This window comes from Caballeronia sp. SL1002 (assembly GCF_057814995.1).
The window spans coordinates 1-230686 of sequence record NZ_JBYMUW010000001.1 but is presented as its reverse complement, the minus strand read 5'-3'; the positions used below and the strand labels follow the sequence as shown (position 1 = coordinate 230686).

204 protein-coding genes and 22 pseudogenes (1 of these 226 cut by a window edge) are annotated in these 230686 nt (G+C 59.8%); 130 read left to right on the top strand and 96 right to left on the bottom strand.

Annotated features, from left to right (window positions below):
• On the bottom strand, positions 1-1274 hold the 5' portion of the coding sequence (locus AC3D25_RS01130) for a DUF1254 domain-containing protein (RefSeq protein WP_488886678.1). It extends 109 nt beyond the left edge of the window; 1274 of the gene's 1383 nt are visible here — the first part of the coding sequence; its start codon is at positions 1272-1274; its stop codon lies beyond the left edge, outside the window.
• Between the two features lie 25 nt (positions 1275-1299).
• A complete protein-coding gene (locus AC3D25_RS01125; protein WP_488886677.1) occupies positions 1300-2097 on the bottom strand; it encodes a hypothetical protein in 798 nt (265 codons plus the stop codon).
• A 428-nt stretch (positions 2098-2525) separates the two neighbouring features.
• On the opposite strand from AC3D25_RS01125, the gene AC3D25_RS01120 reads away from it, so the two are divergent.
• Positions 2526-2930, top strand: coding sequence for a helix-turn-helix domain-containing protein (locus AC3D25_RS01120; protein ID WP_488886676.1), 405 nt, complete (start codon positions 2526-2528; stop codon positions 2928-2930).
• Between the two features lie 201 nt (positions 2931-3131).
• On the opposite strand, the gene AC3D25_RS01115 is transcribed toward AC3D25_RS01120, so the two are convergent.
• Complete coding sequence (locus AC3D25_RS01115) at positions 3132-3449, bottom strand: hypothetical protein (RefSeq protein ID WP_488886675.1); 318 nt, start codon at positions 3447-3449, stop codon at positions 3132-3134.
• 153 nt (positions 3450-3602) lie between these two features.
• Here AC3D25_RS01115 and AC3D25_RS01110 point away from each other — a divergent pair, with 153 nt between their 5' ends.
• Together AC3D25_RS01110 and AC3D25_RS01105 are read left to right on the top strand one after the other, a co-directional pair.
• The gene (locus AC3D25_RS01110) at positions 3603-4280 is read left to right on the top strand and encodes a TetR/AcrR family transcriptional regulator (protein ID WP_488886674.1); all 678 of its coding nucleotides are present in this window, start codon (positions 3603-3605) and stop codon (positions 4278-4280) included.
• Positions 4281-4307: 27 nt separating this feature from the next.
• Complete coding sequence (locus AC3D25_RS01105; protein ID WP_488886673.1) at positions 4308-5504, top strand: hypothetical protein; 1197 nt, start codon at positions 4308-4310, stop codon at positions 5502-5504.
• A 1429-nt stretch (positions 5505-6933) separates the two neighbouring features.
• Here the strand turns inward: AC3D25_RS01105 and AC3D25_RS01100 are convergent.
• Positions 6934-7530, bottom strand: a complete 597-nt coding sequence (locus tag AC3D25_RS01100) for a MarR family winged helix-turn-helix transcriptional regulator (RefSeq protein ID WP_488886672.1) — start codon at positions 7528-7530, stop codon at positions 6934-6936.
• Between the two features lie 280 nt (positions 7531-7810).
• Between AC3D25_RS01100 and AC3D25_RS01095 the strand changes: the two genes are divergently transcribed.
• The 4 genes from AC3D25_RS01095 to AC3D25_RS01080 are packed head-to-tail and all read left to right on the top strand — an operon-like array spanning position 7811 to position 10895.
• On the top strand, positions 7811-8680 hold the full coding sequence (locus AC3D25_RS01095; RefSeq protein ID WP_488886671.1) for a transporter substrate-binding domain-containing protein: 870 nt from the start codon (positions 7811-7813) through the stop codon (positions 8678-8680).
• A gap of 27 nt (positions 8681-8707) precedes the next feature.
• Positions 8708-9352 (top strand): amino acid ABC transporter permease, encoded by a 645-nt coding sequence (locus tag AC3D25_RS01090; RefSeq protein WP_488886670.1) that lies wholly within the window; start codon positions 8708-8710, stop codon positions 9350-9352.
• The gene (locus AC3D25_RS01085) at positions 9349-10008 is read left to right on the top strand and encodes an amino acid ABC transporter permease (RefSeq protein WP_488886669.1); all 660 of its coding nucleotides are present in this window, start codon (positions 9349-9351) and stop codon (positions 10006-10008) included. Before AC3D25_RS01090 ends, AC3D25_RS01085 begins: the two co-directional genes overlap by 4 nt.
• Complete coding sequence (locus AC3D25_RS01080) at positions 10005-10895, top strand: amino acid ABC transporter ATP-binding protein (RefSeq protein WP_488886668.1); 891 nt, start codon at positions 10005-10007, stop codon at positions 10893-10895. Before AC3D25_RS01085 ends, AC3D25_RS01080 begins: the two co-directional genes overlap by 4 nt.
• 49 nt (positions 10896-10944) lie before the next feature.
• Here AC3D25_RS01080 and AC3D25_RS01075 read toward each other — a convergent pair whose 3' ends face one another.
• The 7 genes from AC3D25_RS01075 to AC3D25_RS01045 form a co-directional block, all read right to left on the bottom strand.
• Positions 10945-11775 (bottom strand): phytanoyl-CoA dioxygenase family protein, encoded by an 831-nt coding sequence (locus tag AC3D25_RS01075; protein WP_488886667.1) that lies wholly within the window; start codon positions 11773-11775, stop codon positions 10945-10947.
• A gap of 257 nt (positions 11776-12032) precedes the next feature.
• Positions 12033-13253 carry a YlbE family protein gene (locus tag AC3D25_RS01070; RefSeq protein WP_488886666.1) on the bottom strand — a complete coding sequence of 407 codons (1221 nt, stop codon included), beginning with the start codon at positions 13251-13253 and terminating at the stop codon, positions 12033-12035.
• A gap of 2 nt (positions 13254-13255) precedes the next feature.
• A complete protein-coding gene (locus AC3D25_RS01065) occupies positions 13256-13936 on the bottom strand; it encodes an SRPBCC family protein (protein WP_488886665.1) in 681 nt (226 codons plus the stop codon).
• A 24-nt stretch (positions 13937-13960) separates the two neighbouring features.
• Positions 13961-14482 (bottom strand): (2Fe-2S)-binding protein, encoded by a 522-nt coding sequence (locus tag AC3D25_RS01060; RefSeq protein ID WP_488886664.1) that lies wholly within the window; start codon positions 14480-14482, stop codon positions 13961-13963.
• Complete coding sequence (locus AC3D25_RS01055; RefSeq protein ID WP_488886663.1) at positions 14479-15315, bottom strand: FAD binding domain-containing protein; 837 nt, start codon at positions 15313-15315, stop codon at positions 14479-14481. Before AC3D25_RS01055 ends, AC3D25_RS01060 begins: the two co-directional genes overlap by 4 nt.
• Entirely contained in the window at positions 15312-17720 is a 2409-nt protein-coding gene (locus tag AC3D25_RS01050; protein ID WP_488886662.1) for a xanthine dehydrogenase family protein molybdopterin-binding subunit, read from the bottom strand. Before AC3D25_RS01050 ends, AC3D25_RS01055 begins: the two co-directional genes overlap by 4 nt.
• Positions 17721-17738: 18 nt before the next feature.
• Positions 17739-19001 (bottom strand): amidohydrolase/deacetylase family metallohydrolase, encoded by a 1263-nt coding sequence (locus AC3D25_RS01045; protein WP_488886661.1) that lies wholly within the window; start codon positions 18999-19001, stop codon positions 17739-17741.
• Positions 19002-19316: 315 nt separating this feature from the next.
• On the opposite strand from AC3D25_RS01045, the gene AC3D25_RS01040 reads away from it, so the two are divergent.
• Together AC3D25_RS01040 and AC3D25_RS01035 are read left to right on the top strand one after the other, a co-directional pair.
• Positions 19317-19889, top strand: coding sequence for a MarR family winged helix-turn-helix transcriptional regulator (locus AC3D25_RS01040; RefSeq protein ID WP_488886982.1), 573 nt, complete (start codon positions 19317-19319; stop codon positions 19887-19889).
• 299 nt (positions 19890-20188) lie between these two features.
• Positions 20189-20653, top strand: a pseudogene (locus AC3D25_RS01035) (SDR family NAD(P)-dependent oxidoreductase).
• A 358-nt stretch (positions 20654-21011) separates the two neighbouring features.
• Here AC3D25_RS01035 and AC3D25_RS01030 read toward each other — a convergent pair.
• The 4 genes from AC3D25_RS01030 to AC3D25_RS01015 all read right to left on the bottom strand — a co-directional run bounded on the left by AC3D25_RS01030 (position 21012) and on the right by AC3D25_RS01015 (position 24263).
• Entirely contained in the window at positions 21012-21911 is a 900-nt protein-coding gene (locus AC3D25_RS01030; protein WP_488886660.1) for an NmrA family NAD(P)-binding protein, read from the bottom strand.
• Between the two features lie 69 nt (positions 21912-21980).
• Entirely contained in the window at positions 21981-22523 is a 543-nt protein-coding gene (locus AC3D25_RS01025) for a carbonic anhydrase (protein ID WP_488886659.1), read from the bottom strand.
• Positions 22510-23226: a hypothetical protein gene (locus AC3D25_RS01020; RefSeq protein ID WP_488886658.1), complete on the bottom strand. Its 717-nt coding sequence runs from the start codon at positions 23224-23226 to the stop codon at positions 22510-22512. The genes AC3D25_RS01025 and AC3D25_RS01020 overlap by 14 nt, the downstream gene beginning before the upstream one ends.
• Complete coding sequence (locus tag AC3D25_RS01015; RefSeq protein WP_488886657.1) at positions 23223-24263, bottom strand: nitrilase-related carbon-nitrogen hydrolase; 1041 nt, start codon at positions 24261-24263, stop codon at positions 23223-23225. The genes AC3D25_RS01020 and AC3D25_RS01015 overlap by 4 nt, the downstream gene beginning before the upstream one ends.
• Before the next feature lie 198 nt (positions 24264-24461).
• Here AC3D25_RS01015 and AC3D25_RS01010 point away from each other — a divergent pair, with 198 nt between their 5' ends.
• The gene (locus tag AC3D25_RS01010) at positions 24462-25418 is read left to right on the top strand and encodes a GlxA family transcriptional regulator (RefSeq protein ID WP_488886656.1); all 957 of its coding nucleotides are present in this window, start codon (positions 24462-24464) and stop codon (positions 25416-25418) included.
• Positions 25419-25776: 358 nt separating this feature from the next.
• Here the strand turns inward: AC3D25_RS01010 and pdxR are convergent, their stop codons facing one another.
• Entirely contained in the window at positions 25777-27264 is a 1488-nt protein-coding gene (pdxR, locus tag AC3D25_RS01005; protein WP_488886655.1) for a MocR-like pyridoxine biosynthesis transcription factor PdxR, read from the bottom strand.
• Between the two features lie 109 nt (positions 27265-27373).
• Between pdxR and AC3D25_RS01000 the strand changes: the two genes are divergently transcribed.
• From AC3D25_RS01000 to AC3D25_RS00985, 4 genes and pseudogenes are all read left to right on the top strand, one after another.
• The gene (locus tag AC3D25_RS01000; RefSeq protein WP_488886654.1) at positions 27374-28012 is read left to right on the top strand and encodes an FMN-binding negative transcriptional regulator; all 639 of its coding nucleotides are present in this window, start codon (positions 27374-27376) and stop codon (positions 28010-28012) included.
• A gap of 131 nt (positions 28013-28143) precedes the next feature.
• Positions 28144-28491 carry an antibiotic biosynthesis monooxygenase family protein gene (locus AC3D25_RS00995; protein ID WP_488886653.1) on the top strand — a complete coding sequence of 116 codons (348 nt, stop codon included), beginning with the start codon at positions 28144-28146 and terminating at the stop codon, positions 28489-28491.
• Between the two features lie 10 nt (positions 28492-28501).
• Positions 28502-29119 carry a LysE family translocator gene (locus AC3D25_RS00990; protein WP_488886981.1) on the top strand — a complete coding sequence of 206 codons (618 nt, stop codon included), beginning with the start codon at positions 28502-28504 and terminating at the stop codon, positions 29117-29119.
• 113 nt (positions 29120-29232) lie between these two features.
• A pseudogene (locus tag AC3D25_RS00985) lies at positions 29233-29548 on the top strand (SMR family transporter).
• Positions 29549-29946: 398 nt separating this feature from the next.
• On the opposite strand, the gene AC3D25_RS00980 reads toward AC3D25_RS00985, so the two are convergent.
• Positions 29947-30834, bottom strand: coding sequence for an AraC family transcriptional regulator (locus tag AC3D25_RS00980; RefSeq protein WP_309911378.1), 888 nt, complete (start codon positions 30832-30834; stop codon positions 29947-29949).
• A gap of 134 nt (positions 30835-30968) precedes the next feature.
• Between AC3D25_RS00980 and AC3D25_RS00975 the strand changes: the two genes are divergently transcribed.
• The 5 genes from AC3D25_RS00975 to AC3D25_RS00955 all read left to right on the top strand — a co-directional run bounded on the left by AC3D25_RS00975 (position 30969) and on the right by AC3D25_RS00955 (position 34010).
• Positions 30969-31712 (top strand): SDR family NAD(P)-dependent oxidoreductase, encoded by a 744-nt coding sequence (locus AC3D25_RS00975; protein WP_488886652.1) that lies wholly within the window; start codon positions 30969-30971, stop codon positions 31710-31712.
• A gap of 17 nt (positions 31713-31729) precedes the next feature.
• A complete protein-coding gene (locus tag AC3D25_RS00970) occupies positions 31730-32125 on the top strand; it encodes a VOC family protein (RefSeq protein WP_488886651.1) in 396 nt (131 codons plus the stop codon).
• 1 nt (position 32126) lies between these two features.
• Positions 32127-33110, top strand: a complete 984-nt coding sequence (locus AC3D25_RS00965) for a saccharopine dehydrogenase NADP-binding domain-containing protein (protein WP_488886650.1) — start codon at positions 32127-32129, stop codon at positions 33108-33110.
• A gap of 10 nt (positions 33111-33120) precedes the next feature.
• On the top strand, positions 33121-33447 hold the full coding sequence (locus AC3D25_RS00960; protein ID WP_488886649.1) for a nuclear transport factor 2 family protein: 327 nt from the start codon (positions 33121-33123) through the stop codon (positions 33445-33447).
• A gap of 92 nt (positions 33448-33539) precedes the next feature.
• Entirely contained in the window at positions 33540-34010 is a 471-nt protein-coding gene (locus tag AC3D25_RS00955) for a nuclear transport factor 2 family protein (RefSeq protein ID WP_488886648.1), read from the top strand.
• 353 nt (positions 34011-34363) lie between these two features.
• On the opposite strand, the gene AC3D25_RS00950 is transcribed toward AC3D25_RS00955, so the two are convergent.
• The 3 genes from AC3D25_RS00950 to AC3D25_RS00940 form a co-directional block, all read right to left on the bottom strand.
• The gene (locus tag AC3D25_RS00950) at positions 34364-35020 is read right to left on the bottom strand and encodes an NAD(P)-dependent oxidoreductase (protein ID WP_488886647.1); all 657 of its coding nucleotides are present in this window, start codon (positions 35018-35020) and stop codon (positions 34364-34366) included.
• A 198-nt stretch (positions 35021-35218) separates the two neighbouring features.
• On the bottom strand, positions 35219-35674 hold the full coding sequence (locus AC3D25_RS00945) for a hypothetical protein (RefSeq protein ID WP_488886646.1): 456 nt from the start codon (positions 35672-35674) through the stop codon (positions 35219-35221).
• Between the two features lie 74 nt (positions 35675-35748).
• Positions 35749-37068 carry a hypothetical protein gene (locus tag AC3D25_RS00940; RefSeq protein ID WP_488886645.1) on the bottom strand — a complete coding sequence of 440 codons (1320 nt, stop codon included), beginning with the start codon at positions 37066-37068 and terminating at the stop codon, positions 35749-35751.
• Positions 37069-37408: 340 nt separating this feature from the next.
• Here AC3D25_RS00940 and AC3D25_RS00935 point away from each other — a divergent pair.
• A pseudogene (locus tag AC3D25_RS00935) lies at positions 37409-38160 on the top strand (IS110 family RNA-guided transposase); the annotation flags it as partial.
• A gap of 279 nt (positions 38161-38439) precedes the next feature.
• On the opposite strand, the pseudogene AC3D25_RS00930 reads toward AC3D25_RS00935, so the two are convergent.
• Positions 38440-38634 (bottom strand): annotated as a pseudogene (locus AC3D25_RS00930) (transposase); the annotation flags it as partial.
• Positions 38635-39484: 850 nt separating this feature from the next.
• On the bottom strand, positions 39485-41887 hold the full coding sequence (locus AC3D25_RS00925; protein WP_488886644.1) for a PAS domain-containing protein: 2403 nt from the start codon (positions 41885-41887) through the stop codon (positions 39485-39487).
• 896 nt (positions 41888-42783) lie between these two features.
• On the opposite strand from AC3D25_RS00925, the pseudogene AC3D25_RS00920 reads away from it, so the two are divergent.
• Positions 42784-42939 (top strand): annotated as a pseudogene (locus AC3D25_RS00920) (IS6 family transposase); the annotation flags it as partial.
• Between the two features lie 263 nt (positions 42940-43202).
• On the opposite strand, the pseudogene AC3D25_RS00915 reads toward AC3D25_RS00920, so the two are convergent.
• Positions 43203-43742: pseudogene (locus tag AC3D25_RS00915) on the bottom strand (NAD(P)-dependent oxidoreductase); the annotation flags it as partial.
• 29 nt (positions 43743-43771) lie between these two features.
• The gene (locus AC3D25_RS00910) at positions 43772-44125 is read right to left on the bottom strand and encodes a cupin domain-containing protein (protein ID WP_488886643.1); all 354 of its coding nucleotides are present in this window, start codon (positions 44123-44125) and stop codon (positions 43772-43774) included.
• A 378-nt stretch (positions 44126-44503) separates the two neighbouring features.
• On the opposite strand from AC3D25_RS00910, the gene AC3D25_RS00905 reads away from it, so the two are divergent.
• The 7 genes from AC3D25_RS00905 (at position 44504) to AC3D25_RS00875 (ending at position 51895) form a co-directional block, all read left to right on the top strand.
• Complete coding sequence (locus AC3D25_RS00905) at positions 44504-46030, top strand: NAD-dependent succinate-semialdehyde dehydrogenase (protein ID WP_488886642.1); 1527 nt, start codon at positions 44504-44506, stop codon at positions 46028-46030.
• A 46-nt stretch (positions 46031-46076) separates the two neighbouring features.
• Positions 46077-47525, top strand: a complete 1449-nt coding sequence (locus AC3D25_RS00900; protein WP_488886641.1) for an aminotransferase — start codon at positions 46077-46079, stop codon at positions 47523-47525.
• On the top strand, positions 47522-48289 hold the full coding sequence (locus AC3D25_RS00895; RefSeq protein ID WP_488886640.1) for an amino acid ABC transporter ATP-binding protein: 768 nt from the start codon (positions 47522-47524) through the stop codon (positions 48287-48289). The genes AC3D25_RS00900 and AC3D25_RS00895 overlap by 4 nt, the downstream gene beginning before the upstream one ends.
• 70 nt (positions 48290-48359) lie before the next feature.
• Positions 48360-49166 carry a transporter substrate-binding domain-containing protein gene (locus AC3D25_RS00890; protein ID WP_488886639.1) on the top strand — a complete coding sequence of 269 codons (807 nt, stop codon included), beginning with the start codon at positions 48360-48362 and terminating at the stop codon, positions 49164-49166.
• A gap of 100 nt (positions 49167-49266) precedes the next feature.
• On the top strand, positions 49267-49983 hold the full coding sequence (locus AC3D25_RS00885) for an ABC transporter permease subunit (RefSeq protein WP_488886638.1): 717 nt from the start codon (positions 49267-49269) through the stop codon (positions 49981-49983).
• Entirely contained in the window at positions 49983-50684 is a 702-nt protein-coding gene (locus AC3D25_RS00880; protein ID WP_488886637.1) for an ABC transporter permease, read from the top strand. Before AC3D25_RS00885 ends, AC3D25_RS00880 begins: the two co-directional genes overlap by 1 nt.
• Before the next feature lie 59 nt (positions 50685-50743).
• Complete coding sequence (locus AC3D25_RS00875) at positions 50744-51895, top strand: NAD(P)/FAD-dependent oxidoreductase (protein ID WP_488886636.1); 1152 nt, start codon at positions 50744-50746, stop codon at positions 51893-51895.
• Positions 51896-51936: 41 nt separating this feature from the next.
• Here the strand turns inward: AC3D25_RS00875 and AC3D25_RS00870 are convergent, their stop codons facing one another.
• From AC3D25_RS00870 to AC3D25_RS00850, 5 genes and pseudogenes are all read right to left on the bottom strand, one after another.
• Positions 51937-52419 carry an Lrp/AsnC family transcriptional regulator gene (locus tag AC3D25_RS00870; protein ID WP_488886635.1) on the bottom strand — a complete coding sequence of 161 codons (483 nt, stop codon included), beginning with the start codon at positions 52417-52419 and terminating at the stop codon, positions 51937-51939.
• Positions 52420-52525: 106 nt separating this feature from the next.
• A pseudogene (locus tag AC3D25_RS00865) lies at positions 52526-53218 on the bottom strand (IS110 family transposase); the annotation flags it as partial.
• A 799-nt stretch (positions 53219-54017) separates the two neighbouring features.
• The gene (locus tag AC3D25_RS00860; RefSeq protein WP_488886634.1) at positions 54018-54857 is read right to left on the bottom strand and encodes a hypothetical protein; all 840 of its coding nucleotides are present in this window, start codon (positions 54855-54857) and stop codon (positions 54018-54020) included.
• Positions 54858-54864: 7 nt separating this feature from the next.
• Positions 54865-55497, bottom strand: a complete 633-nt coding sequence (locus AC3D25_RS00855) for a hypothetical protein (RefSeq protein WP_488886633.1) — start codon at positions 55495-55497, stop codon at positions 54865-54867.
• Complete coding sequence (locus AC3D25_RS00850) at positions 55494-56279, bottom strand: TIGR04255 family protein (RefSeq protein WP_488886632.1); 786 nt, start codon at positions 56277-56279, stop codon at positions 55494-55496. The genes AC3D25_RS00855 and AC3D25_RS00850 overlap by 4 nt, the downstream gene beginning before the upstream one ends.
• Before the next feature lie 16 nt (positions 56280-56295).
• Here AC3D25_RS00850 and AC3D25_RS00845 point away from each other — a divergent pair, with 16 nt between their 5' ends.
• Positions 56296-56781, top strand: coding sequence for a hypothetical protein (locus tag AC3D25_RS00845; protein WP_488886631.1), 486 nt, complete (start codon positions 56296-56298; stop codon positions 56779-56781).
• A gap of 413 nt (positions 56782-57194) precedes the next feature.
• On the opposite strand, the gene tnpC is transcribed toward AC3D25_RS00845, so the two are convergent.
• From tnpC to AC3D25_RS00825, 4 genes are all read right to left on the bottom strand, one after another.
• Positions 57195-58793 carry an IS66 family transposase gene (tnpC, locus tag AC3D25_RS00840; RefSeq protein WP_488886630.1) on the bottom strand — a complete coding sequence of 533 codons (1599 nt, stop codon included), beginning with the start codon at positions 58791-58793 and terminating at the stop codon, positions 57195-57197.
• A gap of 51 nt (positions 58794-58844) precedes the next feature.
• Positions 58845-59192 (bottom strand): IS66 family insertion sequence element accessory protein TnpB, encoded by a 348-nt coding sequence (tnpB, locus tag AC3D25_RS00835; RefSeq protein ID WP_027196540.1) that lies wholly within the window; start codon positions 59190-59192, stop codon positions 58845-58847.
• Complete coding sequence (tnpA, locus tag AC3D25_RS00830; RefSeq protein ID WP_488886629.1) at positions 59189-59584, bottom strand: IS66-like element accessory protein TnpA; 396 nt, start codon at positions 59582-59584, stop codon at positions 59189-59191. The genes tnpB and tnpA overlap by 4 nt, the downstream gene beginning before the upstream one ends.
• A gap of 1027 nt (positions 59585-60611) precedes the next feature.
• Positions 60612-61175 (bottom strand): hypothetical protein, encoded by a 564-nt coding sequence (locus AC3D25_RS00825; RefSeq protein WP_488886628.1) that lies wholly within the window; start codon positions 61173-61175, stop codon positions 60612-60614.
• Positions 61176-61297: 122 nt separating this feature from the next.
• On the opposite strand from AC3D25_RS00825, the gene AC3D25_RS00820 reads away from it, so the two are divergent.
• The 15 genes and pseudogenes from AC3D25_RS00820 to AC3D25_RS00750 all read left to right on the top strand — a co-directional run bounded on the left by AC3D25_RS00820 (position 61298) and on the right by AC3D25_RS00750 (position 76277).
• Positions 61298-61792, top strand: a complete 495-nt coding sequence (locus AC3D25_RS00820; protein WP_488886627.1) for a hypothetical protein — start codon at positions 61298-61300, stop codon at positions 61790-61792.
• Between the two features lie 190 nt (positions 61793-61982).
• On the top strand, positions 61983-62300 hold the full coding sequence (locus AC3D25_RS00815) for a hypothetical protein (protein WP_488886626.1): 318 nt from the start codon (positions 61983-61985) through the stop codon (positions 62298-62300).
• Positions 62300-62656 (top strand): hypothetical protein, encoded by a 357-nt coding sequence (locus tag AC3D25_RS00810; RefSeq protein WP_488886997.1) that lies wholly within the window; start codon positions 62300-62302, stop codon positions 62654-62656. Before AC3D25_RS00815 ends, AC3D25_RS00810 begins: the two co-directional genes overlap by 1 nt.
• Positions 62607-62873, top strand: coding sequence for a DUF3717 domain-containing protein (locus AC3D25_RS00805; protein ID WP_488886625.1), 267 nt, complete (start codon positions 62607-62609; stop codon positions 62871-62873). The genes AC3D25_RS00810 and AC3D25_RS00805 overlap by 50 nt, the downstream gene beginning before the upstream one ends.
• A gap of 84 nt (positions 62874-62957) precedes the next feature.
• On the top strand, positions 62958-63653 hold the full coding sequence (locus tag AC3D25_RS00800; protein ID WP_488886624.1) for a hypothetical protein: 696 nt from the start codon (positions 62958-62960) through the stop codon (positions 63651-63653).
• A 21-nt stretch (positions 63654-63674) separates the two neighbouring features.
• Positions 63675-64802 (top strand): annotated as a pseudogene (locus tag AC3D25_RS00795) (TonB-dependent siderophore receptor); the annotation flags it as partial.
• An 8-nt stretch (positions 64803-64810) separates the two neighbouring features.
• Positions 64811-65557 carry an alpha/beta hydrolase gene (locus AC3D25_RS00790; RefSeq protein ID WP_488886623.1) on the top strand — a complete coding sequence of 249 codons (747 nt, stop codon included), beginning with the start codon at positions 64811-64813 and terminating at the stop codon, positions 65555-65557.
• Between the two features lie 653 nt (positions 65558-66210).
• On the top strand, positions 66211-68355 hold the full coding sequence (locus AC3D25_RS00785) for a putative bifunctional diguanylate cyclase/phosphodiesterase (RefSeq protein WP_488886622.1): 2145 nt from the start codon (positions 66211-66213) through the stop codon (positions 68353-68355).
• A 494-nt stretch (positions 68356-68849) separates the two neighbouring features.
• Positions 68850-70541, top strand: coding sequence for a methyl-accepting chemotaxis protein (locus tag AC3D25_RS00780; protein ID WP_488886621.1), 1692 nt, complete (start codon positions 68850-68852; stop codon positions 70539-70541).
• 495 nt (positions 70542-71036) lie between these two features.
• A pseudogene (istB, locus tag AC3D25_RS00775) lies at positions 71037-71633 on the top strand (IS21-like element helper ATPase IstB); the annotation flags it as partial.
• Positions 71634-72586: 953 nt separating this feature from the next.
• Positions 72587-72748 (top strand): hypothetical protein, encoded by a 162-nt coding sequence (locus tag AC3D25_RS00770; protein ID WP_488886620.1) that lies wholly within the window; start codon positions 72587-72589, stop codon positions 72746-72748.
• Positions 72745-72969: a DUF3717 domain-containing protein gene (locus AC3D25_RS00765; protein ID WP_488886619.1), complete on the top strand. Its 225-nt coding sequence runs from the start codon at positions 72745-72747 to the stop codon at positions 72967-72969. Before AC3D25_RS00770 ends, AC3D25_RS00765 begins: the two co-directional genes overlap by 4 nt.
• 256 nt (positions 72970-73225) lie before the next feature.
• Positions 73226-73825, top strand: coding sequence for a nucleoside 2-deoxyribosyltransferase (locus tag AC3D25_RS00760; RefSeq protein ID WP_488886618.1), 600 nt, complete (start codon positions 73226-73228; stop codon positions 73823-73825).
• 50 nt (positions 73826-73875) lie between these two features.
• Positions 73876-74757, top strand: coding sequence for a tyrosine-type recombinase/integrase (locus AC3D25_RS00755; protein ID WP_488886617.1), 882 nt, complete (start codon positions 73876-73878; stop codon positions 74755-74757).
• Between the two features lie 88 nt (positions 74758-74845).
• Positions 74846-76277 (top strand): annotated as a pseudogene (locus tag AC3D25_RS00750) (IS1182 family transposase).
• Between the two features lie 163 nt (positions 76278-76440).
• Here the strand turns inward: AC3D25_RS00750 and AC3D25_RS00745 are convergent.
• Both AC3D25_RS00745 and AC3D25_RS00740 read right to left on the bottom strand, forming a co-directional pair.
• A complete protein-coding gene (locus AC3D25_RS00745) occupies positions 76441-77181 on the bottom strand; it encodes a pirin family protein (protein WP_488886616.1) in 741 nt (246 codons plus the stop codon).
• A gap of 61 nt (positions 77182-77242) precedes the next feature.
• Entirely contained in the window at positions 77243-77995 is a 753-nt protein-coding gene (locus AC3D25_RS00740) for an SDR family NAD(P)-dependent oxidoreductase (protein WP_488886615.1), read from the bottom strand.
• Between the two features lie 113 nt (positions 77996-78108).
• Between AC3D25_RS00740 and AC3D25_RS00735 the strand changes: the two genes are divergently transcribed.
• From AC3D25_RS00735 to AC3D25_RS00725, 3 genes are all read left to right on the top strand, one after another.
• Entirely contained in the window at positions 78109-79050 is a 942-nt protein-coding gene (locus tag AC3D25_RS00735) for a LysR family transcriptional regulator (protein ID WP_488886614.1), read from the top strand.
• 198 nt (positions 79051-79248) lie between these two features.
• Positions 79249-80085 carry an alpha/beta fold hydrolase gene (locus AC3D25_RS00730; protein WP_488886613.1) on the top strand — a complete coding sequence of 279 codons (837 nt, stop codon included), beginning with the start codon at positions 79249-79251 and terminating at the stop codon, positions 80083-80085.
• Positions 80086-80304: 219 nt separating this feature from the next.
• Positions 80305-82209 (top strand): tannase/feruloyl esterase family alpha/beta hydrolase, encoded by a 1905-nt coding sequence (locus AC3D25_RS00725; RefSeq protein ID WP_488886612.1) that lies wholly within the window; start codon positions 80305-80307, stop codon positions 82207-82209.
• Positions 82210-82515: 306 nt separating this feature from the next.
• On the opposite strand, the gene AC3D25_RS00720 is transcribed toward AC3D25_RS00725, so the two are convergent.
• Positions 82516-82929: a hypothetical protein gene (locus AC3D25_RS00720; RefSeq protein WP_488886611.1), complete on the bottom strand. Its 414-nt coding sequence runs from the start codon at positions 82927-82929 to the stop codon at positions 82516-82518.
• 835 nt (positions 82930-83764) lie between these two features.
• On the opposite strand from AC3D25_RS00720, the gene AC3D25_RS00715 reads away from it, so the two are divergent.
• The 6 genes from AC3D25_RS00715 to AC3D25_RS00690 all read left to right on the top strand — a co-directional run bounded on the left by AC3D25_RS00715 (position 83765) and on the right by AC3D25_RS00690 (position 91994).
• Positions 83765-85624 (top strand): ATP-dependent nuclease, encoded by a 1860-nt coding sequence (locus tag AC3D25_RS00715; protein ID WP_488886610.1) that lies wholly within the window; start codon positions 83765-83767, stop codon positions 85622-85624.
• Positions 85621-87477, top strand: coding sequence for a UvrD-helicase domain-containing protein (locus tag AC3D25_RS00710; protein ID WP_488886609.1), 1857 nt, complete (start codon positions 85621-85623; stop codon positions 87475-87477). The genes AC3D25_RS00715 and AC3D25_RS00710 overlap by 4 nt, the downstream gene beginning before the upstream one ends.
• Positions 87478-87788: 311 nt before the next feature.
• A complete protein-coding gene (locus AC3D25_RS00705) occupies positions 87789-88688 on the top strand; it encodes a hypothetical protein (protein WP_488886608.1) in 900 nt (299 codons plus the stop codon).
• Between the two features lie 321 nt (positions 88689-89009).
• A complete protein-coding gene (locus tag AC3D25_RS00700; RefSeq protein WP_488886607.1) occupies positions 89010-89468 on the top strand; it encodes a hypothetical protein in 459 nt (152 codons plus the stop codon).
• A gap of 621 nt (positions 89469-90089) precedes the next feature.
• Positions 90090-91280 (top strand): integrase catalytic domain-containing protein, encoded by a 1191-nt coding sequence (locus AC3D25_RS00695; protein ID WP_488886606.1) that lies wholly within the window; start codon positions 90090-90092, stop codon positions 91278-91280.
• Positions 91281-91604: 324 nt separating this feature from the next.
• Positions 91605-91994, top strand: a complete 390-nt coding sequence (locus AC3D25_RS00690; RefSeq protein WP_488886605.1) for a hypothetical protein — start codon at positions 91605-91607, stop codon at positions 91992-91994.
• 1 nt (position 91995) lies between these two features.
• Here the strand turns inward: AC3D25_RS00690 and AC3D25_RS00685 are convergent, their stop codons facing one another.
• Positions 91996-92379: a Fis family transcriptional regulator gene (locus AC3D25_RS00685; protein WP_488886604.1), complete on the bottom strand. Its 384-nt coding sequence runs from the start codon at positions 92377-92379 to the stop codon at positions 91996-91998.
• A gap of 275 nt (positions 92380-92654) precedes the next feature.
• Between AC3D25_RS00685 and imuA the strand changes: the two genes are divergently transcribed.
• The 4 genes and pseudogenes from imuA to AC3D25_RS00665 all read left to right on the top strand — a co-directional run.
• Positions 92655-93356, top strand: a complete 702-nt coding sequence (gene imuA, locus AC3D25_RS00680; RefSeq protein ID WP_488886603.1) for a translesion DNA synthesis-associated protein ImuA — start codon at positions 92655-92657, stop codon at positions 93354-93356.
• On the top strand, positions 93286-94752 hold the full coding sequence (locus tag AC3D25_RS00675; protein ID WP_488886602.1) for a Y-family DNA polymerase: 1467 nt from the start codon (positions 93286-93288) through the stop codon (positions 94750-94752). Before imuA ends, AC3D25_RS00675 begins: the two co-directional genes overlap by 71 nt.
• Positions 94753-94755: 3 nt before the next feature.
• Positions 94756-97895, top strand: a pseudogene (locus tag AC3D25_RS00670) (error-prone DNA polymerase).
• 227 nt (positions 97896-98122) lie between these two features.
• Positions 98123-98233 (top strand): annotated as a pseudogene (locus tag AC3D25_RS00665) (YqaE/Pmp3 family membrane protein); the annotation flags it as partial.
• A gap of 355 nt (positions 98234-98588) precedes the next feature.
• Here the strand turns inward: AC3D25_RS00665 and AC3D25_RS00660 are convergent.
• Both AC3D25_RS00660 and AC3D25_RS00655 read right to left on the bottom strand, forming a co-directional pair.
• The gene (locus AC3D25_RS00660; protein WP_488886601.1) at positions 98589-98909 is read right to left on the bottom strand and encodes a type II toxin-antitoxin system PemK/MazF family toxin; all 321 of its coding nucleotides are present in this window, start codon (positions 98907-98909) and stop codon (positions 98589-98591) included.
• Positions 98903-99151 carry an AbrB/MazE/SpoVT family DNA-binding domain-containing protein gene (locus tag AC3D25_RS00655; RefSeq protein WP_488886600.1) on the bottom strand — a complete coding sequence of 83 codons (249 nt, stop codon included), beginning with the start codon at positions 99149-99151 and terminating at the stop codon, positions 98903-98905. Before AC3D25_RS00655 ends, AC3D25_RS00660 begins: the two co-directional genes overlap by 7 nt.
• Positions 99152-99421: 270 nt before the next feature.
• Between AC3D25_RS00655 and ku the strand changes: the two genes are divergently transcribed.
• The 5 genes from ku to AC3D25_RS00630 all read left to right on the top strand — a co-directional run bounded on the left by ku (position 99422) and on the right by AC3D25_RS00630 (position 103605).
• Positions 99422-100360: a non-homologous end joining protein Ku gene (gene ku, locus AC3D25_RS00650; protein ID WP_488886599.1), complete on the top strand. Its 939-nt coding sequence runs from the start codon at positions 99422-99424 to the stop codon at positions 100358-100360.
• A gap of 2 nt (positions 100361-100362) precedes the next feature.
• Positions 100363-101199 (top strand): tetratricopeptide repeat protein, encoded by an 837-nt coding sequence (locus tag AC3D25_RS00645; protein ID WP_488886598.1) that lies wholly within the window; start codon positions 100363-100365, stop codon positions 101197-101199.
• A gap of 56 nt (positions 101200-101255) precedes the next feature.
• Positions 101256-101513 (top strand): hypothetical protein, encoded by a 258-nt coding sequence (locus AC3D25_RS00640; RefSeq protein ID WP_488886597.1) that lies wholly within the window; start codon positions 101256-101258, stop codon positions 101511-101513.
• Positions 101514-101552: 39 nt separating this feature from the next.
• Positions 101553-102032, top strand: coding sequence for a hypothetical protein (locus AC3D25_RS00635; RefSeq protein ID WP_488886596.1), 480 nt, complete (start codon positions 101553-101555; stop codon positions 102030-102032).
• Positions 102033-102108: 76 nt separating this feature from the next.
• Positions 102109-103605 (top strand): ATP-binding domain-containing protein, encoded by a 1497-nt coding sequence (locus tag AC3D25_RS00630; RefSeq protein ID WP_488886595.1) that lies wholly within the window; start codon positions 102109-102111, stop codon positions 103603-103605.
• A gap of 243 nt (positions 103606-103848) precedes the next feature.
• Here AC3D25_RS00630 and AC3D25_RS00625 read toward each other — a convergent pair whose 3' ends face one another.
• From AC3D25_RS00625 to AC3D25_RS00615, 3 genes and pseudogenes are all read right to left on the bottom strand, one after another.
• Positions 103849-104328, bottom strand: coding sequence for a 2,4'-dihydroxyacetophenone dioxygenase family protein (locus tag AC3D25_RS00625; protein ID WP_488886594.1), 480 nt, complete (start codon positions 104326-104328; stop codon positions 103849-103851).
• Positions 104329-104439: 111 nt separating this feature from the next.
• Positions 104440-105362: pseudogene (locus AC3D25_RS00620) on the bottom strand (TauD/TfdA dioxygenase family protein).
• Between the two features lie 364 nt (positions 105363-105726).
• Positions 105727-106716 carry an AraC family transcriptional regulator gene (locus AC3D25_RS00615; protein ID WP_488886980.1) on the bottom strand — a complete coding sequence of 330 codons (990 nt, stop codon included), beginning with the start codon at positions 106714-106716 and terminating at the stop codon, positions 105727-105729.
• A gap of 153 nt (positions 106717-106869) precedes the next feature.
• Here AC3D25_RS00615 and AC3D25_RS00610 point away from each other — a divergent pair, with 153 nt between their 5' ends.
• Both AC3D25_RS00610 and AC3D25_RS00605 read left to right on the top strand, forming a co-directional pair.
• Positions 106870-107910, top strand: a complete 1041-nt coding sequence (locus AC3D25_RS00610) for an alpha/beta fold hydrolase (protein ID WP_488886593.1) — start codon at positions 106870-106872, stop codon at positions 107908-107910.
• Between the two features lie 476 nt (positions 107911-108386).
• Complete coding sequence (locus tag AC3D25_RS00605) at positions 108387-108596, top strand: hypothetical protein (RefSeq protein WP_488886592.1); 210 nt, start codon at positions 108387-108389, stop codon at positions 108594-108596.
• A 31-nt stretch (positions 108597-108627) separates the two neighbouring features.
• Here the strand turns inward: AC3D25_RS00605 and AC3D25_RS00600 are convergent, their stop codons facing one another.
• Together AC3D25_RS00600 and ligD are read right to left on the bottom strand one after the other, a co-directional pair.
• Positions 108628-109077 carry a hypothetical protein gene (locus tag AC3D25_RS00600; RefSeq protein WP_488886591.1) on the bottom strand — a complete coding sequence of 150 codons (450 nt, stop codon included), beginning with the start codon at positions 109075-109077 and terminating at the stop codon, positions 108628-108630.
• A 31-nt stretch (positions 109078-109108) separates the two neighbouring features.
• Entirely contained in the window at positions 109109-111061 is a 1953-nt protein-coding gene (gene ligD / locus AC3D25_RS00595) for a DNA ligase D (RefSeq protein WP_488886590.1), read from the bottom strand.
• 140 nt (positions 111062-111201) lie between these two features.
• On the opposite strand from ligD, the gene AC3D25_RS00590 reads away from it, so the two are divergent.
• Positions 111202-111903 (top strand): SOS response-associated peptidase, encoded by a 702-nt coding sequence (locus AC3D25_RS00590; RefSeq protein ID WP_488886589.1) that lies wholly within the window; start codon positions 111202-111204, stop codon positions 111901-111903.
• Between the two features lie 138 nt (positions 111904-112041).
• On the opposite strand, the gene AC3D25_RS00585 is transcribed toward AC3D25_RS00590, so the two are convergent.
• The 6 genes from AC3D25_RS00585 to AC3D25_RS00560 all read right to left on the bottom strand — a co-directional run bounded on the left by AC3D25_RS00585 (position 112042) and on the right by AC3D25_RS00560 (position 117330).
• Complete coding sequence (locus tag AC3D25_RS00585) at positions 112042-113850, bottom strand: phosphoadenosine phosphosulfate reductase domain-containing protein (RefSeq protein ID WP_488886588.1); 1809 nt, start codon at positions 113848-113850, stop codon at positions 112042-112044.
• Positions 113851-113917: 67 nt separating this feature from the next.
• Positions 113918-114745: a hypothetical protein gene (locus tag AC3D25_RS00580; protein ID WP_488886587.1), complete on the bottom strand. Its 828-nt coding sequence runs from the start codon at positions 114743-114745 to the stop codon at positions 113918-113920.
• Positions 114742-114939 (bottom strand): hypothetical protein, encoded by a 198-nt coding sequence (locus AC3D25_RS00575; RefSeq protein WP_488886586.1) that lies wholly within the window; start codon positions 114937-114939, stop codon positions 114742-114744. The genes AC3D25_RS00580 and AC3D25_RS00575 overlap by 4 nt, the downstream gene beginning before the upstream one ends.
• A 126-nt stretch (positions 114940-115065) precedes the next feature.
• On the bottom strand, positions 115066-115617 hold the full coding sequence (locus AC3D25_RS00570; RefSeq protein WP_488886585.1) for a phospholipase D family nuclease: 552 nt from the start codon (positions 115615-115617) through the stop codon (positions 115066-115068).
• Between the two features lie 177 nt (positions 115618-115794).
• Positions 115795-116268 (bottom strand): hypothetical protein, encoded by a 474-nt coding sequence (locus tag AC3D25_RS00565; RefSeq protein ID WP_488886584.1) that lies wholly within the window; start codon positions 116266-116268, stop codon positions 115795-115797.
• Positions 116269-116280: 12 nt separating this feature from the next.
• Positions 116281-117330 (bottom strand): TadA family conjugal transfer-associated ATPase, encoded by a 1050-nt coding sequence (locus tag AC3D25_RS00560; RefSeq protein WP_488886583.1) that lies wholly within the window; start codon positions 117328-117330, stop codon positions 116281-116283.
• A gap of 473 nt (positions 117331-117803) precedes the next feature.
• Here AC3D25_RS00560 and AC3D25_RS00555 point away from each other — a divergent pair, with 473 nt between their 5' ends.
• Complete coding sequence (locus AC3D25_RS00555; RefSeq protein ID WP_488886582.1) at positions 117804-118271, top strand: zinc-finger-containing protein; 468 nt, start codon at positions 117804-117806, stop codon at positions 118269-118271.
• 26 nt (positions 118272-118297) lie between these two features.
• Positions 118298-118768 (top strand): hypothetical protein, encoded by a 471-nt coding sequence (locus tag AC3D25_RS00550; protein ID WP_488886581.1) that lies wholly within the window; start codon positions 118298-118300, stop codon positions 118766-118768.
• A gap of 74 nt (positions 118769-118842) precedes the next feature.
• Here AC3D25_RS00550 and AC3D25_RS00545 read toward each other — a convergent pair.
• Together AC3D25_RS00545 and AC3D25_RS00540 are read right to left on the bottom strand one after the other, a co-directional pair.
• Positions 118843-119803, bottom strand: a pseudogene (locus tag AC3D25_RS00545) (DUF2201 family putative metallopeptidase).
• Positions 119804-119812: 9 nt separating this feature from the next.
• Positions 119813-120115, bottom strand: a pseudogene (locus AC3D25_RS00540) (hypothetical protein); the annotation flags it as partial.
• Positions 120116-120128: 13 nt separating this feature from the next.
• Between AC3D25_RS00540 and AC3D25_RS00535 the strand changes: the two are divergent.
• Both AC3D25_RS00535 and AC3D25_RS00530 read left to right on the top strand, forming a co-directional pair.
• On the top strand, positions 120129-121133 hold the full coding sequence (locus tag AC3D25_RS00535; protein WP_488886580.1) for a DUF7146 domain-containing protein: 1005 nt from the start codon (positions 120129-120131) through the stop codon (positions 121131-121133).
• Between the two features lie 103 nt (positions 121134-121236).
• On the top strand, positions 121237-121461 hold the full coding sequence (locus tag AC3D25_RS00530) for a hypothetical protein (protein WP_488886579.1): 225 nt from the start codon (positions 121237-121239) through the stop codon (positions 121459-121461).
• A gap of 67 nt (positions 121462-121528) precedes the next feature.
• Here AC3D25_RS00530 and AC3D25_RS00525 read toward each other — a convergent pair whose 3' ends face one another.
• The 3 genes from AC3D25_RS00525 to AC3D25_RS00515 form a co-directional block, all read right to left on the bottom strand.
• Complete coding sequence (locus AC3D25_RS00525) at positions 121529-121765, bottom strand: hypothetical protein (protein WP_488886578.1); 237 nt, start codon at positions 121763-121765, stop codon at positions 121529-121531.
• A 286-nt stretch (positions 121766-122051) separates the two neighbouring features.
• The gene (locus AC3D25_RS00520; RefSeq protein WP_488886577.1) at positions 122052-122414 is read right to left on the bottom strand and encodes a hypothetical protein; all 363 of its coding nucleotides are present in this window, start codon (positions 122412-122414) and stop codon (positions 122052-122054) included.
• Positions 122411-123448 (bottom strand): PRTRC system protein D, encoded by a 1038-nt coding sequence (locus AC3D25_RS00515; protein ID WP_488886576.1) that lies wholly within the window; start codon positions 123446-123448, stop codon positions 122411-122413. Before AC3D25_RS00515 ends, AC3D25_RS00520 begins: the two co-directional genes overlap by 4 nt.
• A gap of 239 nt (positions 123449-123687) precedes the next feature.
• Here AC3D25_RS00515 and AC3D25_RS00510 point away from each other — a divergent pair, with 239 nt between their 5' ends.
• The 4 genes from AC3D25_RS00510 to AC3D25_RS00495 all read left to right on the top strand — a co-directional run bounded on the left by AC3D25_RS00510 (position 123688) and on the right by AC3D25_RS00495 (position 126415).
• Entirely contained in the window at positions 123688-124650 is a 963-nt protein-coding gene (locus AC3D25_RS00510) for a FlhC family transcriptional regulator (protein ID WP_488886575.1), read from the top strand.
• Between the two features lie 25 nt (positions 124651-124675).
• Positions 124676-124846, top strand: a complete 171-nt coding sequence (locus AC3D25_RS00505; protein WP_488886574.1) for a hypothetical protein — start codon at positions 124676-124678, stop codon at positions 124844-124846.
• Between the two features lie 3 nt (positions 124847-124849).
• Positions 124850-125224, top strand: a complete 375-nt coding sequence (locus AC3D25_RS00500; protein WP_488886573.1) for a hypothetical protein — start codon at positions 124850-124852, stop codon at positions 125222-125224.
• 210 nt (positions 125225-125434) lie between these two features.
• Positions 125435-126415, top strand: a complete 981-nt coding sequence (locus AC3D25_RS00495) for a CAP domain-containing protein (protein WP_488886572.1) — start codon at positions 125435-125437, stop codon at positions 126413-126415.
• A gap of 1055 nt (positions 126416-127470) precedes the next feature.
• Here AC3D25_RS00495 and AC3D25_RS00490 read toward each other — a convergent pair.
• From AC3D25_RS00490 to AC3D25_RS00470, 5 genes and pseudogenes are all read right to left on the bottom strand, one after another.
• A pseudogene (locus AC3D25_RS00490) lies at positions 127471-127962 on the bottom strand (TrbG/VirB9 family P-type conjugative transfer protein); the annotation flags it as partial.
• Positions 127963-127964: 2 nt separating this feature from the next.
• Positions 127965-128669, bottom strand: a complete 705-nt coding sequence (locus AC3D25_RS00485) for a VirB8 family type IV secretion system protein (RefSeq protein ID WP_488886571.1) — start codon at positions 128667-128669, stop codon at positions 127965-127967.
• Between the two features lie 3048 nt (positions 128670-131717).
• Positions 131718-132803 carry a Replication protein O gene (locus AC3D25_RS00480; protein ID WP_488886570.1) on the bottom strand — a complete coding sequence of 362 codons (1086 nt, stop codon included), beginning with the start codon at positions 132801-132803 and terminating at the stop codon, positions 131718-131720.
• Between the two features lie 245 nt (positions 132804-133048).
• A complete protein-coding gene (locus AC3D25_RS00475) occupies positions 133049-134077 on the bottom strand; it encodes a ParB/RepB/Spo0J family partition protein (RefSeq protein ID WP_488886569.1) in 1029 nt (342 codons plus the stop codon).
• The gene (locus tag AC3D25_RS00470; protein WP_488886568.1) at positions 134074-135291 is read right to left on the bottom strand and encodes a ParA family protein; all 1218 of its coding nucleotides are present in this window, start codon (positions 135289-135291) and stop codon (positions 134074-134076) included. The genes AC3D25_RS00475 and AC3D25_RS00470 overlap by 4 nt, the downstream gene beginning before the upstream one ends.
• A 2104-nt stretch (positions 135292-137395) precedes the next feature.
• On the opposite strand from AC3D25_RS00470, the gene AC3D25_RS00465 reads away from it, so the two are divergent.
• Positions 137396-137521, top strand: a complete 126-nt coding sequence (locus AC3D25_RS00465) for a hypothetical protein (RefSeq protein WP_488886567.1) — start codon at positions 137396-137398, stop codon at positions 137519-137521.
• 434 nt (positions 137522-137955) lie between these two features.
• On the opposite strand, the gene AC3D25_RS00460 is transcribed toward AC3D25_RS00465, so the two are convergent.
• From AC3D25_RS00460 to istA, 6 genes and pseudogenes are all read right to left on the bottom strand, one after another.
• Positions 137956-138345, bottom strand: coding sequence for a hypothetical protein (locus tag AC3D25_RS00460; RefSeq protein ID WP_488886566.1), 390 nt, complete (start codon positions 138343-138345; stop codon positions 137956-137958).
• A gap of 32 nt (positions 138346-138377) precedes the next feature.
• Positions 138378-138728 (bottom strand): hypothetical protein, encoded by a 351-nt coding sequence (locus AC3D25_RS00455; RefSeq protein WP_488886565.1) that lies wholly within the window; start codon positions 138726-138728, stop codon positions 138378-138380.
• A gap of 13 nt (positions 138729-138741) precedes the next feature.
• Positions 138742-139026 (bottom strand): hypothetical protein, encoded by a 285-nt coding sequence (locus AC3D25_RS00450; RefSeq protein ID WP_488886564.1) that lies wholly within the window; start codon positions 139024-139026, stop codon positions 138742-138744.
• The gene (locus AC3D25_RS00445) at positions 138978-139226 is read right to left on the bottom strand and encodes a hypothetical protein (RefSeq protein ID WP_488886563.1); all 249 of its coding nucleotides are present in this window, start codon (positions 139224-139226) and stop codon (positions 138978-138980) included. The genes AC3D25_RS00450 and AC3D25_RS00445 overlap by 49 nt, the downstream gene beginning before the upstream one ends.
• A gap of 122 nt (positions 139227-139348) precedes the next feature.
• Positions 139349-140104, bottom strand: coding sequence for an IS21-like element helper ATPase IstB (gene istB / locus AC3D25_RS00440; RefSeq protein WP_488886562.1), 756 nt, complete (start codon positions 140102-140104; stop codon positions 139349-139351).
• A gap of 15 nt (positions 140105-140119) precedes the next feature.
• A pseudogene (istA, locus tag AC3D25_RS00435) lies at positions 140120-141677 on the bottom strand (IS21 family transposase).
• A 337-nt stretch (positions 141678-142014) separates the two neighbouring features.
• On the opposite strand from istA, the gene AC3D25_RS00430 reads away from it, so the two are divergent.
• Positions 142015-142485 carry an autotransporter domain-containing protein gene (locus AC3D25_RS00430; protein WP_488886561.1) on the top strand — a complete coding sequence of 157 codons (471 nt, stop codon included), beginning with the start codon at positions 142015-142017 and terminating at the stop codon, positions 142483-142485.
• 519 nt (positions 142486-143004) lie between these two features.
• Here the strand turns inward: AC3D25_RS00430 and AC3D25_RS00425 are convergent.
• Together AC3D25_RS00425 and AC3D25_RS00420 are read right to left on the bottom strand one after the other, a co-directional pair.
• Positions 143005-143865, bottom strand: a complete 861-nt coding sequence (locus tag AC3D25_RS00425) for a pirin family protein (protein ID WP_488886560.1) — start codon at positions 143863-143865, stop codon at positions 143005-143007.
• A 198-nt stretch (positions 143866-144063) separates the two neighbouring features.
• Positions 144064-144567: a hypothetical protein gene (locus AC3D25_RS00420; protein ID WP_488886559.1), complete on the bottom strand. Its 504-nt coding sequence runs from the start codon at positions 144565-144567 to the stop codon at positions 144064-144066.
• 985 nt (positions 144568-145552) lie between these two features.
• Between AC3D25_RS00420 and AC3D25_RS00415 the strand changes: the two genes are divergently transcribed.
• The gene (locus tag AC3D25_RS00415) at positions 145553-145699 is read left to right on the top strand and encodes a hypothetical protein (protein WP_488886558.1); all 147 of its coding nucleotides are present in this window, start codon (positions 145553-145555) and stop codon (positions 145697-145699) included.
• Positions 145700-146992: 1293 nt separating this feature from the next.
• Here AC3D25_RS00415 and AC3D25_RS00410 read toward each other — a convergent pair.
• Positions 146993-148963 (bottom strand): annotated as a pseudogene (locus AC3D25_RS00410) (ATP-binding protein); the annotation flags it as partial.
• 166 nt (positions 148964-149129) lie between these two features.
• Here AC3D25_RS00410 and AC3D25_RS00405 point away from each other — a divergent pair.
• The 3 genes from AC3D25_RS00405 to AC3D25_RS00395 are packed head-to-tail and all read left to right on the top strand — an operon-like array spanning position 149130 to position 151133.
• Complete coding sequence (locus AC3D25_RS00405) at positions 149130-149930, top strand: SDR family NAD(P)-dependent oxidoreductase (RefSeq protein ID WP_488886979.1); 801 nt, start codon at positions 149130-149132, stop codon at positions 149928-149930.
• Positions 149931-149972: 42 nt separating this feature from the next.
• A complete protein-coding gene (locus AC3D25_RS00400) occupies positions 149973-150734 on the top strand; it encodes an SDR family oxidoreductase (protein ID WP_488886557.1) in 762 nt (253 codons plus the stop codon).
• 57 nt (positions 150735-150791) lie between these two features.
• Positions 150792-151133 (top strand): group II intron maturase-specific domain-containing protein, encoded by a 342-nt coding sequence (locus tag AC3D25_RS00395; protein ID WP_488886556.1) that lies wholly within the window; start codon positions 150792-150794, stop codon positions 151131-151133.
• Between the two features lie 753 nt (positions 151134-151886).
• On the opposite strand, the gene AC3D25_RS00390 is transcribed toward AC3D25_RS00395, so the two are convergent.
• Positions 151887-152855, bottom strand: coding sequence for an AraC family transcriptional regulator (locus AC3D25_RS00390; protein WP_488886555.1), 969 nt, complete (start codon positions 152853-152855; stop codon positions 151887-151889).
• Positions 152856-153002: 147 nt separating this feature from the next.
• On the opposite strand from AC3D25_RS00390, the gene AC3D25_RS00385 reads away from it, so the two are divergent.
• The gene (locus tag AC3D25_RS00385; RefSeq protein WP_488886554.1) at positions 153003-153353 is read left to right on the top strand and encodes a nuclear transport factor 2 family protein; all 351 of its coding nucleotides are present in this window, start codon (positions 153003-153005) and stop codon (positions 153351-153353) included.
• 248 nt (positions 153354-153601) lie between these two features.
• On the opposite strand, the pseudogene AC3D25_RS00380 reads toward AC3D25_RS00385, so the two are convergent.
• Positions 153602-153769: pseudogene (locus AC3D25_RS00380) on the bottom strand (5'/3'-nucleotidase SurE); the annotation flags it as partial.
• Between the two features lie 176 nt (positions 153770-153945).
• Between AC3D25_RS00380 and AC3D25_RS00375 the strand changes: the two are divergent.
• From AC3D25_RS00375 to AC3D25_RS00345, 7 genes are all read left to right on the top strand, one after another.
• Complete coding sequence (locus AC3D25_RS00375; RefSeq protein ID WP_488886553.1) at positions 153946-154251, top strand: DUF4148 domain-containing protein; 306 nt, start codon at positions 153946-153948, stop codon at positions 154249-154251.
• A gap of 149 nt (positions 154252-154400) precedes the next feature.
• Entirely contained in the window at positions 154401-155090 is a 690-nt protein-coding gene (locus AC3D25_RS00370; RefSeq protein WP_488886552.1) for a type 1 glutamine amidotransferase domain-containing protein, read from the top strand.
• Positions 155091-155240: 150 nt separating this feature from the next.
• Entirely contained in the window at positions 155241-156398 is a 1158-nt protein-coding gene (locus tag AC3D25_RS00365) for an alkene reductase (protein ID WP_488886978.1), read from the top strand.
• Positions 156395-157135: an SDR family oxidoreductase gene (locus AC3D25_RS00360; protein WP_488886551.1), complete on the top strand. Its 741-nt coding sequence runs from the start codon at positions 156395-156397 to the stop codon at positions 157133-157135. The genes AC3D25_RS00365 and AC3D25_RS00360 overlap by 4 nt, the downstream gene beginning before the upstream one ends.
• Positions 157136-157412: 277 nt before the next feature.
• A complete protein-coding gene (locus tag AC3D25_RS00355; protein WP_488886550.1) occupies positions 157413-158219 on the top strand; it encodes a helix-turn-helix transcriptional regulator in 807 nt (268 codons plus the stop codon).
• Positions 158220-158313: 94 nt separating this feature from the next.
• Positions 158314-159717, top strand: a complete 1404-nt coding sequence (locus AC3D25_RS00350) for an NAD-dependent succinate-semialdehyde dehydrogenase (protein WP_488886549.1) — start codon at positions 158314-158316, stop codon at positions 159715-159717.
• Between the two features lie 165 nt (positions 159718-159882).
• Entirely contained in the window at positions 159883-160653 is a 771-nt protein-coding gene (locus AC3D25_RS00345; protein ID WP_488886548.1) for an alpha/beta hydrolase, read from the top strand.
• A 470-nt stretch (positions 160654-161123) separates the two neighbouring features.
• Here AC3D25_RS00345 and AC3D25_RS00340 read toward each other — a convergent pair whose 3' ends face one another.
• The gene (locus tag AC3D25_RS00340) at positions 161124-161879 is read right to left on the bottom strand and encodes an SDR family NAD(P)-dependent oxidoreductase (protein WP_488886547.1); all 756 of its coding nucleotides are present in this window, start codon (positions 161877-161879) and stop codon (positions 161124-161126) included.
• Positions 161880-161984: 105 nt separating this feature from the next.
• Here AC3D25_RS00340 and AC3D25_RS00335 point away from each other — a divergent pair, with 105 nt between their 5' ends.
• The 4 genes from AC3D25_RS00335 (at position 161985) to AC3D25_RS00320 (ending at position 164503) form a co-directional block, all read left to right on the top strand.
• Positions 161985-162911 carry a LysR family transcriptional regulator gene (locus tag AC3D25_RS00335; protein ID WP_488886546.1) on the top strand — a complete coding sequence of 309 codons (927 nt, stop codon included), beginning with the start codon at positions 161985-161987 and terminating at the stop codon, positions 162909-162911.
• Positions 162912-163294: 383 nt separating this feature from the next.
• On the top strand, positions 163295-163933 hold the full coding sequence (locus AC3D25_RS00330) for a tyrosine-type recombinase/integrase (RefSeq protein ID WP_488886545.1): 639 nt from the start codon (positions 163295-163297) through the stop codon (positions 163931-163933).
• Positions 163926-164297, top strand: coding sequence for a hypothetical protein (locus AC3D25_RS00325; RefSeq protein ID WP_488886544.1), 372 nt, complete (start codon positions 163926-163928; stop codon positions 164295-164297). The genes AC3D25_RS00330 and AC3D25_RS00325 overlap by 8 nt, the downstream gene beginning before the upstream one ends.
• A complete protein-coding gene (locus tag AC3D25_RS00320; RefSeq protein ID WP_488886543.1) occupies positions 164294-164503 on the top strand; it encodes an alpha/beta fold hydrolase in 210 nt (69 codons plus the stop codon). Before AC3D25_RS00325 ends, AC3D25_RS00320 begins: the two co-directional genes overlap by 4 nt.
• 325 nt (positions 164504-164828) lie before the next feature.
• On the opposite strand, the gene AC3D25_RS00315 is transcribed toward AC3D25_RS00320, so the two are convergent.
• On the bottom strand, positions 164829-165680 hold the full coding sequence (locus AC3D25_RS00315) for a LysR family transcriptional regulator (RefSeq protein ID WP_488886542.1): 852 nt from the start codon (positions 165678-165680) through the stop codon (positions 164829-164831).
• 122 nt (positions 165681-165802) lie between these two features.
• Here AC3D25_RS00315 and AC3D25_RS00310 point away from each other — a divergent pair, with 122 nt between their 5' ends.
• A complete protein-coding gene (locus tag AC3D25_RS00310; RefSeq protein WP_488886977.1) occupies positions 165803-166675 on the top strand; it encodes a DMT family transporter in 873 nt (290 codons plus the stop codon).
• A 673-nt stretch (positions 166676-167348) separates the two neighbouring features.
• On the opposite strand, the gene AC3D25_RS00305 is transcribed toward AC3D25_RS00310, so the two are convergent.
• Positions 167349-168305 (bottom strand): LysR family transcriptional regulator, encoded by a 957-nt coding sequence (locus tag AC3D25_RS00305; RefSeq protein WP_488886541.1) that lies wholly within the window; start codon positions 168303-168305, stop codon positions 167349-167351.
• An 86-nt stretch (positions 168306-168391) separates the two neighbouring features.
• Between AC3D25_RS00305 and AC3D25_RS00300 the strand changes: the two genes are divergently transcribed.
• Positions 168392-169120 (top strand): SDR family oxidoreductase, encoded by a 729-nt coding sequence (locus AC3D25_RS00300; protein ID WP_488886540.1) that lies wholly within the window; start codon positions 168392-168394, stop codon positions 169118-169120.
• 261 nt (positions 169121-169381) lie between these two features.
• On the opposite strand, the gene AC3D25_RS00295 is transcribed toward AC3D25_RS00300, so the two are convergent.
• Positions 169382-170494 (bottom strand): NADH:flavin oxidoreductase, encoded by a 1113-nt coding sequence (locus AC3D25_RS00295; RefSeq protein ID WP_488886539.1) that lies wholly within the window; start codon positions 170492-170494, stop codon positions 169382-169384.
• 35 nt (positions 170495-170529) lie between these two features.
• Positions 170530-171375 carry an alpha/beta fold hydrolase gene (locus AC3D25_RS00290; RefSeq protein WP_488886976.1) on the bottom strand — a complete coding sequence of 282 codons (846 nt, stop codon included), beginning with the start codon at positions 171373-171375 and terminating at the stop codon, positions 170530-170532.
• Here AC3D25_RS00290 and AC3D25_RS00285 point away from each other — a divergent pair.
• The 11 genes and pseudogenes from AC3D25_RS00285 (at position 171257) to AC3D25_RS00235 (ending at position 185204) form a co-directional block, all read left to right on the top strand.
• A complete protein-coding gene (locus AC3D25_RS00285; protein WP_488886538.1) occupies positions 171257-171952 on the top strand; it encodes a winged helix-turn-helix transcriptional regulator in 696 nt (231 codons plus the stop codon). The genes AC3D25_RS00290 and AC3D25_RS00285 overlap by 119 nt on opposite strands.
• Positions 171953-172024: 72 nt before the next feature.
• Positions 172025-172501 (top strand): annotated as a pseudogene (locus tag AC3D25_RS00280) (oxidoreductase); the annotation flags it as partial.
• A 494-nt stretch (positions 172502-172995) separates the two neighbouring features.
• Positions 172996-173919 (top strand): AraC family transcriptional regulator, encoded by a 924-nt coding sequence (locus AC3D25_RS00275; protein ID WP_488886537.1) that lies wholly within the window; start codon positions 172996-172998, stop codon positions 173917-173919.
• Between the two features lie 463 nt (positions 173920-174382).
• Positions 174383-176113, top strand: coding sequence for an ATP-binding protein (locus AC3D25_RS00270; protein WP_488886536.1), 1731 nt, complete (start codon positions 174383-174385; stop codon positions 176111-176113).
• A gap of 2011 nt (positions 176114-178124) precedes the next feature.
• Entirely contained in the window at positions 178125-178811 is a 687-nt protein-coding gene (locus tag AC3D25_RS00265; protein WP_488886535.1) for a type 1 glutamine amidotransferase domain-containing protein, read from the top strand.
• A 36-nt stretch (positions 178812-178847) separates the two neighbouring features.
• Positions 178848-179120, top strand: coding sequence for a DUF1330 domain-containing protein (locus tag AC3D25_RS00260; RefSeq protein ID WP_488886534.1), 273 nt, complete (start codon positions 178848-178850; stop codon positions 179118-179120).
• A gap of 668 nt (positions 179121-179788) precedes the next feature.
• Positions 179789-180610, top strand: a complete 822-nt coding sequence (locus AC3D25_RS00255; RefSeq protein WP_488886975.1) for an alpha/beta fold hydrolase — start codon at positions 179789-179791, stop codon at positions 180608-180610.
• Positions 180611-180753: 143 nt separating this feature from the next.
• Entirely contained in the window at positions 180754-181104 is a 351-nt protein-coding gene (locus AC3D25_RS00250; protein ID WP_488886533.1) for a DUF3331 domain-containing protein, read from the top strand.
• An 81-nt stretch (positions 181105-181185) separates the two neighbouring features.
• Positions 181186-181584: a BON domain-containing protein gene (locus AC3D25_RS00245; protein ID WP_488886974.1), complete on the top strand. Its 399-nt coding sequence runs from the start codon at positions 181186-181188 to the stop codon at positions 181582-181584.
• 228 nt (positions 181585-181812) lie between these two features.
• A complete protein-coding gene (gene katG, locus AC3D25_RS00240) occupies positions 181813-184074 on the top strand; it encodes a catalase/peroxidase HPI (protein ID WP_488886532.1) in 2262 nt (753 codons plus the stop codon).
• A 320-nt stretch (positions 184075-184394) separates the two neighbouring features.
• Positions 184395-185204: a helix-turn-helix transcriptional regulator gene (locus tag AC3D25_RS00235; protein ID WP_488886531.1), complete on the top strand. Its 810-nt coding sequence runs from the start codon at positions 184395-184397 to the stop codon at positions 185202-185204.
• Positions 185205-185325: 121 nt separating this feature from the next.
• Here AC3D25_RS00235 and AC3D25_RS00230 read toward each other — a convergent pair whose 3' ends face one another.
• Positions 185326-186843, bottom strand: a complete 1518-nt coding sequence (locus AC3D25_RS00230) for an amidase (RefSeq protein ID WP_488886530.1) — start codon at positions 186841-186843, stop codon at positions 185326-185328.
• 127 nt (positions 186844-186970) lie between these two features.
• On the opposite strand from AC3D25_RS00230, the gene AC3D25_RS00225 reads away from it, so the two are divergent.
• From AC3D25_RS00225 to AC3D25_RS00205, 5 genes are all read left to right on the top strand, one after another.
• Complete coding sequence (locus AC3D25_RS00225; RefSeq protein WP_488886529.1) at positions 186971-187873, top strand: LysR family transcriptional regulator; 903 nt, start codon at positions 186971-186973, stop codon at positions 187871-187873.
• Positions 187874-188042: 169 nt separating this feature from the next.
• Positions 188043-189446 carry an NAD-dependent succinate-semialdehyde dehydrogenase gene (locus tag AC3D25_RS00220; RefSeq protein ID WP_488886528.1) on the top strand — a complete coding sequence of 468 codons (1404 nt, stop codon included), beginning with the start codon at positions 188043-188045 and terminating at the stop codon, positions 189444-189446.
• Positions 189447-189506: 60 nt separating this feature from the next.
• A complete protein-coding gene (locus tag AC3D25_RS00215; RefSeq protein WP_488886527.1) occupies positions 189507-190622 on the top strand; it encodes an alkene reductase in 1116 nt (371 codons plus the stop codon).
• A 63-nt stretch (positions 190623-190685) separates the two neighbouring features.
• A complete protein-coding gene (locus tag AC3D25_RS00210; RefSeq protein WP_488886526.1) occupies positions 190686-191456 on the top strand; it encodes an alpha/beta hydrolase in 771 nt (256 codons plus the stop codon).
• Between the two features lie 948 nt (positions 191457-192404).
• Entirely contained in the window at positions 192405-192746 is a 342-nt protein-coding gene (locus AC3D25_RS00205) for a hypothetical protein (protein ID WP_488886525.1), read from the top strand.
• 208 nt (positions 192747-192954) lie between these two features.
• On the opposite strand, the pseudogene AC3D25_RS00200 reads toward AC3D25_RS00205, so the two are convergent.
• Positions 192955-194377, bottom strand: a pseudogene (locus AC3D25_RS00200) (IS1182 family transposase).
• A 231-nt stretch (positions 194378-194608) separates the two neighbouring features.
• The gene (locus AC3D25_RS00195) at positions 194609-195520 is read right to left on the bottom strand and encodes a LysR family transcriptional regulator (protein ID WP_488886524.1); all 912 of its coding nucleotides are present in this window, start codon (positions 195518-195520) and stop codon (positions 194609-194611) included.
• A 165-nt stretch (positions 195521-195685) separates the two neighbouring features.
• Between AC3D25_RS00195 and AC3D25_RS00190 the strand changes: the two genes are divergently transcribed.
• The 6 genes from AC3D25_RS00190 (at position 195686) to AC3D25_RS00165 (ending at position 199224) form a co-directional block, all read left to right on the top strand.
• On the top strand, positions 195686-196384 hold the full coding sequence (locus tag AC3D25_RS00190) for a glutathione S-transferase family protein (protein WP_488886523.1): 699 nt from the start codon (positions 195686-195688) through the stop codon (positions 196382-196384).
• Positions 196385-196598: 214 nt separating this feature from the next.
• Positions 196599-197087 (top strand): helix-turn-helix domain-containing protein, encoded by a 489-nt coding sequence (locus AC3D25_RS00185; RefSeq protein ID WP_488886973.1) that lies wholly within the window; start codon positions 196599-196601, stop codon positions 197085-197087.
• A gap of 29 nt (positions 197088-197116) precedes the next feature.
• Entirely contained in the window at positions 197117-197389 is a 273-nt protein-coding gene (locus AC3D25_RS00180; RefSeq protein WP_488886522.1) for an MmyB family transcriptional regulator, read from the top strand.
• A 97-nt stretch (positions 197390-197486) separates the two neighbouring features.
• Positions 197487-197807: a DUF4148 domain-containing protein gene (locus tag AC3D25_RS00175; protein ID WP_488886972.1), complete on the top strand. Its 321-nt coding sequence runs from the start codon at positions 197487-197489 to the stop codon at positions 197805-197807.
• Between the two features lie 746 nt (positions 197808-198553).
• Positions 198554-198679: an SEC-C metal-binding domain-containing protein gene (locus AC3D25_RS00170; protein ID WP_488886521.1), complete on the top strand. Its 126-nt coding sequence runs from the start codon at positions 198554-198556 to the stop codon at positions 198677-198679.
• 365 nt (positions 198680-199044) lie between these two features.
• Positions 199045-199224 (top strand): hypothetical protein, encoded by a 180-nt coding sequence (locus AC3D25_RS00165; RefSeq protein ID WP_488886520.1) that lies wholly within the window; start codon positions 199045-199047, stop codon positions 199222-199224.
• Positions 199225-199286: 62 nt separating this feature from the next.
• On the opposite strand, the gene AC3D25_RS00160 is transcribed toward AC3D25_RS00165, so the two are convergent.
• The 6 genes from AC3D25_RS00160 to AC3D25_RS00135 all read right to left on the bottom strand — a co-directional run bounded on the left by AC3D25_RS00160 (position 199287) and on the right by AC3D25_RS00135 (position 204016).
• Complete coding sequence (locus tag AC3D25_RS00160; protein ID WP_488886519.1) at positions 199287-199697, bottom strand: ExbD/TolR family protein; 411 nt, start codon at positions 199695-199697, stop codon at positions 199287-199289.
• A complete protein-coding gene (locus AC3D25_RS00155; RefSeq protein ID WP_488886518.1) occupies positions 199697-200395 on the bottom strand; it encodes a MotA/TolQ/ExbB proton channel family protein in 699 nt (232 codons plus the stop codon). The genes AC3D25_RS00160 and AC3D25_RS00155 overlap by 1 nt, the downstream gene beginning before the upstream one ends.
• Positions 200396-200449: 54 nt before the next feature.
• A complete protein-coding gene (locus AC3D25_RS00150; protein WP_488886517.1) occupies positions 200450-201403 on the bottom strand; it encodes an energy transducer TonB in 954 nt (317 codons plus the stop codon).
• Positions 201404-201584: 181 nt separating this feature from the next.
• The gene (locus tag AC3D25_RS00145; protein ID WP_488886516.1) at positions 201585-202373 is read right to left on the bottom strand and encodes a DUF6250 domain-containing protein; all 789 of its coding nucleotides are present in this window, start codon (positions 202371-202373) and stop codon (positions 201585-201587) included.
• A gap of 117 nt (positions 202374-202490) precedes the next feature.
• Positions 202491-203462 carry a FecR family protein gene (locus AC3D25_RS00140; protein WP_488886515.1) on the bottom strand — a complete coding sequence of 324 codons (972 nt, stop codon included), beginning with the start codon at positions 203460-203462 and terminating at the stop codon, positions 202491-202493.
• The gene (locus AC3D25_RS00135) at positions 203459-204016 is read right to left on the bottom strand and encodes a sigma-70 family RNA polymerase sigma factor (protein ID WP_488886514.1); all 558 of its coding nucleotides are present in this window, start codon (positions 204014-204016) and stop codon (positions 203459-203461) included. Before AC3D25_RS00135 ends, AC3D25_RS00140 begins: the two co-directional genes overlap by 4 nt.
• A gap of 518 nt (positions 204017-204534) precedes the next feature.
• On the opposite strand from AC3D25_RS00135, the gene AC3D25_RS00130 reads away from it, so the two are divergent.
• Entirely contained in the window at positions 204535-207111 is a 2577-nt protein-coding gene (locus tag AC3D25_RS00130) for a TonB-dependent receptor (RefSeq protein WP_488886513.1), read from the top strand.
• A 154-nt stretch (positions 207112-207265) separates the two neighbouring features.
• Here AC3D25_RS00130 and AC3D25_RS00125 read toward each other — a convergent pair whose 3' ends face one another.
• Both AC3D25_RS00125 and AC3D25_RS00120 read right to left on the bottom strand, forming a co-directional pair.
• Entirely contained in the window at positions 207266-208504 is a 1239-nt protein-coding gene (locus AC3D25_RS00125) for an oligogalacturonate lyase family protein (RefSeq protein WP_488886512.1), read from the bottom strand.
• A 280-nt stretch (positions 208505-208784) separates the two neighbouring features.
• The gene (locus tag AC3D25_RS00120; RefSeq protein WP_488886511.1) at positions 208785-209264 is read right to left on the bottom strand and encodes a hypothetical protein; all 480 of its coding nucleotides are present in this window, start codon (positions 209262-209264) and stop codon (positions 208785-208787) included.
• A gap of 76 nt (positions 209265-209340) precedes the next feature.
• On the opposite strand from AC3D25_RS00120, the gene AC3D25_RS00115 reads away from it, so the two are divergent.
• The 4 genes from AC3D25_RS00115 to AC3D25_RS00100 all read left to right on the top strand — a co-directional run bounded on the left by AC3D25_RS00115 (position 209341) and on the right by AC3D25_RS00100 (position 212703).
• On the top strand, positions 209341-209664 hold the full coding sequence (locus AC3D25_RS00115; protein WP_488886510.1) for a hypothetical protein: 324 nt from the start codon (positions 209341-209343) through the stop codon (positions 209662-209664).
• 77 nt (positions 209665-209741) lie between these two features.
• Positions 209742-210488, top strand: coding sequence for an SDR family oxidoreductase (locus tag AC3D25_RS00110; RefSeq protein WP_488886509.1), 747 nt, complete (start codon positions 209742-209744; stop codon positions 210486-210488).
• Between the two features lie 74 nt (positions 210489-210562).
• Positions 210563-211684, top strand: a complete 1122-nt coding sequence (locus tag AC3D25_RS00105; protein WP_488886508.1) for a Gfo/Idh/MocA family protein — start codon at positions 210563-210565, stop codon at positions 211682-211684.
• A gap of 77 nt (positions 211685-211761) precedes the next feature.
• Entirely contained in the window at positions 211762-212703 is a 942-nt protein-coding gene (locus tag AC3D25_RS00100; protein WP_488886507.1) for a LysR family transcriptional regulator, read from the top strand.
• Positions 212704-212927: 224 nt separating this feature from the next.
• Here AC3D25_RS00100 and AC3D25_RS00095 read toward each other — a convergent pair whose 3' ends face one another.
• From AC3D25_RS00095 to AC3D25_RS00085, 3 genes are all read right to left on the bottom strand, one after another.
• Positions 212928-214067 carry an IS481 family transposase gene (locus tag AC3D25_RS00095; RefSeq protein WP_488886506.1) on the bottom strand — a complete coding sequence of 380 codons (1140 nt, stop codon included), beginning with the start codon at positions 214065-214067 and terminating at the stop codon, positions 212928-212930.
• A 617-nt stretch (positions 214068-214684) separates the two neighbouring features.
• A complete protein-coding gene (locus tag AC3D25_RS00090) occupies positions 214685-215794 on the bottom strand; it encodes an alkene reductase (protein ID WP_488886505.1) in 1110 nt (369 codons plus the stop codon).
• A 215-nt stretch (positions 215795-216009) separates the two neighbouring features.
• Positions 216010-217266, bottom strand: a complete 1257-nt coding sequence (locus AC3D25_RS00085) for an MFS transporter (protein WP_488886504.1) — start codon at positions 217264-217266, stop codon at positions 216010-216012.
• Positions 217267-217413: 147 nt separating this feature from the next.
• Here AC3D25_RS00085 and AC3D25_RS00080 point away from each other — a divergent pair, with 147 nt between their 5' ends.
• Complete coding sequence (locus AC3D25_RS00080) at positions 217414-218325, top strand: LysR family transcriptional regulator (protein WP_488886503.1); 912 nt, start codon at positions 217414-217416, stop codon at positions 218323-218325.
• A 455-nt stretch (positions 218326-218780) separates the two neighbouring features.
• On the opposite strand, the gene AC3D25_RS00075 is transcribed toward AC3D25_RS00080, so the two are convergent.
• Positions 218781-219068, bottom strand: a complete 288-nt coding sequence (locus AC3D25_RS00075) for a hypothetical protein (protein WP_488886502.1) — start codon at positions 219066-219068, stop codon at positions 218781-218783.
• A gap of 297 nt (positions 219069-219365) precedes the next feature.
• Here AC3D25_RS00075 and AC3D25_RS00070 point away from each other — a divergent pair, with 297 nt between their 5' ends.
• Positions 219366-220388, top strand: coding sequence for an IS30 family transposase (locus AC3D25_RS00070; RefSeq protein WP_488886501.1), 1023 nt, complete (start codon positions 219366-219368; stop codon positions 220386-220388).
• A gap of 785 nt (positions 220389-221173) precedes the next feature.
• On the opposite strand, the gene AC3D25_RS00065 is transcribed toward AC3D25_RS00070, so the two are convergent.
• On the bottom strand, positions 221174-221836 hold the full coding sequence (locus AC3D25_RS00065) for a 4'-phosphopantetheinyl transferase family protein (RefSeq protein WP_488886500.1): 663 nt from the start codon (positions 221834-221836) through the stop codon (positions 221174-221176).
• A gap of 1258 nt (positions 221837-223094) precedes the next feature.
• Between AC3D25_RS00065 and AC3D25_RS00060 the strand changes: the two are divergent.
• From AC3D25_RS00060 to AC3D25_RS00035, 6 genes and pseudogenes are all read left to right on the top strand, one after another.
• Positions 223095-223518 (top strand): annotated as a pseudogene (locus tag AC3D25_RS00060) (CBS domain-containing protein).
• A 381-nt stretch (positions 223519-223899) separates the two neighbouring features.
• Complete coding sequence (locus AC3D25_RS00055; protein ID WP_488886499.1) at positions 223900-224322, top strand: hypothetical protein; 423 nt, start codon at positions 223900-223902, stop codon at positions 224320-224322.
• 390 nt (positions 224323-224712) lie between these two features.
• Entirely contained in the window at positions 224713-225270 is a 558-nt protein-coding gene (locus tag AC3D25_RS00050) for a diguanylate cyclase (protein WP_488886498.1), read from the top strand.
• Between the two features lie 219 nt (positions 225271-225489).
• Entirely contained in the window at positions 225490-225648 is a 159-nt protein-coding gene (locus AC3D25_RS00045) for a hypothetical protein (protein ID WP_488886497.1), read from the top strand.
• A gap of 293 nt (positions 225649-225941) precedes the next feature.
• Entirely contained in the window at positions 225942-226334 is a 393-nt protein-coding gene (locus AC3D25_RS00040; RefSeq protein WP_488886971.1) for an SDR family NAD(P)-dependent oxidoreductase, read from the top strand.
• 94 nt (positions 226335-226428) lie between these two features.
• Positions 226429-226590 (top strand): SDR family oxidoreductase, encoded by a 162-nt coding sequence (locus tag AC3D25_RS00035; protein WP_488886496.1) that lies wholly within the window; start codon positions 226429-226431, stop codon positions 226588-226590.
• A gap of 213 nt (positions 226591-226803) precedes the next feature.
• Here AC3D25_RS00035 and AC3D25_RS00030 read toward each other — a convergent pair whose 3' ends face one another.
• Positions 226804-227115: a DUF3005 domain-containing protein gene (locus tag AC3D25_RS00030; RefSeq protein ID WP_488886495.1), complete on the bottom strand. Its 312-nt coding sequence runs from the start codon at positions 227113-227115 to the stop codon at positions 226804-226806.
• Positions 227116-227314: 199 nt separating this feature from the next.
• Positions 227315-227449 carry a hypothetical protein gene (locus AC3D25_RS00025; protein WP_488886494.1) on the bottom strand — a complete coding sequence of 45 codons (135 nt, stop codon included), beginning with the start codon at positions 227447-227449 and terminating at the stop codon, positions 227315-227317.
• Between the two features lie 1289 nt (positions 227450-228738).
• Here AC3D25_RS00025 and AC3D25_RS00020 point away from each other — a divergent pair.
• Positions 228739-229068: a hypothetical protein gene (locus AC3D25_RS00020; protein ID WP_488886493.1), complete on the top strand. Its 330-nt coding sequence runs from the start codon at positions 228739-228741 to the stop codon at positions 229066-229068.
• Positions 229069-229141: 73 nt separating this feature from the next.
• Here the strand turns inward: AC3D25_RS00020 and AC3D25_RS00015 are convergent, their stop codons facing one another.
• Entirely contained in the window at positions 229142-229471 is a 330-nt protein-coding gene (locus tag AC3D25_RS00015; RefSeq protein WP_488886492.1) for a hypothetical protein, read from the bottom strand.
• A gap of 220 nt (positions 229472-229691) precedes the next feature.
• Between AC3D25_RS00015 and AC3D25_RS00010 the strand changes: the two genes are divergently transcribed.
• Positions 229692-229880 carry a hypothetical protein gene (locus AC3D25_RS00010; RefSeq protein ID WP_488886491.1) on the top strand — a complete coding sequence of 63 codons (189 nt, stop codon included), beginning with the start codon at positions 229692-229694 and terminating at the stop codon, positions 229878-229880.
• Positions 229881-230296: 416 nt separating this feature from the next.
• Here the strand turns inward: AC3D25_RS00010 and AC3D25_RS00005 are convergent, their stop codons facing one another.
• Positions 230297-230686: a DUF3331 domain-containing protein gene (locus AC3D25_RS00005; RefSeq protein WP_488886490.1), complete on the bottom strand. Its 390-nt coding sequence runs from the start codon at positions 230684-230686 to the stop codon at positions 230297-230299.

Genomic DNA, 230686 nt, shown 5'->3' with positions numbered 1-230686 from the left:
TTTGACTCTTTATCCGCGCCCGGCGACGCTTGCTGGACATAGATGTCGAGCGAGCCGTCTACGTCGTATTTCAGGCCCTTTGTCCTATCGCCGATCGAATAGCGCTTGATCGGATTCGCAACAAGGTGGCGTCCCGGGAGGTCATACATCGTCATGGACCAGAAGAAACGCGCCGGGGGCAGATCCTTTTTATCGAAATGAATGACGTAAGGCTGTGAGCCGACCAGCTGTTGATGGTCCGCGTTCAGTCGCGTGCCAACGTAGACTGCCTCCTCCTTGGTATTCCCGTAGATGCCCATGGCCGCCGCGACGGCGCGTATCAGATAATTGCCGTTGAGATCTTGTCGCGTACCGAATAGGTCGTATGAGCTCGTTGTACGCTTTTCGGCCTCCGCAACGGCACTCTTTCCGTCGGCGACGCCTGCCTCAATAGCTTGCTTCATGTCCGGCGCCAAGGCCGATGCATCAAATTGCTTGCCCGGTGCAATGCCGATGCGGGCGAAGCGCTGCATAAGGTCTACTTCGGATGGCGCAGTCGGCTGTGCGAACTGCAACAGGAAGTTAAGGTAGCCGATGAACTCAATCGACGTCGCTCTCGCCTCGTTCCAAACAGGGAAACTCAATTTCGGTGCGGGGCGAGATGCGCTACTGTGTTCGAATGTCGAGAGCGGTGTGAGGCGGTATCCTTTTTGAATAGCCTGCATCCGCCCGATATCCTTCGGTCCATCCAACGCCGTCCGGCCGAGCGTCAAAATGAAGTCGGTCTCTGAACGAAATACCTTGTCGATTCCCTTGGGTTTGTCGCCTGTCCAATGCGGGCCGGCGAACAGATAATGCCCCGCGCCGTCCCCCGTCGTGCGCGATCCGACGTACGCGAAGTTATAAGTGAACAAGTCGATCCACTGAAACACGTAGTAACGGTTGTCCCGGATTGCCGGCACACTGAGCACCCACGGCTCTCGTCGCAAATCCAGCCACGCCCATGAATAAGGCGTGTCGTTGTTCGGCGTTACGATGTCGGTGTTTTCAGGTCCGTAGGGGCTGGCGTAGTTCCGAAACTTCCCGAAGCCACCGACGTACGCTTTCGATTTCGGGTCGATCGCTTGTTCGTACATTGTCTTGTAGTTGTACAGCATCGGATAAGCGTATATGTACGCATCTTTAGCGATGCTGCGCGCGTCTTCTGGGCTACTGGCGCTTTGGGAATGCGCGTTCGTGGCGATGAACAGCAGGCTGAGCGCTAGCGCTCCAATCCGACGGATGGTTCGATGCATGGGTCTGCGGCCTCGGCTGGTAATGCTATTTTCCGAACGTCATGTTGAGCCCTGCGAAAATCTGCCACTTCGGCACATTTCCCGAATGGGCTACCGAGTACTGCGGCTCCATGAACGCGTTGTAGATGGTCGAGCCGCCCCGCCAGGCTTTGCCCGCGCCGAGACCAACTGGCATGTAGTAGTTGCCGCGCTGAAGGTCGAAGGTCCAAACGCCGGTTGAGCGGATGTACCACCCATCGGGCAGATTGAGAATGCCGAATGGTTGCGCCGTGAGCGACTGAACGGTCGGACGGCTGCTTTGGCCGGCGAAGGAACGCTGCCATTGCACCAGAGCGCCGATCAACCTCGCTTTGTTAGCATTGACAACGACCGCAGCAAGACCTGCTTGCCATTTTCCGGTGCCGAGTGTCGGGTCAGTTGCCGTAGGCGCCGTGACGAGCGGCCCGACGCCAATCTGCGTCTCGCCTTGACTAAGCAGAAATATATCGAAGAGATTGATATCGCCCAAGCCGGTGTTGTATCCGCCGCTCGGGTCCGGCCGGGTGCTAATGGGCGCCGTCACCCTAAAGATTTCCGGGACCGGGATGACTCCGTTCGGGCCTACGGGTATGGTCGGCCTGAGCAAGATATCGTTGGTGTGGCCGTTAACCCCAAAAAGGCTCGGCACAAACGAGTTCTGGATGTTAAAGGACGACGCGAGGTTGAGCGGATTGTTGCTCTTGTTCGCATCGTCGGCACCTTCTTGGGCGAGGCAAGTGAGACTCACGATTGCCAAGGGAACCGCAACTGAAGCCCGGCGCAGCCAGACATAACTGTAGTTCACATGCGCTCCCCGTTTTAGGACCGACGATAGGGTGTTCGCCAAGCAGTTCTGCCGGAATCGTGAACGGCACAAGGACAGCCGCCCAACCTTGTCTAGGACATCTCACGAGATCGTCGCTGAATGCTAGCAAACAATTTAACACCTGCCAAAGAGATTTTCGGCCGGCGTCACACTCGGTTCGGAGCGTCTCCGGCCCGGTAGATAATCCAAATTCAACGACCAATCAAGATCTTTTTAGTCCAGTTATTGACTTTTTTGATCTTTATTTTTCCTTCCAAACGAGCTATCAAAGGTAAAGAAACAGGAAAGCTTCCGGCGCCGCAGCACTAGTGGCATCAAGCATCTTCCTGCATTGCTCGACGAGCTACTTGGCAGCGACTCCCCTCTTCCGGCGTCCCTCTCGGCGGACTCTTCTCAGGAAATGCCTAATGCTAAAGAAAAAGGTCGAGCGGCCAACGGTGACCCGGCGTCTTCGAGCTTCCGAGATGTTGTCGAACGGAGCGTCGGACCGTGAAATCGTAGAAGCGCTGCAGCTGTCCAGGCAGACGGTAAGTCGGTACCGGACGCTCTTCGATGTTGGCGGGGTCGATGCGATCCTTACGCTGGGGGTCGGAGGAAGAACATCGGCCCTCGGAGAGGACGGCGCAGATTGGATATCGGCGGCGTTGCAGCGATCCGCGAAGGATTTCGGGTTCGAGAGCGATGCCTGGACCAACGCGCGACTGATGCACTTGATCCAGAGTAAGTTCGGCGTGAAGTTCTCGCGCGTCTATGTCTGGCAACTGGCAACGAACTTAGGATGCGGGCACCTGCTATCGAAATCCCGACGCTGAGGCACAGGACCGATGCCGGAGACTTGAATGCGGCCGATTGCGGAGCGCGGCCAATCAAATCGTCCTGCTCTTCGCGTTGGCAGACGCTAATCACTCTGAGGTCGCGGAGCCGACCGCACCTCGAAAGCCCGCCCCGGACGATTCCGCTCAACTGCCCCGTCTTTACTGACCAACGAACTGCATTGGCTGGGTTTTCCGACACTAATAGCCGCCGTCGCGCGACGCTCGCAACATGTCTTTCGCCTCGTCCCCGTCTTCGGGCAAGCGAGCAGAAACCTTCGATTCATAGGCAACCTCATACGCCTTATACCGCGAACACAGATACCTAAGCGTCACAGATGCTCGCACGCAGGCCTGCGCTGCGGCGGATTGCTGCACGGCGGAAGGCCGAGGAGTTAGATCGCCACTAAGATGCATCGCCGCATGCGAGCCGCGTTGAAAGAAGAGAACCGGATCGAATAACCTGCGGCGCTGCGCGACGCTGGCGGCGGACCACTCGCCATTCACGACGGTGTCCATCGTGGCGCAGCATCAATAATGGCGAGCCAAATATTCGCTCTGCGGTTCAATCGCCGCATCCGGTTTGAGAAAACGGTGTCGAGGGAAAGTACCTAAAGCACCGGACCAAAGGAGTGGGTACGATCGTACCCGTACAAACGTACCGATCCGGAAATGAATACGCCCCCCGAACCCACGAATGATTCGCGACCGAATGGGAAGCTCGGCCCCAAGGCTCGCCTTGTGCACGAGGCCATCCTGCTCTTCGCGCAGCATGGTATTGAAGGCGTGTCGATTCGGACACTAAACAAGGCGGCTGGCGTAGCTAGTCAAAATGCGGTCTACCATCACTTCGGCGACATGTGGGGGCTCGTCGAGGCGGCTATCAGCGTTTCGCTGAACCAGTACCTCGACGGTGTGAGCGCCTTGCTTGACGCCGCCGAATCTCAAACAAGAGAACAGTTGTCGCTGGGCGATGTTGTCGAGGCGATGGTCAGGCCAATCGTTCGTATTGCCAGCACCCCAAGCGGTTTAGCAAGCCTTCAGTTCCTCGCGCGAATGATTGGCGGTTCGGGCGCACGAGGGAAAGAAGTTATTGCGCGCGAGTGGCGCAGCGTTGCCGAACGCGTGAACAACCTGGTGTATAACGCCGTTCCCGAGAACGGTCGAGAGGCTGCGGGCGTCAAGGCCCTGTTTGCGTTCAACACCGCACTTAACGTTGTAGTCGATATCGGTCTGGAGGCCTACTGGCCGCTCGAAACAACGAGTGTCGACCGCCTCGACCGGTATCTCCTCGACTACATCGAGGGAGGCATCCGCTTTAGCAGCAAGCAACAAGTCAGAGAAGCCTAATACATCAGACCGGGAGACGGATCGATTATGAACAAGCCACTACTTGGCACGGGGATTTTCAAATCAGTTGTCCTCATTACGTCCATGTTGTCTGGCGTAGTGGTCCTGTCCGGCTGCGGAGGAGGCAATGCGACATCCTCTCAGTCCTTGCCGGCCAGCTTCGGGGTCTCGCACGCCATGACCAGTTGCCTGTGGCAAGGACCCATTGGCACCGCGCCGACCGAAGTCAATGAAGCGTATCCGGATTCCGGTGCAACATACTGGACCGCGCAATTTCAGATTCCAGCAGGAGCACGTGTTTTTTTGAAAGGCCAGTACGCCTACTCGCGGTATCTTTCATTCAACAGCTATCGAACCGACAATTCGCCGGCCGCGAAGCTAACCGACTTCCAAATCGCACCGGACGCGGGCTCGACGAACCCCTTCGCAGCAGGGGCTTCCCGCTACGCCGAAAAGCGGAACTACACGTTGGAGATCGTTCCGACTTCGGCACAGGGCGCCGCGACGCCGAACACGCTCTACGGCAACAGTGACTACGGCCAGACAATCACAGTCTGGTACCGCGTGTACGTTGCAGACAAAGGGGCCGATGCAACGGGGGGCGTTGGACTCCCCGACTTGCAAGTGCAGCAGGCAGACGGTACCACTTTGACGGGGACGCAGGCGTGCGGCGTCTTATCTCCGGCGCAGGCCGCCACTGCCTCGCCGCTCTTGCCAGGGGCGACCTATGCGGCTTTGCGGAATCAGACAGGAGTGTCCTCAGGATTCCCCGCTGTGAACCCCGCCGTCTGGATGGCTCAATACAATACCCAATATGGTTTGCAGTGCATGTTTCTGGGTAACTGTGCCGGCAACCCAGTGCGACAGGTCGGTTTCTTTGCGAATCTTGACAACGCCTATGTCTCAGCGCTCATCAGCCGCGCTTATGGCCCAGTCGTAGTTCTGCAAGGACACATGCCGACCGCGCCGAAGACCTACAACAACGGGCCAACCATGACGTCAGGTCAACTCCGCTACTGGTCGATGTGCACCAACGAGTTTTACACGCAGAAGGCGACCTCCTGCCTCTATGATGAACAAGTTCCCGTAGACGCAAACGGAAACTACATCATCGTCGTAAGTCGGGCATCGGATAAGCTGACAAATGCGACTGCGGCGTGCGGTCGTGGTTTCATCACCTGGTCTGACGTGGGCGACGGCGCGGGCCACGCGGCCTACTCATAATGCGCAACATGCTACCAAGTGCGGACTTTCAAAATGCCATCCAAAATACAAAGACGCCGGGAGATGAATCCACCGTGGTTGGGCCATTCTTGCCAACGATCTCGTACACAACGACGGCGGCGTTTAAGGCGCTCGGATGCAAGTGAAGAGCTAGCGAGTACCGCGGTGCCTTCCCGTCGTGGGAACATCCTTTCGTTGCGTGCAGGCCGGCGCGGGGCCCGCCTGTACGCAAATACCGCATTGTCCGCTGTGCCGCGATTTCAATGAAAACTACCGAGGAGTGGCGAACGGCCGCGGTAGCATTCGCAACAAAGACTTCCATTTAAAAATGCAACCATGTTTTTAAATGTTGCAATTCCGAATGCCTTCAATTGAAGATTGTTTTGTTTATTTTTTGCGCTCTAGTAAAACTTGAATACAATGGATCTATTCTTTATTGGTAGAGGGTTTAAAAACGGCCCTACCTCCGTTGCGCTTTGGCGGTTGCGATTTCCACCTGGACTGGAGGAAGGCGTAGCTCTGATGTGACTGAAACAGATCCCTTCGAGCAATCCAATGATTGAGCCGACCTCCGCGCTCGCGAAAGAGAAGCGACTTCACTTGCTGTGTTATCTCGTTGTTGCGGCACTAGCATCCTATTCGCTCACTAGGCGGTGGCGAATTGAGCACCTTGTCGAAACCTCGCGGATCTGGCTCGTCAGAAACGGTACTACCGCGACATGGATGGACCGAGTCGTGACGGGTCAACTTGCGCTAAAGCTTGCTCAAAGCAATGTCGCGGTACCGAAAGTAGTGGTGAGGCAACGGGACGTAGCTAAGTTATTCACAGATAATCTGGCACTGAATTGGGAGAGTCCCGTCGTTGGTGGTCTGTGGGCAATTTGCGCGGAAGCGCTCCACTGCGATCCAGGAGGGTCGTCAGCGACCGACAGAGCCACGTCCCGAACACGCAGATAGCACGACAGGTTACAGTCCTTCGGTATTCGCCTTTCGCGCACGATGCGCACGCCAATTGACGGGTCTATTGTCGACCGAGAGCGGTCAACCCGATTTCTCGAAAACGGCCGTTCATGGATGCCATTCATGGAAGTCTTTTTTTTCCGTCGATGGCCCCATAGGCGTCCGCTTGATGGAAGTGTTACCCGCCACGAGGGCCGCTCTGAGAAGCTGCACATGCTCCGTGCCAAAACGAACTTTTCTTTCGCACTTCCGGCGCGATGTGCCCAAAGCGTTCACGAAACAGGCAAGTAAAACCTAGCCATAGGTCAGCCGTTGCACACACGACCGGCGATGGCACGGGCTCGTCCGACGAATCTCCAAACGCCGCCTTATCCAAATAACGGTTCGTCATTACTTAGCAGCCGTTCGTCGACGGAGTGCGAGCGACCGAAAGCGGCCGACGAGCGACCGCTAGCCGGCCCGGCGCGTACTAGACTTCGGATTTGCTCCGCCACAAGCGCGTCGTTTCGAGCCCAAGGTATCGAACGATACATTCGAGTTTCGTGCGACTTAGCAGCAGTTGAAAAGCCACGCTCGTCCGTTCAGCGACTTTCTTGCGACGGTCCGTGCGCGACACGCGGCTCTGTACGAACCGCCGCTGCGCCAGACGTGTAATGACTTCCGCCAAATTGGCGCGATCGAGTCCTACCGCGCGCGACAGCGCCACCTGCTCCGAAGGCCCAAGCTGATCGAGCGCAGTGAGAATGCTGTACTTCAACGGCGTAATCCCTTCTGCCGCGCACTCTTCCATGAAGAACGCGACATGGATCCGATGCAGCCGGCGTACTAGAAACCCCGGGCGTTGACTGAGCGCCGTGGCGCGCCATGCGGGCTGCGTGTCCGTTTCCGTGTCCCCGACGATGCCGGCATTCGGTAAAGCCTCCATATGCCGAACGTTGCGTTTATTTTCCCTACAAATCGTCGATGTGCCCCGCGCAATTTGTCGGCATCCGTCGCGTCGTTCGCCGAACTTAGTTTCGAACCAAAAATGGCCCGCGAATTTCGCGTCGACCAACAAGCCATCCATCCCAACAGCCATATGTCACATTTCGGTGCGTTCGTGCACGACGACGAAGCCGCTCCGGCATCCGTGGTGCACCACACATTTCGACGCGACGACGTGTGCGCCGCATTAGAGGCCGCTTCTCAGGAAATCGCGCCTCGATAGATCGTTGGCATACCACTTGCATATTCCGAAGATGATTTCGTCAGTACCCAAACGAATTGTCGACTTGACGATCGCCAACCAGTGACCGTGCACGTATGAAACGCAGTGCACGCGATCTCAACCACCAAAGGGGCCTTTCATGTCACTCCGTCTCACCCATCGCGATCCAAATCAGTCGAAACAGCACACCGCCGTCACGCTCCTTCGCTCGTGCGCGCTCATGCTCGTCGCGACCTTCGGCTTGAGCCACGCGGCTCATGCGGCGACCGCGGAGGAAGTCAAGGCACGCGGCTATCTGAGCGTGGCGACCGAGGACGACTACAACCCGTTCGAATTCGTCGAGAACGGCAAGAGCACCGGGTACGACAACGAATTGCTCGCGCTGATGCGCAAGAAGCTCCCCGTCGATGTCAGGCAACAGGTGATGCCCTGGTCCGGCATTCTGCCCGGCGTGACAACGGGCAAGTACGATATGGCGTTGAGCGCGGTGCTCGTCACCGAGGAGCGCAAGAAGAATTTCGATTTCGCATCGCCGACGTGCGAGGCCGTCACCATGTACGGGACCAAGAAAGGCTCGCCGATCAAGAGCCCGGACGATCTCGTCGACAAGGTCGTGGGGGCGGAAACGGGTAGCGCCATGCTGGCCGACCTCAAGCTCTTCAACGAGGAACTTAAGAAGAAGCACGGTGGCAGCGGTCTAAAGCAGATTGTCGAATATCAGTCATATCCGGAGGCTTATCAGGATCTCGGACTCGGCCGCGTCGATGCCGTCGCCAACACAGAGATCAGCCTCAACTCGCTCGTGAAGACGCGCCCGGACATGTTCGTCGTCGGCCAGGCGATCGGCAAGCCGACCTACATCGCGTGGGCCGTGAAGAAGGGCAATGCCGACGTGCTGAAGATGGTCGATACCGCGCTGCTCGAATTGCGCAAGAACGGCGAGATGTACCAGCTTCAGCAGAAGTGGCTCGGCGCCAGCTACAAGGAAATGCCGCAGTCAGTCAACTGATCCATACTCCTACACGATCCCGCTTCGATGAACGCCTTCGACTACTGGAGCATCGCGCAGGGCGCGCTGGCGACCGTGCTTCTCTCGGTCGCAAGCATCGTGCTCGGCGTACCGCTGGGACTGGGCCTCGCGCTGATCCGATGGGCGCGCGTGCCGTATCTCAACCGCATCGCGCTCGCGTACGTCAGTCTCATTCGCTCCTGCCCTGCCGTGACGCTCACGTTGCTGATCTTCTTCGCGTTGCCGCAGTTTGGCATCTCGCTGGACCCGACGCCCGCCGCGATCCTCGCCCTCACTATCAGCACTGCGGCGTTCAACTGTGAAATCTGGCGCGCCGCGCTCATCAACTTTCCACGAGATCAGTACGACGCCGCCCTCGCCTTCGCGATGCCGCGAAACCTGCGTTTCCGGCGCATCGTGCTGCCGCAGATCTGGCGTGCGAGTCTTCCGGGTCTCGTCAACGAGATGACCTTGCAAATCAAATCGACGCCCGCGGTCGCGGTCATCGGCATCGTCGAGATCACGCGTGCGGCCCTGCGTGTAGGGGCACGCACCTATGATCCGCTGCCGCCCTTCGTTTTCGCGCTGGTGTTGTACGGACTGATCGTGTTCGTGCTGATCCGGGCACAGCGCGTGATCGAGCGTCGTCAGCCTGTGGAGGCGCGTGCATGACGGACCATTTTCTGATCGTCTGGCAGCAGCGCGCAGACGTGCTCTCGGGCCTGCTCGACACGCTCGGGCTGCTCGCGGTCGCCGCAATCGCGTCGCTCGTGCTCGGCGCACTGCTCGCGCCCGCGCTGATGTCGAAGCACCCGGCCATCGCCCGGCTCGCCTTGCTCTATGTCGATGCAATGCGCTGCGCGCCCTTCCTGCTGTTCGTCTATTTGATCTATTTCGGCTTGCCGAGCGCCGGCATTCGCCTGTCGAACTGGTGGGCGGGCGCCATCGCGCTGATCCTCTACAACACCGCCTACATGGCCGAACTGCTGCGCGGTGCGTGGGCCGACCTGCCCGCGCCGATGATCGAAGCCGCGCGCGCCTATGGCTTTCACGGCTTCGTCCTGGTTCGCCGCATCATCATGCCTCAGGTTTTCACGGTCGCGTTGCCGATGATCGGCAATCAACTTGTGCAGATCGTGAAGGACAGTGCGTTCCTCACGGTGATCGCGGTCGGCGAACTAACGCATCAGATGAACGGCATTCAGGCTACCTATTTCATCCCGTTCGCCGCGTTCATCACGGCCGTGCTGCTGTACTGGGCCATCTGCCTCGTGATCGAAGGCAGCAGCGGATTACTGGCGAGATTTGCCGAGGAACGCAGAGCATGAACATTTCGAACGACGCCCCGCTCACCACCATGGGCGCGGTCAAGGCGTCGGCCACCCTCGCGACCAGCGCGGCGAGCCCGGCGGCACAAACGGTCCTGCAACTTAACGGCGTTTCGAAGTCATTCGGCGACAACCACGTCCTGCGCGATGTCTCGCTCATCGTGCACAAGGGCGAGACCGTGTGCCTGTTGGGACCGTCGGGTTGTGGCAAATCCACGCTGCTGCGCTGCGTGAACTGGCTGGAGACTCCCGACGCCGGCACGATTCACGTGTCCGGACGGCGCATGGGCATGCGCGAAGGCTCGTCGATCAAGATGAACGATGCGGAACTGGCGCGCTCGCGCGCGCGTATTGGCATGGTGTTTCAGCATTTTGCGTTGTGGCCGCATTTGACGGTGCTGCAGAACGTGATGGAAGCGCCGTTGCACGTGCTCGGTCGCCCGCGCGACGAAGTGCGCGCGGAAGCCGAGCGCCTGCTGGAACGCGTCGGTCTCGAGGGCAAGATGGACGCTTTTCCGTCGCGGCTGTCGGGCGGGCAGAGGCAACGCGTGGGGATCGCGCGGGCGCTGGCGATGAAACCCGACATCCTCCTCCTTGACGAACCTACCAGCGCGCTCGACCCGATGCTCGTCGGCGAAGTGCTGAACGTGATGCGGTCGCTCGCGCAGGAAGGCGCGACGATGGTGGTCGTCACACATGAGATGGAGTTCGCGCGGCAAGTGGCGAGCCGCGTCGTGTTCATGGACGCGGGGCAAGTAATCGAAAGCGCGCCGCCCGAGCAGTTCTTCGGTGCACCGAAAACGCCCCGCGCGCGACAGTTTCTCGCGCGCTTTCACTCGCCTCATCAAGCGGCCGGCGACTGGAGCGCGTTCTCCGAACGCGCCTGATATTCACGCCTGTCGCGGTTCACTTGCCCCGCGAGGAGCGTGAGCGCGTTCACTGCGGCGCAGCCATGTCCGCGGCCTGTTTCACTTCGCCGTCCTTGTATCTACCCCAGGTTTGCGCCAATTCCCTCATCGAACGCGGATCGCAGTCGTATTCAGGCAAGGTGTCGGCATCCCAATGACCGAAACGATCGACGCCCCGCACGAGCGTCGCGCGACGGCGTCCCGTGGCGGATCGCACATGCGCCGGCACATAGAAAAACGCGAAACCGACGCGCCGGTCATCCGAACGATTCGGCAACGAGCTATGCGCGGTGCGTTCGTGATGCATCGAGAATTCGCCCGGCTGAAGCGGCATTTCGACCGCAAGATTTTCGTCGATGCCGACAAGCGTCTGTCCCTTCGCGAGCATGTTGTCCTTCGCGTAAGTCTCGACGTGCTTCAGGTCCGGTCCGCAATGCGATCCGGGTAACACGCGAAGCACGCCGTTGACCGAATTCGCTGGCGTGAGCGCGACCCACACGGTCACTTCCTCGTGCGGCGTCAGCCCGAAATACGTCGAATCCTGATGCCACGATACGTAGCGCGGATCGCGGCCGTTCTTGGCGAAGATCGACGCGCCGAACAACATGATGTCCGGCCCGATGAGATCCTCGACCGCATCGAGAATGACCGGATGACGCCCCAGCCCCACGATCGCCGGCAAGGCCAGGTGTCCCTTAATCTTCAGCGTCTTGTTGACGTCCTCGCCGGAGGACGCCTCGTACCGTTCGATGACGCGGCGATACTCCGCCGCCTCCTGCACGCCGATCGCGCGCATCGGATACACATAGCCGTGCTGCTTGAAGTGCGCAATCTGCGCTTCGGTCAGATGCTTCGTCATGACATTCCTTTAAGTAGGCTTTGATCGGAAAGACGCTTGCTCGTCCGGCCGCGGGCCGTGTCCGCACGGACGCTTAGCGCAAGACTTCGTGCACCGCGCGCGCCGATCACGCAGACACCGACGGGCGCGCCGTCGATGCCCCCAAGGCACGCTCACTTGCGGCAAGCCTTCGAGACCTGCGACGCCAGCATCTGCTGCGCACGTGCACGCGCGTGATCGACCGTTTCCGCCGATGCATCGACGCAGGTCGTTTCGCGTCATGGCGCATCCATCCGGCTCACATGATCGGTAGCGTCGTCCGAAAGGTTCTTCAGGGCGAGCGCGAAGAGTTCGGGCGGGGCGGCATACAGACCGCGTCCGAGGAGGCCAGCGCGTCCGTCGCCGCCGATCATCGCGATGGCGGCGAGCGGCGCGATGCCCTCTCGCGCGACGCGAGCGGCATCGAGCACGCCGCGCAGTAGCCCGAACGCGGGATGCGGCTCCGTGCGAATCCGCTCTTGCTCCTCCCGCCAGCCGGCAGAAAGAAAACCGTCGAAAACCTGCGTGAGTTCCGGTGCGAACGCCTGCGCGCCGAAACCCGCCGCATCGATGACGCCGCTGTCGCCAGTCAGCGGCGCAGCGTTCGCCTGTTGCTGAGGGTCGATGCGCGGTCCTTGCGGCGCGCGCGCATCGGCGGTAATCCAGCGCGAAGGCGCACGGCCAAGCCGAATACCGACGCGCTCGCCATTGCCCGCCAGCGCCACCACAAGCGTCGACGAAGCATCGCCCGAACGCGCCGCCGCGGAGAGCATCAGCGCGCACGCGGCCATCCACAGCGTGAGGAAGAAAAGCGGCGTCTCTGCAAACATCGCGTCGATCTCGGCGGATGCCCCGTCCAGACGCAAAGCGAGCAGCGCGCGCAGTGCGGCGGTGGCGCTCGTGGTTCGTGCGTGCAGGTCGTCGCCGTCGTCAAGGCCGATTCGCGCCAGGGCGATCAAATCGAGCGGGCCGCGAGCGAGTGCTGCATCGAGCCCGGGCGCGAGCACTTCGTCGCGCCACTTCATGCGATCAATGATTCTAGGGTCGCGGTTGCCGAAGCGAATCTGTGGTCCCGCGCCGCTGCCCAGCAACGACCACGCACGCGCGTCGAGATCGTTCGCATCGCTCACCTCGACGAGCATCGTGCGCGGCGAGATCACTGCCGCGAGCGGCGTCACCACACCGTAGGATTGCGCACATTCGAGCCGCACGTCGCCTTGCGCGATCAGCCGTTCGGCGTGCGCTTCGTCCTTCGCCCAGCCTTCGTACAGACAGCACAGGATCGCCGACGAAAATACCGGCGCGGAAGGAACGCGCGGATTCTCGAACGGCGGCCCCGCATGCAGCAGCGTGAAGTCCCGCAAACGGACCGCGTCGCGCGCCGCCACGACCGCGCGCCATTGTGGACGAACCGCGTGAACGCGGATCAGGGCGCGTGCGCTGGCGTCGTCGGCACGCATGGTCAATGGGCCGCGAAGCTGAACAGTCCGCGCAAGCGCGACCACAGCATCTTCCAGAAGAGATTTCCTACATCGAGCGGCGCATTTGCCACATTCGTCGCTCGCGCGTGCGCAGCCGGACGCGATTCGACGCGCGTTTGCGGAGCGGGCGCAACCGGCGCGGCAGGCGCTTCGACCTCCTGCACAAGGGGCGTCGCTTCCGCCAGCGCCTGTGCGCTTTCCGATGCCGCGCCCGGATCATCGAGCTTCGCCTTGAGATTTTCTGCGAACGCTTCGGTCATGCGCGTCGCCAGTTCCTTAACGATGCCGCCGCGCGAGAATTGCGCGAGGCTGCCGCCAATTGTGTAGTCCACTTTTACATCGACACGCGTTTCGCTCGCCGCCGTGGTTTCAAGCGCGAACGACGCCACACCTTTCACTCGCGACGAACTCTTGCGGTCCACGCCAGTTCCGGTGATCCCGCCGCGATACTGGTCATCGTCGAGCTTCATCGCGCCGTCGCCCGCAAACGACGCGACGATCGGCCCCAGCTTCACGGTCATCGCAAGCTTCAGCTTGCCGTTCTCGACCGGCGCCGTGAGTGACGCGCCCGGCAGGCACGCGACGATCCCGGACGTATCGTGAAAGCGCGCCCATACGGTATCGCGTGGATAGGGGACGGTAAAGCTTTGTTCGATTTCCATTGCGTACGAATCCGGTTGAGAGTTTCAGGCGGTGACTGCGACGACCGCGAGCGGAACCGCCGCGCGGGCGCGACGCGCATCGATCACGCGCCGGATCGCGCGGACGATACCCACGTAGCCCGTGCAACGGCACAGGTTGCCGGAGAGTTCTAGCCGTACGCGCGCATCGTCGGCATCGGGCAGGCGCGTGACGATGTCGCGCGCGGTCATCAGCATGCCCGGCGTGCAGTAGCCGCATTGCAGCGCATGTTCAGCGCTGAAGGCCGCACGCAGTTCGTTCATGGTGGCGTCGTCGTCGAAGCCTTCGATGGTCCGCACCGCGCTCCCCGCGCAACTGATCGCGGGCGTGATGCACGAACGGGTCGGCGCGCCGTCCACTTCGATCGTGCATGCGCCGCATACGCCCTGCTCGCAACCGATGTTCGTGCCGCACAGCATGCGTTGCTCGCGTAAAAAGTCGGCAAGGCTCGTGCGTGGTTCGACTCGGTCCGCGACCTGCGCCTGGTTGACGACGAGTTCGATCGTCCTGATGAAAGCGTCGCTCATGATGCTTGTCCATCCTGGTTGCGAATGCCTGCCGCCGCGCGCACCAGCGCGACACGATGCACTTCATGCTCGTAGCTTCCCGCTTCGATGCCCGCGGCTTCGAGATGCGCGTTGAAGCACGACGTATGAGGATCGGCGTCGCTCAGCAGGCCGCGCGCACCGTCGATCACGAAGGGCGGTCCGTCGATCGCGCCGATCACGGCACGGCACACGCCATTCGCCGCGTCGTCGATAAACGCCGCAATGGCCTCCGCGAATTCGCCCGGCTTGCGGTTGAACTTGTAGTAGCTCCAGCGCGCTGTCGCCGAGAGACGGGCGAAGCGCACGCCAGTCAGGATCTCGTCGGCTTCGAGTGTGGTCGTGAACGCGCCGGCCATCCAGTCGCCGCCGGCGATCACGCGCACGCCGCCCGGTCCCGCGACGAGAAAACTCGCATCGAGCGCGCACATTGTGTTGATCCAGTCGGCGGCGGGATCGGCGTGGGCGAGACTGCCGCCCAGCGTTCCACGATTGCGCACCGCGCGGTACGCGATGCCACGCGCCACATATTCCATGAGTCCGCGTGTTCCGGTCTCGACCTTGCCGTCCTCAATCTCAGCATGCTTGATGGACGCGCCGAGCGTGACGATCTCGCCTTCGACGCCGCACGCGCGCAGCGCCGCGATGCCGCGCAGATCGACGAGCATCTCCGGCTGCGCGAGGCGCAGGTTCATCATCGGTCCGAGCGACTGACTGCCGGACACGAACTTGCCCATACCGTCGGTGCCGCCGATGAGCGCGATCGCCTCGTCGCAGGCGAGCGGCTTTGCATAATCGTAGATCGCGGCTTTCATGCGGGCATTCCTTTTGTCGCGTGGGCCTGTCGTTCACGCTCCTTTGCGAGCGCTTCGACGATCAGGCGCGGCGTGATCGGCAGCTGGTCGATGCGCACGCCGAGTTCGCGCAGGGCATCGTTGACGGCGTTTGCGAGCGCGGCGGGCGCACCGATGGCCCCGCTCTCGCCGATGCCCTTTTGCCCGAACTCCGTGTACGGTGCGGGCGTTTCCATATGTTCGATGCGAATGGCGGGCACTTCGGTCGCGCCGGGCAAAAGGTAGTCGGCGAGCGTCGAGGCGAGCGGCTGGCCGTCGTCGCTGTACGGCATCGCCTCGTAGAGCGCCGTGCCGATCCCCTGCGCCGCGCCGCCATAGACCTGCCCATCGACGACCATCGGATTGATCAGCACGCCGCCGTCTTCGACGATCACGTAATCGAGAATCTCTGTTTGACCGAGCGCCGGATCGACCGCGACGACCACCGCGTGGCACGCGTAACTGAAGGTGCCCGAATCGCGCTTTGCCTGATAGCACGTCGAGACCTCGAGTCCGCGCGGATCGACGTCGGACGGCAGCAGTTGCGGCGCGAGATACCAGGTCCGCGCGATCTCGCGCAGGCTGCGCGACGCATGAGTGCCGACGACCGCGCCGTTTTCCCAGCGCACGATGCTCAAGTCTTCGCCGAGCAAATGCGCGCCGATCTTCATCAGCCGTTCTCTTAGTTCCTTCGATGCGCGGCCCACCGCGCCACCCGCCATCACGATCGAGCGCGAGCCCCACGTGCCGGTCGAATATGGCGTGACACCGGTGTCACCCAGCACGATGCGCACGCGGTCGGTATCGATGCCGAGGACCTCGTGCGCGATCTGCGCGAGCGTCGTCTCCATGCTCTGCCCGTGCGAATGCACACCCGCGCGCACTTCGAGCACGCCATCGGGCGTGAGGCGAATCACCGCCGGTTCGTGGCCGGGCACCATTGGAATGCCCCACCCGTGATACACCGACGTGCCGTGCGCGCCCTGCTCGCAGAACACCGACATGCCGAAGCCGATGCGCCTGCCGTCCGGCTCGCCGCGCCGCTGCCTCCCGCGCACCGCGGGCAGGTCAATCGCAGCCATCGCGCGGCGCACCGCCTCGGGATAGTCGCCGCTGTCGAAATGCTTCTTTGTGATGTTGTCGTAGGGCATTTCGTGCGGCCCCACCAGATTGCGCAGACGCACCTCGTAGGGCTCGATGCCAGTTTCGAGCGCAATCGCATCCATGACGGTTTCCATCGCGTAACACACGCCCGTGCGCGCCACGCCGCGATACGGCAGGATCGGTGGCTTGTTGGTCGCGACCGACCACGTGCGGCATTGAAAGCGCTCCATCTTGTACGGCCCCGGCAAGATGCTGCCGACCTGTGCCGCTTCGAGGCACGCCGAGAACGGATACGAAGAATACGCGCCCGAATCCACGTGCGCCTCGCATTCGACTGCAAGCAAACGGCCGTCCCGCCCCGCGTAGCCGGTAATGTCGTAGTCATGCTCGCGGCAGTTCGCATTCGCCGTGAGCTGTTCGCGGCGATCCTCGATCCACCGAACGGGCTTTTCCAGCCGCATCGCGAGCCAGCCGCAGCACACTTCCTCAGGCAACAAAATACCTTTGTAGCCGAAGCCTCCACCCACATCGGGCGCGATCACGCGGACTTGCCCCTCGTCCAGGCCGAGACACTCCGCGAGCCCCGTTCGCGTGATGTGCGGCATCTGGGCCGACGTGTGCAGGATCAGTTGCGACAGCCGCCGGTCCCAGTGCGCGACCACGCCGCGCCCTTCCATCGGCGCCATGCTCTGCCTCGCCGTGCGCAGCTTGCGATGCACGCGTATGGGAGCATCGCGCCGGATCGCTTCGAGATCGACGTCGGGATTCGCATCGACGAAAGTTTCGAGGAAGACGTTGTCGCCCCAGTGTTCGTGCACGAGCGTGGATTTCTCGTGCCGCGCGGCGAGCATGTCGACTACTGCGGGCAGTTCCTCGAAATCGACGAAAACCTGCGCCGCGATGTCTTCGGCCTGCGCGCGTGTTGCAGCCACGCACATTGCGATGGTCTCGCCAACCTGGCGCACCTTGCCGCTCGCGAGCACCGGCTGCTCGGAACACTTGAAGCCCGGCAAACCCGAATTCGCGACGATGGGCCTCACGCCCTCCATGTCGGCAAGCGTGTAGATCGCGTGTTGCAACCCCTCCGGCTTCTCAATGCCGACAATATGACCATGGGCGATCGGGCTGCGCACGAACGCTACATCGACCATGCCGACCATGCGGATATTGGGCACGTACTCGCCGCGCCCATGCATGAAGCGCTCGTCTTCCTTGCGCGTGAGCGATGCGCCGATGCCTTGCGGGCGATCGCCGCCGCCCTGCTTGTGTGGACGTTTGATCATCTCGTGAACCTCGTGTTCTCAGGCGGCGCGTGCGAGCGGCAGGCTCGGCGAGACCGCGTCGTGGCGCACGCCGTCGCGCAGGCAAAACAGCGGCGACAGCATGCGGTCGGTGATGACCTGCGTGCCTTCGTTGTCCTCCAGCACCCAGCGCCCCCGGCGATCGTCGAGCACGCTGATGTCCGCGCCGCGGCCCACCTGCAGCGCACCGATCTCGTGCTCCATGCCGATCATCTTCGCGGCATTGCAGGTCGCCATCGCGACGACGTGATCCAGCGGCAGGCCGACGGCGAGCATGCTGCTCATTGCGCTGACAAGGCTGAACTGCGTGCGGCCGAGGAACGAATGCTCCTCGTCGGGATGGCTGTCGGGTGTGCCGGCGGGCGCGGGAACGTGCGTGTTGTAGCCGTGCATGTCCGCGCCAAGGGTGTCGGGCACGACGCCCGCATCGAGCACAATGCGCGCCGTCTTGAAGCTGAAGTGCGAACCGTGGCCCACGTCGATCTTCAAGCCGCGCGCGACCGCTTCATGCACGAGCGGATGCAGTTGCCCGTTCTCTTCGACGAAGCCGCCCGGATGGCGGCTGAACGGATGCGCGAGGATGTCGCCGGGCTTGAGCGTCTCGACCACCTGATTGAAGATGCAGTCCGGCTGCACCGGCAGTCCCCCGCTCTGAGGCTTCGGCCACAGCTGGCCGAAGTGGATGTACAAGGGCAGTTGCGCGCCACGGCCGATCTGCGAGGCGATCTTCATCACGTCGAGGCCCCAGCGTGCGAAGCCACCGATTTCCGCATGCGCCTTGATGCCCTTCACGAGATCGGGATTCGCCTCGACGGACTTGATGGTCGCCTCGGCGTCGAGGCAGTCGGGGCGATACAGGTCCGGATAATAGTGGCCTTCAAGTCCGCCGACGAGATAGGCGGAGATGAACGCAAGCACGCGCGTGGCCGAACGTTCCGCCACGTAATGACGGAAGCCTGGAATCGTGATGCAGCTGGGACCGCCCTGATCGACGATCGTCGTTACGCCCGATTGCACGCCGCACTGATCCGCATTCAGGCCAAAGCGGCCCGTGACGTACTGATAGACGTGGCCATGCGTGTCGATGAGACCGGGCAGCACCAGCTTGCCGCTGCAATCGATAATTTCCGCCTGCCGCGCCTGACTCGCGGCGTCGGCACCGGTTGCGGCGATGACACCATTGTCCACCAGAATGTCGAGCGTAGCGTCGATCTTTTGGGCCGGGTCGATGACGCGCCCCCCTTTGAGAAGAACTTGTGACATGGACTGTGCATTTGGCCGAGTGGAAAGATGCGTGGTGTACCGCAAGTTGTATGCCGGTTTTTCGGCGTCACTTTAAGATGGACGGTTTCCTTTTGCAATCATCACGTTAGCTGGTGTTGAAAACCTTTTATGCGTGCCGTACCACGGTTTTTTTAAAATTGTCTCGCACCAACTCCGACAGCGCCGCAGCGTGCGCGCACCACACTTATGCGCGATGCATTCTCATGGTGATTCATCGGCGTACCACGCATTTGCTGAGCTTTGCGTTTTCGGCCTAGAATGCACGTCAAAGCGTCCTTACTCAGAGTGGCTTACATGCGGACTACGATCACCGATCACATCGATATTCAAACGATTCGTGCAGAGCTTGCCGAGCGGCAGGCGCACTCGCCGCTGTACGCGCGACCGGGCTTTCTGATCCGCCGCATGCATCAGATCCATACGTTCCTGTTCGCGCAGGAAACAAGCGAATTTGGCATTACTCCGGTGCAATACAGTTTGCTTACCGCGCTGGAATCGCTCGGCGAAATGGATCAGAACTCACTGGCCGTCGAAGTGGGACTCGAGCGTTCCAGCGTCGCGGAAGTCATTCCACGACTCAATGCGCGCGGGCTGGTCAGTCGCACGCAGGCGGCACATGACAAGCGGCTGCGGCTCGTCAGGCTCACTCCCGCAGGCAAGCGGCTGGTCAGGAAGATGGCGGACGCCGTGCGGCGCGCGCACGATCGCACCATCGAGCACCTGTCGCCCGAGGAGCGCGATGTCTTCATGCTGCAGATGATCCGGCTGGTGGAAGCGAACAATTCGGACAATCTGGTGCCCTTCCGGCTACCCGACAGCCAGCTGCTCGCACAGGACGAAAGCGAAGCCGACACGACACGAACGTAACGCCCGACGAACGCTTTGCCATTACCCCAAACGCCCTCGGCGGCGTTGTATTGAAAACGCATGACGACGAGCACGTCTTTTCGGATCGCCACCTTCTCGTTGACAATGCGTTATTTGGGCGTCAGACGCGAGGGCGCCACGAAGCCGGACCTGCTTAGCCCACAAGAAAACGTCCATGGCGCACTGTCGGTTTCGCCGTCGCAGCGATTAATCAATACGGGATGTGAACGGCTACTTCCAACGAAAAATCTTCGGGACAAGCACGCTACGCGAGCTATCCCAGCCTCGAAGACCGGGTCGTGCTCATTACGGGCGGCGCGAGTGGCATTGGCGCTTCGTTCGTCGAGCACTTCGTCGCGCGAACAACGCGGCGAACGATCGCCGCCACGCGCTCGCCGACGTTACGCCCGAGTCGTTCGATGCAGTAGTTGCAGTGAACGTTCGGCATCACTTGTTCGCAGCGCATGCCGTGGTCGACGATATGAAGGCCGCACGCGCCGGCTCGATCATTAATCTGGGCTCGTATTGCTGGATGCTCAAGAGCAGCCAGTTCCCGGTTTCGCAATGAGCAGGCGGCATCGTATGGGATCCGCGTGAACACGCTCGTGCCGGGTTGGGTGCTGACAGAGAAGCAGCGCAACCTGTGGCTCACCGACGAAGGCCGCAAAGAGATACGACGCCGCCAGTGCATCGACGAGGAAATGGAGCCCGGCGATCTCGCGCGCATGGCGCTCTTCCTCGCGGCCGACGGGATGTCATGGTGACGGGTGGCTAGGTCGTAATAAAGCCGATTCTCACCCCGGCGGTTTGGCCCATCGACGAGCGGTAGTGGCGTGGCAACTTCCGAGGAAGGGTTGGCCGATTGTGGAAGCGCGTTCGCGACCTCGCGCAACCGCGCGAGGCCTCGAAGATTGTCGACGATGTCTCCCGTAACGTCGACTGACCGTTGATGGCGGATCCCGAAGATGTCGATACAGGCGCCGCATAACGGATGCGGCCCCGACCCGATCCTCCGTACTCGACCCTGACGCGTCATTCGTTTTCCTAAGGTCGCAGTGACCGGTTTCAACTGTATCTGTTGTTAGTGCGATCGATTGAGCGAGGCTTTGGTAATTGGAAGCCTTACCCGGAGACCGCTGGCCGGAAGAGTCGGCGGTTTGCGATCACATAATCGCGTACCTGCATCGGTTTTTGTCCGGTAATCTTTTCTACGACGTCGTTCGTGCCGGCGAACTCGCCCGCCTGATACGCGCGGTACACCGCCGTAATGTGCTGGATGAAATGCGCCGACAACCCGAGCTGCGCGAGACGGGCTTCGAACGATGCGAAGCTCTCGTCTTCGTATCGGATCGGCCGACCGAGCGCATTGCCCACCGCTTGCGCGAGTTCCTCGTGATTCATTTCTTCGGCGCCGAACAACGCGTAGGTCTTGCCCGCATGAGGCGCGGGATCGAGCAGGACGCTGGCGATTACGCGACCTTGATCGGCGGCGGCGATCGGCGCGTGCCGGCCGTTTGCGGCGGGCACGCGGAGCAGATCGTGATTCGCGATCAGCGGCAACTGGAAACCGTACGTCAGCCATTCCATGAAGAACGTCGGACGCAGATGCGTTACGGGAATTCCCGCCCAATCGAACACGCGCTCGCCATACCAATGGGCCAGCGCCGCCTGGCTCCGGGCGTCGGCCTTTGCGGAAATCTGCGACATGTTGACTATCGACCGAATGCCCGCAAGCTTTGCGGCATGCGCAAAATAAGCGGTCGCGTCGACGAGTTGCGCCTGCACGACCGGATACACGAAATACGCGCCGGTGACGCCTTGCAGCGCGGCTTGCACAGCATGGCTGTCCAGCAGATCACCAACGACGACCTCGACGTCTTTGGCCCGCAGCGCCGAAGCTCGCGCGTCGTCGCGATGGACCAGGGCGCGCACGCGGGCACCCTTCGAGCGCAAATCGGCGATGGCGGCGCTGCCCGTGTCGCCGGTGGCGCCTGTGATCAGATAAAGGTCTTGGTTCATCATGCTCCATAACGGGAAGATTCAGCGGAACTGCTCAAGCGGCAGCGTGCGAGCCAAGTTCAGCAGTGGCTGTCAATCGGGCTGTGCTCGCAAAGGCGTCGGAGGCATGACGGTCTGAATCCGGCCGTTTTTCACGTCGTAGACGAGACCCGACACAATCAGCCCGTCGGGCAGATCGCGGTTCGCCTTAAGCGCGGCGATATCGAGGGCGACAGCCTCGTAAGGGTCGTCGATCGACATCCCTTCCAGCGCGGCCGATTCGACGCCTAGGTAGGTGGCGAGCAGCGCAGGCGCATGTCGATGGCATCCGATGATGCCGCAATCGGTATGCTGAAGCAGAACAAGATTGCGAGGACCGCCGGGACGTCCGGCCGCTGCGCTAACGACGCTTAATACCGCCAGCGTTTCTATCAACGCGTGGCTGACGCGGCCACCGACGTTACGGATCACCGCCGCTTCTCCGAGCTTCAAACCCAGCACGTTTGCCGGGTCGACGCGAGGATCGACGCAGCCGACTACGATCGTTCCTGTCGACGGCATCATCTTGAGTTCGGGCGAGAACCCGGTACTGGCGAAGCTAGCGTTACGTTCGAGCATCACTTCATGGAAGTCCATTCTCTCTACTCCTGCGTGATGAGTGAAAAGTCGAAGGCAGAAACGCCCGGAATGCCAGGATATGGAGCGCCAGTGCGACAGGCGCCATGAAGCCCGGGATGAATGTGAACGGAAACATCAGGATCGCGGTATCGGGCGGTTCTGCATCGATGAGTCGAAACGGTCCCGGCGCCGTCAACACCGCGCGCGCAACGATGTTCGCAAGCGAGAGCGTTCCAGTCACGTTCCAGAGCCAGGCGATTCGGCGACCGGATGCACCGCGTGAAACGAGCCAAGCCGCGATGGGCGCAGTTATCGCCACGAGAATTTCTATGTTGCCGCCCTCGAGAGTCATCATTCTCGGCGCAAAGCCGAGACTCGAAAGACGATGCAAAGCCAGTTCCACGACGACACGGTAAACCTGAAATCCGATGAGGACGCTAAGCGGAATTTTGCGAGCGAGTTCGGCTCCGCCTCGGGTCAGCACGACCGCGAGCATCGCAACCATGACCGGAACGGTGAGCCGCGCGATCCCCGGCGGAAATTGATCGACGGGCTGCCCGACGATCCCCGCGAAGCCCAGCCATCCGGCGAAAGCCAGCCAGACCGCCAGAAAGCCGAGCGTGGCGATCGTTTCGCGACGATCGAGCCATCTCCGCGCGACGAGTGCAGCCGCAGCAACGACTGCCGCGAGATAAGCCATGAACAGAGCCGGGAACGTCACGATAGAGGAGCGTTTGGTTCAAGGATGGGTACGTGAGCGCCGATACGCGGCCTAGCGAACACTTCGAGGTCTTTGGCTGCATCGTCGGCCTTACTGGGCAGCAGTCGCTCCAAGACATGCGTTCTCGGCGTGCGGTCGATTACGAGCGCGAGCACGTCGGGACGGCTGTAATGGCCGCGCGAATCCATCATGCGCTTGCGTTTGTCGATCTTCCAGAAGTCGAGGTCCGCGATAATCTCGCCCTCGCCTTCTCGCAATGGTGGCCCGCCCATGAACTCGCCCTCCGGCGAAACGATCGCCGTAAAACAGCCGCTGGAGATCGGACCCAGGTCGGTCGTATTGGTATCCTGCAGAATCCGTTGCTGCTGTTCGGGAGTCAGCCACGCAGTCGCGTTCACGACGAAAGCACCGGCTTCCAGCGCATGCTGGCGGATATTGACGGAAATCTGTTCGGAGAAGATGTCGCCCGCGAACGAACCCGGATACATCGCCGAATGGATTTCTTCTCCGTCGGCCATCAGCGCGTAGCGCGCAAGCGGGTTGTAGTGTTCCCAGCACGCAAGCTGGCCGACGCGGCCCACGGCTGTATCGATGGCGCGCAGGCCAGAACCGTCTCCCATGCCCCACACCATGCGCTCGTGATACGTCGGCGACAGCTTGCGCCGACGCTGCACCAGCTTGCCATCGGCGTCGAACAAAAGCTGGGTGTTGTAGAGCGATCCGCCGTCGCGTTCGTTCACGCCGATCGACACGACCATGCGCGCCTGGCGCGCCGCGTCGCCGATCGCTGTAGTCGTAATGGACGGCACCATGACCGACTGGTCGAGCAGTTTGTAATGCTCGGCGCCCATGGCATACGGCGCTTCGACAAACGAAAAGTATGGGTAATAGGGAACGACGGTTTCCGGGAACGTCGCGAACTGAACGCCCTCTCGGCCGAGATCGGAAATCTTTCGAACGACCTTGTCGACCGTGCCTTCCCGGCTGTAAAGAACGGGCGCAATCTGAACGGCTGCAGCACGAATGACCTTCGACATAACGGAACCCTCTGCTCGACATGCGGTGACGGAACAAAGCGCTTGTACGTTACCGCGCCGGGCCGATAGCATGTATGTCGTTATTGCCACCATTCAGGACGTTCGCCGCGGGACGCGTCGAATGGTTGTTCGGGCGTGCGTCGTGCGCAATGGACGCCGCGTCCGCAACCCGCGAATCTCAGACTGCAGGAGCCACGTATGCATCGCATCGGTTTCATCGTGCCGGAAAGGTTTCAGTTGATGAGTCTCGCCGCCCTGACAGCGTTCGAACTGGCGAACTTGCCGCCGACGGGCTCGTGCTATGACATTCATCTGCTTTCCGAGCGCGGCGGTCCGGTCCGTTCGTCGGCCGGCATGACCCTTGAAACCGAAAAGTTCGGCGATCCATCCTTCGACACGATCATCGTCGGCTCCCTCACCGAACTGAAAATGCCTCCATTTGACCCGAGCCTGATTGCGTTCGTGCAACAGGCCGCCGGCGCATCGAGACGAACGGCCTCCATCTGCAGCGGCGCGTTCGTTCTCGCCGAGGCTGGTCTGCTGGATGGCCGACGCGCGACCATGCACTGGGCTCACGCGGCCGAATTCAGAGCCCGCTTTCCGCACATCACGACCGACGAAGACCGTATTTTCGTCAACGATGGCCCGGTGTGGACCTCGGCAGGAATGACCGCAGGTATCGATCTCGTTTTGGCGTTGATCGACCACGATCTTGGTCCAGATGCCGCAAAGATGATCGCCAGGCTTCTAGTCATGAATCAACGTCGGCTGGGCGGCCAGAAGCAACATTCGGCGCTGCTTGACATGTCGCCGAAGTCCGATCGCATCGAATTGGTGTTGGCGCATATCCGCCGGAACTTGCGCAACGTCTTGAGCGTCGACGAGCTTGCGGCGGTCGCGAACCTCAGCCCCCGACAGTTCAGCCGCGCGTTCGTGGCCGAAACCGGTCTGCCGCCGGCCAAAGCCGTGGAGCGACTCCGGCTTGAAGCGGCGCGGTTCATGATCGAACAGGGACGCCATCCGATTGAAGTGGTGTCGAATGAAACCGGCTTCGCAGACCGAGAGCGCATGCGCCGTGCATTCCTGCGGACGTTCGGCGTGCCCGCCGATGTATTGCGCCGGAATGCCCGGAACGAACCGGTTGATGGCAAATAAAATTATCCCTATTCAGCTTATACCTGTCAGCAATCGAACCTAGACGTCTGCGGTTTAGCGCACCTACCATAAACCCCGCACGGCAACCCAAGATCGCATGCATTCGTACAACATTCGCCCGAACGTCCGCGTACCGCGAGCGATGAAGGAGCCCTAGTGGCCGGGAGCTGGTCAACGGACGGCCGAACCCGACCCATTGCTGTCACTCGAGCTCCATCAATCAATGTCTGCAGTGAAGTGGTTGCCTTCTCTCGTATCGCTAGGCCGGACGGCCGATTTTAGTTGGGAAGCAGACGTAGCATTTGCAGCTGTGGCGCGGCGATGGACTTTGAAGCTCGCCCAGGATGCGCCGGAACGTCTATCGACGGACCTCCCGCAGCGCATCCGCCAAGCGGCGAATTCCCTCTTCGATAGCGTCCTGTTCCAGCAGCGCATAGCCCATCACTAGGCCGGCTGAGCGCTGTCCAGCGGGCCACGTCGTGCTCGGATGGAACAAGGGGCCAATTGGATGCACACGCACGCCTCGCTGCCGCGTCGCATCGACCAGGGCGCGCTCCGCCGTCGCCGGCAATGCCCGAAACCACACCACCACATGCAGTCCACTAGCAACCCCTTGCACCTCGACTTCTACGCCGAGATGTCGGTCCAGAGCTTCGACCAATGCGCGCTGTCTTGCCTGCTGCAGACGGCGGATACGCCGCACATGTCGGTCGTAACCGCCGTCCTCCAGGAGCCGAGCTAACGCTCGTTGCACGCCAGTCGCTGCATGGCGGTCGGTCACCCGCTTGGCATCAGCAAAAGTCTCCACCAGAGCCAGCGGCAGCACCATGTAGCCGAGCCGCATCTGCGGCGACAAGGTCTTTGAAAAGGTACCGACGTGAATCACCCGGCCATGGCTGTCGAGTGACTGTAGCGTTGCCTCTGGGCGCACGGCGTAGCGGTATTCGCTGTCGTAGTCGTCCTCGACGACCCACGCCTGTCGTTCTGCCGCCCAGTCGAGCAGATGGCGACGACGTGTGATTGGCAAGAAGGAGCCAAGTGGAAACTGATGGGTTGGTGTGACGTAGGCCAGCTGTGCCGGCCCAAGTTCGGAAAGTCTTTCCGTTACCAAACCATGCGAATCGACGTCGGCGCAAAGCAGCTTTGCTCCATAAGCCTCGAACGCATGGTGTGCCATCCGGTAGCCCGGGTTTTCAACGACCACGCTGCCACCTGGGTCGACAAGCAGACGAGCGCAGAGGTCAATTGCTTGCTGCGAGCCGCTGACAATCAAAAGCTGCTCGATCGAACAAGCCAAGCCGCGCGACTGGCTGAGGTGCGCCTGCAGTGCCCGGCGCAGCTCCATGTTGCCGCGCGGGTCATCGTACTCTAGGCGACGGGTGCGCTGACGTTCGACGGTACGCAGCGCCTTTATCCACGGAAGCGTCGGGAAGTCGTTGCCGGACAGCGGCCCGTAGACGAAATCAATTTCTCCTAGCGCCGTCGGGCTAGGATCGCCCAGTTTGAGCGAGGCGATGTGCTGGCCAATGGTAGAGAGCGACCCGGCAAGGCGATCGGGCGCGGTCCGCTTCGCCCGCGCTTGCTTGGCACCGCCGCCGGCGCTTGCCTGACAGGCCCCCGCCGCAACGCGACTGGCTGCACCAGCACGGCTCTCAATGAAGCCGTCGGCGGCCAATTGTTCATACACTAGCGAAACGGTGGCGCGGGACAGGCCACGCTCCGCAGCCAGGGCCCGTGTCGACGGCAGGTGCTCGCCAGTAGCGTAGGTGCCATCCGCAATGCGCGCGCGGATTTCCTCATAGAGCCTCCGGCTCAATCCTGAGCGGCGTTCGACGTCTTTTGGCATAGAAACTGGTCTGTAGATTTAATTCATAACTGGCTATTTTCACCTATCCGGCTTCGATGCAAAGTTAACGCTTCGCCGGACTTCCGGCCACACCTACATTCGAACGCCCATGTATCTGCCTCAGCAATTTGCCGAATCCCATATCGCAGAACTTCACCGCATCGTGCGCGAGAACGCGCTGGGTATGTTGGTGACGAAAACTGCAACAGGTCTTGAAGCCAACCATTTGCCATTCCTGCTCGACGCCGACGCAGGCGGCGCAAACATTCTGACCGCTCACGTGGCACGGGCGAACCCGGTTTGGCAGGAGGTCGGCGATGGCGAGCAGGTTCTCGTTGTCTTCCGCGGCGTGCAGGGCTACATCTCGCCAAGTTGGTATCCCGGCAAACAGGAGACGCACCGACGTGTGCCGACATGGAACTATGAGGTCGTGCACGCTCACGGCAGTATCCATGTCCGCGACGACGAGAAGTTCATCCGGGGTGTCGTGGCGCGCCTGACGCGCAAGCATGAGGCCGACCAACCAGAGCCCTGGAAAATGGGCGATGCGCCGCCGGACTACCTGGCTGAGCAGCTGCGGCACATTGTTGGAATCGAGGTTCGGCTGAGCCGCCTGGAAGGCAAGCGCAAGCTGAACCAGCACCATCAGCCGCAGGACCGCGAGGGCGCCATCCTTGGTCTGGAATCGCGTGGCAACCATGGCCTGGCTCGAGCCATGAGAGACCCGGCGCAGAAGGCCTCGTCATGACCACATATATCCCAGGGACGACTTGGGTTTCGACATCAGCACCGAGTACCCGAACATCTCTGCGTGGATGGGGCGCATCGCGCAGATACCTGGCTGGCAACCGCACCTACGACCTGCTGAGCTGAGGTCTCATGTACAGCGCAACCTTCACTTTCGCCAAGGGCGAGTACGACGACGAGTTCCACCAATTCGACAAGCTCATCGCCGACATTGCCAAAGGCATCCCGGGCTATCTGGGCGAGGAGGCCTGGGAGAATCCGTCAGCCGGCCTTATCTCGACGGTTTATTACTGGGAGACGCTGGAAGCCCTTCAGCAGCTCGTTCAGCATCCAGCACACATCGCTGCCAAGCACAAGCAGACGCAGTGGATACGCGGCTACCACATCGTTGTCGCCCAAGTCATCCGTTCCTACGGAGACGGCGGTGTCGGGCATCCGCTCGCGGCCGCAGGTGGTCCTGCTTCATCACATCAATCCTGAGCATCAAGCCATGTCGCTACTCGCCTTTGTCTTCGCAGCCGTCGTATTGGCCATCACACCCGGCCCTGGCATTGCCTATGTCGTCGCCCGTACGGGAGCCGGCGGTCGTACTGAGGGTTTGGCCTCGTGTCTGGGCACCGGGTTGGGTGGCCTGGTTCACGTGCTGGGTGCAACGCTCGGGCTGTCACTGCTCATCGCGCAGTCGGCTTGGGCATTCAACCTGGTCAAGTATCTCGGTGCTTCCTACCTCGTTTACTTGGGTGTACGCATGCTGCTCCGCCGCAGCTCGGGCGACGCAGCACCGACGGTAAGCGCTCAAGGTGCCCGGCGAGCCTTCATGGAAGGCATCGCGGTTGAAGCCTTGAACATCAAGACGGCACTCTTCTTCCTGGCCTTCTTGCCGCATTTCACCGCGCCAGAATTATCGCTGGCGCCGCAGCTGGTGGTCCTCGGGTCCATCTGCGTGGTGCTAAACACCTTTGTGGATGTTTTGGCGGTGTTCGGTGCGGACCGCATGCTGAAATCCAGCACGGCCCGCGCAGCACGTGCGAAGGTTTTGAACCGCGTCTCTGGCGGCACGATGGTCGCGCTGGGCGTCTTCCTTGCCACCTCACGACGCGGCGCCTGAACTCGCTTCGCTAAATTTGAGCTCCCAAAGTCCAAAGCGGCCTTTGGCGGAAGCAAATACGACTTCGCTTCTTGTACATCGTCGGGGACGGCCCCGTCACCATGGGGAACCTGATGAACTGGATTGTTCTATTCGTTGCTGGGCTTTTTGAGTCGTATAGGCTGTAGGCCTCAAATACACCGAAGGCTTCACGAGGCTCTGGCCCTCTGTCGGTACAGGATGGCCTCCCTATAGCCTTGGTCTGCTCAGTTGGGCTATGCGTGACCTCCCTGTTGAAAGAGCCTATGCCGTATGGTGGCAATCGGTGCCGCGGGCACGGCCCTCGTTGGCGTGACGCTCCTAGGCGAACCTTCAACTGTGGCAAGGTTGGCGAGGCTGGTTCTTGTGGCCGCTGGCATTGTTGGACTCAAGTTGTCAGCAAACGCATAGGCTCAATGCAACGACCTGCGCGACAACCCTCGCGCAAGCTTCCGCTTCGGATCTGAGAGCGGTCATTGCGGCGTCTGTGACGGCGGACTGCTGTTCAGCCTAGACCGGTCGTTCGCTGCCTGGCGTCGGACGACAGCTGATGGCCGCGTGCCGTCAAACGCGGCCGGCAGAACTCGACCCACAGCAGCCGATTGCGGCCAGCCTGCCAGCATCCCTTGACAACAACATACCGGACGCTCAACTCAAACATTCCGGTTGGCTCAACGATCTGTGATTCGATCGGCTGAGAACCTCGAATGACCGTCAACTTGTCGATGCCCAGTCGTCCGCCTGGAGCGCGCCAATAATCTTCGATACCTGGACGAAGACCGCCAAGGTATATTTTTCGTGTGCGTTTGCTAATCACCCTGGAGTTCCTGCGCGGCTTTCGCAAGATCTCTGGAGGGCGGCAGGCCGAACAAACGCGCATATTCCCGGCTGAACTGGTTTGGACTTTCGTAGCCGACGCTGAAGGCGATCGATGTCGCGCTGCCCTGACCGGAGATCAGTTGTGACCGCGCGTGCAACAACCGGATACGCTTCTGATACTGCAACGGACTCAATGCCGTTACCGCCTTGAAATGGCGATGAAATGCCGAAACGCTCAACGCCGCCATCTCGGCCAGGGCATCAACCCTTATCTGTTCGGTGAAGTTGCGTCGTATCCAGTTAATCGCAACGCCGATACGCGAAAGCGCCGTGTCCGGCGATGCGATATCTCGCAGCATCCAGCCGAGCGGCCCCTGAAGCACCCGAAACAGAATCTCGCGCTCGTACGAGGGAGCAAGCACCGCGATCTCGTCCGGCCGCTCCATCAACCGGAGCATCCGAATCCAGGCGTCGAGCAGTTCATCATTGACCGGTGCGACTGAAAATCCAGAGTCGAACAGCGTCCTGCAGACCTGCACCGGCAGATCGCGGATGAGCGCCGCGACGATGGTGGGATCGAGCGTCAGGCTGACTGCAAGATACGGTTCGCCGGTCGCGGTCGGATGGACGGTACCAACCGCGGGTAGATCCACGGACATGACGAAGTAGGTCGCCGGATCATAGTGAAAGGTCCGGTCACCGACCGTCATCGTCTTCGATCCCGTCAGGATCAGGTTCACCATAGGCTCGTAGACGGCAGCGAGCAGGTGCTCGGGGATTTCTCCCTGGACCATGGCGACACGCGGAATACCCGTCTCGGTGCGCCTGTTTTCAGCCCGGGACGTTAGTGCTCTTAATTCCTGTAGTTGCTTTTCCATGGCCCCACGCTAGCAGAGGCCATCCGGGCATGCAATCCAACAGCAGAAATAGGCAAGTTTCGAGGAGGATCGGGTGAGTGCGCGGTGCTCGATGGTCGTATCTTCACTCTCACCAGACAGACGGGAGAGACCCAGTGAAGATTGTCATTGTGACCGGAAGTAGTCGTGGCATTGGTGCCAGCACCGCACTCGAATGCGCCAGGCGTGGAATGGGTGTGGTCGTCACCTACAACAGCAATCCGGAACAGGCGACACAGGTTGTGAAAGCAATCGCCGGGATCGGCGGGGCGTCGGTTGCCCTGAAGCTCGACGTCGGCAACAGCAGCTCGTTTCCCGAGTTTCGCGAAGCGGTCTCCGCACGGATTAATGCCATCTGGGGCAGGCAGACCTTCGACTTCCTCGTGAACAACGCCGGGCACGGCCTCTACGCTCCAATCACCGACGTGACCGAAGACCAGTTCGATGGGCTGTTCAACGTGCATCTCAAGGGACCGTTCTTTCTGACCCAGGCACTTCTGCCGCTGATCGAGGACGGCGGCCACGTCGTCAACGTCACCAGTGCGACCAGCCGCGTCGCCACCGCAGGCGTCGCGCCCTATGCCGCGTTCAAGGGCGGACTGCAGGTTCTGACTCGCTACATGGCCAAGGAATTCGGGGAGCGGCGCATCAGAGCGAACTCGATTGCGCCGGGAGCGATCCGCACAGAGCTGGGCGGCGGATTGAACGATGAATTCGAGGCCATTCTTGCGGGCCAGACGGCGCTCGGGCGGGTGGGCGAGCCCGAAGACATTGGCGGCGTCATCGCAAGCCTGCTATCCGACGAGAGCCGCTGGATCAATGCCCAGAACATCGAAGTGGCGGGCGGTTACATCATCTGAATCGGGGAGAAATCATCATGCTCGACCACGTCTTCATATCCGTCAGCGATATCAATCGCTCGATCGCTTTCTACGAGAAGGCGCTCGCACCGCTCGGCATCGTACATGCGATCGACTACGACGGCAGCCAAGGCCCCGCCGGCCACCCTGATCTCAAAGGTTTTGGTGCGAACGGGCGCGTGTTCTTCTGGTTGCGCGAAGGTACGGTCGAAGGTCGCGCCGCACACGTCGGTTTCATCGCCGCTGGCAAGCGCGAAGTCGATGCGGCTTTCTCAGCGGCGATGTCCGTAGGTGCCACCGAAATCCATCCGCCCGGGCCGCAGCGTCACTATGACCCGCGCTATTACGCCGCTCAGGTGCGCGACCCCGACGGCTACAGCCTCGAATTTGTCTATAAGGAATGGCAGCACTGATATGAAGAAGCTCATGATTTACGGCGCGACGGGATATACCGGTCGCATGGCGGCAGAACATGCCTCAGCAGCAGGTACGTCGATAATCCTCGCAGGACGCAATGAAGCGACGCTCGTACCGCTTGCTGCGAGGCTCGGGGTGGAGTATCGGGTCTTCGCGCTCGAAGACTCTTCTGTGATTGACCGATCACTCTTTGACGTCGGTGTCCTCCTCAACTGCGCGGGGCCATTTTCCAGGACCGCCAATGTCATGATGACGGCTAGCATCTGCAACGGCGTGCACTATCTCGACGTCGCCGCGGAACTCGACGGATATCGTCTGGCCGAAGTGCTCGATGCAGAGGCCAGAACTGCTGACGTCATGCTTCTGCCCGGCAGCGGCGGCAGTGTCGCAATGCTCGGGTGCCTTGCCGAGAATGCTGTTGCGAGAACGAACAATCCCTCGAGCATCAAGGTGGCGATGCACGTCTCGGGCGGTCTGTCACGAGGCTCGGCCGTCAGCGCCATGGGGAGCGTCACCGTCGAAACTCTGGTGCGGGCCGACGGGAAGCTGGTCCCCCGGTCTGCAGGAGCCATCCGAGGGTTCGACTTCGGAAAGGGTGCCGTCGACTGTTTTCAGGTGACACTCCCCGATCTCATCACGATCTGGCGATCGACGAACGTGCGAAACATTGAGACGTTCGTCCACGTGACGGGCGATGGATTTCCACGAGGTGATCTCTCTGCACTGCCAGACGGACCGAGCGTGGAGGAACGACTGGCCAACCGGTACCAGGCGGTCGTTGAGGTAACTGATTCCGACGGCAGGATCTTCCGCTCGGTTCTCGATACGGTCAACGGCTACACATTCACGGCAACTGCTGCGGCCGAAGCCGGCCGGCGCGTTTTGGCCGGCGAGGCCCGCCCGGGCTTCCAGACGCCCGCGATGCTGTTCGGCAGCGGTTTTGCCAGGACAATCGCAGACACCACCATCGTAGACGTTTGAGGAGCAGGCCATGGAGAAACTCGTTGCTACATTTATCCAGACCGCCAATTCCTTCGACGTCGAGGGCGTGGCGACCCTTTTCACAGCCGATGCAGTTATCGACGACGTTTCCGTTGGCGATGCCTTTGTTGGTGCCGAAGGTATTCGCCTCTACCTCAGGCAATTTTTCGTTGGCTACAAAACCGCCAGCAAGCTTCTGTCCCTGGAGCAACTGGACGACTTCACTGCCGTCGCTCGCGTGGATTTCACAGGCGACTTTGGCCACGAGATCGGGACTCTCAAGATCAAGCGCAACACCGATGGTCTTATCGAGCGAATCGACGCGAATCTCGAATAGCGATCACGGGATACAGCCATTGCTGCTTGCCTGGGCGCTGATGCCGCGATGGCTTCACTTCGCAAACTTCTGGAATAGGAAGGACAACACTTATGACCATGTCAACATCACTCACCAACGAAGCCGCAGACAAGCTTGCGGTTGTCGATGCCCTCTACCGGTTCGCCGCGGGTATTGACCGTCGCGACATGAACCTTCTATCCTCCTCACTCGCAGAAAACGCCGTATCGGACTTTCGCCAGGCCGCTGCTAAAGCCGGGTTCGACTATCCGGTCATCGAGGGCAGAGACGTTATCGTCGAGGCCCTCACGGTATCTCTCGCGACTCTGGATACGACGCACTCCGTCACAAACCCGCGGGTCACCATCGCCGGGGACACGGCCCGCCTCGATGCACTTGTAGAAGCCCAGCATGTACCACGGGGCGATCATACTCGTCACTATCTGATGAAGAACCGCTACGATGTCGAACTGGCAAGAAAGGGCGATGTCTGGATCATCACGCGGAGCACGATCGACAACGTCTGGCGCTCTGGAGATCCTGCGGTTCTTTCTGTTGTGTAGAGTGTGTTTGGCTGGAGACTGAACTGCGGCGTGATCGAGTTAGCGTCGCCACGACGCTGCGCACTCGGTCACTCCATCCGGAGCACATAGTAGGCCTTGCGGTGATGCCTGTTTATCACCCAATGACCGAATTGCGCCAGGCAGCGGGCGTCCGCGCAGGCTCGGCGATTGACTCTTCCTGGCCGGTTGCCGAAGTTCGAGGCAGACGCCAATCGAGCGCTGCGGTCGCGCGGCGAACTTCCGTAGCCGACCCGCACCTGCCTTTGGGTCTTCACCAAAGCGGCCGATCAAACACACGCCTCTCGGCATCAGGGTGACGGTTCGACGCCGAATTCGCCGAACCAACTTGCGCTTCAGCGGGTTCCTGCGACTCCCCTAATCGGCAGGTCGTTCCGGACTCCGTTACCGTGATCGATTGTGAACATTGCAATTGCGGAGCAGTCGCGATCACCAAAACCCGCGTCCACGGCGTCACGCATCCGGCAGTGAACGACATCAAGCATCGGCAGTACGCGAGCCGCAGCGGTGGCGGCCTCCTTGGCCAGACGAAGATCCCTGAGACCAAGCGTTGCCTTGAATCCGGGTTCGTATTCGTTCCGGATGATATTGCCGGAATAGGTTTGATAGGGGCGACTGCCGAACAGCGTACGCAGGATCAACGTAAAGAAGCGCTCTCGCGAAAGTCCGTTCGTCTCCGTTAGAACTACGGCTTCCGCCATCGCCTCAATGGCCATCGTGATCATCATGTTGCAGGCGATCTTGGCAGCATAGGCCGTGGACGGCTCATCGCTCATGTCCCAGACGTGTTCGCTAATGACTTCCAGTGCCGGCATCACTTTTTCCACCGCAGCGGGCGCGCCGGCCGCGAGGACGTTCAGTTCACCCTTAGCGGCGACGTCCGGCCGGCCGAGCACTGCAGCCGCCACATACGCGATACCTGCCGCGCGATGAATCTCCACCAGTTCCCGCGCGAATGCTATTGACGAGCGGCGAACGCCCGCGGTTTTCAAGCAAGCGACCGCGTCGCTTGCCTCGAACTCAAAATAGCGCTATGCGATTCCTGAGACATGCGAGCCTACATCGATAACTCCAACTTCGAATATATGTCGCCTTAATACATCTTCATCTTTCGGTGATATTTTAACCACTGTGTTAAACATTATAGTGTCAATATTTTTACGGTCGATCCGGTGTGCTTTAACTCACGGTCAGAGAGCAAAACTGGGAAAGCCTTCATTTCCAGCGAGAAGCTTCCGCAACCGGCGCTTAGCTTGCTCCAGCCGATGCACTGGCAAGGTCGATAGCTGATCATCGTGAAGTCGAAGCAGTGCCGCAATGTGAAGCGCGTCTATCTCGTTGAGGGCCCACTTCTGGGTGTCCGCTGCGCGAACGATGCTCGATTTCAAAGCTTTCTCGGCAGCGAGGAGGTTGTCCTTCTGTTCCTGCACAGTTGCGTCGTCACTCAGGTAAAACATCCAGTAAAGCGTTTTCAGGAGTTCTCCAGCGAGATCAAGGTTGCCTTGCCCGTTTTTCATTGCCGCAAGCGCCATGTGATTCCTGAGCGAAATCGAGCGCGCGATTGACGGTGACGTGGGTAATAAGTCGCTGCGGCTGAGCCGCTGCGCGTTCGGGGTCGATTTACGTTTGTTCGATTTCGATGCCATGGCAGATATTGAGGCGAAGCGATGAACGGTACCCGGCTCGGTTAGAGGGTGTTCACTCCGACGCGTTCCATCTATTACAACGAAACAATCTGCTGGAGCAGTTTCAAGGCAGTACCTTCGTCTAGACGTCCAATTCGCGCTTTTCCCGCCAGCGTCTTCAACAACGCTTCAGCAATCGGTGCGATACCCCGGAGCGTATCCAGGTCTGTCATCACCGTAGAGGGATTGTTATTCGCCTTGTACACCTGAGCGGCGGCTGATGCCATTGGAACTGTTTCCAGTGTAGAGGTGTTCTCGTTGCTATTTGCGAGCGCTCCCGATACTGCGTTGACTAAATCGCTCTGTGCCTCTGGTTCAGCGCTTTCCGCCTTAACAAGCCCTCGATCAGTCTGATCGGAATCTTTAGCAGCGTCCTCAACCGCGATGTCTGAAGAAGCGTTTTGAACGTCCGATGCCGACCGCGATTTCGATCGGTGTCGCGTCGGCGGTGCAAGCTTATTCGAAACAGCCGCCGGCACGTCCACAGTCTCGCGCGGTGTGTCAAGCCAGCCCGACGGCAGGTCCAACACGTTGGTGATGCGCTCGGATTCTGCATCGTCCAGGCGCTTCTTCCCGTGCAGGCGATGGGCCATGTTCGATTGGCTGAGGTTTAATAAACGACCCAGCAATGCCTTTGAACCATTGCGCGCTGTCAACACGTGCAGATTAACCCGCCGAATTTCCAGCACAGAGGGCTCGGCAGCTAACTCCAAGGAATGCTGAAGCTCGGCTTTGGTCGGTCCGGCCACCTTGGTTCCGCTGGGTCCGTTCTGCTTCTGGGCTCGATTGCCTGTGTCCGTCGAGCCGCCTTTCTTGGTCGACGGAGGTGGTATCGCTACTTTGGGCTCTTTGGTTGCCATCTCATTACTCCGTGTTATCGGAACTTCATGCGGAGTCGTGTAAGCAGTCGACGATACGAGAGCGTTCTGGTCCGACCCAGCGCCGCCCTCCTCGGCTACACCGTCGTTCAGCAGGATTTCCAGCGGTGAGCGCAGGCGGGCCGTTACCTCTGGAGTCAATACAGGGTACGGTTGATCAAAAAACCCGTGCGGCAATCCCAGCGTTGCTTCCATGTGAAACGCCGTCTCGGCTGTAAATCGTTCGCCGTTTGCCAGCTCCGCGATGCGCGCCAAGTTTGAATCAAGCGCGAGAGCAAGATTCTCGGCGCCCACGGCGTTCACGAGCAACTTGAACGCTCGCGTCTTGATAACGGATGCCGTCTGCGCTGGCTCCCGCGACGGCACCGATTTTACAAAGTGTTTTTTGATGTGTTGCGCCGGGTTTCCAGTTGGGGGTTGACGCGACGCTTGCGACTTCTCCCCCCGCGCTTTAGAACGCCCGTAAGGTTGGCCCATCGAATAACTCCAGTTTATTGTGGTGCCGCGGTCTCACAACCGGCAGCACGTGCACGGTACGCGAAGACCGAAATCACGGGTTATAGGCGTTTGATACTGAGACAGCGTAAGCGGGCTGCAACGGTCCTAACGTGCGAAATCGCTCGCATCAAGTCTGACCTCGGTTGCCCCACAACGCGATGCGCTGGGCCAGAGCGCTAATGCGGCGATGGCCCGCAGCGAAGGTGCGAAGGATTTGCTCGGCATTGGCATCCTTTCGCAACCAAAAATACTGCTCCAACGCTGCTTTTTGAGACGGATGATTCTACCTCACGCCCGCCAACGGTGACCGAAAACGTACGACGCCGAAGCCATCGTCGAGGCTGCATCCCGGCCGTCCATGAACTTTGTTGCCGTGAAGTCGGTTGAGCAACGGGACATGCAGGCAGCGCACCGTGTGCGCGAACTTCTGGTCCAGCAACGAACGGCGATTATCAACCAGGCAAGGGGTCTTCTTGGCGAGCGCGGCATTGCGATGGCCCGGTCGCCAGCAGCCTTCAGGCGATACCCGAGATTCTCGTACAGAGTGAGGGGGAGCTCACCAGCTTCTGCCAGTCCCTGATCTTGGCGCTCGTTCAACATTTGCGCGTTCTGGAAGAGGAAATAGCCGTGGCAGAAGGCTGGATTCGCTCGTTCATGAATCGCTCGGCTCTGTGCCAGAAGATCGCGGCCGTCCCGGGAATCGGCCCAATTACAGCGACGGCAATTGTCGCCGCTGTCGGCCGCGCGGACGGCTTCAGGAATGGCCGTCATGTTGCGGCGTGGCTTGGTCTGGTGCCCAGGCAGCACTCGTCCGGCGGAAAATCGCAACTCTACGGCATCAGTAAAAGAGGGGACAAGTATCTACGGACACTGTTAATTCACGGAGCCAGATCTGTCCTGATACGCGTGTCCGGCAAACTCGACGCCCGTAGCCGTTGGCTGCAGGAGTTGATTGCGCGTCGAGGATATAACCGAGCCTGCGTTGCATTCGCCAACAAGAATGCACGCATCATTCAAGTACTTCTGAGCACCGAAGCCACATACAAACCTGTTGCACTGGCCGATACATGAAGGCACTGAAAACTATGAAGAACCCATGTTAGCGATAGCGAAATAACCATCACTGGTTTGCTAAGCTTTCTGATTGTGATGACAAAACCGGTTAGACCAGCGCCCCACGATCCTGTACTTTATGCCGGCCAATAAAAAAGGCCGAACTGCTGCCAAGGACAGGGCGCGCGGATCTCATCAAGGCTGCTGCGGGCATGTCGATAGGCCCACCAAGCAAGCCGGATACATGTTTGCAGACCGTTTTACGTCACAAAAGAAAGCTTGCAAAACGCGTCGGGTCCATACATGCATAAAGTGGATGCGCGACATCGTCTCTACCGGAAACGGCGGCCTGCCACGCTTACCTTCGGGCGCATGCGGCAATACCAGCGCCACCAGTTCGCCCCATGGAACCACCCGGTTCATCTCGTCGAGGAACTCGCGCTTGCGCGTTCGTTTGGTCGTCAAATCCAATCCCCGATTACCTTGTCTCACGCCCAAATCGTCGCAGTCGACGGCATATTTGGCAACTCAATTCCTGCATGATTTATGCAGACCTTCCTTAACACAGTCCGCCCTCTCTTGATTCCGAACTCGGACCCGCGCGCGCCGCCGAGCGTGACGCAATGACGCGTATTGACGGTTTGGAGAGGTCACATGCTGACGACGCGGGGCGCGGTATTACGCCGCTAATTTCGGGCTCCTCTTGCGCATGAGGTGGCACAAGCGATCGGTGAGCGGTGAAATGTTGTGGGAATGCCGCTCCAGCGCTCCACCGGTCGTAATGCACATCCTGAAAGCGTTCACTGCTTGACCCGCTCCACGGTTGCGCAACCCTTTCCCGACGCAAATGGTAATGGGAGTTCTTTGTTCTTTTTGGCACCGGGGTCACGTCACCACAACACGGTGGCCGCCTCGGATTCGACGTCAACGCCGCCGCTGTGCGCCAGGGCGATGCGCTTTCAAACATAAAGGCCAATACTGCCCCCGCTGTTCCGCGATGCCCGGGCCACGCACCTGTGCGCAGGAACGACTGCAGTGGCATGGCGGTTGCGCCGCCCGATGGGCGCCTATGCGCTTAACCGCTTAACCCGTAGGAGAAGATTATGGGATTACGCGAAGGGAACGTCGCATAGAGGCGGGTGCTTTCCAACGGCACGCCGTCGCGTCCTCTTGATGTGCGAGTAGTTCGGAGCCCTGCCGCCGGTACACGCGCCGAGCCGGGAATTTCCGACGCTGTTGCCGCCCGTGCTGCGAGTTCCGCATTCGGAACGCTGCAGCGATGCATATCTGCATCTCTTTGCAGATACTTAGCGTAACCGGCCAGAGAATCGTCGGCAAACCTCTAGTTTGGTGCTCCCTTCTCGCGCCCCCCTCCGCCAGCAGCTTTCGATACCAGGTCGCCTATCAACGTGAGCAATCGAGTTGTATCTACGGGCTTAGGGAGGAACCAATCGAATCCGGCTTGATAAGCTCGTTCTTCGTCTTCCGGGCGAGTGAAAGCGGTAATAGCGACCGCTGGCGTTGGAATTTGCTGCTCGCGGATCCAGCGCATCAATGAATAACCATCTTCACCGGGCATGCCTATATCCGATGCAATGATGTCGTAAATATGAGAAGACAGCAGATGCCGCGCCGCGTAAGCAGATTCGGCTGTTGCAACCTGCGCGCCCTCCAGTTCGAAAACCGCTGCCATTGCTGCAAGCGCGTCAAGATTGTCTTCGACAATCAGAATCCGAACCCCGTTGAGGCGACAAACATCGGCGTCGCGCCGCGAGATTCCTGTGAGCGATTTGTCCTCCCCTGTCGGTCCGTCCTCCGAGTCAAGGCGTCGAAGGGTCACGACGAACTCGCTGCCCAAACCAAGTCCATCGCTCCGCGCGGTAATTGATCCCCCATGAAGATCAACAATGTTGGCGGCGATCGAGAGTCCGATGCCAAGGCCGTCATGGTGACGGCCGATTGCGGTATCGGCCTGTGTGAACGGCTCGAAAAGGTGCGGCATAAATTCGGGCGCAATTCCGCTGCCATTGTCGGCAAAGGAAATCTTGGCGTCCCTTGCCTGACCTACAAGTGAAACTTTCACCCAGCCGCCCGAGCTAGTGTACTTGACAGCATTGTCCAAAACATTGACGAAGACTTGCCGAAGCCGCGATACGTCGGCTTTCAGCGAAATGTCATGCTCAACCTCGGCAATAATCTGAACATCCTTTGTAAGCGCGGCCGCTTTGACGTCGCTGATCGCAGCGTTCATGACCTTCTTTAGGGAAACGGTCTCAATTTCTAAGAACAGCTTGCCCGACGTTATCCGTCCTATATCAAGCAGATCGTCGACGAGCTTCGCCTGCATTCGGACGTTTCGCTCGATAGACTCGAGCGCTCGCGCCACAAGTTCGGAATCTCGATGATTTTGACGTAACAAATAGATCCACGTTTGCATCGCGTTCAAGGGCGTGCGAAGTTCGTGTGATACGGTCGCGAGGAACGCGTCCTTTAACCGGCTCGCATTTTGCGCAGCTGCCTTTTCACCCCGCTCCCGCTCTAAAAGCCTGTCTCGTTGGGTCTGCAATGCTTTCTGAGCCGAGATGTCGATGGTGATACCGTCGAATCTAATCGGCCGCCCGCTCGCATCGCCATAGGTACTCCCTTTGGCGCGGATCCATCGGACTTCGCCGTCTGGCGATACGGTTCGATACTCAATGTCATACGGTTTTGCAGTCAGGACAGCCCGTGTGACCGCCTCGCGAGTGGCCTCTTGATCGGCGGGGTGAATGATCGAATAAAAGCGGTCGAAATCGACCTCCTCATCATCCGTGAGCCAAAAATGCTGCCTGCAGCGGGCGTTCCAAACGATCTTATTCAACGGCATCGGGCAATGAAAGGTGCCGATCTCCGCAGCTTCGATCGAAAGCGCGAGGCGCTCCTGTTCCTCCCGCAGGCGCTCCGCATTCTGGAGGTTATCTTCGACGTCTGCGATCATGCCCACCCACTCGAACACATCACCGCGTTCGTCCTTGGTGCCAGCGGCGTTAATTCGACAGCGATGGTAGTCGCCAGCTGCCGAACACCACACCCTCACATCGACACGATATGGCGCGTCGGTCTCGACCGACTTTGAAAGAGCTGCCGCTGCCTTCGCGCGATCGTCCGGATGGATCATCTGGGCCCACCCGAAGCCCTGGTGTTCCTCCCAAGGCTGCCCTGTAAATCGCTGCCATGACGACTGCGGCGATGCAAACCGTCCATCAGCATCGCACTGGTACACGACGTCACTAGCGGCAGCAACGAGCGACCGGTAACGCGACTCCGCGGCCACCCCAAGGCCATCTGCTGCCACCGCATCGTCGATGTCGACGGTCACGCCGAGCCAGCCGTGAAAGCCGCCGTCCGGTGCCACGACTGCTTTAGCACGCGATGAAAACCAACGGTAACTTCCACTGATCTTCATCCGGTGCTTAATGCGGAAGTCCACCCTGCTGCTAATCGTGTGCTGCCAGGCAGCCGCGGTGGCTGCTACATCATCTGGATGAAGGGGATCTTCCCGCCCATTTGAGTAGCGATTGTGAGCGGTCGGTGCAAAACCGAAATAGGGGTCGCTGATAAAGTCGATTAATCCATCGGGCTCTGCGGTCCAAGACACCACTGGCATTGACTGCGCCAGGAGCCGATAACTGCGAAAGATGTCTTTGCCAGACCAGGCTTCCCCTGAAACCGGAGCACGCTCCGGCGCCCCATTTTCTACTGGCATATCGCCGCCCTGCTTCAAAGTCGAAAGATATTTTAAAAAAGCACGTTGGGCTGTCGCTGAGCTGCCAACGAGTACTTCGGGCGTTCTGATGTTCGCCGCCGCCGCGTACTCAGTATTATATAAACCATACAATGCCGGGCGGAGGCTCTAAAAAGCGCGCGAGGAATGAAGCGAGAACGATCATGTGAAAGGAAGTCTAAGGGGGCGCATTGTCGCGTAGATACCGTCGGGTGAGCAAGCAGCGGGCCAGCCGGCAGGGCCGGCTCCGTCCGTCAATGCGCCTACCTGCTAGGCAACAAGGCACCGGTTTATTGAAGCGAGGGCAACGACGACAGGCCGATAGGCTGAGCGCGGGCGTCCGCAGCCCCGCCACCTACTGGCGATCGCAAAGCCGACCTATCGACAATTCTCGCGTTGCGACTCCGCCGACTAGTTGTTTTTGATGCGGCCGGCTATGGACGACCCCAGGCTGACACCGGTGACGCAGAACTTGATGACGGATTGCAGACCAGCAACAGCCGTTCAAATGATCTGTCGCTAGTTACGGACGAGGCTCAGGGGCGACTCGCGGCGCTAAGGCCGAAGGCGGCGTCGGCAAGCGCAACGGCGGCGCCGCAGTCCGGGGCAGCCACTATCGGCGCGGGAGTCAGGTGGACCGATGTGTCGCGGATTGCAGCCGGACCGGGTAGCATCGGATGCCGCCGGATATGAACGCGTCCGCGGCGGAATGCACATGACCCGGACCGTCCATTCACGTTTCTTGAACCAACGCGCTTATTGGATACTTTGCAATTCGACGATTGGTCGTATAACCTTTCTCGTGCCCCGTCCATCCGGAAGCACGATGACCGATCTGACCGCCGCTCCTCGCCCATCAGGTCACGACAACGAAGGTCATGCTTGGCCTCAAGCGGTTCAGGAGCGCCGCAACCACGATTGCAGGCATCGAGTTGATGCATCGCATTCGAAAGGGTCAGTTCAATCTCGCAACGTTCGACCTCAAAGATACCGCTACGCCGACCGTTTGGAAAATGGTCCTGTCGGTTCAATAAGCTATCCTATTAAAAACAACCTCATCGATCATTTCTGCTATTTGCTCCAGAGCCCCCAGGGATACGCACGCGCTACTTTTCGCCGTGAAAAGTGGGGCGTCGCACCAGTCCCGGGCCAATGGATTCTCGATCGATGGAACACAAATCCGATTGGAAATCCCGGTCGGGTAGCGGCCGCCAAATCGGGCTGCCCGTTCAATAACCATCGGAATTTGTGTATAACGGGCCTAGTCCGGGGGCGACGGCCGCCGGAATTTATACATCTAATAGCCTTGCGCCCGGTCAATGGCGCCGACCATGCTTTCGCCTGCGAGATGTCGCCGAAGATTCTCCAGCACGACCTGCACGGCGCTTTCAGGCCGCGTCGCGCTTGCGATATGCGGTGTCAAACGCACACGGGGATGCGCCCAGAACGGATGCCCCGGCGGCAGCGGTTCGGGATCGGTGGCGTCGAGAATGGCCAAGTGCAGCTTGCCACTGTCGAGCGCGTCGAGCAGATTCTGCTGCACGAGATGCGGTCCGCGTCCGACGTTGACGAGTGATGCGCCGCGCGGCAAGCCATCGAACACGCCCTTGCCGAGCAGGCCGCGTGTCGAATCCGTGAGCGGCAGCAGGCAGATGAGGATATCGCTGCGGGCCAGGAATGCATCGAGCGCGCCATCGCTCGCGTAACACTCGAGGCCTTCGATCGCGTGCTGCGAGCGACTCCACCCAGCGCATGGGAAGCCGAACCGTTGCAGCATTTCGAGTGCCGCCGTGCCGAATATGCCGAGACCGAGCACGCCCACGCGCCGCGTCGATGCCTCGGGATCGGCCTTGTAGAGCAATGTCATCAGTCCTTCGACACCCAGATCTTGCGCGTCGGCTCAATCACCCGCCACGTTCCGACGAAGTCTGGCTTCATCACGAAGCTATCGCCCGCGCGCACGGTGAAGGGTTCCTGACCGTCTTCAGTGATCTCGGAGACACCGGACAGGATGACGCACACCTCCCACGTGCTGCCCTTGATGCAGCGATAAGCGCCCGGCGTTACTTCCCAAACGCCGGTGCGCACATCGCCCGACTCCGTCTGGTCGATGTCCCACGTCGTGAATACCTGCGAGCCTTCCACGACACGGTCGGGCTGGGGCGCGCCGATGCGGGGCGTGCCGAGGTGATTGAAATTGAAATGAACAAGTGACGACATGGCAGTCAATCCAGAAAGTTAAGGGCGAACACGAAGCAGAGTGTATAAGTGCCAATTTGTGAATCGAAAGCGAAAACGGTGATGAATCTGCGCTTTTTATGCGTATTCGAGAATTTCACGCAGCATTTATGCTCGCCTCCTTCGCACTTCTTCTGGAGCGTCGCGCTTAATAGACACCTCCAATGCATCGACTCATGAGTCGGGCGACCCCTCCGCCTCCGGGCTGCCCGATAAACGCTTGTTCGACCTGGTATTCGAATTACTGCAAAAACTAAGGTTATTTAGCAGTAATACTGCTTGTATATGCGGTTCAACGTTTGTTTTAGGCGATTCTGCGAGATTAGAATTTCTCACATCGAATCGACGAAGAGGTGGAGCGTGACTGAATATCTGGCGCAGGTAGCACTCGATGTCCTCGAAGTGAAGCGCCTGTTCGCGGATTCGGCTTCAGTTGTCGAGTTTTTTCCGGACGTGGCGGACCTCGATGTCCGCGCCTCGGTCGACGAGGGCGCACTGGTCGAAGACCCGGCGACCGGACAGGTCATCGCCCGCGTGCAGGTCCGTGGAGCGGACGAGATTCGTGCCGCCATCGACCATGCGGAACGTGCGTTTCCGGACTGGCGCAATCGGTTGGCGGAAGCGCGCCGCGCCGCACTGCGGGCATGGGCGACTGCGGTTCGCCGGGAAAGTGCCTCGCTCGCAAAGATCCTGAGTGCGGAGCAAGGCAAGCCCTTGAACGAAGCGGAAGCGGAAATCCGCTACGGTGTAGCGTTCATCGACTGGTTCGCCGATGAAGCGATTCGCGTAAGCGGCCAGACCTTTACTCCTCACAAACCGGCCAGCATGGGCTGGGTTTCGAAGCAGCCGATCGGCATCACCGTCGCCATCACGCCGTGGAATTTCCCGATGGCGATGATCGCGCGCAAAGCCGCCGCCGCGCTCGCGGCCGGCTGTCCCGTGATCGTCAAGCCCGCACCCGAGACGCCCTTGTCCGCGTTCGTGCTGGCGACGCTTGCGAAGGAAGCGGGCATTCCAGATGGCGTGTTTCAGATCATTCACGGCGACGGCGAGCGCTTCGCGGGCATCATCGCCGGCGACAGCCGCGTGCGTGCGGTGAGCTTCACCGGCTCGACCGCCATCGGCAAGATCTTGTATGGACAGTCTGCCGCGACCGTCAAGAAGCTCTCCATGGAACTGGGCGGTCACGCACCGCTCCTCGTGTTCGACGATGTCGATCTCGATGCAACCGTCGAAGCCTGCATGGCCGCTAAATTCGCGACCTCGGGACAGGACTGTCTCGCCGCGAACCGCATCTATGTGCAGCGCAAGCTCTATCACGCATTCTGCGATCGCTTCGCCGGTCGCGTCGCCGCCCTGAAGGTCGGGCATGGCCTGTTGCCTGATACCGATATTGGTCCGATGACCAAGGCGGCTGTCGCCAGTAAGTGCCGCGCGCAGATCGACGACGCCATCCAGCGCGGCGCGCGCGTGCTCGCGGGCAATGGCGAGATCGACGGCAACTTCGTTACACCCACCGCCCTTTGCGATGTCACCGACGACATGCTGATCGCGCGGGAAGAAACTTTCGGGCCGGTCGCCGCCATTCTTCCATTTGATACGGAAACCGAAGTGATTGCCCGCGCGAACACCTCGGAGATGGGGTTGGCCGCCTATGTGTTCACCGCCGACCTGAACCGCGCAATCCGTTGCTCGGCCGCGCTCGAGTACGGCATGGTGGCGGTTAACACCCCATCGTTCACGGGGCCGCCCGTGCCGTTCGGCGGATGGAAGGAATCCGGACTGGGTCGCGAAGGCTCGACGCATGGTATCGACGAATTTCTCGAACTGAAGTACGTATGCGTCGGCGACCTCGCGCGCGGCATGACGCCATCGCACGCGGTTTAAATCACTCAATCAAGCTGAACCAGATTTGTCATAGAAAGGAATACTCATGGAATACATCGATCAGATTACCGAGATGGACCGACGCTCGGTGTTGCATCCGTTCACATATCTGAAGGACTATGCGACGGGCACTACCGATCCCGTCATCATCGAAACGGGCAAGGGCGTGCGTATCAAGGACGCGACGGGCCGCGAGTATATCGACGGCTTCGCCGGTCTTTACTGCGTGAATGTCGGCTATGGCCGCACGGAAGTGGCCGAGGCAATCGCGCGTCAGGCGTACAAGCTTGCTTACTACCACAGCTATGCATCGCATACGACCGATCAACTGGCGAAGCTCTCCGATCGTCTCGTGAAGATGGCGCCGGGCAAGATGTCCAAGGTGTTCTACGGGCTGTCCGGGTCCGATGCCAACGAAACGCAGGCGAAGCTCGTCTGGTACTACAACAACCTGCGCGGCCTGCCGCAAAAAAAGAAGATCATCTCGCGCGAACGCGGCTATCACGGTTGCTCGGTCGTGTCGGGATCGATGACCGGCCTCAGTTTCTATCACGACCACATGGATCTGCCGACCGCGCGGATTCTGCATACGGGCGTGCCGCATCACTACTGGGGTTCGGAACCGGGCGAAAGTGTCGCGGCCTTCGTCGCGCGCCGTGCAGCCGAACTCGAAGCGATGATCCTGCGCGAAGGGCCGGAGACGGTCGGTGCTTTCATCGGCGAGCCGGTGCTCGGCACGGGCGGCATTATTCCCGCGCCAGAAGGCTATTGGCCCGCGATTCAGGCGGTTCTCAAGAAGTACGACGTGCTGCTGATCGCCGATGAGGTCATCACTGGTTTTGGTCGTACCGGCAAGCTGTTCGGCTCCACGCTCTATGGCATGGAACCGGATCTTGTCACGGTGGCGAAGGGGCTGACGGCCGCCTATGCGCCGCTGTCCGCGAGCATCGTCAGCGAGAAGGTGTATCAGGTGATGGAAGACGCGACGCCGCAGGTCGGCAGCTTCTCGCACGGTTATACCTATTCCGGCCATCCGATCAGCGTGGCGGCGGCCAATGCGGTGCTCGATATCGTCGAGGCGGAAGATCTGCCCGGCAAGGCGGAAACCAACGGCGCGTATATGCAGACCCGCTTCAGGGAACGTTTCGCGGATCTGCCCTTCGTCGGCGAAGTGCGCGGCGTCGGCATGATGGCGGCGGTTGAGTTCGTCGCGCATTCGGGCAAGAAGCTGCGCTTCGATCCGGCGCTGAAGGTCGGCGCACGCATCTCGCAGGCCGCACGCGATCGCGGGTTGATAGCGCGCGCCATGCCGCACGGCGACATTCTGGGCTTCGCACCGCCGCTCACCATGACGCAGGCCGAGATCGACGAGATGGTCGATATCGCAGGCAAGGCCATCGATCAAGTCACGCAGGAACTGCATAAATCCGGCGATCTGCAACGACCGGCGCAGCCTGACCTGATTTACACCGCCTCAACCGGACGACTCACATGACAGCCAAGCCCATCCTCGAAATCCGCGATCTGAAAAAGCGCTTCGCCGCCGATCTGGTTCTCAACGGCATCAACCTGAAAGTGAATCAGGGCGAGGTCATTTCGTTGATCGGATCGTCGGGATCGGGCAAGAGCACCCTGCTCAGATGCATCAATTTTCTCGAGATGCCGACTTCCGGCGCAGTGAGCCTGCATGGGCAGACCGTGCAGTTCGATACCGACCGGCAGGGTGTGAGTTCATCGAAAAACACGGCTGCTATTCCCGAGTTTCGCAAGCAGATCGGCATGGTGTTTCAAAGCTTCAACTTATGGCCGCATCGCACGGTGATCGAGAACGTGACGGAAGCGCTCAGGTTCGTCAAAGGGATGAAGCGTGCCGAAGCGGAAGAGACGGCTATCCAGATGCTGGCGAAGGTGGGCATGGCGGAGAAGCGCGATGCCTATCCTTCGCAACTGTCAGGCGGTCAGCAGCAACGCGTCGCAATTGCGCGGGCGCTGGCGATGAAGCCGGGCGTCGTGCTGTTCGACGAACCGACCTCGGCGCTCGATCCGGAACTCGTCGGCGAAGTACTCAAGGTCATTCGCAAGCTGGCGGAAGAGGGCAACACGATTTTGCTGGTCACGCATGAAATGCGCTTCGCGCGCGAAGTATCGTCACGCATCATCTTTTTGCATCAGGGACGAATCGAGGAAGACGACACGCCGGAAGTCATCTTCACCTCGCCGAAGTCGGAACGGGTGCGCAGTTTTCTGTCTCAACACTAACGACCGACCCCACCACGAATCGGTCCGGTGACATGCTTTTAAACCACTCTCACTGTTTGGAGAAAACTGTATGAAATGGTCTTTTCTCTCGCTCGCGATGAGCGCCGCAGTATTGTTCTCGGCCTACGCTCCGGCACAGGCGGCGACCTTGTCCGTCGGAACCGAGGGTGATGCACCGCCCTTTAGCATGGCGGATGCCAACGGTAATGTCACCGGCTACGACGCCGATGTCGCGAACGCCATCTGCACCGAACTCAAGACGCAGTGCAAGTTTGTGGTCCAGTCGTTCAACACGCTGATTCCCGCGCTGTCGGCGGGCCAGTTCGATGTGATCGTTTCGGGCCTGGGCATTACCGAAACGCGCAGGAAGCAGATCGACTACTCGATTCCCTACGCCGGCGTGACCAAGTACTTCGCCGTCAAGAAGGGATCGCCGCTGCTTCAGGCCAGCTCGCTCGAAGCGGTCGGCAAGGCGATGGACGGCAAAGCGGTCGGCGTCGTGAACGGTACGACCTACGCGAAGTACGTCGAAAAGCATTTCGCGAATGCGGACATCAAGTCGTATGACTCGGTCAATGCGATGGTGAGCGATCTGCAAAGCGGGCGGCTCTACGCCGCGTTCAGCGATTCGCCGACCTGGGCCGATGTGATGAAAACGCCGAGCGGCGCGGCTATTACGCGTGTTCCGGTGGCAGTTCGTCAGAAGGAAGACCCGGAAATTCTCGGTACGGGCATGGGCGTCGGGATCCGCAAGGGCAATGTGGAACTGAAAAAGCAGGTGGACACGGCGCTCTGCACGCTGATCAAGAACGGCACGATGAAGAAGATCAGCGAGAAGTGGTTCCAGGAAGACTACACGATTCCGTGTGCGCTCTGATTGAGAAGCCGGCAGGACGTGCAGGATGCGAGGCGAGATCCGGCCTTCGTCCCGCACGCGATCGACACCCCGAACATCCGTCTGGAAGCGAACCGCCACGATGCTTATCGACACACTACAGTTACTGCTCAAGCAAGGCTGGCTGATATCGATCCTCAAGGGGAGCGCGGTCACCATCCTGCTTGGCTTGCTTGGCATGGTGCTCGGCATCGTCGTGGCGGTGCCGCTCGCCATCGCGCGCTGGCGCCGTGTGGCGATCCTGTCTCTGGCGATCGAAGCCTTCACCGGCGTTATCCGCAGCGTGCCTGGCCTGCTCGTGATCTATCTGCTGTTCTTCGGCTCCGTGGAAACCGTCGATCACATCGGCGAATTGTTCGGCTTCCGCGAGGGTCTGCGTTCGGCATACAGCTTCATCATGGGCACCGTTTCGATCGGTGCGATCTCGGCGGCCTATTCGATCGAGGTGTTGCGCGGCGCGCTGCAGTCCATCGCGCCGGGCGGCATCGAAGCGGCGCAGGCGCTCGGCTTCAACCGCCTCACCATCTACCGGCGCGTGATCGCGCCGCTCATGTTCCGCTATGCGCTCGGCGGCCTCAACAACGTCTGGCAGATGACGATCAAGGATACCTCGCTGGTCTCGGTCGTCGGCCTGCAGGAACTCATGCGCGTGTCCGCGATTGCCGCGGGCATCACTCATAGCCCGCTGCTGTTCTACATGATCGCGGGCCTCGTTTTTCTGTTCATTACTTGGTCCAGTCAGCGCGTGTCCGTCGTGATCGAACGCACCCTGAATCGCGGCTTCGTCGGAGGTAGGTGATGGGTGATCTGATCAATACGTCCCTGCCGTTTCTGCTCAAAGGGGCGCGCGTCACCCTGCTGATCGGCATCGTAGGGATCGTGGCGGGATTTCCGCTCGGTGTCGGATTGGCATTGCTGCGCATCGGCGCGCGCCGCTTACTCGCCCGCCTCGGAGACACCTACAGCGGGCTCTTTCGCGGCACGCCGATGCTGGTGCAGATTTTCATCATCTATTACGGCTTCGGGCAACTGCAGTTCATTCAGGACACACCTGTGCTGTGGTGGCTCTTCGGCGACAGCCTGCACTGCGCGATGCTGACGGTGCTGCTCAATACGATCGCCTACACGTCGGAGATTTTCCGGGGCGCGTTTCTGGCCGTGCCGAAAGGCTCGCTCGAAGCGGCGCTCGCGTGCGGCATGTCGCCGGCGACGCTGCTGCGACGCGTGAGCTTTCCGCTCGCGGTACGTCACGCGCTGCCGGCCTATGGCAACGAAGTGGCCATCGTCATCAAGGAATCGAGTCTGGCATCGACCATCACGGTGCTCGAAATCACCGGTGAGGCGAAGCGGCTGATGAGCGAGACCTTCGCCATCATCGAGATCTTCGCGATTGCATCGGCGCTTTATCTGCTGATCAACTTCTTCGCGCTGCTGGCCATGCGCGTAATCGAACGGCGACTCGCTGAAGGCGGCGCATCGGCGCGGCGGCCCGCGCTCTAAGCGTGTACCGCATACAGACGGTCTTCGGGCCAACGGGATAACAGGGCAAGGTAACGCATATGCAACAGCAGAAAAACGTGGCGCGCAGCGCGCAACGGCATGTCGTGGTCGTCGGGGCGGGGGCGGTGGGTCTGTCGACCGCACGGGCGGCACTGCTGCGCGGCCACCGTGTGACGATCATCGAACAGAACACGGTGCCGAATCCGCACAGTGCCTCGTTCGACCAGCACCGGATGATCCGCTTCCAGTACGGCGCGGCGCAAGGCTATACGCGCATGGTTCATCAGGCGTTCGCTGCGTGGAACCGGCTGTGGCGCGATCTCGGCGCGCAGCATTATTACCGCGCCGGCGCGCTCGGCGTCTCGACGGATACGAACGACTATGTCGCGGCATCGGTTCCGTCGCTCCAGGCGGCGGGTGTTGCATTCGAATGGCTCGACCATGCAGACATGGAGAAGCGCGTTCCGCAACTGAAGTTGCCGAAGGCGGCGTGCGGCCTGTACACGGACGAAGGCGGCGTGCTGTTCGCTGACCGGATCGTCAGCGGACTCGCGGCCTGGGTCAGAGCGCATGGCGCCACCATCCACGAGAATACGCGCGCGGTCGAAGTCGAGGTTTCGCGGGCCAGAGTGCGGATCGATGGCGGCACGACGATTCAGGGCGATGCACTCGTCGTGGCCGCCGGCGCGTGGCTTCCCACGCTTGCTCTCGACGATGCTTCGGCAGTCAGGCTGAACCACGGCAATCTGCCGATCTGGCGGCAGGCCGTATGTTATGTCGGACCGCCCGCCCAGTATGCGGAAGCGTGGGCCGGCGGTCCTTGTCTGACCGACATCGGGGAGGGCGACAACTACGCGCTGATGCCGGTGGACGGAACCGGACTCAAATTCGGATCCGGCGCTCATCGCCGTGTCGGCACGCCGCGCGACGGATTTGCGGCGGACCCGGCGGAGGGCCATAAAGTCATCGGCCACTTCGCGCCGTATCTGCGCCGCGCGGAAGAGTACGTTCCACTGCGCATGGCTGTAGGCTATTACGTGAAGGACACCAGCGAGCAGTTCAACGTGCAGCGCTTCGGCGACGGTATCGTCGTCACGAATTGCGATGGCCAGATGTTCAAGTTTTCGGCGTTGATGGGCGAGCGGGTTATGGAATGTCTCGACGGAGACCTCGACGCGCGGGATCTGTCGACATGGGCGGCGGGCGGCTGACTGGCTCCGCCTTCTGGTTTGATCTGCCGTACCCATTGATCTTACTCCCCGCTGAGCTCGGAGAAGTCGATGGGTACGGAGAAGCCAACCTTCACCCGGTCCATGATGACCATCGTCTTGAAGCCTTTGATGTCGGGGTTTTCGTAGAAGAACTTGCGCGTGAACTGTTCGTAGTCTTCCATGCTGCGGGCGGTGACGATCAGCAGAAAGTCCGAATCGCCCGTCACATAGAAGCCATTCATGACCTCGGGTGTCTGCCGGATCGACTGCTTGAAGCGGTCGACGATATCCGCCCGCTCGCGTTCCAGCGTCACCATGACCACGATCGAGATCGGCCGGCCGACGGCCTTGGGCTGCACGATCGACACGTCCGCTTCGATCACGCCGTCCGCGCGCAGTTTTTTGAGGCGTCGCTGTACGGCAGTCGACGATAGCCCTGCGGCCTTGCCAATTTCGTCAGTGGTCAGGCGGTTGTTGCGTTGAAGCAGCGCGAGAATATTGGCGTCGATGCGGTCAATGGACATGGATCGTATCCGGCGAAAGTGGCGGTTCGACTTGTATCATCATTCTTGCAGCGACAGGCGCCGAAGCATGCAGATGAGTCTGTCCTGAAAAATGTGACCGGGCCGCAATGGCGCGCATGGCCTGCAGACCCAGGACGGCCGGATAGAATCGCCAGGTCGTCACCGCCTCACGCAAGGCGGCTTCAATGCGCTGGCATTGTGCGAGCCGGTCCTCAATCGTACGCCGCAGCTCCTCAAATGCGAATTGCTGCCATTCGCTGCCAAACGCATACCGGCTTACCCAGCGCCGGTGAGCAGGTCCCCAGTCGGCGTGACCGACATAGCGTACGTTATGTGCCAGCAGAAACGATTTAAGCCGTCGCCGCGCCTGCCGTAAATCGTCTTGGGCCGACATCCATGCACGGGCCAGGTCACGAAACGCTTCGTCCTCGACGGTCGGCACGTGTACCTCTGACAGGTCCCCAGCCCGCAGGGAGCGTACAAGCTTGACCGCATCGCGCCGATCCGTCTTGACGCGCTCGCCGGGCTTTCTGGGAATCAACGACGGTGAGCACACCATACAGTCGAATCCCTTCTGGACCAGTTGCCGGTAAAGGCCGTAGCCACAGGGGCCCGCCTCATAAACGACGCTTACGCGGCGCGCTTTCGATTGAAGACGTTTGCTCAGGCGATCTATATCCGTCTTCGTCGTACCAATCTTGCCGAGCAGTTCGACCTCGCCCGTGCCGCGAGCATACGCGACCGTGATCGAGTCCTTGTGAACGTCCAGACCGACGTACACAGTGATATCGTTTTCCATGTTGGCCTCCGTGCCGAAAATCGCCGCGGTGCGGCGCATCCACATCTTGCGGCCCTGGCAATGCTAACCCGCGTTAGATTCCCTCACGGCGGGCCAGCCTTTGCCTCACGGAAAGTGATACTGTCTTAACAACTGCGGCCGGTCGCGGAAGTCGTTCACGACCATTGAGATTCATTCACTCGGAACCATCGAAATGTCCAATGCACGCTTGATACACTGACTGGACGGTGCGCGAGCGATGGTCCAGCTGCCAGCGGTCGACATGGAATAGTTGTGCGAGAGAGTGTTCATCGACTGGAAAATGGATGGAGAGCGACCGAGCCATTTCTTCCGCAGCGCCGGCCAAAGCAAGTCGGTTCTCCAATTCGTCGATGCGCCATTGGCCCGCAGCCAAATTCGCAGAGTCTCTATTACGTTGGCCGCAGAGAGCCACTCGTCGGTGAGTGCTCGTGCAGTAAGCTGAGACACGACCAGATAGCAGAGAAGTTCGGCTCGCGCCTCGCTGCCCAGATTGTGTGGCACTTGACTCACGACACTCTCCTGAATTCAGACCTGCTACGCTGAAAAAATGTCGCTTAGGCTGCGGCGCTTCTATCGCATTAAATAATAACGAGGGAAGGCGTAGTGAAAAAATGGCGGTTCTGCCTATTTTACTTTCCATCCGTTCAGTTGCGGTGGCCATGACCTCTGGCTGGGCGCGATCCGACACATGTGATCCCAATAGGCGATGCCTCGCTGGCTCTCGGAACGGCAAGCCAAAAGCCGCGTTAAGGCATCCATGTGTCGTGCTACGGAATAGTTAAGTCTGCGCAGGTCCCGGATGACCGTTCGAGCGAAGCGTCATATACTCGAATCGCCACTGCAGAAGAACTCGCGCTCGACTTACGGGGAGGTCTTCCTCTGAGATGGCGAGGCAGTTCTTCAGCACGATGTCCGTTCCGCTGGTCAGGCGCTGCTCGCATATTCGCTGCACGGCATTCGCAACTTCATCTGCGGCGTTCGCTGACGCCTCGGCATCGTCGCCAGCAGGGTACACCAACACAATGCTTAGCTCGTAGGGGCTGCCCTCGTCCCGGTCGACAATTCGGCCTCCGTCAACGTCGAAATAAACGACGGATATCAGTGCTCCGCGCGGCTCGAGAGCTTTTGCAAGCTTCGAGTCGAGCTTGGTAGCGGCCATGCGGTTGACGAACGGATCCGGAAACGCGCTGCGATTGTACCGTGCGCCTAGCCAGCTTCTTAGAACTGCTAGTCCCTGACCGTCGAGGTCGAATCCGTCGTCGGGCTCGAATTGTGCCAACTCGCGCTTGGGGATCAGTCGCTTACCCGTCGCGACCAACTCAACCGTCACAAATCCGCCATCGCGCGCCATGGATAGATGAAGTGTGCGCGGTGCTTTACCCCACGAGAAATTCCCGTTAGCTGCCCCGACTAGCTTTCCGACAATGACTTCGGCGGCAGGCTCGGCGTCGAGATTGTCGTTTGCTAAGTCGCAGTCGTGACTCACTACGACAACGAGAGCGACAGCTTCGTCAATGCTTTGTCTGAGATTGAGTGCTTCTACGGTCCCCGCCTCCAGTACCCGCCCTTGGCGCCAAGGCGTGTCGCGTCCCCATAGTTTTGGCGGTTCATCGTTCATAACAGGTTCAGACACTCTCGTTGAGTGAAGGAGCTCCCATATCCGAGGCGTCTGGCTTTGCCTTCCGGCTGCCGAGCAGATCGTCGAGCTTCGCTCTCGAATCGGCTCCTCGTTGCGTAATACGAACGAGCTTCTTTGCAGTGTCCCGTCCATCCGCGCCATCGCTGAGATGCTGAAGCAAGGACTTGCCCTCCGAGATCTTACGATCGAGGGAAAGCGAGGTGGGCTTGAATCCAAGTTCGGCAAAGGCACGGGCAGCCTCGGCAAGTTGTCTTAGCTTGGCATGATGCACGTCCTTCGGCGTTTCGCCGTCGAGCCAGTTGTACAAAGTCTGGCGCGACACGCCAAACACCTCTGGCAGGCGCGACATGGTGCGGGCAAAGCCAACCTTTACCTCCTCCATCAACTTTGCAAACGGTGGTTGCTGGCTTGCCATCGCGCAGTCGACAACGGAAAAAGGCTCGTAGCCTATGTGGACGCGGTAGTAGCCTTCACCGTCCAAGCCTCCTGTACCGGATGCTCCAATAAACGGGAGACGCTGCAGCTTCATTGGTGCGCGCCGATAAATCGCAGGAACCGGTCGATAACCGAGGCCAGTGTGTCCATCGTTCATGCCAAAAATAGCGAGAGTCTCGATCATTTTTCGTCCCAGATCGCGAGAGCGTGCTCGGTCACAGTGGCCTTGAAGGCGGTTCCGATCACTTCGTGAATGGCTTGCAGTCGGCTCCGAACAAAATCTGACGAGAACACTTCTCGGCCCTCGACAGAACCGTCAGTATCCAGCAAAGCGTGATGGCCGTTGTAGGCGAGGAATTTCTTATTGATTTCCATGTTATCCGGTAACAGATCCGGCGGGAACGAGAGGCCGCCGCTCCGAATTACTACTCGGGAAAGAAGCCGGACGCCTTCGACGATATTAAGTGTTTCTGAAAATGAATGAACAGGCGTGCCTCCGAAATGCGCACTCATTCCGTGGACTTCAGGCGCTAGATATTCACCCAACGAATCCTGAGCCGTGGGTGCTACATGGTCCAGGTACCGCAGACCAACACGGTCAATGAAATCGAGCTGGACCAACTCGTGGACGCGCTCAAGCCCCTGGAGGAACATCCCCGAAAATTCTTCAAAGGTTCCATAGTTAGTGGACTGCAGCGTGAGGAACTCCGGTCCCATCACGAAAAAGTGGGCTCTATCTGTGGTTCCAAACAGGAAGCGTTCCTGAGGAAGAGGAGTCGGCACGGCCTGCCCGTCCTGCATCACGATCTGGAGCGCGATCGATCTGTGGCTAACGAAATCCGGGAAACCGGCTCGTCGCATAGCTTCCTGGATCGACGGCAGGAACTCCGCGAGCTTCAGGAGCACATTGAAACGGACCTGCGCCACGGTGAAGTAGACAGGCGGATTCTTTAGCGGTGCTCCCATCTTCGGCTCCTCGATAATGACCTCAGTTTACACTCTGGTTGACAGACGCGGGAAACAAATAAGGGTTCAAGATCTCCCTTTGTCGGCGGGATCGGCGCTTGGTCTCCTACGTCGAGTCTCGTCGCGGGACGCACGTCTTGAGCGGTCGAGCGGCCGCGCGACAATCTTTGCGATCCCCGCAGGGTACGCGCTGCATATTGCCGTCGGCACGCTGGCAATCGTCTATCCGGTTCCGGAGCTGATCGCCTACTATCAGGGTTTGGGGTTCGAACCGCCGCCGGCCGGACAGAATTGGACCAAAAAGCAAGGACTTAGGAGCTTGACTATGCAACCACAGGTGAAAGACAAACCAGCAGGCAGTCGCCAGCCGTTGACCGACGGACAGGGCGTGGCTGCGGCTCGTCTGCGAGAACTGGCGAGCAAATTTCGATCCGACAAGCATCCTCGCGTGACGGAACGTGATGGCGCTTTTGCCGGCGATCCGACGAAAGACCGCCGCTAGCTCTGAAGCATCGTGAGCGGCCGCGACTCGCGGATAACAGTGGATTGTTTGTTTTCCGTGACACATGGCTCTACCTTCGATCATATATGTCCTCGCAACTCACTTCAGATGGTCTCGAGTAACTCGGCAATAGCATTAGCCCGCCACACCATCCCAACATCAGATTCCTCGTGCATACGTCCGCTGTAAATACCCAAAAAATGTGACATTGGTCCAGAAAGAAAAACTGAGTTTCCGTTGGCCAAGTTCCCGAGTCCCCGTTTCGAAACGCGATAACAGGAGAGCCAGACTGTCCCTTTCCGGCTTTTGCAATCAACCAAAAAGACGGGCAAATCGTTATAATGTAACCGTCCGGCCACGACCGTTCTTGACAGCGTGTTGATAGCGAATTGTTGGACGGCAGCGCGTTGAGTTCAGGCGACGTCGTGGTGAAGCCGATCGGCAACGACCCATGGCAACAGCTCGTCGACGCGATTGACGGGATGCTCGGCGATGCGAGCGATGACGTGGCGCAGGTAGGCCTCGGGATCAAGGCCATTCAGTTTGGCGGTACCGACCAGGGTGTAGATTGCGGCCCCGCGTTCGCCGCCGCTGTCGGCACCGAAGTGCAGGAAGTTTTTCCTGCCGAGAGCGACGGCACGTAAAGCGCGTTCGGCTGCGTTGTTGTCGATTTCCACGGCGCCATCCTCGATGTACAGCGCGAGCGCCGCCCATTGATTCAGCGCGTAGTTGATGGCTTTGGCGGTATCGCCTTTCTGCGACACCGAACCCAATGTCGAGCGCAGCCAGATCTCGAACGCATCGAGTAGCGGACGCGCCTGCTCCTGCCTGACACGTCTTCGTTCGTCTGGTGGCTTGCCGCGAATCGCGGCTTCGATTGCGTACAGTTCGCCGATCCGGCGCAACGCTTCAGTGTTGACCTCGTTCCTGCGCGCGACGAACAGATCGTGGAATTTACGGCGCGCGTGCGCCATGCATGCAGCCTCGCGCACATCACCACCTTCATAGACCGCGTTGTACCCCGCGAACGCGTCGGCCTGCAACGTTCCCCTGAAGTCCTTCAAATGGCCCTGTGGATATTCGCCAGCCCTTGTGGGACTGTATGCGAACCAGACCGCCGGCGCCTCCTTCGAGCCGGCTGGCCGGTCATCCCGAACGTATGTCCAGAGACGTGCGGTACGGGTCTTGCCGTTCCCGGGCTCAAGCACAGGTACGGGCGTGTCATCCGCGTGGATCTTCGAGGCGGCCATCACGTACCGGCGAACGACCTCTACCAGTGGCCGGAGCAACGCACTGCACTGGCCGACCCAGTCCGCGAGTGTCGAACGGCTGAGCTGCACGCCGTCGCGCGCGTAAATCACTGACTGTCGATACAGGGGGAGATGGTCACAGAATTTGGCGACCAGAACATGCGCGAGCAACCCCGGACCCGGCATGCCGCGATCGATTGGCCGGCTGGGCGCAGCCGCCTGCACGATGCAGTCGCAACAGGTACAGGCCTTCTTGAGTCGGCGGTGACGAATCACTCGCCAATGCCCCGGCACGTAGTCGAGTTGCTCGGAGACGTCCTCGCCGAGCTCGCCAAGCGCACCGCCGCATTGCGGACAGCACGCGTCGTCGGGCTGATGAACAACGTCTTCGCGCGGCAGATGTTCCGGAAGTGGCTTGCGTCCCGTCGGCTTGCCGGTTTCTGGGCGAGGCCTTGTCGGTACGTCGACCGTCGCCGCGCCATCGTCGGCCTGCAGATCTTCGAGACGCAATTCCAGTTGTTCGATCTGGCGATCAATCTTCTCCGACTTGCGCCCGAACTGCATGCGCTGGAGTTTCGCGATCCACAGCTTCAGGTGCTCGATCTCGATCGCCCGGTCGGAGAGTGTCTTCCGGAGCGCCGTTACAGTGTCGCGCAGATCCGTGAGTTCGCCTTCGTGCTCACGTAACGCCGCCTCACGCGCGATCAAGAGAGCCTTCAAGGCCTCGATATCGTCCGGAAACGTAGCGTCGCTGGATGCCATGCAGGCAGTTTACGCGCGTGCATGGCGCTATGGCCGCGTTGTCACATACGTTTACAAAGCGCTGCAGGGGCGCGCTGCATCAACTGGCTGTCGCCAGTCGAATCCTTCGAGCAGGAGGCCGAGTTGAGCGCTGGTCAGCGAAACAACACCGCCGTCAGCACGAGGCCACGCAAAGCGCCCACGCTCCAGGCGTTTGGCGAACAGACATAGGCCGCCGTCGCGCCAGTACAGGCACTTGATGAGGTCGCCACGTTTGCCCCTGAACACGAAGATGTGGCCAGAGAATGGATCCTTCGCCAGCACAGTCTGCACCTTCGCGGCCAGGCCGTCGAAGCCGCAGCGCATATCCGTAAATCCGGCGGCAACCCAGATTCGCGTGTTTGCGAGCGGACCAATCATCGGATCAGGCACTGGATCACCACGCGAAGTGTGTTGGGATCGACGCTCCCTTCAACATGTACCTCGCCTCGTGGCAACTGGATTCGGAGCGTGCCAGGCGCCTGGGCCGAACGCGTCGCTGCATCCGGTTCGGCCGCGCCGCTGTCGCTGGCCGCATTCACGGTGACCGGCAGCAAGGCGCATTCGCGACCGTTCACGCCAAGGCGTCCATCCAGATACTGCTTGCGCCAGTCGAACAGCTGATTCGCGTTCACTTCGTGACTGCGTGCAATCTCAGCCACCGAACGTCCACTGGATAACGTCTCTTCGACGATCTGCCGTTTCTCGTCCACGGTACGCCGGCGATACTTCCGGGCGACTTTGACTTCGATGAATTTAGTCACTGTGTCCATGATTCCTTTGTGGACACAGTCACATTTGTGCCCCCGGAAAGCATGGCGTCGCCTTCATCAAGCGTCTACACGGTCAGGGTCGGACGGTTACGTTATAATCGACATCAAGTTCGAAGCTATTGTGCCCGTTACCCATACTGGCAAAGCGAGCGCCGGCGGATAGCCCAAGAGGAAAACCAATAATAGAAACTTGGTCAGTAGGCAACAAACTGAATTGAGGTACGTCTACAAGCGCCTTCACTTGATAAAGAAGTATGGGATCGACCATTCCCAAATTTACGCGCAGCGCAACGAAGTCCGCTTGCTTGCCGAGAACCGGATGCTCTGTCCATTGTAGGAATGTCCGGTGGCGGTATCTCGATACGAGGTGCTACCTCTGCATAGAAATGTAGAAATGCGCAAGCGCACGCCAGGTAGCGTCCCATTGCGTCTTCCCTTCGAGAAGAACGAACTTGCCATCGAGCGATAGCGTTCGACCTTCAAGGCGGTAGTCGGCCAGTCCGTGCGGGGCTGAGATGATCCAAGGACCTTTCCCGGCCGCTTCACTCCACCATCGCCAAGTTGATGTTGGCGATGTTTTGCGGCCGAACCCAAACTTCTTCCAAATTTCGATCATTTCGATCGGCGCTGCGACTATTCATGAGCATTTCCCCTCGAAACCTTTGGAACTGTGCGCCTCCACTTGGCACTGGCGAGCGGCCGAGGCACTCGCCCACGGCACGCGGCCGGCACTACTGCAACGGAAAGATGCTACCTACAAAACCGGGAAAGTCATAAATCGGAGTAAGGTCATGTGCGGCTGAAGATCACCTGACCGCCTTCCAAAACTGCACTGATGAACGCCGTCCTTGCGTATTGCTTTCCGCATCCTATCCTTTCGTTGACGACGTTTTTTGCGCAGAGTGGAAGTAGGCATCGTGCAACCCCGTTTCCTGCTCATGTTCGTCTTTTTAGCATCTGTTCTCATAGATATCGGCGTTCCTTTATACAAATACGTCGACCAGCACATAATTTTGGTCATTCAAAGCTAGCCGCGAATGCATCGCAATCTCAAATGTCCATAGGACTGGATGACTCCAATCCACGCTGTCTCGATATCTTCTTTTGCTGTTTGGACGCTTAGCATAAGATGCATTCGCCCGATTTTATCTTGGCTTGCATCTTCAAACAGAGTAAGAATAAGCTGTGTTGATTTGGTCATACTTCTCTGCGATGCACGAGATGTTGTTGGAGTTCCTATATCGAATATTGAGACAATGAGGCGCGCAAAATTTTCGACTTGGGGGTCGTGAGTGTTCAAAGCAAGAGCCCTAGCTAGCTCTCTTACTTTTATACGACCAATTCGTTGACTTTCGCGTAACGTTAAAATTTCATTTCTTACCTCCTCCAGCGTAACTTTATCCTTGCTTTGAAGCATTGTTAGACATCGACAAAACATGGCGTAGTAATCATCGACAACAGGTTCAAGTTCCCGGAAAATCGGCTCAATGACATCGTCTAGTAAACGTCTACGGCTTTCAAGACGGGTAGAAAGGATTCCGCGTATTTTCTCCGCACAAGTTAAAAAACGGCCTACGGTTTCAAGAATCACACATCCTCCTCAGCTTGTTTGCTGTATTTCAAAAAATACATTGACCTGATTAGGCGTTCAACAAAATTTAACGTTACGAAGTGTCGGCCGCCCGCCAGAGCCGAATGGAGGCGCGCACTTTCATGAACGTCGATCGGCTGCGGAGCGTTTCGGCCCACCTCTCGCTGGGCTACTCCAAATCAACGGAGACAGGCGGTGTCTCGCCGAGGCAGAGCGAATCGATGGAAGTATTGCTGCCCCAAAATTTGAACAATCCTCGTGCGGTGCAGATATGGGTTTTTACAATTCGTCAGATACAATTCTGGCCCCAACTTGGGCAAACATGCCGAAGTACCTCAACGATGGAGCCGTCGCTGGTGAAGAACGCTTTAATCTATGCCGTTGCTGCCGTTATCTGCTGCTTTGCTTTGTCCACTGGATTTGAGTCGGGTATGAGAAACATCCCGTCTGCCCAACCTGCCATAGCTCAAGAGAGTCGATTGAATGGGTGGACCGTGACGCACGAATACAACGATGGTTGGGCAATCTTCAATAAAGATACAGGCCAGATGTGCATTCTCCAGAAAAACCAGTTCGCGACGGACTTCACTTCGACATGTAGTCAAAAACAAAAATAAAAAAACCGCAGGCGTCAACACGGCTATGCCCGCAGGCCTGCGGGCGTGCGTCATATCACGACGAAAATTGTCGGCCGCCCGCCGCGCACAAGGGCCTCAGTTGCTCGCCAGAACGCCGACGGCGAGTGGCGCGCGCAACTGCCTTTCGCCCACGTAATCGCAGCGCTTCGCCCGGTCGGCGAGCACCGCCTTGAAGTACGCCGCGCCCTTGCCGCCGAAGTATATGAAACAAGATAAAACTAAGACAGTGCCGTCATTCGACGACTACGATGGTCTCTTGGCCGTCAAGGAAGGGCAGGACCAAATTAAACTGGAGCTGACGCAGGTGTTCGATTGCGCTCCGGGGCACGGCGCAGAGCTTCAGGACGCGGTTGATCTCGGCTGTCGAATGGTTGCGCCTCAAAGCCAGCTACCGCGCCCGCACACCAATCAGGTAGAGATCGCCTTCAATGAGGGTAGGTTTTTTCAGAATGCGCTCGAGACAGCCGTCGCGGACTTCGTCGTGTAATGCAACTCAGCAGGCCGGATGATCCAGTTCGTAAAGTTGGCGACACTCCAGCGAACCGGCGAAGGGCCACGAGCCTGTATTGGGAGTTCGTCGAACGTCTCGGAGTGCCTGCCGTGCGGTTGAAAGTGCGAATCCACAGGCGCTTTGGAGATTCACCGCTGCGCGTTGAACTCAGCAAAAATTTCGGAATCGGAGATATTTCAACGCTTGTCGTTTGCTCGGATGAAGTCGTGCGACTGGCAATCGACGCCAAAAGGCAGAATCCCGACGGCTTCAGCCGCGCACTGCTGCAAAAATTGATTCGTAATGCGATGGGCGAGAAAGCGACGAAACCCCGGAAAGAAAAAAATGAATAGCTACGGAATTCACCAAGTCGAGGAAGCAATTAATTATTGGCGGGCGCGCCAACAGGCAGGCGAGGACGCTGCCCTTTGTCCTCGAGCACGTATCCTCGCGAACGTGTACGGGCGGTTGAATTTCGAACGAGCGGAATGCGTCGATGCACGGTCCCCGTCACCGGAACAAAACGAGGCGCTTAACCTCGCGCTTGCACAAGGTGAGTTGTCGCTTTAGATCGAACACAAAAGATGCAGGCTGCGTTACACCCAGGCTCCCACGGCAACATAGAGTTGTGCCGTACTTTTTCCATTAGAAACCATGAAAGACGAAACAGCTAAAAAAACGAACGATGCGCACGCAATGCGGTTGATTGACGCTATCGCGGAAGCGTTCGCCGGACATTTGGAAACAGAGGACGCGATTGAGCTTGAATTCTCAAAGCTGTGCCTAAAATTCCCGCAAGTTGCCGCCCAGCTAAAAGCGGCATTCGATCTCGGGCGCCAGATGGGCGAGCTCGAAACTGCTGTATCAACGCAGGCCCCCACGCCCGCACCTGCGCCGCTGCCTGCGCCGGAACCGGACATAGATTTTGAATTACCCGCGTTGTTTGGCATCGACGTGTTGCATCAACACGAGGATGAGGAACCGGATCTCGTGGCGGTACTGGATAAGGAAATTGATGCGTCGGAAGCTTGGCGATATATCCGTGCTGCGCGCGATGATGCTCGCTCATACCCGCCGCTCTTCTTTGACTCGAACGTCGGAGACGTGACCGTCACGGTTATCTTCACGTTGAAAGGCGGAGAGGATCAGAACGAACGAAGGACGGTCGAGTTTCCGCGCTTCACCGCCTGCAGTGCGATTGCCTCCCTGTTCGGGTTGAACGAAAGCGATCTAGAGGCCGCCGTTGCGCCTGAGCATGTAGCGGCTCTGTATGTTGAAGAGCGCGAAAATGCTCAGCGAGTTTCGGAAAATCTTGCGGCCGGCACATTGAAGCCACGAACTTTTCACTGATCGAGCGACAACCGCACAGTTTATTCGAGCGGTTACACGAATTCCAGCATGCGCTATCTGAACCGACTGACAAGCGCCTCGCACGAGAATTTCGATGCGCTCTCCACCGACACGCAGGCAGAAGCCGACTTCCGCACCGGATCGCTCGCGCATACGGTGTTGATGGCGATCGACTATCAGACGGTCATGGCCGACCGTGCGCTATATTCCGGCAAGGCGCCGTCTCTCGATATCACCGCGCCGGTCTATGGCGTCGCAATCGCATCGCCGACGCTTGCGAGCTACACGCGTCAGCGTACCGACGACTTAGGGCTGTATCTGCAGGACCAGATTGCAATCGGCAAATGGTCCTTCGTGATCGGCGGACGTGAAGACTATGCTTCGACGAGCCTGAACGAATATCTCAAGCAAACATCGTCGCGACAGTTCGATCGGGCCTTCACGTGGCGTGCCGGCGCGACGTATGCGTTCGACAACGGCTTCTCGCCCTATGCGAGCTATTCCGAATCGTTCCAGCCAGTGACGTCCGGCACTACATCGAGCGGCGCCGCGCTGAATCCTTCCACCGGCCGGCAGTACGAGATCGGCGTGAAGTACCAGGTTCCCGGCACGACGAGCTTCACCACCGTTTCGCTCTACGATCTCGAACAGCACAACGTATCGACGCCCGATCCGGTCGATTCGGCGTATCGGGTTCAGACCGGTGCAGTACGGAGCCGCGGCGTCGAGGTCGAAACTCATCTCGATGTCACGCGCGAGTTGTCGCTGATCGTGGCGTACAGCTACATCAGCGCGTGGGTCGCGAGCGCGAACGATACGTCGCTGGGCCACACGCCTGTCGCCGTTCCGCGGCAGGCCGCGTCGCTATGGGCGGATTACACGCTTCATCGAGGCGCGCTTAAAGGCTTCGGCGTGGGCGCAGGTGTGCGCTTTATCGGCAGCACCTATGGTGCGAACGACGACTCGTTCAGCGTCAGTTCATACACGCTGTTCGATCTGGCGATGCACTACGACTGGCGCAACTGGCGCTTCGCGCTTAACGCATCGAACCTATTCGACCGCCAGTACGTCGCCGCGTGTGCCAGCGCCACGCAATGCTTCTATGGCGTGCGCCGCGAAGTTCTCGGCACCGCGCGCTATCAATGGTAGGAGCCGGCATGAAACGAATTTTTTACGCTACGTTGTACGCCTGGCTCGTGTGGACTTCACAGGCGCGGGCGGAAGATTTCTGCGATACGTCCAAGGCTCCAAGCGCGCCACAGGCGCTGCTTCCAGATGTCGAGTCGTTTGTGTTGCGCGCGGGCGCCGGTACGCCGTGTTATCGCATTTGGCTGTACAAGCCGGCGATTGTGCGCACAGGCCGCATGCAAGAGGCGGCGAGCGGCGAAGTCGCGAAGTCTGCCGACAGGCACGATGCGCCACCGCTTCTCGTAATTCTCGACGGCAACGCGAAGTTCGCACTGGCGGTGAGCGCGGCGCGATTGCAGGCGCGGCTGATCGGTCCGGTCGTGATCGCCGCGATTGCCGCGCCGAACGACGCGCCCTTCGACGAATCACAACGGTTTCGCGACTTCACGACGCCCGCAATCGACACCTGGGGTATCCCGCGTGACGCCGAAGGCCGCCTGCTCACGTCCGGCGGTGCCGATGCCTTCGACGCGCTGATCGACGGTCAGTTGCTGCAGGCGATCGAAAGCCGCGCCGACGTGTCGCCGACGCGGCGCACGTTGTTCGGGCATTCGCTTGGCGGTTTTTTTGTGCTCCATCATGCGGTGACGCGACCGGCGTCGAGTTTCTCGCGCATTGTTGCGGCGAGTCCGTCCCTCTGGTGGAACGACCGCGAATTACTGCGGCTCTCCTCCGTCGGAGCGCGTGCGGAACCCCAGCCACATGCCCATCGGTAACTGAGAATGCACGCCCAATCTGGCGTGTGCGAGGTCAACTTCGAGCATGCCGTCGTGGGCGTTCGGGGAGAGGTATCGCCAGCGTGCCGCGCCTGTTGATCCGCGAGCTGTCTCGCCTTCCCGAGACAGCGCGATGACCGGCCTTCCGGCGGGCATGCGGATTTGGGTTGCTGCAGGCGTAACTGATATGCGTAATGGCTTCCAAGGCTCGGCCGCGAAGCTCGGGCCAGCGCTTCAAGATAACCTATCTCAGGTCACGTCGGTGAATACGTTCCAAAAGCGACATTAAGATTTCGGCGAGAAAACCGTAAACAAGCTATGGCTACTTGCCACCGAAACGTCCGGCTTTTTCATACTTTTGTTCATCTCACGCGATCTGGAACGCGATCGTGTCAACCCCCAAGAAGGGGATTAAAGGCTCGCCTGGATAACAGCAGCCAGACAAGCTCCGGGGGAACAGGAGTTATGAGCCTCGTCGGCGCTTGAAGGAGATGACACTGCAAGACTGCGCAGGACATGCAGCTTCAAGAAGCGGCAGCCGCGAAAAACCAGTTTGACCGTTTCCTTCGGTGTCGTTGCGGTGGCGCCAACCAACAAGATAGCTTGCCGTAGAGAGCTAGAGGCGTTGAACTCACTAAGACAGTTGAAAAAACATGAAAGAAGCACTGATGGGAAAGCTTGCGAGTTCAAGTCGCTTTCGTTTTATCTTCTTCGCGAGTATTACGACCGCGCTTTTTTTTTGGGCCTTCGGGATAGTTTGCCTTCATCTTACGCACATCGCCAACGATGCTGATCGCATAGACGACGCCTGGATCGCGAATACACGAATTTTGGGCGAGATGAGCGACCGCGTAACGGAGTTGCGGCTAGCGCAGGCGTTGTTTGTCTTGGCTGATTCGCCGGAGAAGCGGGCAGATGCAAAGATGAAAGCAGTAACGCACCGTAGAATCTTGACGACAAGCGAGAGGGCGTTTCGTGAGAGCGCACCGTCTCGTGGGCTTACACAAGCCGAGGCGGCCTTTGCAGCATTGCACGCCTATGAGGCTGCTGAACTCGCGTGGGAAACCAATGCCAACACGGGTCTACGGTGGCACGCTGATTTCGTAGGCAAAACGAAAGCGCTGTACGTGGCCGCTGACGAAGCCCTAGACCTACTCATCGATGCCAATGCCAATGCTGCTCATGCCGATACGGGCCAAATCTCAACAACATCGAATGTCTTATTAGCCGCCGTCGTGGTCATAGGCCTTCTGGTATGCGGCGTTACCCTTTTCTTCATCAGGCGGTTAGACAAGCTCCTTTTTTGTCCGCTTGCCGAAATTACGGACGCGCTCACGCAGCTCTCATCGGGTGACCATGATGTGACCGTTCCGTCCGCGCGTCGAAGCGATGAGATAGGACGACTTGCAAGAGCGTTCCAATGTTTTCGTCAGCGCGCCGAAGCCCTGCGGGATGCATACGTTGCGACCAAGCTTGCAGAAGAGTCGGCCGCACGCATCGCACGGCACGACGCGCTGACTGGGCTCTTCAATCGTGGTTTTGTGTCTGCACGCATTAACGGTCTTTCAGCTCGTGACTCGCCTGACGGTGCTTATTACCTGTATATCATCGATCTCGACCGGTTCAAACCTGTAAACGATCTGCACGGGCACGCCGCTGGGGATTCCGTATTGTGCGAGGTTGCGGACCGCCTGCGCGCTCAAACTCGCGAAGGGGACGTTGTTGGCCGTCTAGGGGGTGATGAGTTTGCCGTGCTTGCACATGTGGACTCAGATCTTGACGCCGGTCTGCTTGCTGCACAAATGGTTGAGGCTATCTCAACGCCCCTGAAAATCGAGAATTGTCAGGTCGAGGTCGGTGGCAGCATTGGCGTTGCACGTTACGGTCGTGACGGCATTGACGCGGAGACGCTTGTTCGGTCAGCTGATGCAGCGATGTATGCCGCAAAGGGCAGTGGGCGTCGGAATTTCCAGTTCTTCGAAGAGAACATGCGCCAGGCGTTGCATGCACGGGCTGAGCTGGAGGCTGACGTGAGGGTCGCGGTAACGAACGAAGTCATCCAACCGTACTACCAGCCTTTGGTTGACCTACAAGCTGATCGTATCTACGGATTTGAAGTTCTGGCGCGATGGACAGACGAACGGCGAGGATCCGTGTCGCCGGAGGCTTTTATCCCGGTCGTTGAACGTTTGGGGCTTGCGACGCCGTTCACGCTATCTATGCTACGTCGTGCATGCCGACATGCCCAGGAGTGGCCAAGCCATATCGTTTTGGCCTTGAATGTGTCACCAGTACAGCTCGCAGATCCGCTCCTACCGGCGCAAATAATCGCCGTCTTACAGGAGGAACATTTCTCTCCGAAAAGGCTTGAAATTGAGATGACGGAGTCCGCATTGGTGGACGATTTAAATGCTGCGAAGAACGCGATAGACGGTTTTCGGGCTTTAGGAATCCAAGTTTCCTTGGACGACTTCGGGACAGGCTATTCTAGCTTGCATCATCTGCGTGAACTAAGGTTTGACAAGGTGAAGATTGACAAGTCGTTTGTACGGACGATGCTATCAGACCCTGAGCACGAAAAAATTGTCGATGCTATCTTGAATCTTTCAGACGGCCTGGGCCTACGGACCCTGGCGGAGGGGATCGAGTCGAAAGACTTGGAGAGGGCGTTGCGAGCGCGCGGTTGCGCCTTCGGCCAAGGCTATTTGTTCGGCAAAGCAACCGCTCACACGGAGGTTCAGGTGGTGCTCATGGAGAACGAGAGAGCTCACCTATCGGCCACCGCAATACCCGAGTGATGGGCCCAGAGCCGGTTTTGTGGTGTATTCAACCAGAGGTAAAAGTTGTCTTCGCTTCGTTAGTCGCACCGTTCAAGGGCCGACGCGGCCGGCGAGTTTCCTCTTTCGTTACACATCTAACGTCGGCGATTGAACGAAGCGATGTCCAAAACCTGCCAATCAATACCGCTAGGTTGATCGGATGCGGCGTTATGCAAAACAGTTCGGACTTTTGTGAAGGTCATGTTTTTATCAACGCAGTGTCGTAACAAGAGCGTGGCGCAGTTGTTCTAAACGTAATGGGAATAAATGGTGGTCGCCAGGGCGATGGAGTACCTCTTGTCAACCTATTTGCAGACAAGGACCAATTGATGCGCAGCAACGCAGAGCGACGTCTTGTCGTATGCAACCTTTCACGACATTACAGTTTACGTTTCAATTGCCGATAACAGGTTGGCACCTTGCATGAGGTGTAGGTGCGCATCGCGCCTCGTCCCTCCGTCGAATACTTTGGAATGAAAATGAAGAGTCTGACTATTCGGGCGCGGCTCGCGCTCACCATGAGCTTCCTGGGCGTGCTGCTTAGCTTATCTGTGGGGTTTGGTTTATATGGCATGGCGACGATCAAGGCGTCCGCGAGGGATGTGAGTCTAAGCACTTTGCCGTCCGTCAATGCCCTTGGTGTCGCGGATGTGTATTTGAATCGTGCGCGTGTGCTGCTCGACCGCTTCGCGCTCGACCGCGACGGCGCGGAATCGGCTGACTTACGCGTTCGTGCGGAAAAGGCCGTGGCCGATTCCGACGAGTGGTACAAGAAGTATGACGTCATCCCCCGTGGCGCGGATGAAGACGTCCTCGCTAAAGACGTGGTGGACAGCCGCGTCCAAATGCGCAAGGCACTCGAAGGATTCGGCGCCGCTATCGAAAAGCGCGATCAGTCCGAGGTCGTTCGCTATGCGCAGAAATATGTGCCCGATGCCTACAATCGCACGAGCGACGCATTCAAAAAGCTTAAGGAATTTCAGCTGACGGATGCAGCGCACCAAGACGAGGAAAACGACAACAGCTATGCGACTGTGCGTATCGTCGGCTTCATTTCGCTCTTCGTGGGTATTGCGGGTGCGGCGTTCGGATGGTTTTTTCTGCGTCGCGCGATCATGTCGCCGCTCGCTGATGCACTCGCGCATTTTGAGTATATCGCAGCAGGCGATCTGACGCGTACGGTCACGATCAAGACCCATGATGAAATGGGCCAGTTGCTCTCGGGCGTCGCCGCCATGAAGGAGAAGCTCGCGGCAACGGTAGGCTGCGTACGCACGAGCAGTGAAGCAATTGCTAGCGCGAGCAAGCAGATCGCGGCGGGCAACACTGATCTGTCATCGCGTACCGAACAGCAGGCCGCGTCGCTGCAGGAAACGGCCGCGAGCATGGAAGAACTCACCGCCACGGTCAAGCAAAACTCCGAGAATGCGATGCAGGCGAGCGGCCTCGCCGACAACGCGAACGCCGTCGCCAACGAAGGTGGCGCCATCGTTGGTAAGGTTGTCGAGACCATGGCGGGCATCGAGCAGAGTTCGGCCAAGATCGCGGAGATCATTGGCATGATCGAGAGCATCGCATTCCAGACCAACATTCTTGCGTTGAACGCCGCTGTCGAAGCGGCTCGCGCAGGTGAGCAAGGTCGCGGCTTTGCCGTTGTCGCCAGCGAAGTGCGCAGCCTCGCGCAGCGTTCGTCGAGTGCGGCGAAGGAGATCAAGGAGTTAATCGAGACGTCGGGTGACCGCGTGCAGGCGGGCTCGGAACTCGTTGCCTGCGCCGGGGAAACGATGCAGAAGGTTGGCACGGCAATTCAACGCGTGACCGACATCATGGGCGAAATCGCCTCGGCATCGCATGAGCAGACGCGCGGTATCGAGCAAGTGAATCAGGCCATCTCGCAGATGGACGAGGTCACACAGCAGAACGCGGCACTCGTCGAAGAGGCGGCGGCAGCAGCCGGATCGCTGGAAGATCAAGCTGAGCGATTGCGCACAACCGTCGCCGTGTTTCGCACTGGCCCAAAAGTCGTTGTTGCGACCGAGGCAAAAGCTGCCCTCCTGCACAGTACCACGCGCGCATCTAGTCGCACGATCGCGAAGGTACAAGCGCCGAAGGAATTCAAAACGCCTGCATCGGAGGTCGTTGGAGGGGACTGGGCAACGTTCTGAGCGAGTGATCAGGCAAAGGTCGCAGGCTCTACGTGAAAGCCGTTTGCATGCAATTCTGAATTGCATGCGACGTAGCCGTGATGTTACGGGTTAGGGAACGTCTGCATAAATCGCGCAAGAATTGAATTGTCAAATAGACTGATGACTGCGACGATTTGGGCATGGAACAAGCCAATCTAGGATTGGATTGACGACCAAACGTAAGCGGCTGGCGAAGGCATCTTGAACTGACGCAGTAGCCTGGGAGCATCGTATCCACCGATATGACTTTCCTGTAAGCGCGCGACTTCCCACACCTAGGTTGCGTTGTTGAGAAAGCTCACGATTGCGTCCGCAACCTCATTCTTGCGGACGCGATCCATGACAGAAGATGACCTCAGCTTTTTGCCCCTACGCGTGACGCGTGTCGGTGTCGGCGGCAAGCGAAGCTTCGATCCGACAAACAAACGATGTCACGGATCGCCGTATAGGAGCCAATTGATGATCGGCGCATAACGGCGACTCGAACGCCTCCTCAAAGCAGCAAAGTTGAAGAATCCTCAGGCATGCGTCGAAGACGTTAAATTCCGGCAGAGCCGTGGGATCGATCAACGAATGATCGCAATGCTGGCCGGCTGTGACTGGGTTCGTCACGCCCAGAACCTCATCCTGACCGGACCTACGGGAGCCGGCAAGACCTGGATTGCGTGTGCATTCGGACAGCAGGCGTGCCGGCAAGGCTTCTCCGTGTTCTATGTACGCGTTGGAGGCTTGTTCGAAGAGTTAAAGATCGCCCATGGCGACGGCAGTTTCAGCCGCCGCCTCGCCCAGCTCGCAAAGGTCGACGTGTTGCTACTTGACGATTGGGGATTGCAGGACCTGGACCAAGGTGCACGCAACGATTTGCTCGAAGTACTCGACGACCGCGTCGGCACACGCTCGACAGTCACCACCAGCCAATTGCCCCTGGAACACTGACATGCGTGGCTACAAGACCCGACCCTCGCTGACGCGATTCTCGATCGTCTTGTTCATCAGGCTCACAAACTTCCGCTCAAGAGCGAATCAATGCGAAAGACGAACATAAAGCACGATGCCAACCCAGCATCGTGATCGCCGCAGCTATAATATTTCAACCGCGCAACACCATCTTCTAGACTGATCACGTTCGCCGAAACGCCCGATCACCATCACCGAAACCCGCAGCTGCACCGCCTACGCTGGTTGGCTGAGTTCGGCATGGCCTACGCTCGACAGCGAAGCGAGGTCTTTGCTTCTCGACGTCGGCGCGCTTTTGCACGCCAATGCTTCGGCCTATGGCGATATCCCGGGCTCGATTCAGGGCATGCTTGAACACCTCTTCCTGCGAAATTTGAAGTGAGTGGCTTCCTTTACAGCAGATAGTGAGAGCGTCAGATGAACTTTCAGCTAAAGGATGTGTTGGAGACTGCCGGGCCGACCGCGAGCCTGGTCTTCGCAAGGCGGTCGCAAACCGTCACCTGACGGACAGGGCATGGCCGCGGCTCGTCTGCGAGAACTGGCGAATACAAGCATCCTTGCGTGACGGAACGTGATGGCGCTTTTGCCGGCGACACGACGAAAGGTCAACCTAACGGCTGCAGAATCTGTGGCCTCCCCCGTTCGGCTCGGACCCGCCCTCGACCGCAACATATGGCGCCGCGGGGCGGTTTTTTTTATTCCAGCAGACACTCGCGGTAGGCGAGGATTAGCGTTCGAATTCGCTGCCGGATATGAAACAAGATAAACTGAAACAGTCACGTTATTCGACACGGCTGAGTCCCAAGACCCACTGCCGAGTCCGCACACCAAAGAGGTAGAGGTCGACTTTCAACGAGGGACGGAATTTTCAAAAGGCGTTCGAGGAAACGATCGCGAACTTCATCGAGCGAGCTGGCGACACCCCGAAAAACCGGCGGACCGCAGCGGCCCCTTTTTGGGAGTTTGTCGAACAGCATCTGGCAGTGCCGGCCGTCCGGCTGAAGGTACGAATTTACAGGCGCTTTGGAGATTCACCGTTCCGTAACGAACTCAGCCGACTTTTCGGAATGGGAGAAATATCCATGCTCGTCGTCTGCTCGGACGAAGTGGTGCAAATGGCGATCGATGCCAAATGGCGCGATCCTGAGTTCAGCCGCGCGAAGCTGCACAAGCTGATCCGCGAGGCGCCCGGCGAGAAAGCCGCGAGATCCTCCAAGGCAAGAACATGAGTCGCTACGAAAACCACCAAGTCGAGGAAGCAATCAACTATTGGCGCACACGGCAACACGCAGGCGAGGACGCAGCGCTCTGTCCTCGTGCGCGTGTTCTCGCAAATGTGTACGGGAAGCTGATTTTCGAAGGCGCGGGAAGCGTCGATGCCCGGGGCCTATCGCCGGAGCAAAACGAAGCGCTTAACCTCGCGCTCTCGCAAGGTGAGCTGCCGCTCTAACATCCCGCGCCCGGGCGATGGTGAGTGGACGGCCGCTGGCCTTGACACACGCGTTTCCCCGGCACAATGGAGTTGCTCGCTGCCCGTCGAAGGGGCATTTAACCGAAAAGGAATTAAAAACAGATGCGGCGGCCGACTCAATCACAGGCGAAACTATTAGAGCAACTCGATTGTGGGTATTCGATTGAGGAAGTCGCGGCACGGTTGGGAAAGAGCGTCCTCGCTGCACGGCGTCAGGTCGCGCGGATTAAAAAGCGTGCGCGAAGGGAGATTCGCGCCCTCGCCTCTGCCTATCGAACGCGCCGCACGCGAACCGCGGATCTACCTCGCAGGCTTCGACGTGTTTCGGCTCGACGCAAATGAGCACGGCGAGCAGCTGAAGCAGCTCTGTCGGGAACGCGGTTTCGTTGGTCTCTATCCGCTTGATGGTGACGTGCCCGCTTCGCTCCGGCGCGAAGACGCGGCTCATTGGATCTACCGCGCTAACGTCGAGGCGATCCGGTCGGCCGATCTCGTCATGGCAAACATCAATGATTTTCGTGGTCCCGGTGAACCGGACAGCGGTACCGCCTTCGAAATAGGCTTCGCCGCCGCGCTTGGAAAGCCGGTATTTGGCTATCGGTCGAGCGCTGAACCGTTGATCGAGCGCGTTCCGCGGCAGCCGTCGGCGATCGGGCAGCCTTCGCTTTGCGCCGGCGGATATAAGATCGAAGACTTCGGCGCGAGTGTGAACCTGATGATTTCTGCTTCGACCAAGCTTATTTTCGGCGGTCCAGCTGAATGCCTTGATGCGATCAAGGCCGAGTGGGCGTCTAGAGGCCCCGCCTCTTTGGTGACAGATTTGGCGAAGCGGTAGCTTCGTGGGGATAGGGGATGCGCGATTTCAGTATATCGAGTTTTAGTGGATTGGACCTCTGGCTTACTGCCCCCGAGGACGCCTACTTCCAATGGCAACGCGTCGAAGCTACGGGTGCGGATCGGCGCGCATTTTCAGATCAGTCTGTCATCCAGCACTGCGACGATTACCTGATCGCCCACCGGTTGACCGTGGCCACCCACGTCGAGGGCTTCTTCGCAACGTCGGGACGAGACTGGGCGACTGGAACGACGACCCGCTTGCGCTACCTCAAGTTGATCGATCGACTCACGCGACATTTGATCGCGCTAAATCTGCGGAAGGACAATCCCGCCGAGCAGATGCTGGTGCGAGAAAGCTGGCCGGAGGATGAACCGATACCGATGTATCTGTCCGAGGCCGACGACTTGCGCCTGCAGGACTCGTTGCGCGCAATCGAGTACGAGTCGTTCAAGGCGCTGCGAAACGCCGCGATCGTCGCCCTCTTTCTGGCGTCAGGCATTACGGCGGCCGAACTCCGAACCGCGCAGGTCGATGACCTCGATGTCGGCGACGACCGCCCGACCATATACGTGCCGAAGCATGGGCCGCGCATAGCGCGCAGGGTTCCGATCGACGACTTCGCGGGAGCAACACTGCGCGCGTTTCACAGCGCCCGGCAAGAAATGCAATGTCCGACGAACTGGCTTTTTGTAGCGACCGCTGGCGGGAAACCGATGAAGCCTGACACGCTGGGAATCTGCGTCCGAGCGGCGCTTCACAGCGCCAATATCTCGGCCGCCGACGAAAGTCCACGATTGCTGCTTAACACGTATGCTCGCCGGCACCTCAATACGGGAAAGACCAACGAACAAGTTAGCAACCTGCTTGGCTTGTCGAGTCACCGTACAGCCACTCGCTTGCGGCAGACGATCGACGTCAGTTCAACATGAGACGATCACGTCCGCCTTCGGCCCAGACTGTGTCAAAACGCTTTTTGGAGCGCTAAGATTTGCCATCCGATAGCGAGGGATGAGAAAGATGAAGCGGTTCGTTCAAGGCGACAATCGTACGCAAAGCTTTCTCCTCCCTGAAGCGCTCGATGACTACGTGACCGACACAAATCCCGTGCGCGTAGTTGATGTCTTTGTCGATGAGCTTGATCTTCATAAGCTTGGCTTTGAAGGCGTCGAACCGGCGTTGACTGGTCGGCCGTCGTATCGCCCCGAGGTGATGCTCAAGATCTATATCTACGGTTACCTGAATCGTATCCAGTCGAGCCGCCGCCTTGAACGAGAGGCCCAGCGCAACGTCGAACTGATGTGGCTCACGGGCCGCCTGGCACCGGACTTCAAGACCATTGCGCGGTTCCGTAAAGACAACGGCAAAGCGATCCGTAATGTCTGCCGTCAGTTCGTCGTGCTGTGCCAGCGTCTGGACCTTTTCGCCGAAGCGATCGTTGCGATTGACGGCAGTAAGTTCAAGGCGGTAAACCACCGCGACCGTAACTTCACGAGCGCGAAGCCTGAACGACGCATGCGCGATATCGAGTCAAGTATCGCCCGCTATCTCGAGGCGATGGACACAGCGGATCGTCAGGAGCCTGCAATCGCAAAGGTCCGAACAGAGCGACTGCAGGACAAGATTGCCGCCTTGCAGGAACAGATGCGAGGCCTCAAGGAGATCGAAGTCCAACTCAACGCGGCACCTGACAAACAGGTATCACTCACGGATCCGGATGCCCGTTCGATGAAGACACGAGGAACGGGAGTCGTCGGCTACAACGTCCAGACTGCGGTCGACACGAAGCACCAACCTGATCGTCGCGCACGTCGTTACCAATGATGGTATCTATCGTGATCAGTTGACGTCGATGGCGAAGCTTGCCCGTACAGAGATGGCCGTCGACAAGCTCACCGCAGTTGCGGATCGGGGCTACTACAAGAGCGAGGAGATACTTGCATGCCATGAGGCCGGAATTAGCGTGTTCGTTCCGAAGTCGGTGACGTCGAGCGCAACGGCTAACGGCCGCTTCGGTAAGGATGACTTCATTTACAACGCACAGACGAACGAATATCGGTGCCCGGCAGGCGAGCGGCTCATCTGGCGATTCTCAACTGTTGAGCGTGGTCTGAAGATCAGTAAGTACTGGAGTTCGAATTGCCAGCAATGTTCGCTAAAACACGAATGCACGCCAGGTCCTCAACGCCGCGTCACACGCTGGGAACACGAAGCTGTTCTTGATGGGATGCAGGCGCGACTTGATCATGCCCCTGAGATGATGCGCATCCTGCGACAGACTGTCGAGCATCCCTTTGGCACAATCAAGGCATGGATGGGCGCCACTCATTTCCTGACACGGACCATCGAGCGCGTGAGCACGGAGATGAGCTTGCACGTGCTCGCGTACAACATGAAGCGAGTAATCAAGCTGCTGGGTTCAGAAACGACGATGACGGCGATGCGGGCCTGAGACCCGCATGGGGTCGTTGAGCCTTTGCGATGTGTTCGGCTGCGATTTGAAGTTCGAGTTGCCGCAATCGAAAAGCCGCGACCTGCGCCGAGACAGGTTTCGTCAATTCCCACTGGCCAGCCGTTTTGACACAGTCTGGGCCAGTTTCTGCCGCTTGCCAAAGTCACGGCGCGGCCACTCGAACGGCCGCTTTCGAGGATAGAACAGTCTCGAGAAGGACAACCCATGTATCTCCGAATGCAGTGATCGACAGAGCAGACTCGTTGATCACTGCCGCTCCATCGCGGGCGGTGAGACGGACGTCGTTCACTCGAATGTCGGCTGCCGTGGGTACAAGATAAGCTATCGCACCCTCGGACAACGTGTAATCAAGGCATTGCCCGGCATGCATGTTTGCAACCAAGAGACGGGCATCAACATCTATAGGCAGGGCGCCGGCGTCAATGTCCGCTGACGTGCCGCTCGCAGAGACATCGAAGCCTTCGACATGTCGATCCATATCGAAACAACGTTGCGCCCAACGTGGCTCACCGTCTAGCGTGCGCGGTGTCAGCCAGATCTGAAACAACTGCGTCGGCTCATCTCCCATGTTGCGCTCGGCATGTCGAATGCCAATGCCAGCGCTCATCACCTGCACATTGCCTGCTTCGATGCGGCCTGTGTTGCCGAAGCAGTCTTCGTGTGTGATGGCGCCCGAGCGCACGAAGGTGACGATCTCTACGTTCTCGTGCGCGTGCATGCCAAAGCCCGACTGCGCCGCGAACGTGTCATCGTTCCAGACGTAGAGCGGGCCTAACGGTGCATGTTCGGGCTGACCGATCTCGCCGAAGCGAAAATGCAGCCTCGCTTGAAGCCAGTCGCGCTCGATGCGGCCGAGCGTCTCAAATGGGCGATGCTCGATCATTTCGATCTCCATGTGCCGAATGAGGCAGCGCAGCCTGGCGCTGCCATCCCGAGCAGCAGGCTCAGACTTGAGCCTGACCGCCGTCGACGAACAACTCGGCGCCGTTCACGAAGCTCGCGTCGTCGGATGCCAAGAAGAGCGCTGCCGAAGCGATTTCGTTGGGATCGCCGACACGGCCCATCGGAATGCGCGACGCCAGATAATCCAGCAGACCTTGCTGCTGCGTGGCGTCCGGTCCGGCAAGCTCGACAAGGCCAGGCGTCTTCGTCGCGCCGGGGCTGATCGTGTTGACGCGGACGCCGCGGTCCTTCAGATCGAGAATCCAGCTACGTGCAAAGTTGCGAATAGCGGCCTTCGAGGCGGAATAGACGCTGAAGGCGGCCGTTCCTTCGATGGTCACAGTCGAGCCGGCGAGGATCACTGATGCGCCCCGCGACAGCAGCGGCAATGCCTTCTGAACCGTGAACAACGTGCCCTTCACGTTGCGATCGAAAGTGTCGTGATAGTGCGCTTCGGTGATTTCGCCAAGCGGCACCATCGAGCCGCCGCCAGCATTGGCGAACAGCACATCGAGGCGACCCTTCTCGCTGCGGATCTGCTCATACAGTGCGTCGAGTTGGTCGAGTTTCGACGAATCGACGCGTACGCCCGTCGCATTGCCGACTTCCAGGATGGCTGCATCGAGTTCAGCCTGACGGCGGCCGGTGATGTACACGTGCGCGCCTTCCGCCGCGAAGCGCTTGGCCGTTGCGAGGCCGATGCCGCTGGTGGCGCCGGTGACGAGAGCGATCTTTCCTTCGAGCTTACGTGCCATGGTGTTTCTCCTTGTTTGGTCGGTTGATGAGTCGTGAAGCGATGTGGGAAGAATATCGACGCATCGACCTTTTCGAAATAAAATCGTCTGCAAACTATCATTGCAAAACTGAAATGACGAAGTTTCCGGATTTCGAAGGGCTGGCGATGTTCGCCAAAGTGGCGGAAGAGGGATCGTTTGCCGCGGCAGCACGTGCGATGGGTGTGTCGGTCGCCACAGTCTCGCGCGGCGTGGCGAGACTCGAAGAGCGGCTTGGCGCGAGGCTCTTCAATCGGACGTCGCGCCAGCTAGCGCTCACGGAGTTCGGCGGAACGATCGCAGAGAAGGCCGGGGACATCTACCGGCAAGCAGAAGAGGCAGAAAACGCCGCGCGCGAGTTGTCGGTTCTGCCACGTGGTCTCGTGCGTCTGGCCGTGCCGATGTCGTTCGGCCTGCGCTGGGTCGCGCCGCTCTTGCCGGGCTTCTTCAAGGCCTATCCCGAGGTGTCGATCGACTTGCATCTATCGGACGCGACGATCGACATCGTGGCGCAAGGTTTCGATGCGGCGCTGAGAATCGCGGCGTTGCCGGATTCATCGCTCGTGGTGAAGCGCCTGTGCCCGGTCTCTCAACTGCTCGTCGCATCACCGAAGTACCTCGAGCAGCACGGTCGTCCCGCGCATCCTCGCGATCTCATCGACAGGCCATGTTTGTCTTACGCGTACCGTGCGCGCAGCGATGTCTGGCGTTTCGTCAACGATGCAGGCGAGGAGGAACCCGTTACGCCAGTAGGTCCGCTGCGGGTGACGAATTCCGATGCGCTGTTGCCCGCCTTGCTGGAAGGGCTGGCGATTTCGGAGTTGCCCGAGTTCATCGCCGGGGAGTATCTGGCAGACGGGCGGCTGGAATCGATTCTGACGGACTGGCATCTGACAAAAGGCGGCCTCTACTTCGTGACGCCGTCGGCGCGCTCGCGTCCGGCGAAAGTCACGGCGCTCTCGGACTACTTTGCACAGCATCTCTCCGAACCGGTGTGGCTGGGTACGAGGGCAAGCCCGCCGGCGTCGGCCGAATGATTTTTGGTCTCTTATATTGCACGGCTGCAACGATGGTTTGCAGAAGCAGCTATTTTTTGGCGTTGCGCGTTTTCGTATGCTTCGCACGTAGGTAAAAGCGCTGCGCCAACTGCCAAGATCGCAGACTGGGCTACGAAGACAGACGCCGGGTTCAAGACAGCCGGACATTGCCACTAACAACTCAAGAAGGAAATGACCATGCCCTACATCACCACGAACGACAACGTCGAGATTTTCTACAAGGACTGGGGCCCGAAAGACGCGCAGCCCATTGTCTTCCACCATGGCTGGCCGTTGTCGTCCGACGACTGGGATGTGCAAATGCTGTTTTTCGTTCAAAAGGGTTTTCGTGTAATCGCTCACGACCGACGCGGGCACGGTCGTTCGTCGCAAGTCTCTGAGGGGCATGATATGGACCACTACGCCGCGGATGCGTTTGCCGTGGCCGAGGCGCTCGACCTTCGCAATGCGGTGCACATCGGCCACTCGACGGGTGGCGGCGAAGTCGCGCGTTATGTGGCTAAACATGGCCAGCCTGCTGGTCGCGTGGCGAAAGCGGTGCTGGTGAGCGCCGTGCCGCCGCTCATGGTAAAGACGGATGCGAATCCGGAAGGTCTGCCGATCGAGGTCTTCGACGGGTTCCGCAAAGCACTCGCGGACAACCGTGCGCAGTTCTTTTTAGACGTACCGTCGGGTCCGTTCTACGGTTTTAACCGCCCTGATGCGACGGTCCACCAAGGCGTCATTCAAAATTGGTGGCGACAAGGCATGATGGGTAGTGCAAAGGCACATTACGAAGGCATCAAGGCCTTTTCCGAAACGGACCAGACAGAAGATCTTCGCGCCATCATCATACCCACGCTCGTTTTGCACGGTGAGGACGACCAGATCGTGCCAATCGGTGATTCGGCGAAGAAGTCGATTGAGTTACTTAAGAACGGCACTCTCAAGACATATCCCGGCTATTCGCACGGTATGCTGACCGTCAACGCGGACGTGTTGAACGCGGATCTGCTTGCTTTCGTGCGGGCGTAAGCCGATGCCCGCTTCACAGCACGGTCGTGAAGCGGGCTGCCTTCCGAAGTCGGCCATCAGCGGACGATCAACGTAACGGGCTAGATCATTGACAATCGCGGTTTCGAACAAGCGATGCCGCTGGCAAGCGCGGTTTGGCCCGATGTTCGCGCGACATTACTCTAGCGATTCTGGACCGGATTACGCCTGTCTTTCCTTGCGGCAAGAAGCCAATGCCAATTGCTTCTGATCCCATCTGATTTGTTGATCGCGAGTAAGGCCTGCCCCAAGTTGCGGCGAGAATGTGTCTTGCTTATCGAAACTCCGCAACGTGCTCTTCCATTCATGAAATTCCTATCGATATTGTCCTTTGTTTTCTTCTCAATGATATCGGGCATCGCTCACGCCGATCCCGGTGCGACACTGCCCGTGATAGTGCCCGTGCAAAGCTGCGACGAGCTCGCCGATACGCCGCTGCATGATGTCGTCGGCGCGGCGGTCAATCTCGCTACTAGACGCATATCGACTGCAAACGGCGAGTTTTGCGAAGTAAGCGGTACGATCGCGCCGGCGATCGGCTTCAAACTCGACCTGCCTGCATCGAAATGGACGCAACGCCTGCTGCAAACGGGCTGCGGCGGCTTGTGCGGGATTATCAACGCGACCATCGGCAACGCCGGCGAATGCAGGCCCGCGCTCGATGGTGAGTTTGCCGTCGCCGCGACGGACATGGGCCATTCCGGCGGCATGGGCAGCGCGAACGAAGGCGCATTCGCGAGCGATCCGCAAAAACGTATCGACTTCGCATATCGCGCGAATCACCTGACTGCGCTGGCCTCGAAAGCGCTGATTCGTGCGTTCTACGGCGTCCCGCCGCGCTATGCCTATTTCTCCGGCTGTTCCGACGGTGGTCGCGAAGCGCTAATGGAAGCGCAGCGTTATCCCGATGACTTCGACGGGATTTCTGCCGGCGCGCCCGCCATGCTGTTTGAGATCCAGAATTCGTTCTTCCATGCATGGACGATCGCAGCCAATCGAGGCAGCGACGGCAAGCCGATTCTCCTCGCCAGCAAGCTGTCTGTCCTGCACGATGCAGTCATTGCGCATTGCGACGAACTGGATGGCGTCAAGGACGGTCTGCTGAGCGATCCTCGCACGTGTCACGTCGAACCGGCATGGGTCGTATGCAAGGCCGGCGCATCCGATTTTTCCACATGCCTGACGCCGCAAGAATGGTCTGTTGTTCGGAAGATCTACGACGGCCCGACGGATGCCGAAGGCCATCGCTTTCTGCCCGGCGGTCTGGAGCCAGGTTCGGAGTCGATGTGGACGGCATTCATTCCGCGCGCAGAGGGCGACAGGATAATGTCCGCGCAACTGTTCGGCGGCATGGTGCCGGTAGTAAACGAAGCGGCGACGTCGAAGGTGTCGGACCCGGCGTCGTTCCCGTTCACGACTGCGCAGTTCGCCCGTATGCAGCAACTGCACCCCTTGAACGATGCCACCAACCCCGACCTCCGCGCATTCGCGGCGCACGGCGGCAAGCTGGTTATGTGGCATGGCTGGGCTGATTTCTCCATCCCACCGATGACATCCGTCGCGTACTATCGCGCCGTACAACAGCAAATAGGCGTGACCGCCACCGATCAATTCCTGCGGCTGTTCATGCTCCCTGGCGTCGGCCATTGCGGCGGCGGCAATGGCTTTGCTCAGGTCGATACCCTGACGCCACTGATGGCATGGGTCGAACACAAGCAAGCGCCGTTGCAACTGGTTGCGGATCGCGTCATCAGCCGTGCGTTTCCCTGGATGAACGCAGCCAGGCCCGCAAGCGGCTCACCGCCTGCAAACGGCCCCCAAGGCGGCAGCGACGGACGCGGCGGTGCCATGGGCATGCATTCGAACCTGCCGCCCGTTGCGATACCGAATCAGCCTGTGCTCGCTAGCCGTCCGATCTATCCGTTCCCGCTGATCGCACATCACCTCGACAGCGGTGATTCGAAGCTGGCGACAAGTTATGGTCCTGCGCCGAGCCCGGTTCCGGAACCGGCGACCATCGATTGGTACGGCGCGTTCATGTTTCGCCCTGGCTTCCAGAAACAATATGGAGTGCGCAGTGGCAAGCTCGCGCAACTCGCCGACTGAGCCTTCAACATGCATGCCTGGCTCGATGCGCATTTCGGCGAAATGGTAGCCTTGAGCACGCTACTGCATCTCAGCGGAGCGACCATCCGGCAACCGAATTGAATTGCTGTTGGATTCGGTTTGCCAGGCTGACTTGGCGTGAGGCACACCGATCGACAGATGATGGCAAAAGAGCCATTAGGGCGCCGGTCCGGGACGGCAGCAATGGGTCGCCTCCATCCGAAGCGCGAACGCAGGCAGTCGCTGAATCGGTATTCAAGTCGCATCAGGCACTCAACGGTCGTGAAGGGAAGTTCGGAGCGGTGTTTAATTCTTTGAAGCCAGCCCGAACGGATCAACGGCCCACATTTCGCCTGCCCGGAGATGGGGCCGTGACTGCGCGAGCCATTCTTTAAGCGACGTCAGACTAACGCCGTGCTTGTCTGCGCCGCCGAACGACTCCGAAACAAACGGCGCACTATCTTCAGGGCGTCGCACGACCTGAACAATGTGGGTAATCCCGCGAATACGAGGATGGTTTTCCGCCCATGAGGGCTCTCCAATTTTCAGCCCGATCGTGGCGTAGCGCGGAAGACTGGATTCCGTGATATCGCTCCCTTCGAGGACAAAGCCTGTCCGGGTCTCGATTTCCTGGATGATCCGATCCGACCAGCCATGTAGGGCATCGATGTCATCAGAACCAAATACCGCGCGGCCCGCGGCTTGATTTTCTTCTTGCATTGCCTTTGTGAGGAGCAATCTGGTCCATCCCGAGCAGTCGATGACCGGCGGTCAGCCAATAGGCCTTTCGACTTCGTGCCGCGCTGGTAGCCGACTCGGCCTGTATAGGTTCGCACGAGTTCCCACATCGTTCTCTCAGCTATCTCGAATTGCATGGCACCCCCGATTACTGCGGTTCCCGCCTATTATCGCTTCATCAGCGAACCGCCACTCCAATGGCCGCTATCGGGTGAGTTGACGGTCCGCTGTGGGTCGGACACGGACGTTCGCCGCGCGGACGCAGCGCTCGATCGGTTATTCGAACGGTGAACTCCGGAAACCGGCCATGAGTGGCCCTCGAACCCTATGGGCGAGCGCCTGCTAAACAGTGAAGAACCGCCACTCGGCAGAGGGGCCCAACCACACGTCGGACGAGCCAGCTCCGATTTCAGTTGCTGTGTGCGGACAATTGGATTCGCTGATGACATGGCCGTTCGTCCTGCCGAGACAACTTCAGGTCGGACAATCCCCTTTCCGTGCCTCTCGCCTGGACATAAGCGGCTGCATTGCCGCTCAAGGATTTTACGCGTTCGCCGTAAACGTCATTGAGAGAATGGCAAAAAGCATTTCACACGGAAAATGAGGTCATTGCTCCCACCGCGAATGCTCACACTTGGGAGCTTAGAGATAGTTGCAGCGCTGGAAGACATCCGCAGTAAGCAAAACTTCCGTAGCGAATCCGTTCGAAAGACCGCGAGGGAATGTAGCGATTGTCGTGAAGAACCAGAGAAAAGAAGTTTGAGCTCGGCGGCCGGTGACGGCCTGTCAGATGAGATTCACGACGAGGGGAGAGAAAATGCATTTATCTAAACTGGTCATCAAGAATTTTCGCAAGCTGAAATGCGCGGAGCTGGCCTTCCAAGCCGGCCTAAACGTCTTGGTCGGCGGAAACAACGTCGGTAAGACAGCAGTGGTCGACGCCTTGCGCGCGCTGCTGGCCGGGCATGACGAACCTTATCCGCGCCTCGGCGAAGAAGATGTGCACCGTCCCCCCGGTGGTACGCCCTCCGGCGACATCCTGTTGGAGTACGTGTTCAGCGGGCTCAGCCTTGACGACGAAGCGGACTTTCTAGCCGCGCTGGTGCCCGGCACGGCCGGCCGCTTGGAAGCACATATCAAAATTCGCTACGCGGACGCCGACAAGGCTGGCCGCCTGCGCGCCACGCGGTGGTGCGGTGAGCACGAAGACGTCGGCCTGACGGCCGACATGATGGAAAACCTTCGGGGCGTATACCTGCCGCCACTTCGCGACGCCTCGCAAAGCCTGAGGCCGGGGAGAACCAGCCAGCTCGCGCGACTGCTACAGTTACTGGCGGACGAGACAGGTATAGATGGCATTAACAAGGCGCTCCAGGAACTCGACGGCAAACTGAAGGCGCACCTCCCCATCCTCAACACGCATCACGCCATCAACACCCGGCACAAGACTATGCTGGGACCGCAACTCGCGCAGCTGCTGGAGGTCGGCCTGAGCGCCAGCGACTTTAAGAGCCTGAAGTCCCGGCTGTCGCTTTTGGTGGATGCCTTCGAGATTGAGCAGAACGGGGTAGGCTTCAATAACCTGATCTATATGGCAGTCGTGCTGAGCGAGCTGACCAAGAACCCGGACTCTTGCTATCGGGGTCTGATCGTCGAGGAGCCCGAGGCGCATCTTCATCCCCAACTCCAGGCCGTGCTGTTGCAATACCTGCAGTCCATCCAGGCTGTCGAAGGCGAGAAGCCCGTCCAGCTCTTTGTGACGAGCCATTCGCCGAATTTCGCCAGCATCGCCGACCTGAACAGCCTAGTATGCCTAGTCGACACAGGTGTTGCAGTCGAGACCTTCCTCCCGCGCAATGTCGTCTTCGAGAAGGGTAAGCGCGAGAAGCTGGAGCGCTACCTCGACGTCACGCGTGCCGAACTCTTCTTTGCTCGCCGCGTGATCTTCGTTGAGGGCGCGGCGGAGCTGATGATGGTGAACGCGCTGGCGCAGCGCATCGGCTGCGACCTGCGCCAACACGGAGTGAGCCTGATCAGCGTTGAGGGTCTGAACTTCGACTCGTTTCTTCCCCTCTTTGGAGACGACGCGCTGAAAATTCCGGTGGCGATTCTCACCGACGCCGACCCGGTGCCGCCTGAGGCTGGATTACCCGTCGCGGCGGGAGAGGTGGCCGTGGCGGACACGCAACCGTCATGGCCGACCGCCGCATCCGTCGGCGCGGCAACCGACGAGTCGGTAGACGAAAGCGAGGACGATGATCCGGAGCCGGTGTATCCGGCGCCCGGCGACGTCGTCACTGTGTCGCCCAATACCGCCAAGATGAAGGACCGTGAGGACGTGCATGTGAGGGTGTTCCACGGCCTCAAGACGTTCGAGTACGACCTAGCGCTGGAGCCGGACAATCGCCCGGCCATGCTCAAGGCGTTGGCCGAGTTGCATCCAAGAATCGCAAAGTCGCTGACAGTCACCGTCGATGCAGAAGTTGGCGACGCGGCCAAGGCTAAGGCACTTTTCTGCGGTATGTTCGAACGCCCGAAGAACAACGTTCAGAAAGGCAGCTTCGCCCAAGCGCTGGCCCAGGTCATTTCGGATGACGAGGTGGCCTTCACCGTGCCGTCCTACATCCGGGCGGCCATTCAGCACGCTTGCAAAATTTCGGAGGTCCCGAGGCCGTGAGCGAGCTTACGCCAGAGCAGCAGGAGGTCGTCGACGCGCCGATGGTACCGCTGTGCGTCATCGCCTGCGCCGGCAGCGGTAAGACCAAGACGGCCGTGCACCGCCTCGTGCGAATGCGCTGCAATCTCGGCGAGGCCCGCGGCCGCGTGGCGCTGCTCTCTTTCTCCAACGTCGCCGTCGATACCTTCCGTAAAACCTATGACGACTTTGCGAGCGGACTTCCGTCGAGCGCAGGCCGGTCGAGGGTCGACATCGACACATTGGACGGCTTCATCACTGCCAACATCATCCGCGCTCACGGCCATCGGACTATGAAGTCCGCGCGGGGGGCATTCTTAGTGACGGGCAGCGAATCCTTCCTAGAGGGGTTCAGGTTTTCGACCTCCTCCTTTCCTCAGCCGATCACGGCGTTGCGCTTGGCATTCGTGGACGGCGACGAGGTGTTCTTCCACGTCTATAACGACCAGGTCGAATTGGTGGACACGGCAACGGCGCGCAACTTGATTTCGAAGTTGGGCAGTACCGGCGCCTACACGCATGACCTGGGACGGTATTGGGCATACCGGGCGCTGAAAGATCGGCCCGAGTTCCTCGCCGCCTTAGTACGCAGATACCCACACATTCTGATCGACGAGGCGCAGGACATCGGATCGGTGCACCAGGCCATCCTCGAGCTACTCATCGGCGCCGGCTCATACGTGACGCTTATCGGTGATCCCAACCAAGGCATCTACGAGTTCGCGGGCGCCGACGGTAAATTCCTGGCCGATTACCACCAACGGACCGGCGTCAAGCAATACTCACTTCAACGGAACTTCCGGTCGGCCCCCAGCATCGTTGATCTTGCCAACGGTCTGTGCGGACGTAGCGATGTCGCGGACCGAGCTGCGCCCAGCACGCCGCATGGCGCCTTCTTCATCGGCTACAAGCGGCACGAGCACCCACAACTCCTCACCGCTTTTCAGGGCGCGATGTCTGCCCTTGGCGCGGACATCACGCACTCAGCCGTCCTCTGCAGGGGAAGAGGTCTCGCTGATACGTTACGTGGTGACGAAGCGCCGGCCGGCCAAGGCTTGGTCAAGGCTTTCGCAGCTGCTGCCGTGTTGCGTGACCGGCGAAAGGACTTCCTGAAGGCGTTTCAGCGCGTAACGATCGCTGTGGTAGCGCTGCTGGACAATCCGCCCCATGGACTGGTAAGTCAAATCACGCAACCTTCCAGTCATGCGGTGGACCGAGAACTCCGCAAGGCACTCTGGGCATTTACGCGCCACGCAACCACTGGCCTCCCCTCCTCGTCGCTGGTCGCCGACACCCAGTGGCACTCGTTGCTGCTGGCCCGCATCAAGGTCTTGCTGACCAGCCTGGATTCAAAGTTCGGCCTTAAGCCGACCGACAACATCGGCCGCAAGCTGTCTAAGAAGGCTCTGCCGAACGCTCCGCTCGCAAGCGCTGAGGACCTCACACACAGCAGCGTCGCGACGTTGCGGATCGACACCGTTCACAAAGCCAAGGGAGAAAGCCTAGACGCCGTGCTGTACATAACCCTAAAGGAGCATGCGCAGGCACTGTTAGACGGTGTCAGCACGGAGGTTGGTCGAATTGGTTACGTTGCGACGACCCGGGCCCGAGATCTGCTGTGGGTCGCTGTGCCGCACAGTGCCTTGAGGGAACTAAGGCCAACGCTGCTCGCCAAGGGTTTCAAAGAAGTGGGCATCGCCGGGGCGCCGATCCCGAGATCTAAGGCCGAGGTTAGTACGCATGTAGGGATCGTGTCCGTCGTCGGCACAACGCCCGTCATGTCGAGCGAAACTCAAACACATGATCCAGCCTCTGTGTCCGACGTCAGTTTCTGAAGAGGGAAAGCGGCGCCTTGAAACAGTCCGGATACTCACTGACCGTGGACATTGAACCAAACGCCTCCGTTGTCGACCGTCAACCATGAGATGGACGGCTGACGAAACCGACTCTTGTCGTGACAAGAGCTGACGTGAGCAACGTGCTTCGGTCGGGCGATAGCCCCTGCGTGAGGCACGACCCGGGCAGTGCGGTCTGTCGATCCTCACTTTCCAACGCGCGTTTCCCGGCGCAATCTTTTTTGCTCAAACGCGTGCAAGGCGATTCGCTCACGATTTACATATGGCCGTACGAAATGAGATCTCACCGAATGAATATATCGGACGACAACCGCCTTCGAGGCATCAAAGGCTTCAATGTACTGTCTGCCACGGAGAAAACGAGACACAAAGGTAGTGGCGCACCCAAAAAGGCGTCGACACACAGGATCCTGATTGATATTGCGAGCGTAGCTGCACTGCTTACGCTGGTGCTCTGCGAATTTATGTTTCCGCTCGCAGACAAGGAGTTTGCTGATCAGACTTCAACACTCGTAGTCGAACTCGCCGCTTTGGGAGGACGTTCCCGAGACGCGATGGACAAGTTTGACGCGTCGCTGGCCGAATTCAAGAAGGCGTCGTATGGGCAGAACCGTAGCATCGGCGATCTCGGATTCGATATCGACCAGATACTCGCGCACGAGGTTCAATATCTCTCGTACTACCTTCCGGCAGGAATGGTCCTCGCGGATGAGCTCGGACGCCTCAGGTTGCTGGATAGTCGGACTGCAGAGTGGGAGAAGGCCGAGGAAGGCAAGCAAATCATCGCTGCACTCGCGCAGATTAAGTTGCTGGAGCCAAAGCTAAACCAGTGCTTCCAGGGTGCTCAAGCGGAGCAACGGAAGATTGACGCATCTTTGCTCGAAGGTCCCAATGAAAAGACCCGCGTCGACTTGTCCGTTTCGACGATAACTGCCATCGGAGACTTGCTGAAGAGTAAAAGCGGGCGCTGGCTCAAGTGTCGAAACGATCTTGTAGACTTTGATCATCAGCTTGTGAAGGTTACGGCGAACTACTCATTTGTTGTGGAGCAACTGGAAAAGCGCTCCACTTTCGAAAAATATGTGAGGCTGGCGCTTAAGGGCCTTGCCACGGTGATTCTAGCGATATGCGGTGCCACGTATCGCAATAGATGGCTAAAGGCAGCGACGGCGTCGCTCGGCGGCGGCTAAGCGTACTAATGAAGGGCAGACGTCCAGAAGAAGTTGATTCAACTTGTAGAGACGATGACTGGCGCGTTGGTTCTCGCCTCATTGCTTGGCAATAGATGTCGCCAACGTCAGCCTGTTTTCATAGACGAGCATCATAGGAACTTTGCTGCGAAGTCCGTTTTTCTGAACGAAGCGGGCATGTACCCGTTCACTCCGAAGGACCGATTCGGGTCGAAATGCGACCCCGATGGCTACCCTCCCCGCTGACTTGACTTGTTCTCGCGCTCAATAGACTGGGTCGTGCGTCGAAAATCGATTCTGCGCGCAACGTCGAGGGTTGGCATGGTCTACCAAGGCAGCTTCAAAGACATCATTTATCCGGAATCGACTCGGGGGCCGCGCGTTACGCGATACCGTGTTGTGCTCACCGCAGAGCCGACGCATGCGGTCTTTGCAGTCATCCAGTTTCTGCAAGACGACTTGGCGCACGCATATCACTCGCCGCTTGAATCGGTCCTGGATCTACTGCTCGACCCAATCGTAGAGCGAGAGTTGATGGGGATCCGTCTCGACCGCATCACACTCGTCGTTCAGACCGGACCGAAGCTGCTGCAATACCCGATCAACTTCAACGCCGTCGAATTTCAAAAACGCGGCAACCCGGTATCGTTCACAGGTACGGGGATGAAAAAGGCGATCCACATCCGCTCTCATGACGTCGTCGGTGGTTCGGTCGGATTCTTTGTTGATCGCGAAGGCGTCCGCGAGGTTGATGAGGCGCTCGCCGAAATCCTTCGGTAAGCGCTCCGGCTCGACGGCGGCCGTCGAGCCGGCCGTAACAACAAGGCGCGAAATGTCGGCACGTTATGCAGTTGGGCGTTGGGAGTCCCTGTGGGCGAGCGAACCCTATGTGAGCCTGCCGCGCGTCAATCAAGATGAGAGGCGCATTGACTGAGGTTTTTTGTTACTGGGCGAGAGTCGTTGCCTCATGTAATTTGCTACCCGTCAGAATGCAGGCGGGAGCGACTTATGACGGCGGCTCAGCATGACAACACGACAGGAATTGACTGAAGCAGTCGGCGAGCGGTATCGCCGTTCTGACCGGAAAGAGAAACGCGACATACTCGACGAATTCGTTGAGTTGACGGGTTACCATCGCAAGCATGCGATCCGTGTGCTGTGCCGGGAGCTGCGGCCACCAAAGGTGAAACCCGGCCCCCAGCGACGCTATGACGATGAGGTGCGTGCCGCGCTGATCACCCTATGGGAGGCCGCTGACCGGATCTGCGGCAAACGGCTGAAAGCCCTCATCCCGACGCTGATCGACTCGATGACACGGTATGGCCACCTGTCCTATCGAAGAGCGTCCACCAGCGGCTCAAGCAAATCAGCGCCGCCACCATTGACCGGCTGCTGCACGACGTGCGCGAGCAGGCTTTCGGTGGCCAACACCGGCGCGCCAGTGGAGTCGGCAGTGCCATTCGCCGCGCCGTGCCAATCCGGACCTTCTCGGACTGGAACGATCCGCTGCCCGGTTATTTCGAGATCGATTTCGTTCAGCATTGCGGTGGCGGGAAAGTTGACGGCGACCTCGTGCACACGCTTGTGATGACGGATATCGCGACGGGATGGACCGAATGTCTGGCCATGCCGTTTCGCAGTGGTGCATTTGTTCTGGAGCATGTCGAGCAGGCCAGCCGTGCGTTGCCGTTTCCTCTGCGTGGTCTGGATTGCGACAACGATACCGCCTTTATGAACGAGACGGTGTTTGACTTCTGCAAAGCAACGGGTATCGAGCTTACGCGGTCGCGTGCCTACAAGAAGAACGACCAGGCGTGGGTCGAGCAGAAGAATGGCGCTATCGTTCGCCGCCTGGTCGGCTACGGAAGACTGCAAGGTCTGGAGGCTACGGAAATTCTTGCCTCCCTTTACCAGGTTTCGCGGCTCTACATCAACTTCTTCCAACCGTCGTTCAAGCTGAAATCCAAGACACGTCACGGCGCGAAGGTGATGAAGCACTATGAATCACCCTTGACTCCGCTCGAGCGCGTCCTGCGATCGGCCTCAGTGCCGGAGGCGATCAAACGCAAACTGCGAACTCGATTCAGGTCGCTCGATCCGCTGGAACTGTTGTGCCGGATGCGTGAAGCACAGCAGCACGTTGCGAACTGCAGTGAATGCGGCACTCCACCGGCCGAGACAGAGAGCCATGACCGTGTCGGCCTGGCGGAATTCCTGATCAGCCTCGGAACAGCGTGGCAGGACGGTGAGGTAAGACCAACCCATCACAGAAAGGCCAGCGTGCCCCACACGTGGCGCAGCCGGCAAGATCCGTTTGAGCACACATGGCCGACGATCCAGCAATGGCTCGAATCCGAACCCGGCATCACTGCTAGGAAACTGCACGAGCGCCTCGTCGCGCTGGCACCCGCGATGTATTCCAGTGCTCAGCTACGCACCCTGCAGCGCCGCGTGAAAGTATGGAGATCGAACCGTGCACGAGAACTGGTGACCCGGATACTGGGCGACTCCGATGCGATGAAGGCTGGCGCCGCTACGCAGCGCCAGCCTTCATCGCAAAACAATCGGAAAACGACAATTAGGCCGGAGTAACATCTTCCCGTGAGGCAACACGGCCTCTCATCCAGACTGTCGCGCCACAGTGAGCCACCGGATCGTCTTGGATCTAACGACCAAGACTGTTTTGACGGGCCAGGACAGACGGTATAAGCGTTGGACTCCGATCCTGCTTGAGCATGTTGCCTACATGCAGCAAATACTCAAAGAAACGTTCCCGAACATTTTCGAGAATCCGGGCAATTTCGAATTCGCGACGTGCGAAACCTTCCCCGACTGGGTTTCGCAAGCGTGGGAATGGCCACGCGACGATGACGCGACGAGGAGATACGCGCTGCCAGCCGCCCGCCCCCCCGATCCATGGCAACGGCGCTGATTCAAGTTTTCAGGAAAGGAGCCGTTACCCCCGAGATGGATTCGCACACGAAAAAATTAATTGCGGCCGGCAATGCACTTCAGCTCGCGATGCTGTCGACCGACCGCGTGACGGCCGAAGCTGAGTGGGAAAAGATACGCATATGCTACGGTCTCGACGCGTCATCGAAACATGCACGGCACGCTTGGCAAGTGAGCAACGCGGTCGCGAATTACCCTGCGTTGCAGCACCTATTCCTCCACTTCGAGCTGTATGTCATCGAAATGAAAAGGCCGTCGGCGCGGCAGAAAGCGGAGCTTATTGAAGCGAAGCGCCGGAATCCCGACTTTGGCTTGCCCGAGATCCTGAGTTTCTTCGGACCGCTCGAACGATGAACTAATTCGTCTTCTTCGTTTTTCCGATCAACCGGTCGAGCCGCTCAAGTGCGTCCACAATTGCCCCGAAACGCACTTCTCTCAACTGCCGGTCGTGTTCGTTGACGACATCGAGCAGCGGTTGAAGAAGTTCGTCTGGGAAGTTCCACCCGTTGCCAGCGCCGTTGCGGTCCAGTTCCGCAAGCACGTCCGCTTCAACCTTTCGGATGGCCTGAAGGTCAAGTAGACCGTGCCCCTTCTCCGTTAGAAAGCTTGTCAAGAGAACGGATTGCGCCATGCAAATGGCGTCGGCTCGGCTGCCGCGTTGGTTGCGAATCGCTTCAAATGACAATCGGAACTGCAACGCCATTGCCTCAGCGTCGGCTCGCGGCATCGGCAATAGCAACGCCTTACTCCCGCGACCGTGCGATACCTTTCGAGGCGCTCGTCGCTTCTTCGTAGTGGGCATTCTCAAGGCTCATAGAAAGCCCAATTTTACATTTTCCACAAACGCACGGTCGTGCTTATCTGCGCCATGCCAGCGGTGTTGGGGTCGTTGCCCCGGGGCAACGACCCCGATATTTGCCGAGATGTTCGGCGGGACTGCCTAGAAACGTTCCGACGAGTTCAAAAATCTGGGCTAGAATACTGTACATATATACAGTTCCTCGGGGCAATGCCGTGTCCTCACCTGCACCGGAAACAATCCACGCGTCGCTCTGGCGAGGCACGCAGCTAGCGTCCGCGCGAACAAACGTCGTCCCGTGCGGCTTCCAAAATCTCGCGGCCGAACTGCCGGGCGGCGGTTGGCCAAAGAGCGCGCTGACCGACCTGATGGTTAGCCAGCCTGGGATCGGAGAAATGCGCCTTTTGCTGCCGGCATTACGTGCGGTCGCTCGTCGCCCGATCGGGTTACTACAAGCGCCGCACCGATTTCATCCGGAAGCGGCGGCGTATTGGGGACTGCCGGAGACGGCAATCAACGTCATTCGAGCGACGAAGACGGCCGACGCGCTCTGGTCTGCGGAGCAGATCTTGCGGGCGGGTAGTTTCGGCGCGCTGATCTTTTGGCAAACCCACGTGCGGCCGGAGTCGCTACGGCGACTACACCTCGCCGCGCAGACTTCGGAAACGCTGTTTTTCATGGTGCGTCCGTTGGCGAATGCGAGCGACACGTCGCCCGCCCCGCTTCGTCTGGCGGTGCGCCCGGGTCGCGACAGCGTCGCGGTTGAGTTCGTTAAACGCCGTGGCCCCGCTCGCGACGAACCGTTGATTGTCCAACTCTCTCATTCGCCCATCCTGTTGAGTCGTCATGCAAGTCTGGATCGGCGTGTACCTGCCGCACCTCAGCCGCGAAGTTTTCCGGCCGAACTGGTCTCCTGATACCGGGGAAGGACTCGTCGTGCTCGATCACGAACGGGTCATTTCCTTCGACCAGCCCGCGCACGACGCGGGCGTTCGTGCAGGAATGCGGCGTGGTGGCGTTCTGACGCTGGCCTCCGACGCGAAGCTCCATGAGCGTGACGAGCTCCGCGAGCAACAGGCCGTGTCAGATGTGGCCACCGCTCTGATGCAGTTCAGCCCGCAGGTCGCGATCGCCGAGGAGCAAACCGTCCTTGTCGACGTGTCGGCCAGCCTCCGTTTGTTTGGCGGCATTCGGTCAATCCTCCGCCTGATCCGAGACGCCCTTGCGGCATTTGGCTTCACCGTCCAAACCAGCACTGCTCCAACCGGGCAGGCTGCATGGTTGATGGCACGATATCGCGGCGGCCAGCGGCTTTCGATTGCGTCGTTTGAACGGCAACTACGACGTCTGCCGGCGCTCTTGGTGCCGGAGGCGCGGCGCTTTGCTGACTGGTTCAACGGGCTGGGATGTGAATCCATTGCGGATCTGCGTCGCCTACCGCGCGCGGGTCTCAAAAAGCGATGCGGCACGGCGCTGCTCGATACCCTCGATCGTGCCGTTGGGGAGGCTCCAGAGTTGTTCGAATGGGTTCAGACACCACCGTCGTTCAAAGCGCGGCTCGAATTGCCAGACCGGGTCGAGCACGCCGAGGCCGTCCTTTTCGCCGCCCGCCGTCTGATCGTGCAGCTCACCGGATGGCTTGCGAGCAAACAACTGGCGCTCACACGCTTCACAGTACAACTCGAACACGAACGGGGTCGCGCGGCGCTGCCGCCGACTGCGATCGAGATCGCACTTGCTGAGCCGACATGGCACGAAGAACACCTGACCCGGCTGCTCAAAGAGCGCCTTGGCAGGATCGAACTGGTCGCCGCTGTCATCGCGTTACGGCTCGAAGTCAACGAGGTGGAAGCCGCCGCTCCGCCGTCCGACACCCTCTTTCCGGAGCCGGGAGGCAATGCCGAAGACCACAACCGGCTGATGGAACTGTTGGTCGCCCGGCTCGGCCCCGAGAACGTATTGCGCGCCGCGCCGATTGCCGACCACCGGCCGGAAGTGATTGCGAACTGGGTGCCCGTCACCAGTGACGTCAAGGGCTGCGCCTTGCCGAGCGATCGTCCGCGGCCGGCATGGCTACTGGAGGCGCCCGTCCAATTGATGACGCGCCAGCACCGCCCGTTCTACGGCAGCCCCCTGCGCACGGTGTCGCCGGGCGAACGCGTCGAATGCGGCTGGTGGGATGGCGAACTCGTAACGCGGGACTACTTCGTCGGCGAGGCGGACGACCGTACCTGCTATTGGATTTACCGAGAACGTGTTGGCAGCCGGGACGAAGAAGAACCGCGATGGTTTCTGCATGGGCTGTTCGGATAGACCATGTCGTCCGTTCCTATCGGCCTGCCCGGCTATGCCGAGTTGCAGTGCTTTTCCAACTTCACGTTCCTGCGCGGCGCATCGCACGCAGAGGATCTGATCGAGCGCGCCGAACGGCTCGGATACTTCGCGGTCGCAATCACGGACGAGTGCTCGCTCGCCGGCGTCGTACGCGCGCACGTCGCGGCAAAGGAAGCCAATATTCGGTTGATCGTTGGAGCGCACTTTGAGGTGACGAATCCGGACGGCACCCCTGCCCTTGCCTTCACTGCATTGGCACAGAACCGGGACGGATATGGCAACCTGAGCGAATTGATCACGCTCGCGCGCACACGAACATCGAAAGGCACATACCTCCTCACGCCCAATGACTTGGCGCGACCGGACGCTCCCTACTCGCACCTGCGTGGTCTGCCTGACTGCCTCGTGATTTTGTCCCCCGAATTTCCCGCGAACGAAGCACGGCTCGATGCTCAGGTGGAGTGGCTTGCCTCGACCTTCGAAGACCGTTGCTGGGTGGCGCTCACGTTGCACGCACGCGCGATGGACGATATCCATCGTGGGATTATTGAGTACGTCGCGGATAAGCATCAGGTGCCGGTCGTGGCCACTGGCGCGGTAACACTGCACGTGCGCTCCCGAAAACCGCTACAGGACTCGCTCACGGCGATCCGCTTGAATCGATCGATTGCTGAATGCGGGTTTGAACTCGCGCAGAATGCTGAGCAGCATCTGAGATCGAAGCTGCGACTCGCGAATCTCTACCCTGAGCGCGCACTTTCGGAGACGCTGAACGTCGCCAACCGATGCACGTTCCGTCTCGATGAACTTCGATACGAGTATCCCGACGAACTGGTGCCACCCGGCGTGACACCGACAAACTATCTTCGCCAGGAAATGTATCGGCGCGCACCGGCGCTTTCCTGCCGGAATCCCGCACGCAGTACAAAAGCAAATCGAGCACGAACTGGCATTGATCGCGGATCTCAAATACGAGCCGTACTTTCTGACTGTCTACGACCTTGTGCGCTTCGCTCGCAACGAAGGAATCTTGTGCCAGGGGCGCGGGTCTGCGGCGAATTCAGCCGTCTGCTATTGCTTGGGCGTGACGGAGGTCGATCCCGCAAGAAGCAGCATGCTATTCGAGCGTTTCATTTCGAAAGAGCGTGCCGAGCCGCCTGACATTGATGTCGACTTCGAACATCAGCGCCGTGAAGAAGTCATCCAGTACATTTATCGCAAGTACACGCGCACGCGGGCTGCCCTCGCGGCCGCCGTCACCACCTATCGCCCGAAGAGCGCGTTGCGCGATTCAGGCAAAGCGTTGGGCATTGACCCGGCGATCGTCGACAAGGTCGCAAAAGCGCATCAATGGTTCGATTCAAGCGCGGACCTTCTGAATCGCTTCGTCGAATCCGGCCTCGATCCTGAAGCACCGATGATCCAGCACTGGGCCACGCTCGCCTCTCACCTGCTCGGGTTCCCGCGTCACCTCTCCCAACACACGGGCGGCTTTGTGATCGCGCGTGGCAAGCTCTCCCGGCTCGTGCCCATCGAGAACGCGTCGATGGTCGATCGGACGGTCATCCAGTGGGATAAGGACGACTTGGAGGCACTCGGTCTTTTGAAGATCGACGTCCTTGCGCTCGGCATGCTGTCGGCAATCCGCCGCACGCTCGATCTCGTGTCGCAGCAGCGCGGCGAGCGGGTTGAGATGCAGGACATACCGCCCGAGGATTCGGCCACCTACGAGATGATTTGCCGTGCGACACCGTCGGCGTCTTCCAGATCGAATCGCGCGCGCAAATGAGCATGCTGCCGCGGCTTCAGCCAAGGACGTTTTATGATCTCGTGATCGAGGTCGCGCTCGTAAGGCCAGGTCCGATTCAAGGCGGGGCCGTGCATCCATATTTGCGCCGTCGTCAGGGCTTCGAGACAGTCACTTATCCCAGCGATGCCCTCAAAGTCGCGCTCGGGCGCACGCTCGGCGTACCCATCTTCCAGGAGCAGGTGATGCAAGTCGCGATTCTCGCGGCCGGATTCACACCGGGTGAAGCGGACCAACTTCGAAGAGCCATGGCCGCCTGGAAGCGCAAGGGTGGTCTGCAACAGTACTACGACCGCATCGTCAATGGCATGACCGAACGCGGCTATGAGAAGGCGTTTGCAGACGGGATTTTTGAGCAGATAAAGGGGTTCGCGGAGTACGGCTTTCCGGAAAGCCATTCGGCAAGCTTTGCCCTGCTCGTCTATGCAAGCAGTTGGCTCAAGTGCCATGAACCGGCCGCGTTCCTGTGCGCGATGCTGAACAGCCAGCCGATGGGCTTCTACTCACCTCGCAACTGGTCCAGGACGCAAAGCGCCACAAGGTTCGCGTCCTGCCGATTGACGTCACCATCAGCAACTGGGATTCGGCGCTCGAAGGCGACGGCTCGATGGCGCCCGTGCGGCTCGGCCTTTCGCTCGTTCGCGGAATGCGTGACGAGTCAGCCGCGCGCATCGAATCAGCACGCGCCGTGCGGCCGTTCGCGGACGTCAACGACCTTGCGAACCGAGCGCAGCTCGATCGACACGATCTGCAGGTGCTCGCCGACGCGAATGCGCTCCACTCATTGGCCGGCAACCGCCGCCAGGCGCTCTGGCAAGCGGTGGCAGCCGTGCCGGACCGAGACCTGTTGCGAGCGACCTCGCGCGAGGAAGAGACGCCAATGCTGGCTGCACCAAGTGAAGGGGAAGAAATTGTCGGCGACTATCGTTCGACCGGCCTGACACTCAACAGGCATCCGCTTTCGTTGCTGCGCGAACGGCTCGATGCGAAGAAGATCTACAACGCCGCGAGGCTCGCGACCTATCCCAACGGGCGTCTGGCGCGCGCCTGCGGCATCGTGACAGTAAGGCAACGACCGGGAACCGCGAACGGCGTGCTGTTCATTACGCTGGAGGACGAGACGGGCCAGGTCAACGTCATTGTCTGGCCATCGCTCGTTGAGAAATTCAGGAAAGAGGCGCTCGGTGCATCGCTTTTGACCGTCTACGGCGTTTGGCAACGCGAGGGAGAAGTCCGACACCTCGTCGCAAATCGACTGGTCGATATGACGCCGCTACTCGGTCGGCTGACCAGCGCGAGTCGGGATTTTCACTGACCTCTGAGACGCGCCGCTTTCAAGACTGCTCTTTTGCTTATCGTGCGCAACGATTTGAGATTAGCCTCGTCTTGACATTCCAGGACACCGGGTAACTTCGAAGAAAGACACCTGTTTATGGTTGTCTTTCCAGACTCCACTCACATCGAACGAGTTTAGGATTTCAGACGCTGCGCCTTACTGCCGATAAACCAAGAGCTTAATAACCTTTCACGTACAGGACTTAAATGCGCCTCTTTCTCGCAATTTTCCTTCCTTGGATTCAATTCTTCACGATCGGCCGCCCCATCGCCGGGATCATTTGCCTTCTTCTGCAGATCACGATCATTGGGTGGATTGAAGTGGTGGAGGGTCGCGCCGAGGGTCCTGAGGCCGTCGAATTCTCGGTTTCAGACGACGGCAAGTTTGCCAGCGCAAACGTCAACTTCTGGCTCGACGGAAAACTCGCGCCCGTAGAGAAGCAATGGGAAGTCGTCGGCCTAACATTGGGCGCGCTCGTCTGGGAACTCGGCGATCTAATACAGGCCTGCATTGACGACATCAACTATCCCGAGGCCATGGGCAGCCTGACTGGGAAGGCCGCCCAAGGAGGGCTACCGGCGCGCTCAATGCAATGAGAAAGCAGCTCGTCAGTGACGCGCGATGGGGCCTGAACAAGATTCGCCCCGTCCGCTTTTTATGATTCTCCGCTTCCTATTCGGCGAAAACTTCCTGCAAGGTGTGCAGGGTATCCAACATTGTCTTATCGGCGACAATGCCTTCTTTCTTTACCATTCTTGCCTTGTCTACCGCGCGAATCTGGTCGAGCAGAATCAGGCCTTCTTTTCGTTTGAACGTCACCGGTATGCGATAGGGCGCTGAGCGGCCCTTGGATGTCATCGGCGCGACGATGACTGTTCGCAGATGGTCGTGCATTTCCGGCGGGGAAATCACAACACACGGCCTCGTCTTTTGAATCTCGCTGCCCATCGTCGGATCGAGTGCGACCAACCAAACCTCGCCACGCGCTACCATGCAAGCTCCGCGTCATCGGCGTTGCCAAAGTCACCAATCAACAGCTTATCGTCGCCACTCTCTGCGAGAGATTTGCTTGCTTCGGCCCATCCCTCACGGGCTTTTTGCCGGGGGCGCCGAAGCACAATCGCGTCGTCTTCGACTTCCATCTCGACTTCATTCTCCAATCCCAATTGCGCAAGAAAAGGCTTTGGGATAAGCACGCCTTGCGAATTACCCATTCTACGAATCGTCGTTTTCATAGTAGCACCGTAATAACAATGTTATGCCGCGCAGGCGGGGCCGTCAACACAATGTTATTACAATGCTGCGCTTGCGTCTCTGACACGGTGTCGGCTGATGTCGATTCAATCTCGACTTCTTCGTCGTCTAATATCCACCGTCATCTGAGTCCGACCATTGTTCGCCTGTCATGATGCGAGGTCGTGGTGAGGTTTTTGCTAGCAAGATCCTCGATCCGCCCGATCCACGCCGCGAAGTCTCAGTAGCGGCCAACCTACGCAGGAGACTTCATGGCTCCCCGCTCGCTCGCCTCGCTCACACTGAGTTTCGGCCTCGTTTCTGTCCCCATTAAGCTTTTTACGGCGACTGAAAGTAAGTCGGGCGTGGGCTTTAACCTGATGCACAAGGGCTGTGGAACGAGGCTCAAACAGCAATACGTCTGCCCCGCCGACGGCAAGGTGGTCGAGCGCGCCGATATGGTGAAGGGCTACGAGTTCGAGAAAGACAAGTACGTGATTTTCGAACCGTCGGAGCTTGAAGCGCTGGAAGCAAGCGCGAGCCACACCGTTGACATCGTTTCCTTTATGCCCAACGAGGCGATCGACCCGATCTATCTGGACAAGGCTTACTATCTCGCGCCGGATAAGCGCGGAGGAAAACCGTATCAGCTTCTTTACCAAGCGATGCGTGAAAGCGGCACATGTGCGCTCGCCCGATGGACGTCGCGCGGAAAGCAGCACATCGTCCAGATCCGCGCTGGGCAGGACGGCATCATCATGCAGCAGCTTCTTTATGCGGATGAGGTTCGCTCACAGACCGCACTCGATATCGAGCATCCCGAGATCCAGGAAACCGAACTCCAACTCGCGCAGCAATTAATCAATCAATACCGCGTCGACGGATACGACCCGTCTGCCTTTTCCGACGAGGAAAAGGAACGGATCCTCGCCGCGATCGACCAGAAGATTGCAGGAAAGAAGATTGTCGCCGCACCGGAAGTGCAGCAGACCGGTGGCGCCGTCATTGATTTGGTCGAAGCGCTCCGAGCGAGCCTTCAAAAACGCCCGCTGGCCGCCGTCAAAGAAAAGCCCGCCCGTGCGGCCGCTGCAAAGCCGAAAGAGCCGGAGGTCGTCGCGCCTGCCGCCAAGACTCGTAAAGGCGTGCGCAAAGCCGCGGCCGCGCCGGAAGCAGTGCCGACTCCAAACCGCCGTACCGCAACGAAGAAGTGACGATGCGTAAGGGTGATGGCTATAGTCTGCGCGACGTTCAGCGAATGCTCGGCGTGTCCCGAAGCGTCGTGGAGCGGCTGATCACGGCGGGATTCGTCTCGCCCCAACAAGGCGACAGGCGCGAGCGCCGCTTCAATTTTCAGGACGTCGTGATGCTGCGCACGGCCAACTCGCTGCGGGCGGCCGGCGTCTCACCGCACAAGATTGTGCGCGCCCTGACCCATCTGCGCCGGAGCTGGACAAAAGACGGTGCGCTCACGAGTCTCCGGATCTCGGCGATCGGCAACAACATTGCGGTGCGCGATCAGCACAGCCGCCAGTGGGACGCTGAATCCGGCCAATTGCTGATCGACTTCGAGCCCAGGCCAGATTGCGGATCGGTCGCTTCGTTGGACGACCCGTCTCCTGCCCGCACACGGCGGGCGCAGAATGCGGCCGTTGATTTCTTCGCCGAAGGCCAGCGCTTGGAAGAGGACGATCCGGCGGCCGCCGAAAGCGCATACCGTGCAGCACTCGCTCAGGCACCGGATTACACGGACGCCTCATTGAATCTCGGGTGCATTCTGATGGACGCGCAACGGTACGACGAAGCGATCGACGTCTATGGATCGGCACTCGAATACCGTCAGGATGACCCGGTTCTACACTTCAATCTCGGCGTAGCCTTGGAAGACGCGGGCAGCCTACGCGAAGCTCTCGACGCCTACCAGGCATGCATTGCGCTGTCCGATGACTTCGCCGACGCCCATTTCAACGCCGCGCGGATCCACGAAGAGTTGGGCGAAGCCACAAAAGCAATTCGTCATTTGAATCACTATCGAAAGCTGCAACGCGATTAATGCACGGTGGCATCACGGTTGCTGGTCAGAACGGCGTCAACCAAATGGAGTGCGCCATGAAACCCGAACCATCCGATCCGGTCGAGCGAGCCGACAAACGCCGGGAAGCACTGGGAGCCGGCGACGTCGTGGAAAAGCCCGACGGCACAATCGAGCAGAAGGAACATGGCAGCATGGACGCGACGCTCGTCCCAAAGGGAAAGGATCACCCCGAGCGCGGGCCCTACGAACCGGAGCACGACCACAAGGACCCGGACGTCGAGCCTGATGCCGGCGCAGATCATCCACGCAGCAAGCCCGACTCGGAAGCGTGACTGACGGGCTGCCCGAATTGACAGCGCGGCGAGGCGATCATGTTCGTTTCTTATCTAATCGACCCAGGACGCAGCGTCGTCGAACCCGTGAAAGACGGCTTCGACAAGGCTCCGTCGCTCCTCGGAACCGACAGACTTGACGTCACTGCGCTTTGGACGGGATCATTCGATCCCGATTCATCTGTTGAAATGATCGTCGCCGACGAAGCTACGCTCGACGAGGCAACGTCAGAGACGTCATTCACATACCGATTTACTTGCCACGGCCGAACCCGGTCGCGCCGGTTCACCGGCAAGGGCGTTCTCGTGGCTGTGGGTGACCTTCCTGACGATATTGCTCGACAAATGAGCACGGTTGAGGCGGTCGCCGCCGCTGTTAGCTGTTCTCCCGAGACCCGCTCCGCATCCGCAGATGTTGTCCATTGGAGCGCCCACCCGGTCATGGAAGGTCGAAGCGCACCGGTTCGACGAGGCCCGCGAAGAGGCGAAACATCGAAGTCGGGTACCAACAACAAGTAAGCCTTCCGCCGGCAGCGTATGGGGAGACTCGTTTTTTTACGGCACACTGTCGCATTCGCAAACCGACATCGGCGCCATGTCTCACGTTTTTATCCCGACCTCAGAGCAGCTCGCGGTCCTCGATGCTGTCTCGGCCGGGGGCGATTTGAAGATCAAGGCATACGCCGGGGCGGGAAAGACTTCCACCCTTCGACTCATCGCCGAGCAGTTATCCAACAAGCGCGGCTCCTTTTTGGCCTTCAACAAGGAGATCGCTGACCACGCGCGACGCGGTTTCCCTTCGAATGTCACTGCACGCACCGTGCATTCGTTGGCATATGCGTCGGTTCCGGCCGCGCTATCGTCTCGCGTAAATCTCCCGCAGGAACCACCGCACGAACTCGCAAGCCGCTACGGACTCTGGCCGGTCGACGTGCCGACGATCACCGGGAAGACAGTAGAAATCACGCTGTTCGAACTCGGCCGCATGGTTATCGATGGGCTTGGGAGATACTGCCGCTCGGCCGACGCAATGCCAGAAGCGTTTCACATCCCCGTCGACGAAAAGGTACATCCCGAAGCGGTAGTCTGGTTGCGCACGACGTTGCTGCCGTCGATCCAGCGTCTTTGGCGCGAGAGCATTCATCCGCGCGGCCAGAGCGCGATCGCTCCCGACGTCTACCTGAAAGTCTGGGCTCAGTCGAATCCAAAAATCAACGCGGACTTTATCCTTTTCGATGAAGCACAGGACAGCGACGGCGTGATGTTATCGGTGCTGGGCCGACAACGTCACGCGCAGATCATCTACGTCGGCGACCCGTATCAGCAAATATATGAATGGCGCGGCGCGGTCAATGCGATGTCCACGATACAGGCTCCCGAACTCGGACTGACCGAATCGTTTCGCTTCGGTCACACCTTCGCCGCGCTCGCGAGTCGCCTTCTCAGCCTGCTGCACGAGCGCACCCCAATTCGAGGCCAAACCTCGATAGGCTCGATCATGGTCGAGGATCCCAGTGTCCAGCCGCCGGTTGACGCGGTGCTACGCCGCAAGAACGTCACGGCAATTTGGCACCTCGCTGCTGGTCTCGAAAGCGGGCACAAGCCGGCGATTCGCATGAGCCCGTCTGAGATCGAAGCGTTCGCGGGCGGCGCTGACCTATTGCTCGCGGGAAAGCGCGCTTTTCGCCCGACCGCATTTTCGTTATTTGAGAACTGGGAAGACGCGCAGGCGTTTGCCCGGAGCGCAGTCGGTGCTGATTTGCTTCCTATCGTGCGGATCGTGGAGGAGTGCGGGACGGATTACCTTCGCAATTTAGCGCGCCGCGTGGCGCCTCCTCAACATGCGGACTATGTCATCTCAACCGTACATCGTGCAAAGGGCTTGCAGTGGAAGCGGGTGAAAGTGACGAACGACTTCCGCTTCAAGTTCGACGAAGGACGCCTCACGCTGGACGACGACGAAATGAGACTGCTCTACGTTGCGGTCACGCGGGCGCAGCACGTCCTCGATATCTCGGAGATGCGCGACGAACTACTTCGACTCATCGGCTCATCAAAAGCGCGGCTCGGACCAAGCGCACAAGCAACGTGAGCGGCAGAAAGCGACCCCTTCCGGCCGCTCGTGGCCTCCTTCAGCGAATGGCGGCCTACAGAGTACTCCGGTCGTCGCAAAAACCGGCGTCTAGCGCGCTGTTCTTTATCGCGCCCGCGGGTCTCACAGGGGCGCCGGCCACTACAACCTCGAGCCGGTACGATCTCTGCTGCCTAGGCGTCTTGCGCCGCGCGTAGCAAGCCGGTCGCAGGTTACGCCCTGCACTCGCGGATGAAATCCGGATCAGTGGAATGCCGTGAGGTCTTTCGGCTTGATGTCATGCTGCTCGCAATAGGCAAGATAGCGCTGCAGACCGGACTTCCAGTTTTCGAGCGCGACGATGTTGTCGTTCCCGTCGAGGAAAAGGAGATCGCCGGTCACCTGAACCAGCGTGATTACATATCCCTCTCCGCTTCCCGTGCTGACGACTTCGGGCGTGTGGGTCGACGCGGCGGTCTCGTACACGACGCTGCCGGGTCCGGCGATCCAGTCGTGCTCCTTGTATTTCCACTGGCCTTCGATCGTGTAGACCAAGACCGTACCGGTGTGGTGGTGCTTGGGCAGTTGCATGTCGATGGGTGACTTCATCAGCACGATCCATTCGCCCCGGATCGGGTCAAGCTTGAAATACTTCAGCAGGACATTTTCTGCATAGGGCGTGAACGGTACCCAAGGCAGCGATTCGCCATCGATGACTGCGGTGTCGACGTGTTCGTAAAACATATCCGTCTCCATTGGTGTTTATGGATGTGGTCGAAAATTGGAACATGTCAGGGCTGCCCGCCCATCAGAGACAGGCGGGCAGCCCTCGATTTGTCGGAGCAAACCGTTCGGTTAGACCAGCGAGATGCCCGCGAGAGTGGCGCGCAGCATCTTTCTTGGCGCATTGCCGTAGTCCGCCACTGCGTAGTGTTGGACCCGCAGGTTGTCCCACATGGCAACCGTGTTGGTTCTCCACTTCAGGCGTACCTGGTATTCCGGAATCGCGGCCTGAGAGGTCAGATAGTTCATCAGATGATGGGCCTCCGGCATGAAGTCCTGGCCGTATCGGATGTCCTCGAAGTTGAAGAAATTCGAAAAATGGGTCGTGAACGCCGAGTTGACGAACAACGCCTTTTCGCCTGTCTCGGGATGGGTGAGGACCACTGGATGCTCGGCGCCGGGGTTTTTCGCGGCCATCGCGTGACGTTCTTTGATCGGCAACTGAGCGCCAAAGGTGTGCTCGGCGCTGTGCTTTGCGTACAGGCCGTCGATCCGCTGTTTGATAGTGTCGGGCAGCTTTTCGTAGGCCATCACCATGTTGGACCACATTGTGTCGCCGCCGGATTCGGGACCCAATTCACAGCGCAACACCGCTCCGCTCGGGGCGGCGCCTTCTTGTAGGTGACATCCGCATGCGACAGGTTTTCGCGGCTGGCCTTTTCGACGTAGCTCTTCGGTTTGCCAGGATCGAGATTGCGGTAAAGCATCAGCAGCTTGTCCGCCTCCGGATGGCTCGGCGCAAGGGGATGGGCTTCAAGCTCGGCGAACTGCGCGGCAAAGTTCTGTTGCTCGATCGGCGTGATGTTCTGATCGCGAAAGAACAGGACCTTGTGCTTCAGCCACAGCGCCCGGATTTCGGCGATCGCGTCGGGGTCCAGGGCGGCATCAGCTAGGTTGACGTTGCTGAGTTCGGCGCCGATGGCGGGCGTGCAAATCTCCACCTTGACCGAATGCTGACGCACCGACGGTCGAATAATGGCCGGTGCAACCGGCATGGCTTGCGAGGTAATGTCCTGGGTTGCGGCGCTTGATGTCATTGAAGTCTCCAGTCGGTGTTTGCGCGGCGGCGAGCACTACGTGCGTCGGCATTTGTAGCTGGCCTGTCAGCGGGCGGGAGCACCGTTTCATTGAACCGTGGACCTAATGGTAAGCATTGCTGCGGCGACGCAGTTAGCATTGCCGGACAATTTATTAGCTTGTTGGGACAGGGGCAATGAGCCGTCGCGGGAAAGCGGACGGCGGCACGTTCCCGCACAGTGTGAGGACGGCAATGCCGGCCATCGCCGGAGAGGGGCGGGACGTGTAACGTCACGAACGTGTAGGAGGATGCGGCTGGTGTTCCAAGAGGAACCCAGCCTTCTACTTATGCGCGTTGGGGCTGCCTGACGCGCGGCTCTCGCGGTATTGGGTGGCCCAATCCGACGGTGTCTTGCCAAACTGGCCGCGGAACCAGCGCGAGAAGTCACCGGCAGTGGAAAAGCCGAGGAGTTCGGCGACTTCATACAACCTGCGTTTGCTGTTCGCCAGATACTCCTCGGCGAGTTCAGCACGTACAGCATTGATGATCGTCGTGACGCTCTCGCCCTCGGCCGCCAAGCGCCGGTTAAGCGTGCGTCGATGCATGCCGAGATGCTGGGCGACCTGCTCGACCGAACAAAGTCCGCTTGGCAGCAGCATCCTGGCAATCTGGCGCGCCTGCTGCGCCGGCTCGTCGCGGACGTTGGCCAGTTGCACGTCCAGCCATCGCTTCACCTCGCGATTCAGCGTCGGGTCTGCTGCCGGGATGGGCATGTCCAAGTCGCGGCCGCGGCAAACGAAAGCATTGCATTCCTGTGAAAACTCGATTGCTGTACCCAGCACGCGGTGGTGCACTTCAAGACTGGCGGGCCGCGCGTGGGCGAAACAGATCTTTGTTGGCCGAAAGGTATTGCCACTCAGCGCCCTGAACATCCGGAATCCGATGGCGGCTGACTGTTCGATTGTCTGGCGCCATATGCCAGGGGGCTGCATGTTCGCGCCCATATGCAGCAGCACGACATCGCCGGCATCATCAAGCCGCAAATGCACGCCGGCGTTGTGCAGCCGCATGTAGCGGACGCACGACTGCATTGCGGCGCGCAGCGTTGGTTCTTCCCGAAGCACCAGCGCCAGCATGCCCAGATTGGCCAGACTTCTGGTTTCCGCGAGCAACAGCCCGAAGGCCTCCTGCCCGGACAGACGGGCCGACTCCTCCAGCAGCCACCCTACCGAATCGGCACTGATCATCAGATTCGCATCGTCGAGGACCTTGGCCGGCAGCTTCGCCATCCGCAGCATACGAAACGGATCCAGGCCGACTGAGCGGGCCACGTGGTCGTAGTCAGTGAGAGTGGCACTTCTCGTTAGGGTATACACCTTCGTCACCTGTCCCAATTTCACAAGAGTATGTCCTGGCAAGCTTAATGCAGATCAGCCGGTCAGGCTATTTTTGGAGACCGGAACTTCAACGGACGGAGACAGAAGATGGAAACAAGCGCTGCAACGCAAATCGGTCAGCCTCGCGCCGCACTGGCGCACGTGGATGCCGACGACCCCGCCGCATTCAAGCACTGCTTTGCCGAAGTCAATGGCATTCGCATGCATTACGTCGACGAGGGTGAGGGCCCCCTCGTCATTCTGCTGCACGGATTTCCATACCTGTGGTACATGTGGCGCCGCCAGATCGGCGCGTTGGCCACGGCCGGATTTCGGGTCGTCGTCCCCGATCAGCGGGGATTTGGGCAAACCGACCGGCCAGATGCCATCGAAGCCTACGACATATGCCAGTCAGTCGGAGACATGGTTGGTTTGATGGCGGCCTTGGGTGAAACGTCCGCGGTGATCATGGGACACGACCTGGGTGCATGGGTGGCACAAGCGGCGGCCATGTTGCGGCCGGATCTGTTCCGTGGCCTCGTGATGCTCGGTACCGCGGTGCCGCCGCGTGGGAAGGTCAAACCGACCGTCGGGTTGCTGGCAATGGCGAAAGGCAGGGTGTATCACCACCTGTACTTCCAGGAGATCGGCAAGGCGGATCGCGAGTTTGCCAGCGATCCGCGCAAAACATTGCGCAGCGTCTTCTACTCGATCTCCGGCAGCGCCGTCGGCGCCGAACGCTGGCGCCTGTTCGTCGAACCCGGCGAACCCATTCTCAACGCCTTCACCGAGCCGAAGGAGTTCCCGACATGGTTGAGCGCACGGGCGATCGACTACTACGTCAATGAATACACACGCACGGGATTTACCGGAGCCTTGAACCACTACCGCTGTCGCGACCGGGGGTGGGAAATCACCTCGTTTCTGGACGGCGCGGTAGTCCGCCAGCCGAGCATGTTCATTGGCGGCGCTGCCGACCCTTCCCTCGAACCGGTCGAAGTCCGCGGTATCTACGATCGGCTCGACAACTGGCTGCCCGGACTACAGAAGAAGGTGCTGCTACCCGGCGTCGGCCATGCTCCGGCAGAAGAAGGCGTTGATCAGGTAAACGAATTGCTCCTCAAATTTCTCGAGGAGTTTGACCGCTAGCGTTAGTTTGCTGGCAGCGCACCGAGAGCAAATCAGCGGCAGTGTCGGCACGAGTGACCACACGCGTGCGAAAGCGCTGCGGAGGCAAGAGGAAAACGATTGCGAGGGTCCGTTGTCTGGGCGAAGCGGATGCCCGAACGTCCACGCGTCGGTGAGGGCGAATGTCGCTTGGTGGCCGATTTCCGAAGCTCGTGGGTTAAACGCTGATCCCATAGAGACGTCGCGGATCATCGCGATCGGAGCAATTCGACGGAAAGATACGGCGGAAGATGCGATTGGAACTGCTTGGTCTCGACGTTGAACCAGACCTGTTTCCAACCGGGCCGAAATCCGTCGAATCGCAATACCAGTGTCCCCCCAGCGCTGAGTTCAAACCTATACACGAAACCGTTGACCGGGGCGAACATGGCTCCTCCATTGTTATGCGGGAACGCGTATTGCATCGACCTTGAAGCCACTTTCAAGGGAGAACAGCAATGGCAGACCAGCATAAGCCCGGTGAAACCGTTAAGACATCGGGGATTTACAAAGTCGTCAAGGAAGGCGACACCGCGTCGGGATTCGAGGTCACGTGCGTAGAGGGCGAGCACTTCCCGCCGACTCGAAGCGGCAAAGGCGCTCACTACGAACTGATCCACGCAGCGACCCACTCGCACAAGCACAACGAACTTGGGAGCGCCGACTAACGGGCGCCCCGTCACAGGGTCGGCGACGTTCTCACTGGACGGTCGCCGGCTCTGCCCCGTTGGCCGGCGGCCAGATACCGCTCTGCTCCGCGTCGGGATCTGGAACCAGCCCTAAATCCGCTCCGAACCCCGGCACTTGCCCGCCAATCATGGAAACGTACGCGTCCCAACCGGGCTGATTGCCTGCGAACAGGTCGTGCTGGATCGTGTATGCCAGAAGTTTTCGGTTCAGTTCCGGCTCAAGCAGCTCCTTCGACCACAGAAAGAACGCACTCGCTGCCCGCGCTGCGTATTCGTATGGCGTCAACTCCCCGTCCACGAGTGACAGTAGCGGAAAACCCGCCAACGCCTCTTCCTGCGCGGCCGCCTCGCCGATCGTGTTGTATCGGGCCGCACACTTCATTACACATCCGATTGACTCGACAACATCCCCGAAATGAAGAAGTAGCGCACGCCGTTCAACCGCATCTTGCTCTCCCATACGATCTCTCCCGTTTTCTGATGGTTAGACTTTATTTCAAACCAACCGCCCGCCGCATTGCCACCGTGATGCCTTGTCGGCATTGGAAGTATCCCGCCCACGGATCAGCACCGAGCGATCGCTGACGCTGCACTGCGTTCGCGATTGTCCACTGATCCGCTGCACGGACGTCCTTCAGCTCGTCCCACGCTATCGGCATCGACACTCCCATGCCCGGTCTGGCTCGCGCCGAGAAGACCGAAGCAGTGCTCGCGCTTTTGCCGTTGCGCAGATAGTCGATAAAGATCTTGTTGATTCGGTTCTTCGGTCCGAGGACCGCGGAAAAACGCTCGGGCATGATCCCCGCCATATGCCGCGCTATAGCTTGCGAGAACCCCTTCACCTCGGCCCAACTTTGCCGACGAGTGACGGGAACAACGATGTGATACCCCTTCCCTCCGCTGGTCTTAGCGAAGCTCTTGAGACCGATCTCGTCGAGCAGAACTTTCGCGAGCAACGCGGCGTCGGTCATCATCTGCCACGGCAAGCTAGGATCGGGGTCAAGATCCAGCACAAAGCGATCGGGGTGATCGAGGTCGGGTTGAACAGCATTCCAACTGTGGAATTCGATAACGTTCATTTGCGCCAGCCCGATCATCGCCTCGCGCGTGTCGATGGCGAGCAGCGGTGGGTGATTGGGGTGAAGGTCCGCTGAGAGGCGCGTTATGCCGGGGATGCCCATCCGCTCTTCGTGCTTCTGAAAAAAAAGCTCGCCTTGAATTCCAGACGGCGCACGGACGAGCGACACGGGCCTGTCTGTGAGATACGGCAGAGCGAATTCAGCAATTTCGTCGTAGTACCGCACCAGATCGATTTTTCGCAGACCCGTAGTTTCGTCGATCACGCGCTCTGCGTTCGAGACCTTCAGGCCGGCGATCACAGTCTGTCCCGCCCGCTTCGACGCCGGGCGCGCCGTGGCCGATTTCCTCGGCTCTGGCGCCGACGCGTCGACATCAACTTCCTTCTCTTCGATTATTTCTTCGGCTGGCTTGTCTGTGCGCATGCCGTGAAAGATCGGATGGCGCACCTCACCATTCGGCGTCCATTCTAGGAACGAGGCTTCGACAACCAAGAACGGCTTTAGCCAGAGAAAATCGCGCGCCCGCTCCGCTGCCGGTGGGTTGTAGAACGGTGAACGTGCTTGGATCAACGCATCAGTTTGTTTTTGCAGTTCTGCGATCTGGCGGGGACGCAGTTCCGCCTTGACTGTTCCGGCAAAGCGCAGCGATCCGTCCCGCTCATGCACCCCGATCATCAACGAGCGAATCCCGGATTTAGCGCCCGCCGTTCGGGTAAAACCCCCAACGACGAATTCTTGTCTAAGCAAGCATTTGAGCTTGAGCCAGTCCGTCGAGCGGCCGGAACGATACGGCGCATCTGCGCGCTTGCCCATGATCCCTTCGAGACGCATCCGGCACGCAGACGCCAATAGGGAGGCGGGGTCTTCTGCGAACGACTCGCTGAGCCGCACGTGTTCGCTAGGCATTTCATTGATAATCGCAGCCAGAGCGTCCTGACGTTCCCGGAGCGGCACTGCGCGCATATCCAGACCGTTCAGGTACAACAGATCGAAGGCGAAATAGGTCAACTGCGCGGTGCTGCGCCGGTCAAACGCGTTTTGCAGGGCGTTAAAATCCGGGACACCGCCCTCGGTCAACACGACGACTTCGCCATCGAGCCATGCCGAGTTGACCGGCAACGTTGCCAGCTCCCGCGCAAGCACGGGCATTCGATCAGCCCAGTTATGCCCGCCCTTCGTGATGAGCTTTATCGCCCCGTTTTCGATCCGACACATCAATCGATAGCCGTCGAATTTGATTTCATAGCGCCAGTCGCCGGTGGCGGGCGGTGCTTTGGCAAGCGTCGCTAATTGAGGCGCGATAGCGTCGGGAAACGCGTCCGGGGCGCGCGCTGCCGCGTCGGGATTCGATCGCTTCCGGCTCATGTGCATCTCGTTGAGGTTTGATCATCGCATTGTGCAATAGACGTGCCTTCACACAAGCGCGGTGCTCGCTTGCCGCCCCGGACGCGCCCGCCGAATGAAGTCGGCATCGGTTACCCTTCAAGTTGCGTGCTAACAGGAGGATGCCAATGTGCGGTCGATACAGTCGAGGACGCCCTAGAGGTTTGGACTACGTTGAGCCGTTGATGACAGACGCCGGCGACCCGCGGATCAAGCTGGATGAAGACCTTTTCCGACCTAGCTGGAACGTCGCGCCCAGCACAAAGCAGCCCATCCTGGGGCCTGACGGCGCCCGCTTAGAACCATGGGGATACAGGCCAGGTTGGGCCGTCGCGCGGAAAACGCCATTGATGGTGAACGCGAGGCTGGACAAAGCCGGTTCCTCCGCGTGGAAATCCATGTGGAAGAAGGGCCGCGTGCTTGTGCCTGCCGACGGTTGGTACGAATGGATCGCAGAGGAAGGGAAAAAGCAGCCCTACTACATTCAGCCGATCGACGGCCAGCCACTCTTCTTCGCCGGACTGACCAGCACGACGTTTGGAATGGAACCCCGTGAGGGCGAAACCTACGGGTACGTCATTGTCACTGACGCTTCGTCGGGAGGAATGCTCGACGTCCATGACCGTCGTCCGTTGGCGCTGTCTCCAGATGAGGCCCGGCAGTGGCTTGACCCAGAGACGCCGTACGAGACAGCCACGCACCTTGCGAACAATGCCGTTACTCGTCCGGAAAACTTCAGGTGGTTCCGCGTCAGCCCTGCTGTGAACAAAGTGGGCAACAACGAACCAACGTTCAATGAACCCATCGACGACGAGAAGCCCTGAAGGAATAAAGGCCAACGCACGGACCACTAGGCGTCAACTTCACGCCGTCGCAACTGCGAACCAATTTACGGAAATCGAGGAAGCGAAAAAGCCCCGGGGTCAGTGACGACCCCGGGGCTTTTTTCATCAACTCGCGACTCACGCCGCTTCTGCAAAAAGACACTGCTGCCGATCATCTTGACCGATCAAACCGTCATGCTCTCGATTGCTGATCGCCTGCGAGACAAGATGAACGTCCAATTCAGCGGGCGTGAGATTGAGGCGTTGCGCGAGCCTGCTGAAATACTGCCCGCGCTTTGCCATCTCCTGATACCGCTGCGCCATACCGACCGGGAGCCGCACAATCCCCTCGTTCAGCCAATACCGCGCCGAATCGATTGCATCGCGATGCTGCGTGTCCAGCATAAAGGCCGTGTCGTAGGTACACGTCACGAACGCGCACGCTGCTTGCGCATCGACTTCAAACTGCGAAGCCTCCTCGAAAAAAACAGTCTGCTCACCACCGGTTGTTCGAGCGTATCGACTCGCTCGATTCGGGTGCCGGTAGCGATTCCACTGTTCGGCGTCGTGATCTCTGAGGCCAATCGACGGCGCTTCGCGATCGTACTTGCCGACCGCGTACCAGCCGTGCATGACGATGTCAGTCTTTGGCATCGCCTCGATCTGCGGCACCGCATATCGCCGACCTAGAACATTGACGTCATGCCAGACCGCCAAGGCAGGAAACGCATGCGGCGCATAGTGGTGCATCGACAAGAAGAAGTCGATGGCCACTAGTTGCTGCGGCGTGACGAACTCAAACTGCGGATCGCAAAGATCGCGGTTGTGCTCCGAGTCAGGAATGCGACCCGTCGCCAAATCGGCCGCATGCACCTCGGCTCGATCCCGTTCATTCGCGTCGATCGACAGAAGCATCTTGAGCATTTCAATCCGCTCGCGCCATCCGTAAGTGTCCGGTCGCACACGCGCATAGCCTGCTTCGCTGACCGTTCTTCCGACCAACTCACGACGCGAGAGATCCCGCTGAATCGCCAGCAGATAATTGCGGAAATCGTTGAGCGGCTTGAGATGCGCGTATTCCGGCTCCTCCACCATGAACTCCATCGACTTATCGCGATCGCCGCTCACGCAACAAAATGCACATCCGAACCTGCTTCCGCACGATGCACGCGCACCGCTTTCACCAAGGACGACGCCGCACATGCCACCGTTACCCGCCCGGTAGATCTCCGATAGCTTGGCGATCGTCGCGGGCGCGAGTGGGCTTGGGAACGGCAGGGTTTCCGGCTCTGCCATGCAACCGAGCATTGTCCACACGTCGTCGCTCGTCCAGTCTCTCAAAGGACTAAGTGTCAGCGTACCGGATGCCTGTCTCGTCGCGACGTCCGCCCGTTCTTCACGGCCTGTCATCGCGAGTCTGCGTGAGCTACTCTCGTCAAGGCGGTTTCCTATGACAGTGACGACTTCGCGGAGACCGGATGAGGCTGCTCGCTTTTCTAACATGGCGCGCAGCCGACCTTGTGGTTGAACTTTCCAAGAGTCGGCGCACGCGCGCGTCCTCTTTCCATCTCTCACGCCGTTCTCTGGCGTTCGAACAAGCGTGCCTCTGCCAATCGTTGAGACAACGAACTGCGACGCGAGCGACGGCTTGGTCAGATGCACTTCAACAGGAAGTCCGCTGACTTCGGCGAAAGCCTCCAATTCATCCAAGACCCCGTGAAGATGATTTTGAATCGTCGGATTCTCAATCGATGTGTCGGCTGAGGTGATGTAATGCACGATTCCCCGCGCACCGCCCGAACGACGGATCGCTTCAAGCATCAAGACCGTCGCGCACGACGAATCTTTTCCGCCCGAGAAGCCGCTTGCGAGCGAATGACCCTGCTCGATGTACGACTGCATCGTTGCGATCGCAGCTTCCATCATTTTGTAGATATCTCGTTCCATCGTTGCTCCAAAGTAAAATAGGAGCGCCCTTTCGGGACTGCTCCCGAAAGGGTTGATTGAACTGCTGCTAGAGATAAAGGCCTACGCTCGCGCGTTGGGCACATTCGAGTGATTGATCAGCAGCGGCGAACATATCCGGCTGACGTGATGCGCGGTCAAGGCGCGGTAGCGCTTTGGCGTACCGACTCGGACCGCTGCCGTCGAAGCTATCTGCGCCCGCCGCCGCGCATATGCGGATGCGTCGCGCAGAATTGACACGACCGACGTGCAAGTGGCAATTACGCCGACGCGCGAGTAACCCCCACGCCTCGGCCGTTGCCTCCTTCCACTCGGTCGAGCCACCAATGAAGATGCCGACGACTGGCGAAAGGAAGCTCGCTACATGCTCGAGCTGCATCCCGTCCTGTACCGCGATGAGTAGCTGCGTGGGCATGCCGCGCAAACGCTCTTTCCACCGCAACGAATAATCGAGCGAGGCAAGACCGCCCTGCACGATGTCCGGAAGAACGATCCAATCAGCGCGCTCCCCCAACTTGTCGACGGCCAGGAGAAAGGCGTCCTCATCGAGCAGCTCGCCTTGTTGGAACGCCGACCACGCACCATTGTCGAGTGCGTACCGCATGCCTTCGGTTCGAAGTTCGCCCTTCGCCGACACAAGAAGCCGCCACTGGGCATCCTGTAGTGCCTTCAAGTTGCGACGCGTACCAGTCCGACTCGCATAGCCCACCATCGGCGGGCGATGCATAATCAGCCGCTCCTCGATCTCCGGATCGTCATCGGCGGACCCGTCAACGGCATAGTAGTCAGCGTACGCCATAACCGCCTGTGACCATCCGAGCTTCTTACCGCTCGCGTAGTCTCCCAACCAACTTGGTGCGATCACGCTGGAATTCATGACCGAACCTCGCGCGGTTTCTTAGCTCTGCCCGCGATGATCAGGAATTCCAGCTCACCGGGCGCGCGGTCGATCTTGCGCACCCACGGACGGACATTGTTTTTACAAACCGGCGTGTCTGCGATGTACTGCAGCGCTTCCTCCAGCGTTTCGATCTGCTTTGCCGGGGCACCAACAATTGCGGCTTCAAACATAGAAAACTCCACACTTAGAATGCGGAGCAGCCCCATACGGGCTGCTTGCCCGCATGGGTTGAAAGAGAACATCAGCACGCGGCCGGCTTGCGCAGCGTGAACATCGAGGAAGTTACGTTCCGAACGTCACGGTGCGCGGTAGGGTTCACCGAGCGCCGTCACTTCAGACCAGTTGGCCAAGTAAGCGCGTGCGACGTCCGGGCGATTTGAGATCACCAGGACATTCTCTGAGTTAACCCGGGCCGCAGCGGCGCTGTAGTTGTACGAACCCGTCTCAACCGTCGTCTGGTCGATGATTACGACCTTCGAATGCTGAATCGGAAAGACACGAACAACGCGCACCGGAACGCCCGCATACGACAACGCGTTCAGTGCAGCGGCCGCTTTGCCGCTGCGGTCCTGTTCGATGTTGTTCTTGTAGTCAACGGTCACCGCGACATCCACGCCGCGATGCTTTGCAGCGAGCAACGCCTTGACCACAGGCGCTGCAGTGAACGAGTACGCGAGGACCCGAATCGAGGACCGCGCGCTGTTGATCGTTTTCAGGACCAACGCTTCGGCACCCCCATTCGGCGAGAAAGCAACCTGCACGTCATCGGCAGCCACCGCAGGCGCGGTAGCCGAGAAAGAAAGCGCACCGATCAGCGCAGCAGAAATCACTGCAATACGAAACTTCATAGAAACACTCCAAGGTAAGGTTTACCCCCAAAGCCCCACGTCCTTTCGGAACGCGGGGCTCGGTACAAGAGAGGTGTGGAATCAGGCGTACAACACCCACAAAAGAACGCGGAGCGACCCCAGCGGGCCGCTTGCCCGCAAAAGTTGAGAAAAGAAGGAAGGGGCGATTTGTGCCGCTTACTCGATTAGCTTGACGCTCCGCCACCAGCGACCGCCCGACGGCAGGTCTCTGATGAAAGAGAAGTTCTCCACCTCATCGCGCGTGAGCTCGATCACACCGCCCTTCAAGATGGCGGCTTGAAGATAGACAACATTCGCGATGGCGAGCACGCCGTGCTGTTCGGCGACCGACGCAATACCGAGGCCGACCAGCACCACCGAGAACGTCTTGGCAATATTGCTTTCCGAGTTCGCCACCGCGACGCCACCCAGCGTGATGAGCACGATGCCGATGCCGTACAGGTAAGGGCCGCTGATCAGGTTGCTGATCGTGCAGATGATGTCCGTCAGGCCCGTCAGGTTGGAAAAGTCCCCCGCTGCCATCGCGGCCACCGACACCACGCTCAGCAGCGCGCCGACCAGCATCGACTTGCCCGGGCGCAAATGCTTAGCGACCGTGGCCGCTCTGTTCAGTACCTTCTTTCCGTTCATTTGATGCTCCCGTTAAAAAACGCGTTGTAGGTCGTAATCGTTGTTTTTGAATCCCCGGATCTCGAGGATTTCGGAGACGTGCCGCATCTCGCCGGTGCGCTTGAAGTGCACGACGTAGTTGAAGCAGTCAGCGATGTTTTTGCGCATGTCTTCCAGCTCCCAGCGCGATCCAGTCGGGATGCCGAGCATGGCGAGCGATTCAAGGCGGCTGAGCGCCGTGCGCGCGTTATTTGCGTGGATGGATGCGAGACCGCCGTCGTGGCCTGTGTTGAGCGCCTGCAGCAAATCGTAAGCTTCGCCGCCGCGTACTTCGCCAACGATGATGCGGTCGGGGCGAAAGCGCAGACAGAGCGCGACGAGCAGCTGCGTCGTGACGTTGGTATCCGCGTTGGAGAGCAGCCGCACGCGATTGGGCACGTGCAGCTTCAATTCCATCGTGTCCTCGATGGAAATGACGCGTTGGTCCGCGGGAATCTGTTCGATCAGCGCATTGAGGAAGGTCGTCTTGCCTGCGGATGTACCGCCGGCGACGAGCACGTTTTTGCGCGACTGGACGAGCGCAACTAGCGCGCGCATCAGCGCTTCGTCCTCGATGCGTTCCTCGAAGTGGATGGCTTCCGCGTATTCCGGTCGGGCGTTGGCTGCCGAGAACGCCCTCATGTTCACGTAGTCTGACAGCGTGAGTTTCGACTCGCGGTGCTTCCGGATGCTCAGCGCATGGCCGTCAATCGACGTCGGGCTCATGACCGCCGCGATACGCAGGTTCTGGTGACCGGCGTTGATGATGCCCTTGTCGCTGCCCGCTTTCGCCGACTTCTCAACGGACGAGGCGAGCGAGTGGATCGCGCCTTCGAGCTGTTCCGGGCGCAGGTCGACGTTCTCGCGCGTCATCACGCCGCGACGCTCCACCCAGACGTTGCGATAATCGTTAATCATGATTTCCGCGAGGTCGGGCGAGTCGAGCAGCTCGCGCAGCGGCGAAAGCGCATGGAAGAACATGCGCACGGCTTCTGCTTCGAGCGGGCGCAGCTTTAGGAGTTGGTTGTCGGCAGACTCGGACATGCGATGCTTTGTGGGCTATCTAACATGTCGGCTATTGTTGTTGTTGGCGGACGTGCGCAGGCGCCGAAAGAGGCGTCAAATTGAGCGGCTTTCGCGGCGATAGATCTGTTTAGGATGGGCAGCGCTCGGGCGACACCCTCACCTCACGACCTTGCCGACCCGGGCCGACGGTTCGGATTTCGGCTCGGCGGGGCCACTGCCGCTATCCGGATAGCGGCCGTTTCGGGGAATAACGCATAAAAACATATAGCTTTCGGGTTTATCGCGCCCGGAAGTAGATGCTAAGCGTTTGCTATTTGGACGCCGTAAGCACTTGCTGTCACGCCCCAATTATGAACGAGAGATCCTTTCGGGGCGCGGGTGGAAATGCGATCCTGCCAGCGAGGAAATGATCAGGTGGGCTTGGCCGACCAAGGACTGCGTGAGCAGACACGCCTACTATATTGTGTGTCCCAGCCCCGGAGTCTTCGGCGATGCGCGTCGGAAAACCAGTCAAGCCTCTTCCCAATCCCCATTGCGACTACTGCGGCATTCTCGCGACGCTCGTGCATGCCGGCGACGACGCCTACCCCTACCGCGACGATCACGGCCCGCTGTGGCTTTGCGCGGACTGCCAGGCGTGGATCGGCGTGTTTCCGCGCAGCACCCGCCACGTACCGCTCGGCCGTCTCGCCGACGCGCGCCTGCGCGACCTGAAGGCGAAGCTCCACGCAGCGCTTGAGCCGTTGGTTGCGGCGAAGGTTCGGCGCGATGGCTGCAATGTTTTCGAGGCGCGCGCCAAAGCGATGAAATGGCTCGCCGGCGAAATGGGGGCGGATGCGGAGAAATGCTCGATCCATACGCTCGACGGGGATCAATGCGTGCGCGCGATCGCTGTCGTCGAGCGTTTTCGACGCGACCGCACCGTTACCCCTTCAGAACCGGCGTGGGAAGATCGTTAACCCGGGCAGTCAACCAACCGTTTTCTATGCCTCGCACCCTTCCCCTCCAGCGCTCGCCCCAAGCGGCCCGTGCGCGCCTCGCCAAGGCGCAACTGCTCCCGATCCCGCGTGCAATCGCCGATGACCTCGCGCTTCGTGCCCACCTGTCGTTGGAAGCGATTCGCGGCGGCTGCGACCACATCGGCCCCGCTCAGCACATCACCGAGGTCGTGTTGTTGGGCAAGTTCCTCAGCGAGGCGGGCCACGGTGAGTTCTCGCACGAATCGTTGCTGGCGGCCGACCGGGCAATGGCCGAAATATTCGAAGGCGGCCGGCAGACAGGCACGTGGGGTGTGGCCTCCGACGCCGTCTTTTCACTGCTCGCTGCCATCGTCAGCATGTACGACAGGCAACTCCATAGCGCAACGCTCGCCGCGCTGACCACCGCGAGCGACCGTCTGGACCGGTTCAAGGCGGGCGATGCGTACCAGCCGCTGCAGAAGAGACGGCGCGCCTGAGCCCGCGCGGTCGAAAAAAAAGCCCGGCAATGCCGGGCTTTTGGTCTTCAGGGAATGCCCGGCCAAGCCGGGAACTAGCAAATCACCTCCATCGTCTCGCCAAACGGCGCTTTCCGGGCCCGCGTCAGAGGCGTCGTTGACGCCCACAGCACCGGGTAATGCGGCGCGACCGTCGGGAAGCGCCCCACCATATCTGTCAGATAGACCAGGAAGGCCGGGTTCATGCCGTCTTGTGCCACGCGGTTGAACGGGTCGACGAACTGCCTCGCCCGCCATTGCCTGCAGATCGCCGGGAAGCTTGCCGCGCATCGCGGCCGCTTTCGCGGCCTGGGTGACGGCAACCTTCCACTCCGCTTCCTTTACCGGCTTGTCTGGCCCCTTGTAGGGCCGTACTTCACCGAATGAGCCGGGATGCGAAGGCTGATCGCCGGGCGACTGCCCCGGCGCGGCGCCGTTTTGGCCACCCGGCTTCCGAGCCTGTTTGCCGCTCGGCTGCTGCTGATCTTGCGGACTCGGCGGCGGCTGCTGATTCTGCGGCTGCTGTTGCTGCTGCGGCGACTGGTCCTGCGGCTGTTGCTGCTTCTGCTTCTGCTTCTGCTTCTGCTTCGCCTCCTGCGTCAGCAAACCGTAGATTTCCTCCGCCGACTTTCCCGTGTAGCGCGGATCGACCAGCGCCCCCTTCGGCAGAACCATGCCCGAGGACAACACGATCGGGTTGATCGCGTAGTCACAGGCGTCGTTCCAGCGATCCGCGTCACGCGCGCCCTGCCGCCAGCAATGGCCATTGGCCACATGCAGGACTTCGTGCGCGACGACACCGCGGACTTCGAGATCACTTAGCGACTCCATGTAGGTCGGGTTGTAGCCCAAGGTCTCGCCGTCGACCCAAAATGTCTTGGCCGACGGATCCTCGCGGACATTCAATCGGAGCGCGAGCGCCCCGAAGAACGGCTGTGAGAGAACGAGCTCGGTCCGCTGCCGGGCAATGCGCGGATGGACCGCGCTACTGCCCAACACCACATCGTTGCGGTCCATGATGCCTCCTTACGCGACTAAGCGCAGTTGGCTCGCATGCGCCGATTCAACTTCCATCGGCTCCGGCTGGATGCCCATGAACGCCGCCATCAGCCCTTCAATCTCCTGTGCCTTGCTGGCCACCTGAGAACGAAGCACGCGCGAGTCCTTCAGTTCCGCCCCTGTGTGCACGGCCAGATGCGCCTTGGCCTGCTCGAGGATGTGCGTGAGCTGCGGGTCGTTTGCGAAGTTGAGCTTTGGCAGCAACGCGCAGAGCTCCCGCACGTTATTGGCGACGTCGAGCCGCACGTTGCCCGTCGCGTAAAGCCGGTTGCCCGCAAGCTCATTGACCGGGAAGGGCGCACCCTGTCCCATCTGCGGCGGAAACGACCGCTTTACCTACGACAACAACCGCGGACGCGGCGACTGGGTGTGCCGCAAGTGCAACGACGGCGACCGAAAAGCCGGCGACGGCTTCGAGCTCATCTGCAAGTCCGCCGGAATGACCTTCCGCGAACTCATGATCGAACTTGAAGGCGGCAGCCTGGCCGATGCACGGCAAAACCGAGCGCAACCGGCCGCCCCGGCGCCTGGCCGAAAGGCCGATCCCGAGTGGGCGCGCAAGCGCCTCGACTCGATGTGGGATCGTGCGACGCTGGTCGGTTCCGATGGCCTCGTTCAGCGATACCTGCGCGAACGGGTGCCGGGTCTGACCGTGGCGCCGTCCGCGGCGCTGCGCATGGCGATGCTCGATTACCGCCAAGAGAAGAAAGTTATTGGTCAGTGGCCGGGCATCCTCGCTCGCTTCACGCTGCCGGACGGCCGTCTCGGAACGCTGCACCGCACGTTCCTTGAACGCTCGAAACCGGCGAAGGCGTCGATCGTCACTAACGATGGCGAGATCCTTCCGGCCAAGCTGAACGACGTGACGCTTTATAAGCTCAACGGCGGCGCAGTCCGGCTGATGGATCCAGTCGATGGCGAAATTGGCGTCGCGGAAGGTCTCGAGACGGCGTATGCCGCGCACATGCTCTTCGCGGTGCCGGTCTGGTACTGCCTGAATCGAATCCTTCTCGCCGATTTCGTTGTACCAGACGGCCTCGGCATCCGCGTTGTCCATATCTTCGCGGACTTCGATGCGGTCGACCCGCGCACCGGCAAATCGCCGGGCGTCGATGCGGCCTTGAAACTCGCGAAGCGGCTGCGAGCGGAAGGCTACACGGCTATGGTTCACCGGCCGAAAAAGCGGGAAACCGATTTTGCCGACGAGTGGTGCGCAACTCAGGTTGCGTGTCGCCCTGCAGTTAGAACGCTGGTGCGTCGCGAGCTACGCGAAGTACTGCACGTCTGATATTCCGCGGCCTTCTTGCCGCTAACAGTAACTTTTTGCCCGGTGGGGATTCGTCCCCTCCGGGGCCGCAATCCGCCCGAGCTTTTCCAATGGAGAAGAGGAAATGAGCTTCAGCATGATTGTTGGCCGGTATCAGATCGTAGCAACTTCCGGCGTCGAGAACGGCTCCGTGAGAGTAGGGAAGTCGGAGGCGGAAGCCTATGACGTCATCGACCGAAAGCGCGGCGGTCATGCTCGACTTGAGAAACAAGACGTCACGCTGGACACTGCTTGGTTTTACTGCATTCGTCGACAGGCGAGCGCACAAGGGGTATCTGTGTTGCATTGACTACCCATTAAGACAAAAGCCCCGACCATTGGTCGGGGCTTTTCTATTTGTGGCTCGCACTTCAGCACTACTTGTAGCGCACGACGTACCACAAACGCCACCTCAGGACGAAAAACGTGACCTTGAGGAACAGACGAAGCAGCCCGGTTGCCCAGAAGATAATGAACGCGCCCGAGCCGATCAGCACTTGGGTCAACCCGCTCTTTGGCAGGTAGGCACAAACCCACATCACAAAGAGAGACACCAGGACGATGACGAGGCGTCGCATAAAAAAAGGCAATGCCATGAACTTAGCGTACATCATCGGCTCCGTTGGCTGGGCGGAACACGACGCGATGAAACAGATAAGCCGACTCGCATGCGGCGAACGCGGCCGCTACGAGAATCCACATCCGAACGCCGCGGGTCCAGTCGAGTTGCGTCAAAGTATCGAGTATCGTCATTTGGTTTTCACTTGGGCTTTGCGGCCGCTTAGCTCGGCCCTATGAGTAATGATGCCACGGCAGGTTCGGAGTCAAGGTGCGGGGTGGTGACACGGGCGGACGGCAAGACGCCACCGCACGTGACACACGCAGAGAAAACTGCGCTCTCTAAGCAAAAGCTGAGAGGCTATCTGCTAAGTAGTTCAGATGCCTCTCATCGCCAATGGGCGACGACTGCTCCGGGTACTCAGCCAGCGCTTGCGGCTTTTCGTCGTCAGCAGATGCCGGCTTCATCTGCGTTTCGATTGCCGCTGCCCCTCTGTCGGTAACCTCGCTCTGTTGGGCCGCCATGTGCGCTCGGTCGGCCGTGGGAATGAGACCGACGCTTCCCCGGCCGCGCAGTGCGTCGTCGGCAAGACGTTTGAGCAGCGCGGCGCGTTGCCTTGGATTCGAGACCGCCATTAATGCAGCAAACAAAGTGGGCGTGACAGCTTCGCTGACGGTCAGCTTAATCTCGATAGCCCCTCTCATGCGGTCATGGCCTCCTTCCGCTTCTTATCGCGCTCGCGCATCAGCGTTGCCTCGCCGGCCGCAAAGAACCCACGGACGTTCGAAAAGCACGCGTTCTTCATGACTTCGATGCGGTTGCGGGGAAAGAACGCGCGGATCGCGGGCTCGTAAAGCGCCGCACCGCCGCCGGTGAGGAAAATGCAGCGGATGTCATTTGTGCTCCCGACCGAATTACCGATCGCATTGACAGCTGCTTCCGGTACTGACTGAGCCTGTGCGGCGTAGTGCCCCAGATCGATCTCTTCGTTGAAAACGTAGTAGGGCGTGCCTGCGCGAACCGCCTCGTCGATTTCTTCGATCGCCAAGGCCGACTCGTTCGTCGCTGCACCGATGAGCTCCGCCATTTTCTGGAAGAAATGGGACGCGCCGCTCTGATGTCCGCCACTACGACGCTCTTCCATCGTCAGCCCCTTGGCGACGACCCAGTCGGTCGTGTAGTAACCGACGTCGATAATCATATTGCGCTGCGACGGGGTAAAGTCGGGGTGCTGTGAAAAATGAACCAGAGCGCCCAACGGTTGAGGCAGCACCATCAGATTTCCGACGCGAACTTCTTCATCGCCGAACTGCAGCGTTCCCGAAAACTTGCTGCGCAACGCCTCGGCGTGTTGTTGAAATGTCTGAACGGGAAGTCCGAGCACAAGCCGGTCGACCGACGACACGTTGGCGAAGTGGAAGGCTCCGCCGAGGAGTGCTTCATAGCTATCCGTAGTGCAATAGTTGCCGACGAGCGTGCGACCAGGGTCGCCGTTGCGAGAGGTCAACGGCACTTCCGGGCCGACCTCGTACTGCTTTCCGTTGACTTCAATTCCAACGGTCCGGACTGCCTTCAACACGCCGTTGCTTTGCTTCGTCATCGTCTTAGCCTGATAGTCAGGAGTCAGAGACGGAAACATGAACGTTGAGACTTCCGAGCCGTTGCGAACGGCAACCTTGGTGTTCCCATATCCGACGTCCACGGCAAGGACGGTTGCATGCGTTTTCATTGTGTTCATTCTCTCTCCAGAGCAGTTCGATTGGTGCGCTATCTGCCCGTTATCTGACCGAAAAGTGGCAGATGGGCGGTGGTGACGGCTCCCTTTCTCAAAACGTCCGGATAAGTGTCAGTTATCTCCCCCTAAACGGTGAGATAGAGAATCTGCCCTCTGAGGCGGCGGAAATCTGTCAGTTATCGGAACGAAATCGGTGAGAAAAGTCCTCGTTACGCCTGTCCAACTCTACAGAGCGACACGCAATGTCAAGGAAGCAAAAGCTCGCAACATTTAGGCAGCTTTTAACTCTGCGTCTTCTCACGGCGGCGTTAAAGCTCTCGTCGGCAATGCCTCTTGTCGACGATGTGACAGCGCGCGATATCTTCCATTACAACTGCACCTATGTCTCGCTTCTGAAGGACGTCCTCCACCAGAACGTTTTGGCCGCCCCCCTGCTTGGCATTTCGTTCGAGCTAGCGGATTACCTCATGGCTTTGCCGCTCGGGCGTCTTGAAGCCGCTGTCGGCGGAATTCGCTTCCCGCTCTACAGATGGCGCTTCGACGACAACCTGTTCTGGTTTGAATATTCCGCAGGATATCTTAGTGACGAGTCGGCCGCGCACTATGTCATGCAAACTTCAAAACTGAAGTCGAGCGCGCTCCCGTACAAAAACCTCTGGTCCGATTTGCGGCTCGACAGAGCCAAGCGGGAGGTCTACGCGCGCTTGATGATGACGCAGGGCTGTCGGGCGTCGACAGCAACCAATTTGTTCGCTCTGAACTCGGCGATCACTCGCAACACGTACCGTCAAATCCACGGCGTCAGCTCGCCTTGCGGCAACAGCGCAAGCTCTTTGACGTGGTATGTCGAACGCCCGGTTCACCGCCTTCAGGCGAGCATGCTGGTATGGCTTTATCGATGCGCGCTTAAGAAAGGAGCGAACATTCCCGAAGCGTTGATCGCGTCTAACGACGTACTGAAAAAGATGTTCGGCTCTCGCCTCGCCGTGTCAGCCGACCGCGCGAACCATCTGACACGTTCCATGGCGACGGATTCAAGGCTGAATCTCGCCCCGTGCAGAACTTGCGGAACCGAGTACATCTTGTCGAACGACGAAGGGAAAATCGAATTGGCCAAGGACTTCGTCTGCCCGGGCTGTGAGTACGACCTGAAGCCGCGTAACGAAGCGAGAAGCAAGGGAAAAAAGCGTTCAAAGAGCAAGTGATAAACAGGAAAAGGAGTTGTCCAGGATGTCCCACGATTTCTCAATCGAGGCCGGTCTAGTCGTTTTTTCGCGTGAGGGACGGGTGCAGTTCGGCTGGCTCGATCTAACGACCGGTTCGTACTACGGCGAGGCCGATGGCCGGTGCATTCCCGACGCCGTCGGTGCCATCGAGTTTGAGTCGGACGTGACGCATTGAGCCATGCAGGACTTCGCTTACCTCTTTCCAGACAGCGCCGCCGCGTGGCTCGAAGGCCGCGGCGACGCGCGATTCCAACGGTACGAGAGGCACTACCGCACAGATCGGGCAACGGTGCAGTCGCAGGAGGCGTTCGACCTTGAGCAAAGCAACATTCGCTTCGCGCAAAGGTTCGGCTCAGGCAGGCGGCACTTCGCGGCCGTGTCGAAAAGCAATGCGTTCGGCGCGCTCGCGACTTTCCTGATTCTCCTGTGGGGCGGCACCTCGCTCCTTTCTTCCGTCGGCGCGACGCAGCCCGTTGCCGTCGCTGCGGTGCTGGGCGTCGTCTTCTTCGCGTTGCGGGTGAAGCACTTCCGAGCTCGTGCCAAACATCGTTAGCAAACGGTTGCGATCCAGCAACGGTGGGGAATTACAGACTCTTTCCGAGTATTACAATGCGTGCGCCGCCAATGGCCAGCGGCAATTTGCCAACGAGGAAAGCGGTTTCGGAGCGGGCTTTCGAATTGCCTTGACTTCGAACACCGCTCGATAAGATGAAAGTAAGCAGATCGCGGGGGCGACTGCAACAAACTAGATCGGAAACAACAAATGACGATTCAGAAGAATTTCAAACTCTCGATGGCCGCGATCTCTGCATCGCTGCTGGTGACCGCTTGCGGCGGTGGTGGCGGCAGCAGCGGTGCATCCCCTGCAAGCGGTGCGAGCACGCCAGCAACGACGACTCCGGCCAATTTGACGACCCCTCAGTACGCGGCTGACAGCTTCCATCTCGCCGCGTTTAATTTGCTCAACCAACAGCGCCAGCAGTGCGGCTTCCCCGCCCTACAGGAAAACACGGTGCTCGATCAGGCAGCAGCCGCGCATGCGCAGTATCAAGCCACGAACAACGTCGTGTCCGATACGGAAACATCGGGTGCCTCCGGGTTCACCGGAGCCTCCTATGCCGATCGGGCGGTACACTTCGGTTATCCGCAGAACGTGGCTTTCGCCGGTGTTTCAGGCGGCCTCTACACGAATGCGACGTGGACGGAAACGCAATACGGAGAGCAAGCCATCTATGGCCTGATCTCGGGCGTGTATCACAGCATGATTGCCGTCGCGCCGATGAACACGGTCGGCATTGGCAAGGTCGCGACGACCTACAACGGCTTCCCACAAGAGTGGTACTCATTGACGCTGGCCAACTATCAGCCGGTAACGACCAACGCGCCGTTGACATTCCCGTGCCAAGGGACTACGGGCGTTGCGTACTCCTCTTTTGGAGAAATGCCCTCGCCTCCTGCCACGACCGACCATTGGGGTACGCCGGTGGCAGTCGCGGGCAATCCGACCGACGCGATCGTCATGCAGTCTGGCTCGATGACCGATTCGACCGGCCATGTCATCAGCCTACAGGTGCTTGATTCGGCCAAAGATCCCAATAAGATCTTGCCCGCCTGGATGGGCGTCGCGTACCCGGCCACGCCCTTGTCCCCGAACTCGCAATACACGGTCTCGCTGACGGGGACGATCAACGGCGTCGCGTTCTCGCGTACCTTTACCTTCACGACCGGAAACATCGTGGGCTAACAAAGGTCGCGTCGCAGAAAGAAAAGCCGCCAGTCGATCTGGCGGCTTTTTTCTTGGTTGCAAGGCTGGAAAAAACCCAGCAGTGAAGCTACGAGGCGTTTTGTTAAGAACAGTTGCCTTCACCCCCCGCCATATCCCGAGCTGTCGCCATAACCCTGGACCTCGTAGCCGGTGACGGCGCCGGTCGTATCGCTCACACTGCATGTCGCGAACTCGTACTCGTTCAAGGATGCGGTCCAGGTGTTGGTTGTGTACATGGTATTCCTGCCGTCGTCATAGACCGAGTTTTGCTGCCCCCACCCAGGCCAAAATCCGAGCTTCTGAGTTACATAGGCTTGGCATATCTGCGGATTCGCTTTTGGTCCCCCAGGTGTGGTGGGTTGGCACACCTGCCCAACCCACGCCGCACCGTTCCAGACTGGGGCCGTGATTTGTGCGCTTCCGGCCGGGCACGTTGGCGGCGGCGGTGGCGGGGGCGGCGCATTGCACGAATAGACCCATGTACTGCCGTTCCAGGCCGGCCCGCTCGCGAAACCATACGCGCACGACGGCTGCGGCGTGACGCACTGGTATCTCGCGCCGATTTTCTGCCACGAATAGCCAGCGTTGCAGCCAGGGGCCATCGGCACGCCGATCGGCTGATAGACATCAGCGGCGACAGCTCCGTTTCCCACACTCATGGCGCAGGCGACTGCGAGCACTGCACGTGCAATCCCGGTGATCTTCATTTCTTCCTTATTGGTTGGGATAGGAACAACCCACGTCGATCTCTGCCTGGAGTGCCAACTGATCGGGTACCAAGCTGTTAGCGCCATCCGCCAGCACGTTGTAGATCTGAAGGACCCACTGGCTGCCGTTCCAGCCCATCGCGAAGCGAGCACCAGCAAGCGGAGGATTGTGATTCGCGTAATCGGTCGTGATGGTCTGTGGAGTGATCCGATACCACGCTGTTCCCCCCGGCCCGCATGTGGGTGGATTAACGCCCCATCCGTTGTAGTAGCCGCTGTAGTGAGTGTCACTGCTGTGATTAGTGACCAACGTGCTGACCCCTACTGGAAGCGCACGGTCTGATAGAACATGCCGCCCGCCGGCGACGCGATAAGCGTGAAGTCGTACTCCCGCAGATTTGTCGTCAGATGCAGTGTGTTGACGAGGTCAGCCTTGTGCGGCTTGATGAACACGTGGTTCATCTTGTCGTCGTCGACTTCCCACTGGACGCTGTCGCCCATCGCCGGGTCGGCGATCAGCTTCTCGTTCTTCTCCAGCTCGATCGTCGTAAGCTTCAACGGCGCGGTCAGCACCCGATAAATTTGGTCGCGGCTGTACGGGAACACGCCGATGCGCGCGTCGCCCGGCATCGTCAAAGGGTCGGCGCCGCCGTTAAACGGATTGATCGGGCTCATGGGGTCGCCCACGACCATCGCGGGATTGAACGCCGAGTCGCTCGCAGCTTTCTTGGCTGCAGCCGGTTGAGCAAGCAACGCTGCGCACGCAGCGAGAAGGCACATGCCGATGACCGGCCGTTTATGGAGAATGGTTGCGGTCATGCTTATGCGGTCCGCTCGAGGCGGAAGAACGGAATGAAGATGCCGAAGGGGTTTGTCGTCAGCGCCTGCTCAGCAGTCGGCGCGACGATTTGATAGCGCAGCGTGAGCGCGTACGACTTCACGTCTGGCTTGCCGATGGCGCCAGCCTGCGAGGTGGTCGTCGTGAATTCGACGAGTACAGTCGAGTCTTCAAGCAACGCGATGTTGCGTACGTCGACTTCGCGGATCAGTTTCGGGTTAGCCGTGATCTGCTGGAACGGTGTGTCGGCCTTCAGCCAGTCGCGGAACTGACCGGCTGCCGCGCCGATCATTTGCGCCTTCACCGAGTTGATGTTGCCGGTCATGCGCGATGTCTCGAGGCGGTCAGACAACACCGGCTCGATCGTGAACCAACGAACGGCCATGTCCTTGACCGTCGTGCGCACAGCTTGCGAGTCGGGCTTATAGGCGACGAGCTCGGTAACGATCGGGTGGCCGCCGGTATCGGCAGACACGCCCACGACGCGAGTGACCGAAGGCGGAGGTTGCCGCGTCCACACGGCGCCGGTCGCGATGGCAGCCAGGCCGAACGAAATCAGCATCCAGCGATTAGCTTCGAGCTTGAGCCTTGTGCTCGTCTCGAAAATCACCCTGCTTGGATCTTCTTTGGCGTATGAGCCGGGGGCCGTGGACAGCGCGGCCCGACGCTTGTTCTTGAAAAGACGCATGGCAACCCTTTGGAATGGTCACCATTGAAACAGCGCGGGCGTCCCTTTTTAGCCCGAAAGACGATGAGTTTTGTGCGCCATTGCACTGCACGCCTAACGCGAGACGACTTGCGATGCCCCAGGTTAGGTGACGCTATCCGGATAGCAGCCGTTTCGTGAAATGACGCATAAAAAGACATAGCTTTCACTAGTTCGCCAGCGCTCGTTCGTTGTAGACACCTCCGCAGCCGTGGTCGTCATGCCTGTGCCCAAGTTACCTAAAGTCGGAACCGGTATCGGCATGTTCACTGAACATCAGCACCAAGATGCCCTAGCGGCTACGCTGATGCCACCGAACGGCAGCCGGATAAGCGTTGCGCGGCCAATGCTTGCCGATTGCCCCGGCTACGCGCGTATTGCATCGAAAATCGCAAAAATGTGTGCCAAAAAAAGGGGGGTAACTATGTGGCACACTTTGTAACGGAACGCTTACCCAATGAATTCAAGTGGTTATTCGCAAGAGCTCCCCTCGGCCAACGCTATCCGGATAGCGCTGCAACCGCGGAAGTCCATCGGCTAGAAATGTTTGACCTTTAACGATTTACGTAGCGCCGCTAACAAGGTTCTTGTTTCCCCGACAGGTTCCCGGCCGCTCCGTTGGTCCGCCACCAATGGACGTCTTCTCTTAAAACCACGTGGTACCGGGCGCATTTTGCCGCCCACTATCGGAGCTGCAACGCCTGACGCGTGGCTAAATGGCGTCGACGCCGTCCGGCCTTCGAGGTCCTCTCTGACGAGCACCTCCGCTTCAACGGTCCACAGGGCTCCGTCTGCCGACTCGAACGTGGTCCCAGCGTATGCGCGCAACTGCGTATCTAGTTCCTCAAGCGCCCTCTTTCGCTCCACAAGCCCGGACTCTTGTCGTTCCTCTCGTCGCGTCGTTTTGACAGATACGCGTAGTCCGTCGGGCGCTGTGTCAGCGCTCGAATGTATGCAAAGGCGTTGGTCAGTTTGGCCGAAGTTAGCTTTGAGGCATGGCCAACAACGTCGGACAGCCGGTGGTCGTGCTCCCTCGCGAATCGCATCAACGCACACGCCGAACGGAGTTAAAAGTCGCTTTTCAACTAGCCGACGCAGATCGGTCGGCAATCGTGGATTTTTTACTTGCTCATCCGAGGCGTCTTCCCGTTGCCTCTTGAAAAAGATTGCGTAGGTTCGCTGCTTACGTCGCGCACCGCGCAACATGGGTCGGCTGCTTTTCATCGCGCTGGGCTGGGTTCGGTACTTTGACGCGCGTGAGGCCTAGGACGAACAGGCCAAAGGGAGTAAAGACAACTGTACCAATAGACGTCAGGAGAGCTTGCGCATTGCGAACGAGAGCCCGCCGTTCTCAAGAACATCCAACGCTCGCTACACCGTGGCTTATTGATCCCTAATTTATCGGCGATAGCGGACTTCTCAACGAACGCCGGCTGTACTGCGCAACAAGCGCTGCGTCCGTGAACCAGATCTTGATCAGGCTCGTGTTTAAGGTGGCAACAGAGCCATAGGTCGTGTCGGTCGTGTTTTCCCACGAAAGCCATTGCGGGACCCAATAGGTACGTCCGTGACCATCGCGCCGCACATGGAGTCCACCGCATCGGCTTCGAATTCTACGAGGACGCCTGCAAGCAGCTTCGACGCGGTGAGCCCGCCCGGTTAGGTGTCGCCTTGGCCCGAGCCCACGTCCATTGGGCCAAGCAACGCGAGAATTCACCAAGTCCGGTTCGACCATCGTGCATAACGTCAGTCGGACCAAACAAAGGGACTCGTCACACCCTCTGGGTTTCGCGTGGTGCTTTCTTGAGAAATCAACGCGAATTATCTCCAATTGCTGCGCGAGATAGCCGGCCTTAACGATGTCCACCAGTTTTGCGCCCTCCCCTCTACGGACGCGCTGCGGTATCACGCGGAATAAGTAGTACAACCAAGCAAATTAGATCTTTACAAAAGTGGTTCTAACCGAGGCAAGTCTGTTTCGACCGATCTAGTCCGCGGCAGTCGCGACTGAAAAAATGAATGAGTGGACATCCGAGCAACTTGAATCGACGCGAGAGCAGTTACCCCAACTTCATTGCGCGGAGACTCGCGCGATGCTGCTGGTCATGGAGTTCGGTCGTAAGAATTTACAGACCTATTTAACTAGGACGAACTGGAGAACCTGCCGTCCGGGTTTGCCTAACTTTTCGTCCAGGAGAAACAGCATGACCACGATGCCCCCACCCACCGCCTTCCGCAAACGCAATGAAATCTACACAACGACCGAGGTGTACAGGAAGCTCTCCCTCCGCGATGCATTGTTCTTCATGAGGTGCGTGCTGGGTATGTCAGTCGCGCCGCGGGTACAGTCTTCCTCTCTTACTGATAGCGACTGGCGTCGGTTCCAAGTTTGGTCGACTCCAAGTGGCGGTACAGCCATACGACAGATGAGTGGTGCACGATCTTTCATTGGGAAACGAGAATCCAGCGGAGATCGTCGACGTGACGAGCGATCTCGATTCGGACCAACCGCTCGTCGCTCACAAAGGACACCCTTGGAGGTAGTCACGGGATCTTCGGGTCCGGGCCGCCCGCGGGACTAGTCGATAACCCCCACCCGCCGGCTTCCGCAACGCAATGGAATCTGCACAACGGCCGAGGTGTGCAGGGAACTCTCCCTCCGCGATGCACCGTTTTTCATGGTGTGCGTGCGCGGCATGTCAGTCGCGCTGCCGGCGCAGACTTCCCATCTTACTGACGACGAGCTGCTTTCGGTTCCTGTTTTGTCGCCTCCAAGTGGCGCTACAGCCACACGACAAATGAGTGGTGCCCCATCTTTCATTGGGTTGAAGGAGATCCGTCGGAGGTCGTCGACGTGACGGACGATCCCGATTTGGACGAACCGCTTGTCACTCCCAAAGGACGCCCTTGGAGATAACTCTAGGGGATCTTCAGGTCCAGCTCTCTCGCGGGCTAGTCGACTTTAGATGGCTCGCTGATGGCTGGCGGACCATTTGATGAAAAGGGTGCCCTCGGGTGCCTCTTTTTTGCTTACGAAAGCGCTTTAGGATGAAGCAGTCCACGTAGGCCGGCGAGATGCAGCCTCGCTATCGCAGGCAACGTCGGCGATACGGTCACGGTTGAGGCGTCCTTGGCTCTCCGGATGAAGCCGCGCTCGATCGCTTGCAGGAATCCTTCTTTCCAGTTGGTCGCTTGCCGACCGATTCCTTCGCCTGCCTTGTAGATCGTCATCGACTCGGCGTCCGTACCGACCACGTACGTCGTTGCACCGTGAGCGTCTACGAAGGTCTGGCCAGCGTGCTGTTTCGCGCTTCGGTCGGCCTGTACTTTGAGTTCGTTGAGGCGGACCGTCGCTTCGGCGGCTTGTGCCTTCACACGCAGTTGGTGGCCGAAGTCGACCGGGTTGCGAAGCAGGGCTCGAAGGTAGCAGATCGGAGCTCTGGCGCCTTTCAGATGCTGCCAACTCACCTCAACCACGTCTGACAGGCGCTTGCCATGGTCACGAGCTTCCCGCATGAGTTTAAAGATCAAAAAATCAAGAAAACCCAGGGACCGCAGACGCTGAAGGTCCGCTGGCACTTGACCCGGTTGTCTCTTTTGTAAAGGAATAGGGTAAAGATCCTTATATATACCACCGTCTGCCACGCTGGCAGACGGATTGGGCAGAGAGCGGGGCTGGGGTTCCGCGACCTGCAGGGCGGGGGCCTCTACGAAGCCCAACAGCTCGGCCGCGTATTGGGTCAGGTGCAGATAAGCGCGGCCAAAAAGGCCGGCTTCTACATAACGGGATTGAGCGCGACGCTCGATTAATCCTGCCGCTTCGAGATCGTCGAGGCTGCGATAGAAGGTTCGCATCGATTGCAGCGCACGACCCGTGAGTAACTCGCGACGCGCGAAGATCGCTGCGAATGGTTTGGCTTGATCTACGGTACGTGCGAGAGCGGCAAGAACTGCACGGGCACGGCGGGGAATGGAATCGATATGTGACGCGCGAAACGCAGCGCGAAAGATGATCCAAGGCAAATTGGTGTCATCAGACCGGAATGCGGTGAGGGCGGTGGAATCTTCGGCGTGAGCTTCACCCTCGCCAGCAACGAAGCGTTGCGCGATAGACATGTCGAACGTCCATTCTTAAAAATGGATTGAGTTTCACTTGACTGTCAATCTCGATGCGCTACACTCCGGGTTGTGAGTTGTACCCTTTCCAGTTTCCAGCTGGGGAGTGTGGTGCGAGGTTTCCAGCCAAGCCCACTTACGCAGAGGCCCTCAGTTTCCAGCTGGGGGCCTTTGTCTTTCTGAAGGCAGCTACGTCATCCCGCGGCTTCGGACAGCATCCAGAGTCTGGATTCCTTTAAAATCAATCACTTAGTGTTTTCGTCAGTTTGAGTGGCAAGGCTTTCTAGAGTCGCCCGAAGCGAATCTTGCACGGCTTTCGCGACTTCTTCCGACTGGAACTCGAGGCGCATCACGTTTTTCGCGCGTCGCACATCACACCACGTGGTGCGGCCTGATTTGACCTTGAAGGTGGCTGCAGTCGGCGGAGTAGCTTTGGGCTTCTCTCCTTCTTTCGCGAACCGGACCGCTTGCTTCTGATCAAGCTGCTGCGTCGTGAGACGTTTGATTGCCTCGATAACTCCCGCACCTTTGCCCGCTTCGGTAAGCGTCGCCAGCTCCGCAGCGGCCGATGCGCCGATGGCGGACTTATGCGATTCGAGCATCGCTCGCGCTTCGGCAGGGAGGCGATCGAAAGCGAGGAGGGCGTTCACGCCGGACGCGCTGATCCCCACTCGTTCAGCGAGTCCCGCTTGACTGAGTCCTTCGTGTTTTCCTTGGATGCGCTTCAGGCCGACGTACTTTTCGTAATCGGTCAGATCGCTCTGCATCAGGTTGGCGAAGAATGCGCCGTCCTCCGCCTCGTCGGTAGTACCCTCTTCGATCACACCTCGAATCGTTGGCCGTCCCAGCTCGCGAAATGCGTCCGAGCGGTGGTGACCCGAAACAAGGATGAACTCTCCGTCACCGCCAATCTGCACACTGATCGGTGTAATGAGACGGTTATGTCGGAGGTTTTCGCGCAATTCCACGTACTTCTCCGGCGGCATGTAGCGCCGCCGCCCCGGTACCTCGTGGAGTTTATTCAGCGGAATCTCCAGGCAACTCGCATTGGCAAGCTGCTCCTCCAGTTCCTTAATGCGGGCCTCGGAGCCCGTGCTAGCCCGCTTAGCGAGTTCGGACCTTGCCTCATCAAGCTGCTTGCGCAGCGCGTTGATCTGCATAGTCTGCCCCGGCCCTGTCGTCATTCCGCTGGGTTTCATGGTGGCGGCCGCCGCCTCATCGTCCGGACTGAGTGAAATAGCCATGCCTTTGTTGATTCGGTCACGCAGGCTCATGCTCGGCCTCCTGCGAGCCACGACGCGCTCGCCTTTGCATCGACCAGGTCAACGAACTGGTCGATTGGGTTACGAATGCGTCGTAGCGTCTCCATGCCGCCCTCGTACTTGTCGATGTCATAGATCGTCTGGAAGTGCATATTTGTGTTGCGCGCCAGATCCGTCTCAGGGATCTCGACAGGGATGACACGCGAGCCGTAAAGGTTCGAGATCCATTGCTGCAGCACACGGGTTGCGGGCTTGTTGTGTGCGACGCGTGTTACCAGTACGTCGACAAACTCAAAGCGCTTTTTCTCGGAATCGCCGAACTCTTCCATCCCTGTGATCAAGTCGGAGAACAGATGCCAGAACTGGACCATCGACGCGAACGAAAGCATGTCTGGCACGACCGGTACAATGACGCCGTCTGCTGCGAAAACCGCGTTGATCGTCAGATAGGAGAGGGTGGGGGCCGTGTCGATGACGATATAGTCGTACTCTTCCAGCAACGGCTGAAGCCCCCGGTGAAGCACCTGTTCGAAGCGCACGTCACCGGGCTTGGCAGCATTCGCCCGCGCCGGAAGCATGAACTCCGCATTGAAAAGCTGGGGCGAGGCCGGGATCAGATCGAGGTTAGGCCAGTACGTGTTGACCGGCAGGTTGCGCATGTCGAAATCTGAGCCGTCGACGTATGCTTCAATCAGCGGAATGACCGTGTCCTCGGCCTCGATCTCCGCATGTGGGTTGTACCCGTAAAGCGTCGTCGCACTGCCTTGCGGATCCAGATCGATATGGCAAACCTTCCGCCCGCAGCGCATAGAAAGGCCTTGGGCGAGCAGTGTCGATGTGGTGGTCTTCGTGACGCCGCCTTTGAAGTTGGCGACCGTGATGACCTTGCCTCGCCCAACGCGCGGCGTAGGGCGTCGCTCGGCTTTGATCCACTCGACTGCCTCCAAAATCGTGAACTGACGCTGTCCGCCAGTGCGCGCTTGCTGGCCCTTCGGGAGCTGCGTACTGTTGAGTGCATAGCTCATGCGTTTGCGATCGATGCCGCATATCTCTTGCAGCCGCGTCGACGAAATGGTCGGCGGAACCTTGCGCGGTTCGGGCTTCAAGATTTCATCTCGGATCTTGCGCAGCATCACCGTCGACCGATTGGCAAGTAGCAATAAATCTTCGGCGGTCGTGTCCTCCGGTGCGGGGATCACATCCGACTCAGGCATCGGGGTGGTCATTAGGAATGTCCTTTCGATTTTTGGACAGCAGCGAGGAAAAAGGCGCACGGCTGTCGAATTGACGAAAATGTAGACTGCGTCTAGAGTAAACGCAAGTTAACTTTTTTACCGGTTGCGCAGAGCCAAACGCCTACCGCTTATGCCTGTACAGGAGATATCTCGAAATAAACTGAAGTCGTGAAACGGTTAAACGCGTCCGTGAAACATTCAGGTAAATTTCTCTTTCCTGATATGTCCTTTGTGCTCAATGGGATAGCGCGCAATCGTTCGAATGTTCCACGCTCATTTGGTCGACAACGTCGGTGAGAAGAGCTTTTTCCACGAGCGACCGGCATAACTTCGGCACCGAAGCCTGATAACCTCGGAACCGTACAAATCAATACGTAATCTGTATCAAAAAATACGTTGGCGCTTGACGCGACTCCGTCTGCGCAGGTCAGATCGCGGAGGCTGCTTGGCATCAATGCACTCGTTGCTTTCAGAGGAAAGCGCCGTGATACCGAAAGGGATTTGCCGACAAGAGAAGATGGCATTTGCGTGCCCGCCGATGCACGCGGTCGGTAATGCAGCGCAGAACAATCGAGTAGCTGACTTCTTTTTCGCATGGTGCAACCGACCGGCACGTGGTTACCACGGTATGACTACCGCATCGAAAGTGGATGAGTCTATCGCCGCCGACATGGTCATCCTGATCTGTCGCTCGGGCAGTCGGACACGTTGGGCTTCTAAGACAGTTTGAGGCCGTCATCAGAGAATGGGCGACGCTAGGAATTGAGAGGATGCTCGCCCACGCAGCGAGACTTGATCCAACGAACATGAAAGCGGCGCAACTGGTTCGAGCACTTTCCGGGGAGAACGCAGAAAATGAGCAATGGTTTTCCCCTCTCACGCCTCTGGGAGATTGCTCATCACTCGAGATGCAGCCAAACAGCTCGGCATCACTAGGCGGCTCATTACGGAGGCTCTAGATATCTCGAATCTCCCCGTTGAATTAACAAAGTGTTTCACCGCTGAGACGCTGGCGCGGAGCATCGGACTGCAATTAGTGCAGCTCGCGAAGATTCGTACACCCGAGACAATGTGCCTAGCGGTAAGAGAAGTGCAAGATGTTGTCCCACGCCTTTGCGAGAAAAAGTTCGTGGCTCGCCTTGCCGGCATCCGTAGTAAAGGTATCGAACTTAAAGTTCTTAACTTCACAGTCCGAATCACTAACCTCGCATCGACGCGAACGATAAGCACGACTCGACGTGCCGCTATATATGCCCGATCCCGTTGTAGGTATACGAGCGTCTTTCCATAAAGATCACTTTCGCAGATCACACGCCCTGCTCGAATCTGCGCAGGACCGCATCTCGAACTGTCGCCCGCCTGAGGACTAGAAAACTTCGCAATAGAATTAGAGAAGTGTGGTGGAAATAGGCGCGCAGTTGGAACGTTTATGTAAACTAGGACGCTTGAATCAACGAGATCTAAAAGAGTTGGCCGTCCAATGGCAGCAGACTGTTCCATTTCACCGCCGTTCGCCGCTCCACGCCATCGGCGTGGATTGAGCGGATCATTACTCGCTGGCCGCGCGCTTCTCCCAATACTTCGACAATACGATCGTGATAACGCGCGAGGGTCCCTCGGGCAGGCTTTCGTTGCATGCGGGTACGGAAGGGCCGGATGGTCATAAGGGTCCGCAATGTTCGGTGACCATTTGATCATAGCGCGGGCGTACCTACCCCGGCGTTCGATTGATCACGCCGCGGTCACCAGCAGAGGTATTTTTCCGCGTGCTGCGGACGGCGCGGCTCGTACTTAACGGGTTCTCAGGCGGCTGTCTACGACCAACCGCCCGCGACCGTGATTATGTCGATCAATACCATGCAAGTTGGAAGGAGAGGGGAGGGCCGCGCAAGAAGGGCGCACCGAATTGAGAGAGCTACCGAGAAGGAAGTTGGCGGTGAGTGACAATGGAAAAAGGCCTTGTTGAACAATTGACGGCCGCTCGCGCATCCGCCGCCAGAGAAAACCGAGCGGGGCACAGGCGACGAACTCGGCGACTGATTTGTTAAGTCGCACGAAACCCGCGTGAAGGAGGAGCGCGATCTCGAGGCGCTTGATGATCCAGAAGGCGCAGCGGGAGAAGGTCAATGAGAAGGGCATCGAGTCGCATGTGCGGGTCGGGCAGCGCGCACGTCGGGATGATGACGCATTTCCAAATAGCGATTTCTATTGGATAGAGTAGAGCGACGAATATTGAGGCCCAGATGAAAGGTTAATGCTGCCCGAACACACCGATGCGTAGAATCGCACGCAGCGTCCATGAGGCGGCACGAGATGAAGCGAGGCCATCGCTTATACGCCTGCATATAAGCAGTAACGCCGAGAGCGGAAGATGGTCGAGCATTGACCAATTTCCCCCTTCGGCATAACGGGTCCGTCTAGCGCCTGTCATCGTCCGTCGCGTCACTGGCTTCGGGATTGCGCGACGAGTGAAGACGCTTGCCTGGTCTCGCGGCGGGTCGCGAACGCCCAAGTCAGATCGAAGGGCGCGACCTTGCCCAGTTGCGCGACGTGCCCAAGCGTGTGAACGGTATAACGTGTAGCCGCGCGAAGCGGCTCGTGCGGCGTGCAAATCGCCGTATTGCGTGCAGCATCGGCTGCGGTGAGCGGCGCGATTCAGCACGGGACCTTCTTTCCGCGCTGATCTCGCAATTCGAAGCTTGATAATTCAATGTGTGCGTTAGGTCCGCCCGACAGAGTAATCGGATAGACCAATACCTGAGCTCGATAGCGACCGTGTGCTCCCATCGGATCGGGCTGCTCGTCGTTCACCCATATCGTGGGCACCTGCTGTTGACCGTCGTATGGCCAAGCCACCAACTCGGTGTCAGTAAGCGCGGGCGCAATGTCTGCGAAGTCAACCATCGTCACCGAACTCGACCCGACGATCGATGCCTCGCCTGCGCGCGCCCAATCAAACAGAATCGCGCCACGGTGGTAAGGGGCCGAAAAAATGTCCTCGATCGGCGTTTCAACCTGTCGGGGCCCGCCGAACACGGCAAGCACCTCGCTGGCTCCATAGGCGGGGGCATGGAGCCTCACGCGAGTGATGACATCGATGCCTGTGAAGCCGGCTTTTCTTCAGTTTCATCGTGTGACCCGGTGCGATTCAGGTCCAGATACCGCGCGTGGTCTGCCGCCGCAGCGGCTACATTGTCATCCACCGCAATAAGCGGTAAGCCGACTTCATGGCAACGTGCGTTCACATACTCGAGCGCGGTCGCTGTACCGACCAGAATCGTATCCGAAGGGCCGGGCGCATAGTGCAAGCGCACGGTCGGTCCGTCGTAGGGAAGATCCGGCTGTTGAACCCGTGCGACTTTGGCTGCGCATCCGAAAAGTGCGCCGACTACGACGATGCACGCCGCAAGTGTTGTTCTATACATCATTGTTCGAGCGCCGCTAGTTACCGGGACAACGGCTTGAGCAACGCAGGCTCGCCGAAATCCATAAGTTGAGCGTTCGAGCAAGAAAAATAGTTGTTCCAGAATTGCTTAGGTCCATCAAAGTCTTCGGGTCGCGGTAGCCATTGCGCTCAGCGGTCAAGCCATTAGTTGCGGCCTGCATCACGCCGGCGCCGAGCACATAGATGCGCGCCGAGCCGAAGTCACCGAAGAGATTGTTGTCCTGTGCTTTCTTTAGCTCTCGGGCGGGATCGATGTCACGGACAGCGTTGCGTGCGTACAAATCGTCACACCGGAGTTCTCCAGCCCGTCGGTCACAACGAACACCAACATATGGGCTGCTCTGTCCTGAGTGACCGCAGGCGCCACGGTCTTCAACGCCATCATGATGTCGGATTGATCGAGGTTCGATGCGCCCGATTTAAGCACCTGAGCGGTCGTCGCCAACGCGAGTTTCTGACCATACGCGAGCTGCTGCTGCATGCAGGTGCGAAAGTCCCGAGGCCGGCTTGTTGCGGGTTTCGGTGATGGTGATCGGGCGTTTCGGCGAACGTGATCAGTCTAGAAGATGGTGTTGCGCGGTTGAAATATTATAGCTGCGGCGATCACGTTGCTGGGTTGGCATCGTGCTTTATGTTTGTCTTTCGCATTGATTCGCCCTTGAGCGGAAGTTTGTGAGCCTGATGAACAAGACGATCGAGAATCGCGTCAGCGAGCGTCGGGTCTTGTAGCCACGCATGCCAGTGTTCCAGGGGCAATTGGCTGGTGATGACTGTCGAGCGTGTGCCGACGCGGTCGTCGAGCACTTCGAGCAAATCGTTGCGTGCACCTTGGTCCAGGTCCTGCAATCCCCAATCGTCAAGTAGCAACACGTCGACCTTTGCGAGCTGGGCGAGGCGGCGGCTGAAACTGCCGTCGCCATGGGCGATCTTTAACTCTTCGAACAAGCGTCCAACGCGTACATAGAACACGGAGAAGCCTTGCCGGCACGCCTGCTGTCCGAATGCACACGCAATCCAGGTCTTGCCGGCTCCCGTAGGTCCGGTCAGGATGAGGTTCTGGGCGTGACGAACCCAGTCACAGCCGGCCAGCGTTGCGATCATTCGTTGATCGATCCCACGGCTCTGCCGGAATTCAACGTCTTCGACGCATGCCTGAGGATTCTTCAACTTTGCTGCTTTGAGGAGGCGTTCGAGTCGCCGTGTGTCCCGCCAGGCCATCTCGCGGTCAACGACGATCCCGAAACGCTCCTCGAACGACAGACTTGAGCTTGCGGTCAAGCCGAGCTGCTCCTCGAATGCGCGAGCCATGCCGTCAAGCTTCAAGGCTTTGAGTTGGGAAACGGTTTGCTGCGTCAACATATGGACCTCCATCGGTCAGTGAAAATAGTCAGGCCCTCGGACGTTCTCGTGGTCGGGAGATAGCCACTCGGTGAGTGAATGCGGGATCTGTGTCTGGCGGTCAAGTCCAGACTCGAGGATCGAGATGACAGATCGACGGGTAGGTGCCCCGATCGCGACGGCCCTGACGCAGGCGGCTTCGAGCCGCTCCTTGCCATATCTGCGGGCTAGCTTGAGTAGCCCGAGGCAGGCGCGGTAGCCCATCTCCGGATGTGGACGGTTCGTCAGTAGATGGTTGACGACGGTCTGAGTGCCCACGCCGATCGATGCGCCCCAGTTGAGCAAACGACCGGGGGACCATTCCATATGCGCACGGTGAGCCGCCGGCATGTGGTCGGCGACCGTCGTGTAATGCCCTTTGCGTCGGCAGCGAGCATGAGCAGCAACGCGCTTGCCACCGTGCAGGATCTCAACTCCGTGGCGGGTAATCCGAGCTTCGACCTGTTGACGAACGAAGCTATGTGGGACGCTGTAATAATGAGCGTCGACTTCGACGTGGTAATCGATGTTGACCCGGCATTTGCAGAAGGTCGCAACCTCGTACCGCTTCGACGGCAGCGCACGTAGCATCGGCTGGTCGAGTCGCTCGAACCAATCGCGCCGGTTACCTTCGAGCTTCTTGAATGGCCGCAGGTTCAAATCGACAATTAGCTTGCTGATAGCCTTGTTGAGTTTGGCGAGGCTGAAAAAGCGATGATTGCGCAGACGCGCCAGGATCCATCGCTCGACGATCTGTACGCCGACCTCGACCTTCGCCTTGTCCTGCGGCTTACGCGGCCGTGCCGGCAGCATGGCGGTGCTGTAGTGATTGACGAAGTCTTGAGTGGTCGCCCCCAACACAGGTTCATAGCGATCCGGCTGGGCGATCAACGCGCGCGGGTTGTCGGGCACCAGCAGTTCGGGGACGCCGCCAAAGAACTCCATCGAGTCGATGATGCTACCGATCCAGTCGACTGTGCCCTCGGAGCGTGTTGCGCAAGCGAACGTATAGCTTGACGCGCCGAGGACGGCCACGAAGACGTGAGCTTTGAACGCGATATCTCCGTCAGCGGCAACGATGGGAACTGTGTGGCCTGCGAAATCTGCGAACAATCTCGCCGGCGCGGTGTTGCTGGCGCATCGATCGCTTGAGCGTCAACGCCCAGTCTTTATAGAGCTGGCAGAACTGAGTGTAGCGATAGGTTCGCGCTGCGGCATGGGCTTCGACGTATTCCTCCCAAAGTAGCTGCAGCGTCACGCCCTTGCGCCGCAACTCACGGTGTATCAACGTGAAGTCAGGCTGAATACGTTTGGAGCCGGTCGCAAGTTCACCTGCCGACGCCTTCGGCAGGAGGCGCTGCGCAATCTCATCATCGGAGAGGGGCTCAATGCTTGGCCAGTCCAGCCCAGCGGCAATCGCCAGCGCGGCGTGCTCGGATATTGCACCGACACTGATGCCAACCGCACGGCTGATCTGGCGGTGTGAGAGACCGCACGTCCACTTTAGTCGTAGGACTTCCTTCAATTTACGCATGCTCGTGCGGTGTGCTGGCATTGCCTTGGTTTCCAAAAAAAGGAAACAGGCTACTGCCCATCGTTGAGAACATGCGCAACACCATCGCCAAGCCAAAATAAGCGCGCCGTTTCGGTCCTGTGATCACCGGTTCCGGTCTCGTGATCACCCGTTCCGGGACGGTGATCACCCATTCCGGTAACATGATCACCCGTTTCGGAAACGCCCGAAGTGATCACCATCAACCGAAACGCGTGATCACCATCGTCCGGAAACAGCGATCACCTTCAATTGGAATCGCTGATCACCTTCACCGGAATACGCAGGCTTGTCGCGGTTTCGCAGTAACTCCGACGTCGCGGAAAATCCACGAGTCCCTGTGCGACCCTCACTCTCGCATCCGCGCGAGGTCGCATCGGGCCCATCGCACGGCGCGGCAACGGCAAGCGGCACCTCGATTACTGACGCTTCAGCACTACGCAGAATCGGACGCCGCCCCTTTCAACCTCGCGTATGCCGGCGCCTGACGACGGTTTCAGCCGTTGCGGGCCTGCGCGGTGAATACCTGGTGCCTGCGTCGTGGGCGGCGATCAAACTCCGCGGCCGGGTCGAATACAGCCATGCGCTGACGGGCACGAGCACCGCGCGCCTCGGCTACGCGGATACGGACGACCACTCCTACGCAGCGGCAGTGCGCGGCCTGAGCGAGAACCAGTTGACCGCGGCTGTGGGCGTCGACTTCATGCTTCCGCTCGGCCTGACCACGAGTCTGGCCTACCAAGGCACTTTCGGCATGAGCGATCACACGCGAAATAATGAGTTTTTGGTGCGGATATCGCTGCGGTATTGAGACTACGTCCGGCTCAGGCTGGGCCACGCGATTTCTTGAGCGGCTCGAGCTTCTTCCGAGCCCTCTGTAGCAAGGTAGTCGTCGCATACAGCGATAGCTCGTATCACCTGCTCGGTCTCTGCGTCTCGTCGCGCTAGCAATTCGTACCGCCACAAATGACATCGGGACGCCCCCTGTTGCTCATCTCCCAGACCATGAAGTCAAGCAAGGCAACGAGTTCCGCGCCGGGAAAATTTGCGAGTTCTGCGCTTGCTGTCATCGTTATCTCCTAGGTTGCCTCAGACTTTTCTTTTTATCAATGCGACTGCGCCATTCACGATTCGCGTAGTCCATTTGGCGAGCATTGAACGCAGATACCGCGCCAGACGGGACTGCAATACTCTTCAGCGGCAGCAGTACCGTCAACTAAAGCAGCAGGCGGCGCAGTAGTGACCCCGTAACCTTTGGGTGTCCTGAGAGGCAGCCCCGCCTGGCTAACATGGGCAGTCAGTCGCCACGTCCATTTTTCAATAAGAAGGATTAGTTTGTCGGCACGTTGAACTTTCCCGCATGATAGTCAAGGACCGCCTGATTCAACTCCTCCGCCGTGTTCATCACGAACGGCCCGCGAGCTGCGATGGGCTCGTCGATCGGCTCGGCGTGTCCGAACAGAACAAGCGCTGTGTCGTCTGCCACCAGCTCCATCGTGTCACCGTCGTCGTGCAGTTCGGCAAGGTGAAATTCGGAGACTTGCTGACCGCCGATGGCGATGTTGCCGCGCACGACATAGAGGAACATGGCACGACCGCTTAGACCTTCGAACTCTACCCGACCGCCTGCCGAGAGTCTCACCACTGACATGAAAGTGTTCGTCAGCGATTCGACAGGGCCACGGACGCCCTGGTATTCGCCAGATATCACTTGAACGTGCCCGCCGTCGCCAGCAATGCCAACAACCGGAATTTCACCCGCCTGCAGGCCAAGGTAGCGAGGTTTTGTCATCTTCAGTCTTGCGGGCAGGTTCAGCCATAGCTGGAGAATCTCGAGCGCGCCGCCATGCTCCAAAAAAGAGCGAGGGGACAACTCCGCATGTATAAGGCCGCTTCCCGCGGTCATCCATTGCACGCCGCCTGCGTCGATGACGCTTTCGTGACCCCCCGTATCAGAATGGGCAAGGCTCCCGTCTAGCATGAAGGTGACCGTCTCAAAGCCTCGATGCGGATGCGGTCCAAATGGCAATCCGCGATTGTTCGGCAAAAAGACCTGTGGCCCGTGATGATTCAGGAAAAGAAAGGGATTCAAGTCCGATATGCCCGGACCTGGCAGTGGTCGTCGCGTCTTGAGGTTGGCAATATCATCACGATACGCGTGATGAACTGACTTGAGTGTTCGGCTTCCCATCGATTGCTATTTCCTCAGAGTGGTGTCCGCGACGCAGGCGTGAGAATAGGGCCGCCGGCCAGCGGGATTGTGAACCAGAACTCGAAGGGCTGCATGAGGCCGCGCGGTTTGCCACTGTTTCTATTGATGAACGCGTCCATCGGTTGGGCTGTCGCTCGTGGCTCGGTGTTCCGCTCCTAGGGTGCCGAAACCAAGTTGTTAACTCGAGGAACGAGCGAAAGGGTTGATTGGCTGCACTTTGCTCGGGTCCTTCACTCTCTCAAGCATCTGCACTTTGTCCCAATCCGCAGTCATCGCTTCGAGTTCGCGAACAACGTTTGCTTCCAATGCCTGTAACCCCGCGTCACCCTGAAAGTTAGACTTGAAAGCGTGAAGTAGACGGTACTGCAGAACGCGGTTGACCGCTTCAATCCGTTCGGGTGCATCTGAGGCAATGAACATGACCGATTCCGGCGAAAACGGGTCGTAGTAAAACAAGTTCGGATACTCAGCGTTCACCGCGACCTTTGGTTCATCGCTCACCCGCAGCGAGCCGAGCAGTTGAACAGAGCCCTTCATGCCTTTTGGCGTCTTGAACACCCATACCCGTTTCGGGAGTCGCTCTTTGAGCTCAAGAATCTTTGTGTTATTCGAACCAAAGTAGCCGACCTGTCCGTCTTTCAGATTTTGTTCCAGCTTCTGCCAATAATAAAAAATGTCCATTCCTCTCCGCCGGTCTTGAATTGATGGATTCTTCGCGTTCACCGCGTAGACGCAATGTTACCAATCCTCGCGCAGTGCGGCGCAGGCACGTAAGCTCGCGGTAACCGTGGTCAGCTCTCGACAGTGTCACGTGTTGCAAACTTCGGCGCGCCAATCGATGGCGTTACGACGGCCAGGCAAATGGCAAGAGGTGAAGCTTTGCAGGAACGCTACCCGCGAAGAGTGTGGGGCCGTCATTGCTACGCGTCGTCGGAGCAGGACGTCTTTCGGGCGAGATGTGTACTCCAAGCATCGCGCGAGGCCAACGGTGAAGCACTCGCAATCTATAGAAAGACGGTTGATAAGACGGTTATATCGCGCGCGCAGACTTACTAAAGGTGGGCAAGGCTGTAGTCGGAGGGACTAGGACGTGAGCAGGGTGCGCGCCTGGCCGAGTAGCGCCGCAGCGGCCAAGAACTCTTTTTTCCCTGCCATCAACAGGGCAGCCTGCGCGGTGCTCCTGAAAAGCTCGTCGTCGGACGCGTCACAGCGCTGACAAGTCGGGCGTTGCTCGCCTGAAGACGGAAGAAGGCCAATCGCTGGAACCCGTCCATTAGAGTATCTTCGGCCGCCATTTGAGAGGAACTCGGCTGCCGCAGATAACTGGCCAATCGCATATTCGAATTCACTGCGCTACATTGCACCTGTCTCCATAGTCTCGACGAGGGAACGTTCAAGGTCGCGAGCAGGAAGTCTACTCGTCGCCGGGATTTTTGGCGTCGAACTACGACTCCTCAACCCCGCGCGGTCGGCGCGGCAGTGCCGTAGGAGTGCGATTTACCGACGTCTATCAGTCAGTAAAGGCTGCCCGCTGATATCCGAGTTCGACTCCTTCCACGCGAATCCTAAAGTAAATCGTTCGGAGGCGGATAACTCCCAGTGGGCGAATTATTCTTTTTTATAGCGGACTGCGTCTCCGACGGAGCGGCCGGCTGAACGGAGAGCGATGGATAGTATTCTATCGAAGGGCATGGCAAGCCGGTTCATGACGGAGCACTTCGAGAGTTCGGTTGGCTCGCTGCACCGGATGAACCGGCTTGCCCTGTCTGTTCCCGATTTTGGGTTCTCGAAGCGCACGCAATGGAAAAATTGAGCATCACGGGTACGCGACACCATTGCAAAGCCCGTCATTTCTGACGTCGAGAAGGGAGGAGCTCGCAAGAGGGTGAGAGTGGTGCATTTCCTGGGTGGACCGAGCGCGAACCCGCTTACGCATTGGGAGAAGGAAGCCGTGCCGGTGCAAATGCTCGCCACCGCATATCCGAGCGGCATCATTTCACCTCTACATGGAAGAGTTTTCCAAACTCGAAGATTATCCGCGCTGGTTTTGGCCGGTTTGAGGCGTCTTACCTGTTAATCTAGGGCGTCAGCAACTTCGTCGGCTTCTCTCTGGGCTATTTCCCCTGGCCGCGTGCGTCGCAGGCGACGAAGAGCGGTTTATGGCGCGCGTTACCGAGCGATCTGGCGATAGCCGGGTGGCGATCCGCAAAGGCGTGCTCGTCGTCATGCGTTTCCAATGCAACGCATTGACCTTCCCGTTCGCCGACCGACGCCATCGCATTCGTCCCCTGGGCAGAGCGCTTTGCGTTGAGGAGTGAGGCGGCCGAGGTGCAGGTCGACCCAGCGGACTTTAGGATGAGTCTTTTCTACGTGGCACTCGACTCCCCTGTGCTATCCGCCGACGGCACCGATGCATGGATCTGGCGGCGTATATTCGCCTGCCTGCAGCATCGAGTACGACTCTCATCGATTTCATTGGTGCGCGACAGAAGCTAGAAGAGGCCGAGCGGAAACTGTCATCAATCGACGACATGCGAAGAAAATGAAAATTGGGGGATTTCCCGTGCCTCCCTCCGTCGCGGAAGTGTGGCCGGCGTTCTGGTTGTAGCGAAGGCTTCACGGTTCCGGACAGTGGTGGTTACACTCGCGGGCGACAGCGCTCAAGATAAAGGTAGTTGCCTAGTTTGACGCTCACGCACGCGGCCCGGTGGTCGTCGAGGAAGGCCGCGTCTACGCTCGGGTTAGGATGACCGCGCGTCACCGTGCTGTCGTTATTCAACGACAGCTCGCGCAAGCTCACGTCGCGCACGGTTGCGCTCGAAGTAATCGGGCAGTACTCACGGTGCCGACGCTGGAAGCCAAGCTCGCTGCGCATATCAAGGGATTGGCCGCGGGACGATTTCGGATTGCCTCGCCGCCACGCCGCTGAGCGGAGGCGAACCGGTGCACAAGGAGGTGCGCGGCGTGCGTGGACTCGACCGATTTCTCGCTCGCGTGACACGGTGACAAGAGCGGAAGGGGGTTGCGCTGTTTGGTCGACCACTGGGCCAGGGCGACCAGATCGAAAAGGCCGCGCAACATAGGCGGCTGCACACATCAAGCTTATTTAGCCTCGCTCCTCGATCCGCACGCGTGATGTTTCGGCGGCGCGCGCGCTCGGTGCGCTTGAATCTTCCGCCATCTGCAAAGCGTGATCGGCGGCCCTGAAATCGTCCCAGTCCAGGCCTTGCGTCAGCCGAGCGCACGCGGATTCCAGGAGTCGGACGGCTTCTGCGCTCCGGCCTTGCGCGTGCCAGAGACGCCCGAGGCTCGTCGCCGCCCGCAATTGCAGCGTCCGACCACCGTGCGCCAGCGATTCTTCCAGCGCCGTTGAAAAGCACACCTCGGCGTCCGACGCCGCGTCGCAAGCGAGGATCATCAGAAGCAGTTCGCCGTGGATGCGCCGCAGTTCACCTGCGTACCAGTAGTCGCCGGTCTCGTCGCATTGCACGAGCGCGTGCACGACTTCCGCAATCCCGTCGGCAGGCCGCCCTGCGTGGCCAAGCGCAACACTGTACTGTCCCGCAAGCATCGCGCGCGGCGCACCGAATTCGAGCGATTCGAGATCGGCAAGCGCCGCCTGAAAAAAGCGCAGACGCTCGGGCGCTGTTTCGTCCAAAGAGTGCAGATATTCCTCGAAGGCGCGGCAGCATGCCTGCGAAACGTTTAAGCCGGCGCGCCCGGAAACCTCCCGCAGCACCGCGATCGCCCGAGCGGCCTGCTCCCGCTTGCCCGCGAGGAGTGCGAGCGGGACCAACGCTTCGACCAGCACGTAGCATGTCACGATCGCCTGTTCCTGTTCAAGCGCGTCGGCCACGCATATTTCCGCAAGGTCGAGCGCGTCGTCCCGGCATCCTTGCAGCCACATCACGCGCGCGAGCGTGGCGCGACCGACCACACGCTGATCGACCGATTGCCCGAGCGGCAGGCGATGCTGCAATCCATCGCTTTGCTGCAGCAGTTGTTCGAGCGACGCGCGTGCCTGATGCTGGTCGCCGGCATAGTGCGACGCGATACCGAGCAGACGGTGTCCAAGGATCGTGCCGTTTGTGTCGCCGGTTTCGGCGGCAAGCGCGGCGAAGCGTTTCGCGAACGCGAGCGCGTTACGTACAGCGCCAGACGACTGACAAGCGTTCCACATGCCCCAAAGCGCGCGGGCCTCGAATTCTCGATCGCCGAGCGCGATCGAAGAAGCGAGAATCTCCGCCCAGATGCCGCGCGTTTCGCTTTTCGGTCCGTTGACGTACACGAGCGCCGCGCCGAGCGCCGCGAGCAACTGCGTGCGGACGCGAAGACGCCGCATCGAGCGCGAGCCTTCGTGAGTCGCGGCCACCGTATCGAGTGCGCGGCGTGCCCAGGTACAACATTCGTCGACGAGCGAGAGTTCGTAAAGCAGAAACACTACCTTCACTGCGAGCGTCTCGCCCAGTTCCGCATCGCCTTTCGGCGACAACGCCCACGCCAGCGCGGCGCGCAGGTCATCGAGCAATTCGCGCGTCCGGTGCGGCCAGCCGTCGGCAAAGGAACGCGCGAATCCCGCCGCATTTGACGGATCAAGTTCGAGCATGTTTGCGAAATAGCGCGCGTGATTTGACATGGCGAGACGCTGCTCGCCGTTGTCCTCTAGCTTTTGCATAGCGTAAGCGCGCGTGGTTTCCAGCAGCCTGTAGCTCGCCGTCCCACTTGTAACCCGCGCCACGACCAGTGACTTCTCGACCAGCCCTGATACCGCCGCGATTACCTGCAACTCGTCCAGCGCGCCGTCCCGGTCCACGGCCACCGCGATGGCGCCGTCCAACGTGAAGCCGTTGACGAATATACCGAGGCGCCGCAGAGTCGCGCGCTCGGATTCGTCAAGCAGCGCGTGGCTCCAGTCAAGCGTCGCCTTGAGCGTCTGATGGCGCGGCAACGAGGTGCGGTTGCCGCCGCTGAGCACGCTGAAGCGGTCGTCCAGATGACTGGCGAGCGTCTCGATACCCAAGGTTGCTGCCCGTGCCGCAGCAAGCTCGATCGCGAGCGGTATGCCGTCGAGCCGTCGATGGTGAAATGAGGGCTTTGGTGCTGCTCGAAATTCGACGCTCCATCAGTCGGTCCACCCCTGTATGGGGCATGTCCTAAAACGTGACCGTTAACGTCATTTGAGTTGGTGGCCTTCGGCTCCACAATTCACTCCGGCACAACTGTCTTCAACACGGAGTGACATGATGACGCAAGGACATTTAGGCACGGCAGTGATTACGGGCGCATCCTCCGGCATCGGCGCGGTGTATGCCGAACGGCTCGCCCGACGCGGTTATGAACTCATACTCGTGGCCCGCAACCGTGAGCGCCTCGCCGCGCTAGCCAGCCATATCACGACGGAAACCCAACGCAGTGTCGAAATTCTCGACGCTGACCTCGGAACTCAGGCTGGCCTGTCGATCGTCGAAACAAAGCTTAAACAAGATGCGACGATCACCCTGCTGGTCAATAACGCGGGCGTCGGTACCCACACGCCTCTCGAGGACAGTGACGTCGATGCGATGTCGCGCATGATAGATCTCAACGTGACCAGCGTGATGCGTCTCACCTATGCCGCGGTGCCCCGTTTTGCGTCGCGCGGCAAAGGCGCCGTCATTAATATCTCGTCGATCGTCGCGATTGCGCCGGAAGCGCTAAATGGTGTCTACAGTGGAAGCAAGGCCTTCGTGCTCGCGTTTACCCAGTCCCTGCACCACGAGCTTGCCGGGAAAGGAATTCGGATCCAGGCCGTACTCCCGGGTGCAACGGCTACCGACTTTTGGCAAACGGGAGGGCTTCCCCTCGAAAACCTGGACAAGTCGATTGTGATGTCCGCAGAAAACATGGTCGATGCGGCGCTGATTGGGTTCGAGCGGGGCGAACTCGTGACTATTCCTTCCCTCCACGACGTCGCCAAATGGGAAGAATACGAAAGCGCGAGGCGTGGATTGTCGCCCCTGTTGTCGACCAACGCTCCGGCACCGCGCTACACGGCCGCTCACTGAGATTGGTTGCCGGTACATATAAAAATTAAGGAAGCGGTGATCATGAAACTTTCAGGCAACACGATTTTTATTACGGGCGGCACGTCGGGTATTGGACGTGCGCTCGCCGAAGCGTTCCATCAACGCGGTAACAAGGTGGTCATTGCCGGACGGCGCAAAGCATTACTCGACGAGGTTGCAAAGGCGAACCCGGGCATCGACGTCATGAAACTCGACATTGCAGACGGCGCGCAAGTTCGACAGGTGGCGCGGCAATTGATCGGGCGCTATCCAACCCTGAACGTCTTGATCAACAACGCGGGCATCATGCCGTTCGACAACGCGGGGAGTGCGCTCGACGATGCGCAGGCGGTGCATCTGATCAATACAAACCTGCTCGGTCCAGTGCGTATGAGTGCCGCGCTTGTCGAACATCTCAAGCAGCAGCCGGAGTCGACGATCATCAACAACAGTTCCGTGCTCGCCTATGTACCGCTGGCTGCTACTGCGCTGTATTCCGCAACCAAGGCAGCAGTCCATTCATACACCATGTCGCAGCGATTCATGCTGCGCGACACCAGCGTGCGCGTCCTCGAAATCGCGCCGCCGTGGGTCGACACGGATCTCATTCACAAGAGTGGCGATCCGCGTGCAATGCCGCTCGACGCGTTCATAGCCGAGACCGTGGACAAGCTCGCTACCGCGACGCAGGAGGTGGTGGTTAGCGCTGCCCAGCCGCTGCGCAACAACGTTGGGCCGGACGAGTACGCGTTCGTTGACCAGTTCAACCTGTCGTTGAAAGATAACCCCATTCCAGTAACCTGACGCACCCGAACAGAGATTCGACAACCTATCACTTCGATTCGTGTTCAGAAGCTGCAGATGACGTTACACGCGAAAGGGAAGGTCAACGAGGAGAAGACACAAATCTGCTCAGTTCCGGAAGGCGAATTCGACTTCGGGGGCTCCACGTTTGGGCGGATGTACTCGGCGAAGACTGGCCAGGCACGGATGGGCATGCGCCCGTCAGGCAAGAGTATCCGGCGCATGATCGAGAAAGTCCATGCGCTGACCGCTCACTCGATGACATGGTTTGATACCACGGAGCTGGTGAGCAAGTTGAACCGCACGCTGCTCGGCTGGGCGAACTACTTTGAGGTAGGGACGGTCAGTCGCGGATATTGGGCGCTCGACCGACATACCTCTTCATGGTTGCGTCGGTGATTACGCAACAAGTGCAAGGTCAGGCGGCGCAGGGGCGGGAGCTACCCATCCTCGCACCTCTACGGACAGTTCGGTCTCGTTCGTCTGCAGGGTCCTTGGTAGTGACGTGCCGTGTACGAAGCCGTGATGTATTGTCCGGGAGCCGGATGCGGACGATTTGCATGTCCGGTTCGATAAGCGAGTGTGGAACTGGGTTAGGGCGAGGTTACGAGGGCACCGCCAGACGAAAGGGGCGGCAACAGACAAACCAAACCTAACGCTACCGCGCCACTTCCCGACTCTACCGCGAGTACGGAACTTGGCGGCGGCGGTCGGTCCGCTGGGCGGCGCCTGTACTTCGAAGTTTGGCTACCGGCCACGAAGCGACGTTCATCCGAGACCAAACTAGGACATTCCGACGGCGCCTCCGACTACAAAGCGGTCATTCCACAGCGAGTGCACGCGAAGATTGTCGGCGCTTACCGACACCCCGACGATGTCGACTTCCGCGATCCGGCATGGCATGCCGACCCTTGGGCCCGATCAGGAAGGCCGCTGTTGAGGACAAAGTGTCTCATCAGCTACCTTCGTATGCTGGTTCTGCGTTCGAATTGTTCGCAACGTTTGACTAAAACAGCCGGATGTCACTCAGGCGCTGACCGGCCATGCAGCTGTGCCGCTGGGCCGGCCCCGGCCTCTTCCACAGGCGGCTGCTCCGCTGCATTTCGTATGCTGCGATCTGAGGCGGCTTCGAGACAAGTGTGCAAGCAAGCTTCAGCCGTCAAGGCGATCGTCCGTTCTTGACGGTGACCCCGGGGTCAATGGCTGGTCGGCGATCTCGCGCGCGAAGCGCGTCGGCGCACACCCGACCATGCGCGTGAATGCCGTCGTGAACGCGCTGGGCGATTGATAGCCGATGTCGAACGCGATTTCGCCGACGCTCCGCGTCCCGCGGCTCAGCGCGTCCTTCGCGAGCGCCATTCGCCAGTTCAGCAGGTAGTCGATCGGCGCCATGCCGACCACCGCCCGGAAGCGGCTGGCGAAGGCAGATCTGGACACGTTGCAATATCGCGCCAGTACGTCGACCCTCCAAGGGCGCGTGACTTCGCCATGCATCGCCGCCAGCGCCTTCGCCGTGACTGGATCCGCTAGCCCGGCCAGCAGGCCACGCGATTCTTCGGCGATCCGCCACGGATGTGCTCGCAGGATCTCGATGAGGATCAGTTCGACGAGCCGCGTGATGACGAACGCGCTGGCCGGCCCGGGCTGGCGTGTCTCTGCTTCGTTCATCGCTAGCAGAGCGCGCACACGCGCCAGAGATGAGTCCCCGGCGGCGATGCGCGTCACCGGCGGGAACAGCCCGGTAAGCAACGCCTCGTTGGCCTTTTCCAGCAGGAACTTGCCGGCCTGGAGCGTCACGGGACGCTCGCTACCGCAACCCAGCCGCAGCCGCACCTTGCGCGTGGCCACCACTGCGGTCTCGCTGTCGACGGGCTCGGCAAACTCGTCCGAGGTCAACGTGAACGGGGTCGACGTGTGGATCAGCGCGAAATCACCCGCCTGCATTGACAGCGGCTCGGCGCCAGGCCGGATCAACTGAAACTCGCCCTGTTCGACCCAACAGAAGAGCAGGTCGTCGCGCTTGCGGAAGTCGAGCCGCCAGTCGCCGAAGGCGTCGACGCCCGCGCCGAATAGCGTGGCGCGGGGGCGGAGCAGGCGGATGAGATCGAGGAGTGGATCCATGCAGGTCGGGACGCCACGTAATGTTTTCTGGCGACCAGATTATTTACCATCCTGAGTCTGCTGCCTACACTTCATTCCGGTTGTACCTCAACTGTCACGCCGACCCCGCTCGAACGAGCCTCCATAAAAGCCACGCCAGGAGCAAAGATGAGTCTCGAAGCCCTGAAAGATAACTGGAACGCCTATATGGCGGCCTACGGATCGATTGTCGAAGACGAACGCGTCCGGCTCCTCGAAAAAAGCGTCACCGACGACGTGGTGTTCTCCAACCCCGCCGGCGACGGCAGCACTCGCGCGGGATTGAACGCGCACATCGCGAAGTTCCAGCAGGGCTTTCCGGGTGCTTACTTCACAACCGACCAGATCCTGGCTCAGCAGGACAAGCTGCTGGCGGTCTGGTCGCTATTCAGCGCGGACGGCACGAAGGTGACGACGGGGTACAACTTCGTGCGCCCCGACGACCAGGGGCGGTTCACCTACATGGCCGGCTTCTTCTGATTAGCCGGAATTGAGGCGCAGCGCGCTGTCGTTGTGCCCGAAGGGCGGTAGCAGCACTCGCGGCGCTAACGCGGCGCCGCCGACGGCGGTAGGTGCGCAGGTCGTGTTGTCGGAGCCCTGCGAGTCGTGAGCGCGCCTCGGCGGCCACTTTCCAGCTGTGCAGCCGGTCGCTCTCTGTCGTCGCAAATGGCCGGTCTCAGGCAGGCTGTCTTGCAAGTCCACCAGCTGCTATGGGTAGACTATTGCCAAGGGCAGTCGGCGCAAACTGATCGTCCGTTCACCTGAAAGGCCGGCGGGCGTGCCTTGCCGAAGCGCCGCCGCCCCTGACGCGAAATGCGCAGCAGGGAATGCAGGCTTATGGAATGCGACCTGCCGTTCTGGTCGTGTACGGGCGCAACGACCCAGACTTCGCGCGCATTCTAACTCCCCGATGCTTCTGCCTGTGACCCTCACTCATAGGATCACAAGACGCCTTCTTCCCGCGGTTTCGTTTGCTTAAAGTGACACCACTGCAGCAGCTTTCATTCTGTCCCGCTGCTACAAGCGCAGTTACTTCGCCACTTTTATTCAACGACAACCCTTGGAAGAAATCATGAAATCGCTCATCAATGCTGTTGCAGTCGCCGCCGCCCTTGCCATCCCCGCAGCATCGTTCGCTCAGTCGAATGATCAGGTCAGCCGTGCGCAGGTTCGCCATGAGCTGGTGCAACTCCAGAATGCTGGATACCGTGCTGGCCAAGGCGATCAAGCGTTCTATCCGGCCCAAATCGAGGCCGCCAGTGCACGTGTAGCTGCGGAGGAAAAGTCCGCGAGCGGCTTCGGCGGTGTAACCAGCGGTTCCTCCGCCAGTGGCGCACCGGCGATCAACGGCGTTCGGTCTCTGTATTCCGGCCGTTAATTCAACGTCGCGAACGATGTCACGACGAAATGAACGGGCCTTGCTGCGCCCTAACCGGTTGCAGAGGCGAAGCACTGACCACATAGCCGTGTCGTCATGACAGCGTTGCTGGCAATTCACAATTTACCTATCACGCATTGGAGAACGAGATGAAAGTACTGATGGTGTTGACCTCGCACGATCAATTGGGCGACACGGGCCGCAAGACCGGCTTCTGGCTGGAAGAACTCGCGGCGCCTTACTACACGTTCAAGGACGCAGGCGCCGAGATCGTGCTGGCCTCGCCGCAGGGCGGCCAGCCGCCGCTCGATCCAAAGAGCAACGAGCCGGCCAATCAGACCGATCAGACGCACCGTTTCGAAAACGACGCGGCCGCCAAAGCGCAACTCGCGGCAACCGTGCGCCTCGACAGCGTCTCCCAGGCGGACTTCGACACGGTGTTCTATCCCGGCGGCCATGGCCCGATGTGGGATCTGGCCGAAGACCGCCATTCGATTGCGCTGATCCAGTCGTTCATCGCCGCCGGCAAGCCCGTTGCACTCGTGTGTCATGCACCGGGCGTACTGCGCCACGTCACCACGGCGGACGGCAAGCCGCTGGTCGAAGGCAAGAAGGTTACGGGCTTCACGAATTCGGAAGAAGCCGCGGTCGGCTTGACCGAAATCGTGCCGTTCCTTGTCGAAGAGGAACTGAAGGCCAAGGGAGGCATTTATTCGAAGACCGTCGACTGGGCTCCCCATGTAGTCACCGACGGCCTGCTCATTACCGGACAGAACCCGGCTTCGTCGTCCTCCGCTGCCGCCATTCTGATGAAGCACCCGGCGCTCGCCGCGCAATAAAGGCCGCCTGTCTGCCGACGCGCGTTGCCTTCGGGCAGCGCGCGGCGTTTTCACCAGAGAGCCAGTTAGCTGTTCGCGCAGGATCGCGCGCAGTCGGCTCGATCGAGCCCGTCGCAATGCGCGACCTCGGATCATTTGGAGCGAAAGAACATGGAACACCCTTTACTTTTCACGCCGCTCAAGCTCGGGCGGCACATCTTGCGCAACCGTATCGTGCTGCCGCCGCTGACGCGCCAGAGAGCCGCCCAGCCCGGCGACATACCGACCGCATCGAGCGCGCTCTATTACCGCCAGCGCGCCGGCGCGGGCTTCATGATCAGCGAGGGCGCACAGATCGAACCGCGCGGTCAGGGCTACGCGTGGACACCCGGCATTTACAGCGACGAACAGGTCAAGGGCTGGGCTCGCGTGACCGAGGCAGTACACGCTGAAGGTGGCGTGATCTTCGCGCAGTTGTGGCATGTCGGTCGCGTTTCGCATAATGCTTTGCAACCAGACGGCTCGCCGCCGGTCGCGCCTTCGTCGATCGCGGCACAGAAGGTCAAGGCGTTCATCGAGACAAGCCCTGGCACCGGGACGCTGATAGAGCCTTCGATGCCGCGCGAGCTGAGCGTCGTCGAGATCGGCGAATTGGTCGGCCTCTACGCGAAAGCAGCGCAGAATGCGCTGCGTGCGGGCTTTGATGGCGTCGAGATTCACGCGGCCAATGGCTACCTTGTGAATCAGTTCATCTCGTCGCACTCGAATCAGCGTCAGGACGAGTACGGCGGCACGCTTCACAACCGCTTGCGCTTTTTGCGCGAGATCGTCAAGGCGGTCGCCGAGGTGGTCGGTCCGGACCGACTGGGCGTGCGCTTCACCCCACTGTTCACGAGCACCGATCAAGATCGCGTATACATCGGCCTCGTCGAAGACGATCCCCACCAAACATATATCGAGGCGATCAAGGTGCTAGAAGCTGCCGGTGCGGCCTATGTGTCAATAGCGGAAGCCGACTGGGATAACGCCCCCGATCTGCCGGCGGCGTTTCGCGAGGAAGTCCGCCGGGTGTTCAGCGGCCGCATCATCTATGCGGGTCGCTACACGGCAGAGCGTGGCGCGCGCCTGATCGAAGCGAACCTTGCAGACCTGATTGCATTCGGCCGCCCGTACATCGCGAACCCGGATCTGCCTGAGCGCATTGCGAACGGCTGGCCACTCAATGCCTTGAATGCGGCAACGCTGTATGGCGGCGGGGCCGAAGGGCTCACGGACTATCCGGCATACGCGGAATCGGTATCCGTTAAAGCAGACGAGGTGATCGCATGAGCAAGGGGATCGAAGGGAAGGTCGTCCTGATCACGGGTGGCAGCACGGGCATTGGCGCCGCAGTGGCTCGACGCCTCGCGGCCAGCGGAGCCAAAGTGGCCGTTGCGGCGCGTCGCAAGGACAAGCTCGACGAGGTCGTCGCGGCAATCGTAGCCGAGGGCGGGGCCGCCAAGGCGTATACGCTCGACGTGACAAAGAAGGATCAGGTGGAGTCGGTCGCAGCTGCCGTCGTCGGCGATTTCGGTAGGCTCGACGTGCTGATCAACAACGCGGGCCTGATGCCGATCAGGCCGATGGCCGAAGTGAACACCGACGAGTGGGACGCGATGATCGACGTCAACCTGAAGGGCACGCTATATGGCATCGCCGCCGCGCTGCCTCGCTTTATCGCGCAAGGCAGCGGCCACGTCATCAATCTAAGCTCGGTGGCAGGCGTGAAGGTGTTTGCGCCGGGCGGAACGGTCTATTCAGGAACCAAGTTCGCCGTGCGGGCGATCTCCGAAGGCCTGCGCCAGGAGGTCGGCGACAATATACGCGTGACGTCGATCGAGCCCGGCGCGGTGGATAGCGAGCTGAAGTTGAGCACAACGGGAACGGCAAAAGACACCGTGCTCGACTTCTATCGCCAGGCCATTCCGGCGGACTCGGTGGCGCGAGCCATCGCCTATGCGATCGAGCAGCCCGACGACGTCGACATCAACGAGATCGTGCTTCGTCCCACGAGCCAGGAGTTCTGAGCAAACGCTGACTCACACGCTCCAGCGGCAGGGCCACGCGCGAGACATTGTGCGTGGCCATCACGCAAATGCGGCGCTTCATACGAGAGCGGTTAGGACGCGTTCGTATGAAGCGCCGCTAGTCGTCGTGGCACAGCCTGGACATTTTGCCGTGATAGTGTTCGCATTCCCGGTCGATCCAGGCATGCTCGGGCCGTCAGTTGGCTGGTCGTAAGCTGCCTCGCGACGATGCCCGGCACGTCCGCCCGACTGCCCATTCGCCGTTAACCGAGACACTATGTCCAGAAGACCCTCCGCCGAGCAGCGACGCGAACTTGGCGCGTTTCTTTCAAGCCGTCGCGGCCGCCTGCAACCTGCCGAATTCGGCCTGCCCGACGGCCCTCGCCGTACGCCCGGCCTGCGCCGCGAAGAGGTCGCCGTCCTCGCCGGCGTCAGCGTCAGCTGGTACACCTGGCTGGAACAGGGCCGCGACATTCAACCGTCCGCCGATGCGCTGCGCAGAATCTCGCGCGTGCTCAAGCTCGACACCGTGGAATCGGCACATCTGTTCGCGCTTTCATCGCGCGAGCTTTCGCAGGTAGCAACCGGCAGCGGCGTCACCGAAGGCCTCGAACGACTGGTTCGCTCGATCAACGTTCCGGCCTATATCCGCAACACGCGGCTCGACATTCTCGCGTGGAACGATGCCATTGCCGACCTGTTTGTCGATTATGGATCGCTGGAGCCCCACGAGCGCAACACCTTGCGCCTGCTGTTTCTTTACAAACCCTATCGCACGTTGATTCTCGACTGGGAGCAGATGACACGCGGCATGATCTCCGCGTTCCGCGCCGCGCGCGCGCAGGCGCCGGACAAGACGCAGTTCGATAGCCTCATTGACGAGCTCACGGAACTGAGCCCCGAGTTCAGTGACTGGTGGCAGGACACCGAGGTCAAAGGCTTCGATGAAGGCGACAAACGGCTTCGTCATCCAGCTGGCGGCCACATCGAATTCACTTACGTTGCGTTGACGCCCACCGGCAGGCCTGACCTGTCGCTCGTGACTTACATTCCCCGGCACTCTGCCAGTGAGTCCGACTCATAGGATCACAAGACGCCTTCTTGACCCGCTCCGGTTTGCATAGAGTGGCATAACTGCAGCAAGTTTCCCGCTGCTCGTCACTTCAATCGAGGCAAACATGTCAAACCTGAACCTTCCCACCGCCATCGGGACAACGTCGCGCAATCCCGCAACCGGCGAGTTCATCGCGCACTATCCGTTTCAGACAGCCGACGAAGTCGAGCGCATGCTGGAGGACAACGCCGCGGCCTACCGGCTGTGGCGGGCGACGCCCATGACTGTGCGCGTGGAAACTTACCGCCGCTTGGCCGCGACGTTGCGCGAGCGCTCGGAAGCGTTGGCCGCGCTGATTACTCGGGAGATGGGCAAGACGCTCGCCGCCTCGCGAGCCGAAATTGCTAAGTGCGCCAGCGCGATCGACTGGATCGCAGAGCATGGTCCCGCTTTCCTCGCCGACGAACCGGCGCCCGTCGAAGGCGACGATCAGGTGCATGTCTCCTATCTGCCGATTGGCTCCATTCTTGCCGTGATGCCGTGGAATTTCCCGTTTTGGCAGGTGATTCGGGCATCGGGACCGATCATGCTCTCGGGCAACGGCTTCATCCTCAAGCATGCAGCTAATGTGATGGGCTCGGCCTACGCGTTGCAGGACGCTTATGAAGCCGCCGGCTTTCCAGTCGGACTCTTCGCCAATCTGAATTCCGATAATGAGACCGTGGCGCACGCGATCGAAGATCCGCGCGTTGCCGCGGTCACGCTGACGGGCAGCATGCGGGCCGGGTCCGCCGTCGCATCCGCGGCGGGCCGCGCGTTGAAGAAGACGCTGCTGGAACTCGGCGGCGCCGACGCCTTCATCGTATTGGCCGATGCGAACATCGACCTGGCCGTGAAAGCGGCCATCGAGGCTCGCTTTCAAAACGCCGGCCAGGTTTGTCTCGCGGCTAAGCGGTTCGTTGTCGAGCGGCCCGTTGCAGAAGAGTTCACGCGCAAGTTCGTGGCGGCGGTGCGTCAGGTCGTGGCGGGCGATCCGCACGATCCCGTAAGCACCATCGGGCCGATGGCGCGCGCCGACTTGCGCGACGAACTTCACGGCCAGGTGCAACGCACAATCGAAGCAGGCGCGACGCTGCTGCTCGGAGGTAGCAAGGTGGAAGGCGCCGGGAATTACTACGAGCCGACCGTGCTCGCGGATGTCGCCCCTGGCATGGCTGCTTTCGACGAAGAAACCTTTGGCCCGGTGGCCGCAATCACCGTCGCCGACGACGCCGAGCACGCTATCGAACTTGCCAACACGAGCGACTACGGTCTCGGCGGCAGCCTGTGGACGAGCGACGTCGCCCGTGCGCAGCGAATCGCGCGCCGGCTCGAAACGGGCGGCGTCTTTATCAACGGCTTCTCCGCGTCGAATCCGCGCATTCCGGTAGGCGGAGTCAAGAAGAGCGGTTACGGCCGTGAACTGTCCCACTTCGGTCTGCGCGAGTTCACCAACGCTCAGGCGGTGTGGGCCAAGACCGTCGATTGATTCGACGTTCCCAGGTTCGCCCGATCACCTCGGGTATCGTTAAGGCATCCGAAATGTCCGTACCGGCTTTCGTACGACCCGTACTCTAACGGGTCATCAGCAACAGCCTGAAAGCTGAACCATTGCAACCAATTGTCCAATCATCGTTAGTTTCTGGAGTCGAAAATGAAAACTATCAACGACATTCGGCGTTTTGCCGCAGCTTTGACCATTGGCGCCAGCGCATTCGCCACGCAGTTCGCCGAAGCCGCACCTGTCAAGAACATCGTCCTGGTTCACGGCTACTTCGCCGACGGCTCGGGCTGGCAAGCCGTGTCGACGATCCTGACGCGGGACGGCTATAAAGTCTCGGTGGTTCAGGAGCCGGAGACGTCGTTCAAGGAGGACGTCGCGGCGACCACGCGTATCGTCGATGCGCAGGACGGACCAAGCATTCTCGTCGGCCATAGTTATGGCGGAGCGGTGATTACCGAGGCGGGCAACAATGCGCGCGTGGCGGGCCTCGTCTACATCGCCGCGTTCGAACCGGACGTTGGCGAAAACCTCAAGGACCTGACGACGAAAATGCCAGCCGCGACAAAAAGCATCAAGGCAACCGACGACGGCCACCTCTACTTCGACGCAGAGCACTTCAGAGCCGACTTCGCTGCTGATGTACCCGCCGCGGAGACCGCATTCATGGCGAGTTCGCAGGTCATGCCGGCGCATGAGTCGTTCACCGCGCCGGTGAGCCAGCCGGCATGGAAAACGAAGCCGAGCTGGGCCGTCGTGGCGACTCAGGACCGAACCGTGAATCCCGATCTCGAACGTTGGATGGCGAGCCGCGCGAAGAGCACGGTCGTGGAGGTTCCGTCGAGCCATGTCGCCTATCTGTCGCATCCGGAAGAAGTCGCCCGGGTGATCGAGCGGGCGGCCACCCAAACGGGCAGCCGCTGAGGGGATCGGGCCGGCTACTGGTGCGTAGGTACGCTGGACGACCCGCGTGCCAGGACGCAGCGGCCGACCGACGACCGCTTCTCTTCTATCAAGAGACGCCGGCCGTCGGGCGTCGAATGGCCAATAGAAGTCGGGTCGGAAGTTAAGCCGAAGTCGCCGGCGATGCGTGCGCGTCACGAGCGATCTTCGGCAACCGGACATAAGGCGGCATTCGACCGTACTGGCACGGCGGCATTTAGACGACCGCTCTGCTCCGATACCGGCCCGCCTGCGCTGTTATCGGTACGACCGCAGTAATGGATTGAAACAGTGAGGTCCGACAACGCAAAGCCACCGATGACTGCATGGGTCCATACCGGAGTCTCGTGCGAATGCGTCGTCCTTGATCTTCGTCCTTCTGGCCGTCCGGCCCGGCAACAGCGGACTAACGCCAGATGATCGAATCCAGGAGTTCAGAATCAGCGCGGTCCTCAAAGCATCATGCCGCCTGAAACTTCAATACGCTGCCCCGTGATCCAACCGTTTCCCTCCGCCAGCAATGCGGCGGCAGCGGCGCCGATATCATCGGGTAAACCGGCCCTTCCTAGCGCGGTCATGCTCGCGACACGACGGTTCACCTCTGGGTTGTCTCGAACCATTCCGCCGCTGAAATCGGTCTCGATCGCCCCCGGAGCCAGCACATTAGCGGTTATCCGACGCTCGGCGAGTTCGCGCGCTTGGTAACGGGTCAGCACTTCTACGGCGCCTTTCGCGGCCGCATACACTCCGGATCCAGGCAAACTAAAACGCGCTAAGCCGCTCGAGATGTTGAGAATGCGGCCACCGTCGTTCAGCAGAGGCACAAGGGCTGCCGTGAGAAAGACGACCGCCTTCAGGTGAACACCGATGACATCGTCGAACTGCGCTTCCGTCACGTCAATCAGCGGAACGTGCAAACTTACTCCGGCATTATTGACCAGAACGTCAAAACGCGATTGCCGCCATGCCTCCAGCAGCTCGCGCACCCTATCGGCGAACGCCGGAAACGTGCGGCTATGTCTGACATCAAGCTGTAACGCGCTTGCGCGCCGGCCGAGCGCTTCGATCTCCGCGACAACACCCTCAGCCGCCGACGCATTGCTTTGGTAGGTAACGATGATATCGAGCCCGGCGTGAGCGAGGTGCAACGCCATGCTGCGTCCGAGGCCACGGCCTCCGCCTGTAATAAGGGCAATACGTTGATTCATGAACGGCTCCTTGTGCGAGAAGCCCTTAGTCTATTATTCAGTAAGAGCGCGATAAACTTCCGATAACTGTATGCACCTATCAGAATTCACGAAAAATCATTTCAAATGACTAAGGTAGAGACGATCCGCATCTTTCTGAAGGTCGCTGAACTGGAAAGCTTTAGCGGTGCGGCGCGGCAACTGGGCCTACCCAACGCAACAGTGTCTGCGGCGGTAAGCCAACTCGAACAAGTAATCGGCACCCGTTTGCTGCAGCGGACAACGCGTCGGGTTCAATTGACGCAGGAGGGCTCAGCGTTCTACGCTCGCAGCCGCGACGTACTGGACGACTTCGATGAGTTGCGCACGATGTTCCGCGAGGGCGGTGTGGGCGTATCAGGACGCTTGCGCGTTGATATGTCCGTGGGCATCGCGGCGAAACTAGTGTTGCCCCGACTCTCCGATTTCATGGCACGCCATCCGCGTCTGGCAATCGACCTCAGCACCGCTGACCGTCGAGTCGATGTAGTCCGCGAGGGTTTCGACTGTGTGCTGCGATCCGGCGAGCTCAGTGATTCGAGCCTCGTTGCGCGGCTGTTGGGGCACTATCGGATGGTAAATTGCGCGAGCCGCGACTATCTCGGCCGGCACGGCACACCGCATGGTCTCAGCGACCTGGCGAGACATCGCATCGTCCACTACGACCCACTGCTGGGGAGCACTACGCCAGGGTGGGAATGGTTCGACGGAGTGGATAAGCATTCCGCGCCCATGGAGGCAGCGCTGACAGTGAACGGCACGACCAGCTACGCATCCGCCTGCCGCGCCGGGCTCGGAATCATTCAGGTTCCGGAGGCGGGCGTGCGCGACGAGCTCGCGGCCGGCGTGTTAGTCGAGGTATTACCGGACTTCCGTCCTGCGCCCATGCCCGTGTACTTCGTCTATCCGTCGCGGCGGTTCGTCCCCGCTCGGACGCTAGCGTTTATGGACTGGTTGCGTACGCTGCTTTCGCCCTACATGGATCCAGACGCCCGCAGAGACGAAAATGTCTGATCACCGACCTCTCCCGGAGAGGCTGTCGTGAGGGCCTGAGATGCACCGTGATGGAACGTCGTCCACGCACCTGCCAGAAGGCGATGCAATGTACGGCTACCGGTTGATGGACTTGCGAGGAGCGCGGCACCCTGGTGATGCGACGATCATTGATGCGCCGCCGCCGAATAGCCGTTATCCAGAAACGCGGTAAGCCGGAAGCATAGCGGATGGCACGCGCCGGCGTCGACGGGCCGCGCGGCTGACTTACAGTTAGCTTGGCACGGCCGCCGTTCAGGGCCCGGGATACCGCATCGTTTCGGGAAAGGCTCGCAGAGTTGGTGCGTCGATCATCGCTGCGCGACGTACCGTCTCCCCAAGGTTCACACATCCGCCAGACAACGATGGCGAGCCGCGCCACGAGCACCGTGGCGCAGGTTCCGTCGAGCCATGTTGCCTATCTGGGGCTGCGCGGCGCCGCCCAGTTCGGACGATCGCCGCCATGGGGGCTGCGGATTTGCGAGACGCTGTCGCTGCGCAACGGCGACATTGATCTCAAGGACGGGATGTTGGATATTCGCCAGACCAAGTTCGGCAAGTCGCGCCAGGTTCGCATGCATCGGAGCACCGTGGATGCCTTGCGCCGGTACCGCTGGCTACGTAACATGGCCGAGGGGCCGCCGGCGGCGGATAGTCCGTTCTTCGTAGGCACCCGCGGTCCACGACGAAGTCTGCCACTTGGCGACCGTCAGGTGCACCGCGTCTTCCGCGATCTGCGCCAGCAGCTGGGCTGGGGCAACCGCGGTGCACACGATGCCCCACGCATCCATGACCTGCGGCACACCTTCGTCGTGCGCCGCATCGTGCAGTGGCAGGCCCAAGGCGTGGACATCGATCAGGCCATGCTGTCGCTGTTGACCTACGTCGGGCATACGATGGTGACCAACACCTACCGGTACCTCTCGGTGGTGCCCGGACTGATGGCTCTGGCCGCCGGATGTTTCGACCCATTCACGGTCAGGCGGGAGGTGCAAGATGCGTGAGAACCTTGTCCCGAAGCCGCCTTCGTTCGCTGCGCTGGTCCAGCAGTTCTTCACCGAGCATCCGGTCGCGCAGCGGGCGGTGAGTCCGCGTACGGTGGTCTGTTACCGGGATGCCTTGCTCCTGTTTTTGATTTTCGCCAGTCGCCGTTCGGCAAGGCGCGCCACGATGCGGCTGGCCGACCTGCAACCCGACCTGATCCCGGCCTTCCTTGATAATCTTGTCAAAGAAACCGCCGACGGTCATTTGTACATCGACCCAACGCGGTTCCGTGCCGACTTTTCCGCCGACGTACCTCGGGCCGAGTCTGCGTTCATGGCCTCTTCACAGGTCATGCCAGCCATTGAGTCGTCACGTCCCCAGTGACACAGTCGGCATGGAGATCGAAGCCGAGCTGGGCGGTTGTCGCGACAGCGGATCGAACTGTTAATCCGAACCTTGAGCGCTGGATGGCCAAGCGCGCCGGCAGCACTCTGATTGACGTCCATTCGAGTCATGTCGCTTTCCTGTCTCATCCCGCTGAAATCGCGAAAGTAATTGAGCAGGCGGCCGCAGCAAGCGGCAATCGTTGAATTTTTCAAGGGGCGCGGCTTGTTTTTCCGGCGGAAGTGCCGCGCCGTTCCATGCGAGCGAAGAAGCGACAACGCAATCGGCATCGCCGAATCGTAACCTCACGGGAGAGGCTCCGGTTCGGGTCCATCAGTCGCGAGCTGCTTCTTTACGACTCGGCAATATGGTGGGGTTCCGCCCGGACAAGGGCGTGCAGCTGACGGCGCAATCCTAGAAGATCCGGCAACTCTAAACGGAGAACCGGCAACTCTAAACGGAGAACCGGCAAATCGCGGGGGACGTTGCGCTGCGATGAAGGTACGTGTGGCTGAAACCAGACGCTGATGCTTACAGCCTGAACTTCTGCCGGATCGTCCTGCTTAGCAGGTCGATTGCCTCATGTATGTGCCCGGAGGGTGCGTGTATCAGCACAATTTCGTGGTCAGCGATCGCGGGAAGATCGTCGATGACCTTCATGCGTGGAGTCACTCGCGCGCGATCAACGAGCGAAACTCCGAGCCCCGATTCCACACACGCTCTGATAGCTTGGCTCGACGCGCTGTCTAAAATGATTCGCCACTGTCGCCCGGCACTACTGAGCGCATCGGTCATCGCGGCCCGGTACGGGCACGGGTCCGCGTAGAGCGCGAGTGGGAGCGGGTCGCATTCCTGCGCCGCGAACGTCGCGCTGCCAACCCACACCGGCGTGGTCACCGTGATTAGCCGATCGGACGAAGCGCCCGCCATAGGCTGGACGACCAGCGCGAGGTCCAACATGCCCTTTCCTGCCTGTTCGCGCAAAGCGAAGCTCGGCGCCGTCCTCATTTCCAGTACCACGTTGGGCCATGCAGCAGCGAACGCCGGCAAAATGTCGTTGATCAGGTGAGCCGCATACTCATCTGGGATCCCAATCACAACGCGCCCTGTAAGTGTAGCGCCGTGTAATTCTTCGACGACACGGTCGTGCGAAAGCAATAGGCCAGTGGTAATAGAAAGCAATCGCTCGCCCAACGCCGTCAGCGTGACGGAACGGTTGTCGCGCTCGAGAAGGCGCCCACCAGCGGCCGATTCGAGTCGCTGGATATGCACGCTGACGGCGGCGGGGCTTTTGTGAACGTGCTCCGCAGCCGCGCGGAATTTGCCAAAGCGCGCCACCGCATGGAAAGTTCTGAGCAGTTCAATATCGAGGATAGCCGCCATAGTTTAACGTTAGTGGATGAGTGCATCAGTATATTTTGATTTGTTGACTGACGTACCACGCGTAGGCTCCGGGTATGACTAAGGCCTATCGAACGCTTCCAAGAAGTCCCACGTTGGCAACCGTGCCGCTTCCAGCGCTTGAATCCATGATGGTTTTTGCTTGGAGTTCTGGCTTCGTCGGCATGCGTTTTTCGATCAACCACGCGCCAGTCTTCCTGGTGATGTTGTGGCGATGCTTGGTCGTCAGCGCAGTATTGGTTCCCTTCGTCGCCAGCGAGCTGCGTCGCACACCGATCAGGCTGTTGCTGCGACAGGGCGGCATCGGATTACTTGCAGTAGCGGCGTATCTCGCGGGTGTCGCGAGGGGAATCGAACTTGGCGTTCCTTCGGGCGTTGCGGCGCTGATTGCGGATCTACTGCCGATAGGGATCGCGCTGCTGGCGGCTGTTGTACTGCGCGAGCGACTTCCGACACGGGCGTGGCTGGGCCTCGGAATCGGGGTCGGTGGAGTGCTTCTCGCAACTCATGACGCGTTGGCGGTTAATCGTGCACCCTTCCTGGCTTATTCGATGCCGCTGTTGGGCATGCTTGCCCTCGCGGTTGCGACACTTTGGCAGCAGCGCTCGCCAGCGCTGCGACAGTTGAGCCCGTTGACGAGCTTATGGGTGCAGTGCGTGGCGTCCAGTCTAGCGTTCGTCGTGCTACAGGGCGGGCGCGGTAGCCTCCTGCCGCTCGCGGACACTGGGTTCGCCGCGAGCGTAGTTTGGTCCGCAGGACTTTCGACGTTAGGCGGTTATGGACTCTACTGGGTTTGTTTGCGGCGTGCTAGCGCGACGCACGTCGCGACTGTGCTTTATCTTAGCCCCGTCGTGACGACGCTTTGGGCATGGGCCATGTTCAAGGAGCCGCTGTCCTGGGTCATGCTGGCTGGGACAGCAGTGTCAGGAGTTGGAGTCTCGCAGGTTTTAAGGCACGAAACGGCAGGTCAGAGCTGATCCGACGTGATTTTTGATCGAGACCTTGGCAGACGTCGCGGTAAATACGCGAAGCCGCATCCAACTCCTCGTCGTGATCCTTGTTTCGTCAAATACGCATTTGCGCACGCCCCGTACTCACGCAACCGGGGCATGAAAACAAGACGTATGAACTCGTTGGAGACCATGCTTTTACCATGCCAGAGTTCGCTGAAGAAGTCTCCAGACAAGCTGGGCGCCCCGTTGTGTACAATCATGTGCCCGCGAAGCTATATTGCTCGCTCTCGGCCTGCCGAATTGATCGTCGACGTTGTCGCAGGCGCAGATGTTAAGTCGGGGAAAGGCGAGCCCGACGGCTCCTAGACGGATAATCCCTGGAAGCCGGTCGGCGTGCAAACGCTGATCGTCCATAAACGGTTACTCGACGAGATGGACTGAAACGTCTATCAGCATGGGCTTTCCTTCCGCGTAAAGACAAACTGATGGGGCGTTTTCGGCGCGAATAACTCACGACGTTCTAAATGTAAGCCGCCGGCGATTTTGTAGCCGTGGCCATCCTTAGTTTCGCCACGGCTACGGCGATGCACTTCGTTCGAAGGACCTCAGGAATCCGGCCCGACTCGCATCGCCGTTTCCTGAAAGGACGGAACCCGACCAGCAATTAAAAGGATGCTGAGCGACGTCGCATCGAGCGTTAAGAACTTTTCGCCGAGCCTGTTGCCACAAGCGACCCGCGGGTGGCGGTTTGCCCCGCCTTGACGAGGTCAATGAATGCCCTAAGTGGAGCAGACGTAAATCTGCTCGAGAAGTACAGTTGAGGCCCTTCGAATTCATGCCACCACTCATGCAACACAGGTCGTAGCTCACCGCTTTCCAGATGAGGGATCAGCCAGTTTTCGAAGGTGCCGATGACGCCGCGTCCTCCGCGCGCGAGTTCTATGGCTGCCGAAGCACCATCCACACCGATAATAATGCGGCCTGGTGGGTCGACTCTTATCGCTTCTTCGCCACGCTCGAATAGCCACTCGACCAGAGAGCCGCTCGAAAAACGCAACCTAATACATTCGTGATTTAACAAGTCGCTCGGGTGCCTGGGAACGCCGCGCGCGGCCAGGTACTCAGGTGCAGCAGCCCACGCGAGCCGCTGGAAATTCGGTCCAATCGGCACGGCTATTATGTCGTTTGCCAGATGCTCTCCGTATCGGATGCCAGCGTCGCAACCGGCTGCCACGATATCGACGAGTCGGTCATCCACCATGATTTCAACACGAACCTGCGGATGCGCCGCTAGGAAGCGATCGATGATCGGCGGAAGGATATCGACCATCACAGCGCCCGTCACGTTGATCTTAAGGAGCCCACGTATGACGCTTTTTGAACTCGATGCATCGCGCAACGCGGCACGCGTTTCTGCCATTAGCGGAGCAATTCTCGTGGCAAGTATGCGACCTGTCTCTGTCGGCGCGACGCTACGTGTGGTGCGGATCAACAATGGCACGCCCAGCTGCATCTCGAGCTGTGTGATCCGTTCGCTTACCGTTGAGGGAGACAGGCCGAGACGTTTGGCAGCGGCCCGAAAACCTCCGGTATGGAGCACGGCGAGAAAGGCCGGAATCAAATCTAACTGAGAGTCGTCATGATTGTTCGCCATAGCGATCAGTGTATTCGTTTCTCACGCAGTTATCAAAAGACGTCGAACGAATTAGAGTGATCGCAACTAAATCTGGATGACGAGAAATGAGCACACCGAAGACTGTTTTGATCACGGGCGCCAATAAAAGCATTGGCTATGAAACGGCTCGACAACTCGGTCGAGTAGGGTATCGAATCTGGCTTGGCTGCCGGGACGCCCCACGCGGCGAGGCCGCGATGAATTCTTTGAAGGCGGAGGGCCATGACGTTCGGCTGTTGCTGATCGACGTGGCGCGGGACGAGAGCGTGCGTGAGGCCGCTATGCGCGTACAGGCGGAAGACGGCCGACTTGACGTGCTGATTAACAACGCCGGCATTTCGGGCGTGCCTCACACCAAACCTAGTCAACAGCCAATCGACACCATTAAAGCTGTGTATGAGACGAATGTATTTGGCCCGATCCGCGTAACGCAGGCGTTTGTGCCATTGCTGAAAGCCGCCGGTCGGGGTGCTGTCATGATGGTAAGTAGCGGGCTTGGATCTCTCGGCTGGCTGTCTGATCCGACTAATCAGTTCTACGGTGTGAACATCCTCGGCTACAACAGTTCGAAGTCGGCCCTCAATGCAGTTGCGCTGGCTTTTGCGAAAGAACTCGTGTCAGTCGGCATCAGGGTGGATGCTGTAGATCCGGGCTACACCGCCACCGATTTCAACGACCACTCGGGTTATCGCACGGTGGAGCAGGCAGCCGCAGGCGTCGTCTGGCTCGCGACCCAAGACCCAGCCGAACCGTCGGGACGCTTTTACTTCGACCAAAAACAGATCCCTTGGTGACGAGTCGTGTGCTTGTGCGTGACGCCGGCGCCCAACGTGACGACCGGAGCGGTCCGAGGCACCTGGACCGGGCGTGCCGGCAGGTTGAGCGTCGAAAAACATTTCGTTTTTCCGTGATCGAAAAGACGAAACGCTGTGTCGCCGCTCGTATCGCAGGGGTGCTGCGTCAGCGGCCTCTGCCCAAGACGCCACCGATTCGTGTAAAAGCCCAGCCGCTGTCTCGCACATCGTCAACATTCCCGAAATGGGCAGAACATCGAATTAGTGCAAGGTCGAAAATGCATTCGGGGTGAAGTTCCCAATTTCGCCGACGCGCCCTTGTCGGACCTTCTCGAGCCATGCCGCGTCCTGCAACAACGCGCGTCCGACTGCTACCAGATCGAACTCTCCTCGCTCCAGTCGCGCTAGCAAGTCGTCCAGGGGAGCGCGTTGCGCGTCCTTGCCTGCAAACGAGTCGTAGACGTCGCTGCGAAGTCCGACCGATCCCACCGTAATGGTTGTGACGCCCGTGACTTTTTTTGCCCATCCCGCCAGGTTCAGGGTTGCGTCCACTTCGGGAAATGCGGGCTGCCAGTAGGCTGGCTGGGAGAGGTGGAAAGCATCCGCGCCAGCATCCACCAGCAGGCCAAGCCACTCTTCGAGCGCTGCGGGCGTCCCCGCGAGCCGTGCGCGGAAGTCCTTCGGCTTCCATTGCGAGAGGCGAAGAATCACTGGAAACCCTGGTGTCACCACCGACCTGATCGCCTTCAGCACCTCCACAGCGAAGCGTGAACGTTCGAGGAGCGTCGATCCGCCATATCCGTCGTTGCGCCGATTGAGATCCTCCGAGAAAAATTGGTTGATCAGGTAGCCATGCCCGCCGTGCAGTTCGACGCCGTCGAAGCTGAGTCGCTCTGCATCCGCTGCGGCTCGCGCGAATGCGTCAATTGTGTCCGCGACGTCTGACTCGCTCATCGGCTGAGCCAGACGTTCACCGGTTATAGACAGACCCGAGGGGCTTTCGTAGCGATGAGCGGACAATGCCCGCTCGCCCGCTCCATTCGAAGGCTTATTACCTACGTGCCACAGTTGCGGCACAATGCGTCCTCCAGCTGCGTGGACCTCGTCGACCACCTTCTTCCAGCCGGCCAGCGCCGCCTCGCCATGAAAGCGCGGGACGTCCGGATCGTCGAGCGCGGCCGCGCGACCGACACCGGTTCCCTCGGTGATGATGAGGCCGACACCGTGCGCCGCACGTCGCCGATAGTATGCGGCGACATCGGCGGTCGGAATGCCGCCTGGGGAGAAAGACCGCGTCATCGGAGCCATGACTACCCGGTTAGGCACGGTGAGGGCATTAAGTTGATAAGGGGTGAGCAGGATGTCGATGGGCATCGGTTTTCCGGATTGCGGTTGGCAAAGGCCGTTGGTTATAGTGCGTCGATCCATGCGGTAATCGCCGCGTTCACGTCGTCCGCGCGATCCTGCATGATCCAATGGCCTGTGTTGGTCCATACATCCACCTTCGATTTTGGATGCGAGAACCAGGAGCGCATGAGGTTCGCCTGCTCGGGGTCGCGGCACATCTGATAGAAGGGCACGGCAAGGCTCTTGCACAAGGTTGCGCTCGCTTCTCCAATGCCGACCTGATCGTTGCCAAAGAACAGCGGACCGAAGGACTCGCGAACGACATGCGCTGGCATGCCTTGCACGCGCCTCGCGTGCCAACGCTTGAATGCCGGCTCGGTGATCCGGTCATAGACAAGCTGAAACAAAGCCGGGACCACGATGCCAGGATCGCTCGCATTCAAATCATGCGTAGTTTTCGCAAAAAGTTCGGCGGCGGCGCCGGAAAAACCGAGCGCGCCATCGACGGATACAACCGCGCTGACCAGATCGGGGCGCTTCGCGGCAAGTCGGGCTGCGATCTGGCCACCCATCGAATGCCCAACGAGAGTGAATTTCTGTCCCGGATACCTTGTTCCGAGGAATGCCTCGATGTCCGCAACGTAGTCGGCGGGCTTATATGCGCCAGGCGGCATTAGCTGAGATCTGCCGTGCCCACGCAGATCGACAGCGACGACGCGGTACCTGCTTTCGAAGAGCGGCAGTTGCCAGCTCCAGTCATGCGAATCGCAAGTCCAGCCGTGGATAAACATGACGTTCTTTCCGGTGCCGACCTCTGTCGCAAACAGTGTAGCCACCGATTTCGTTGCAGCGAAGGCTTCATGGTTCCCGAGAGTGGTCGCAATCGCTGCAGCGCCGGCGACCTTCAGCACGTCGCGCCGAGACAATTCTTGTTTCATCATTTCCATTCGCTTTCCATATTCATTACGGGTTAATCAAACGCTTGGCTCGCTGGGGCTTCGTGACGCCCAGCTCAAAGCAATTGACCTGACTCCATGTTATACATTGGGTATCTACGGTCAATTACGCACCTTCAGGCGCGCAGATATACAGGCGGATACCGACATGACTTGCGAGGTTGACGAGGTTTTTTTTGCGGATTGCGCTGCACGCTCGTTTTTCGATCAGGTGGCAAACAAGTGGACGGTGATGATTCTCACACTGCTTAGCAGGAGGCCAACTCGCTTCAACGAGATCAAGCGCAGCCTGGAAGGAATCACGCATAAGGCGCTTACGCAAGCCTTGAGGCGTCTCGAACGGAACGGTCTCGTCGCTCGGAATGTGCTTGCTACATCTCCGGTCGCGGTGGAATACGCGATCACAGAACTCGGAAGCACCCTCCAAGTTCCCTTCGGAGCAGTATATGAATGGTCGATCAAGCATCTACATAAGATTGATCAGGCGCAGAAAGCCTATGATCAACATACGCTGAAAGAGCAATTGTGAGCGAAGACCGCCACGGTTAGTCATGGGCCGGCCCCCGCGAAAACCGGACACGAGGTAACGCTTAAACTTTGAGCCGGCGCAGTTCTTATCGTCAGCGAGGGCACGCAGATCGAACGTCGAGGGCAGGGTTATGCATGGACGCCGGCGATTTACGGCAGCGCGCAGATTGCGGGCTGGCGCAAGGTCACCGACGCCGTACACGCAGCTGGCGGTGTGATGTTTGCGCAATTGTGGCATGTTGGACGCGTTTCGCACACCGAGCTTCAACCCGGAGGCGACCTGCTAGTTGCGCCTTCCGCCATTCGCGCCGAAAAGGTCAAGGCGTTCATCGCCACCGGTCCCGATATCGGTACCCTGATCGAACCGTCCACTCCGAGAGAACTTCGTGTGGCGGAAATCAAGGAGCTTGTCACCTTGTATGCCCAGGCCGCGAGGAATGCGCTCGAAGCAGGCTTCGATGGTGTCGAGATCCATGCGGCCAACGGGTATCTCATCAACCAGTTCATTTCCGCACGGGCGAACCATCGTAACGACGAATACGGCAGAAGTGGCCGGCGCCAACCTCACGGCGATCCTAAGGACGCGCACAACGACTTCGCGGCGGACTTTTACTGTTTTTTCAGTGCCCCCGGTTCGATAAGCCGCTTCTTGTTCGCTGCACCGGCGAAAGCGGAATTCGCGTGTCGCATGGTCGAGCGCTCAGCGCACGACGTCCAGTGGGAAGATAAGGCTAAATTTGATGTGACGTCCTCGATAGTGGCACAAATGAAGTTAATCAAGTAATCACGTCAGATGCCGACAAACAGGACGAAGCGGTTGAGGGAATCGGCGCATCGGGTCTGAAACGCCGAGATTTCGATGGCTTGCAATGGCGCACAGTGGCCTTCCATTACGGCTACCCTCGAAAAGCCAAATGCCGAGCCGGGAGAAGTTGCGCTTTGCAGAGAGTCAAGTCGGCAGTTACGACCGTTGGTGGCCGGTTGTTGCGGCTGTAGCTGTTCATGAGCCTTTTTGTATAACAAACGTCTTTCAAATAATTAAGCATGGACCAGATCGACAAGGCGGCCATCCAGGCACTGGCTTCCTCCAAGTATTCGCCAGCAGAGGTATTTTCGTCGTCTGACCATCTGGACTGGACAGCCATCCACGCGGAGCGGCGGATACATCCAGCGGGTGAGTTCGCCGGTGTCATGCCTGCAGTGACCGAACTCAGTTTTGCGCTGAAAGGCAATTCGGCGGGACATGTGCATCATTTTCTGGGAGGTGAGCGTCATCGCGTCGTCCCGGCGACGGGCACGTTATGGCTATTCCCCAAAGGCGTCGCCGAGGATTTCGTGACGATCGCAGAGCGGGTTCCGGACGTCGTGCACATTTATTTGCCCGACTCGCTGTTTGTCAGTCTCGGTCGGGAAGATGGCCACCCCGAGATTCGACCGGGAAACCTCGAGTACAAGGCGGGGTTCACAGATCCGTTAGTCGAGCAATTGGCCAAGGCGATCGCCGCTGAGATGCAGACACCCAGTGCGGGTGGGAAAGCGTTTGTCGAGAACGCCGCATTGACACTGACCTATCAGCTCCTGCGATCGCATTCCACCGCACAGTTCCGTTCCCAAAAAATCACGCCGTCAGTCGATGGCGTTGACGACATTAGGCTTCGACGCGTGCTCGATTTTGTCGAGGAACACCTCGAACATGAGATCGGCGTTAGCGATCTTGCCGAGGTTGCCTGCCTTAGTCCTTTTTATTTTTCTCGAGCATTCAAGCACGCTACCGGATATTCACCATACAAATTCCTACTGCATCGCCGGGTTGAGCATGCGAAGTCGCTCCTTTTGCGACCCGAACTGTCGATCGCCGACGTCGCGCGTAGATGCCAGTTCTCATCTTCATCGGGATTTGCAACAGCTTTTGCGAGCGCTGTTGGCGTCTCGCCGCGGCGCTACAGGCAGGAGCGTCGTGTAGGCTGATTTTGATTCGAGGTTTCCTTTATTGCATCGATCGTCCTCCGGTCCACGCGGATTGGCAACTTCAGATGTAGCGGTGAATCGCGAACTTGAGAGCAGCTTTTTGAAGGAAAGTGCGCACAAAATAGAAACTTCTGTTTTTTTTGTTAGGGTTTAATAGCGTTCATTTGTTGCGACGGTTTGACTGGCAAGCCCGCCAGCCGGTTGCCGCACCTCGACTGCATCGGCAGTGTCAGCAATTCGGACCAGAATCCCCACGGAGACCCGCAAGTTGAGAATGGCTGGTGCCGTTCGAATGTCTTCGCCGTCGACGAATCGACTGGGGCTTTCCTACGTCCGTCGACGGAGGATAACTCGATGGCGGCTTGGTGACTAATCGATCTAGCTACGGCCGGAAGCACGCATTCGAGCGTGCAGCTTCCGCGCCAGAAGTGCGCAATTGGGATCCACTGCCTTGGTGAGAGAAATGCAATCGCAGACTGTCGATGACGGATCATTCGTATTTGGGCCTTTCGTGTTGTTGCCCAATCGACAAATGCTGCTGAAAGGTCAGAAGCAGGTTCGGCTTGGTTCGCGTGCGGTTGACATCCTTCACCTCCTCGTGTCGCGTGCAGGCGACCTCGTCACAAAAGGAGAGTTGATCGCGCATACCTGGCCAAGTACCTTCGTCGAGGAATCGAATCTCAAGGTTCACATCAGTAGCCTGCGTCGGGCTCTTGGAGAATCCCTACCTCAAACTACTTACATTGCGACGGTGGCGGGACGTGGCTACCGTTTCGTGGCGCCGGTTCTCATCACCAGAGAACGAGACCCTTGTGAATTCTCGGTGGAACCGGGTAAGACTGGTCTTCCGGCTGAAGGGAAGATTGTTGGACGTGGCAGCGAGATTCAAGCGGTGATCCGGGCGCTCGCCTCAGAGCGAGTCATCACACTTGTCGGTCCGGTCGGGGTAGGTAAGGCGTCCGTCGCACGAGCGGCGGCCGCATCGGTCGTCTCAGGGTCCGGCTCAGCTTCATGTGTTGTCGACTTCTCAATGATGGGTGAGCTGAGCGAAGCATCGAACTTCATCGCGGCAATGCTTGGCTTGAAAGCAACATCGCCCGACATGACCGCCCCGCTCCTCGACTATCTGCAGCATCGGGGAATGCTATTAATTCTGGACCATTGCGAACGCGTGACGGTTTCGTTGCGGCTATTCGTTTCCCGCTTCATTGCTTCGGAAAGCCGGTCAACGATTCTCGCGATCAGTCTTGAGCCTCTTCGGGTGCCGGGTGAATGTGTTCACCGGATCGGGCCGCTTGCTTATCCCAGCAAAACCGAAAGCGCCACGCCTCCCAGAATGGCGGCACTTCAGTTTCCCGCCGTGCTTATGCTTGCTGAACGCGCTCGCGAGCTGGCTGGCTACGAATTGACGGACGACGATCTCCCGGCAGTCATCGGCCTGACGCAGATTACGGACGGTAGGCCCCGCTCCATGATGAGCGCCCTGTCTACCTTGTTGCCGCAATTTTCTTTTGTCAAGATTCTAGATATCGTCACCAGGCGTGTGCTGTATGGTCCGCAGCCGGGGGAGCCAGATGATCCTCAATGCCTGATGTCTGTCAAAACGGATTTCGGATATGGCCGTTTGTCCTCGGAGGAGGCCGAACTGTTCAAACTGTTGTCAGTTTTCTGTGGCAGTTTTGACATCGGGGACGCGGTAGCCATGACCCGTCCGCTGGGATGGGATCCGCATCAAACATTCATGGCGCTTAGCAATCTCATCGCCAAGTCGCTGATATGGGTCGAGATGACTGGCAGATCTGTCACCTATCGCCTCCTGGCGGCAGAGCGTTTCTTTGCGCGAGCGCGTCTGAAGGAAGCGCCCGAGGAGTGTCGACGCGCTCGCACGCTACACGCAAGATCGATCTTTGAAGTCATGCAACAGGCTCGGGAGGATTGGCGCTGGAGCAAGCCGGAAGCCTGGCGTTGCCGATATGTCAGCAGGACCGAGGATCTTTTCGAGGCTATCGAGTGGGCCGCCGCCAGCGATACTGATGCCGGGCTAGTGTTGGCGCTGACGGAAGCTGCCGTCAGGCTTTGGGATGAGAAGCCACAGCTTGGCCCGCACCTGACGCCCCTACGGCGCGCGCTGCAATTCCGAGCGGACCGTACCGATTTGATTCAGGCCGGGCCAATGGTGCGTGACGAAGCCTAGACCTGGGCTGTCTTCCGTTCAATCGTAAATGGAACGCGGCGGATCAGCAGGGGCGCATTAAAGCAGCGCATCGACGCCATGCAAACTGGCATCGGATACGGATTCCACCCGCTACCTCAACCGGCTGTGCGTTCACCCAGCAGACTATCGTCGCGGAGGTGAACCTGGCAGGCCCCATGATGGTAAGGATCCGGTACAGGTCGCAGGACTTGAAGAAGGCCTTGTGTCATCGTTCACGCTCATGTTCGTAATGGTAAAGCCAAGCGGGTGCATCACATGTGCTGGAATGCCTTTGTAATGCTCTCCTAGTTGACCAGGCGTGCTGACGACCCGCTCCGCAAATTTGTTCTCGGACTCTCCGTCTTCCAGGAGCGCGATTCGATGTGCGCGCTCGCTGTAGGCAGCGGCGAGAGCCCAGGCTATCCGTGACACCGCTTCGCCTGGCCAAGGTGTGGATCTGGGTCGGCCAGTTCCCGCTCGGACGCCTGCGGAAAATAGCACTCCGAGCCGTGAGAGCTCAGCCTGTCTGTCTGAACGACTACCGCGACATCCGCACCCAACGTTGCGTAGTCGGCGGTCTCACAGTCCTTCTGTCGTCTCGACCGACGCCATGATCCGCATTCCGATGGAGGAACCAGGAGCCAGAAACCGGTTCAGGGTACGACACCATACCGGTTGATTCACCGGGACCGGAATCTAAGATTTCTCCCGGATTTCAACGCCGTACGCGCGCATCATGCGCTCCTTTGCTACTTCCGCGTCGGTCACGCTGCGATGCGTCAGCGAGCGAAGCTCTGTACACGGCCCTGCGGTCGGTATGCCCGACTGAGCCAGGCTGTGATGTGGCCGATCGATGGGAAGCCGTCAGCGAAAATCCGCGTTGACCGTGCCAATGGCCTGCATGGCTCGGCAGCCTGCATGGTGAACCGCGTTCCTGATGTTATTGCGGCGCCGCCCGGAATCAGGTCGCTTGCCGAGCTAGTTCCCCTACGGGCAAGCTTAAGCTGAAGTGGGCAAATCCATTAAGAATCAGGAGTTGTTATCGAGCGTTCAGGCGGGAAAGCGCGTCTTTATTTCTGAGACTGTTCGAAGGTGGTTCAGACGTGATCTTTTTGTCGGTGTTAGCGATGACCCGTCTCGTAACGACGAATGGTCGATCGAATGGCTCGCTCGCGCAACGCCACCACAGAGCAGTAGTTAATCGTCTACACACTTGCGGCATTAAACAGGGATTGGCCTTGCATAGTCTCCGGCTGCGCTGACTGGCCGAGAAAGGCCCGACGCAAACGCCTCGGCGATTATAAGGACGAGCGCAAGATGTCAGCGGCGGCCAGCAGTACCTTTGCCGGAGCTTGCGGACTGCCGAGGCCGATGTCGGCCCAGCGACAGACACATGGAAAAGAATCCTTCATCTGCCCATGCAAGCAGCACCTTGCCAACTGCGGTGGCCTCTTGATCTCCTCTGCACCGACTATCTGATATTCAGGACACGCGGCGCGCCAGAGCGCGGATCCGCTTAAGTTTTCGCATAATGTGCGCGTCGACTACTGTCGGACTGAACTCGGCTACCTTGCATTTTCCGCTGCAACCCCGGATACGGCAAGGATTGAGACGCATTGAGACTGACTTGACATCCTTTCGCCGGCACTACCGCCGAATCGCGATTTGCCCCGCCTATATCTCCCGTTCAGGCTGGCGCGTCAACCTTCTGCTAAGCGCGTCAATGCGTGATTCAATAATCGCGAGGCCGATTCATCGAAAAGCGCTTTACCACAATTAACTTCTTGAAAGCGGTGTCCTCCGCTAGAGTCAACTCTGTCATGTACTTCTGCTTCGGACGGCCCTGAATGCCGGTGAGAGGCGCTGCGTCGCATAACCGCTCTCCGCTCAATCTCACAGGTCGGGAAAGATGGTGAATGCATGGCGAAGGATCCGGGATCATCGTCCGGGTTACGGATCAACGCTTTGTTGCAATGAGCCGATATTGACGGGCAATTTTTAGGGGTTTCTCATGAAAGTATTAATGGTGCTGACTTCTCACGGCAAACTCGGTGACACCGGCCGACAGACCGGCTTCTGGCTAGAGGAACTCGCTGCGCCCTACTACACATTCAAGAAAGTGGGCGCGCAAATCACACTGGCGTCGCCGAACGGTGGGCTGCCGCCGCTCGATCCAAAAAGCAACGAGCCCGCCAACCAGACTGACGATACGCGCCGCTTTGAGTCCGATGAAGAGGCGATGGCGGCGTTGTCCAACACGCAGCGTCTGGCGGACATAGAAGAGGCGGACTTTGACACAGTGTTCTACCCGGGCGGCCACGGGCCCTTATGGGATCTAGCCGAGGATGCGACGTCCATCGCGCTGATTCAGTCCTTCTTGGCTTCTGGCAAGCCGGTTGCCCTAGTTTGTCACGCACCGGGCGTCCTTCGCCACGTGAAAACCAGTGATGGCCGCCCGCTGGTGGAGGGTAGACGCGTTACCGGCTTCGCCAACACCGAAGAGGAGGCGGTTGGTCTCACAGCCATCGTGCCGTTTCTTGTCGAAGACGAACTGAAGGCGCAGGGCGGCGTGTATTCGCGCGGTCCAGATTGGGGTTCCTATGTCGTCGAGGACGGTTTGCTTATCACTGGGCAGAATCCAGGATCGTCTCCTGCAACCGCACGTACCCTGATCGACGCCTTGGGAGCCGGGAAATGACGGCGTACGTCGTCATCGTGCGCGAACAGACGCTTAATGCGACGTCTCTCGCCCGATATCGACGAATTGGCGCGCTTCGCGCGACACGTGCGTGCAGTGACTCCTATCGCCTTCTATGGCGGGCACGAAGCGCTCGAAGGGACGTCGGCCGAGGGTGCAGCGATTCTGCTCTTTCCGACTATGACGGCCGCTAGGCCTTGGTACGCCAGCGACGAATATCAGGCCGGACTGCCTCACAGACTCAAAGGCAGCGTATCACGTGTTTTCCTCGTGGCGGGTAACAATGAAGCCTCTGGCGCATCCGGCTAGGATTTCAATGGCGTATCTGAGAAGGTGGCTCATAGCGATCCTTTTCGCCCAACCTTTTTACTACATGGAGATTCGAATCGTTCACGCAACGCTCGCCGCCGTGCGGCACCGTCGGAGCCAGGTCCAAAAACCCCGACCAAGTCATGGAAACTCGCGATAACCGGAAAAATCTGGATGCCTCACTGCACGAGATAGCATTGACTTTCCCGCCGCAATAAGCAGACAACTGACAGAACTGGTATTGCAAGCGCAACGAATGAGCTGGTTCAGAATTTTAGTGATCCGAATCACTGACCGGAGGAATCGTGCTGTCTTTTGCGATTGTACGAGGGATTCGCATCACGAAGCCGTCCTTAACAGCAATCAAGAAATTTGATATTCGCGTCCGCAACGTTCGGAACGAAGGCATGCGGGGGATACGGGCGATGTGGCGCCATGCTTTCCACGCATGCGCAACAATTTCACAAGCACGGAGAAAACTTTTGGCTCACTCATTGAAAACGCCGACGACAGCGCAATCGGGAAATCGCCGCCAGCTACTCACCGCTGCCGCAAGCGCGGCCGCTGCTGCGATCGCGGCGCCTGGCGTCGCGATCGCAGCAGCGGCCGGTAGCGGCAGCAGCCACGCGGGCAACTCATCTCAATCACGGCACGGAGAGCGGCACACCATGAACACGGTCACCATGAAAGACGGTACGCGGATTTTCTTCAAGGACTGGGGCGCCGGCAAGCCTGTCGTGTTCTCGCATGGCTGGCCGCTCGACGCCGACGCGTGGGATCCTCAAATGCTGTTTCTCGTGCAGAAGGGTTACCGCGTCATCGCCCACGACCGGCGCGGCCACGGCCGCTCGGACCAGCCGTCGCACGGCAATGATATGGACACTTACGCGGACGACCTGGCCTCCGTGATCAACGCTCTGGATCTGACGGAAGCCACGCTCGTCGGCCACTCGACAGGCGGGGGCGAAGTCGCTCACTACATTAGCCGCCACGGCAGTTCGCGGGTCTCGAAGGCGGTGCTGATTGGCGCCGTGCCGCCTATCATGGTCAAGACAGAGGCTCATCCGAATGGGTTGCCGATGTCAGTGTTCGACGGCATTCGCGCGAGCGTGGCGGCGAATCGCTCGCAGTTCTACAGAGACCTCGCGGTGCCTTTCTATGGCTACAACCGTCCGGACGCGAAAGTCTCGCAAGGCAACATCGACGAGTTCTGGCGCGAAGGTATGCTCGGCTCAATCAAAGGCCAGTACGAATGCATCAAGCAGTTTTCCGAGGTGGATTACACCGCCGACCTGATGAAGATCGATGTGCCCGCACTGATTCTTCACGGCGACGACGACCAGATCGTGCCCATCGACGGCTCGGCTCGGCTGTCGGCCAAGCTCATTAAGAACGCGACGTTGAAGGTCTATGCCGGCGCACCGCACGGCATGTGTACCACGCTTGCCGACAAGGTCAACGCCGACTTGCTCGAATTCCTGCAGAGCTAGATTACGCTGCAGTTCTTCCGCGCCGCCAGAGTTAGCTGGATGCGCGAAGTTTTTCTCTCTTTCGGAGGACCATTTTGCACGGTAGCGGCCTGCTGTTGGACACGATCCACGTACAAGCGTCATCGACCATCTGGGACCACGTCATGCGAAATCTGTTGGGAGTTTCCGGGCAGATATTTCGCGAAGAAGCGGAAGAGAAAGATGCGTCCTCGCAACACGCGCGGATCCGCGTACTGGAGCGCCTGAGCGCCAACACGATCATTGTCCTCTGGCAGGATGCGACCCGCTGCCACTATAGCGATCAGACATGGATACGCTGCAGGGCACGCGCTCGTGGTGTCTGTGCTTTGGGCGGTGAAATCATCCGGCGGGGTGACATGGTTTATAAGCCGCGAGCGCGCCGTCACACCTTCGCAAACGGTCACGCAATGATTCTGGCGAGTGAAGCCGCATTCGAGCACGCTGAGTGCGCTGACGAAAGCGAGCGCATTTAGTCTTCCACAGAGAGCTGAAAGAAATTTGAATGGCGGTGGACATGACGTCTGCCAACAAATCAGGAGATTCACTTGAAAAAAATGAAAGCAGCGTTCCCGCGCGTCGCCCGCGTGGCGCTTCTCGTGCTGGTCAGTGGCGCTGGGGTTGCATTGGCCGACGAGGCGGATATCGCATATCTGCCGCCTGTTCAGCCTTATCTGGCGCCGCAGAAAGACCCTGCAAAGGCGCAGCGCGCAGCGCAAAAAAAGGCAATGCGCGTCGAGAACCGCCATCTTGCCGCGAGCGTGCGGAAGTCGCTGGTGAAGGCAGGTGATATTGACACGGCGCACGTGTCTGTCCTGGCGAAGTCTGGGACGGTAACGTTGGCGGGAACGGTGCCCGAGGTATCGCAGATCGACCTGGCGCAACAGCGGGCGCGGCAAGTTCCGGGTGTGACAGAGGTCTCAAACCGGTTGATCCTCGGAAGCGAAGGACACTAAAGCGGCATCCACCTTCCTGGCGGCGCCGCTCGGCCTCGGTCGGAGACGTGGAAACCGCACTGCCGGTGTCACGGGGTATTGCTGGCGCAACTGCTGCCAACGTCCCGCGGGGTTCGATGCAGTGCGAAAGCCTTTTCCCAATCTTTATCTCCCTTGCAAGCCCGGCAACGTGTGTTGGGACAGCAAGAGCGAGCACCGAAAACAGCTTAAAGAAACAGGACCAACCTGATGTCTGATACCTCGAGGTGCCCATTCAATCACGCGGCCGGCGGCGGCACCGCCAATCGCGACTGGTGGCCGAAAGCGCTGAGACTCGACCTGCTAAGCCAGCACTCCAGTAAGTCGAACCCGCTCGATTCGCAATTCGACTATGCGCAAGCATTCAATACGCTTGACCTTGCTGCGCTCAAAAAGGACATGGCCGCTGCCATGACTGACTCGAAGGAGTGGTGGCCTGCGGACTTCGGTCACTACGGTCCGCTTTTCGTTCGCATGGCCTGGCATAGCGCCGGCACTTACCGTACCGGTGACGGACGCGGCGGCGCCGGACGAGGGCAGCAGCGTTTTGCGCCTCTCAACAGCTGGCCCGACAACGTCGGCCTCGACAAGGCGCGTCGACTCCTGTGGCCAGTCAAGCAGAAGTATGGCCAGAAGATCTCGTGGGCCGATCTGCTTGTCCTCGCGGGCAACGTCGCACTCGAAAGCATGGGCTTCAAAACCCTGGGTTTCGCCGGTGGCCGGGAGGATACATGGGAACCCGATCAGGACGTGTATTGGGGCAACGAAAAGACGTGGTTAGGCGGCTTTGTCCGCTATGGAAAGGCGGCGGAAGACGGCGGGGAAGGCGTGATCGTCGCCGATGAAGAGTTACACGGAGTCGAGCAAAGCCGCACGGACGCGGGCCGCAATCTTGAAAACCCGCTCGCGGCAGTGCAGATGGGCCTCATTTATGTGAACCCTGAAGGCCCCGACGGCAATCCCGATCCACTTGCGGCCGCGCACGACATTCGTGAGACGTTCGCCCGCATGGCGATGAACGACGAAGAAACGGTTGCTTTGATCGCGGGTGGCCACACCTTTGGCAAGACCCACGGCGCGGGCCCCGCCGACAACATGGGATCGGAGCCGGAGGCGGCTGGCCTTGAAAATCAAGGCCTCGGATGGCAAAGCACGTTTGGCACTGGTAAGGGCGGCGACACCATTACCAGCGGACTCGAAGTCACGTGGACCAGCACGCCCACTCAATGGGGAATGGGCTTCTTTGAGAACCTGTTCGGCTACGAATGGGAGCTGACCAAGAGCCCGGCCGGGGCGCACCAGTGGGTAGCGAAAGACGCTGCTGAGACAATTCCGCACGCGCATGATTCAGAGAAGAAGGTCCGTCCCAGCATGTTGACCACGGACCTCTCGCTGCGTTACGACCCGGAATACGAAAGGATCTCGCGCCGTTTTGCGCAGCATCCCGATCAGTTCGCCGATGCGTTCGCTCGTGCCTGGTACAAGCTGACACATCGCGACATGGGCCCTCGCGCACGATACCTCGGTCCTGAAGTGCCCACCGAGGAATTTGACTGGCAAGACCCGATTCCGCTGGTCGAACATCCGTTACTGAACGGCGCGGACATTGCCGCGCTCAAGCAGGAGATTGCCGGATCGGGGCTTTCCGTGACCGAGCTTGTGTCAACGGCGTGGGCTTCGGCCTCGACGTTCCGGGGGTCGGACAAGCGTGGCGGTGCCAACGGCGCACGCATCCGTCTCGCGCCCCAGAAGGATTGGGAAGTGAATCGGCCACAACAGCTGAAGCGCGTATTGGACACGCTGGAGGGCATTCAACGCAGCTTCAACGGCTCGCGGAATGATGGCAGGAAGGTATCGCTTGCAGACCTGATCGTCCTGGCGGGAGGCGTTGGCGTCGAGGATGCCGCGAAAATGGCCGGATACACGGTGTCGGTTCCGTTCGCCGCGGGCCGCGCGGATGCGTCGCAGACACAGACTGACGTCGACTCGTTCAACGCCCTGGAGCCCATCGCGGACGCATTCCGCAATTACAGAAAGCGCGGCGTGCGGGTGCACGCTGAGGCTCTGCTGATCGACAAGGCGCAACTGCTGACACTCACTGCGCCGCAAATGACAGCTTTGATCGGTGGCTTGCGGGTGCTGGGTATATCGACTGACATGGAGGCACACGGTGTATTCACTGACCGTCCGGGCGTGTTGAGTAACGATTTCTTCGTAAATCTGCTCGGCATGGACACGCAGTGGAAGCCAGTGTCGACCGCGGGCGACGAATTTGTCGGTACTGACCGCGCCACCGGCAAACCGAGATGGATCGCCACACGGGTGGACTTGGTGTTTGGGTCGCACTCCGTGCTGCGAGCGCTTAGCGAAGTGTATGCAAGCGAGGACGGTAAGAAAAAGCTCGTGCACGATTTCGTCGCCGCGTGGACGAAAGTCATGAACCTCGACCGCTTTGATTTGCGAGCAAGCTAATTTTCGACGGACTCGCCGGCCTGTCGCTGGCGAGTCGCCGCAGGAGCAACCGATCGCGCGCGTTCGATGGAGTCAGGCGCGCCGCGCGTCTTGTGCCACGTATGCGGTCGATCCTCCAGGGGACAGCGGCCGCTGCGCTGAGCCCAACACTTCAGCCTAACTGCATAGTCTTGACAGTGGCAGGGCCGAGCGCGGCGAGTTTACAAGACGCACGTCCCGCCGATCTGATTCGATCACTCCGTCCAATGGCGGCTACCATGGGCTGGGGTCGAAGCACGCTGTGTTTCGCCGCCTGACAATCAACCAATACCGACTCAAAAATGTCCAGACGACCCTCTCCCGAACAACGCCGTGAGCTCGGCTCTTTCCTGTCGAGCCGCCGCGGGCGCTTGCAGCCTGCCGACTTCAATCTGCCCCAAGGCGGGCGCCGCACATCCGGTCTGCGACGTGAAGAAGTCGCCATGCTCGCCGGAGTCAGCGTGAGCTGGTACACATGGCTCGAGCAGGGCCGCGACATCCAACCGTCGGCTGACGCGCTGCGCAGACTGTCGGCCGTATTCAAGCTCGATGCAGTCGAATCTGCGCACCTGTTCGCGCTTTCCGCTCGGGAGCTCTCGCAGGTCGCGACCGGAAGCGGCGTCAGCGAGGGGCTGGAACTGCTGGTACGGTCAATCAATGTCCCGGCATACGTTCGCAATTCGCGCCTCGACATCCTTGCATGGAACGACGCGATCTGCGATCTGTTCGTCGACTATGGATCGCTCGAACCGCACGAACGAAACACGTTGCGTCTGCTATTCCTTTACAAGCCGTACCGCACGCTCATTCTCGACTGGGAACAGATGACCCGGGGCATGATTTCGGCTTTTCGCGCCGCGCGCGCCCAGGCTCCGGACAAGGCTCCGTTTGACAAGCTGGTGAACGAGCTTACGGAGCTAAGCCCTGAATTCCGTGACTGGTGGCAGGACACCAACGTAAAAGGTTTCGACGAGGGCGACAAACGGCTCCGGCATCCTTCAGGCGGCCACATTGAATTTACATACGTTGCACTGACACCGACGGGCAGGCCAGACCTCTCACTGGTGACTTACCTTCCGCGACTTGCGGGGGCAGGCAATTCCGATGCGTAGGGTCAATGAGAGTCGGCGCCGATGGGCACGGTTGGCGGCAGCGGATCTACACAATCAATATGAGCTTGTGTCGATCCGACATCGCCGTCCGGGACAACCGGTCCTGTAGCGGAACAATAAGTCAAGGTTGGGTCGACCCTATTGCGTCGTCAACATGCGTCTTCCATGCGCTCGGCATCCGTCTTACTTCGGCGCGTTGCCCCGCCCACAGCATCGGCCGCCGATTAGCCCATGGACGGGCCTGCTCGAGTTGTCCGGCCAGCCTCAGCAGCGTGTCTTCTCGCCCGAATCCTGCTGCGAACTGCATGCCGATCGGCAAACCGGTTGTGGGGCTCACTTCAAGCGGAACAGACATGGCCGGGACGCCGGAGACGTTGAAGGGCGGCGTGAAAGGTGAATGCTGAAAGACCCGCTGCGTCCATTCGAGACCGCTCATCGATTCGACGCCAGCCCCGTAGGCGCCGATAGCTGGCGGCATCTGCGGCAGGGTCGGCGTGAGCAACAGGTCAACGTCCTCGAACCACCTCGCGATTGAACGGGTAACCGTATTCCGCATCGCCAGGGACGCGCCGAACACAGATGCTTTCTCTTCCTTGCCATGTCGGAAACAGGCCAGGGTTGCCGGCTCGAGCGTCGTGCTGTCGATCGGGCGGCCGGTCGCAGCCGCAAGACCCTCTATCCACCCGACGAGCGTGGCCGTCCATATCGTCGCGTTCATCTGCACGAAAGCGTCCCACGAAACACCAAGCGGTGGATCGATTTCAACGACGGTATGCCCGAGTGCTTCGAGAAGACGCGCTGTCGATAACGTTGCGGCCGAGATAACCGGATTGATACGCTCGCCGTTCCATGGATCAAGCATCAAGCCGATTTTCAGCTTCCCGGGTTCACGGCTGACTTCCGACAGAAAGCTTCGCGCCGGTGCCGCGGTCACGTAGGGCTCACCAGCGGCGTGGCCCTGAACCGCGTCGAGCAGTGCGGCGCTGTCCCGCACGCTGCGGCTGACGCCCAACTGCACGCCGAACCCGGCGAATATCTCATCGAACGAGGGACCGTTCGAGCTGCGACCGCGCGTAGGTTTGAGCCCGAACAGGCCGTTGTAAGCGGCGGGCACACGAATGGAACCCGCTGCATCGGTAGCGTGGGCAAGCGGAACCACGCCCGCTGCGACCGCTGCGGCGGCGCCGCCGCTGGAGCCGCCGGCGCTCAACGACGGCAGCCAGGGGTTACGGGTCGCACCTTGCAGCGTGGACTCGGTGGTCGTGCTGAATGCCATTTCCGGCGTCGCACTGCGTCCTATCGTGACGAGCCCCGCTGCGCGAAAGCGCGACATCAACCATGAATCCTCGGTCGCGACGACGCCTTTCGCGAGTCGGCTGCCCAACTCGTGCTTCTTGCCTTGCATGCTGACCGCAAGGTCCTTGATGAGGAACGGCACGCCGGCAAGCGGGCCGCCCGAAGCACTCACGTTGCCGCTTTGGGACGCCGGCCAGCTTTCGATGACCGCGTTGATGTCCGGATTGACGACTTCGTTGGCCTGAAGCGCGAGGTCGGCAAGTTCGGTTGAAGTGACCTCGCCGTTAGCGACCAGTTCGGCCAGTCCAATCCCATCGTATTCCGTGTATTCGCCAAGTTTCATTTTCCCTCCGTGTCGTTGGAGGAAACGATAGGGCAGAGGGCGTCATGTGATTAGTCAGGCAGCGTGGCAAGGATTGGGCCACTAATGGGACAATGCGATGCTACTTCTCTAGCGGCCCCGCGCTACCATGATTAGAGATCTCAACGACACACTCGTCTTCGTTCGCGTTGTGCAGGACGGCAGCTTCACCGCAGCGGCGAAGGCCTTGCAGATCCCGAAGACGACGGTAAGTCGGCGCGTTCGCGAGCTGGAGGCGCACCTTGGCGCGACCTTGTTACACAGAACGACTCGAAAGCTGCGGCTGACGGAAGCTGGGGCGACCTATTTCGAGCGATGCAACGCAATCGCCACACAGCTCGACGATGCCGAAAACGCCGTTCAGCAGATTCGTGGGACGCCGGGAGGGTGGCTGCGCGTGACGCTGCCGTATTCGTTCGGCGCGACGTGGATTGCGCCGTTGATCGCTGGCTTTTGCACGCGCTACCCCGAAATGCGCGTCGATATCATCGCAACGCATGTGCCGCTTGATCTGATAGGCGAAGACGTCGATATGGCCCTGCGCCTCGGCGCGCTTCCTGATTCAAGCCTGGTGGCGCAGCGGCTCGGCAGCTTCTCGACGTCGATCTACGCGAGTCCCGCCTACATCGACAAGCACGGCGCGCCTGAAAGTTCAGACGATCTGCACCGTCACGCGGCGCTTGCGCTGCATCAGGCGCGCACCGATAGCGGCTACGCATGGCCATTGCGCATGGCCGGACGCAAGGCAAAGCAGTTTGCGATTGATCCGGTGATTGTCGCCAGTGATCCGGTGCTGCTTCTTGACGCTGCTCGGGCCGGCAACGGCGTGTTGCTGGCCATGGACGCAAGCATGGCTCCGGAAGTCGCAGCGGGACGGTTGCGCAAAGTGTTGCCGGACTGGATTGGTCCGCAGCAGGATCTCAATGCGCTGTTCCCGAAGGAGCGCGTGCCGTCGCCGAAAGTGAAGGCGTTTCTTGCTTATCTGAAGAGTCAGCTACGGTTTCACCCGTGACCGTCATAGCTTGCTCTGCATGGGACAACGAATCGAGCTGGGCTTCCAGGCCCCTACCAGTGACTCCCACTCATAGGATGACAAGACGCCTTCTTGAACCGGATCAGCACGCTTAAAGTGACGTCAGTGCAGCAATGTACCCACTGTCCTTAACGTTACCGAGGCAACCATGTCGAATCTCAGCAGCCCCCTTACGATTGGCGCAACGTCGCGTAATCCCGCCACCGGCGAGTTCATCGCCCATTATGCCTTTCAGTCGGCAGACGACGTGGAGAGCATGCTTGAGAACAATGCGGCAGCGTTTCGCCTCTGGCGTGCAACGCCGATGACTGAGCGCGTCGCCACCTACCGCCGTCTGGCGATCACGCTGCGGGAGCGGTCGGAAGGATTGGCATCGCTGATTACTGCGGAGATGGGCAAGACGTTGAGCGCCGCACGCGCGGAGGTCGAGAAATGCGCCGCAGCGATCGACTGGATCGCGGTGAACGGCCCTGCATTCCTGGCTGACGAGGCTGCGCCGGTCAAAGGCGATGACGAAGTCTATGTTTCCTATCTGCCGATCGGCTCAATTCTCGCCGTCATGCCGTGGAATTTTCCGCTGTGGCAGGTCATCCGCGCCTCGGGTCCGATCATGCTGTCGGGCAACGGGTTCATCCTGAAACACGCGGCCAATGTGATGGGGTCGGCGTATGCGTTGCAAGACGCGTACGAAGCTGCCGGCTTTCCGGTCGGATTGTTCACGAATCTCAATGCCGATAACGAAACGGTTGCTCATGTGATCGAAGATCCGCGCGTGGCCGCCGTCACCCTGACGGGCAGCATGCGGGCGGGCTCGGCAGTGGCATCGACGGCAGGCAAGGCGCTCAAGAAGACGCTGCTGGAACTCGGTGGCGCCGACGCCTTCATCGTGCTGGCCGACGCGAACATCGACCTCGCGGTCAAGGCGGCGATCGAGGCGCGCTTCCAGAACGCGGGGCAGGTATGTCTCGCAGCAAAGCGGTTCATCGTCGAGCAGCCTGTCGCGGAAGAGTTCATAAGCAAGTTCGTCGAGGCGGCGCGCAAGGTTGTGGCGGGCGATCCTCGGGATCCAGCCAGCACCATCGGACCCATGGCGCGCGCCGACTTGCGCGACGAATTGCATGCTCAGGTGGAACGCACCATTGGAGCGGGTGCAACGTTGCTGCTCGGTGGCAACAGGGTCGCGGGCGTAGGTAACTACTATGAACCGACTGTGCTCGTGAATGTAGCGCCAGGGATGGCCGCTTTCGATGAAGAGACATTTGGCCCGGTCGCCGCGATCACCGTGGCCGAGAGCGTCGAGCATGCTATCGAGCTCGCCAACACGAGCGACTACGGTCTGGGTGGCAGTCTGTGGACCAGCGACGTAGCGCGCGCGCAGCGTATCGCCCGCCGGCTCGAAACGGGTGGCGTCTTCATTAACGGCTTCTCTGCTTCGAACCCGCGCATTCCTGTCGGCGGAGTAAAGAAGAGCGGATTTGGTCGGGAACTGTCGCACTTCGGTTTGCGCGAGTTTACCAACGCTCAGGCGGTCTGGGCCAAAACGGTCGACTGATTCGACGCGATGGCAATACAAGACATTGAATTAATCATTACATAGTCAGGATGGCAAATCATGAATGCTGTTTCCGTTAGCCCCGTACTTAAACCCGTCACGATCGGCAGTCTGCAACTGAAGAACCGCATCGTCATGGCGCCGATGACACGCAGTCGCGCCGACGATGCGGGTGTGCCGCCCGGCTACGCAGCCAACTACTACGCGCAACGTGCAGGCGCCGGCCTCATCATTACCGAAGCGACCAATATTTCTGTGCAGGCCCGTGGCTATCCTCGCACCCCTGGCATCTGGACGGACGAGCAGGTGGCGGCCTGGACGCGCGTCACCGAGGCAGTTCATCGCCGTGACGGGAAGATCTTTCTGCAGTTGTGGCACACGGGGCGAATCTCGCACCCTGACATGCAGGATGGCGCGGTTCCGGTCGCGCCCTCGGCGATCAAGCCACGAGGCCAGATCCGCGTTCACGACGGTATGAAGGAATTCGTCACGCCGCGCGCGCTTCGGACCGAAGAGATCGCTGCCATCGTCGACGATTATCGCCATGCTGCCGTCAATGCGAAGCGCGCAGGATTCGACGGAGTCGAGATCCATTCGGCCAATAACTATCTGCTCGAACAGTTCGTCCGCGATAGCACGAACCAGCGCAATGACGAGTACGGCGGCTCTATTGAAAACCGGTTGCGCTTCCCCCTCGCGGTGGTCAAGGCGGTACTTGAAGTCTGGCCAAGCGATCGCGTTGGCATTCGGATCTCGCCCGCGACGACAGCGCCAGGCGAAACGCCTCTCGACAGCGACCCAATGGCTACCTTCGGGGCTTATGTACGCGCGTTGTCGCAACTCGGGCTGCTGTACATCCACGACATTGAAGGCGTAACGCAACTGGCTCGCGACACCGACAGCGGCGTGAGCTTCACTGCGCTGCGCGGACAGTTCAACGGCGCGTACATCGCCAATAACCAGTACACGCTGAGGCTCGCTGAGGAAACGCTCGCTGCAGGTGACGCTGATCTCTTCAGCGTCGGGCGGCCATTCATCGCCAATCCCGATCTGGTTGAACGGCTGCGAGTCGGTGGTCCGCTCGCTGAGGCGCCAAAAGAATACTGGTACGGCGGAGATTCGACGGGCTATTCCGACTGGCCCGAGATGCACCGCGGACCTGTTGCCGACGCGTGATTTATCGCGTGATCCACCAATCCAGCACCCCAAAACTTTCTTGCTAAACGACCGGAGCCTTTCATGAAAACGACCAGCCGAGTTCGCCGTTTCGCCACTGCCATCGCGTTCGGCGTGGCAGCGCTTTCCGCACAGATCGCCACCGCTGCCCCCGTCACGAACGTTGTCCTGGTCCACGGATTCTTTGCTGACGGTTCCGGCTGGCAGGGCGTATCGAACATTCTTGTCCGCGACGGCTACAAGGTGTCGGTGGTGCAGGAACCTGAAACTTCATTCAAGGACGACGTCGCGGCGACCACACGTGCGGTCGATGCGCAGGACGGCCCGAGCATTCTCGTCGGACACAGCTATGGCGGAGCGGTCATCACCGAAGCCGGCAACGATGCGCGCGTCTTGGGCCTCGTATACATCGCCGCCTTTGAACCCGATGCCGGTGAGAGCCTGAAGGACCTGACCACCAAAATGCCTGCCGCGATCAAGAGCATCAAGGAGACGGACGACGGTCATCTGTACATCGATCCCTCGCGGTTCCATGCCGACTTTGCCGCCGACGTCCCTGAGCCAGAGGCCGCATTTATGGCCTCTTCCCAGGTGATGCCCGCCGTCGGCTCGTTCACGGCGCCTGTCATGCAGGCTGCTTGGAAATCGAAGCCGAGTTGGGCGGTCGTCGCGGCGTCCGATCGGACCATCAATCCAGACCTTGAGCGGTGGATGGCAAAGCGCGCCGGCAGTAAAGTGACCGAAGTTAATTCGAGCCATGTCGCGTTTCTTTCACATCCCGAAGAGATTGCGAAGGCAATCGAGCAGGCGGCTGCGGCGAGCGGCGGTCGTTGAGCGCTTCGATTTGCATTAGCCCGTGGCTTGTTGCATATACGTGACTGGCAGCGCGTCGTGCGGCAGTAGGCAGATCGCGTGCATCGGGCTCGTCGCCAGCGCTGGTTCTCGTACAGGATAAAGCGGGGAGCCGGACGTCCCCGCTGCTGCTCAGCAACCGGCGGCCGTCGGCAACATTGCCAGCGGTCGCGCGGGCCGTATCCGACGACGAACGGCGAAGTAAGCGATTACGACCGTACGTTGAGTTATATGCGTTCTGCACGCAACAGACCCATGCGACCCGCTGGTGCCCTTGCTAAAAAGCGAACCCGTAATCACGAACAGTGACGGCGAGCGCACGGAACTCTTAGGAATAGTCGGTCGTCAGGTGTCGGTGTTCAATTCGCCGCTAGCGGTGTTCACCGGGAAGCTGGCGGGTAAGGCGTCAAATGCCTTGCTGCGAAAGGGTTAGGGCACAATCGGCGCGATGCGATGCCTGTTGCGATAGTCCAACAATCGTGATGAAACCGTGTCAGCAAGCCTGCGAGCGTGGCCGTTGCGGTCCGGCATATCGGATCTCATGGCAGGCGCCATCCGATCAACGCTTGCAATAATCGACAGCCGGTTTCGAGCGAGGTTGTATGCGCTGCTGGCGCAGCACCCGTTTTTTTGGATGCCGGAGAAGACTTTAATACGTGTATCAAGGCGTACTCCGGAACCGCGCGCATGATAGTGTCCGGCACCGTTCCAACGCTGTGAAGCGCCCTTTTTATTTGATGTGATGTCGTTGCTTCAAGGGTACGCGCGGTGTTCGAAATGAAGTGCGAAGCGTTTGCGAGGCACGTTGGCGTCGTTAATGATCACGCTAGCGCCCTATGAACAATCGCTAGCAGGAATCATAAACACCAACATATGCCGTGCAACACTGCAGCTTCGTAGAGTCAAGCCGTGCAATCGGGCGGGTCCTCGTTGCTGCCGCTCAGTGCCGCCTCACCGTGGCTGCTGCGCTTTCCGGTTCTCCCACTCGGCGAACGCAAACTGACGCCCGGGCTGGGCCACGTATTCATAACGGCAGTATGGATGCACCTCGACGAAGCCCAGCGGCGCACGGGAATGAACACCATTTCTGTTCTGTTAGCCGTCGATGGCTTGGTCGGTATGGCGTTGCGCCATGGGCCCTTCTCGACGGGGCGGCGTATGTTTGACGTCTCCGCGGTGGATACCTTCAGGCTTGCCGAAGCCAATGATCTGCAACTCCTGCGGGTGTTTGCAGCGGCTCATCCCAGAAAGCAAACAGGAATATCGGAGTGAACTGGACCCGGTTTGCTTTTCGAAAGTGAAGATCGGTATTGCGGTTATCGTGCGCGGCGACTGCCGGCCCAGACCGTGTCAAAACGCCTAGCCGCTGGGGATTTGACGGCACCCTTCCTAAAAACCAATCTCGGCCCGTCGATTGCGGTACCACTAACCTCACATCAGAGCCGAACTAGTGCGAGGATCCGTGCGCCGCGTGCGGGCTTCACGCCCGCAGCGCCTTCGTAACTGTTTCTGAACCGAACGGCTTGATCACGCGCTTCATGTTGTAGGTGAGCACGTGCAAGCTCATCTCCGTGCTCACCCGCTCGATAGTGCGCGTCAGGAAATGAGTCGCTCCCATCCAGGCCTTGGTCGTGCCGAAGGGGTGCTCGACGGTCTGTCGTCGGGTACGCATCATGTCCGGAGCAAGATCAAGCCGAGCCTGCATCTCTTCGAGCAATCCTTCGTGTTCCCAGCGCGTTACGCGACGCTCGGTGCTCGGAGTGCACTTATCTTTCAATGAGCACTGTTGGCATCGCGAGCGCCAGTAGCGATCTAACTTCAGGGCACGCTCAGTTGTCCTGCAGCGCCATATGAGACGCTCGCCTGCCGGACATCGATACTCGTTCTTCTCAGCGTCATAGACAAAATCTTTTTTGCCGAAACGGCCGTCGAACGTCGCGCTCGAGGTGTTCGTCTTGGGAACAAACGCCGAGAAGCCTGCCACGTAGCATGGGAGTATCTCCTCGCTCTTGTAGCAGCGTTTGTCTGCGACTGCCGTGAGTCTATCGACACCCATCTCCGTACGCGCCAACTTGGCCATCGACGTGAGTCGGTCACGGTCAATGCCGATGTTGGTGACCTCGTGCGCGACAATCAGATGGTGCTTTGCATCGACCGCTACCTGGACGTTGTAGCCGACGACGCCTGTCCCCCGTGTCTTCATCGAGCGCGCGTCCCGGCCCGTAAGCACTTGCTTGTCCGGCACTGCGTCGAGTTGAATTTCGACTTGCTTGAGGATTTTCATCTGCTCCTTGAAAGCCGCAATCTTGTATTGCAGCCGTTCTGTCTTCGCCTTCGCGATCGTCGGCTCCTGGCGATCGGCGGTGTCCATTTGCACAAGATAACGGCTGATGCTTGCCTCGATGTCTGCATTCGCCGTTCTAGTCTTGCGCTCGTGAAGTTGCGGTCGCGAGGTTCACTGCCTTAAACTTGCTCCCGTCTATCGCAACTGACGCTTCGGAGAACAGGTCCAGGCGTTGGCACAGCATGACGAACTGAAGGCAGCCGCTGCGGATCGCTTTGCCGTTGTCTTTCGGAAACGCGCAACGGTATTGAAGTCCGGTGCCAAGCGGCCGGTGAGCCACATCAATTCAATATTGCGTTGGTCCTCGCGCTCAAGCCGACGACTGGATTGAATACGGTTCAGGTATCGGTAGACTTAGATCTTAAGCATCACCTCCGGATGATGTGAACGCCGGCCGGTAAGTGCTGGTTCGACGCCTTTGAACTCGAGGTTCTGAAGATCCAGTTCATCTACAAAGACATCGACTACGCGGACGGGGCGTGCCCGTCACGTATTCGTCGAGCGCTTCGGGAAGAAGAAAGCTTCGCGTACGATCGTCGCCTTGAACGTACGGCTTCATCTCGCTTACCTCCGTCATCGCACGAGATATTTTGGCGATTCGAATAGGTGTTTTGACGCAGTCTGGGCCATCTGCGGACGTCCGTTTAGGTGCTCACATTGAGGCTCATGAGTCGGCTCCGCCGCTAAAAGCGGCCTATCACGCGTAGTTGATACTGGCGAGTCGTACCCGAGGCGTCCACGGAACGATAAATTTTGGAAGATCCTGCAGGGACTGTCGTTGCGGCGCTGACTACGTGCTTACGGCTGACCGTAAAAAGTCGACAAACGCACGCACTTTGGCTGATAAGTGGCGATTCTGTGGATAGAGGATGGAGAACGGTCGGGAGCGCCCACCATATTTCTGAAGGACTTCCACGAGATCGCCACGCTTTAAAGCTTCGGCCGCCGCGAAACGGTAGGTCTGGTAAAGGCCGCCGCTTGCATTGACCCAGGCGACGCACCCTAGCGCATCATTGAGTACCCGCATTCGGCTCTTTATTGGTTGTTCAATCTCAGCCCCTTTTTCATCAGTAAACAACCATTGCATCGGTCGCCCACTATTAGGGGACACGTATTGAATGCAGTCGTGTTTCTCAAGGTCATTGAGTGATACCGGAGCGCCATTTTTCTTTAGATAATACGGTGTACTGAACACCCCTAAAGACGCATCCTCCAGCTTATATGCCACGAGTCGAGAATCACGCTGAATACCTAATCGAATGGCAAGGTCAAAGCCTTCCTCAACAAAATCGATGATCTTGTCCGAAATACTTATCTCAATGTCGATCTGTGGGTAGGTCTCAGTGAACCTGGGCATCAAAGGCAGCAAGCGATATGTCCCGTAAGCGGCACTGACGCTGATGCGCAGCAGCCCGGTTGGCACTGTCTGTGCGCCGGTGATCGCGCGCCCGGCCTCAGCAATTTGCTCGAGCGCTATCTGGCACTCCTTCCAATAAAGTTCTCCTTCATTTGTGACCTTGACGCTGCGCGTTGTCCGCGAAAACAGGCGCACACCAAGACGCTGTTCGAGCCGACTAATTGATCGACTGATCGCCGCCGGAGTTACGCCAAAAACCTCAGCCGCACCTGTAAAGCTGCCCAACTCCGCGGCCTTACAAAATTGCTCGATGCTGCCGAGCTGGATCGAGTCGACGGTGGCCATAATTTGTTCCGCGATGTAATAAATGAAATGATTTGTACCCCATTTATCTCTTGTAAACAAGCTAATAAAGTGTGTTCACTGCTTACGCAGACAAGGAAATGAGACCAGCTCCTAGGCACCGTAAGGGTTGGCGTTATCTTCGACTTACACTAAGGAACGACGGAAATGACTACCAAACTGCACGTTTTCACCTCGCCCTCCGCATTCCCGAACCCACAGCGCCTGCGCCTTTTCATGTACGAAAAGGGGATCGCTGATCAGTTTGACGAAACCGTCTATGACATGACGCCGGTCGGCGAACAGCGCGGCTGGCGTCACTTGAAAATGAACGCATGGGGCGAAACGCCGACGCTTGAGCTTGCTGACGGTAGCTTTATTTCCGAAACAGCAGCCGTTGTCCGTTACCTCGACCAGTCATATCCGGGTCGAAAGATCATGGGCGACACGCCCTTGGAGCAGGGTTTGGACAATATGTGGGACAACCGCATTTGGGTTCACATCCTGTATCGGATTGTCACGGCCTTCCATGTGTTGCACACGGGTCTCGGGTTCAAGCTTGAACTGACGAAGAACGAGGCATGGGGCGAGCACTGCCGCAAGGAAGCATTGGCCCATGCCGCGCTGGTCAACAAACATCTGTCGGACGGCCGGCAGTGGCTGCTGGGTGGTGATGAACCGACCTTCTCAGACATCACGCTGGCAACCGCAATCGCGTTCTCGAAGTTCCCGGTCAACGCCACTCCGCTAGACGAGCGTTTCGAATTTTTGGATGCGTACTGGCAGCGTTGGCAACAACGTCCGAGCTTCAAGGCCGCCTATGCCGACCGCAACAGCGGCATACCGGAGCTGGATAATCGGGCATAAAACGAGCCGGACATCGCGCGACGCTCAGAAAAAGGAGGCCGCGCGATGTCGCAACGTCATACCGCGCAACGCGAAGGCCCTCTATACTCGGCAGCCTAGACAGGCAACTGCGCAGACAAGCCGCTCAAACGGGCCCAGCGTCCTTTGTTGCGGGATTGAATACGAATGTCAGCGCCTGTTTGGCTTAATATTTTAGGCACAGGAACATTGCGCGATATGGTCAAGAGAACCTGTCCCGAAGGAACGCCGCGAGCTAGGTAACTTCCTCTCCAGTCGACGGGCGCGTCTGCAGCCGAAGGAATTCGGTCTGCCTGAGGGCCCGCGGCGCACACCGGGCTTGCGGCGCGAAGAAGTCGCCGAGCTCGCAGGCGTCAGCGTTAGTTGGTACACGTGGCTCGAGCAGGGACTCCAGCCCTCTGAAGACGCACTGCGGCGCATCTCGAAGATCCTCAAACTTGATCGGGTGGAATCGCTTTCGGCCCGTGAGGAACCGGCCGTCGTGACCAGCGGCGGAGTTACCGAAGGTCTGGAAATGCTGGTCCGCGCGATCAACCCGATCCCTGCCTATGTGCGCAACACGCGATTAGACATACTCGCTTGGAATGATGCGACTGCGGACCTTTCCGTTGATCACGGCCCGCTGCAGCCGCACAAGCGCAATGCGTTACGCCTGCTGTTTCTCTATCGCCCTATCGCGCGCTGATCCTCGGTTGGGAGCGGATGGCGCGCGGCATGATCTCCACGTTCCGCGCTTCGCGCGCGCATGCGCAGGACAAAGTTCCGTTCGACTATCCGATTAGAGAACGTTTGCAACAGAGCGCTGAGTTCCGAGACTGGTGGCAGGGCACGAACGTGAAAGGTTTCGATGAGGGCAGCAAGCGTCTGTGGCATCCGGCGTCCGGACATATCGATTTTACTTACGTAGCGTTGACGCCAGAGGGTCGGCCCGACCTTTCGCTGGTGACATATATTCCACACCATGTTGTCTATGACCCGCAGTCATAGGATTACAAGACGCCTTCTTCATGCAGATCCCTTTGTCTAGACTGGCATCACTGAAACGCAAACGGTGTTTGCGAAAAACCCAAGTCTGGAGGTAAGTATCATGAAACTCGTTCAATCACTGATCGTCGCCGCTGCTCTTGCTATGCCCACTGTATCGTCATTCGGCCAGTCAGATGCACCTGTTAGCCGTGCACAAGTGCGTGCCGAATTGGTTCGATTCGAAAAGGCAGGATACCAGCCGGGTGCTGGCGACCAGGCAACTTATCCGGTGCAGATCCAAGCCGCCGAAGCGCGTGTCGCCGCGCAAAGTAACGCCGCTACGGGTTACGGTGGCGTCTCGGGTGAATTGTCCGCGTCGGGCGCGTCGTTTAAGCCGGCCGCCAACATCGGTGCGAAGTCGATCTATTTCGGTCACTAAGCTGATCCACAGCATCAAAAAACACCAACTAAGGCTGGGTTGCTGTCGTGATCGATAGCGACCAGCCGCTTGTTGTAGCACCTCTTCCAACGGCGTACCTGCCGGTGGATTTCGCCTAGCTATGGCTGGGATTTTTTGAGAACGCCGATCGAACGCTAGATAGAAATCAAAATGCGTTCGCTCCAATTCTTTGCTTTTCGATAGCGCCGCGGATGAACGGTCAGAGTGCAATAGACCAATGAGGGGGTACAACTCCGGGCATTGACCGGGTTAACATAGATGCACCTTTCCCGTGAAGGAGGTCCGCGCGCTGGCTTGGTGGCCTAGGGATATCGGGAACAGCATAGCTACATGGTTTGGTCTGGACGGATCGAGGTGCGGAGATTTCCGTCCGAAGGACGCCGCCCGGTGATTGGCAGCAGTCGAGGCATTGATAGGGTACGTCTATCTGGGGCTGTTCATTTCGGTAATCGCTGCTTCGCGCCAAGGCGAAACCGACTGCACGGTTGGTCCCGTCCGACGCGCTTCATCGACCAGAGGAAAAAAGCCAGCTTCTATTAGCCTAGCCGAATCGGCCCAATATTGAATGACCGTTTCGCGAAAGACCGTCCACATGTACATCAGACACTTGTTCTCAGACTCTCGCCAGAGACTTCGCGATAACGAACACAACTAGTGAAACCCATCTCGCGGGCCCAATTCTGTTTCCCCGCGGTTTGGACGGGCGATCGAATTGCCTCGGCGTCATGATCGGCCAGCTCCAAATCATTACAGCTGCGCCGTTCGTCTTTCCCAAGGTGCACCGCAATGCGCCCTGTCCGTGCAGGAGCGGGAAGAAATACAGGAACTGCCACAGGGTCCCGGGTCAGTAAGGTCCGCCCGACTGGCCCGAAACCGGCGGTCGGCCGCTCTTTGTGGGATGGCGGCAACGGATCGGCTACGGAAGTCCGCCGCGCGACCGCAGCGCTCGATTGGTGTCTGCCTCGAACTTCGGCTACCGGTCACGAAGCGACGTTCGCTAGCATTTTAGTCGGCGACGTTCCAATGTCAGCTTCGACGTCGCGACCGGCCATTCGGCCGTTTCTCGACCGGCCACCGCAAACAACAGGGCGTCTGACTCACTTATCGAATCCGCAGTGGCCCTGGCGCGTTCCGCCCTGAGTTAGGCCCGGCCAGTCGCGACAGTCCCGCGGGGATGCGCCGCAGCGGGGCGCTGCTGAGCGCCGCGATTGCCGGCATGGGCGTGATCATGCAGGCCGATTCGCTGCTGTCGCCCGCCTTCGCGGCGGCCCATATCGTGCCGCTGTTGCCGGCGTGGGAGCTGCCCACACGGGCCGTGCCCATCGTGCGCTTGCCCGACGCGAGGCCCAGCGCCAAGCTGCGCAGCTCCATCAACGTGGCGGCTCGGCTGAGCTAGCCGCCTGTTCGACGCTGCGCGCGTGACGTGGCCGACGGGCCTCGCCACCCCCAAACGGAAACTTACGACTGCCCCGCCGTCAGCACCGCCAGCTTCGTGACCCCCGCATGCTCGATCCCGGCCATCGCCTTGGCAACCACGCCGTAAGGCACACCCTCGTCGGCCTGCAGTGTGACGCTCGCGTCGGCGTTGTACGAGGCGAGCGCGTGCATCGCCGAGTCGAGCTGTTCGAGCGTGCGCGCTTCGCGATCTACATAGATCTGACCGTGCGCATCGATGCTCACGGTCACCGTCTTCGCGGCGGGTGCGGGCGCGGTGGCCTCGGTCTTCGGCAGATTCACGTGCATCGCGTTGTTCAGTAACGGTGCGGTCACGATGAAAGCCACCAGCAGGACCAGCATTACATCGACGAGCGGCGTGATGTTGATTTCGCTCAGGACGTCGTCATTATCGGAAGAGGACGAGAAAGCCATTATGCGAGTACCTCCTTGAGCGGTTGCACGACGCTCTTCTGAACACGCGGCACGCGAAAGCCGGCTTTCTGTGCGAGCGTGACGAAGTCGATTGCGAATGCGTCGAGGTCGGCGGCGCCGCCTTTCACGCGACGCACGAAGAAGTTGTATCCGAGCACCGCGGGCACCGCCACCGCGATGCCGACGCCGGTCGCGGCCAGCGCCTCGCCGATCGGTCCCGCGACGACCGCGATGCTCGCCGACTCCGCGTGAGAAATTGCCGCGAGCGCGTGGATGATGCCGAACACCGTGCCGAACAGGCCGACGAACGGCGCGGTACTGCCGATCGACGCGAGCACCGCAAGGCCCGCCTCGGCGCGGCGCCGCTCGCTGTGGATCTGCTGACGCAGGTGGCGCTCCAGCAAGTCATGGCGGCTCCAGCTGTGTTCGAGATCTTCTGCGCCGCTGTCGTCGGCGTCGGCGAGCGCGTCGAAGCCCGCCTTCGCGAGCCGGCCGAGCGGGCTGTCAGGACGGTCGAGCGCGGCCGCCGCCGCAAAGCTGCGGGCTGCCCAGAAGGCGCTGCGGTAGCGGCGGCTGCCCGCCGCCACGCGCGCGGCCTGCAAGCCCTTGACGATGATCAGCGTCCACGTCAGTACCGAAAAAATGCCTAGCAGCCACAGCGCGCCTTGCACGATGAAATGAGTCGATGAGCCGTTCATGTTGCGTTCCTCTGTAAGTCTTCGATAGCGAGTCGAGTGGAAAAAAGGCGGCGCTTATTGCGCGAGCCGGAAGTCGAGTGGCACCGTCACCCAGCCGTCGACGGCTTCGTCGCCGCGCTTCGCGGGCACGAAGCGCCAGCCGCGCACGGCGTCGCGCGCGGCCTCGTCGAGCACCCGGTGACCCGAGCCCGTCTGCACCGAGACCGAGTCGGCCGAGCCGTTGGTGAGCACGTGCACGCGCAACAGCACGCGTCCCTCCCAGCCTTGGTCCTGCGCGATTTGCGGGTAGTCCGGCGCGGGGTTGTGCAAGTACGCGGCGTCGCCGATCGGCGCGGCGCTCGTCTGCTGGGTCGACGGCGCGGCCGGTGCGGCCGCTTGCGGCGCGGCTTGCGACGGCTGGAGGGACGGCGCGGGCGAGGCGGCCAGTGCGGGAGCGGCGGCTGCGTCGGTCGGTTTGGGCGCCGGCTTCGGCGCGGGCGCGTGATGCTCGACGGGCCGCGCGGCGGCCGGCTTCGGCGGCGTGGGTGGCCGCTGCGCTCGCGGCGGCTGTACCGGCCGCTGCGGAGCCGGCTCCGCATGCGCGGCCTGGGGCAGGGCACGCGGCGGGCCCGTCAGCGTGACGGTCATCGGCAGCGGCTGCGGCGCGGCGGTCGCCGCGTGCGCTTGCCACGCATGCGCGAGCCACATGACGCCGCCATGCACCGCGATCACGACGAGCGCGGCGAGCGCGAAGCTGCCGCGCGAGCGCGATGCCGCCACGCGCGCCGGCTCGTCGCGACGCTGGACGGCAGTCGAACCAGTTTGGCCGTCTAGCCTCGCTTGTGAGGCGGCGCGGGTAAACGGCGCATTGGTCGAGGGGGGGAACGCGTCGGCCGACGCACTATCGAGGGCCTGACGCGCAGACGTGCCGTCCGCGGCCGCGCGTGCCGACTCGCGAGACGCGTGCGCGGCGCGGCGCGCAGCAGCATAACGCTGATTCGGACGATGACCGAGTGCGGCGCTCATCATGCGCCGCACCGTCGAGCTAGGCGGCGCCACAGCGCGCCGTGGCGTTCACCGTCGGCCCGATGCGCGCTCCGCTTACCGCGCGTAGAGTCTGTCAGGGCACCGTAATGAGTGCCGCTGTGTCGCTGAAAAATGTTGATCGACATGAGGATGCCTCGTTTTCAAGCTGGGTGCACCCGCCGCGTCAGGGCAGTGCGCGAATCGAAAAATCACGGATGGTCTGGTGTGAAGCCGTCGAGCGAAAGCCGAACCAGCCCGCGTCGGGCAGCGGCCCGGCCGCCGCGAAGCACGGCTTGCCGTCCAGGTAGAATCGCGTGCCTTGGCCGTCGACCACGATGCGCACGCGATACGCGTGGTTGCCGCGCAGCAGCCAAGGCGGCGCGGTGTACTCCGCGAGCAGCGGGCGCGCGGGCGTGCCGTCGTAATGGCGAAACCGCGTCGTCGTGTTGTCGTTGCCGCCGACGCCCGCGTAGTACAGCGTGAGCGCGTCGTAGTCGGCGAGGCGTCCCGAGCGGCCGAAGGGTGCCTGCGCGCCGACGTGGGGTTCTGGGTGTGCGTCCGCTTGTGCGCCTGGCTGCGCGCCTGCTCGTGCGTTTCGTCGTGCGCCTGCTCGCAGGCCAGCCTGGGCCTCCGGTCGCGCGCTCGCCAGCCAGAACAGGTTCATGTCCGACACGCGGTCGTGTGCGCCCCCTGCATTGAGCACGTTCCGGGTGAACGAGATCTCGTAGTGCCCGCTGAGACGCTGGTCCAGCCACACTGTCAGACCGCGCGCGCTATCGAGCACCAACGCATGCGATTGGGTGTACACCGGCGGCGCGCTCGCCGCAGCCGTCGCGCTCCCGGCGGGTTCGGCCTCGACGATCCAGCGCCGCGCGTCGAACGATGCGAAGTCATCCTTCACGATCGTGTGTGGCGCGGCCTGAAGAGGGCCGGCGCTCAGTAGCGCGAGCGCCGCGATTGAAAAGTTGCGCACGTCGTAGATTCCGTCAATGCATCAGGTTGTTGGGACGAGCCGTGAGTGCAGCTTCGACGACCATGTGCAACGAGGCCGCCAAAGCGTCAGCGCATCGACAGGAAATGCAAAAAAAATCTAGCTGAACACGCTCAGATAACTGCCGACGCGCGTCAGATCGACGCCCACGCTGTCGGCGACCTGATGGAGCGCAAGCGTAATGTCGCCGAGCGGGAACACGCCGCTCACGCGCATTTGATTCGCCGCGCCGGTCACGCGAATCACGCCGGCGTCATAGCGGTTGAATACATCGACGAGCGCGGGCAACGGCATGTTGTCGGCGACGAAGATGCCGCGCGTCCACGCGCTCGCAAGCTCGAACGGCTGCGCGAGCCGCTTTGGCGGAGCGTCGCTGAACGCGACGCTTTCGCCTGCGGCGACGCGTACCGGCTCGCGGCCGGTCTGCGACATCCAGGCCTCGCCGTTGCCGACGGCAACGAGGCTATGCCGATAGATGCGCCCCACGTTCAACGTGCCGCCGTCGCTGAGCACCACGCCATGCGCGGTCTCGATGCGCCGCGCCGCGCCCGCTCGCCCGGCGGGCGTCTCGACCAGCATCTGGCCGACCGGCACGCGCAACGCGCGATCGCTCGACGTCGCGACGCGATAGACGCGGCTGCCCGCGTCGATCGTCATGCGCGAGCCGTCGGCGAGGCTGACGGTGCGCCGCTCGCCGATCGGGCTGCGCCAGTCCGCGTCGAGCCCCAGCCGATGGACGCCGTCAAGTACCGCGACGAAACCGAGCGCCGCGGCCATTCCGCCGAAGCCCGCCCGCAGCAGTTTGCGGCGCGTGTCAGACGGCACCCGCAGCGCGTCGGCGACGGCCGCGCGCTCGGCGGCGGCCGCCGGGCGCAGGCGCGCAAGTCGCGACTGCAACGCCTGCCATGCGTGGGCATTCGCTTCGTCGCTGCGCCATGCGTCGAAAGCGGCCTGTTCGCGCGCGCTCAGTTCCGCTTCGCGCAGCCGCACTTCCCATTCGATCGCAGCGCGCTCCGGCGCGCGCGCCGCATGCACATGACTTGCTCTCGCGGTGACACGCGGCGCGCTCATGCGACGCTGCAACACAACGCGAGCGCCCGCGCGACGTACTTGCGCACCATGCTGACCGACACACCGAGGCGCTCGGCGATGTCCGCGTACTTCATGTCCTCGTACTGACTAAGGATGAACGCTTCGCGTGCGCGCGCGGACAACTGCTGCAGCGCGGAGTCGATCAGCAGGATGTCCTGTACCGCTTCGAGCGCGACTTCGGGTGCGGGAGCGACCGGCTCGGGCGCGAGCGCGAGACGCGCCAGATAGGCACGTTCGATGTCGCGTCGCCGCCAGTGCTCGAACGTGAGGCGGCGCGCGATGGTGGTGAGCAGCGCACGCGGCTGACGGATCGCGCCGACGTCCGGGTAACCGGCGAGCTCGGTGAATGCGCTCGCGGCCAGGTCCTCGGCATCGCTGCTTGAGCCGACCAGCCGATGCATGCAGCCGGTGAGCCAGCTATAGCTGCGGCGGAATTCATCGCTGAGGAAGCGCTCGCGCGCGAGCGACGGGGCGATGAGTGTATCGACGTCGCCGGCGGGGCCGGCGGACAGGCTTTGAGATCGGATCGCCATAACGTTGGTAGTCGGCGCGCTGAGCGCAACGCGTCTGCAGCAGGGTGGGCAAATACGGATCGACAATTCTAAAGTCGCGCCTCACTTCGCCCAAAGCACCGTTTCTCGGATCGATATAAAGGTATCGGTGCTGCGCAATCCGCAGATCGGTCGCTGGAAAAGCGCTGAAAAAGAGACTCAAAAATGACGCGTCGCGCAGTGACGCTTTCGCTTGCTCGTTGCACATGCCACCGTTCGCCGCGCACGGAGAGTCGCCGGCATTCCGAACGATCGCGGACCGGCAGCGCGCCGGGTCCACCTACTCAAAGAACAACCCGCACAACGACAGGCAGAACGTGAAACGAACCAACTATCACGCGCGGACCGGCGCGTTAGCGCAGGCGTCGCGCGCATTCTACGCAATCCACGCGGTGAGTACATCCGGCTTACTGCCCCTACCCGGTGTGTCCGACACCGACGGCAGAGGCGGCACAAGCGGCACAAGTGGCACAAGTGGCACAAGTGGCACGAGCGCCACGATGGACGCGATTGGCTCGCGGGATTCGCTGCGCACCCTCGCCGCCGCGCTCCTGCTCGCCAGCGGCGCGGCGCACGCGCAAAGCAGCGCGACGCACACATACCATCTCGCGGCGCAGCCGCTAAATCGCACGCTGTTGTCGATCGCCGCGCAAAGCGGCGTGCCGTTCAGCTACGATCCGCAGCTCGTCGCGCATCTGAACGCCGCACCGGTGAACGGCGAACTCGCCACCCAAAGCGCGCTCACGCAGGCGCTCGCTGGCACCGGTCTCGAAGTCGCGACCACCGGCAACGGCGCGTTCACCGTGCGCCGCGCGCAAGGGACGTCCGTAAGCGGGGACGCCGGCCCAAAAAATAGCCGGCCGAAGCGGCCGGTTTCCCCGCCCGCGAGCGTCGCCGACAGGACGACTGAACTTGGCGCCGTGACGGTGAGCGCGACGCGTTCGGCGCGCAGGGAAGACCCACAGCGCGCGCCGACTTCGACGTATCGCGTGACGGGCACCGAGCTGCGCGAGCAACGCATCACATCGCTGCAGGACCTGCAGCAGATCGTGCCGGGACTGAACGTGCAGAGCACCGATTCGTCCGACACGCAGATCACGATTCGCGGAATCGGCGACGGCGGCGGCCAGACCAGCGGCGAGCAGAACATCGGCATGCCGAGCAGCGTGGCCGTGTATCTGGATAACGTCTATCTGCCCCGGCCCGGCATGCTCGCGGGCGCGCTCGTAGATGTCGATTACGTCGACGTGCTGAGCGGCGCACAAGGCACGCTGTTCGGCGCGAATTCGACCGGCGGCGTGATCGACGTGCACACGCCGTTGCCGAGCTTCAAGCTGACCGGCTCCGAAAGCCTGTCGATCGCCGAACGCGGCACCGTGTTGAACCACACGATGCTGTCCGGTCCGATCTCCGACACGGTCGCGGGCCGCATCGACTACGTGCACAACAGCACCAACGGCGACGTCACCAACATCACCAACGGCAATACGCTCAACGGCAATTCCGCCAACAGCGTGCGCGGCCAGTTGCTGATCAAGCCGAACCGGCAGTTCAGCCTGCGCCTGAGCGCCGACTACGACAACGAGAACGGCACGCCGACGCCGGTTACCGTTGCGTCGTACCCGGTGAACGGCGTGAACAGTTTCCTGACCCATTCGCGGCTGGTCGGCAATCGCGTCGTGTATGGCGGCAGCGATCACGTGGTTGCGCTTGACGACGAGAACGGCTTCCACCTCGTGCAGGGCGGCGGCTCCGCCGAGGCGAACTATCGATTCGACAACGGCTACAACCTGCGCTCGCTCAGTTCGTACCGCTACTTCAGCTCGGTGCCGTCAACCGCCGACAGCCTGAGCGTGCCGATCTACTCCAATAGCGGCACGCAGTTTCTCGACCGCTCGTGGTCGCAGGATTTTCGCCTCGATTCGCCGCACGGCCAGTACTTTGACTTCGCGCTTGGCGCGACCTACATGGGCGAAAACGAGTCGACCCAAGCCTTCACGCGCTACCCCGCGACCGAGCTGCCGAACATCTACTATGGCCCGAACATCTATAACGGCCTGACCGTGATTCGGGACGGCACTCTGCACGACGAGATGTGGTCGGGGTTCGGACAAGGCACCTTTCACGCGACGCCGCGCTTAGACATGACCGCGGGCGTGCGTGTCACGTACGACAAGACGGGCGGCCAGTTCATCCGCTACAACAAGCAGCCGTTCAACTCGGGCTACCTGGTCCAGGACAACACGCTGCCGTCCGCGACGCTCAACTTCAAGTACCTGATCTCGCACGACGTCTCCAGCTATCTCGCGCTGTCGTACGGTGAGAAGGCGGGCGGACTCAACGTGTCGTCGGGCGCGGCCGCGAAGGAAGGGATCGAGTCGCTGGTGATCATACCGGAGCGCACGAAGAGCGCCGAGCTGGGCATCAAGGGCTCGGTGCTCGACGGCGCGCTGAGCGGCAGGGCAGACGTGTTTCTTACGTACGTCGACGACTTCCAGACGCAAGGCTATGACCCGACGACGCAGTCGACCTATCTCACCAACGCGGGCACGTTCCGCTCGCGCGGCGTCGAGTTCTCGCTGCAATACGCGCCCGACGATCATCTGCTGCTGCAGACATCGGCCGTCTATAACGATGCGCGCTACCTGAACTACCACCCGGCGATCTGCCCGCCGGAAGTCACGCTGGGGCCGGGCGGATCGTCGGCGATCTGCGATCTGTCGGGACATCAGGTCTTCAACGCGCCGAAGCTGACGTTCAATGCGACCGCGCGTTATACGTGGCACTCGGCGATCGGGCTGACCTCGTTCGTCAGCGCGCGCTACTCGTATCGCACGTGGGCCTTCGGCACAGTCGACGATTCCGCGTTCACGCGCATTCCTGGCTACGGACTGATCGCGCTGTCGGCGGGCACGGGCGGCAAGTTCAGCCGCGGCAGCTGGACCGCGTCGGTGTGGGTCAACAACCTGTTCGACAAGACCTATTACCGCCGGCTGGTGCAAAGCGATTACGGGTCGGTGATCGGCTGGCTCGGCGAGCCGCGCACGATCGGCGGCACGCTGACCTATCAGTTCTAACGCGCGGCGCTTGCCCGAACTGCCAAAAACCGGTTCGCGCCTTGGATGTCCGCACGAACCGGTTAGTTTGCTGATTGAGCCTGGTCAAGCAGGCCTACGGTTCAGGCTCCGCATGATGGCGGAGCCGTCTCATGAAATCTGAAAGACGTGCTGCTCAATGTGCTTCGGAAGCAGGCGCAGGAAGACGCGCCGAGCTGGACGCCGCGCGGGCGACCTCGACCGCGAAAACGTAGGTCGGCCCGAGCATGTTCGAACGGAAGATCAAATACTTGCCGTCGGGCGTGAAGTGGACGTCCGGTTCGAGCCGGTAGTTGTGCTTCGACATGTTGAGTAGCCGTTCGGCCCTCAGACGCCCCGGCTGGATCAGGTTCTCGCCGAGGCTGTGGTCGTCCTGTACCAGATCGGGGTGGAACAGATAGATCCATTGCGCGCCGGGCGCGGTACTGCCGTCGCCCGCGAACAGCGTGCCGTCAGGCGAGCGGGTGAAGTGGATCGATGACTCCTGCTGATCGTAGTGAAGCCAGATGCGTTTGCCCGTCTCGACGTTATAGCTGGCGACGAAGGCATCGATGTTCTCGGGGAAGTGCAGGTCGTACCAAATGTTGCCGCTGTTGTCCCACCACTGGTGGCCGCTGCCTTCCATCTGCATGATGCGCGGGTCGATGTTCCTGTTCTGGGAACCGTCGGTGCGGATCGTCCAGAGCTTTTCCACCTGCTGCCATGCACCCTGATGCGCATACATCAGCAGCGTCGGATCGGTCGGCGAGAACTGCAGGTGATCGATCCAGTCGGTGCTGGCGAGGACCGGCTTCGTGTGGCCGCTCTTCAGATCGACGGTGAAGACGATCATCGGCAGGCGCTGCGCAAGGCGTCTGGCCATCTTCTGCTCCTTGTTGAGCGGCTCGGAGACCCAGTCCGCCGGCGTCGCCTGTCCGGCCTGGCGGCCATTGAAATCTTCGCCGTCGCCGACGATGTAGCTGCCCACGCCGAGCGTCTCATCCGCATTGATCGAGAAAATACCCGCGCGACGCGGCAGATCGGCGATCTTGTGCGCTTTGCCGGTCTGCACGTCGGCGGCCCACAGCGACGCGTATTTCGGATCGTCCGGCGAGCCCTTGAAGTAATAGACCGTGGGTGTCTTGCGTCCGACCACGACGGCGCCGGGACCGCCTCCCACCGAACCCTTCACCAGCAGGCGCGAAGCGAACGTCGTCAGATCGAGCACGCCGATGCCGTGATCGGAGGTCGCATAGACCATTTGTTTGCCGTCGGGCGTGAATGCGTTGATGTTGAAGTAGAGGCTCGCCGAGCCAGGCTCGTCGGTCAGCCGGATCACGCGGTGGCCGGTATCCGGATCGATCCAGCTGCGCGGCACCGGCGTTTCGCCAGCCACGGCGACGGTGGATAGCGCGAGTAGCGCAAGGCCTGAAAGAAAACGGGGTAGACGGGTTGGGACTCTGATCATGTGTGCGTATCGAAAGAGGTGGAATGACCCTCGCGGCGGGCGCGAGGCACTCGACCTTCATGTGCAACGCGGAACGAAAAGCGTCAGCGGCAAGCGTGACCGATCAGGCGAGACTCACGGACAGTGAATCGCGTTTGGTCATGCACGTCAGCTTGGGGATCATGCCATGTGCTGGCGGCGCGGCTTACGGGCACCAGGTGCGCCGAACTCAGGTCGTCCGGCAGTGTGCGATGCCGGCCGCAGCCGTTGGCGTCTGTTCGAGCCGGTTGCCGCCGAGCGACTTGGCACGGTACAACAGCGGCTCGGAGAGCGAAGCCTTTTCGCGACTCGCTTCAGCGAGGCCGTTGCTGATGGTCGCGCGGATGCGCTCGCCACGGCGCCGTGCGATGCCGCGGCGAAGCGCTCCGCGATCGCGTCGCCGATCTGTTTGGCGCTGCGAGCGTCGTGGTCCGCGAGCCGCGCGGCGAGCGAGATAACCCAGCGATACGCTGCTGGGCACGCTCCGCGCGATGTCTTGTAACGTTCCAAGCTTGGCCGCGACCCCGTACGCCGTCGCCAGCGGCAGCCCTTTGATCCGCCGATGCCTACCAGGATCGACCTCGTCCAGCCAACGGCCACGTGCGGCGACGGGTTGCAGCATACCGAGGAGAGATTTTTTGGCTTGATCAGCCAGCGTCGCGGGGGACATTGGGCTGAAGCCCCTGGATTGACGATAATCTCAAGTTCGGAGCTAGCGTCGCTGGTCACAACAAGGTATGAGTGCAATGAGCATCATTTTCTCTTCGATTCACCCGCGCATTGTCGTATCCCGTAACGAGGATGGCTCGTATTCATGGCTGGGACAGTACAACGGCATGTCCATCAAGCAAGCAATCCCGATTGACGAGGGCGCGCATTGCGTCCTTTTGCTCGATCCGGATGCGAGCGGCCGCTCAGCGTTCAAAAATCTGCTGTGCATTGACGTGAAGGGGTGGCCTATTTGGAGTGCAGAGCCCGATACGCGCGTTCCGCCGATTCTCCGCCCGCCGAAACAATCGCAAATCATTGTTGGGCGCGGCCAAACAGTGCATTCGCTGCTGGCGGCTTGATCCGGTCAATACGCTCGTCCATATTGACGCCACGCTGTACTCGTTCATGTGACGACCATTCATCACCGAGACAATCAATGAAACTCACCGGCAATACCATTCTCGTCACCGGCGGCGGTTCCGGCATCGGTCGCGGCCTCGCGGAGGCCTTTCACAAGCTGGGCAATCAGGTCATCATTGCGGGACGCCGCCGCGCGAACCTCGAAGAAACCGTCGCTGCAAACCCCGGCATGCAGTCGATCGAACTCGACATCTCCGACCCCGACAGCATCGCCGCCGCCGCGCGAGAACTGATCGCTTCGTGGCCGAAGCTGAATGTGCTGATCAACAACGCGGGCATCATGCAGCTCGACGACCTCAGCAAGCCCGTCGACGACGCCCTGCTCACTTCAACGCTCACCACCAACGTGATGGGCCCGATCCGCATGACGGGCGCGCTGGTCGAACATCTGAAGCAGCAGCCGGATGCGACGATCATCAATGTGTCGTCGGTGCTCGGCTTCGTGCCGATGGCAATCGCAGGCGTGTATTCATCCACCAAGGCCGCAGTCCACTCGTACACGCAATCGCTGCGCCACAAGCTGAAGGATACGTCGGTACATGTGGTCGAAATCGCGCCGCCGTGGGTGCAGACCGACTTGCTCGACAGCAAGAACGAACCGCGCGCGATGCCGCTTGCGCCGTTTATCGAAGAGACCGTGCGCGCGCTCGGCACCGATGCCGACGAAGCGCTGGTCGAGATCGCGCGACCGCTGCGCAATAACGCGGGTCCGAACGAAGGCGCTTTCGTCACGCAGTTCAACGATCAACTGGCCGTCGGTTAAACGTCGCGCTGTCTTCCTTCTCGAATCGCCGCTTTCGCGGCGATTTTCTATTGCGCTCAAGCGCAGGTCATCTTATGAACGAAGTATCTGAAACTTCACGCCCGGCGCCGATACGCGTGGGTATCGTCGGCGTGGGCAACTGGGCGCAGCACGGCCACGTGCGCGTGCTAAGTCTCTTGCCCGAGTACGAACTCACCGCCGTTTTCAGCCAGCGCCGTGAAGCCGCCGAGCAAGTGGCCGCGCGATACGGCTTCAAATATGTGGTCGATTCGCTGGACACGCTCGTCGAACATCCGGAAGTCGATCTGGTCATCATCCTGACCACGGCGCCGCAGCACGAAGCCGGCGTGCGCGCGGCCATCGCGGCGGGCAAGGACGTGTATTGCGAATGGCCACTGACGACCCATACCGCAAGCTCGATCGAACTCGCGGACCTCGCGAAACGCGCAGGCGTGCGGCACGTGGTCGGACTGCAACGGCGGCTCGCGCCGCATACCCGCTATGTGCGCGATCTCATCGCGGAGGGCTATGTCGGCGCGCTTCGCTCCGTGCGCATTCACGTCAGCATGAATTACTTCCAGGCCTTGCGATCGAACGCGCTGCGCTGGACCGTGCCGCCGGAAAACTTTTCGAGCGTGATCGCGATTTATGCCGGCCATTTTCTCGACATGCTGTTCGAGGCGACCGGCTGGCCGTCGAGTATCGCGGCGCTGACGGTCAATCAATTCGATCGCGTGACGATTGCCGAAACCGGCGAAGTGCTGCCGACTTCGACGCCCGATCAACTCGTGCTCGCCGGGCGGCTGGCCGATGGCGCAGTGGTGTCGGTGCATATCGAAGGCGGCAAGCGCAACGGGTCGGGCGTGCAGATCGACATCACGGGAACGGCCGGTGATCTGCAAATCACGAACCGCTCGGCGTTCGGTCAGGTCGGCGACGACTATGTCGTGACGGGCGCACATGGCGACAATCTGCCGCTCGCGCCGCTCTCGGTGCCTGATTCGTATGATCGGCTGCCCGCATCGGAACTGCCTTCGGCCGTGCTTGAACTTGCGCAGTTGTACGCGGCGTTCGCAGCCGATGCACGCGACGGCACCCACACCGCGCCGACTTTCGACAACGCCGTGCGTATGCATCGGCTGCTCGACGCGGCGATCGTTTCGTCGGAGAACGGGCGTCACGTTGCGATCGATTGAAGCGTGTTGCGACTTGGATGAGCGGCGCGCGTGGCCGCTCGTCGTATAGTGTCCGGACGCCCGCACAGGACTCTCTGATGACCGCATCCCCGCCTATCGCCGATAACGGCAGCGCATCCGGCGCAATGGACCGTTTCGGCTCGATCAACATCTTCGTGCGCGCGGCCGAAACACGCAGCTTCACGGAAGCCGGGCGACAGCTCGGCATTTCTTCGTCGGCGGTCGGCAAGGCGATTTCACGGCTCGAGGGGCGGCTCGGCGTGCGCCTTTTTCACCGCAGCACACGCAGCATCGCGCTCACGCCAGAGGGCGCGATTTTCCTCACGCGATGCCAGCGCATTCTTTGCGAAATCGAAGCCGCCGAGGCCGAACTGGCGCTTGCCAATTCCGCGCCGCGCGGCCGTTTGCGCGTGAGCATGCCGATGGTGACCGCGCTCGTGATGCCGGTCATCGGCGCGTTCATGCAGGCGTACCCCGACATCACGCTGGATATGGATTTTTCGGACCGGCTGGTCGATGTGATCGAAGAGGGCTTTGATGTAGCGATGCGGACCGGCGACGCCGTCGATTCACAGCTCGTCACGCGCGCGATGGGCATTTACCGGCACGTGATCGTCGGGTCGCCGGACTACCTCGCCCGGCGCGGCGCGCCAGATACGCCCGAGCAGTTGCTCGATCACGTCTGCCTGCAACATCGTTTTCCGGCGACCGGCAAGCTGCGGCGCTGGCCGATCACACGCGACGGCCAGACGCTCGACATCGACCTTCCGACTGTCGCCATCGCGACTGCTGCGGATCCTTTGACTTCGCTTGCCGAACAAGGGCACGGGCTTGCGTGCGTGCCCGATTTCACGGTGCGGGCGCAGTTGGAGCGGGGGACGCTGGTCGGCGTTCTGCAGCCTTATCTCGACAGTCCCAGCACGTTTCGGGCGCTATGGCCGTCGGGGCGGCAGATTTCGCCCAAGGCGCGGGTGTTCGTGGACTATATGAGTGAGCATCTTTTCCCTGTTGGGGGGTGAGGTTCGCTCGCGCTTGGTTTAGTTTGGATTCGGTTTCGGGTGCTTAGAGTGGGTTTGGTTTGCTGGCGCCCATTGTTTTTGTTTGCCTGCGCTTTCTGGGAACTTGCTTTCGCGTAGGTCTATTAGCTCGCCCCTGTGCGGGGCGGCAGTCACTTGCTTTGCTGCTGTGTACGGACCGGAGACATAGTTGACACATGTACGAGGACATCGTTGACACCTGATGTTCAGGGTTTTACTGCTTTCAGGTCAAGTTTTGCAACGCGTTGATGGGCAAACCAGAACTCAATTACGCCGTCTTCGTCGTGCTTTGGACGTGCGGCCACGTACAGCCCTTTGAGCGCAGTCGACAGACGCAGCGCCTCGCCTCTGAAACGCACCAGGCCATTTGAATTGACCCGCAGCACCTCGTCGGCAGGCCCGTATTGCGGTTCTGGCAGATGCTCGGGCATCGTCCGCGGGCTGGGCTGGTAGCGGCTCACCGGCGTCGCCAGGTCCAGCGCCTCATGCGGGCGTTGCGTGTTGTACACCTGTCGCCAGCGTTCCAACTCCTGCTGCACGTGGGCGTGGGTCGTGAACACGTGCCGCGCCAGCACTTCAGCTTTCAGCGACCGATGAAATCGCTCATCCTTGCCATTCGTCTGAGGATGATACGGTCGGCTGTAGCTCACGTGAATACCCAGTCTGATCAGCCACACCGCAAGCTCGGTCAACTGGCCCGGCGCGCTCGGAGAACCCCACGGCGCACCGTTATCGGTATTGATGCGTGACGGTAGCCCGTAGCAGCGAAACGCCCGCTTGAGCTCGGTCTGCACGACTTCCGTGGTAATCCGGCCGCAGGCGGCGAGCACGATGTTAAAGCGCGAGTGATCGTCGAGCACGGTCAGCGGCGCACAGCGGCCACCCTCCAGGGTCGAGAAATCGCCCTTGAAATCCATCTGCCACAGCGCATTCGGATGCTCGTGCTCGAAGCGCTGCCAGGGCCGCTGCGGTCTGTCCTCAGGCGCGTGGAGCAGGTCGTGACGGCGCAGGATCTCGGTGATCGTGGAGGGTGCGGGCACATTGATGTGGCCGAGATCTTGCAGACGACGCTCGATCTTGCGTCCGCCCCAGCCGTACTCGCGGCGCAGGTCGAGCACGACGGCGACGATCTCATCGGATGAGCGCGCGGGACTGTCGTGCGGACGACGCGAGCGATCGACGAGACCTTCAAGGCCTTGCGTCGAGTGGCGGGCAAGCCACTTGTAGCCGGTCTGGCGGCTGACGTTGAAACGTCGGCACAACTCGCTGAACGGCACGCTCCGTTGGGTGGCGAGTTGAACGAATTCCTGTCGGAGACTCATGGTGTCTTTTACGTTCCAGGGCATGGGAGGATTTCGGGCGTTCGATTACCCGAAAGTGTCAACCATGTCTCCGTACACCTGTCAGCTATGTCTCCGGTCTGTACACTGCTGCAAAGAAAGCAGCTTGTCCGCCTAAGTTTCCACCTCGAATATCAACGGGGATAGGCTCGCAAGCTGATTCGGTCACCGCGCGGTTACTCGGATTGGCACAGCGCCTCTTAGCTCCATCCTCGCTGCGCTCGGACGTCGGGCATATTTAACACCCAACGGTCCGTTTGGTACGGTTTTTCCGGTTATGCCTTACCGGCAGGCACTTTGTGCCTGTCGGGACGGATGAGCGGCTCCACTCTGTTCAATGGTGCGATGCCACGGCTGTTTTTTCGCACCACTCCGGGTTACAGGTCGTGGGGGACACTTAGGCGGTCACGCTGCTTTCTTTGCTTACTTTCTTTGCAGCAAAGAGAGTGAGTCCCGCCCCGGACAGGGGCAGTGCTAATAGACCTGCACGAAAGCAAGTTCCCAAACACCACCGGCAAACAAAAGCAAAAAGCGCGAGCAAGCCAAACCGGCCAGCAAAACCAAACCCCCTCCAAGTCCCCAGAACAGCGCTGAAAGCATCCCTCTTGGCGCCAGCCAAAACCTCAGACCGCTTCAACTTCCCGCACATAGAACGGATAATCGGTGTAACCCGCCTCCGTCCCGCCGAAGAACGTCGGCCGGTCGTACGGGTTCAGCGGCAAGTCAAACCGCAACCTCTCCGGCAAATCCGGATTCGCGATGAAATCGCGTCCAAACGCGACGAGGTCGGCATCGCCGTCCCGCAGGATCGCCTCCGCCGTATCGCGCTTGAATCCACCCGCCGCGATGATCGTGCCGGGATAGTGCTTCCGGATCGTCTGCGAGGCCACCGGGTTGGGGTCGCGGCTTTCGTCTTCGATATTGCCGGCAATACGCGGTTCGATCAGATGCAGATAAGCCAGGTCCAGTTTAGCCAGTTCGCCCGCGACATAGCTGAAAAGACCCGAGGGGTCGCGATCCGACATATCGCCCCACGATCCGCTCGGACCCAACCGCACCGCCACCTTGCCACCGCCCCAAACCGACATCACCGCGCGCGTGGCCTCAATCAACAGCCGCGCACGATTTTCGAACGAACCACCGTAAGCATCCGTGCGCTTGTTGCTGCCGTCCTGCAAAAACTGATCGAACAGATAACCGTTCGCGCCGTGCAGTTCGACGCCGTCGAATCCAGCCTCGACACCGCGTTGCGCCGCCGTCCGGAAACTTTCGACAATGGCTGCGATTTCGCGTGTTTCGAGTGCGCGGTTCGGCGTGTTCGGCACCCAGCCCGCGTTCGTGTAAGCGACGCCGCCGTGAAGCACTTCGGACGGACCCAGCGGCTGGCCGCCGTCGGGCTGCAACTCTGCATTCGACTGACGTCCCGCGTGATAAAGCTGCAGGAAGATCTTGCCGTCCTTCGCGTGCACGGCGTCCGTGACCTGACGCCAGCCGGCAATTTGGCTGTCGTCGTAGAGTCCCGGTGCGCCGAGATAACCGTTGCCGTTCGCGGCGGCGATCGTCGCCTCGCCGATCAGCAATGCGCCCGGCGAGGTGCGCTGTGCATAGTATTCGGCCATCAGCGGGCCGGGTCGCGCGCCCTCTTCTGCGCGCATCCGGGTCAACGGTGCGAGCACGACACGATGGGCGAATTCGTAGGGGCCAACCTTGACGGGAGCAAAAAGTTTAGTCATGACGATCTCTTAAAAGGTTTAACCGGTGAAGGCTCTCGCCAGCCGCACGATGCGTTGTCTGGCGTTGATGTGAAATCTATAGGGTTGGGCCGCGCGGAAAAACGGTCCGGCGCTCCGGATACTTCGGACCGCGCGGTCCGCAATGCACCGGAGGCCCGTCGTTGCTGGCGGCGGGCCGGGCCGTCGATTATTCGGTTCGGCCGACAAGTGTGTTTTCACGCGCCTAGCACGTCTTTGAGCGATGAACGGCGCGTCGAGAACGTGAGGATCAAAGCCAAACTCGCGACGGCGAGCAGCGCGCCGCAGCGCATCGTCGATGCGACACCGAGGTGATCGACTACCGCGCCGCCCGCGAGCGAACCGAGTGCGATGGCGGTCTGCACGGTGCTGACGAACATCGACGACCCGGCTTCCGGACGATCCGGCGATGTCATCTGCATCCAAAGGCTCAACACCAGCGGAATCGCGCCATACGCGACGCCCCACACCATCACGGCGGCGATCACGCCGATCCGCGAGTCCTGCAACCACGGCAGCGCCAACAGCGCGATGGCGACGAGCGCGCCGAGCCCGAACAAGGAAACGCGCAAATGACGCGCGACGAACGCGGAGAACGCAAAATTCGCGATAAATCCCACCACGCCGAAGCCGAGCAACACGGCCGTGATCCACGATCCGCTAAGCGACGCGTTACGTTCGAGGAACGGCGCGATATACGTGTACGCCGCGAAATGCGCGCCGAACAGCAGCCCGACCATCAGGAGACTGCGCCGTACGCTGGCTCGCGAAAGCATCGCGCGGAAGTCGGCGACGCGCATTTCGGCCTTCGGCGGCAACGACGGCAACAGCCACGCCTGCGCGCCCAGCGCAACCGCCGCGAGCAACGCGGTGGCGAAAAACGACATGCGCCACGAACTCAGATCCGCGATCAGCGTGCCGAGCGGCACACCGATCACAGTGGCGAGCGTGATGCCCATGAAGATCGTCGCGCTCGCACGGGCCACCTGATCCTCGCGCGCCAGTTGGCCGGACGCGCCGAGCGCGACCGTCCAGAAGCCGCCGAGACTGGCGCCCAGCAGCGCGCGGCCGGCGAGCATCGCGACGAAGCTCGGTGCAATTGCTGAAATCAGGTTCGATGCGAGCAGCAGCGCGGCGAGTATCAGCAGGATCGTGCGCCGGTTGATGCGCCCCGCCGCGAGCAGCAAGACGGGCGCGGAGACGGCCGCGATGATCCCCGGCGTCGTCACCATCAGGCCCGCTGTGCCGGGCGTCACGCCGAGGGATTGCGCGATCTGCGGCAACAGGCCGACGGGCATGTATTCGGTCGCGACGAAAGCGAACGAGCCGATCGCCACCGAGAGCACCGCGAGCCACGATGGGTCGCGCGCGGTGGTTTGAACAGTGGCATCGAGCGGCGCGCGATCCGTATCGGACGGTGTCGCGGCGTTGCTTCCGAGTGTGTTGGCATCCATGGAATTCTCCGGTTCGACAATAGAGGTGCGGCTTGTTGAACAGGAGCATAGGAGGGTCGATGGGGAATGTGGCTCCCCATGAAGGCGACGGGATATCATCGGCGAGCGCGGCAGCGTCACTACTCACGGAATGCGGAGGACATCGACTTGGCGCTTGGCAACATCAATGACATCGCGACTTTCGTCGCCGTGGTGCGGGCCGGCAGCTTCACGTCGGCCGCGCAGCAGCTCGGCCTCACGCGTTCGGCGGTGGGCAAGATCATCGCGCGGCTGGAGACGCGGCTGCAGGTGCGCCTCTTGCACCGAACGCCCCAAAGTCTGGGACTCACCGACGACGGCACAGTGTTCTACACGCGCTGCACGCAGATTCTCGATGATCTGGAGGAGACCGAGTCCGCCATGGCCGTGCGCAGCGCGACGCCCACGGGCGGGCTGCGGATCAGCGTACCGGTGGCGCTCGGGCGCACGCAGGTGCTGCCGGTGATCGAAGCGTTTCTAGCGCGCTGGCCCGAAGTCACGGCCGAGGTGAGTTTCACGGACCGCTTCGTCGATATGATCGACGAGGGCATCGATATCGCCGTGCGGATCGGCGAACCGAAGCCGGACTCGCGGCTGATCGCCCGCACGGTCGCGACGCAAAAGTTGCTCACGTGCGCGTCGCCTGTGTATCTCGAGCGGCGCGGCGTGCCGGCGACGCCCGCCGATCTCGCGGATCACGAGTGCCTTCAGTTCATTAGCGCGGGGCGGCCGCAGCTGTGGCGCTTTGCCGGCATGCCTTCCGATCAGGCCGAAGCGAGCGGCCGCTTGAGAATGGATAGCGCAGAGGCGCTCGTCGCCGCGGCGATCAACGGCGCGGGCATTGTCAATTTGCCGACTTATCTCCTCGCGACGCCGCTTGCTTGCGGCCAGTTGCGGCCGTTGCTGGAATCGTTCGCGGTGGACGCGTTGCCGATACGCGCGATTTATCCGACGCGACGGCAGTTGACGCCGAAGGTGCGGCTCTTGATCGATGGTCTGGTGGAGGCTTGGCAGCCTGTGCCGCCGTGGGAGCGGGTCTAGGGTCCCTAGTTCTTCGCTTCGCTGCGCTGGTGGGCGGTTTTGGTTTTTGCCGGCGCTTGTTGCTTTTGTTTGCCCGCGCTTGTTGGGAACTCGCTTTCGTGTAGGTCTATTTGGACGCCGCCTTGCGGGACAACAGTCGGTTTTGTTTTGCTCGTGCTGATGCTTCTGTTTTCCTGCGTTTCTTGGAATCTTGCGTTCGTGTAGGTCTATTAGCTCGCCCCTGTCCGGGGCAGCCGTCCTTTTCTTTGCTGCTGCAAAAAAAGTAACCAAAGAAAGCAGCTTTTCCGCCTAAGTGTCCACCTTGAAGATCAACGCGGATAGGCTCGCAAGCTGATTCGGCTAACTCGCATTCGTTCGCTTGGCGCAGCGCCTGCCAGTTCCATCCTCGCTGCGCTCGGACGACGGGCACGACTAAAAACAGTCGGTTGGTTTGGTTTGGCTTTTCCGGTTATGCCTTACCGACAGGCATTTATCGGCCAGTCCTGACGTATTTCTTCGTCATTAGATGCCTGTTTCATCACCGCGCGGAAATCATAGTCGCGCAGTTGCTCGATAATCGGTGTCGCGCCTTTTTCTGCAGACGATCGACGCGCAGCATCGATGCCAGCGGCGACTAGCGCCCCAAGGAGGCCCGTTGACCCTGCATTGGAGGGTGTAACAGTGATGAGCAGACTGCTTTGCGGGATAAATAACGTACCGTTGATGCTCCCAAGGTCATGCTGCTCCGGCGCGGTCAGCGACATCGGCGGAGTCGTCGCCCATCCTGCCAGTGCTGCGATAAACAGCAACAGCGATCATCTCTTCAAATTCATTATTAAGTTTGCCTGTGAGATGGTTCCTCGACGAAGGGCGAGGCAGCCGGCCTTTCGTTGTGTTAGATGACGTGTTGACTTGACTGCACATAGTTCTCGCGAACTTGGCTTAATCAATTCAAGTCACTGCAACGGCGGCTTCGTGTTGAACTTGAATGATTCTCGATGAAATTTTCCAACGGCGGCCTCAAATCTGAAGTGCAACACCATTTCGTATAAGGTGTTGCGATGCATGAAAGAACTCCGTACCAGCAACTTCAACCTGAAGAGCGCCTAACCATTGCAAGCCTGCATCTGCAGGGTTCGAGTATCCGGGCCATGGCCCGGATACTTCGGCGCTCGCCGGCAACCGTTAGCCGTGAACTGAAGCGAAACAGCTCTCCCGCAGGCTACGCATCGGTACCGGCTGAAGCGCTCCGCGCCTCACGCCGCGGCGCCGGGCGCCGTGCCACAAAGCTTTGCCTACAAGGCGTCTGCTGGCGTATCGTTCTCACCCTGCTCGAGTGGAGATGGTCACCCCAGCAGATATCGGGCACACTGAAACGTATGTATCCGACCGACCCGACCCAACAGGTTTCGCACGAAACCATCTACACCGCTATCTATGCGCAGCCGCGCGGCGAACTGCGCCGTCAGCTGATTGCCTGCTTGCGTCATGGTCACAGCACGCGTATGCCGCGCACGCGGGGCACAGACCGGCGCGGACAAATTCCCGACATGGTCAGTATCCATGTGCGCCCCCCCGAAATTGAGGACCGCCTGCTGCCCGGACACTGGGAGGGCGACTTCATCAAGGGCGCGGGCAACCACTCCTCGGTCGGCGTGCTGGTTGAACGGACCAGCCGCCTTGTCCTGCTTGCGAAGATGGAAGACGCCACCGCGGCTTCAGCGCTGGCGGGCTTCTCTGCGAAACTGAATTCGATTGTCGCGCCGCTGCGCCAGAGCTTCACTTATGACCAAGGCAAAGAAATGTCGCGCCACAAGGAGCTCGCTGCCGCAACCGGCGTGAACGTGTACTTTTGTGACCCGCACAGCCCCTGGCAACGCGGCACTTGCGAAAACACCAACGGTCTGCTGCGTCAGTATCTGCCCAAAGGCACAGACCTTTCGGTCTACACTCAGGACGAACTTGACGCCATTGCCGACAGTCTGAACAGTCGACCTCGTGCAACTCACAACTTCCATTCGCCATTCGAGGTCTTCGCCGCGACCCTCGCATCAGCAAGTCAACCTCAAGGCTCTAAACATTAATCCCGTTGTTGCGCTTCACCCTTGAAACCGCCAACCCTAAAGGAGAATCGAGAAAAAGTTGTGATTAATTGGACGTGCGTTTCGCCTGTTTCGCCACGGTGCCTATCCGTTGGTAACCGTCCGACCCTGACCGTGTAGACGCTTGATGAAGGCAACGCCATGCTTTCCGGGGCACAAATGTGACTGTGTCCACAGAGGGGACGTTAATGTGTCGTTGTACCTGCTAGATTCGGTAAGAGGACTTTAGGTTCCCAGCCTTCCGGACGCAGATATTAAATCGAACTCCCGACGACGCCCGCGGCGTTCTCGCTGAGCGGCTTTGCGGCCGCGCCGCTGATATAGGTCCATCGCAGTTCGGCGACCCTGGCGTGTTGCAACCACCGGAGGTCAGGATGCAGAATGGCAACGCCGCGCTGTGCAACGCGACATCGAAACGGTGCCGAGCGTCGCGCTCTTCTCGAAGCAAATACGGGACTGCTTCTTTAGCAGAAGCTTCCGCTTTTCCTGCGCGTCTCGCGACCTTTGCCAGTTGCTGCCCAGCGGCCACGAGGAGCCGCCGACGACCAAAAAGCAGGAACGACAATTTGATCGTCGGGTCCGTCCACCGCGAACTTACCGATAGGCTCCATCCAGGTCGCGCCGAACGCAATACCGCACCCTAGAAGAAGGAGTTCCTGACAATACGCCGAATAACAATGTGACTAGTGGAAGCGAGGCGCCGATGAAGAATGGCAGTCGCCCGTGAGGGACTGTTGTCAACACCTGCTGGACAAGAAGCAAAGTTTCTAAATCCGCCCAAAAGCGCGGACTAGTCGGACTTGGCGCGCTGTAGTCACGCATACCGTGACGCTTCCTGGCATCCTGAAGTCGATAGTGCTCAGATCCGATGACGGCGCGCATCTTCCGCCGGCTTTTAAGGTGGTGCCCACAACCGTGCTTTTTTGAGCTCGTTCGACACTGATTTTTCGAGCTAGTGCGAGGGCGTTTGCCTCGTCTTTTTCTACAGCGAGATGAGATACAATCGGAGGTTTGGACGGCCCTTCGGCGGGGAAGGCCGCGAACCCTAGACCCACGAATGCCCCACCTACAGCAATGACCGTCCAGGTTCTTATTTCCCCAGTATCTACCGCTATGGCCCGTCCATCGGGCGCGTTTTCGATTCTGATGCGACCGTTTCCAAGATCGGAGATGGCGACATCTTCCGGGTTACAACCAAACATCTGGGAGAGGACCAGCCGCACGCTTGCGCGCGCAAATGCGAAACGTTTTCCCATGGCTGCGTTGGGCCAGGCTTTGATGCGCTCCCGTTCTGTCTTGCTGAGCCATTGACCGATCGACGTAGCGCTTACCAGTGGCCACTCTCCGGGAATTCGCCAAATAAACAGCTCATGCTTTTCCGGAAGGTGGCACCCGGCATCGGCTTCCCTCGCGTGGAAGGTCCATTGCACGGTGGAGCTTCCATACAGGCGGGTCGGTTGTATTTTGGCTTTGCGAGGCGTTTGCGATGGGTCGCTTGGCGTCATTTTCGATACCTAAACACGCAAAAGACGGGATGATTGGCTTCGAACACGACTATTTGGAGCGGCGCGCGCACGCGTCGTAACTGTCGCCGGTGGCTTTCAATAGCGCAAACGGTCGCCGGCCAACGAAAAAAAGAGACTATCGATCGAATCGTGTCGACCGAAACCGCCTCGTCGCCGCAATTGAAACGGTTGCCGCGCGACATCAGCGGCTTCGATCTGCAAGTTCGGAATATACGGGTACAGCAGCGTCTACGAGGGATTGACGACATCGCTCGCGTGTCTCAACGAGATAGTACTCGCTCGTTGAGAAGAATTCATCCTTATCGCTCGGTCTGGGTGGGTAGTGTTTCGTTCAAAAGCTGAGAAGCCAAGAAAGGAGGCGCGACGCTTGCTAATTGATGGTGCCGCTTAACACCACGACTGGACAGTCCTTCAGAGGAAGGCGCTATGGCTCCATCCGCTTTGGGTCGGCCGTCCGTCGAACCGACCGGAGAAGATCATGACGTTGTCGGATAACTTGCATCGGGCGTCTCTTACAGGAAGCACCGCGGCGCTTTCGACCGCTTTTGTCGCTGCGCGCCTTGCGCAGTCTGAAGGAGCTTCGATATATGCGCCGCTGAATGCCGTCACACATTGCCTCTGGCCACGGACTGCGTTCTTCGAGCATTGTCCGAGTTTGCGGTACACGATAACAGGCGCGGTAATTCATTGGGGCAGCAGCCTTCTTTGGGGAACGTTGTTCGAGGCGCTGCGCGGCGCTGAACGGAACGCGGTCCTGGATGTCAAAGCCGCCGCACTGACTGCCGGCGTTGCCTACTTGGTGGATTACCATATTGTGCCCCAGCGGGTGACTCCGGGATTCGAAGCACATATCCCGCGAAGACGTTTCGGTTGGATTTATGGCGCTCTCGCTCTGGGCCTCGCTACAGCGGCAGCGGTTCGTGCTAAGGAACGTCGAGTGCCCGCCGCAGCAGCCCCACGTCTTACTACTATCAATCCATGACGGCCGCACCGAAGCGGCAGCGGCGTTTGCTAAGCTGTTGCTTGGGACGGCGCTCTACAAAGCCCTGGAATATATCGGTATTTCCGCTCTTCCCGGCAAAAGCCGCGTTCGCTGCACAGGTCCAGGAATGGCTGATGCTAGAGCGGCAGAGGCCGACCCGGCTCAATTAAGGAATGAATCGTGACCGCGGTAGCACAAGTAATGACGCGCGATGCGGCGACCATTTCGCCCGCCCAACGCATCCAACAGGCAGCGCAAATGATGGATCAACTCAATGTTGGCTCCCTACCGTGTACGATGGCGAAACCCTCGTGGGCATCGTTACCGACCGGACATTGCCGTTCGAGCGGTTTCCGCAGGGTTGGCGCCCGATAGGCTGGTCGACGGTACCGCGAGCGGCCCCGTCCACTGGTGTTTCGAAGACGACGATGTTGAGAACGTAAAGCAACAAATGGCAGACTCGCAGATCCGGCGAATCCCGGTCGTCAGCCGGGAAAAGCGTCTGATCGGTGTGCTCGCGCTGGGAGACCTGACGGCCTATGCCGATGGCGGCCTGTCGTCTACGCTCGGCGCCATTTCCGCGCCGTCGCAGCCGGATTGGTAATGAAGCTGTTCTCATTCTCGGATCCTTTACCCTACGAAGTGCGACAATATTTACCAATCGAGACACCCCTTTGCCGACTCGCCCTTAAACACGAATCGCCCCAGGCGACCGAATACACGGCGCTACATTCCCGTCGGCTTTGTTCTCGGACAATCTTATCGTGTTGCCCAAAGCCGCACGCAGCGATTCGCGCTGGCGAAGGGCTCGCTCCATGTACCGCTACCGGCGGCTCGACGCCGCCCGGCGCGCTGAGCCCCTGGCGCAGAGCGACGACGGGTGAAAAGGAAACGCCGGCACCGCTACAACCCGCTCGATGCTCACTGGATGCGCGACAACATGCACCTGGAGCGCCATGCCGGCGCCGCGATCGCATAGGGCGTCGTGCGCTATGTCTTCATGTCCGGCGACGACGCGTTCCTGCGTTCCGATGGCGCGCAGACGATAATGAAGATCGCGCGCATGTGGTCAAGCCTCGTCGAGTGGAACGCCGCGACTGAGCGCTACAACATAGGCCGCGTGATCGCACCGGACGATATTACGATGCGTACCCGGCGGTGCACAGGCGGAGGTCGTCGGCAACGCCTACACGAACCTGGCGAAGTTAGCGATCCGCGCGCGTTCAGGCACGACGGCATGCGGACTGATTGGGCGCTGCGAAAGGAAGGCGATACGACCAACGCATGGCAACCAATCAGGCAGCCGGATGTGCTGATGTTGTTTTATTCTGCGCGAACAGGGCTTGCGCACGTTGCTGGATCAGGCTGCTTGTCGCTTTGGGCGGGAAGCGGCGCAGCGATCGCTTGAGCAGTGTCGTGTCCGTATGACGCACCAATCGAGTCTGACGCGTGTAGTCTGCGCGGGCGCGCTCGCCGAAGCCGATCCGCGGAAGTCACGTCGCATTTTTTTATTAGGGTGTTGAAACGGTTTAAACGCCGGCGTGCGAAACGAAAAACTTATCGCAGTCGAGCCTGCGTGGCCGCTCGGCCTCCCTCTCATGCACATGGGTCGGAATTTCATGGGCAGCGCTTCGTGGTCTGCCGCAGCGACGGCGATTGCAAAGCATGCGTCGCGCGGCAACGAGGCCGCAGTGGACGTGCGCCTGGCCGGCCGGCTCGTCTCCCTGGCGCCGGGCGACACCGTGAATACTTGAAGTGGCAACTCGCAGCGTTTCTTATTTTTTGCATCGGATGAATCATGTATAACGACCCTTCTGCAGTCCTGCTGATGTACGTTGTGGTGCCGATCTGGCTTGTGGCGGGCTCCGCCGACTGGCTGTGCCATCGTGCGTCACACATCGCCGAGCACGGCGGATTCCATGAGTCGATGATTCATTTGCTGATGTTCGCGGAGACGGGCGTACCGCTGCTTGCGGCGATCTTTCTGGAAGTGAATGCGGGAATAATCCTGCTGATGATCGTCGCCTTTTTCGTACACGAAGCCACTGCGCTATGGGATGTCAGTTACGCGGTCAGGCATCGTCGCGTGTCGCCGCTCGAGCAGCACGTGCACAGTTTTTTGGAAATGGTGCCGCTAATGGCGATCCTGCTCGTGGTGAGCCGTCACTGGCCCCAGGCGGCGGCGCTTGCCGGTATCGGCGACGAACCGGCGAACTTCGTGCTCGAATGGAAGCGTCCGCCGCTTCCCGGACCGTATGTAGCCGCGCTGCTGACGGCGATCGTTGTCGCCGAGGCGGTGCCTTTTCTAGAGGAAACGTTGCGCGGCTGGCGCGCGCGGCGCCGTCGGCGCGTTTGACAGCGGAGGACCGTGAGCGCCTCGGACAACGGAAGTTCTGCGATGCTTTTCACACCGCGAATAGAGAGGGCGGTGGCAGAGGCTGCACAGGTACGACGGTTGCTCGATCGGAAAATGGGGTTGCCGAAGGACGACCACGGTACACCGTCTGCCATCCGTTCGGAACGAGCGGTTCGGCCCGCAGCGCTTACGGGGTCCAGTCATGCGAAGAGGGGTACCGTGAACGACGACCAACAGAAAGGGCCGCCGAAAAGTCGCGATGGCCTGACCGATCCCGGAATCGGCGCCCGTTACGAGCGCGTGCCCGCCTTGCAATTTCATGTTCTTCTTCTTGCACCGGAGTCTCTTCAGGGGGACGACAGAAGGTTCTACAAATAGCGGCGGCTCACCTGGACTGCGTCCCCACGCAATTTCGACGCGGTAGCGACTCGTCGAACGTAAGACGCACCGACGGGCACTCGACGAATAGCGCGTGCGGTTCGGTAGGCGCGGTGCTGGCGAACCTCGTATGGTCAAGCGTTGATCTTTGATGAGAACCGGCTATGTGTCTTCCCATGGTGAACGCTTCCAGTAGCATCCGGGAGGCGCGCATGTGGAAAGCGGTCTGCGCCTCGCCTTAAGCTTGTGCGCGCCGTCCCCGCTAAGCAAACCAACGCCTTTGTCGGCATGGCCTGCTATTCGCGCAGGAGGGGGCGGATGTTGCCGCCGTCTATCACACTGACAAGGACGGTGCAGAGGAGACGGCGCGACGCATTGAAGGCGCTGGCCGGCGCGCGTGCGTCATTCAGGGCGACGTCGGAAACCCCGAATCGATTAGCGCCTTATTCGCTCAGGCGTTTGGCGCGCTCGGGACGTTGGACGTCCTGATAAATAACGCGGGCGTGGTTGCCGGTGGCGCGTACGTCGCCGATCTCAAAGATGCGCAGATCGATACGGTGTTGCGCACAGATCTTTTCGGTCCGCTTTACTGCTGCCGGAGATTCGTCCGGATGCGTCGTGAAGCGGGTGGCGGAGGGCGCATCGTGAACATCTCCTCTGTCGCGGAGCATCTGCCGACGCCGTAGAGCGTGCCCTATGGGATGGCGGAAGCAGGAGTCGGTTCGCTTACGCGCGCGCAGCCTTTCGCGGGAAGTGCAAAAACGCCTCGACGATCCGATAATGCGCGAAGAATCGATTTCGGTCATTCCCTGGCATCGACCTGGACAACCAGAAGAGATTGCCCGGCTCGCACTGTTCCTCGCATCGGACTACGGCGATTACGTGACCGGCCAGACATGGACGATGGATGGCGGCTTGTCGATGCAATGGGGCGGCGCCTGAGATCCGTCCACAAAGGCGGGCGGCCAAGCTGTCGGATTTTGCTCGAAACAGTTCGACTGGTCAGCGAGGTCCCGCTGACCCACGGTTTCGCAATAGACCATGCGCCAAACGGGGCGACAGGCGATGTTCGGCAGATTCGCGCTCTCGCGTCTGTCGATGCCACCGAGCCCCGCAGCCGGTGCCGCCGCGCTGTTTTTCCAGGGTGGCGTCGGACTAACTGAAGTTGTCGTGCCAGACCGACTCATCGCGTCCGGCTTCCAGAGACTTGCCATCCGTATCGACCGTATTGTCAGATGCGGCCGTATTCGCGACGTCGATCGAGACCGTTCGACTATTCGCTTTCTGCACCGGGTCGGCGGAGCACGAGGTGTGCGCGTCAAGATCGATATCCGGCAACAACGAGCGCCGTTTGGCGCCTGGGTCCGGGTGGTCAGGCGCGTCAGTCTCGCAATTCCATGCGATAGGTTGGGCGAAGAGAATGGACAGGTAGCGCTTCCTGTGAAGAAGCGCGGCGGATAGGATCACCGCTTACCTTATGGGTTCAGATTTCATGCGCCGGAATCTCATGGCCTGAAATCTTACGGGTCAGATCTGGCGCGGCGGAATCGTTTTGACTGCAGTGCCGAGCCCATGCGTCGCACCGGAGTAATCGCGGTGCCGCGCCGTCAGGCGCCGGGCGCCATCGTCATCAGGCTGGCTGCGGCGATGGCGAAAGCGCATGTCGTCACGGCTGGCGTTGTCCACCCTGATGCATCGGCTGCTTTTGCTGGTTTTGCTGCTGCTGGCCCTTTACCTTGCCTTTGCCCTGATCAGTGCGCGGATTGGTAGGGTTTGAATTACGGAGTTTCGAATCTGGCATGCTACGCTCCTTTCAGGTTGAGTTGCACTGTTCGGCGAGCATGGGTCGTTCCCGAGGGCCCGCGTGAATCAGCTGGTGACAGCCGCAACGGCGCCAGTGCATCGCTGCCGGCACTCCATCACCCCATGTGGTGCCTCGTCGCGCCGAGTGGATCTGCGCGCGATGGCCGAACCTATCAGCCCCGTTGCGCCTGTGAGGAAGACGACCATGATCACCCGGACAAACAAACATGAGTCCAAGCGCAACAAAGCCGTCAAGACCGATCGCTCCTCCATAAATGCGCAGATGCAGCACAACAACCTTCACGACGATCATCGCAAGTACCGAGCCGATCGCGAGCGCGCCGGGAGTGTCCCAAACAACGGCGCCAGCGAACGCCAGGCTTCCTTGAGGAGGCGAACTCCGGCGCTCGCACTAGCGCCAGGCCGAGCATGATCGAGCGGATAGGCCGCGCGGTCGTTGAGTCCGCCTTCCCGACAGCGAAAAGCGCAGCGGCTCATCCCGTCGCCTGCCTCCTTGACGCGCGGCTCGTTGGCGAGGAGCAGATCCGTGGGCGCAAGCGTTGCTGCGAGAAACAATCCGGCACCGAGCGATTGACCGCGAAACAGCAACGCGAATTCTGTCATCGACGCGATGGTCACTAGCGTCGCGGGGCCGCCCAACCGCAATGGCAGCACAGCCGGTCGCGCAGCGGTACGCGAATATGTATGCCGATCGGAAACGGGGAGACAACGAGGCCGACTTCGACAACTGCGTACGCCGGGACGTAGGGACTGACGGCGGTGCGACCGCACGCTTGCGTACACGAACCGCTCGTGAAAAATACGGCGCGACAATGAAGTGCGAATCTGCTGGTGCGACACCGGGAATGGCCCTGCCGCCGCAAAAGGGAATGCCCGCAGGACCGATCTGTTGTGCGCCAGCGCCCGCGACAAAGGCCGGTCAGAACGATGCGCATTTGTGCCTGATTTGATGCGGTTCGACCGCGGCTGACCGCGCTGCCCCCGCGTTCCCAATTGAGTGTGGCCAGGAGTTTTGCGGTTTCCGAAATTACCGGTAAAAAGCGAAAACTTTACACGGGATGCCTTGCCCTTTTGCTGGTGCCATGAACTGCGGGCAAAAACGCGGAGGCCCGCAATGCACGTGACGCAAGTGCCACACCCTCTATGAGCGGTTCCACCGGTCGCCTATGGCGCCACCGAGCGCGTCGTGCTGTGGTTGTCCGCGGTCGAGCGCGGCCATGACGTGATGCTATTTGCGAGCGGCAATCGCTCACGCGTGCGCGGCCCGTGCCCGTCGATCCGCGTCCGTTGCGCGAGGTCGAGAATACGGCGGATCCGCAGGCGTATCATTTTGCGATGCTCGAACAGGTGGTGCGCCGCTCTGATGAATTCGATATCGTGCATTTCCATCCCGATTATGCGAGCTGGCTGTCCAGCCGACGTCTCAAATGCACGCAAGTGATGTTTCTATGCATTGTGCCGCGAATTCGACGACGTTACGCTGGTGTCGATCTCCGGCGCGCAGCGCAAGCGGTTGCAGGCCTCGCATGGCAACGTACGATACACCTCGGCTTGCCGGCCGACCTGCACACGTTCAATCCGACGCCTTCCAACTAACTCGCGTTCGCGATTACGAGTGCCACATCGCGGGACTATTGCGGCAGCCCACGTGCGCTATCGGGGCGAAGACCTAGGTCGGCGCGACAAGGACCGCATCATGAACGGCGCGCGCTATTGCAGTGCGAGCGGCGCACGCGCATTGCACAAGCTGCCGCGCGCCATGCGCCTCGTGCGCCGGGCCGGGCAGTAACCGGCTGAGCGACATCGCCGAGCAGAACGTCGACAAGGTCGTGCAACGCCATCCCGATAGAACGACGCTGCACGACCATCGGCTGGCGACGCCGGCCAGCACGACGAGCCCGACGCAGCAGGCAACATCCCCGGCCCGTTGTAAGCGCGCGGCCCAGGTCGGATCCGCGACGCCTTCGTCACCGGCGAGCGTGTCGTCGCAGTCGGTCATCGGCGCCTGCCGGACGACCGCAGCAGGACGCTGCGAACCGGGTTCGCTCGCGCGCTGGTCGGGTGCATGGTGGGAAATGTACCGGCTCAGGCATCGGCGATGCTATCGGCAATACAAGCGCAGACAACCTGCGCCGACGCTTCGCGACCCGGCCCGGGCGCAGGTCCACCCACTCACGAAGCGCCAACTAACAGTCCATCCATCGAGCAAGGAGCGAACCATGGCGAGCCAGCAACAATCGAACAGTGCGCAAACGGACGAGGCCGCCAAAAGCGGAGCGGGTGAGGAAGGCACATTCGAGACGGACGTCTCGGAAACCGGTGACGACGGCACCACCGTTCGCCAGGCCGAGGTCAGGAAGGACGACTTGTCGGAAGTGAAGCCGTCTGGGGAGACGGGCGGCACGTGACCGCGCCAGCGCGACAGACGGAAAACGCTTACCGCGGAGACGCTAACCGAAGGAGCTCCGGCTCGTCGAAACTCAATTTGCGCACGCCCTGACCGTCGTGCCGCCAGCGTCGCGCGGGCTGTAGTCCGACGCCCCGAAAACGTTGCGTGATTTCCGTCACAATGTGACATGTATTAAATCGGGGTGCCTCGTGAGCCGACGAGTGACGCGTATATGCGTCGGGCGGATTGGGCGGTGAAGGCGGTGACGAAGATCCGTCCTCGGATGGACGGGGCAGAATAGGCAGCGGTGGCCAGCACAGCGGATCTGTCGGGCGGCGCGTCGAAACGCTTACGTCGGCTGCACTGCGCTGGCGGTCGCATTTACTTGTTCCTTGGGCGACTCGTTAATATCCAAGCCGCTTGCCCACTGCATTACTAGTCGTCAGTCCACGGCTCTGGTAATGCTAGTACCTGCTCGGCTGCAATCATCGCGGCGGCATTGTAAGTGGGCGGACGCGTCGCACGAGGCCGATATATCGGCTCGCCGCGCCGGATTAACTTGCCAGAAACGGCGCAGTGACCGCTGTGGCTCGCGGCACTCGAGACCCAGGTCTGTTCCACGTAATGGCAAATGCCGGGCTCGCACCAGTCAACGGTGACTGTACGCGGGGACAGTTTCTCGACCAGACGAACCTGGGCGCGACTGACGGCCGACAAAGCACTCGCTGTTTCGGGTTCGGTCCGCTCGCAGCTACGCTCGGATAACTGCCGCACGATCGTGAGCCAAGCTCTGGCCCCAGAGCCGATATTTTGAAAGCCACTCAT

Coding starts and splice junctions, on each gene's coding strand:
- AC3D25_RS00150 (WP_488886517.1), bottom strand. CDS start 201,403: ATGATGAGCGCCGCACTCGGTCATCGTCCGAATCAGCGTTATGCTGCT.
- AC3D25_RS00590 (WP_488886589.1), top strand. CDS start 111,202: ATGCCAATGTGCGGTCGATACAGTCGAGGACGCCCTAGAGGTTTGGAC.
- AC3D25_RS00770 (WP_488886620.1), top strand. CDS start 72,587: ATGGGAGAAATATCCATGCTCGTCGTCTGCTCGGACGAAGTGGTGCAA.
- AC3D25_RS00210 (WP_488886526.1), top strand. CDS start 190,686: ATGAAAACGACCAGCCGAGTTCGCCGTTTCGCCACTGCCATCGCGTTC.
- AC3D25_RS00475 (WP_488886569.1), bottom strand. CDS start 134,077: ATGAGCCTGCGTGACCGAATCAACAAAGGCATGGCTATTTCACTCAGT.
- AC3D25_RS00980 (WP_309911378.1), bottom strand. CDS start 30,834: ATGGAAAAGCAACTACAGGAATTAAGAGCACTAACGTCCCGGGCTGAA.
- AC3D25_RS00705 (WP_488886608.1), top strand. CDS start 87,789: ATGAATATATCGGACGACAACCGCCTTCGAGGCATCAAAGGCTTCAAT.
- AC3D25_RS00525 (WP_488886578.1), bottom strand. CDS start 121,765: ATGATGTACGCTAAGTTCATGGCATTGCCTTTTTTTATGCGACGCCTC.
- AC3D25_RS00395 (WP_488886556.1), top strand. CDS start 150,792: ATGACGTTACACGCGAAAGGGAAGGTCAACGAGGAGAAGACACAAATC.
- AC3D25_RS01095 (WP_488886671.1), top strand. CDS start 7,811: ATGTCACTCCGTCTCACCCATCGCGATCCAAATCAGTCGAAACAGCAC.
- AC3D25_RS00785 (WP_488886622.1), top strand. CDS start 66,211: ATGAAAGAAGCACTGATGGGAAAGCTTGCGAGTTCAAGTCGCTTTCGT.
- AC3D25_RS00720 (WP_488886611.1), bottom strand. CDS start 82,929: ATGCAAGAAGAAAATCAAGCCGCGGGCCGCGCGGTATTTGGTTCTGAT.
- AC3D25_RS00415 (WP_488886558.1), top strand. CDS start 145,553: ATGGATAGTATTCTATCGAAGGGCATGGCAAGCCGGTTCATGACGGAG.
- AC3D25_RS00275 (WP_488886537.1), top strand. CDS start 172,996: ATGGACCAGATCGACAAGGCGGCCATCCAGGCACTGGCTTCCTCCAAG.
- AC3D25_RS01075 (WP_488886667.1), bottom strand. CDS start 11,775: ATGACGAAGCATCTGACCGAAGCGCAGATTGCGCACTTCAAGCAGCAC.
- AC3D25_RS00480 (WP_488886570.1), bottom strand. CDS start 132,803: ATGTCTATCGCGCAACGCTTCGTTGCTGGCGAGGGTGAAGCTCACGCC.
- AC3D25_RS00820 (WP_488886627.1), top strand. CDS start 61,298: ATGAACGTCGATCGGCTGCGGAGCGTTTCGGCCCACCTCTCGCTGGGC.
- AC3D25_RS00580 (WP_488886587.1), bottom strand. CDS start 114,745: ATGAATTCCAGCGTGATCGCACCAAGTTGGTTGGGAGACTACGCGAGC.
- AC3D25_RS00315 (WP_488886542.1), bottom strand. CDS start 165,680: ATGGCGGCTATCCTCGATATTGAACTGCTCAGAACTTTCCATGCGGTG.
- AC3D25_RS00600 (WP_488886591.1), bottom strand. CDS start 109,077: ATGGGAGAGCAAGATGCGGTTGAACGGCGTGCGCTACTTCTTCATTTC.
- AC3D25_RS00375 (WP_488886553.1), top strand. CDS start 153,946: ATGAAATCGCTCATCAATGCTGTTGCAGTCGCCGCCGCCCTTGCCATC.
- AC3D25_RS00305 (WP_488886541.1), bottom strand. CDS start 168,305: ATGGCGAACAATCATGACGACTCTCAGTTAGATTTGATTCCGGCCTTT.
- AC3D25_RS01070 (WP_488886666.1), bottom strand. CDS start 13,253: ATGCGTGCCGACGACGCCAGCGCACGCGCCCTGATCCGCGTTCACGCG.
- AC3D25_RS00735 (WP_488886614.1), top strand. CDS start 78,109: ATGACGAAGTTTCCGGATTTCGAAGGGCTGGCGATGTTCGCCAAAGTG.
- AC3D25_RS01110 (WP_488886674.1), top strand. CDS start 3,603: ATGAATACGCCCCCCGAACCCACGAATGATTCGCGACCGAATGGGAAG.
- AC3D25_RS00565 (WP_488886584.1), bottom strand. CDS start 116,268: ATGAACGGAAAGAAGGTACTGAACAGAGCGGCCACGGTCGCTAAGCAT.
- AC3D25_RS00510 (WP_488886575.1), top strand. CDS start 123,688: ATGTCAAGGAAGCAAAAGCTCGCAACATTTAGGCAGCTTTTAACTCTG.
- AC3D25_RS01080 (WP_488886668.1), top strand. CDS start 10,005: ATGAACATTTCGAACGACGCCCCGCTCACCACCATGGGCGCGGTCAAG.
- AC3D25_RS00970 (WP_488886651.1), top strand. CDS start 31,730: ATGCTCGACCACGTCTTCATATCCGTCAGCGATATCAATCGCTCGATC.
- AC3D25_RS00960 (WP_488886649.1), top strand. CDS start 33,121: ATGGAGAAACTCGTTGCTACATTTATCCAGACCGCCAATTCCTTCGAC.
- AC3D25_RS00340 (WP_488886547.1), bottom strand. CDS start 161,879: ATGAATCAACGTATTGCCCTTATTACAGGCGGAGGCCGTGGCCTCGGA.
- AC3D25_RS00225 (WP_488886529.1), top strand. CDS start 186,971: ATGATTAGAGATCTCAACGACACACTCGTCTTCGTTCGCGTTGTGCAG.
- AC3D25_RS00300 (WP_488886540.1), top strand. CDS start 168,392: ATGAGCACACCGAAGACTGTTTTGATCACGGGCGCCAATAAAAGCATT.
- AC3D25_RS00805 (WP_488886625.1), top strand. CDS start 62,607: ATGCGATGGGCGAGAAAGCGACGAAACCCCGGAAAGAAAAAAATGAAT.
- pdxR (WP_488886655.1), bottom strand. CDS start 27,264: ATGCCAAAAGACGTCGAACGCCGCTCAGGATTGAGCCGGAGGCTCTAT.
- AC3D25_RS00270 (WP_488886536.1), top strand. CDS start 174,383: ATGCAATCGCAGACTGTCGATGACGGATCATTCGTATTTGGGCCTTTC.
- AC3D25_RS00800 (WP_488886624.1), top strand. CDS start 62,958: ATGAAAGACGAAACAGCTAAAAAAACGAACGATGCGCACGCAATGCGG.
- AC3D25_RS00990 (WP_488886981.1), top strand. CDS start 28,502: ATGTCGCTACTCGCCTTTGTCTTCGCAGCCGTCGTATTGGCCATCACA.
- AC3D25_RS00130 (WP_488886513.1), top strand. CDS start 204,535: ATGGACGCGATTGGCTCGCGGGATTCGCTGCGCACCCTCGCCGCCGCG.
- AC3D25_RS00135 (WP_488886514.1), bottom strand. CDS start 204,016: ATGGCGATCCGATCTCAAAGCCTGTCCGCCGGCCCCGCCGGCGACGTC.
- AC3D25_RS00400 (WP_488886557.1), top strand. CDS start 149,973: ATGAAACTTTCAGGCAACACGATTTTTATTACGGGCGGCACGTCGGGT.
- AC3D25_RS00155 (WP_488886518.1), bottom strand. CDS start 200,395: ATGAACGGCTCATCGACTCATTTCATCGTGCAAGGCGCGCTGTGGCTG.
- AC3D25_RS00870 (WP_488886635.1), bottom strand. CDS start 52,419: ATGTCCATTGACCGCATCGACGCCAATATTCTCGCGCTGCTTCAACGC.
- AC3D25_RS00050 (WP_488886498.1), top strand. CDS start 224,713: ATGTATAACGACCCTTCTGCAGTCCTGCTGATGTACGTTGTGGTGCCG.
- AC3D25_RS00765 (WP_488886619.1), top strand. CDS start 72,745: ATGAGTCGCTACGAAAACCACCAAGTCGAGGAAGCAATCAACTATTGG.
- AC3D25_RS00860 (WP_488886634.1), bottom strand. CDS start 54,857: ATGAACGATGAACCGCCAAAACTATGGGGACGCGACACGCCTTGGCGC.
- AC3D25_RS00560 (WP_488886583.1), bottom strand. CDS start 117,330: ATGTCCGAGTCTGCCGACAACCAACTCCTAAAGCTGCGCCCGCTCGAA.
- AC3D25_RS00090 (WP_488886505.1), bottom strand. CDS start 215,794: ATGACTAAACTTTTTGCTCCCGTCAAGGTTGGCCCCTACGAATTCGCC.
- AC3D25_RS00420 (WP_488886559.1), bottom strand. CDS start 144,567: ATGGACATTTTTTATTATTGGCAGAAGCTGGAACAAAATCTGAAAGAC.
- AC3D25_RS00850 (WP_488886632.1), bottom strand. CDS start 56,279: ATGGGAGCACCGCTAAAGAATCCGCCTGTCTACTTCACCGTGGCGCAG.
- AC3D25_RS00015 (WP_488886492.1), bottom strand. CDS start 229,471: ATGACCGACTGCGACGACACGCTCGCCGGTGACGAAGGCGTCGCGGAT.
- AC3D25_RS00025 (WP_488886494.1), bottom strand. CDS start 227,449: ATGCCAGATTCGAAACTCCGTAATTCAAACCCTACCAATCCGCGCACT.
- AC3D25_RS00295 (WP_488886539.1), bottom strand. CDS start 170,494: ATGCCCATCGACATCCTGCTCACCCCTTATCAACTTAATGCCCTCACC.
- tnpC (WP_488886630.1), bottom strand. CDS start 58,793: ATGGCATCCAGCGACGCTACGTTTCCGGACGATATCGAGGCCTTGAAG.
- AC3D25_RS00350 (WP_488886549.1), top strand. CDS start 158,314: ATGTCAAACCTGAACCTTCCCACCGCCATCGGGACAACGTCGCGCAAT.
- AC3D25_RS01060 (WP_488886664.1), bottom strand. CDS start 14,482: ATGAGCGACGCTTTCATCAGGACGATCGAACTCGTCGTCAACCAGGCG.
- AC3D25_RS00335 (WP_488886546.1), top strand. CDS start 161,985: ATGACTAAGGTAGAGACGATCCGCATCTTTCTGAAGGTCGCTGAACTG.
- AC3D25_RS00165 (WP_488886520.1), top strand. CDS start 199,045: ATGGGCGTGATCATGCAGGCCGATTCGCTGCTGTCGCCCGCCTTCGCG.
- AC3D25_RS00890 (WP_488886639.1), top strand. CDS start 48,360: ATGAAATGGTCTTTTCTCTCGCTCGCGATGAGCGCCGCAGTATTGTTC.
- AC3D25_RS00330 (WP_488886545.1), top strand. CDS start 163,295: ATGGCGAGCCGCGCCACGAGCACCGTGGCGCAGGTTCCGTCGAGCCAT.
- AC3D25_RS00635 (WP_488886596.1), top strand. CDS start 101,553: ATGTTCGTTTCTTATCTAATCGACCCAGGACGCAGCGTCGTCGAACCC.
- AC3D25_RS00110 (WP_488886509.1), top strand. CDS start 209,742: ATGAAACTCACCGGCAATACCATTCTCGTCACCGGCGGCGGTTCCGGC.
- AC3D25_RS00925 (WP_488886644.1), bottom strand. CDS start 41,887: ATGCCAGTAGAAAATGGGGCGCCGGAGCGTGCTCCGGTTTCAGGGGAA.
- AC3D25_RS00235 (WP_488886531.1), top strand. CDS start 184,395: ATGTCCAGACGACCCTCTCCCGAACAACGCCGTGAGCTCGGCTCTTTC.
- AC3D25_RS00115 (WP_488886510.1), top strand. CDS start 209,341: ATGAGCATCATTTTCTCTTCGATTCACCCGCGCATTGTCGTATCCCGT.
- katG (WP_488886532.1), top strand. CDS start 181,813: ATGTCTGATACCTCGAGGTGCCCATTCAATCACGCGGCCGGCGGCGGC.
- AC3D25_RS00355 (WP_488886550.1), top strand. CDS start 157,413: ATGTCCAGAAGACCCTCCGCCGAGCAGCGACGCGAACTTGGCGCGTTT.
- AC3D25_RS00180 (WP_488886522.1), top strand. CDS start 197,117: ATGATCTCCACGTTCCGCGCTTCGCGCGCGCATGCGCAGGACAAAGTT.
- AC3D25_RS00730 (WP_488886613.1), top strand. CDS start 79,249: ATGCCCTACATCACCACGAACGACAACGTCGAGATTTTCTACAAGGAC.
- AC3D25_RS01015 (WP_488886657.1), bottom strand. CDS start 24,263: ATGTCGAAGGTCATTCGTGCTGCAGCCGTTCAGATTGCGCCCGTTCTT.
- AC3D25_RS00070 (WP_488886501.1), top strand. CDS start 219,366: ATGCATGAAAGAACTCCGTACCAGCAACTTCAACCTGAAGAGCGCCTA.
- AC3D25_RS01105 (WP_488886673.1), top strand. CDS start 4,308: ATGAACAAGCCACTACTTGGCACGGGGATTTTCAAATCAGTTGTCCTC.
- AC3D25_RS00250 (WP_488886533.1), top strand. CDS start 180,754: ATGCGAAATCTGTTGGGAGTTTCCGGGCAGATATTTCGCGAAGAAGCG.
- AC3D25_RS00405 (WP_488886979.1), top strand. CDS start 149,130: ATGACGCAAGGACATTTAGGCACGGCAGTGATTACGGGCGCATCCTCC.
- AC3D25_RS00425 (WP_488886560.1), bottom strand. CDS start 143,865: ATGGGAAGCCGAACACTCAAGTCAGTTCATCACGCGTATCGTGATGAT.
- AC3D25_RS00845 (WP_488886631.1), top strand. CDS start 56,296: ATGACCTCAGTTTACACTCTGGTTGACAGACGCGGGAAACAAATAAGG.
- AC3D25_RS00880 (WP_488886637.1), top strand. CDS start 49,983: ATGGGTGATCTGATCAATACGTCCCTGCCGTTTCTGCTCAAAGGGGCG.
- AC3D25_RS00485 (WP_488886571.1), bottom strand. CDS start 128,669: ATGCGTCTTTTCAAGAACAAGCGTCGGGCCGCGCTGTCCACGGCCCCC.
- AC3D25_RS00190 (WP_488886523.1), top strand. CDS start 195,686: ATGACTACCAAACTGCACGTTTTCACCTCGCCCTCCGCATTCCCGAAC.
- ku (WP_488886599.1), top strand. CDS start 99,422: ATGGCTCCCCGCTCGCTCGCCTCGCTCACACTGAGTTTCGGCCTCGTT.
- tnpB (WP_027196540.1), bottom strand. CDS start 59,192: ATGATTGGTCCGCTCGCAAACACGCGAATCTGGGTTGCCGCCGGATTT.
- AC3D25_RS00570 (WP_488886585.1), bottom strand. CDS start 115,617: ATGAAGTTTCGTATTGCAGTGATTTCTGCTGCGCTGATCGGTGCGCTT.
- AC3D25_RS00625 (WP_488886594.1), bottom strand. CDS start 104,328: ATGTTTTACGAACACGTCGACACCGCAGTCATCGATGGCGAATCGCTG.
- AC3D25_RS00095 (WP_488886506.1), bottom strand. CDS start 214,067: ATGCCCTGGAACGTAAAAGACACCATGAGTCTCCGACAGGAATTCGTT.
- AC3D25_RS01010 (WP_488886656.1), top strand. CDS start 24,462: ATGCATCGCATCGGTTTCATCGTGCCGGAAAGGTTTCAGTTGATGAGT.
- AC3D25_RS00140 (WP_488886515.1), bottom strand. CDS start 203,462: ATGAGCGCGCCGCGTGTCACCGCGAGAGCAAGTCATGTGCATGCGGCG.
- AC3D25_RS00655 (WP_488886600.1), bottom strand. CDS start 99,151: ATGAAAACGACGATTCGTAGAATGGGTAATTCGCAAGGCGTGCTTATC.
- AC3D25_RS00610 (WP_488886593.1), top strand. CDS start 106,870: ATGGAAACAAGCGCTGCAACGCAAATCGGTCAGCCTCGCGCCGCACTG.
- AC3D25_RS01040 (WP_488886982.1), top strand. CDS start 19,317: ATGCGGACTACGATCACCGATCACATCGATATTCAAACGATTCGTGCA.
- tnpA (WP_488886629.1), bottom strand. CDS start 59,584: ATGGACACAGTGACTAAATTCATCGAAGTCAAAGTCGCCCGGAAGTAT.
- AC3D25_RS00740 (WP_488886615.1), bottom strand. CDS start 77,995: ATGGCACGTAAGCTCGAAGGAAAGATCGCTCTCGTCACCGGCGCCACC.
- AC3D25_RS00265 (WP_488886535.1), top strand. CDS start 178,125: ATGAAAGTATTAATGGTGCTGACTTCTCACGGCAAACTCGGTGACACC.
- AC3D25_RS00555 (WP_488886582.1), top strand. CDS start 117,804: ATGCGCGTCGGAAAACCAGTCAAGCCTCTTCCCAATCCCCATTGCGAC.
- AC3D25_RS01030 (WP_488886660.1), bottom strand. CDS start 21,911: ATGATGAACCAAGACCTTTATCTGATCACAGGCGCCACCGGCGACACG.
- AC3D25_RS00365 (WP_488886978.1), top strand. CDS start 155,241: ATGGAACACCCTTTACTTTTCACGCCGCTCAAGCTCGGGCGGCACATC.
- AC3D25_RS00520 (WP_488886577.1), bottom strand. CDS start 122,414: ATGAGAGGGGCTATCGAGATTAAGCTGACCGTCAGCGAAGCTGTCACG.
- AC3D25_RS00690 (WP_488886605.1), top strand. CDS start 91,605: ATGGCAACGGCGCTGATTCAAGTTTTCAGGAAAGGAGCCGTTACCCCC.
- AC3D25_RS00995 (WP_488886653.1), top strand. CDS start 28,144: ATGTACAGCGCAACCTTCACTTTCGCCAAGGGCGAGTACGACGACGAG.
- AC3D25_RS00005 (WP_488886490.1), bottom strand. CDS start 230,686: ATGAGTGGCTTTCAAAATATCGGCTCTGGGGCCAGAGCTTGGCTCACG.
- AC3D25_RS00170 (WP_488886521.1), top strand. CDS start 198,554: ATGATCGGCCAGCTCCAAATCATTACAGCTGCGCCGTTCGTCTTTCCC.
- AC3D25_RS01065 (WP_488886665.1), bottom strand. CDS start 13,936: ATGGAAATCGAACAAAGCTTTACCGTCCCCTATCCACGCGATACCGTA.
- AC3D25_RS00745 (WP_488886616.1), bottom strand. CDS start 77,181: ATGATCGAGCATCGCCCATTTGAGACGCTCGGCCGCATCGAGCGCGAC.
- AC3D25_RS00550 (WP_488886581.1), top strand. CDS start 118,298: ATGCCTCGCACCCTTCCCCTCCAGCGCTCGCCCCAAGCGGCCCGTGCG.
- AC3D25_RS00515 (WP_488886576.1), bottom strand. CDS start 123,448: ATGAACACAATGAAAACGCATGCAACCGTCCTTGCCGTGGACGTCGGA.
- AC3D25_RS00945 (WP_488886646.1), bottom strand. CDS start 35,674: ATGGCATCGAAATCGAACAAACGTAAATCGACCCCGAACGCGCAGCGG.
- AC3D25_RS00385 (WP_488886554.1), top strand. CDS start 153,003: ATGAGTCTCGAAGCCCTGAAAGATAACTGGAACGCCTATATGGCGGCC.
- AC3D25_RS00245 (WP_488886974.1), top strand. CDS start 181,186: ATGAAAGCAGCGTTCCCGCGCGTCGCCCGCGTGGCGCTTCTCGTGCTG.
- AC3D25_RS00965 (WP_488886650.1), top strand. CDS start 32,127: ATGAAGAAGCTCATGATTTACGGCGCGACGGGATATACCGGTCGCATG.
- AC3D25_RS00345 (WP_488886548.1), top strand. CDS start 159,883: ATGAAAACTATCAACGACATTCGGCGTTTTGCCGCAGCTTTGACCATT.
- AC3D25_RS00500 (WP_488886573.1), top strand. CDS start 124,850: ATGCAGGACTTCGCTTACCTCTTTCCAGACAGCGCCGCCGCGTGGCTC.
- AC3D25_RS00085 (WP_488886504.1), bottom strand. CDS start 217,266: ATGGATGCCAACACACTCGGAAGCAACGCCGCGACACCGTCCGATACG.
- AC3D25_RS00780 (WP_488886621.1), top strand. CDS start 68,850: ATGAAAATGAAGAGTCTGACTATTCGGGCGCGGCTCGCGCTCACCATG.
- AC3D25_RS00640 (WP_488886597.1), top strand. CDS start 101,256: ATGAAACCCGAACCATCCGATCCGGTCGAGCGAGCCGACAAACGCCGG.
- AC3D25_RS00035 (WP_488886496.1), top strand. CDS start 226,429: ATGCGCGAAGAATCGATTTCGGTCATTCCCTGGCATCGACCTGGACAA.
- AC3D25_RS00260 (WP_488886534.1), top strand. CDS start 178,848: ATGCGACGTCTCTCGCCCGATATCGACGAATTGGCGCGCTTCGCGCGA.
- AC3D25_RS00715 (WP_488886610.1), top strand. CDS start 83,765: ATGCATTTATCTAAACTGGTCATCAAGAATTTTCGCAAGCTGAAATGC.
- AC3D25_RS01055 (WP_488886663.1), bottom strand. CDS start 15,315: ATGAAAGCCGCGATCTACGATTATGCAAAGCCGCTCGCCTGCGACGAG.
- AC3D25_RS00455 (WP_488886565.1), bottom strand. CDS start 138,728: ATGATGTATAGAACAACACTTGCGGCGTGCATCGTCGTAGTCGGCGCA.
- AC3D25_RS00630 (WP_488886595.1), top strand. CDS start 102,109: ATGTCTCACGTTTTTATCCCGACCTCAGAGCAGCTCGCGGTCCTCGAT.
- AC3D25_RS00810 (WP_488886997.1), top strand. CDS start 62,300: ATGCAACTCAGCAGGCCGGATGATCCAGTTCGTAAAGTTGGCGACACT.
- AC3D25_RS00910 (WP_488886643.1), bottom strand. CDS start 44,125: ATGTCGTCACTTGTTCATTTCAATTTCAATCACCTCGGCACGCCCCGC.
- AC3D25_RS01085 (WP_488886669.1), top strand. CDS start 9,349: ATGACGGACCATTTTCTGATCGTCTGGCAGCAGCGCGCAGACGTGCTC.
- AC3D25_RS00700 (WP_488886607.1), top strand. CDS start 89,010: ATGGTCTACCAAGGCAGCTTCAAAGACATCATTTATCCGGAATCGACT.
- AC3D25_RS01045 (WP_488886661.1), bottom strand. CDS start 19,001: ATGTCACAAGTTCTTCTCAAAGGGGGGCGCGTCATCGACCCGGCCCAA.
- AC3D25_RS00215 (WP_488886527.1), top strand. CDS start 189,507: ATGAATGCTGTTTCCGTTAGCCCCGTACTTAAACCCGTCACGATCGGC.
- AC3D25_RS00285 (WP_488886538.1), top strand. CDS start 171,257: ATGACGTTCTTTCCGGTGCCGACCTCTGTCGCAAACAGTGTAGCCACC.
- AC3D25_RS00230 (WP_488886530.1), bottom strand. CDS start 186,843: ATGAAACTTGGCGAATACACGGAATACGATGGGATTGGACTGGCCGAA.
- AC3D25_RS00585 (WP_488886588.1), bottom strand. CDS start 113,850: ATGGAACGAGATATCTACAAAATGATGGAAGCTGCGATCGCAACGATG.
- AC3D25_RS00495 (WP_488886572.1), top strand. CDS start 125,435: ATGACGATTCAGAAGAATTTCAAACTCTCGATGGCCGCGATCTCTGCA.
- AC3D25_RS00010 (WP_488886491.1), top strand. CDS start 229,692: ATGGCGAGCCAGCAACAATCGAACAGTGCGCAAACGGACGAGGCCGCC.
- AC3D25_RS00220 (WP_488886528.1), top strand. CDS start 188,043: ATGTCGAATCTCAGCAGCCCCCTTACGATTGGCGCAACGTCGCGTAAT.
- AC3D25_RS00675 (WP_488886602.1), top strand. CDS start 93,286: ATGCAAGTCTGGATCGGCGTGTACCTGCCGCACCTCAGCCGCGAAGTT.
- AC3D25_RS00390 (WP_488886555.1), bottom strand. CDS start 152,855: ATGGATCCACTCCTCGATCTCATCCGCCTGCTCCGCCCCCGCGCCACG.
- AC3D25_RS00325 (WP_488886544.1), top strand. CDS start 163,926: ATGCGTGAGAACCTTGTCCCGAAGCCGCCTTCGTTCGCTGCGCTGGTC.
- AC3D25_RS00255 (WP_488886975.1), top strand. CDS start 179,789: ATGAACACGGTCACCATGAAAGACGGTACGCGGATTTTCTTCAAGGAC.
- AC3D25_RS01090 (WP_488886670.1), top strand. CDS start 8,708: ATGAACGCCTTCGACTACTGGAGCATCGCGCAGGGCGCGCTGGCGACC.
- AC3D25_RS00660 (WP_488886601.1), bottom strand. CDS start 98,909: ATGGTAGCGCGTGGCGAGGTTTGGTTGGTCGCACTCGATCCGACGATG.
- AC3D25_RS00360 (WP_488886551.1), top strand. CDS start 156,395: ATGAGCAAGGGGATCGAAGGGAAGGTCGTCCTGATCACGGGTGGCAGC.
- AC3D25_RS00105 (WP_488886508.1), top strand. CDS start 210,563: ATGAACGAAGTATCTGAAACTTCACGCCCGGCGCCGATACGCGTGGGT.
- AC3D25_RS00605 (WP_488886592.1), top strand. CDS start 108,387: ATGGCAGACCAGCATAAGCCCGGTGAAACCGTTAAGACATCGGGGATT.
- AC3D25_RS00075 (WP_488886502.1), bottom strand. CDS start 219,068: ATGTCGCTGACCGCGCCGGAGCAGCATGACCTTGGGAGCATCAACGGT.
- AC3D25_RS00530 (WP_488886579.1), top strand. CDS start 121,237: ATGAGCTTCAGCATGATTGTTGGCCGGTATCAGATCGTAGCAACTTCC.
- AC3D25_RS00790 (WP_488886623.1), top strand. CDS start 64,811: ATGAAACGAATTTTTTACGCTACGTTGTACGCCTGGCTCGTGTGGACT.
- ligD (WP_488886590.1), bottom strand. CDS start 111,061: ATGAGCCGGAAGCGATCGAATCCCGACGCGGCAGCGCGCGCCCCGGAC.
- AC3D25_RS01000 (WP_488886654.1), top strand. CDS start 27,374: ATGTATCTGCCTCAGCAATTTGCCGAATCCCATATCGCAGAACTTCAC.
- AC3D25_RS00100 (WP_488886507.1), top strand. CDS start 211,762: ATGACCGCATCCCCGCCTATCGCCGATAACGGCAGCGCATCCGGCGCA.
- AC3D25_RS00195 (WP_488886524.1), bottom strand. CDS start 195,520: ATGGCCACCGTCGACTCGATCCAGCTCGGCAGCATCGAGCAATTTTGT.
- AC3D25_RS00645 (WP_488886598.1), top strand. CDS start 100,363: ATGCGTAAGGGTGATGGCTATAGTCTGCGCGACGTTCAGCGAATGCTC.
- AC3D25_RS01050 (WP_488886662.1), bottom strand. CDS start 17,720: ATGATCAAACGTCCACACAAGCAGGGCGGCGGCGATCGCCCGCAAGGC.
- AC3D25_RS00885 (WP_488886638.1), top strand. CDS start 49,267: ATGCTTATCGACACACTACAGTTACTGCTCAAGCAAGGCTGGCTGATA.
- AC3D25_RS00875 (WP_488886636.1), top strand. CDS start 50,744: ATGCAACAGCAGAAAAACGTGGCGCGCAGCGCGCAACGGCATGTCGTG.
- AC3D25_RS00940 (WP_488886645.1), bottom strand. CDS start 37,068: ATGGGCCAACCTTACGGGCGTTCTAAAGCGCGGGGGGAGAAGTCGCAA.
- AC3D25_RS01025 (WP_488886659.1), bottom strand. CDS start 22,523: ATGGACTTCCATGAAGTGATGCTCGAACGTAACGCTAGCTTCGCCAGT.
- AC3D25_RS00900 (WP_488886641.1), top strand. CDS start 46,077: ATGGAATACATCGATCAGATTACCGAGATGGACCGACGCTCGGTGTTG.
- AC3D25_RS00575 (WP_488886586.1), bottom strand. CDS start 114,939: ATGTTTGAAGCCGCAATTGTTGGTGCCCCGGCAAAGCAGATCGAAACG.
- AC3D25_RS01115 (WP_488886675.1), bottom strand. CDS start 3,449: ATGGACACCGTCGTGAATGGCGAGTGGTCCGCCGCCAGCGTCGCGCAG.
- AC3D25_RS00370 (WP_488886552.1), top strand. CDS start 154,401: ATGAAAGTACTGATGGTGTTGACCTCGCACGATCAATTGGGCGACACG.
- AC3D25_RS00470 (WP_488886568.1), bottom strand. CDS start 135,291: ATGACCACCCCGATGCCTGAGTCGGATGTGATCCCCGCACCGGAGGAC.
- AC3D25_RS01120 (WP_488886676.1), top strand. CDS start 2,526: ATGCTAAAGAAAAAGGTCGAGCGGCCAACGGTGACCCGGCGTCTTCGA.
- istB (WP_488886562.1), bottom strand. CDS start 140,104: ATGTTGACGCAGCAAACCGTTTCCCAACTCAAAGCCTTGAAGCTTGAC.
- AC3D25_RS00445 (WP_488886563.1), bottom strand. CDS start 139,226: ATGCAGCAGCAGCTCGCGTATGGTCAGAAACTCGCGTTGGCGACGACC.
- AC3D25_RS00895 (WP_488886640.1), top strand. CDS start 47,522: ATGACAGCCAAGCCCATCCTCGAAATCCGCGATCTGAAAAAGCGCTTC.
- AC3D25_RS00120 (WP_488886511.1), bottom strand. CDS start 209,264: ATGTCCCCCGCGACGCTGGCTGATCAAGCCAAAAAATCTCTCCTCGGT.
- AC3D25_RS00465 (WP_488886567.1), top strand. CDS start 137,396: ATGATCCAGAAGGCGCAGCGGGAGAAGGTCAATGAGAAGGGCATCGAG.
- AC3D25_RS00955 (WP_488886648.1), top strand. CDS start 33,540: ATGACCATGTCAACATCACTCACCAACGAAGCCGCAGACAAGCTTGCG.
- AC3D25_RS00505 (WP_488886574.1), top strand. CDS start 124,676: ATGTCCCACGATTTCTCAATCGAGGCCGGTCTAGTCGTTTTTTCGCGT.
- AC3D25_RS01100 (WP_488886672.1), bottom strand. CDS start 7,530: ATGGATGGCTTGTTGGTCGACGCGAAATTCGCGGGCCATTTTTGGTTC.
- AC3D25_RS00160 (WP_488886519.1), bottom strand. CDS start 199,697: ATGGCTTTCTCGTCCTCTTCCGATAATGACGACGTCCTGAGCGAAATC.
- AC3D25_RS00855 (WP_488886633.1), bottom strand. CDS start 55,497: ATGATCGAGACTCTCGCTATTTTTGGCATGAACGATGGACACACTGGC.